Origin of the sequence: Teredinibacter turnerae T7901 (assembly GCF_000023025.1) — a bacterium.
Lineage (GTDB): Bacteria > Pseudomonadota > Gammaproteobacteria > Pseudomonadales > Cellvibrionaceae > Teredinibacter > Teredinibacter turnerae_B.
In genome coordinates this window covers 2,941,245-3,171,930 of record NC_012997.1, presented here as the reverse complement: position 1 = coordinate 3,171,930, position 230,686 = coordinate 2,941,245, and the positions used below count along the sequence as shown (strand labels likewise).

The following is a 230,686-nucleotide window of genomic DNA, read 5'->3' as shown; positions in this document are numbered from 1 at the left end:
CCTTGCTTATGTGATCTACACTTCTGGCTCCACCGGTGTTCCCAAAGGGGTGGGTGTGTCCCATAGAAATTTTGTTGCTTTTATTGAAGCGATGACTGTGGATTACCCCATTACTCCTGGTCTGCGAGTTCTGCAGTTTTCATCCTTCTCATTTGATGTATTTGTCGAGGAATTTTCTGCTTCCGTGTTAAGTGGTGGTTGCCTGGTAATACCCGAAGACGAAGTTTTAACGAGCGTAGAGCATTTTATAAAACGTGTTTGTACCGATGAAATTAATGTACTCTCGCTGCCTACTGCTTTTTGGCACCAATTGTGTTCGGAACTCCAGCACCTCAGGTTACTGGAAAATTCGAATCTTCGGCTGATCGTCACGGGTGGCGAAGCAATGAATCTTGAGTGCGCCGAAGATTGGCGTAGATGCGTACCCGGAGAAATTCGCGTCCTTAATAGTTATGGTCCGACTGAAACAACCGTTGCGGTTAGCTACTACGATATTGCTGGTTTGACGGCGGATCTGCCTAGCGTGCCGATCGGTAGGCCGATGACAAACACCTCTCTCTATGTATTAGGTACTGAAAAAAACCTTTTACCACGTGGGGTTCTTGGTGAACTTTACGTGGCGGGTCCACAGGTTACGGGTGGCTACTTCAATCGTTCAGAGTTAACTGAAAAGAGTTTTTCGATTGTTGCCCTCGGGCACGAAAAAAAGTGGCTTTATCGAACAGGTGATTTGGTGCGATGGCAAGACAACGGTGTTCTTAGTTTTGAAGGGAGAGTCGACGAACAGGTTAAGGTGCGAGGTTTTCGCATTGAATTAAAAGAAATTGAACAGCATCTGCTGCGACATCCCGGAGTGCAGGATGCTCTGGTTACCTATACGGAAGTTTCCGTCGGAAATTCACAGCTTATTGCATGGATTGTTTTTGACAAAACCCATGCGGATAAAATTACGGAAGAAGCCGTTAAAACATGGTTGAAAAATAGATTGCCTGGATACATGGTTCCCGCCACTGTAAAAGCGCTGCTTCAATTTCCGCTGACGATAACGGGAAAAATTGATAGAAAGGCTCTACCGTTAGATCTCCTTGATAGTGGCGAATCACTCTCTTATTCACCTCCAACCACAAAATCACAAGAGATACTCTGTGATTTGTGGCGGGATATTCTTGGTCAATCAAACGTAGGCATTCATACTAATTTTTTCGATTTGGGCGGGCATTCGCTACTGGCGATGCGATTGGTTTCGCGAATAAATGAGCGCTTCGGCTCGAATCTTCGTGTGCGAGAGGTATTTGAGCACGCCACGGTGGCTTCGCAATCCGAGTTGCTTGCAAATCAGGGGCTAGACGAGAGTCAATCAAAGAGCAACAGTATATCACAGGTTGACAGGAGTGACCCTCAGCCGCTGTCTTATGCGCAGCAACGTTTATGGTTTATTCATCAGTTGGAACCTGGCAGTTTCAAATACAATATGCCCATCGCCTTTAAGGTGGATGGATGCCTCGATGTCGATATTTTCGTTAAGGCCGTTGATCTAATTGTCGATCGTCACGAAGTATTGCGAACGGTGTATTTACCGGCCAGGAATCATGTTAAAAAAGCGTATGCGCTTGAAGTAGAGCAGCTGGTTAAGGAGCGGGTATCTACGCTTACAGAGGTGGTGGATCTGCTGTCTGAAGCGAAAGAGTCTTTGGAAACCCAGGTTGCGGAGATAGCGTCGCACGAAGCGTCCATGCCATTCGATCTTGCCACAGACATGGCATTGCGCGCAAAGGTACTGAAGTGTGCTGAGTCGAGCACTATTATTCTGATCACTGTACACCATATTGCGTTTGATGGCTGGTCCATTGGATTGTTTGTGCAGGAGCTCGGTGAAATTTATGCTGCTCTTGCCAACGGAAAACAACCCCATCTACGGCGTCTCGATATTCAATATGCCGATTATGCCGACTGGCAGAGGCGACATATAACAGCGAATGAGCTTTCACAACAGACTGAATTTTGGTGTGAGCAGCTAAGTGATATTCCCCTACACCATCAGTTGCCATTGGATTATCCGCGGGGACAAATACAGAGTACAAAAGGCGCTAAATATCAACAGTTCCTGAGTAAGGAATTTTCCACCCAGTTGGAGCTGTTATGTCGAGAAACAGATTCAACGCCGTTTATGGTTTTGCAATTGGTGTTTGCGCTATTTGTAGCGCGTTATAGTAACCAAAAAGATGTTGTCGTAGGTACCCCCGTCGCCAATCGTAACCACCCTCAACTGGAGCCCCTGATTGGGCTGTTTGTAAATACGCTGGTGTTGCGTTCTCAGTTTACCGAAAACCTCAGCTTTCTAGCGTGTTTGGCACAATCGAAAGCTAATGTGCTTTCTGCGATGGATAATCAGGATATTCCGTTCGAAATGGTGGTGGAAGCGGTTAATCCCGAGCGGAGTTTGAGTGTAAGCCCAATATTTCAGCTTATGTTTTCGATGCAGCAGGCTGAGCTACAGGCTGTAAGCGCCGCGGGTGTTAAGTTCGAGCCGATGGATAGCGAGGAAGTTGTCGTCCGCCAGGAGCTCCACCTATCGTTGGATCTGCTCGATGGTGGGCTGAATCTAACATGGACCTACTGCTCGGAACTGTTTAGCCGGGAATCGATTGAGCGTATGTCAGTCTGTTTTAAGACATTACTGTCTGCGATTCTTTCACACCCTGACGAGTCGATATTCTCGCTACCACTTTTGTGTGAAAGTGAAGAGCAGAAAATATGTGTCGAGTGGAATAATACTTTCGAAGAAGTGAAAGATCTACCAATGACAGTGTCGTCCGTCCAACAAGTGGCGAAAGAATATCCGGATGCGCTGGCCATTAAATTTGGTTCACTTCAACTAAATTACGTAGAGCTTCTTAATGCTACCGAAAACATTGCACGTGCGTTGTTAAACGAAAATACCACGCCAGATTCTGTTATAGCAATTTACTTTGAACGTTCCCTGGAGCTGATTCCAGCAGTACTGGCAGCAATGAAAGTCGGGGCGGTTTATTTGCCCATCGAGCCTCAGAACACACCGGAACGCATTGAAAATATACTCGAAGACGCGGGCGTATACCTTGTTTTGGTTGACCCGCGTTTGCAGAAAAATTTGCCTGTAACCTGTAAGCGACTACCGATAGATTTTGCCGACGATGTCACGTTACTTTCGCCGGTTGAGCATGTGCAAAATGTTCGCAGGTCCCTGGCGGATCCGGCATATATTATTTATACATCTGGTTCGACTGGCCGGCCAAAAGGTGTTCAACTCACACATCTCGGATTGCAGGATTATTTGCAGTTTGCATTGCGCCGATATTACAAATCAGGACTAATTGGCTCAATATTATTAACGTCGCACGGGTTTGATATTACTGTGCCTGCAATTTACCTTCCTTTGCTGACGGGTGGCGTTGTGAATCTAGTGGGGAACGATGACCCCTTAGCGGACACCCTGCAAATATTGCAAGCCTTGGAGCAGAGCGTAGACAGTGATGGGTACCCGAAAGGGTATCTGTTGCGGATGACACCCCAGCACGTCCAGGCGTTGCTTGTTCTCGCCGGGTCGAGCATCCCCACTTTTACTGTAAGACACTGTTTTGTGATCGGTGGGAGCCGGTTCGCTCCGGAGCTGGCTATCGAGCTGCAAAACCGGTTTCCTAATAGCCAAATATTTAACCATTATGGGCCGACGGAAATCGTCGTCGGGTGTACAACTTTCGATGTTACGCAGCACATTCATCAGCTTGGCAGGTCAATTCCCATTGGTGAACCGGCTGATAATACTGCGCTTTTTGTGCTTGATGACCATTTCCAGCCACTTCCTATTGGAGCTGTTGGCGAGCTCTATGTGGGCGGGAGAGGGGTGGCAAAAGGGTATTTGAACCGGGCGGAATTAAACCTTTCGAAATTTATCCCGAGTCCGTTTGTATTTGGACAAAAAGAAGACCACTGCCAACAGCAGAAATTGTATCGAACCGGCGACTTGGTTCGTTGGTTACCCGCCGGCGTATTGGATTACGTGGGCAGGGCGGACGATCAGGTGAAGATACGCGGCTATCGAGTTGAGCTGGGTGAAATCGAAAATACGTTTCGCACGTTTCCTTCCGTTCGTGACGTTGCCGTTGTTGCTCGAGAGTGTGTGCAGAAGGATACCCAACTGGTTGCTTTTATCGTGCTTGTTGAAAACACGTCCGATGCATCAGGTGCAGAGTTTTTGCGACGCTCCATTGCCGAAAAGCTTCCTAGCTATATGGTGCCCGCGAATATCGAACTTCTCGATGCGCTGCCGTTAAACAGAAACGGTAAAATCGACCGTCATAAGCTCGCTGCGTTCACGCTTTCTGAGGTCCAAGAAATTGAAAAGCCAACGTCTCCCACGGAACAGCGGCTGGTAGATTTCTGGAAAGAATTACTCGGATTAGACGATCTGGGAGTGACAACTTCGTTTTTTAGTCTCGGTGGGCATTCTTTACTAGCGATTCGTCTGGTGGCTTTTATAAAAGACAGTTTTAGCTCACCTGTTACTGTCGCTGATATTTTTACCCATCATACAATCAAATCACTTGCGTCGTTAATCGATGCCCGCACCGGGGCCGATTCTATGACGATACCTTGTGCGGACAGAGGTCAATCAATACCGCTCTCACACGCACAGCAGCGTTTGTGGTTGATTGATCAAATGACTGGACCAAGCCCACAATATAATGTACCGATGGCGCTGCATCTTACTGGCTTGCTAAATAGGAAAGCGCTGGAATCTTCTTTCAACCAGATTGTTCAACGACACGAGGTTTTACGTACGATTTATCAGGTTTCGGATGAAGGTAACCCGGTACAGGTTATAAATACTCTGAGCTCATTACCCGTTCAATGGATCGATTTAGACGAATGCGCTACTGAAGAAAAAGAATTGCAACTGGCATCTCTATTCAGTCAGGAGGCATTAAAACCCTTTGATCTGGCTACGGATATCATGATTCGGGTTGTTGTTGTTCGCCTCTCAGAAACAGCGCATGTTCTTATTGTAAATATGCACCATATCGCATCGGATGGCTGGTCTGTGGGCGTATTGGTGGACGAGTTTGTCAGATTATACGAGCGTTATACTTCTGTAAAAGAACCATCGCTCCCCGAGCTGCCGATCCAATATGCCGACTATGCTGCCTGGCAACGTCAAACAATGACGGAAACGCAATTACATACTCAGCTCAACTACTGGCGGTCCTATCTGAACGGCATTCCCTGTCTTCATGCTCTTCCGACCGATTTGCCGCGGCCTAAAGTGTTTTCATCTGAAGCCGCAACAGTGAATTGTGCTATTAGTCCAGATGTTTATCACGGTTTAATAACACTGGCACAAAAGCAACAGGTTACGCTCGTGACGATTGTGGAGGCGGCACTAAATGTTCTCATGAGTCGGATAAGCGGCTCCGATGATGTGGTACTTGGCAAGCCAATTGCGAACCGTGGACACACACAACTCGAAACGCTCGTAGGTTTCTTTGTTAATACAATCGCCGCTCGCAGCCAAATTGATGATTCCCTCCCATTTGATCAGTACCTTGGTCAAATGCAGCAGTCAGCGATAAACGCATTTGAAAATCAGGAAATTCCGTTCGAAATGGTGGTTGAGTCACTGCACACGGTGCGGACGCAATCGCACAGTCCTATATTTCAGGTTATGTTTAGCGTGCGGAACCGAGATCAGGTGAAGCAGCAAATTGCTGGCCTGCAAGTTGAGCCGATTCAACCCCAAAACCCAGCGGCTAAATTTGACCTTATCCTCGCTGTTGCCGAGACTGCGCATGGCCTCGAAACGGTTTGGGAATATGCACTGGATTTATTCTTGGAACCAACAATTCAGAGGGTGGCTATGGCATTTAATAGATTGCTTAACGCCATTGTTTCCAGACCCTCGGCTCCAATTGCAGATCTACCCCTGGTCGATACTCGTGATGTGAAACAATTGCAGGCTTGGAGCGATTCGCTAAATCGCGATAGGTTGCTTAACGAAACTCCAGCTTTGCGCCGTTTTGAGAGTCTGCTGAGTCGACATGAAATCTGGGTTGTTGACCGTAACGGTTACCCGTTGCCCTTGGGAGCAGTGGGAGAACTTGTCTTACTTCGTCCTGAAGGTAGGTTGTCAGTTTCTGAATTGGCGAAAGCAGGAGTGACGGAAGAATGTGCTATCACGGAGGTACAGGCATTTCCTGCACAGGCAATCGTACGGACGGGTTTGTTCGTGCGTGTAACTCCAGATAATCGAGTGGAAAATTTTGGTGAACTTTCACAGTACCAATGGATTAATGGGTATCGTATTTCATTTGAGAGGTTGCGTCATCGTATATTGCGCTATCCGGGGATAAGTGATTGTCGTTTGGACGTGCGGGTATTTGCTTCTGCAGAATCTTCGGCTACCGGTGCCGAATCGAGGTATCTCGCGCTTTATTTTGTGTTTTATGAAGAAATCCTTCCGACCGACAAAAAGGGTGTTTTTCAAGCGTTGCACGCATGGTTGGAAAATACATTGCCCGAGTACGAAGTGCCCACTGCAATGCACCTCGTTGATTCCATCCAAACGCTGGAAAGTTTCGATGATGCATCCTTATCCAAGCCTGAACCAGAATGGTTGGCGACGAGTATCGACGGAACACTGACCACTGAATACGAACTCTCGTTAGCTAAACTGTGGGGAGAATTACTGGAAGCGAAAGACATAGATGCCAGATCTAATTTCTTTGCGCTAGGAGGTAACTCGCTAACACTTGTACGACTTGAATTCGCTATTTTTGAACAATTTAAAGTCGAATGCAGTGTGCGAGCGCTTTTCGAGGCTTCAACCCTTGCCAAGCAGGCGCGACTCATCGCGCAAAAACAAAATGCGGTGCCCACAAATGATACGTTAGGCAGCAGCAGAATTTCCCCGACAGATAGAAGTCAGCCTCTGCCACTGTCGTATGCGCAGCAAAGACTGTGGTTTATTGATCGGATGGAGGGCGGCAGCCCACAATACAATATGCCGATTGTATTGCGCCTGGAGGGAAATCTTGATAGTGCTGCACTTGAAAAATCGCTAAATAGTATTGTTGCGCGCCATGAAGTTCTGCGCACGGTTTATACCACCGATCATCGTGGGCAGGCAGTACAAACGATAAATCCTGCGAAATATTTCTCGATACCAGTCGAAGATCTCAGCACGCTGGCCGATAGTGACAAGGCTGCGCGCGCGAAAGCGTTTGTCGAAGAAAATGCAGTAAAATCCTTCGATCTGGCCCGGGACTCCATGTTGAGAGGTTGTCTTATTCGGTTTGACGAATGTGACCACCTGCTGGCACTTACTATGCACCACATCGCCTCGGATGGTTGGTCCATTGGGGTTCTCACTGAGGAGTTTGCAGCATTTTATAACGCATATTGTGCGGGCACGTCAGACACCGAAGCAGTGTTACCTGCGCTACTTTTGCAATACGGGGATTTTGCTGTCTGGGAACAGGCTACTCTGACCAGTGAATATCTGGATAGCGCACTTGCCTACTGGCGAGAAAAGCTTACCGGCATTCCTCCGCTTCACAATCTACCCCAGACTTCTAGGCCATTTGATGTTCTGTCGAATCGTGGGCGAACATTTGTGCAACGCCTACCAAAAACGCTCCTCGATGACCTAACCGCGTTGTCTAATGCGCAAGGTGTTACACTGTTTGTTACCTTGCAATCGCTATTTTCGATTCTTATTGCGCGACTAAGTAATGAAACAGATGTTGTTATAGGCACGCCGGTAGCTAATCGACCAAAATCAGAATTAACGTCTTTGATCGGCTTTTTTGTCAATACGCTGGTTTTACGCTCGACAATTAACCCTCATGTTTCTCTTAAAGACTTTTTAAAGGAAAATCAAACATCCATTCTTACCGCGTTTGAATTCCAGCACCTGCCATTTGAAATGCTGGTTGAGAAGTTGCAGCCGGCACGCATTGTTAATCATTCGCCAGTATTTCAGATTCTTTTTTCCCTGCAAAATTCTTTGACGAAAATGCCGCCGTTACCTGGGCTAAAAATATCGGGTTACGAACGCGAAGATTCCATTGTTAAGTTTGATTTGACGGTTACCTGGGCTGAAACACCCGAAGGCCTTACGGGAAATTGGGAATATCGGAGCGATCTATTCTCCGAGTCATTAATTCGAACCTTTGCGAACGCCTTTGAAACGCTTCTGTCAAATGCCGTTCATTCAGCGGGCATAAATATCGGCGAGCTGACGCTGTTAAGTCGCGATACGTTCAAGAACCAATTAGATCGGTTTACCACTAACACTGACATACCTCTTGATAAGACAAATTTGTCTGTTCTTGCTTTTTTTGAGCAGCACGCAGAAACGCAACCGACGTTACCGGCGCTCGTCATGGGCGATACCCAGGTCAGTTACGCTACATTGAACGCGCGAGCCAATCAGGTAGCGCACGCGCTCATTCATCAAGGTCTCGTACCGGGCCAGCGAGTGGGATTGTGTGCGGAACGCAGTCCGGACATGATCATCGGTTTATTAGCGGTGTTAAAAGCCGGTGGTGCCTATGTGCCGCTGGATCCGCAATACCCCGTTCAGCGGTTGCAGTTTATGTGTGAGGATTCAGACCTTTCAGCGGTGATCTGCCAGCGCCAACTTGCCGATCATCCGGCGCTGAAACCTTACAATATTATTTTTGTTGACGAGCCTGCCTACGCTTCAACCTATCCGGAGAGCAATCCCAATGTGCCAGTCTCGGCAGAGAGTCCTGCTTATATCATTTACACGTCGGGTTCCACAGGAACCCCAAAAGGGGCGTTGCTCGCGCACCGGGGCTTAACGAACCTGGCACTGCAACTGCGGGGACAGTTGAATGTTGACCCACAAAGTCGGGTTTTACAATTTGCCTCAATCTCTTTCGATGCTGCGACCTTCGAATGGACGCTGGCACTGTGCTCGGGTGCGCAACTGCATTTAATTAGCGCAGAAGCTGCCGCTACCCCGGCGTTATTGGATCAGGCGGTGGCAAGTGCACAAATAACTCATGCATTGCTACCGCCCATCTTATTACCGCTGTTGGATCGGCAGGCGTGGGCGAGTGTGACTTGCCTGTTGATCGGTGGGGATACCTGTCCCCAAGTCTTGGCCGATACCTGGAGTGACGGTAGGACGTTATATAACGCGTATGGCCCGTCAGAAGCGACCGTCATTTGTACCCTTGGTCAATACCATGCAGGTCAAGCGGAGCTCCATATTGGCAGACCGTTGGGCCACTGTCAGGTGTATGTGCTGGATGAACGAGGCCACCCGGTGCCGGAAGGGGTTGAAGGCGAGCTGTATGTCGGTGGTGTTGGGGTGGCGATGGGGTACGTCAACCGGCCGGAATTGACGGCGCAGCGTTTTGTTGAACCGGCGGTGCTCGACTACCTTGATGAGCGATTAAGATCGCCCTTGTATCGTACCGGAGATCGGGTGAAGTGGTTGGCCGATGGCAACCTCGCCTATCTCGGGCGGGTCGACAACCAGGTGAAAATTGATGGGTTTCATATCGACGTCGCGAAAATCACTAGCTTATTGCACCGCCACAGCCAAGTGAAGCAATCAGTTGTAAGTACTGTAGCTGAAACAGACGGACCAAGACTGGTTGCCTATGTTGTAGCCAATGATGGCGCAGATATATTCGAAGGGGAACTCGAGGAATGGTTACGTTGTACCCAGCGGTTGGACGAGGTTCTGATTCCACGCGCATTTGTGAGTCTTGATGCACTGCCCATCGATGAAAATTTTCGTATCGATTTTTCAGCGTTGCCGGATGTTGAGTTCACCACTGAATCGACATTACCCTCGACGGATACAGAGATAAGACTCGCCGCGCTATGGGAGGAATTGCTTGGCATAGGTGCAGTGCAACGCACGAATAATTTATTTGAACTGGGAGCTAATTCACTCACAACTGTGCGCCTCGAAATGGCGATTCAGGAAAGTTTTAATGTTGAAGTCAATATCAAGCACCTTTTTGAATATGCGCGACTATCTTCGCAAGCCTGGTATATCGATCAGCTGTTGCCATCGCAGGAACGGCCTAAACTGGCTCCGTTGGCGGACAAGCCCAAAAATATTCCACTGTCTTTTGCCCAGCAGCGCCTCTGGTTTATCGATACTTTGCAAGGTGGTAAGAGCCCGCAATACAACATGCCAATTGCTCTATCGATTTCGGGCGATCTTAATTTGGTGTGTTTACAGCGTGCACTTGATGAGGTTATTGCACGCCATGAAATATTAAGAACCCAATACCACACCACAACGGAAGGTACAGCGTTTCAGGTGGTTCGTGAGCCTTTACCATTCCCGCTGGAAACGTTGGATTTAAGCGGGATATCGGACGATCAAAAAAATATACAAATGAACGAAATCGCTAGCAGCGCGGCGCTTTCACCATTTGACCTGTCACAAGATCTAATGCTAAGAGTGGTTCTGGTAAAGCAGGCTAGTACTAAATATAGCTTGCTTGTGAATATGCATCATATTGCGTCTGATGGTTGGTCGCTTGGGATTTTGGTTCAAGAGTTTTCAACGCTCTACAATGCGTTCGTAAAAGAGCAGAACAGTCCATTACAGCCGCTGCCGTTACAGTATGCCGATTTTGCGCTTTGGCAGCGGGAAGCTCTGGCTTCGAACGCGCTTCGCCCGCATTTAGAATACTGGAAAAATACACTGGCAGATCTTCCATTACTACATAATATTAGGCCAAATTTTACGAGGCCCCCGCAACAAACTTTCAACGGTGCTTCGCTTAGCCTGCCCTTGTGTCAATCACAAATCGATGCCTTGGCAGAGATTGCCAAATCACAAAACGCAACTTTATTCATGGCGTTAGAGACGGTGTTTACCATTTTCGTATGCCGGTGGAGTGGCGAGTATGATATTGCGGTTGGCACGCCCATTGCCGGTCGGCGTCAGAGCGCACTTTCAGGGCTCATAGGGTTTTTTGTTAATAATTTGGTTTTGCGCACTCGCATCGACGATGAAAAAAGTTTTCGGGCCTTGTTTCAGGAGAACCAGAAAACAATTTTGGAGGCGTTCGAGCATCAGGATGTGCCTTTTGAATTATTAGTTGATGAGCTGGTTGTAGAACGGCATATTAATTATTCTCCGTTGTTTCAGTTGCTCTTCTCCGTTCAATCGGATGCATTGCCAGAATTGAAACTGCAAGGGCTGGATATACGGGGGATGGAGTCTCAGTCGACAGTTGCCAAATTTGATTTGTCTGTGAATGTGCAAATCAGCGCTGAAAGCTGCTGCGTTGAGTGGACCTACAATACCGATTTGTTCAATGCATGGACAGTCGAGAGAATGGCTGTGGATTTCATTGAAGTCCTATCGAATATTGTTGCCGCACCTGAAATTCCGATCAGAGAATTATCATTTGTTAGCCCCGAGACTAATGCGCTTTATCAGCAGAAGCAATTTCGTGCAATATCTGCTACGGACACAAGGTGTTTACATCAGCAGTTTGAGTTGATGTGCGAGACTTATCCAGAATCTATTGCGTTAATTTTCGAAGACCAACGATTGAGCTATCATGCCGTCAATCGGCAAGCCAATAAGCTCGCCCACTTCTTCATTGAGCAGGGGGTCAGTGAAGGAGCTCTTATTGGGGTTTACCTGGAGCGATCGCCGGAACTGATTGTGTCGATACTGGCGATATTGAAAGTGGGGGCTGCTTATCTTCCATTAGATCCAGCGAACCCAATTGGAAGGATACAATACATGCTGGAAGATGCCTGTTCTTCCTGGGTTGTTTGCCAGTCACATCTTTCTTCTGCAATTCAATATTCAGGAAAAATCATTTGCCTGGATGACCCTGCTCAGCGTGAACTACTTGCAAAATTGCCCGAAACTAATCCGCACAGAAAAGTGGCCGTAAACAGTGCCGCCTATGTGATCTACACCTCGGGATCTACTGGCAAACCTAAGGGGGTGGTTGTTGAGCACCAGAATGTTATTAGCTTATTCAAAGCGTCCGAGCAGGTTTTCAATTTTAATGAACACGATTGCTGGACACTTTATCACTCCTTTGCTTTTGACTTTTCGGTATGGGAGATTTGGGGGGCGTTGTTCTATGGTGCCCGCTTGGTTATTGTGCCTTACCAAATCAGCCGAAACTACGGCGACTTTTATAAACTCATTAGCGAGGAAGGGGTGACAGTATTAAATCAAACGCCCTCAGCGTTTTATCTTCTTTCAGATGAAATCGTTACTGCAGCGAGTTCCGACCATAATCATTATAAAAATCTCGCATTGCGTTATGTTGTTTTCGGTGGTGAAGCACTTAATCCATTGCTATTGAAAAATTGGGTGACCTGTTTCGGGGATAGCCGGCCCAATCTGATTAATATGTACGGTATTACTGAAACGACGGTACACGTGACTTTTCGTCGGATGATGTCAAGCGATTGCGAATCATCCTGCAGTGTCATTGGGTTGCCACTAAATCATTTAAGCGCGTATATTTGCGACTGCGAGCAACGCCTGTTACCGCCGGGTGCGGCGGGTGAGCTCTATATTGGTGGTGAAGGTGTAACCAGGGGTTATCTCAATCGCGAACAATTAACATGTGAGCGATTTATTGAGAGCCCTTTTGGTTCGGGCGAACGCCTCTATCGCACCGGAGATCTGGCGCGTTGGAATCACGCGGGAGAGCTTGAGTATCTTGGACGAATTGATCAACAGGCTAAAATCCGAGGATTTAGAATCGAGCTGGGCGAGATTGAACATGAGCTACTTGCGACTGGGTTACTTTCTCAGGCGGTTGTAGACGTAGTGGGGGGCGATCATCAACGGTTGGTGGCTTATGTCTCGCCAATTTTAGAAGCTGAGCCCGAAACGCTTGTAAATACATTGCGTGATAGCTTAGAAAGCATTTTGCCTTTGTATATGATTCCAGGCGCTTTTGTTGTGGAACCTGAAATTCCACTGACCGCCAATGGAAAACTGGACCGCAAAGCCCTTAAGGACACAGCGGTAGAGCAGGTCGCCGCCGCGGAGTATGCGGCGCCGGTGACTGCCGTGCAACGCAAACTGTGCGATATATGGCAGGCACTCCTCAATTTAGAACGCGTCGGCGTGAATGATAATTTCTTTTCTGTCGGTGGCGATTCTATTCGTGTTGTTCAATTGGTGAAGCAGGCGGAACAGCGTGGCTGTTACTTTACGGTGAAGGATGTTTTTATGCATCAATCGGTTGCAGCTCTCAGCCGGCATTTGGAACACTCTTCTCCGACACAAAAATCACGAGTAGATGTCCCGTACCATTTACTGAACATGGAGCCGAACTCGTGCTTAAATGATGATGTCGGCGACCGCTACCCGATTACTGATATGCAGCGGCGGATGTTGCTTGCTCACGGTTCTATAGGGCTTGAAAAGGGCGTTTATCAACCGAAAATGCTTTATCAGATTGACGGGATCCCGTTCGATTTTGATGCCCTTTACAATACGTTCCACAAGCTTTTGGAGGAGCATCCCGTATTGCGCACTCGCTTTGGTCGTGATGAAAACGGTACTTTCTGGCAGGAAATCCTAGCAGATTATCAATGGTACCTGAGCGTGCTCAACGTGAATTCAGGGGTTGAAAGCGCCACGCAGTTGACAACATTTATTCAACATGATTTCGCCCCATTTATTTTGGGGCAAGCCTGCTTTCGATTTGCGGTGTTGTTACAGGCGGATGGTTCATGGCAGTTATTCATGTCGCTACATCACGCGATTATCGATGGTTGGTCACTCGTCGAATTACGAAACCAAATAGTGGCGGACTACCCACACTATCTCGCCCATAAAAATCTGCCTATAGCGCCGCGACACAATGTCTTCAAAGAGCATGTGGCCTTTAGTTTACAGGCATCTCAATCGCAGGAGGATATTACTGTCTGGTCGAGTCTTTTGAAAGATTTTCGCCCGATGCCGGTGTGCCCACTGTTGAATGGCTCTGATCACTCGACGAACACATCGATGCAATTCTTAATTAATCCTGCGTTGGCAAAGGATTTACAGACGTTTGCTGGAAAGGCGCAAGTAACTATCAAGTGTGTGCTTCTGCTCGCTTATCAGTACGCGTTGGGGGAGCTGGTGAAGACAGAAGCTGTCACAGTAGACGTGGTGACCAATGGTCGTACGGAAAACCTTAGCGATCCACTAGCCGGTATTGGGCTGTTTTGGCAGCTTTTACCGGTGTTTGTAGAATTGCAGGAAGACAAATATTCAACGCTTCACGAACTTAGCGAAAAGCTCTTCAAAATGGATGCTTATCCGCTTGTGGCACCGGGTATTATCGCTGATTTGGTTAGTAGTGAAAGGCTGAGTTACGCCGCGTTTAACTTTGTGAATTTTCACAATGCTAACAACCCGGGCGGCGAGGGGGCCGCTCAGGTACGAATTGGTTATGCGTCTGACCGTTTCGATTATGCTCTAAAACTCGCAATTTCTGGTGCAGTGGATAACGTAGATCAGTTGGCTGCGAGTCTTGATTTTGATAGAGAGCATTTTTCTGAACTTCAGATGAAGAATTTTTCACTGCGCTTCCTTGAGATTTTAGAATCTATTGTAAATGTGCAATTCTCCAATGGGGCTTCTGCGAAGCGCACCCCAGTTGTTTCCGAGAGTACGGATATGCTGTTAACGTAAATATAATCAGCCTTTTTATTTTGGCTCAGGAAGTTAGCCGATGGGTAAGTTAATAAAAATAATGTTGCCGTCAGGCATTATAGCGGCTAGTTTTATTGCGGTTTTTTTAATGACTGTGGCTAAAGAACCGCCGGTAAAAAATGCCACGCCTGAGGCAATTCCTCGCTATGAGGTGAATGAAATTCACTCTCAATTAGTGCAGGTTGTTGTCGATCTTTTTGGTGAGGTAAAAGCGGAATCCGAACTTACCTTAATTGCTGAGGTTAGTGGCAGAATTGAATCAATTCACCCTGCGTTTAACGCTGGTGGAACTATTGATGCCAACGAAGTACTGATCAAGATAAAAGATGAAGATTATCGCCTGGCCGTTGTTCAGGCTGAAGCCCAGGTTGCCATCGCCGATCTGGCGCTGCAAGAAAATATTGCCGATGCTGAGGTCGCCCGAAAGCAGCTTCCCTCAGGCAGTCACACACCTCTTGCGCTTAAACAGCCACAAATAGCTCAGGCTCGGGCGCAATTGAAAGCCGCTGAGGCGGGCTTGCAGAAAGCGCGATTGGATCTGGCAAGAACCGCTATCACACTTCCTTTTACCAGCCGTATACGCAGTAAGCTTGTTGGCGTTGGTCAATATGTTCCTGTTGGGGTATCCCTGGGAGAGGCTTATTCGACTGAGAATGCCGAAGTTCGTCTGGCTTTCACCGACGACCAGCTTATCCAGCTGGGCATTAGTATGGGTTATAAAGCCGAAAAGCAGGATGCGCTTAAAGTGAAAGTAACGGCGAATGTTGCTGGTAGAGATTATGAATGGTGGGGCTGGCTCGCACGTGTTGATGCAGCGTACGAACGCCAAACCCGACTCATTTATGGTTATGTCAAAGTTGAAGCTCCCTACGAACAGGTTCGCGGTCAGGAAAAGATGCCATTGGCAATTGGTTCATTTATTTCTGCTCAGGTTCGCGCGACGGAACCTATTCGGGCTTACGTTATACCATCCGAAGCGTTGCACTATGGTAATAGGGTGTATGTTGTGAACAACGGGCAGGTTTTTTCCAAAAGGCTTAGTGTTTTTCAGCAGCGTTCGGAGTCACTCGTTGTCCTTGATGGGCTAAAAGATGGAGACCTGATTGTCACATCCCCGGTCTCTGCTGTCGTAGAGGGAGCAAAAGCTGAGGCAGTAGTGGCCAAGCCGATAGCTACACAAAATGTGTTTGTTATACAGGAACAGGCGCTATGAGCGCGTTAATTGGCTGGTGGGTAAAAAATCCTATCGCAGCAAACCTGCTCTTATTTGGTGTGCTGGCTGCTGGTTTTATAGGGTTTCTGAGGCTAGACCGGGAACTTATGCCGACCATACATACGAATGTAGTCGAAATTCTTGTGGTATGGCCCGGCGCTGCTCCGGAAGATCTCGAGGAGCAAGTCATTACTCGGGTCGAACGAGCAATAATGGATATTGATAATATCGACAGGGTGAGTGCTACAGCAGAGGAGTCACAGGCGCTTATCGTTATTGAAGCTGATCCCACTGTTGATATGACACGTTTTCTCAACCAAGTAAAGAGTCGAGTTGCAGGAATACGGAGTTTTCCGGTAGAGATTGAACCGCCGCTGGTATACGAATCTATTTTTCGCAACGAAGTAATGCGCTTGGTCGTATTCGGCGAGTTAACTGAGCGAGATTTGAAAAGCACCGCGGAAACTATTCGTAGCGAACTGTTGAAATTACCCGGTATTAATTTGGTTGAACTTTCCGGAAGTCGTCCAGATGAGTTTGTTATCGAGCTCTCTACGGCGCAAATGCTCAAGTACGGGATCAGTTTTAATGAAATTGCGTTGGCAATCGCACGAAGTTCAATAAATCTTTCTGCAGGTATGGTTAAAACTCCATCTGGAGGTTTGCAGCTGCGTACAGAAAACCTTGCCAACAAAAAAGAGGATTTCCTGAATATCGTTGTTCGTAACACGGAGTTGGGCGGTGTGATCCGGGTTGGCGATATGGCGACGGTGGTCGATGGGTTTGTCGATGAGCTACATCTTTCAATCATGCAAGGAAAACCTGCAATTCAAATAAAGATAATGTCTGCAGAAACTACCGATGTTATCGATGTCAGTCGTCGAGTGAACGATTGGCTCGCCGAACGGAAACAGCGGCCTCAGACGAAATTCAAGTCGGGATCCGCTGTTAATCTCGCAACTCTAGACCAAGGTCCAGTAGAAATAGCGGTCTGGTGGGACTCGGCGGATATCTATAAAAGTCGAATGACAACCATAGAAAATTCGGCATTATCGGGCTTGATATTGGTATTTGCTGTGTTGATGTTAACGCTGCGCTTCACTGTTGCTGTTTGGGTGACCGTCGGCATAGCTTCGTCTTATATGGGAACTTTTGCGCTTTTGCCGTACATGGACGTTTCAATTAATGTGTTATCGACGTTTGCCTTTCTATTGGTTATAGGCATCATTGTGGACGATGCTATAGTTGTCGGAGAGAGCATTCATACCCAGACATACAAGAACGCTGCCGCAGGGGCAGACTGTGTCACTCGCGGTGTTACACTCGTCGCCAAACCTGTAGTATTTTCTGTCGCGACGACAATGTTGGCCTTTTTACCTTGGCTTTTTATCACCGGTGCCGACGCTCAGGTTACCCGCCAAATTGCGCTTGTAATTATATTTGCTCTTTGTTTTTCGTTGTTGGATGCATTTTTCATTCTGCCTGCTCATTTACGAAAGTTGAAATTGATCTCAAATGGTAATGTGCTACATAGATTTCAGGAGCGGGTGCGCGACGGGTTGGTGATGCTTAGCCACAGGCACTATCGCCGCTGTCTGGAGTTTGTTACTCTGCGGCCATATTTGTCGATAAGTGTCTTTATTGCGCTCTTCGTTTTGTGTGTGGGATTCCTGACCAGTGGTCTCCTCCAGTTTTCACTTGCTCCGGAAATCGAAAGCGATCAGGTTACCTTGGTTTTGAATCTGGAAAGCAATGTATCGGATCTGCAAGTAAATCAGATAGCGGAGGTGGTGGAGAACTCTATAGATGTGCTCTTGAATGAAAAAAATGGCGATCCAATTCAATCACCGGGGGTCGACCAGCCGACCTCGGGATCTGCAAAGATCGAGAGCTGGTACTTGGGGCTAGCGGACAACACATTAACGGCACTGCTCAAGCTGCCTTTAATCGAGGCGCGTAAAATTAGTGCGGAGCAGCTATCGCAACAATGGCGTTCGATTATTGGCCATCCGCCAGGTGTAAAAAAGGTGCAGGTTTTTCATCGGAAAAACCAAGAGCCCGCGTTGAGCTATACAATTAGTCACCCCGATCCTGAGCTTATATCTGCGGCAGCACTGGCTTTTAAAACGATGTTGGCCGGCTATCGTGATGTTTATAATATCGCTGATACACTCGATTCAAATCAGCAAGAACTGAGTTTTAGCTTAAAGCCAGCGGCATATCAACTGGATCTTTCGATCTCTGAGATAACCCGGCAGGTGCGCCATGCCTTTTATGGTGAAGAGGTTCAGAGACTTGTACGCAACGGAGAAGACGTTCGTGTAATGGTTCGATTACCCCGTTCAGAACGCAGCTCATTTTCGTCATTGCGCAATTTTAGATTGCAGTTAGCGGATGGCCGAGAAATACCGCTTAGTGCAGTGGCGAACTTCGGCTATACATCTGCAATAAAACGTGTTGAAAGACAGAATCGGCAACGTACAGCGACGGTGACCGCTGAATTGTACTCTGCCGATCGCAGAGCTATTGCGCAAGCCTTAAATTCCGGGCCGATTGCTGCGTGGCAGGAAAGTTATCCAGGAGTGACTCTTGGGGAAGTTGGCGAAGCAGAAGGCGAAAAACGCTTTTTTGTGGAAATTTTGAGTCTGTATGGTATTGCTCTATTCCTAATGTACGCACTTATCGCAATCGCATTTCAATCCTATACTCTGCCTCTGCTAGTACTAGTGGCTATTCCTTTTGGCTTCGTGGGAGCGGTAATTGGCCACTTGCTCTTTGGGGTTCCCATGGCGCTATTTTCTTATTTCGGCATAGGCGCCGCGGCGGGTGTGGTGATTAATGATAACTTGGTCCTTATGCACGCCGTGCTGCAGCTACGCACTGCCGGAGAATCTGCCCGTACGGCGATGATCGAAGGTGCTGTCAGCCGATTTCGCCCTGTGTTGTTAACCTCGGTAACAACCTTTGTCGGGCTGATACCGATGATTTCCGAAACTTCGGTGCAGGCTCAGTTTTTAAAGCCTGCGGTTTTATCGTTAGCGTTTGGAGTGTTATTTGCGCTACTCGTTACTCTGGCTTTAGTTCCCGCATTGTACGTGGCAGGGTCTTCTTTACGGGGCAGAAACCGAACTAGCGCTCACACAGCTTTCGATGCACAGGAGGTGGCAATCAAGTGACATCTAAATGGTTTATTATTTCCCAGCCAAAGCGCGCCCCGGCTATCAGGTTGATTTGTTTTCCTTATGCGGGCGGTAGTGCAGCTATATATTTTCCTTGGCTTGCGTATTTGCCAGAATATGTCGAGCTTGTTGCTGTTCAACTCCCTGGGCGTGCGAACAGAATCAATGAAACTCCTTTTGTAAGAATGGAGGCTTTAATAGAAAGCCTGTTCGCCGAAATTGTTCCGCTGCTCGATCGGCCTTACGTAATATTCGGGCACAGTTTAGGCAGCCGGATGGGAATTGAATTGATTCGTAAGCTGTCGCTAGAAGGAAAGCGTCTGCCATCACATTTTATTGCCTCGGGTAGTAGAGCTCCGCACATACCGATCCAGGGCGGCGGGCTACACGATTTGCCGATGGATGAATTTATTGGAGCGTTAAGAGATCTTAACGGCACGCCTGAAGAGATTTTGAAAAATGATCACCTTATGCGTCTGTGTGCCCCGACAATTCGGGCCGATTTCTGTTTGGGTGCTCATTATGTTTATAAAAATGAAGAACAATTACCTGTGCGGACAACGGTATTTGCAGGCCGTTCGGATGTTGGCCTTTCTGATGAACAATTAGTCGCATGGGGGCAACATTTCGAAACTGGGGCTTCTGTTAAAATGTTTGACGGCGACCATTTCTTTTTGGAGTCCAATGTGTCGAGTGTACTAGAGGTAATAAATGGTATTCTCATTTCGATGATGGAGCCGCAGGCAGAGTGGTAACCTTCAAAAATGCGGTCGTTGTGGCAACTATAATAGTTTATTGGTTTTGGTGATGACCCCTCTGATAGGTTATCGCCGAGTTTAAGATTATCGAAAAGAATTTTTTTATCTTAATATGGTGATTAAATGAGCTCTGTCGTTTCTGCGTTGAAAAAGGCGAATTCTCTTCAAGATTACTGGTCTCCCAAAGTTATCGCTGACGTTGACGATGCCTATGTCAAAGTTGCAAAGCTTAAAGGTTCGCTTGCCTGGCACACTCATGATGAGGAAGATGAAGCATTTTTTATTCTCTCAGGACGTCTGCTCATTCAAACAGAAAGCGGCGATGTGCAGTTGGAACAAGGTGATTTTTATGTCGTTCCAAAGGGGGTTGCGCACAACCCAATTGCTGAGAAAGAATGCTGCGTGCTTCTTGTTGAAAGAAAAAGCACGTTGCACACAGGTACCCTAATAACAGAGAGAACCCGCTCAATCGACGAACAAATGGCGGAATAAGCCGCCGTCATGCGGAAGTGGGGCTAAGCGTCAAATAGGGTATAGGTATCATCAGTTGCATGCTGTATCCCCAGGCAATGGGGCTGTATACCTTCTTTGAGCACTTATCGACGATTTCTGAGCTCCCGAATTATCGGGTTATGCATTTATAAATTAAATACCTTCTGATAAAACGCCAGTTCAGTTTCCAGCATCGTTTTTATATTGGTGGCGTTGCGAAATCCGTGGCCTTCATCGGCGAAGGTGACATACTCGACGTACAGGCCTTTATTTTTTACGGCATCAACCATCGCTTCCGCCTGATTGGGCGGTACCACCTTGTCTTCAAGCCCCTGAAAAACGAGGAGTGGGCAGCTAATTTTATCGACTGCGTGAATTGGGGAACGTTGTTGGTAAAGTTCTGGCTGCTGTTGGTAGCTACCTACCAGTTTTTCCAGGTATTGGGCTTCAAATTTATGGGTATCTTGTGCCAGGGTTTCCAGGTCGCCAATACCGTACAAGCTGACGCCCGCACTGAATGTATCGCGAAAGGCGAGGGCGGCGAGCACCGTATAACCACCGGCGCTGCTGCCTTTTATGATTAGCTTGTTTTTGTCGACCCAGCCCTGCGCCACTGCATATTCGGCAGCAGCACATACATCATCTACATCGAACACGCCCCACTGGCCGGAAAGCGCGTGGCGGTAGTCGCGACCATAGCCAGTACTGCCGCGATAGTTGACATCCAGTACCGCAAAGCCTCGGTTTGTCCAGTACTGTATTTTCGCATTGAATGCGGTGTCGGTGGCTGCAGTTGGGCCGCCATGGCAAATAACGATTAGCGGTGGTAAATCGTCATCACTTTTGTACTGACTGTTTCTCGGGGCGTAGTAAAATCCATACGCGTTTGCATTTTGGCTGGTGGGGAATTCTACGGCTAGGGGACGTGATATTTCGGGTTCCCTTACGGGTGAAGCTGACGTTGTGGATGCTACTGGATTGTGATTGTCATCCAGTAAATAGAGTGTAGGTGCCTGCGCCGGAGCAGCGCCGATAAATCCAGCGTGGCCGTTGCCGTCAGCAAATAAATCGCTAATAGACGATGGTGCATTTGCCACAGACTGGCACGGGGCTGGCCATTGTTTTTTGGAAAGATCCAGCGTAATTAATTGCCATTCGCCATTGGCGCTGGCACAGGCGAGCAAAGTGTTGTTGTCCAGAAAGTCGTAAGTAGACATGCGAAACACCCATTGGGGTGTTGCGAATTCAGCGTTCATTTGGGTAACAGGTTGGCTGTCAGTCTTGTTATCGCGCAAGTGCGCTTGGGGAATCACATAAATATTCCACCATTGATTAACATCGGAGACAAAATAGAGGTCGCCGTTGCGGTGGAACCTAGGCAAAAACAGGCTATGGCCGCTATGGCCTTCAACGGTTGTTGCGCATGCCTGGCTAAACGCGCCGTTTACGCTGCGCTTGGTCACTGCAAGTTCGGTCGTGTCCCAGGGCATGTCAGGCGCATCCCAGCTCAACCAAGCCAGATATTGACCATCTGAAGAAATGGTCGGGCTCGCATAAAAGTCTGCGCCTTCGGCAATGATCGAAATGACGTTTCCGTTGTTCAGATCTATGCTTACCAAACTGTTTGACGGGTGCGCAGATTCTGCGTTGTGGCTTTCACACACGGCGACAATCGCATTGGTGGTGGGGTCCAGAATAAGATCCGCATAGCGGGCGCTGGGCGTGTCGGTTACTGCCACGGGAATTGATTTTAGGCTGGGGTCGCGCTGGATACGATAAATTTGCTGGTCATCGGCCTGCACGAAGTAGATGTCGGTTTCAGTTATAAGATAACTGCCCCCGCCGTATTCATGTACTTTGGAGCGCGCGTTTAGCGGGGACGGGAGCAGGCTGCCCGGTGCTGCGCTGCCGTCTAGTGGTTGCGCCATAATGGTGGTGCGGCCCTTTTCCTGGGGCAGCCCCTGTAGCCAGAATATAGTTGAGCCGACAATACAGGGTTCGGCGATACGCGGCGTGCCGTTGGCGACCAGCTCTGCGTAAATAGTCGATGGCCAGCGACCGAAAGGCAGGTTTTTCTTGGGGGTGTCTCGCTCGTGCATGGATTTTCCTGTATAAGTCTGCCGGTTCAGTTTTTTACCTAGGGGTGGCTATGGTCGTTTTTCCAGGTTTGCAAGCTTACGAAACGCAATTGCGAGATGCAAAGGGCGTTTGGATTGCATTCAGCGGTGGTTTGGATTCCACGGTGTTATTGCATCAAGCAGCGCAGTTGGGCCTGGAGCATCTGCAAGCCGTACACGTAAACCATCAATTGTCACCCAATGCGCAGGCTTGGCAGCGCCATTGCGAGGATACCGCAAATTCATTGGGTGTGCCGCTGACCGTAAGAACGGTCAGTGTGGATGACTTTGGCGGTGGGGTAGAAGATGCCGCGCGTAAACTTCGTTACCAGATTTTTAGCGAGCTGCTTAAGCCTGGCGAAATTTTACTCACAGCGCATCACGCGAATGATCAGGCTGAAACACTCATTTACCGGCTGATGCGGGGCGCAGGTTTGAAAGGACTGTGCGGTGTTCCTCGATCCCGGAATCTGGGGAGAAGAAAAACTCTGGTGCGCCCTTTTTTGGATGTGGCGCGCCCGCAGTTGGAGGCGTGGGCCGACGATCACGCGGTGCGCTGGATCAAAGACGAGAGCAACGACGATACGTCGTTCGACCGCAACTATATTCGCCACGAGGTGATGCCTGCGCTCTCCGCCCGTTGGCCGGGAGCTATTGAGCGTATCGCGACCTCGGCGAGTCTTCTCGCGGAAAGTCAGGAACTGCTCGATGCCTATCTAGACGACGATCTCAACGCCTGCAAGTTGCGCAAAGAACGTGTTGGTGAGAGCCTCATACTCAATGTCTTTCTGAATTTCTCCGAAGTTCGCCAGCACCATCTTCTGCGCTATTGGATTGGGCGGAGTGATTGTTTAATGCCATCCCAGCAGCACCTTGCAGAGGTACGCAAGCTATTATTGGCGGCGGAAGATGCGAAACCTGAGGTTAGCTGGGGCCCTGCGGGCGTGCGCGGTGGCAGCATCTACCGCTATCAAAACCGCTTATACCTGGCGCCCCGACTAAATTACGCAGTCGAACGTGAAGCCTGCTACAAAAACTGGGATGGTGTTACTAAGCTTCAACTGGGTAACTTTTCCATTGTCGGTAAGCCTGCCGAAGTTGGCCTTGCGCCCGGTAATTATCGGGTTTTGTTCAGGGAAGGTGGCGAACGCTGTCAGCCTGCAGATAGGCAGAACTCTCAGACATTGAAGAAGTTGTTACAGGAATATCGCCTGGAGCCGTGGTTGCGGGACGTGGTACCGCTGGTTTATGCGGGCCAGGAGCTGGTGGCAGTGGGCGATTTGTGGATTTGTCAGGGCTTCGAGACGAGCGGCGGATTTCAGCCTGTTTGGCGCATTGAGTAGGCTAGTACTTTCTGGTATTCTGGCGTCCCATCTTAGGGCAGAACTGAAAGTCTATAACTGATTGAATTTCCGCAAGAAACTGCCCTGTAAACTCCCGACTCAAGAATTTAGGCATCCTCTCTATGGTATCCACGTGCTGCTTTTGTACGGTATTCGCACGTCGTGAGATTTATGTGCCCACTTTATTAATTACAGTCTGATTTAAGGGTTCCAATGACTCGATTTATTTTTGTTACGGGAGGCGTTGTATCGTCCTTGGGTAAAGGTATAGCGTCCGCTTCGCTCGCAGCAGTGCTGGAAGCGCGCAATCTCAAGGTGACGATTCTCAAACTCGACCCCTATATTAACGTTGACCCGGGCACTATGAGCCCGTTTCAGCACGGGGAGGTGTTTGTTACTGAAGACGGCGCCGAAACCGACTTGGATCTTGGTCATTACGAGCGATTTATTCGTAGCAAAATGACCAAGCGCAACAACTTTACCACGGGTCGTGTTTACGAGACGGTACTGCGCAAAGAGCGCCGGGGCGACTATCTCGGTGGCACTGTTCAAGTGATCCCGCACATTACCGATGAGATCAAACGTCGCATTCTGAGCGGCGCCGATGGGTACGATATTGCTTTGGTCGAAATCGGCGGTACGGTTGGCGATATCGAATCACAGCCATTTCTGGAAGCTGTGCGCCAGCTCAAAGTCGAATTGGGCGGCCAGCGTGCCATGCTGATTCACCTCACATTAGTGCCCTACATCGCAACGGCCGGTGAGACCAAGACCAAACCTACACAGCACTCAGTAAAAGAGCTGCGTTCGATTGGCTTGCAGCCGGATGTGCTGTTATGCCGCTCGGAAAAAGAGGTAGAAGAAGAGCAACGCCGCAAAATTGCACTCTTCACCAACGTCGAAGAGCGCGCGGTCGTTCCTCTGGCGGATGCGGATTCAATCTACGCCATTCCCAAGCTGCTGCAGGGCTTCAAACTCGATCAATATGTGCTGGAACGCTTCAATCTGGAAGCACCAGAGGCAGATTTGGCAGAGTGGGACAAAGTGCTCGAACTCGAGCAGAATGCGACTGAGCAGGTTACTATTGCCATGGTAGGTAAGTACATGGATCTGCTCGACGCCTATAAATCGCTTAACGAGGCGATTAGCCATGCGGGTATGCACGCCGGTGCTGAGGTAAAAATCAAATACATCAACGCAGAAGATATCGAAGAGCAGGGCACCGGGTTATTGGCTGATGCAGACGCAATTCTGGTTCCTGGCGGTTTTGGCGCGCGCGGTCTCGAGGGCAAGTTGTCCTCTGTGCAGTATGCCCGCGAAAACAAAATCCCCTATTTGGGTATTTGTCTGGGGATGCAATGTGCGGTTATCGAATTTGCGCGTAATGTACTTAAGCTGGATGACGCCAACAGCACTGAGTTCAACCCTAAAACAACGCATCCGGTGATCGGCCTGATTACCGAATGGATCACCTCTGAGGGTGACCGGGAAACCCGCGATGAATCGTCTGATCTGGGCGGGACAATGCGTTTGGGGGCTCAGGAGTGTCATTTGGAGAAAGGCTCCAAAATTGCAGGTATCTACGGCAAGGATATGATCGTGGAACGTCATCGTCACCGTTACGAAGTCAACAATACCTATTTGGAAGCCATGCGCGAAGCAGGTTTACGTATTGGCGGCTGGTCTTCCGATGACACTCTGGTAGAAACCGTTGAGCTGCCGGATCACCCCTGGTTTGTCGCCAGTCAATTCCACCCGGAATTTACTTCCACCCCGCGGGACGGGCATCCGCTGTTTTTAAGTTACATCAAAGCCGCGCTGGCGGCACGCCGGTAGAATTCACGCTCACGGAGTACACCAATTGCAACATAAAGTAATCAAAGTTGGCAGCATTGATGTTGCCAACGACAAGCCCTTCACCTTGTTCGGTGGTATGAACGTGCTCGAATCTCAGGATTTGGCGCTGAAAATCGCAGAAAAGTATGTGCAAGTGACCCAAAAATTGGGCATTCCCTACGTGTTTAAGGCCTCCTTCGACAAAGCCAACCGTTCCTCCATCCACTCGTATCGCGGGCCGGGAATGGAGAAAGGGCTGCGCATTTTTGAGGCAGTGAAGAAAGAATTTGGTATACCTGTGATCACCGATGTGCACGAACCTCAACAGGCGGCACCGGTGGCAGAAGTGGTGGATGTTATTCAGCTGCCTGCATTTTTGGCGCGCCAAACAGATTTGGTCGAAGCGATGGCCAAAACGGATGCGGTAATCAACGTGAAAAAACCGCAGTTTCTCAGCCCTGGGCAAATGAGAAATATCGTTGAGAAATTTGCAGAAGGTGGCAATGAAAATGTCATCTTATGTGAACGCGGAGCCTGCATGGGTTACGACAATCTGGTTGTCGATATGCTGGGTTTCCGAACCATGAAGGAAGTGAGTAACGGCTTGCCCGTCATTTTTGACGTAACTCACGCGTTACAGTGTCGCGATCCACTGGGTGCGGCCTCCGGGGGGCGCCGTCAGCAAACCGCTGAATTGGCGCGGGCTGGCCTGGCAGTGGGGTTGGCGGGGCTTTTTATTGAAGCCCACCCGAACCCGAACGAAGCCAAGTGCGATGGCCCCAGTGCCTTGCCACTGGACAAACTGGAACCCTTCCTTGGGCAGATGAAAGCCGTGGACAACCTGGTTAAGGTGTTGCCACCGCTGGATATTCAGTAGTTTCCCTTACACTTGTCAGTAAAACAAAGAGAGACAGTCACTATGAGTAAGATTGTAGACGTAGTTGGTTTTGAGGTAATGGACTCCCGCGGGAACCCTACCGTAATGGCGGAAGTGGTCCTGGAGTCGGGTGTTGTCGGTAGCGCATGTGCGCCTTCTGGAGCCTCTACCGGCTCCCGTGAAGCCCTGGAACTGCGCGATGGCGACAAAAGCCGCTACCTGGGTAAAGGTGTGCTGAAAGCGGTTGCCAATATCAACGAAACCATCAAGCCTCTGCTGGTGGGTAAAGACGCCGCCGCACAGCGCGAACTCGATCAAATCATGATCGACGCTGACGGCACTGATAACAAAGCCACTCTTGGCGCAAATGCTATTCTGGCAGTATCTCTGGCTGCAGCCAAAGCTGCGGCAACTGACAAAGGTGTTCCTCTTTACGCGCACATCGCGGAAATCAACGGCACCCCTGGCCAGTACAGCATGCCTGTTCCTATGATGAACATTGTTAACGGTGGTGAACACGCCGACAACAATGTCGACATCCAGGAATTCATGGTTCAGCCAGTTTCTGCGCCTAACTTCACCGAAGCACTGCGTATGGGCGCTGAAGTTTTCCACGCGCTGAAAAAAGTACTGTCTGGCCGTGGCCTGAACACTGCGGTAGGCGACGAAGGTGGCTTTGCTCCTAACCTGCCTTCCAACGAAGGTGCGCTGGAAGCTATCGCTGAAGCCGTAGCTGCTGCGGGTTACAAGCTGGGTGAAGACATCACTCTGGCTCTGGACTGTGCGTCATCTGAGTTCTACAAAGACGGCGTCTACGATATGGCTGGCGAAGGCAAAAAATTCACTGCAGACGAATTTGCTGCCTACCTGGACGAGCTGTCCAGCAAGTACCCCATCTTGTCTATTGAAGACGGTATGGACGAAAGCGACTGGGATGGCTGGGACGTTCTGACCAAGAAAATCGGTAGCCGCGTGCAGCTGGTTGGCGACGATCTGTTCGTAACCAACACCAAAATCCTGAAAGAAGGCATTGAGAAGGGTATTGGTAACTCCATCCTGATCAAATTCAACCAGATTGGTTCTTTGAGCGAAACGCTGGACGCGATCAAAATGGCGAAAGACGCAGGCTACACCGCCGTAATCTCTCACCGTTCCGGCGAAACCGAAGATACCACTATTGCTGACCTGGCAGTTGCAACTGCCGCAGGCCAGATCAAAACCGGTTCTCTGTCGCGTTCTGACCGTATCGCCAAGTACAACCGTCTGCTTCGCATTGAAGCTGAACTGGGCGAAAAAGCACCATATCGCGGCCGCGCTGAATTCAAGGCGTAAGCGATCTGTACACACCAGAGGCTGTGTTGTGCAGCCTCACTCGAAACCCGGCTTTAGGCCGGGTTTTTTGTGCCGGACAATTTAGGCGCTAATCCTGGCGCTATCGCCTGGCTTGTTGTTCTACTTGGGCATGCCCCACGCGGTTACGGTGAAAATATCACAGACCATCACCCTCACCGAGCGTATCGTTGCGTCCATCAACTGAGACGGAGATCACGCTATGAACAACGGTAAACTGATTGTGATAGAAAACCAAAATGATGTGCATAACCTCCGTCGTTTAAACAAGCGTTTTTCCCGCCCTGCGGTACGTCGCCTGGTAGTGACGCCCGAGCGGGATTGCAGCCAGCGCGGGCGCCCGCTCTCAGATACGGGCGCCAGCCAAAAAATCGCCCGACTGTTCAATGAAGGTGGCAGTCGAGTGGTGCCACCCGTATTCTCTCTGGTACTTTTGCTCTTTGTATTGTTGCAACTTGAAAGTGGGGCGGGTCTTAGTTTTTCGGATACCGTTTTGAGCATTGCTTGCGCGGTAGTTGCGGCGTTTCTGGCCAAGTGCCTACTGTCTCTTGTCAATTACCACCGGTTGGAGCAGGAACTCCGCGCTCTGGAGACAACGTTAAGCAGTGCGCACTAGCGGCGCACTTCGTTACAGAACACCAAGTCCTTTAAAATGATGCTGGGCACCGGCTCCAATTTCGGGTGTATTGCGCACCTTCCAGCCCCCATCGCCTCTCCGTGAACCTTGAGTGCTTCGATCGCGCCGTTAAACAGCTTTCAACTTCATGTTCTTGTGCTTTGCCCTTTGTGCAGTACCTTAAAATTTATTACATTTTAAATCGCGTTCCAGCGGTTTATCCCTCCACAAAAGCACTTCGATCAAAACACTGAATACTAAAAGCCGTTAGAATATTGGCGAACCGGTTTACAGAGTTTTTATCTTATGCAGTTTGTGCTTGTTTTTAATAGCGGAAGTTCCTCGTTTAAATTTTCACTGTTCCCCACGGATTCCGATGCCCCCCTGTTAAATGGTGTAGCTGAAGCACTCAGCACACCTGAAGCCAATATGAAGATAGTTCCGGCCGAAGGAGAGGTGCAGCGATTCCATATCGACGCAGATCATCAAGGTGCTATTGCTATTCTGGTAGCAAAGCTTCCGGAATTTGGCGTTAACTTTACCGATGTGGTTGTAGTTGGGCACCGAGTGGTGCACGGCGGTGAGGCGTTTTCAGAGTCAGTTGTGGTTGACGACTATTCTCTAGGCAAGATGGAATCCTGTTCCGATCTGGCGCCGCTTCACAATCCAGCCGCCGTCTTGGGTATTCGGTTAATTGGTGAACTTTATCCAAATCTTCCCCAGGTCGCGGTGTTCGATACGGCGTTTCACCAAACGCTGGAGAAGAAAGCGTATCTCTACGCGGTGCCATATCACCTCTACGAGCAACAGGGTGTGCGTCGCTATGGCTTTCACGGCACCAGCCATCGCTATGTTGCCGGTGAAGCTATTCGCCGCCTGGGCTTGCCTGAATCTGATAATCAATTGTTGATTGCTCATTTAGGTAATGGTTGTAGTGCAACGGCTGTGAGTAACGGTAAGAGTGTCGATACCACCATGGGGCTGACACCACTGGAGGGCCTTGTGATGGGCACTCGCTCTGGTGATGTCGATCCCAGTCTACATCAGTTCCTGCAGGATCGCCTGGGTTGGTCACTACAGAAGATTACCGATGTGTTGAATCGTGAATCTGGTTTGCTCGGGATTTCGCAAATCAGCAACGATATGCGCACTCTCGTCGAGGCGGCCGAAAATGGTAATGAATCCGCCCAATTGGCGATTGATGTATTTTGTTTCCGCCTGGCTCGCCAGTTAGCGGGATTGGCGGCTTCTCTGTCACGTATCGACGCCGTCGTGTTTACGGGTGGGATAGGTGAAAATAACGGTGGCTTGCGCAAAAAAGTGCTTGAGTCTCTCGCGATTTTTGGTTTTACGGTGGATGGATCTGCGAATGCCATTCATGGCAAAGAGTCCGCAGGAGTCATTACGACTGATACGTCGCCCACTCGCGCTATGGTAGTTCAAACGAATGAAGAAGCAATGATCGCACGTGATGCGAAAAAACTGGTGTTGGGGGTGACTGACCATGCATAGTTTTTATTTGGCTCCAACATCGTCGGGCACTGGCTTAACCTCAGTTTGTTTGGGGTTGGTACGCGCACTCGATCAGCTGGGGGTGCGCGTTGCCTTCTTCAAACCGATCGCGCAGATTTACGGCACCGATACGGGTCCGGGACGATCGAATACCTTGATTCAGGAAACCGTGGGCTTGCAGCCTGCGCCGTCTATCAGTCTGTCGTACGCGCAGCACAAAGTTGCCTCCGGCGGGCTCGATGACTTGATGGAAGAGGTAATATCAAATTTCCAGGCTTCGGCTGGCGATGCCGATGTGATGGTTGTGGAGGGGCTGGTGCCTCGTCCAAACGAAGATTACATTGTACGGTTGAACACTCGAATCGCCGCGACATTAGGCAGTGATGTCATTCTTGTTGCAGCTAAAAAACATTATTCTTCTGCACAACTCAATGAGCGGATAAATATCACCGCCAGTATTTTTGGTGGACTGAACAACCCACGCTTGTTGGGCTGTATCCTGAATAAGGTTGGGGCGCCACCTAAAGGCAGTCATCGGGTACGCGCAGATGACGCGGCCGACGATTGGGAAGTGGCGGAGCAAAACATTGAATTTGTTAAGCGTAAATTGCCGATCTTCAACCACCAGGATTTCCGCTGCCTGGGCATTATCCACTGGAACCCCGCATTTATTGCACCGCGAACCTTGGATGTTGCCAAGCATTTGAATGCACGGGTACTGCATGCCGGTAATATTGTTCAGCGCCGGGTATCTTCTGTCGTTTTGTGCGCGCGCACCGTGGCGAATATTGTTTATGCCCTTAAGCCCGGTACCTTGATCGTAACGCCTGGCGATCGCGCAGATATTATGCTGGCGGCGAGCCAGGCATCACTTAATGGCGTCCCTCTCGCGGGCGTTCTCTTCACCGGCGATATGGTGCCTGACGAACGTGTTATGACCCTGTGCCGCAGCGCAATTAACACCGGCTTACCAATTTTGTCGTCAGAGCTGGATTCACTGGCCACGGTGCAACTGCTCGATAATATGAGCGAAGAGGTTCCGGCTGAAGACGTGCAGCGCATGTTAGAAGTTATGGACGAAGTGGCTCACTCGCTCGATACGCAATGGCTGGCGGACCGCGCTTCTCTGCCACAGGATGTGCGTATGTCGCCACCGGCGTTCCGTCACTATCTGGTGCGTCAAGCGCAAAGCCTGAGTAAGCGTATTGTGCTACCTGAAGGCGATGAGCCGCGCACGTTACAGGCTGCGATTATTTGCCACAGCCGCGGTATTGCGCGTTGCGTGTTGTTGGGTAAACCGGAAACAATTCATTCGGTTGCCGAAGTGAACGGTTTGCAAATTCCAGATGGGCTGGAAATTCTCGACCCGGAAAATATTCGCAAAAGTTACGTGCAACCCATGGTTGCGCTGCGCGAGCACAAAGGCTTGAGTCAGCCGCAGGCTGAGGTACAACTGGAAGATTCCGTTGTTCTCGGTACCATGATGCTGGCGGTCGGTGAGGTCGATGGTCTGGTCAGTGGTGCCATGCATACCACGGGAAATACCATTCGCCCCGCGTTGCAGTTAATTAAAGCGCGTACCGAATCCAGCATTGTTTCGTCAATTTTCTTTATGCTGATGCCGGACCAAGTGCTGGTATACGGCGATTGCGCTGTGAACCCCAACCCGACTGCGGAACAGCTGGCAGAAATTGCGATTCAGTCTGCAGAGTCGGCGAAAGCGTTTGGCATCGACCCTAAAGTCGCGATGATCAGCTATTCAACGGGTTCGTCTGGTAAAGGCTCCGATGTTGACAAGGTACGCCAGGCCACTGAAATTGCCCAGGCCAAGCGCCCCGATATGATTATCGACGGCCCCTTACAGTACGATGCGGCCGCAATTGCCAGCGTTGCCGCCAGTAAAGCGCCGGGCAGCCCTGTCGCGGGTAAAGCTACGGTGTTTGTGTTCCCTGATTTGAATACCGGCAATACCACCTATAAAGCCGTTCAGCGCAGCGCGAACGTGTTAAGTATTGGCCCAGTATTGCAGGGGCTTAAAAAGCCGGTGAACGATCTGAGCCGCGGCGCGCTGGTCGATGATATCGTTTACACCATCGCGCTTACAGCGATTCAGGCTGAGCAGGCGGCGAAACTGAATTACTACTAGCGGGTTTTCATTATCACGTTACGGCAGCGCGAGAGTCGTGTGAAATCGCGCTGCCGTATTTCTCTCTTCTTAAATATATTCCTTTCAATAATGCCCTGTTGTCAGGCAGACATCCGCACGACTTCTTCAATCTTAACGGGTGACAATAAAGCGATTGCTGCTAGCGCTTTCTGCTTCAAAGATCCTTCAGGTAAGCGTTTGCAAAAGGCTGAAACGCATCGCCAAATTCTTTTGCCATTTTGTCCGGAAATACCAGAAAGTCGTTTGTCGTTAACGCGCTTAAAACGGCCTCTGCGACGACTTCTGGAGGCTCTGCAATATCACTAAAGCCAGCACTCGCTGCCATCGGGGTGTCGATGGGGCCTGGGTGGACGCTGATCACGCGTATGTCGTGGGCTTTTAACGTCGCTTTTAAAGCCAGGGTAAACGAAAAGCTTGCGGCTTTCGATGCGGAGTAGGTACTGAGGCTGCCATCGCTAATGAGTGAGGCAATGGAATTAACCTGAATAAAAACGCCAGCGGATTTTTCCAGTACAGGGATGAACGCTTTTGCCATGCGGAGTAGGCCGAATGTATTCACTTCCAGTTCCTGTTGGAACCGTACTTCTACATCCTCTGCCAGTGGTGTTGTAAGGGTCATAGCTCCTGCGTTGTTCACGACGATATCCAAGGGGCCTGCCTGCGATGCCAAATCCGTTACGCTTGTTGCGGAGGTTAAATCCAGCGGTAAAACCAGGATACGCGATCCAAATTGACGCGCGAAACCCGCGGCGCTTTCGGTGTTTCTAACGGCCATAACAACCTGTTGTGCCCCGGCGGCGAGAAACGCCGATACTAACGCTGTACCAATTCCGCCGTTGGCGCCAGTAATTAAAACGCGTTTGTTGTGTAATCCGTGGTTCATCTGTGTCTCCGGTTGCTGTTACCTTTATTCAACACGTATTTTTACACAATTATTAGCGCTAATTCTTGCTAAAAGTTGAGGCGTGTAACCGGTGTTGTCAGGCTCTAATATATTGAGCGTTGGCGTTTTCTAGAGATACAAAAAAGCCCGCAGTTGTGCGGGCTTTTGTATGGTTAGCGATTTACGTTAGGCTAGCACCGCCAGCAACAGAATCGCGACAATATTGGTAATTTTAATCATCGGATTAACTGCTGGGCCTGCGGTATCTTTGTAGGGGTCGCCGACGGTGTCGCCGGTGACAGACGCCTGGTGCGCTTCTGAACCCTTGCCGCCGTGGGCGCCATCTTCAATCGCTTTTTTGGTGTTATCCCAGGCTCCGCCGCCAGAGGTCATAGAGATTGCAACAAACAAACCGGTCACAATCGTTCCCAGCAACATCGCACCCAGCGAAGCAAACGCCGCCGCCTGGCCTGCAACCATGTTTATCACAAAATAGATGACGACAGGCGCGAGCACGGGTAGCAGAGAGGGCATTAACATTTCACGGATGGCGCTCTTGGTGAGCATATCGACACAGGTGCCGTATTCAGGTTTGGTGGTGCCTTCCAGCACACCGGGAATTTCCTGAAACTGACGGCGCACTTCATTTACCACTTTACCGCCAGCGCGACCTACCGCTTGCATCGCCACGCTGCCAAACAGGTAAGGCAGCAGCCCGCCAATAAATAGACCGATAACCACGTAAGGGTCGGACAAGTTGAAGTTCACATCCAAACCGGGGAAGTAGTGCTCGAGGTCGGTGGTATAGGCTGTAAACAGTACCAGCGCTGCCAGGCCAGCAGAACCAATCGCGTAGCCTTTGGTAATCGCTTTGGTGGTGTTGCCCACTGCGTCGAGGGCATCCGTGGTGCTGCGCACTTCTTCTGGCAGTTCTGCCATTTCGGCGATGCCACCAGCGTTATCCGTTACCGGACCAAATGCATCCAGAGCGACCACAATCCCAGCGAGCGCCAGCATCGTGGTTGCGGCAACGGAAATACCGTAGAGACCGCCGCAAATGTAGGACACTACGATGCCTGCGCAGATGACAAGAACGGGCAGGGCGGTGGACTCCATCGAGATCGCCAGGCCCTGGATAATGTTGGTTGCATGGCCTGTGGTGGAAGCATCGGCGATCATTTTAACTGGGCGATATTCCGTACTGGTGTAGTACTCGGTAATCCACACAATGAGCGCGGTAACTACCAGGCCTGTCATTGCGCAAAGCACCAGCGACCAACCGGTTAAATCGGTGCCCGCTAACTGGGTGCTCAAGCCAATTTGAACATGGGTGGTACCTACCACTAAAATGGCTGATAACACAGCGCTGGCAATAAACCCTTTGTAGAGGGCGGCCATGATGTTCTGGCTTTTTCCTAACCGTACAAACAGGGTAGCAACGACCGAGGCGAAGATACACACAGCGCCGATCAACAGCGGATAGAACATCAGTGTTTCACGGGTGTCTCCGGTGAAATACAGCGCGCCCAACAGCATCGAAGCAACAATTGTCACCACATAGGTTTCGAAGAGGTCTGCCGCCATGCCGGCACAATCGCCTACGTTATCGCCCACATTGTCGGCAATCACGGCTGGGTTGCGGGGGTCGTCTTCGGGAATACCGGCTTCAATTTTGCCGGAGAGGTCGGCGCCCACGTCGGCGCCTTTGGTGAAGATACCGCCGCCAAGACGCGCAAAAATAGAAATAAGTGAAGCGCCGAAGCCCAAGCCAACCAGGGCTTCGAGTACACTGCGGGCGCCCTCGTCGGTGGCGAGATCGAATTGCAGTTGCAGCAGTGTGTAATAGCCCGCAATACCTAATAGCGCCAGGCCCACAACGAGCATGCCGGTGATGGACCCCGAGCGAAAGGCGATATCCAATGCGGTTTTCAAGCCTTTCGAGCGCGCCGCTTCCGCAGTGCGGACGTTTGCTCTTACGGAAATATTCATTCCAATATAACCGGCAGCGCCAGAAAGAACTGCGCCAATAACATAGCCAAGCGCAACCCAGATATTTAAAAGAAGCGCGAGAATTATTCCAACGACTACGCCCACAATGGCAATAGTCCCATACTGTCGGTTCAGGTAAGCTCGTGCACCCTCCTGCACGGCACTGGCGATTTCCACCATTTTCTCGTTACCCGTGGGTGAAGCTAAAATCCACCGGGTTGCGACGATGCCGTACGCCAGAGCGACGATCGCGGCTATGAACACCACGTAGTAAGCAACAGGCATAACTCATGTCCTCTTAGGTTGTTATTTTTTGTCGTATTGCTGGATGCAAATCATCTTATCACCGCGTTTTCTTTAAAGGTTTGCGGTGGGCTAAGCGGGGAAGACTATTCGGGACCTGTTTGTTTTTAATCAAGTATAGAAACGGATATAAAAAAGGCACCGCAGTTTTCACTGTGGTGCCTCTGGTTAGTCAACTGGTCGTTGGCTAATTGGTTCTGCAGTTTGGCTGCTGGGGTTGATTACCCGCGGCTCAGCCTTGACCTGGAGCGTAAGGGAAGCGCATGTCCATATATTCTTTAAGCGTTTTTTCGGGCTTTTCAAACCCTTTTGGCAGCGGCCGTTGAGAAAATGTTTGAAAGTAGGTCACACAAGCATCGCGCCACCAGCGAGCTTCTTTTTCCTGAATAGTTAACGCCATATCTACTTGGTGATATTGCAGCGGATCGAGTTCGTCCTGCAGAGACTGCCATTGATTGTGCATCGCTGTTACATCCGCAGCGCCTTGATAGTAACGGTGAACAAGTTCATCCCACAGGTCACGCCCGGTGGACTTAACGGTGTAGTCCCAGGGTAAGTGATGGAACCAAAGTAGCAATTCTTCGGGTGTTGTTTCTGCTTTTGCGTACTCTTCTTTTAGTGGTGAAAAATATTGCTCAACAGAATTAACGCCGGTAGGTGACCGGTCAAATCCAATGCCGTCTTTGCCTGCTTTGTGATAGTAGACAGAAGTCCAGTCCTCTCGGCCCAGATCTTTCACCCAGGGGCCGGGCCCGTAGTGATGCCCTACGCCCATAATGTGGTGTAAACCGAGAGGGGTCATATAATTCACGGTTATTTCACGCGAGCGCATCATCATATCGGTAACCGTTGATACCACTTTTTCGTCGTTGCTCAAGGTCATCCGAACCCATTCGTCTGCAATGTCGGCTGTGGTCAGTTCATGATCCCACGCGAGGCGGCCGAACACATACCAGTTGGACTGAAGAATAATGTGGCCAGTCCAGTTGCGGTCGGTGCCGATATTCGATACGCCGGCGATGCCAGATATGTGATTGTTAAACAGTGAACCATCGACAACCTTGGCCACGGTTGAACCCTTGCCTTTGGCATAGGTGTCAGATTGCAATGCCTCTTCGTACATTGTTCCCAGATACACGAGATGGGTGCTAAAGCCCAGGTATTCCATGGTGATTTGAAATTCCATCATCATGGGTGTTTTGGGCGTTGCGCCAAAAAGCGGGCTGAAGGGTTCGCGTGGCTGAAAATCGATTGGGCCGTTCTTCACCTGAATTAGTACGTTATCGTGAAATTTGCCATCGAGCGGCTTGAATTCGGAATAGGCCTGCTTCGAACGCTCCTCGTTCTTTTCATTGGCATACACAAACGCTCGCCACATAACAACACCGCCGTGAGGCGCCAGTGCATCAGCAAGCAAATTTGCGCCCTCGGCATGGGTGCGACCGAAATCACCAGGGCCGGGTTGGCCTTCGGAATTCGCTTTTACCAAAAAGCCGCCAAAGTCGGGTATGCGCGCATAGATTTCCTCGACTTTATCCTTCCACCATTGTTTTACAGTGGGGTCCAGCGGGTCGGACGTTTTCAGTCCACCGATTAATTGGGGTGAGCTGAATTTTATTGAAAGGTATACCTTGATGCCGTAGGGACGAAACAGGTCGGCCAATGCTTCAACTTTGTCCAGATAGTGTGGTGTCAGCGTAATTGCGTTGGCGTTAACGTTATTCAACACCGTGCCGTTGATACCAATACTCGCATTCGCGCGCGCGTAGTCGTAGTAGCGCGGGTAGGTATAATCAGGCAGTTTATGCCAGTCCCAAATTGACTCCCCGGCGAAACCGCGTTCCACATGGCGATCCATATCGTCCCAGTGGTTGAGCACTCGAACATCGATTTTAGGCTTCTCGACAATTTCGAGTTCGCGTAAAGGCTGCTCGGTTTGTATCAAACGCAATAAGTGAAAGGTACCGTATAGCGCCCCCACATCCGTATTGGCTGCAATCAGGGTTACCGGCTTTCCGCTCAACTCGAGCGATTTAATTACAAAGCCTTCTTTGCCCAGACCCTTCAGCTCCGACAGGTCCGCGTTGCGGATGTCTGCAGAGGATGACGGGGTGCCCACCACTAAAGCGTGTTTGCCAACAGCTTCGACAAATTTAGGTTGTTTGCCTAAAAGGCCTGAGAGCGCGTGTGAAAGCTCATCGCGGATGACGGTAGTCGTCGCTGAATCTCCGGCAACGTATATTGAGCTGATTTGTTTCCGGTATGTTTTGATACTCTGTTGATCAGACAACAAATCGTATTTCAACCAGAGCCGATAACCGTCCTCGCCATCAAATATTTTTTGGCCAAACGCCGGGCTGCATGCCAATACCGACAGCAGCAAAAAAGCAAAGGTACGTAATATTTTATGCATTGTTTTTCCTGTTTATTGTTCGATTGTTATCGTTTTGCTCACGGCGCCAGTGGCGGAGACATACGGCTGCTGACCGCCGCCAACGCTCAGTGTTAATGGCCCGTGGTAAGGGTGTCGAACGCCCTGGTCGTCCACATAACTGAGATCTTTGCCAGCAATGCTAAATTCGACGGTCTGTGAGGCGCCAGGTTCCAGGTAAATACGCTTGAATTCCTTTAATTCCCGCTGTGGCAGGCTTAATCCGGGTACCTTCATCGACACGTAAACCTGCACAACTTCATCGCTGGCGACTTTGCCGCTGTTGCTCACCTGAGCGGTTATAGCGAGCGGTTCACCACTTGCCATTGTGGCTGGCGCACTTAACTCGCTGTAAGCAAATTGGGTGTAACTCAGGCCGTAACCAAATGGGTAGAGTACATCCCCCTGGTAGTACTTATAGGTCCGGTTGGTCATGGCATAATCTTTAAAACCGGGTAAATCGTCCAGACTGCGATAGAACGTAATCGGCAAGCGGCCCGAGGGGGAAACCTCGCCCCACAAAATTCGTGCGAGCGCTGTACCGGTTGCCTCGCCGGGGTAAAACCCTTGCAAAATCGCGTCTACGTTATTATTCGCCCAGTTAAGTGCAATTGCGCTGCCACTGAAATTCACTAAAACAATGGGTTTGTTAAGTTTTTTAAGCGTTGCCAAGAGCTTGCGTTGTGGCTCGGGCAGGCGGATATCTGTTCTGTCTCCATGGTCGAAACCTTCGATCTCGACGCTCATTTCTTCACCTTCAAGATCAGCCGATATCCCGCCGGTAAAGATGATTACATCGGCTTTTTGCGCCGCGGCCACAGCATCGGCAACCAGGTTGCGCGAGCTGTTCAGCCAACTGACTTTGGCGTAGGCTTCAAGCGGTTGCCCCCAAAAAGCGTGGACAAATTTTTGGCTGGCTTCGAACGCGTACTCCTGATTAGCGTTGAGGTAGATTCCATCTTTTACTTCCTCGCCATCGATTTTTAATGTTTCGCGAGTGGAGAATTGATACACCCCTGACTCCTTGGGTATCAGCACGCCGGACCACTCGACAGCGAATTCATCACGCACAGTGTTATCGACGGGTGAGCGCTGCCAGAAAAAGTCGATGTTGGCGTCGACCCGAGAAAATACCGGCACCTCCTCCCGGCCTTCTTTGGCTGAGGCATTGTAATAGTTAGCTTGCAAGCCAGGCTTTAGTGCGCCATTGTCATCTTTGTGGAAAAAGTGGTCTGCAGATATAACCTGGTAGTGAGAAAAGGTGTCACCCGCAAGCGCAGATCCCGGGGCGTAAAACACATTCTCTTCGCCGAGGTACTGCTGAATGCCGTCCAGGGGCGTCACCGGTTTGATTGGATCGCCAAAGTAGTTGCCCACGAGCACAGTCGGGTTGGTGGCGTTAGGCCCGATAATGGCGACCTTACTGGATTTTTTGAGGGGCAGAATGCCGCTGTTCTTGAGCAGTACAAACGACTTCTCAGCGGCTTTTTGAGTGAGCGCGAGATGGGCCTGTGAGCCGACTACATCCATCGGAATTTTGGAATAGGGAACCTGATCGTCCGGATCGAACATACCAAGTTTGAAGCGGGTTTTCATCAGGCGTTTTACGGATTGATCAATTTCATCCTGTGTAATCATTTCCCGCTGCAATGCAAAGTGCAGGTTAGCGAAAGTGCTCAGGCGGTCGGTGCCACAGTTCAGGTCGGTACCACTGCGCACGGCCCAGGCAGCTGCGGCCGCAGGCGCCATGACCACGTGGTGAGCCTCTGGAGCATAGAAGTCCGCGATCGCGCCACAGTCGGAAACAACGTGGCCTTTAAAGCCCCACTTCCCGCGCAGGGTTTCTTTTAGCAGCATATCGTTGCCACACGCGGGCTCGTCATTGACGCGGTTGTAGGCACACATCACCGATTCCACATCGCCTTCCACCACCGCTTTTTCGAACGCGGGTAGATAGGTTTCGTTTAAATCCTTCGGGCTGGCGATGTAGTTATCTGAGTGGCGTGACTTTTCGGGGCCGCTGTGTACTGCGAAGTGCTTGGCCATGGCAGCGGTTTTCAGGTACTTCGGATTTTCTCCCTGCAGGCCGCTGATGTAAGGCAGTGCCAGCTCGCCAGTAAGGTAGGGGTCTTCGCCGTAGGTTTCCTGGCCGCGGCCCCAGCGTGGATCGCGGAAGATGTTGATATTGGGTGACCAGAAGGTGAGCCCGGTGTAGCGAAAATGTACGCCGTTTTCAACAAAGTAGTGGTGTTTCGCTCGCGCCTCATCGGAGACGGCCTCAGCGATATCGAACATGGTCTCCCTGTCCCACATGGCGGCCATGCCTATTGCCTGAGGAAAAACTGTGGCCTTGCCTGCCCGTGCGACACCGTGCAGGGCTTCGTTCCACCAATCGTATTCTGCAATACCCAAATGCTCGATAGCTGGTGATTCGTTGTACATCTGAGATATTTTTTCTGCCAGATCCATCCGCGAAACCAGATCATCAACGCGGGTGTCAATGTCCAGAGTCGTGTCCATGTAGGCGGGTTGTTCATTGGCTGTACTGCGCTCGCTAACGGGCTTGGGTACTGGGTTGTTATCCGGTGAGCAACCGGTGAAAAGCAGTGATGCCAGGGTTAGACCTAGAATTGGCACGGGATTCAGGGGGTTTCTGCGCATAGTAAGACCTGCGTTAGTTTGAGTTATTATTCCATGAGAGTTCGGGTCTGCTCAGTGCTCCTGCGACCACTGAGGTAGGTTTCTATGAAACCATGGCTGTATTACTTCAAAATATGCCACTCCGGTATCGGCGATTTGAAAGTAAGTATAGCCAAATGCCCGTGGGTGTTGGCGCGTAGATAAGCTTGAACTCGAAGAACTGTCTGTAATTCAACCAATAGGTAATTATTAATGGGAAACGACTAATGGGAAAACACGTCGCGTTTTTCGCTTTTCTAATCATGTCCATCTGTTTTTTAAGTGGCTGTGTGCAATTGATAACGCCGCGCGTGGAGACAGCGCTGGTGGAGCTTCGCACTGGCGAGTACCGACTGGACCCGGAGCACGCCGCGCTACTGTTTAAGGTCGATCACATGGGGTTGTCGAGTTTTGTCGGTCGTTTCGAAAAGTTTGATGCATCGCTGGACTTTGTACCCGAACAGTTGGCTGACAGCCGTCTGGATGCGGTTATTGACATGGCAAGCATCAATGTCAATAGCACTGAATTTGCCGACACACTGCGCGGCAGCGATTGGTTCGCTGTGCAAACCTACCCGCAGGCACATTTCAGCACGACGAGTGTGGCCTCCGTCGAGGGAAATATCGTCAAATTCAATGGAGTTCTGGAATTTCTGGGGGTGAAAAAACCGGTGATGATCGAAGTTAATTTTCGCGGTGGCGCAACGAACATGCTGACAGCGAAATACACCATAGGATTTTCAGCGATAGCCCAGTTTAAACGCTCTGAGTTCGGTATGGATAAATATATCCCCGCAGTAGGGGATGATGTGACCATTGAGGTTTACGCGGAGTTTCAGAGGAATTAGTTGCTCTTATTCTAAAACTGCGAAAGTGAATTGACAAAAGCCAGCAAATAACGGATGTATTTGCTGGCTTCCAATTAAGGTCACTCTATGAATGTGGCGAGAAAAAACAGCGCAAGAGTTATTCGCTCTCTTTACCTAAATTCTTTAAATACGTAGGCAAACTGCTGAGAATATAGCCGTTTAGCACCTGCGGGGATTCTTCCAGTAGCAGGTCGATTTTTGCTGTGGCTTTTTGTGTGCTGCTGGAGCTGCTCATATCGGCCGCGCATTCCAGTATTTCTTCCAGGTTGATTGGGTGCTCGACACGCTCTTTTGGATGCTCCTCGTGAAATTCTGTTATTGCCAGGAGCACCTCGACAATCGCGCTTCGGAAATAGGGCGGGTGTAATTGGGCAAGTGCATCGTTAATGAGTTGTGCAAAAATTTCCTCGCCGGGGGTCATCGAGCTGCGAACAAATTCGCTTTCAATAATGCACGCGGGGTTGTGCGATTCGGCAAAAATAATTTTGGGTGCAATTGCAAGGGTTTGCCAGATCTTTTCCAGGAACTCGCGGCTCAAACTGAGAATAAGGCCGCGCTCAAAGCGCCATTCAAACCAGTCAAGATCCATTGCTTCCACATCGGAATCGCTCATGTTTTTCGCAGAAAGACTGCGTTTTAAGCCTTTGGCGAATACGCTTCGCTGGGAGCTGAAGATTTTATAGAGCCGGTCTAACACTGCACTCGGGCTGAGCTGGCCGAGCTCCAGCACGGATTCTTTGTAGTTATCGCTTTTTACGCCATCGGCACACAGATTCAGAAGGTTACTCAACTGTATTGAGCGCACCCCTTCGAAAAGCTGTGGGTTGGTGCGTTGCAATATACCGATGGACTCCAGCAATTCCTGGAGCAGACAGTGGTCGATGGGGTTAATACTGGCTTCGCGCAACGCCTCCACAATCTGGCTGTTGTTAAGCGACTGTTCCAAGCCAAACTCGCTGGTATCTACTGAGCCAACGATCACAGAGAAGTGACGTGAGCTGAGAACCGAAAGATAGTCCGACAGATCGTCTTTTACCCGGCCCGATAGTGCGAAAGCGAGCCGGGCAATCAGCCACTGATGGTTTTGTAAGGCATTGCTATAAATTGTATTCAGCAGGTCGCGGGCAGTAATCCGTTTATTGGTATCACTGGCAGACTCGTGCAGCGGTCGGTCGGCGAAGTATTCGACGAGCTTATCTGCCTGTGCGAGCTGGCTGCCATCAAGCGCTTGAAGCAGCGCCAGGCTTTGGGTATTCCATTCGATTGCCGGTGGCGCTTCCACCTCGCGGCTGGTAATGGGGGTTAGGCAGATATCGGGCGCGAGAAGCCAGTTTTCTCTTGACGCGCGGAACGCAAGATTGGCGGAAGCATAACCAATATTCTCGTCTTCTGTTCGTAGCTGAAATCCTTGCAGGCACTCGTAGAGTAAGTGAGCGTCGGGCGAGTTACACAGGGCTTCGTTGACCATAAAAGTAAAAACGGCAACTTCGGAGTTGAGCCAGTGCTTACGAATATGCGAGATTTCTTCTCGCACCATGGTCGCTACCCGCGCGATATCGTGATGCACATAGTCATCATCGGAATCGCCTTGAATCCACGACAAACACAAAAACTGGTGGTCGTTAATACAGTAGGTCTGCGAACTTGCAAGGCTCAAAAGTCGTCGTCGCGGCCGTCCGGTGAGGTTCAATTTGTGGTTGGCGCCAACTTGTGCGTAGGCCTCCACCAGATGTGGGGCAGAGATAACTTTTAGCGGGGCGATATCCAGAATGCTTTCGGCAATTACGCCGTTATCCGCGAGGATTTTTTTCACATCTTCATTTTCAGCCAGTACCACAAGCGCAACCTGTGCTTTGGTCATTTGGGTTGTGGTACTGCGCAATTTTACCGGGTCGAGGTCGTCCGGTTTTAGCAATCCTAGGTCCATCAACCTGCCGGTGTAGTACAGGCTCTGCGCCCAAACCAGCGGTAAGTTATCGTTGGCGACGCGGGCCTGGCTTTTGGGATTGCGCTTTTCGGCTTCTATGGCATGCTCGGGTACATAATACAATTCGGGAATTAGGCCGATACCATTTTTTTCGATCATCAGATTTTGAATTTTCTGATAATAGTGGCTTGCGGTCTGCGTGTTGCCAGTGAACAGTGCGTTCAGATAGAGATAGCAAAAAAACAAGGGCCATTCGGATTCAATATGCTGAAAGTTGGCTAACTCTGAGTGTTCGTAGTACAAGCGAGATGGATCTTCGATAACGGTCTGGTGGCCGTCCCACAAAAATCGCTTTAACCCATAAATACCGCCCAGCTTTTTTAAAATTTCATCGCGTGTTTCGGTTGCCAAAATGGAATCGCCAACCGCAAATGCGGGGAAGCCAATAATACTGAGTAGTGCAGCGTCCACTTCTTTAGAGAGCGATTCTCGTGGCAGCAGCGCGGCGAGGTTGGTGCGTGCCATCGATAGTGCGTCTGGTACAGAGTGCACAACCGCGCGGGTTGGCCCGCCTTTGTGAAATAAATTCAACCCATCCAATGCTTGTAGCGCAGCTTTGGCCATGCCGAGTGAGCTGGCATTAATTTCCGGCTTGCCATTATTAATTTTATTGCCACGCTCCCAGATACCGTAGTCGGGCGTGCGGAACGCACTGGCGATGTAGTAAATAAGATTTTGGACAAAATCGACTTCGTCATAGGTTTGAATAATGCGTAAACCGGAGGCTGTCATTTGCCCGATCATTAACAGGTAAATAGATGTTGCGTCGATTTGCAAATGGCCCCAGGCATCGTCGGCGACAACTGTGAGGCCCGTTGCGGTGTCGTACTTAGCGTGCAGAGCATCAATCGGTTTGAGGGTATGTTTGAACGCTTCCACTTTGTGGGCCTGGCGCATCATTGACTGCAGCAGACCTCGCATCAACTTGATGGTGGCTTGTTCGAGTTCATCCGCCTCTCGGGTTTCGCCTGCTTTTTTCATGGCCAGGCTGAGGGCCCAGGGCGCGATGATGGAATATACATTGTCGCGTACCCAGGCATCGGTGTAGTCGCCGTGTGCATTGACGGAGGTACTGGCTGGGAGCAAGCCCGTTACCGGGTTCTGCCGTGACAGGATAACTTGATTGATTTCGTTGTAGAGTTGTTTGAGCTCTTGTTCGCTGTTTCTCATAACTGCGGAGGTTCCACTAAAACGGGGTCATTGTTTTGGGGCCGGGTGGGGATGTGCGCCACATGTTGGCGCAGCCCAGGTCTCACTGGCGGCAGCGGAAGACGTCGTGTAATGACTGGCTGGTTTACGATGGCGTGTATTCTACGCTAGTTGCATACAGTGCGGCGGCTCCTCTTGCAATGTAGAAGGATAGGGACAGAGTTTCCAGATCCGTTACCAGCATTAATCATGCCCAACAGCTGCGGCAGTCGCCTGCTCGCTGCGAGCCAGATCTTGCCAGACGGTTACTATTAACCCGGGGCTAACCCGGCGATTAAATAGATGACCTTATATATATTAATCGCGCACCATTGAAATACTGACGAAAAGGTGTGAGTTTTCTGATATTTCAATGAGCTACATTGCCCACCGGGCAATGGCGGTGCTTCCCTGCGCCGCCTATCAACTTAGCAATTTTCATCGCCCAGTTAATAAGATAACCGCCTAATAAGATAACCGTAGTGGCGTGCAAAAATACCTTGTGTATTGACTAGCGGTTTTGCAGGCGGTTCAAATCTAACACACCAAATTCAACTGGATCGAACTCGCGTAACGCCGCGTGTATTTTATCCAGTTCTGGCCAGAAATTAGCGTTTGTGCGGCGGACACCATATTGGTTCACGAGCTGCGTATAATCGTCTTTGCTCTTTAGCGCGCCTACGGCATCGACAAAGTCGGCCAGTTGTTCTACGTCCAGATCAAAGAATGCAATGGGGTATGCGCCAGTAAACCCGTTGGTTACGGTGACGTCATTTTCTTCGGGCACAAGGTATTTATCTTCCCTGAACATGGACGTAATGTTCAAATGCGCGTTGTTACGTAAGAGCGACGCGGCAAAATGCTGCTCCCCATCATGGATATACAGGTAAGTATTTTCGGGCAGGGCTTCGGTGGTTTTTCCTTTGACCTTGGCCAGGCGCTTAAGCGCCTTGCGCACCACCTTATTGTCGATATTGTCGAGATCGCGGCGGTGATTTACCGCATCTCCAAGGCGCTCTTCTAACAGGCTGAAAAGCTCAAGTTTCGGGGTGCTGGAACGGTAGTCGATGTCCGGCTCGACGCGATTGTCCAGGGCCGGGTGTTTTAAATAATCGACCACTTCCGGCGATGCCTTTCGATACCAGTTTTGGCGCTCTTGTGCGCGGGTTTCCGAGGGTAGCATTAACAGGAATGTCGATTCGCCATCCATGCGCAGGAAGTCCATATACAGGCGCGACATCAGCTGGTGGCCAACATTGCCATAGACATCGTAACTGGCAACCAGCAGGTAATGGATGCGCTCTAGCAGCGAATAGCCGATAACCCAGGCCGTTTGCGGTGGTGCGCCGACAAGCCCCTGTTCGACGGTGGCGCTGTCGAAATGGCGAAAAATGGTTAAAGCTGCATTTTTGTTGTTGCCTTCACCATCCCAGATCATATCCAGTGTGATTGAGCGGTTTTCATCCACTAATTGTTCTTTCAAAAAGGCTTCGCGCGCATCCAGCAGTTTCTTCTGTTTGTGAGAGTAATGCAGCCAAGTGGAGAGCGGCAAATACACATCGCTGTCGGCATTAGGAAGATCGTAATAGTCGGCATTTTCCTGCAGGAATTCTGCAACCTTGGCTTCCGAAATAACCTCTGGGTCGACGAAGAACACCCAGAAATGGTCCTTGATTACATTCAGCGCTGCCTGACCGCGACAGACAGGCCCTTTAATAAAGTTCATGATTGAAAACTGTGCTTCTTTCAATAAAAACTTATAGCGGGATTTTACGGGCAGCTGGGCGAACGTTAAAAACGGGTTTTCGATATGTTTTTTGTCGTAGCCGGGCAGGGTACCGACGGTGTAGTTGGTGTTGAAGAAGAGTCCCTGCCAGAATTGCATGCGCTCCGTGTTCAGGGCGTATGGCATGTGGGTTTTGGCAACGATAGTTTCCTGCTTGCGCACCAAACGATAGTAAAAATCCTGCGTGCCAGGGTCGTCTATCGGGCGGCGCGTGCTCAGTAATTTCACCGGCTGCCCAGGCGGGGTATGTGAGCGCACAATTTTAAAAAAGGTTGTTTGGTCCAGCTCGCTAAAATACAGATGAGCGAGGAACAGGTGTTCATACAAGTACCGTGACACCAGTCGGCCCTTGTTGCCGGTGCGGTTTAAAAACGCCTCCCATTCTGCGCGCTGAGCTTCGAGCTTTGTGTCGAGAGGGCTGAGTGGCGTATAGCGGCCGCCTTCCTGTACCCACTGCGTCAAGGTTGTGAATTCGTTTTTCGACAAGCCAGGTAAGCCATAGGGCATACCCCACTGGGGGTGCTCGTTCGCGAACGCGTCAAAATTTTCTGCCTGAGGGCAAAATTCATCGCGGTTGATGCCAACTGGTACGTCTTTGGTAAGCGGAGTGTCGAGCATTACTGGGTGGTCGGCCTTTAACTGCAGCATGCGGTACATCACGCTGGCTTCACGATTCGCTTCTGTGGACGATTTAAATTCATTTAATACCGGGAAAAAACCACGTTCACGCCACGCTTCTACGCCGAACGCGTCCTGAAACAAACGCGATGGCGGTGCTGCGGTAAGCCGCTGTGGGTGGTAAACCTTGTCTTTACTGGCTCCGCGGGCCAAGCCTTCGGGTGCGGTCGCCTTTAGCTGGCAGGGTGCGTCGTAGCACGCGTGGCAAACAACGCACCGGTTATCCAGCACGGGTTTTACATCGCGCCAGTAGTCAACTTGGTTTGCGTCTATCGCAATAACTTCTCTATCTTTTGCCGACGCGTTACCGTAGCGGTCAACCAGGTTATTTGTCGTGTAAACGGCGCAGGCGCCCAGTAGCAGAATGGCAGAAACAATAAGTAAACGGCTGGGCTTGAAGATCATTAAGAGGGCCTGAATAGAATGGTTGGTGCAGTATAAAGGAATACTAAAGACTCTGACTCGCAACAAAGGTTTTTTGTGGCCGCACAAATGCGCTCGCACGGCGCCTGGATTTTACGCTAATTCTTTAAACCAGGCTTTGGTCTGTTTCACGGCGGTGCTGTGGTCAACAATAGGTTTGGGGTAACCACAGGATTCTGCTTCGATGACACTCGGCGAATGAATAGCTTTGTTGCTGAGATTTTTCAGCTCTGGCAGGTAATGCCTTATGAACTCTCCGTTTGGGTCAAAGCGTTCTGATTGCCGGGTTGGATTAAAAATCCGGAAATAAGGTGCTGCGTCGACGCCGGTGGACGCAGACCACTGCCAGCCACCGTTGTTGGATGCGAGATCACCGTCTACCAGGTGCTGCATAAAAAAATCTTCACCAAGCCGCCAATCGACGAACAGGTGCTTGGTCAAAAACATGGCTGTAATCATCCGCAGCCGATTATGCATCCAACCGGTTTGTACGAGTTGTTTCATCGCAGCGTCGACAATGGGGAACCCGGTACGGCCTTCTTGCCAGGCTGTTAGCAGCCTTGAATCATGGCGCCAGGGCAGCCGCTCAGTGTTTTGTTGAAACGCTTTAAATTTGCAAAGGTCGGGATAGCCATAAAGCAGATGCCGGTAGAAATCACGCCAAACTAATTCGCTGAGCCAGGTCTGAGCACCTTGGGTGGATTGGTCATTTTCCATGCCGCCCTGTTGGATTGCTGCATCCATACACTGGCGGGTGCTGATGGCGCCTACCGCCAAGTATGGAGACAGGGTGCTGGTGCCGTCGACTGCGGGGAAATCACGATCCTCGTGATAGCGAGACATCCCGTCTTTGCCAAATCGGTGCAGCCGCCGGTGAGCTTCGTCTTCCCCTGCGGGCCAGAGGTTTTGCCAGCACGATTCAAACTGCACCTGTTGTAATGGCGCAATGCTGGAAGTGATTGGAATTTTTTTCTGCGCTTTTGGTGTCGGGTAAACGGCGCGCGCCATGGAGCTGAATTCTGCCAGGTACCGTTTTTTAAACGGAGTGAATACCTTGTACCAATCGTCGCTGCCGGTTTTGAGCTTGCCGGGCGCGATAGCGCATTGGTCGTTAAAGGACCAGGTGTCTATATGAGGTTGCAGCTCGGCAATCACCCGTTTGCTCAACAGCCGTTCGTTTATTTCAAATTCATGGTTGAAGTACACGGCAGAAATGTTGTGTTTTGCGGCGAACGATTTGAGCTCGCCCGGCACGCGCTTAAAATTACTGCAGGGAATAATGATTAACGGCACATGCAGTGCTGCGAGGGCGGACTCCAGCTTTTCCAACTGGCGACAGATTAGGCTGATTTTTGCCGGAGAGAGCCGATGCTCGCTCCAGGTTGCTTCACACAGTGTGTAGACGGCGGCGGTTGGCCCGGCTTGCATACTTGCGCAGAGGGCTGGGTTGTCTGCAACGCGAAGGTCCGCGCGAAACCACATGAGATTCAACGTTAATTCTCCAAGGGACTATTATCGATTTGCGCGGAGCGCTGCCCGCCACTTTCCAGTAAAGCGCAATAGCGCCCCAAGTGGTGGCACAAGCACAGGTTTACTTACGTAAATTCTTCGATTTGGGATCTTAACCTCGGCTCGGACTATGCTTTGTATTAACACTCCCGTGGCATTGTGTTAATTTGTCGCGGAATCGAACGGGTGGTAAACCGGGCTTTATATGAAATGGTTGGTCGCTGTATTAGTGGTGTTTGTGGCAATGTTCCAATACCGCCTTTGGGTGGGTGAGGGTAGCATCGCCGACGTGGTTCGCCTGGAACGGGAAATTGCCCGCCAGGAAGCGGACAACGAACGCCTGCGCGAGCGCAATAAACAGCTGGCTGCAGAAGTGGATGCGCTGAAGACTGGCGATGACGCTATCGAAGAACGGGCGCGCAGTGATATGGGGATGATTAAAGAGGGTGAGACCTTCTTTATGATTATTGACGATCAATAAGACAGCGGCACAGGAAATGTTTACAGCGCCTATGCCCTAAGTTGTTGGTAACCTGCGCTGGCTGCCACTGCCCTTACTTTACTCCTGAACGGCTGATCATACGGCATCTTGTCACTGTTTGATCTATCTTTCAGCCACAAAAGCAGGGAGCCTGCCCAAGGATACCTCCATGAGAATCGGCCATGGCATTGTGTGCGCGCAGCGTACGCAAGCGAGAAAATTGGTGCTGGGTGGCGTTTATCTCGAACCGGGATTTGGACTTGCCATTATGAATGATGGTGACCTGTTGTTGGCGGCGGTCGGCGACGCACTCGCCGGCGCTGCAGGTCTCGGTAATTTCGTTTCACTTTATGATCTAACCTCTCCGGATTTTAAACATGCGTCTACCCGTTCACTCTTGCAGATGCTGGCAACCAGTTTGCGCAGCAAGGGTCTGCGGACAGTGAATCTGGACATTTCCTTGTGTGGTCGGGATTTAATATTTAATGCGTATCGGGACGATATGCAGGCATCTATAGCCGATGCGCTGGGCATCGACGCTACACGCATAAACCTAAAACTTTCTGGCGCCTTGTTGTTGCCGGCGCGCAATGACTCGGATGTCCTGGCGTTGGCGACGGCGCTGCTTGATGACGAGCATTAATAACCTATGGGCGATACCCCTTTTGATCTGAACTTTCCCTTCGCGTATGGCGGCCCGTGTACACAGGCGGATTTTCGCACTCACCCAGATGATTTTATCGTGGATGAAATTTTGCTCGAGCCGCCCAGCGGGGAGGGTGAGCACCTTTGCTTACAGCTGACCAAGCGAGGAGAGAATACCGGGTGGCTCGCGGAACAGCTGGCTAAAGCGTTTGGTGTGCGCCCGGTGGATATTGGCTATCACGGGTTGAAGGATCGGCACGCCTGTACCACACAGTGGTTCAGCGTTCACCTGCCAAAGCCCGATCCCGAGCAGGCGCAGATATTAGCGAATTTGCCGGAACGCCTGGAAGCACAAGTCGTGCTGCGTGAGGTACGTCGACACAATAAAAAGCTCCGCCGTGGCGGGCACCTGGCGAACCGCTTCACCATAACCTTACGCAATTTAAGTTCGGATGATGGTGTGGATGCGCGGTTAAATCGCATTGCCGCCGAGGGGGTGCCCAACTATTTCGGGGAGCAGCGTTTTGGCAATCATGGCAGTAACCTGATCTGGGCTGACCGTTGGTTGTCTGGCGGTGAAGCGATACGTAACCGCGGCAAGCGCATTATGGCGCAATCCGCTGCCCGATCCTGGCTTTTCAATCAAGTGCTCGCGGCGCGGGTTCGGGACGACAGCTGGCGGCACGCGACCTTCGACGAATCTCAGCCAAGCGGTCCTTTGTGGGGGCGCGGACGCCCAGTGGCGACAGAGCCTCAGCGGGAATATGAGCAGGCGGTGATTGCGCCATGGTCTGCATGGCTGGACCCGTTGGAGCACGTGGGCTTGAACCAGGAGCGGCGAGCGCTGGTGTTGCAACCGCAGGAGTGTCACTGGCAATTGGATGCAGAACGCCTAGTAATCAGCTTTATGTTGCCGCCTGGCGGTTATGCCACCGCAGTGTTACGTGAACTGTGTACTCTCAACAACCTCTCCATGCCGGAGGCGGAGCAATAGGGCTCAGAGTGTGTGGTATAGTTTGCGCGCTTTTTTTTCTGGCCGTAGGTTAGGTAAATGGTAAATCGACTTGAATTAGAAGGCGTGGGCATGACGTCTAAACGCACTCGAGATCGACTGGTACAGCGTTTGGTTGATCAGGGAGTGAGCAATCGCAGTGTGCTGGATGTGGTAGCTAATACCCCCAGACATATTTTCCTGGAAGAAGCGCTATCCCATCGCGCTTATGAGGACACGTCCCTCCCTATTGGTCACGGTCAGACAATTTCGCAACCCTACATTGTTGCTCGCATGACCGAGATCTTGCTCGGTGCTGGCGGCACCCTTTCCAGGGTACTGGAAATTGGCACCGGCTGTGGCTACCAAACCGCAGTGCTCGCGCAGCTTGTCGAGCGGGTTTACAGCGTCGAACGAATCAAACCGCTGCAAATACAGGCGCGCGAAAGACTGCGCCGCCTCAAGCTTCACAACGTCGACTTCCGACACGCGGACGGTGGCCTGGGCTGGCCTGATGAAGGCGCCGTATTCGATGGCATTCTTTCCGCCGCGGCCCCTCGTGAAATTCCCGCGAGACTCTATCGCCAACTAGCGCCGAATGGTGTTCTGGTGATTCCTGTTGGCGACGACCAACAAATTCTGACACTCGTTATCCGGGTGGGCGATACCAATGAATTTAAGACGCAAAAGCTGGAACCGGTGCGTTTTGTGCCTCTGCTTTCTGGGGTAACCCGCTAGACAATTTTACAGACTAATTAATAATCGACTTTTGGGGAAATTATGAACGACGCTGTCGGCGGCGTGCGGAGCGCGCGCGATTACATTTTATTGGTGGTAAAGGGAATGGCCATGGGAGCAGCGGACGTTGTGCCCGGCGTATCGGGTGGCACAGTGGCATTTATAACAGGGATCTATGATGAATTACTTCACTCGTTAAAACAGATAGGTCCTGCCGCAATCGGCGTTATGTTTCGTGAGGGCATCCCCGCTGCATGGCGCCATATCAATGGGAATTTTTTACTCGCCGTTTTTGGTGGCATTTTACTCAGCCTTAAAACGTTTGCAGCGATTATTGGTTTTTGCCTCGAGTATTACCCGCTTTTGGTGTGGTCATTTTTTTCAGGGCTAATCATCGCTTCCATTATCCTGTTAACGAAACAGCAACCACGTTGGTATTGGCCACATTATCTGGCGTGTGCAATTGGCGTCATATTTATCTATTGGGTGTCTATCGCGTCGCCCACGCAACTTCCCGGGCATTGGTGGATGTTGTTTTTAGGCGGCTTTGTTGCCATTTGCGCAATGATCTTACCCGGTATCTCGGGTAGTTTTATCTTATTGCTGGTAGGGCTCTATCCTGTCGTGCTGGGCGCGATCAGTGATATGGATCTGGTCGCGCTCGCCAGCCTGGGAGCGGGCTGTGTTGCTGGCTTATTGGTGTTTTCACGCTTCCTATCCTGGTTGCTGGATAGCTATCACCAATTAACACTTGCTACGTTAATTGGTTTTCTTATCGGTTCACTTAACGTGACCTGGCCGTGGAAAGAGACAATCGAAACGACAATAGACCGCCATGGAGAGGTTATCCCGCTGGTACAGAGCAATGTTCTGCCAGGCACTTACACCGCACTAACACATCAGGATTCGCAACTATTTCTCGCATTGATTTGCTTTGCTGTCGGTTTATGCTTAGTACTTACTGTTGAGTTATTGTCGTCTAAAATAACGTTTAAACCGATCAAAGCGTGATCGTGAATACCGTAGAGAATCACTCGGACTTCGGATTTTTCGCGAAAATATTAGAAAACGGTTGAATACATATAGACTCATTTATAATAAAACTGGCTTGTAAATCAGAAATAAATTATAAACATGTTCATAAATTCGTCGTTTTTGTGAATATGGCGCCTCTGTAACGTGCGGTTGGTGACACTACGAGCAATAGCACTATGTTCAAAATATTGATCATATTATGTGTCATTGGTGTATGCCTTACTGCATGCAGCTCTGGCACGTATAAAGCGCCAGTGACTGACCGAGGGCGGCCGCCGGGCGAGCGCATTGGGTATCATATTGTCGCCAAAGGAGAGACGCTTTATTCCATAGCCTGGCGTTATAATGTCGACTATCACGCGCTAGCGGCCGCTAACGGTGTCGGATCTACCTTTCACATCTACCCGGGGCAGCGGCTGACTCTTGATGTTACACGGGTGCCGCCGAAGCCCTCAATTAAGCGGACGACTAAAACAGTTGTCTCAGCTCCTCCAAAAGTCGTAAAAACACCGCCACGTTCGAAAATTCAAACACCTTCCGAAAGCCAAAAACCGATAAAAAAGGCGCCAAAAGTCGATCCTTCATGGCATTGGCCCGCGAGCGGGAAGTTAATTGCTACTTTCAGCTCAAACGGTGGTCTAAACAAAGGTATTGATATTCAGGGGAAATTAGGAGAGCCTGTGCATGCGGCTGCTGCGGGGATTGTGGTTTACTCCGGAAGCGGACTGCGAGGTTACGGCAAACTTTTGATCGTCAAGCACAGTGATAAGTTCTTAAGTGCTTACGCGCATAACCGTCGTCTCCTGGCAAAGGAAGGTGAGCAGGTTAAACGCGGTCAGAAGATTGCCGAGATGGGTTCCTCGGGTACCGATGCTGTCAAATTGCACTTTGAAATACGCTTTGATGGCACCCCTGTAGATCCCATGAAGTACTTACCTCGTAGATAGCTCTAATTAAAAAGTAGCAAAAAAGGTCAATCTTACTTAAAGATTTGATTTCCCTGCCGACATTACAACTAACTCGGCGGCGTAATCAACGAGGTTTCAAACCCACGGGCCGACGATATAACGATATAAAAGCAACTACAAAAAGGTGCGAGAGAATTAGCCTCGCGAGGATAACCTACGTCACAGGGGTCAGGTCATGGCAATTCAAGAATTGGATACAGTATTGTCCTATGCGTCTCTCGAACAAGATACGCTCATCCCACACGGTGTCGATTTCGATTACGACGAATACGACAGCGATAGTTCGTCCAGTAAAAGTCGGTCCCGGAATGGTCGTTCGTCCAGCGCCGAGTCTGAAGACAGTTATCAGCGTAACCTGGACGCCACCCAGCTCTATTTGAACGAGATTGGCTTCTCGCCGCTGTTGAGTGCAGATGAAGAGGTTTACTTCGCGCGACGCGCGCTCAAAGGGGATGAGGCTGCCCGCAAGCGCATGATCGAAAGCAACTTGCGCCTGGTGGTAAAAATTTCCCGGCGGTACGTTAACCGCGGCCTGGCGCTGCTTGATCTGATCGAGGAGGGCAACCTTGGCTTGATCCGCGCGGTGGAGAAATTCGATCCGGAGCGTGGTTTCCGCTTTTCCACTTACGCGACATGGTGGATACGCCAGACCATTGAACGCGCGATCATGAATCAAACACGCACGATTCGCTTGCCGATTCACGTGGTGAAAGAATTAAATGTGTATTTGCGCGCGGCCCGTGAGCTGTCCCAGAAGCTTGATCATGAGCCCTCTGCGGAAGAAATCGCAGAGCTTCTGGAAAAGCCCGTGGAAGACGTCGAGCGCATGCTGGCTCTGAACGAACGCGTGACATCAATGGACGCGCCCATCGGTCCGGCCTCTGAAAAAACTGTGGTGGATACCGTTCCTGACCAACAGGTATCCGATCCGGTTGAGCTGCTGGAAGACAGCGATTTGAGCACCAGCTTAAATTCCTGGCTCGACGAACTTAGCGAGAAGCAGCGTGAAGTCGTAGCCCGGCGTTTCGGTTTACGTGGCCACGAAACCAGTACTCTGGAAGAAGTGGGCCGTGAAATTGGGTTGACTCGCGAGCGCGTTCGCCAGATTCAGGTCGAAGCCTTGCGACGTTTGCGCGACATCCTCGAAAAACAAGGGTTGGATGCAACAGCGCTGTTCGGCGCAATGTAGCTCACGACTTTGGCTGGTTGAAGGTAGAAGATAGAGTGGGTTTGAGTTGCTCGAGAGCTGAGCTAACGGAAAGTGTGACCACCTAAAGTGGATACCGGCAGTAAACATTAGATCTACAAACTAAAAAACCCGCCATTTAGGCGGGTTTTTTAGTTTAAGCGGTGTCAGTTGCTCAGCGTTCCAGATACTGGAGCTTGCCTTCCACGCCGTCCCACTCTTCGGCGTCGGCAGGCGCTTCTTTTTTCTCAGTAATATTTGGCCACACTTCGGCCAACTCGGCATTCAGCTCGAGGAACGCTTCCTGGTCAGAAGGGAGTTCATCCTCAGAGAAAATGGCGTCTACGGGGCATTCCGGCTCGCACAGGGCGCAGTCGATACATTCATCAGGATGAATTACCAGAAAGTTTGGACCTTCGTAAAAGCAGTCAACTGGACACACTTCAACACAGTCAGTGTGTTTACACTTGATACAGTTTTCACCGACTACAAATGTCATCGCATTAACCTCGGGGCTGTGATCGAAAAGTGCGGCATTCTAACAGCTCGTGTCGAGCAGGCAAAGGGTTGTACCCCCAGTGGGCTTGTCGCTCTTTTCTTTGGTTTAAAAATAGCCACGTCAGCCAGCACTTGCTAGTCGTGGTTTATTTCTGGCTCTGCTAAATCAGCTTTTTCAGTTCGTAAACCAGCTCTAGTGCCTGTCTGGGGCTCAGGTCATCCGGTATTACTGTCGCCAACCGTTTCTCGACCTTGCTGGGCTGAGGTTCAGCAAACATATCCGCCTGCATACTGGGTTTGCTTGAACGACTCGCCACCGGAGCCGGGCTTTCTGGCTTGCCAGTCTCAAGTTTGTGTAATACGTCCTTCGCCTGGCGTAGGACTGCCCCGGGAATTCCGGCCAGCTTAGCCACTTGTAAGCCGTAGCTCTTGCTTGCCGGCCCGGCCTGGATGTTGTGCAGAAAAACGATATTGTCCTGATATTCGGTGGCGTCAAGGTGAACATTCTTCACGGTAGGTAGCTGTGCAGGGAGCGCAGTAATTTCAAAGTAATGTGTAGCAAACAGGGTGAAGGACTTGAGCTTTTCCGCCAGGTGCTCCACACAGGCCCACGCCAGGGAAAGACCATCGTAAGTGGATGTGCCCCGGCCAATTTCGTCCATCAATACAAGACTGTCGCTGGTCGCATTATTAAGGATATTTGCCGTTTCTGTCATTTCGACCATAAAGGTCGAACGACCGCCAGCGAGATCGTCCGACGAGCCAATACGGGTAAAAATACGATCAACCAGTCCCAGCCTGCACGCTTCAGCAGGCACATAGCTTCCTACTTGAGCAAGCAGTACGATTAACGCGGTCTGGCGCATGTAGGTTGATTTACCGCCCATGTTGGGGCCAGTGATTATCAGCATGCGCTGCTGCGCATTCAGGGTGAGGTCATTAGGAATGAATGGGTCGGTCAATACCTGTTCAACTACCGGGTGCCGGCCTTTTTCGATTTCGATGCCTGCTTCGCCGCGGAACTCCGGCTTGACCAGTTTCAAAGCGTGGGCCCGCTCAGCAAAGGTATTAAGCACGTCCAACTCCGCCACCGCGACAGCAGAAATCTGCAACTCCCGCAGGTGTTCGTTCAGTTTCTCGATCAGCTGCTCGTAGAGTGCTTTTTCCCGCGATAGCGCCCGGCTTTTTGCAGACAGCGCTTTATCTTCAAACGTTTTCAGCTCGGGTGTAATAAAACGTTCGGCATTTTTCAGTGTCTGCCGTCGAATATACTCAGCGGGGGCTTTCTCGGCCTGTGACTTGCTGATTTCAATGAAGTAACCGTGAACCCGGTTGTAGCCGACTTTCAACGTGTTTAAGCCGGTGCGCTCGCGCTCCTGAGTTTCCAGTTTGACAAGGAATTCGCCCGCGTTTGTGCTGATTCCGCGCAGTTCATCCAGCTCTTCGTCGTAGCCCTCGGCGATCACACCGCCTTCCCGGATGACAACGGGTGGATTTTCCACCAGGGCCTTGTCCAACTCTTGTACTAAACCCGGGAACTCATTTATCTCGCTGGCCAGGGTTGCGAGAGTTTCGCATTCCGCCGATTTCAGTAGTGGTTGTAGCTGAGGGTAGATCGCGAGCGAATTCAGCAGGCGGGTCAGGTCACGGGGGCGGGCAGAACGCAGCGCGATGCGGCCTAGAATTCGTTCCAGGTCGCCAATATGCTTAAGCTCCTGCTGCACTTGTTCAAACCGGTAGTTTTCCAGTAGCGCAGCAATCGCTGACTGTCGTGAATGCAGTGTGTGTAGGTCGCGCAACGGGGTGTTTATCCAGCGGCGCAAAAGGCGGCCGCCCATCGCTGTCGCGGTGGTGTTCAGCACACTGAACAGCGTGTTTTCTTCGCTGCCGTTGAGATTAATATCCAGTTCCAGATTGCGCCGCGTCGCTGCGTCCAGGCTGACGGTGTTATCGGGGTTTTCAACCACCAGGCTCGCGATATGGCTAAGCTCGGTGCGCTGGGTTTCCTTCGCGTACGCATAAAGGCAGCCCGCCGCGCCGAGCGCGACCGTAAGGCCGCGGCAACCGAAGCCGTCGAGATCTTTGGTCGCAAAGTGCGCGCATAGCGATCTCAATCCGGATTCGATATCAAACTCCCACTCCGGGCGACCGCGATAACCGGCTTTATTGCGCACACCCGGTGGCAAGGTGAGCAGGTCAGGCGCCAGAATTTCGGCAGGTCGCAAGCGTTCGATCTCACTGATCAGCGCATCTTCGCCTTCTATTTCGAATACACTAAAGCGCCCACTGCCCATATCAAGGCAGGCAATACCGAATTGGCTTTCGTGCGCGCTAATTGCTACCAGCCAGTTGTCCCTGTGTTCGTCCAATAATGCTTCATCGCTCACCGTACCTGGCGTAACAACGCGCATCACTTTGCGCTCGACAGGCCCTTTGGTGGTGGCTGGATCGCCTATCTGCTCGCAAATTGCGACTGATACTCCGAGTTTTACCAGCTTCGCCAGATAGTTTTCAGCAGCGTGGTAGGGCACGCCCGCCATGGGAATGGGCTCACCATTGGATTTGCCGCGCGCGGTGAGCGTTACATCCAGCAGCTTTGCAGCTTTGCGGGCGTCTTCGTAAAACAGTTCGTAAAAGTCCCCCATCCGGTAAAAAACCAGTTCATTGGGGTGTTGGGCTTTGATGCGCAGGTACTGCTGCATCATTGGGGTGTGCTGCTCGAGGTTGACTTCTGATTGCTTAACTTCTTGATTCATATGAGATTATTTTTTGAAACACACACTGCTGGGAGAGCCGCGTATGTTAACCGAAATGTAACCGAGCCCCAAATAAATAAACGCTCAGCCAAGTGACCGATGTTGAGCCTTGCGACTCCAATCTAACAGAGTGTCGTTGTCCGGTCTGCTTTAGTAACGATGAAATGCAGGTAAGCAGATGAACAGCGGCGAGCTAGATAAACCTTGAGCGATCACTGCGAAAGGAACGAGTCTATGGAGCGGTGAATCTGACCTGTTTGTTGTCTTCGAAATCCTGGTACCCCAGCTCGGAACTACAGTCTGCAAAAAAGATAGTGAGCATAATCCGGCGGGTTTTAGGTTTCCAATTGGATTCAGTCCATGTGGGACTTTTATATATTTACTAAATGTGAGTAGTGCACGTGGCTTATTTTGATGCCACAAGTTATTGTGGTATAAATTTTTCTGCAAGAATGTCATCGAATGGGTGCACTTGGATAACATGTTAGCTAAAGGTTCATCTCAGTAAAGAACCATGATGACTGATTCGTCTATTTGTCTTTATCGGGGAGACAAATATGTGTTAGAAGCGTCTCACGCTAGGACTAGCAGTGTATTGCTGTAAGGACGAAGCTGACGGCGTTTTCTGGAAGGAGCCATCGTCAGTTTATGAGTGATGGCGCAGGAGAATGAGCGGCAGCCCGCTTAATTTACCGGCCTATTTTATGATGCTGCTGTCAGCGAACGAAATTCGTTGTTTAGAGGGATAAAGCTATGTTCACTACTTACCAAAACTTTTGGGCAAGCTACAGAAGCGTTGCTAATTATTACGAGACTTTTAATCGCATATTAAACTGGGTTGCCCCTATTGATATTCGAAAAGGCTGGGATATTTATAATCAGGCAAAAAATCAATCTATAAAAGTGCTAGTGATGGGGCGTACCTGTGTTGATGAGGCCGGTAGACAGCCACACCACTTTGGCAATGCCATTACTGAAGAAGATCATGTAGGTCTGGGTGTTATAACACATGGCGCAGAAGCCGTAGCAGCGAGGACGCAAGCTGGGTTCGGGCAAATTCCCGTAACCACCGGTGGTATGGTTATGCATTACTACAATAATATTGGTGCTTCGCCAAGCGGCGCGTGGCGTGGTATCAATGCCCAAGGCAACCGCCGGTCTGGATATCACTTTTTCTATAACGACGCGTGGCTGCTTGGCGGCGCGCATGGGTTGTGCGATTTTAACCTTGCATCACCTCGGTGGTTCAAAAATATCTGGGACAGCCAGGGACAAAGACTGACTGCAACGGGTCGAGAGGCCGTTTTTCTTGATAGTTGCGGCTATCGGTTGGAAAAAGTTGGAGCACTTGAGGTTCTCACGAGCAAAAATGATAGCGCCGCTACATCTTCAAACTTTCAGAGCCTTGTGGGAGCAGTAAGCGCAGTCAGAAAGAAGGATCAGATAAACAAGCTGTGCGTTCCTGGGTCTCCCACTTAATTCTACGGGAGATCATTCCGAGAAGCCGCTAATCTCGGTTTGGTGTTGAGCAAGTGTTGGCGTGTTAATTTTAAGTGAGACCTCGAAAATCTTGCGCTTGGCAGTGAGCCGTACCTGAGAGGGGCGGCTCTGTGAAATCTGGCGAGAACTGTGCGAACCGCTTGTTGAGCAAGTTACAGACAGGGCGCACATTCATACAACTAGGGCATAAAATCATTGGACACAGGCCGTTATTTTCCTCCAACGACTACAGCTCTCTAGCATCCACTCCAAAACGCACGCCCCCCGTGATTTCATTTTCCCCAACCCCTGCGCTGTTTGTTGCTCACTTGGCGAACTTGGCCTGTCAGCGAGTTGCCTAAAAAGTTACCACCAAGCGCGAAGCCACTGATGCCGTGGCTGACAACTTGCTGAGCCAGAACCTCAACCAAGTTGGAACCAATCAGGTTTGGGCTTGAGATGTAAACTGGCTGAAAGCTGGCGAAGGCCGGATGTGCCGCGCGGTTACGCTGGATTTGTATCCACGGAGAATCGTTGCCTGGCACATTGGGTGTCATATACGAAATAAACAGCTCGGGCCGGCAAGCAATGTCTGTGTGTTGTAACCAAACCCAATTAGCCAGCCGCGGACGGAGGGGCGCGCGGCGGGGACTAGTCTCCCATCGCCGCCTGCTGCTTCTTAAAGCGCTCGTCCAACAGATTCTGGACGTTTTTGGCATCCTCAATCAGCTTTTGTGCGCCTTGTATCGAGTGTGGTGAGTGAAGTTGCGGCGGCGGTGCTGCGCTCACAGCTGTTTCGGGTGTGGGTTCGGGTACTTTTATTCCCTGGATAAGGTTGGTGTTGGGATCCACTTCCATTTTTTCTGCGGATGCCTGTTGCGACTCGGGTGGGGGTTCAGAGCTATAGTGGATTGCACCGTCTGCGTCGGTCCATTTGTACACTGTGTCTTTGCCTGCGGGTAAAGCTGGCACTATATTTTGAAGGTTTGGAGTGGCAATTGTCGGTATATCGTCTTTGCTAAACGGTGATTTTCCGGTCATCAGGTAAAGTACGTAGTTAGAAACGCCAACCATAACTGCGACCATAACCATAACTTTAAGAACTAGCTTCCAAACCATGGTGATATTTTCCTTGTAAATGCCATTGCGCACTATTTTAGTGGATAGAGCGTAAAAGAGGAAAACGACCATTGCAAGTTGCCGCGGCTTAACCTATTTTGCGCTCCATGAAAACTGATTTGACTGCACAAACTCTCCAGCTCAGCAAAACCCTGGGAACCCTGCTCGCCAACGCCGGTGAGCGTGTTACTTTCGCCGAATCCTGCACGGGCGGTAGCCTTGCTCAGGCGGTGACGGAGATTCCGGGCAGCTCCGGCTGGTTCGATCTGGGGTTGGTGACCTACAGCAATGCAATGAAGCAATCTCTACTTGGGGTGTCCAAAGGGCTACTCGAGCGGCACGGTGCGGTGAGCGAATCTGTCGTGGTGGCGATGGCGAGAGGCGCACTGGCAGCCTCTGGCGCAACCTTGGCAGCCGCAACCAGCGGCATTGCGGGCCCAGACGGCGGTACTGATCAAAAACCCGTCGGCACTGTTTGTTTCGCCTGGGGGGCGGCGGGAGACCTTCGCTCCTCGACGCAGTTGTTCAACGGCGACAGAGGTGAAGTGCGGGTGCAGGCAACGAACTACGCTCTTCGTGTGTTGCTCGACTATCTTCAGCAAAAATACCGCTCAACTACTGTATAGCTGTATACCACTGTTTACACGTACAGTATTTTGTTTTATGCTGGCCGGGTACTGTGGTGAGGAGCGATTTCCTCTGATTTGGCCGTTTTTAAAACCGCTGGTTTAACTATACAGCCCGGGTGCTTTAGGCAACTGGTTAAGATGATGCAACTGGTTAAGATGAGACAGTCGCTGTGCAGGATGTGCGGCGCGCGTGAAGGTCAAATCCACGAATTAACGAATATGAGAAATCGAAACGGGGTTATTCTCAATGGATGCTAACAAAGAAAAAGCGTTGCAGGCGGCACTGCAACAAATTGACCGCCAGTTTGGTAAAGGCACCGTCATGCGTATGGGTGACAAAGAGCTGGAAGCCATTCCAGCCGTGTCAACCGGTTCGCTAGGGCTGGATGTTGCCCTGGGCATTGGCGGTTTGCCGAAAGGTCGGATTGTTGAAATCTACGGCCCGGAATCTTCCGGTAAAACCACACTTACGCTACAGGTGATTGCTGAAGCACAACGCAAAGGTGGAACCTGTGCCTTCGTCGACGCCGAGCACGCACTTGACCCTATTTACGCAGCCAAGCTGGGCGTCAACGTGGACGATCTTATCGTGTCGCAGCCAGATACCGGCGAACAAGCGTTGGAAGTCGCCGACATGCTGGTGCGTTCAGGCGCAATTGATGTGTTGGTGGTCGACTCGGTGGCTGCACTCACGCCGAAAGCAGAAATTGAAGGCGAAATGGGAGATCACCACGTTGGCCTGCAGGCGCGATTGATGTCGCAAGCGCTGCGAAAAATCACTGGTAATATTAAAAACGCGAATTGTCTGGCGATTTTTATCAACCAGATTCGTATGAAAATTGGCGTGATGTTCGGTAACCCGGAAACTACGACTGGCGGTAACGCGCTGAAGTTCTACTCTTCTGTGCGCCTCGATATTCGTCGTATTGGTTCTGTGAAAGATGGCGATGAGGTTATTGGTTCCGAAACGCGAGTGAAGGTCGTTAAAAACAAAGTTGCTCCACCATTTAAGCAGACTGAATTCCAAATTCTATACGGTACCGGTATTAACCGTTTGGGTGAAGTAATTGATTACGGCGTTAAGCTGGGGCTTATCGACAAAGCGGGCGCCTGGTATAGCTACAACGGCGATAAAATCGGGCAGGGTAAAAATAACGCTATTCAATATTTGCGTGAACACTCTGATGTTGCCCAAACACTTGAAGACCGACTTAAAGCAGAGCTTTTAGGCCAATCTTTCGACGAGGCCGTTGAAGCGGAAGCCGAAAGCGAATAAAGCGGACTTGCAAAATGTGGGGGTTTTTACAGCCCCTAACTTTTACAGCTCCTAACTACGATTGCGCAAGAGGTTGCGGTGACGCAGCCTTATGGATTCACCCATCATCAATCGATTTGCTTGATTGTTTCCTGCAACGCCCTGGCGAAGTTACCAGGGCTAGCAGATACCTACGAAAACGTGAAAGATACGCGTTTTTCCGGTTGGTTTCGGGCTTGGCGCTGACAAGAGGAAGTGTATAGAGTAAGTGTAAGGGTGCAAGTAAGAATAAGAGTGCGCTTGATGGTTAGAGTGGTAACTGGAGAGGGAGCTGTTTCAACACGCCTCGAAACATGGGTGATCTAGAAAGTTCGAGAAAAAATATCACTGCGTAATCCGCTGTCGGCAAAATTTAACCACCTGACCCCGAAACAGCATCAGCCCCGTTTGTTTGTATATGCGTTGCGAAACAAATCTGAAAAGTGATAGTTATGAACCTGCAAACTTCCGCTTCAAGTGAGCTGGTTGCTTATGCCTATAATTCTGCGTTGGGCCTTTTGGCTAGGCGGGAGCACTCGGTAAAAGAGTTGCGCGCAAAATTAAAAACAAAGTTAACCAGTAAAAATTCTAGTGATCCAACGGCCGTGTCGTTAGCGCTGGACTCAGTCGAAGAAAAACTGGTGGAAGACGGCTACTTATCTGATGAGCGTTTTGCCGAAGTTTACGCCCGGGCTCGTATTCGCAAAGGCTTTGGTACAGAGCGTTTGCGTATGGAGCTTAAGGAAAAAGGCATTGGCCCGGGCTTGGCGGACGACGTGCTTGAGCGCTACACCGATGCAATTTCCACTGAAATCTTAAATACGTGGCGAAAAAAATTTGGTCGCCTACCTGCGGACTTCAAAGAGAAAGGCAAACAACAACAGTTTCTTCGCTACCGTGGCTATAGAGCAGAGGAAATTGAGTGCCTGTTCGATAGCCTGGTAGCACAGGAACACGTTGACCTCTGAACTGCTGATCGTGTTTTGGGTAACAGATAAATCTCAAGGTCCGTCGACAATTAATCGATATCCGTAGTTGCTGGTGATATTCAGTGTGAACATACAGCTGCCGGGTTTGGTAGGCAAATACCTAGGGCCTGTTAACACTAATTCAATTCGCTCTGCTGGAGCCTGTATTTTCAGGATGAAAGGCATTTTTGGCGTTGTTTAGCGGGCTAAACGAGCGAAAAATAACGCATCAGCCTGGAAATACAGGCCCAGCCCTACGGGTTGCGGCTAAAATCCCGCTCTCGGCGTTGTTTATCGCTCATTTGGAACAACCAAACTATGCTCCAAACGCCTTGATAGCGAAATTTTAGCCGCAACAGAATGAATCGAATTAGTGTTAACAGGCCCTAGGTCATAGTCGCTCCAGGATCTAAACATCAAACGTTGTTGCGCGTTTGACTGGTCAATCGAAAAGTTGAGTAGCGCCTTGGTAAACCCTGTGCTCACAGGTAGATGTGGCGAACTGGATTGGCTTTTATGGACGTCGTTCGGTAATGTCCCAGCACTTGTCTTCTTCAGTCCAACTCTAAATACCCTCTGGTTTTGCTTTCAAGCTGCTTGGATGGATTGAACAACTTGTGCCATTCGTTCAGCGGCTCGTTCACTCCCATGCTCTGCTTGCCATTCGATATATTGGGAGCAGAAGGCGGCGACCTCGACTCGACCGCGCAGTGCTTGCAAGTCCTCGCGAGTGCGCACGCCAAAACCCACTGCCAGGGGAAGGTTAGTGTGTTCTTTTACTCGAGCGATGTAGGTTTGGAATTCCTCTCCCCAATGTGTGCTCGACCCGGTGACACCCATTCGGGAAACAACGTACAGCATACCTCGGCTGGCTGATGCGATTTCGGCTATGCGCGCGGACGCTGTATTGGGTGTGACCATGAGAATTGGCGCAACCCCGCGCTTTTCCATGTGGAGGAGGTGAGGGCGCATAGCCTCCACTGGCCAGTCGGGCACAATAATCCCTTCGATGCCTGCATTGGCAATCTCATCAATGGCGGCGGGAATACCGTATTGATAGATTGGATTCAAATAGCTCATCAAAACAAACGTAACCTCAGGGTGGCGGCGGCTGACTTTGCGTGCGAGTGCGAGCGTTGCTTCGAATGAGCCGCCTTGCGCGAGGGCTTTCACGCAGGCATTGACCAGGACTGGGCCATCTGCAACCGGGTCGCTGAAGGGAACTTGCAGTTCGATCAGGCGAATCCCCGCGGCAACCAGTCCATCGATCGCATGTTCATTTTCTTCGAGGCTGGGGAAGCCAACCACGCAGTGAGACATAACTTTTAGAGACTCATTAGCCGTTGGAAACATACTGTTCTTCTCCGTTAGGGCACTGGGCGCTTTCTTTCAGGCGCTGCTCTGTGCGGGCGACTTCACGTTCCAGAAAATCCAGCCATTCCTGCTGCGGAAGGGCTTGCGCGATATTGAAAATGTCTTTGTCGCCGCGTCCGCTGAGGTTGATTACCACATGCTCCTGTGGCTGCATTTCTTTTGCTAAGGCAAATCCACCTGCCAACGCGTGGGAAGACTCAAGCGCAGGAATGATGCCTTCGTAGCGCATCAGCAGCTGGAATGCGTGAGTAACCTCAGCGTCGGTCGCGCTTGTTGCGTCTACGCGTCCCCGTGCAACTAAATCAGCTAGAACCGGGGATACGCCCACATAATCCAGACCCGCAGCAATCGAATGGGTTTCCCCCAGTTGCCCATTACGGTTTTGTAAAAATAGTGTTTTGTAGCCCTGTGCGATACCCGGGCTCGCTAGATCGCCGTGCAAACGAATAGAGTGCTGACCTGGTTGTTGGCTGCGCCCTCCAGCTTCGACCCCCAAAAGCCGTACTGACGGTTCGTCCAGAAAATCACAAAATGCGCCCAGCGCATTGGAGCCGCCACCGACGCAAGCCACCACGGCATTTGGCAGAGCGCCAATTTGATGTTTCGCTTGGGCGCGAATTTCCTGCGAGATTACCCGTTGAAAATAGGTGACCAGTTCCGGAAAGGGAGCCGGTCCGCACGCGGTGCCCAACACATAATGGGTGTCGTCAACACTCGCGGCCCAGTCCCGCAGGGCTTCGTCCAGCGCATCTTTGAGCGTGCAGGAGCCGTGGTTAACAGGAACCACTTCCGCCCCTAATTGCCGCATCCAGAAGACATTGGAATACTGACGCTCAACGTCTTCGCTGCCCATATAAATGGTCGCCTGCAACCCCATCCGAGCCGCGATTATGGCTGTGGCCAGACCGTGCTGACCGGCGCCCGTTTCGGCGATTATTCGCTGTTTGCCCATGCGCTTCACCAATAGTGCTTGGCCAAGCACATTGTTGATTTTGTGGGCGCCTGAGTGGTTAAGGTCTTCGCGTTTGAGCCAGATCTTGGCGCCACCCAGCAGCTCACTCAGGCGAGGTAGAGCGGTTAACGGCGTCGGGCGGCCAGAAAACTCCTGCGTCAGCTGAAGGTATTCTTGCCAGAAGGTTTCATCGCTGCGTAGCTGTTGATACATGTCTTCAAGCTGGCAAAGGGCGGGGCGCAATATTTCCGGCACATAGCGGCCGCCGAATTCGCCAAAAAGCCCTTGTTCACTGCTGATCATTAGCACTCCAAATCATGGTTATGTAACTAAACGGTGTAGTAACTATACTGCGATAGGCAAACCCATTCAAGCACCGATGTTTATGGGGATAGTGCGGGGTTAGTACGGGGTTTTCAGAGGTGACAGCGTCGCAGGCTTAGGCTAAGGTGGCGATCTTTTGCAAGTGAGTAATCGTATGGCCCGTCCGTCCAAGCGTAACGAGATAGCGATGCAAAGCCTGCCGCTGTTTCTCGAAAACGGGTTTAAAGGGACGTCTATCGATATGGTTGTCGCTGCTTGCCGGGTTTCGAAGCCGACCGTGTACCGACATTTTCCGGATAAAAATGCGCTGTTGGTTGCAGCACTCGAATATTGGCGGGACGTACAGCCTAGTGTGGACTGGTCAACGCTGACGGCGAGCGCACTTTGGCTCAAGCTGGAAGCGCTGCTGCTTACGCCAGAGGCAGTGCGCCTGCTCGCGCTTTGCATTGGAGAAGGGCAGCGATTTCCCGATGCTCAGCGCGTACTATTTAAACATGTAGAACGCGCTTGGAGAGCGCCCCTTGAGCAGTGGGCTAAGCGACATGGATTCGATGTGGAAAGTTTCGCCAGGGAATTTGATCAGCGTTTGCTCCGCCAATTAATGACGCCAGCCGCAGAAGAATAATTAGACATCTACACTTCGAAGCCAATTCTCTGGCTTTAACTATCTGCCTTGCGATATCAACAGGCTCCAAATAATTTCACCGCATATTTGTCGGCAGCACTAGGTTTATGCAGGTTTTCCAGGTATGCGCAATGAGAACCTTGTTGCGTTACTGTTATGTGCAGATTCGCAGGCTTGGCTATTTTCTGAAAGTCGGATGCTGGAATTATTGGGTCGTCGCCAGCTGCCAGAATGTAACTGGGGCAGTTGAGAAACGCGAGCTTCTGCCCGGTGAGCGTGTAACTTTTGAAGTATTCGGAGACTGAGTTGAAGCCGGTGTAGCGGGGAATGAAATAGTTGTTTAACTCATCAAGCGTGTGTATCGATTTTAAATCTTTGCCGTATTTGTAGTCTGGGAAAGCTGCAAGTTTTGCGGTTAACGAGCGCTTCCATTTATGCGCAAAATAGCGGCCGTAGAAAAACGCACCTCGGTTTAGGGCCATCATGGTGTGTGCGGGGTCGAGTACCGGGCATACGGCGAGCACGCCCGCTAGCGGTTTAGCGAGATGCTGTTCCCGCACCGCGACGCGCAAGGCAAAGTTCCCACCCAGTGAGAACCCCATCAGGCAATACTTGTCGTAGTCGGTTTGCTGCTGGATGGCTTTGACTGCGCCCACTACTTCGTCAATCAGCGATGAGTTAAATATGCCGCGGTTTAAGTGGTAGGTGTCGCCGTGATCGCGAAAATTAAGGCGAAAAGTGTCGAACCCATTGTCGAAAAGCGTGCTGCCAGCGGAGGTCGCATAGGCCGACTGGCTGGAGCCTTCCCAGCCGTGCAGCACAATAACCAGAGTGTTCTTGTGCGCCGGGTGGGAGGAGGATGCAGTTGCAGGCGCTGTGTTAAGCTCTCCGGCCAAGGTAACTCCGTTGCCGGCATCGAGCTCCAGCCATTGGGCAGTGCTGAGGTAGCTCTTGTGCGTGCGTTTCAAAAACGCTTTGCGCAAGCCGGAAGTCGCTAAAATAACCTGTGCGTGAGCGTTGCGAAGAATGCCGCGAGGATTAAAGTCGATCGTGGGTGAGTCATTAGCTGGCATACATTCTCTTTATGTCGGCGTGGAACGAATAATTGATTGTCTCAAAAATGGTGAGTGTTGATGGTAACCCGTTTAGCAGTATTGTTGTTTGCAGTTGCGGCCGTGGTGGTGCGGGCTGAGTCGGCTCAGCTGCCGCTGGAAATTAAAGGTAACTGGCTTCCGGGCGCGATGCTGTTTGGTCATACCGTGCCGGAGGCGACTGTTTCGGTGATGAATAAAACTCTGACCGCAGATGCCAAGGGGAATTTCGTTTTCGGGTTAGGGCGAGACGTGAAGGGCGAGCAAACAGTGACCGTCAGCAAAGGTGGTACGGAATTCTCCGCGCAATACACTGTGCAGCCGAGACAATACAAGGTTCAGCGTATCACCGGGGTGGAGCAGAAATATGTCGAGCCTCCTGAAAACGTACTGGCCCGCATCCAGGAGGATTCTGCTCAGGTTGCAAATGCGAGGCGTGTTTTGTCCCGGGAAACTTACTACCGAGAACCGTTTATTTGGCCCGCAGAGGGACCAGTCACCGGCGTCTATGGGAGTCAGCGCGTTTTTAATGGGGTGCCGAAACGCCCGCATTTCGGGCTGGATATTGCGGGCCCGGTCGGCACAACAGTGGTCGCACCTGCCGGTGGCGTAGTCGTCCTGGTGGCACCCGATATGTATTATTCCGGTGGCACGCTCATAGTCGATCACGGCTATGGAATTACCTCAACATTCATTCATCTAAGCAAGATACTGGTCAAGCCGGGCGCGCGCGTGCGGCAGGGTCAAAAAATCGCGTTGATTGGCAAGACCGGCCGCGCCACCGGGCCTCACCTGGACTGGCGGGTCAACTGGTTTGACGAACGGCTCGACCCGGCACTGCTGCTGCCCGACTTCGCGAGCAGGCGAGCGGAGGAGACTTCCGATAAAGCCAATACTCAACAGGTCGCGCCAGAAAAACCCGCATTAAACAACCGTTAGGCTGCCGTGAGTGGCCGTGAACATCTGCGATTTAGAGACTTTAACCAGCATCCGGTGTAACATTCGCGATCCAGAAAATTCCCATTGGCCAGACCCAAGGCCTGACAATCTTAGAAGGTTACGATGATTGATCAAAAACTGCTCAGTATTTTAGTGTGCCCAGTGAGTAAAGCTCCATTGGAATTCGTCGCAGACAAGCAAGAACTCGTATGTGCCGCCAGCGGCCTTGCATACCCTATTCGCGATGGTATTCCCGTTATGTTGGAAACCGAAGCGCGTGAACTGACACTGGAAGAGAAAGAACAGTACAGCCACTGAGGCAAACCCAGGCTGTTAACTATTGGCAATGAGGGTGGGGGACCAGAGCAATGAGTGACGACACCATATTCAGCAAGATAATCCGTGGTGAAATTCCCGCTGAGCGGGTTTACGAAGACGAGCTGTGTATTTGTATTAAGGACATCAACCCTCAGGCACCTACGCATGTGTTGGTTATTCCGCGCAAAGCGATACCTCGCCTTGCGGACGCGACTGACGAAGACAAAGCGCTGCTTGGTCACCTGATGCTGTCGGTCGGTGAAATCGCCCGCAAACTGGGTGTCGACGAGGCATTTCGAGTGGTTGTAAATAATGGCGAAGCTGCGGGTCAGACAGTTTTCCATCTTCACCTACACATCCTGGCCAACAAGACCTTCTCCGAAGGCTCGTTGGGAATGAAGTAACTGCTTCACCCGTTCGAGACCCATCTCTTTTTTATAGGCGATACATAAGTTTTCTACGATGATGAAAAGTGCAGAAATCCGCGATGCATTCCTGAAGTATTTCGCAGAGCAAGGGCACGAAGTTGTAAACAGCAGCTCCCTTGTTCCCGGCAACGATCCCACGCTGTTATTCACTAACGCGGGCATGGTGCAATTTAAAGACGTGTTCCTCGGGGCGGAGAAGCGGCCCTATAGCCGTGCCACCAGTTCGCAGCGCTGTGTTCGCGCGGGCGGCAAGCACAACGATCTGGAAAACGTGGGTTACACCGCCCGCCACCACACGTTTTTTGAAATGCTGGGTAACTTCAGCTTTGGCGACTATTTCAAGCGCGATGCGATTCGATTTGGTTGGGAGTTCTTAACCAAGGTACTCGGCCTGCCGGCGGAGCGCCTGTGGGTGACGGTGCACATCAGTGACGACGAAGCGGCGGATATCTGGCTGAAAGAAGTGGGCGTGAGTGCCGATCGCTTCTCGCGCCTGGATGAAGATAATTTTTGGCAAATGGGCGATACCGGCCCTTGCGGCCCAAGTTCCGAGATCTTTTACGATCACGGCGCTGATGTTCCCGGCGGCCCACCCGGTAGTGAAAACGACGACCTCGACCGTTATATCGAAATCTGGAACCTGGTGTTTATGCAGTTCGAGCGCCAGAGTAATGGTGAGCTGGTGCCTTTGCCGCGCCCATCGGTGGATACCGGCATGGGGCTGGAGCGTATCGCTGCGGTAATGCAAGGCGTGCACAGCAATTATGAAATCGATCTTTTCCAGGCGCTACTTCGTGCGGCAGCTACGGCAACCGGAACATCAGACCTGGAAAATAAATCCCTGCGGGTAATTGCAGACCATATTCGCTCCTGCTCTTTTCTTGTGTGCGATGGCGTGTTGCCATCGAATGAAGGGCGCGGTTATGTGCTGCGGCGAATCATGCGCCGCGCGATTCGTCATGGACACAAACTGGGCCAGACAAACAGCTTCTTTCATACCCTTGTCGCGGCTTTGGTTGAGCAGATGGGCGACGCCTATCCAGAGCTGCGCCAGCACCAGGCGCAGATTGAAAAAGTTTTACTCACCGAAGAACAGCAGTTTGCCAAGACGCTGGATAAAGGCATGGCGATTCTCGAAGACAGTCTCGCCGGTTTGGATGGTTCGGTTATTCCTGGTGAAACGGTATTTACCCTTTACGACACCTATGGTTTCCCGGTGGATCTCACCAACGATATCGCGCGCGAACGTTCTTTAACGCTGGATCTCGATGGGTACGAAAGCCTGATGGAAGCACAGAAAGCCCGCGCGCGCGCTTCTGGTTCTTTCAAGATGGATTACACCGCCAACCTGTCGCTTGAAGGTACCACTGAGTTTCTGGGTTACACCCACCTGGAGGAGTCCGGTAAGGTGCAGGCGCTGTTCAAAGACGGCGAGAAAGTCAGTCAGCTCAATGAAGGCGACGAAGGTGTGATCGTGCTTTCGCGAACGCCTTTTTACGGCGAGTCCGGCGGACAGGCCGGTGATACCGGGTACATTTCCACGGTTGCCGGTAAATTTGAGGTGCGCGATTGCCAGAAAAGTGGCAGCAATCACCTGCATATTGGCGTGATGTTGTCAGGCAGTATTGCCGAGCAAAACGAGGTCACCGCGTGTGTAGACCAAAGCGTGCGCGCCGCAACAGCGCTCAACCACTCGGCGACCCATTTACTCCACGCGGCATTACGCAAAGTCTTGGGTGATCACGTAACCCAGAAGGGCTCGCTGGTAGATTCACAACGCCTGCGCTTCGACTTCTCGCATTTTGAAGCGGTTAAGCCGGCGGAATTGAAGCAGATCGAGCGTATTGTGAACGGGGAAATTCGGCGCAATACAGTGGTTACCACCGAACTCTGCGATATGGATACCGCCAAAGAGCGCGGTGCAATGATGTTGTTCGGTGAGAAGTACGGCGATGAAGTGCGCGTTCTCTCCATGGGCGAGGGCTTCTCAGTGGAACTGTGCGGCGGTACCCATGTATCGCGTACCGGGGATATCGGCTTAATGCGCATTATCTCTGAAGGCGGCATTGCTTCCGGGGTGCGCCGAATCGAAGCGGTGACCGGTGAACATGCCCTGGTGGCAGTGGAAAGCCAAGCAGAACTGCTCAGTACTGTCGCTGGAGCGTTGAAGTCCGGCGCCGAGTCGCTGCCCGAAAAACTCGAACAACTGCTTGCTCGCAACAAAATGCTCGAGAAGGAGCTGGCGGCGGCAAACAGCAAACTCGCTGCGGCTTCTGCCGATGAATGGCTGGGCGAAGCGCAGGAAATTGAAGGGCTCAAGCTGCTCGTCAAGTCCCTGGAAGGGGTGGATGCAAAATCTTTACTGAGTACCCTGGATCAGCTCAAGAACAAACTAGGTAGCTGTGCGATAATTCTCGCGTCTGTGAACGAGGGCAAGATCGCGCTGGCTGCGGGCGTGAGTGCCGATTCCACCAAGCGTTTGCGCGCGGGCGACCTGCTCAAATACGTCGCCACTCAGGTCGGTGGCAAGGGCGGTGGTCGACCCGACATGGCGCAGGGCGCGGGTTCGGATGTGGCTGCGCTTCCTGGCGCACTGGCGAGTGTTCCTGCCTGGGTGCAAGACCAGCTTTCGTAGCATAGGCAGCTCCCCTGGAAGCGCAAAATCCGTGGGTTTTTAGCGTGGATAAAAGGGCAGGCGGCGCAGTAAAAGACTGTGCAGTTAAACAACGATGAGAGACCTAACAAGCAAATGAGCTTAATCGTACAAAAGTTCGGTGGTACGTCTGTTGGCACTACCGAAAAAATCAAAGCTGTGGCCGAAAAAGTCGCGGGTTTCCGCGATCAAGGTCACGACATGGTGGTGGTTGTGTCGGCCATGAGTGGCGAGACCAACCGTTTAATCAGCTTGGCGAGCGATGTCCAGGAAAAGCCGGACCCACGCGAAATGGACGTGCTGGTTTCAACCGGCGAGCAGGTAACCATCGCCTTGCTGTGCATGGCGTTAAAAGCCAAGGGCTATGACGCACGTTCATATACTGGTGGGCAGGTTAAAATTCTTACCGACAGCGCCCATATGAAAGCGCGCATTCAAAACATCGATGTAGACAACATGCGCGCCGATCTGGATGCAGGTCGCGTGGTTGTGGTGGCCGGGTTCCAGGGCGTGGATGAGGCAGGCAATATCACCACGCTCGGTCGCGGTGGTTCCGACACCACTGGCGTCGCGTTAGCGGCAGCGCTCAAAGCGGATGAATGCCAGATCTACACTGATGTCGATGGCGTCTATACAACCGATCCGCGTGTCGTGGATTCCGCCCGCCGATTGGACAAGATCACCTTCGAAGAAATGCTCGAAATGGCGAGCCAGGGGTCGAAAGTTTTGCAAATTCGTTCGGTCGAGTTTGCTGGCAAGTACAAAGTACCACTGCGTGTTCTGTCGTCGTTTGTCGACGGTCCAGGCACCTTAATAACACTTGATGAGGAAAACGAGACAATGGAACAACCCGTTGTATCTGGCATAGCTTTTAATCGGGACGAGGCAAAAATCTCCATTCTGGGTGTACCCGACGCGCCGGGTGTTGCTTCCAAGGTTTTATCACCCATTGGTGACGCGAATATCGAGATCGATGTAATTGTGCAAAATGTCGCCGCAGACAACACAAATGCGATTACTTTCACAGTTCACAAGAACGATCTTGAAAAAGCGAAGTCTGTATTAGCAGGCGTAGCCGAGGATTTAGGTGCTCGTGAGGTTGTCGGAGACGACAAAATCGCGAAAATCTCCATTGTTGGTGTTGGGATGCGCTCTCACGCCGGGGTTGCTTCGAAAATGTTCAAAACCCTGGCTAACGAGAATATCAATATTCAGATGATCACAACTTCCGAGATAAAGATCACCGTAATTATTGAAGAGAAGTACCTTGAACTTGCTGTTAGGGCACTACACAGTGCATTCGAATTAGACAAGTAAAAAAGAGTACGTTGTCAAAAAAGTGTTACAATTGTTGATACTGATGCCAAGCTTGTCTAAACCTTTAGGCAGGCTTTTAATTTTTGTGACCAAAATATAAAGTTAGCTGGTTTATATCTACCTCCCGTGCTACAACTTTGATAGTTGATAGTGGACTAGAACAATAACAGGGGTGGCAATGATGACCACCAGTGGAAGCTGGCATCGAACAAAATGATTATTGCTGGCAGAGCAGGATGAATATAAGGAGACTTAAATGTTAATTTTGACCCGCCGAATTGGCGAAACCCTCATGGTCGGTGACGATGTGACCGTAACCGTGCTGGGCGTCAAGGGCAACCAGGTGCGTATCGGGGTGAATGCTCCGAAAGAGATTGCGGTGCACCGAGAGGAAATTTACCAGCGCATACAGCGTGAAAAACAAGAACAAGGCGAAATAGGTAACAGCTAAGGTTACGCGAATTTCAGGTAAAACCCTCATGTCGTAAAAGCCAAAGTGGTGATATTGCCCTTTGGCTTTTATTTTTTGAAATTTTTTTCTTCAACCCTTTGATTTTTCTTGGCAAATTGCTATTATTCGCGCCCCACACAAAGCGGCGTGCACAAGCGGGCCAAGTGGGAATGTTGCGGAGAGGTGGCCGAGTGGCCGAAGGCGCTCCCCTGCTAAGGGAGTATACCCTTAACCGGTATCGAGGGTTCGAATCCCTCCCTCTCCGCCATTATTCTTTAGCTATCGGCATGCTCAAAAGCCGATAGGTATTAAATCCCTGAATTATCAGGGGTTATCCTTCCTGCCCTTCCCGGGCGACCAAATGTAATCTCCCGTTTAGAAGGTCGAACAATCTTCCCAAGGCTGCGCAGCCAGGTTGCCGTTAGGCTGCATTGTGGAGGCTGTATTTGCCTCTTTACCGCGCTTGCTGAGTTGGTACTACAAAACCTCAATCTTTGCATGGATAAGGAGAGCACCGCTAATAGAGTGCCTGTAAAAGCCCTGGTAAAAGTACTCGCACTTGCAAAGAACACCTACAAAGAGAACGTATGCCGAGCGCTTATTAAAGAGCTCCGACCAGAAACTGTTGGGCGTTCTAACTGTATTGCAAGGCTCGAGGCACGGCCTGCGGTGATCATTTGTGGCCTTGCGTTTCACAATAAAGGACCAAGGCCATTAATTGCGAAAGACGCCTAACAACTCACCGCCGCCGGTCACACAGAGAAATTACTACGTTGATCAGGGGTACCTATATTTATATCCCCCAGCAAACTACGCCTCCAGCTTAACATGTGCCTTGCCGCTATCAGTAGGCTTGCGGCGGTGAGTCACGGCTATTGGCAACCAATCTAAATCTGCGTGCTCCTACGAGTCTGTCTCTAGCAAGTATTCTTTGTGTACTGGGAATGAAATCGCAGCGGGTAAACACATCCCAGCAACACCAGCTTAATGGCAAGCGAACTGAAATCGTTAAAACGATGATGGTGACCTTGGAGTCTCAAAAGTTCTGTTGCCCGATCAGTGAATTTTTTGGGGTGAGGGTGATGTGCTCGTTGCTCTAGTCGCTTTAGCTGCACAGACATTATCGAAGCTGTAACTTGCCCTTGGTCTCTGCCGATGTATTTATGCCTATTAACTTGGCTGTGAAATTTGCGAGGTTAATAGGCGGGGCAGGGAAGCACCGCCATTGCCCGATGGGCCAGATTAATGAGTATCAACCGGCCACAATTTAAACTGTTCGATCCCTTGGCTGATGGACTCTTAAAACCGCAGCAAAAGCATGTGATGTCTTGTTCGCTATAGCTTTTACACTGCCCAAAAATAGAATTTATTTTTAACTTTTAATAAATGAGACATCGCTACTTATTGTAAATGCATTTTTGTGCCCAGAATATTTTTTGGCAAAATCAGTTTCAGTCCGTTCGAGGAAATTACGTCGCTTTAACGCTTGCGTGCTACCTTCGGGAAAATTATTAGGTTGAAGCGCATTTATTTAAATCACTTTGAGGACGCAAGAACGATAAGGGAGGGAATTTGACGTCTAGGATGGATGCGCAGCTGGCGAATTCGACATTGTGACCGAAGAGTTGGTTACTAAATCTCTAAGCTGCTGCGGAGTAAAAAATCGAGCGCATTGGTTTAGACGGTAGTGGATTTTACGTTTAATCCACTAGAGTGTTGGCGGTGCTCTCTATTTATGATGGTAAGCCATTTAAAACGATGTTTCAGAAAGCTTGCTATTTTGTAGCTAAGCAACGCCCGACTTTTCTATATACCCCTTTGTGCGCAATACGCATGGCGTATCGTTGGTTTGGATTGTCTATCATCGCCGAACAGAGGATTAATGGCGTGGGGCCTTCGCTGGATGAATTATTAGTGTCAAATAGGCGTTCAATTGATGCTTGGATAGTGACCTTTGAAACGGGATTAAATCAAATACTATCAGCGCGCGCATGTAAAAAACCCCGCGTGATGCGGGGTTACCAGAGCTCGTTGTCGATCTAAAACATGTTTAGGGGGTTATTCGAGGCTGTCCCAAATCCCGTTTGAGTTATCGTCACGCGTGGATACGCCATTCAGCTTTAATGCAGGATATTGGTTGTTGCTGCCAAGGTCCCAAATCTCCGGGTCGAAGGTGGCCACGGTTGCAAGTGCGTCCTCGCTACAGCCGTTAACGCTCTCTTCGGTGGGGCAGCGAATATCATCGGTGGTGAGGCTGGTGCCGTAATTGTTGGTGCCCTTGCTGGTTATGCCTGCATGGCTGTCAACATCCCACACTACTGCGGTGACAGATGGCGCTGCACTCCAGTTACCGAACAGGCCTGCGACGGTGGACGACGTTTGTAGAATGTTACCTGCGTCGATACTGGTGCTCGCGATGAGTGTTCCACTCATTGTTCCTACCAGGCCGCCAAAGAAGCCCGCATTGGCGGTGATTTGCGTGGTGACCAAAAGGTCTTCCATAACCAGGTTTTGGCTATTCCCAACCACACCACCAATGAGTCCGTTGCTATAGGTTTTGCTAATTGTGGTTTTGATTGTGCACCGGCGAATGCTGGTGACGTCACCCAGGGTGGCCGACAGTGATCGACCGACGAGGCCCCCTATCATGTAATTGCCCGCGCTGGGGCTATGAATTTCGCCGTCAACGTAGCAATCACTGATATGGCCGGTCGCTGACATATAGCCTACCAGTGGACCGACGTTGTTCGCGCCGGTTAGCATGGCTTTACGTAGAACAATGTTGCGCGCAACGAAGTTTGTACCCGTACTTCCGAATAGACCAATGTTGTTGTCGGCCGGAGTATTAATAAACAGGTGACTGATAGTGTGGCCATTGCCTTCGAAGGTGGTTCGGTAGTTGAAAATGGGGACCCAACCTCTACCCATATTCCAATACTCATCGGCTTCGGTGATAGCTCCATCGCCATCGGTGTCGAAATCAAGATCTGTTACCAGCTCATGTCCGCTGCAAGCGGGTATTGGGCAGCCAACACTGGCGTTGCCGGTACCTAAGGTGTTGCTGCGCATTGCATAGAGATCCGCCAGGGTGTGGATTTCAATTAGACCGTCTCCGTCTGCGTCTATATCTCGATTATCGCCAATACCATCTGTGTCGCTGTCCGCACTTTCTGTGGGATCAAACGGCAGCGCATCATCCACATCCAGTACGCCATCATTATCGTCGTCGGTATCGCGGTTATCACCTAGTCCGTCATTATCGTTATCGCCGGTTTCGGTGGGATCAGTTGGAAACTTGTCGCTGTTATCGCCAATGCCATCGTTATCCGTATCCGCGCTTTCAAACCGATCTAGTGGGAAAGCATCGCTGTTATCTCCAACACCGTCATTATCGCTATCGGTGGTTTCTGCCGAGTCCAGAGGGAAGGCGTCGGCGGTATCGGCGACGCCGTCGCCATCGTCATCGTTGTCATTGATGTTTGGTATGCCGTCTGCGTCTGTATCTAGGGCGAAGCTCAGTACTGTATTTAGCCCTGTGGCCTGATCTTCGATCTGTAGCTTATTAACGGCGAAACTGTTATCAACGTTGAAAGTGACTTTAGTGGCGCCATCGGTGCTGAGTTCTGGTGGTGTGGTACTGGCTAGGTTCTCTTCCCAGCTAAAACTCAGGTCCGGTGCCTGATTAAGCCAGCGGAGCTTACCGGTCACAGTAATTGTTGTTGCTGGAGGTACGGCATAGGCACGGGTGCTGTACTCGATAGCGCCCACAACCTGTGCACTCAACACAGCGGTGATATCACTGAAGCCGCTTGCGCTGAAATTGCCTACCAGGGTGGTCACGCAGCCGGTATCGTTGACAGGACACAGTTCGTTGTCCGCCACCTCGATACTGATCTCATGTGTTCCGGACCGTTTGGGCGTTGCGTAGTAAATCCTGTACAGGCCCTTGGTCTGTTCAATGGCCTCGGCCTGAACTTCCTGCAGGCGCAGGTTGAGATCACTGATGTCCAGGGCTTGGTAGACTTTGTTGGTGGTGCCGGTAATTTCGGACAGCGCGGCCATGTCTGCATTGTTGCGCACGGCAATGGCGTAGACGTCCTTGCGTACCCCTGCTGCATTGACCAATTGCCCTTGAATGCTGGCCGGTGTTGCATCGTCAGAGGTATGTTCGCCGTCGGTCACCAGAATGGCGTAGCCGGTCTCTGCATCGTCCAACCCAAAGCGGTTGGTCCACTGAGCAACGCCGGTTTGTACCGCACCTATGAGGTTCGTGGAGTTACCGCGCAGGGTGGTACCGCCCTCGACAATTTTTTCGGGGATGGAGTCAATAGCATCTGCTAGCGCGCCAACGTCGCTGGAAAAGCCGATAATGCGTTCAACCTGGCTGTCGAAGGTGTAAATCGCTACCCGCTGACCAGGGATCAGACGCGAGACCTTCACACCGTGGTTGTTTTCTTCATAGATGACTGCTCGTGCTGCCTGCTTTAGCGTGATGATATCGCTTTCGGACAAACTGGTACTGATGTCCAGCAGTAGGACAGTTTTGATGATTAAGTTGGCATTGCTAACAGGTTCGGAATCCAAAAAGGCTTCGCTGCCCAGAGCTTCATCGTTTTCCCGGACAACAAAATCATTCAGTGTCAGGCCGCTCACCGGTTTATTGGTAGCGCGATCCACAACCCTCAGGCCTGATACCACAATGCTGGGAGCCTGGGTTTGAATGCCAAAAGGCACGAGGTTATAACCGTTTTCGCCGAGACAGGTAACGGACAGGCCGTTGTAATTGCCGCCGCTGACAATACCCTCTCCCCCTTCAATCGAGCAGTTCAGATCGGTAGCGTTTGTTGAAATAACCACGTTAAACGGGCTGCCGTCAGGCAAACCGGAGGACACGGTAAAAGGCCCATCCGAGGTGAGTGTTTTGGTGTCGTTATTGGCTTGGTTAGTCAGCGTTACGCTGCCGTTGATACCCGTTGCATTGCCTCCCACATTGAAGCCGCCGGTGCTGCTGGAGGAGCTGCCAGACGAGCTGGATGTTGACCCGGATGTACTGGAGCTGGCGGAGCTGCTGCTAGAAGCACTGCTGCTGGCTGTGGAGGAACTGCTGGAGTTGCCAGTCGATGAACTTGGTGACGTGCTGCCACCTCCACCACCACAGGCGGAGAGCAATATCAGCAGACCCGCCGTAGTATACAAACGTGCATATAACTTCATGAATACCTGACCTCTTGGCGTGAGATAAACTTTAGTGGGATATAAATCGCTCTAATTATGAGATCTGGTTTAAAAAAGCACATCTACCATTTGGGAGTTGTCGGACAGCAAAAAAGATGATCCAAGTGCCAGATAGTTCGTTATAATCGCCCCGTAAAAAAGTGTTTGCACGTTGAGAAGTTGAGTAGAACCGGGTATCCATTGCGTGTGCCCGGTTTTTTATTGGGACAGCAAAGGGTCGTAGTGCATGTCTGATCTCCTTTCACATGATTTGCTTTTTCGTATCTACAACACAATTTCTGCTCCTGACACCTGGCCGGATGTGCTGGCCGCTATAGCCGCAGATCTTGATGCTACCCACGCGTTCATCGCGGCACGGGGCAGTGTCGATGAGCAGCCTTTCGCTTTTGTTGAAGTTGGTTTTGAGCCGGGTCATTTTGAACGGTACCAACAACATTTCTTCTCAGTGGATGTCTGGACCAAAGCACTCGCACAACATGAACCAAATTGCTTCCACGCCAGTCACGAGGTCTATGACGATAAGGCGTTTACCCGATCCGAGATTTATACCGATTTTGCCCGGCCGGCGGATATTCGGCATTCTCTCGGTTGTTTGCTGCTCTCCGGTGATGGTGAGCGACAGGTGATGATGACGGAGCTAGCGTTTATGCGCGGCAACGCGCGAGTAAATTTTACCCCAATAGAAAAACGACGAGCCGATGCTTATTTGACGCATGTTGAGCAGGCGTTGAAGTTTGGTCGGCAATTACAGGGGCTGCATACTCAGGAGAAAACCTTCGAGCGTCTTTTTTCTGAGCAGGCAACTGCAGCCTTCGTGTGCGATTATCAGCTGCGGGTCTATGAGTTCAACACGCAGGCCGAGACGTTGATGCGCAGTGTGCGACTGGTACAGGTGGACGGGCTCCAGCGGTTGCGTTTCTACGAAGCAAAAAACCAAGCGCAGGCGGAGGCGCTGGTTGGTGAATATTCGAATGCGACCTACGATGGGCACGAGAGCTTTGCTGCTCTTGCGGCAACGAAAGCCTATCGGGTAACAATGTCGCCATGGTTGCACGCTACGGTCACGCCCTGGGGGCCACAACACCACAACGCACTCTTGGTGAAAATCGAACCGCTTCGAACCACAACTCAAATTTCGCCGAGGTTGATTCTGAGCTGGACAGATATGACCGTGGCTGAAGCCGGCGTTGCAGCGTTGTTATGTGAGGGATTGACATTGCCAGATATCGCCGCGCGGCGAGGGGTAAGTCTCGGAACGGTACGGCAGCAGGTAAAAGCCGCTATTCAAAAAGCCGGCTGTCGTTCCCAGGCACAACTCATTGCGCGTTTGTTGGCTATGAGTCTTTAGCTGCTAGGTTGGTAAGCGAACCTAACCTTCAGTTTATTTAGAATAGCGGGTAAATTAGAGGGACAATATTAGAGGGACATGCACCAAAAGAAATTAGAGGGACAATAAAAATTGAGGGACAGGCACCAATAAAAATTAGTGTGATCCGCCGAGTAGGCGGCATAGAACGACGGCAATTTAGAGACACATAAAGCTTGGTTATAGCGCTGCCAGCATAAAATTTACAAGTGGGCAAATTTTCAATCGCCACTGACCAGATGATCAATCAATAGCCCTTCGCGTTGGGCGGCCAGTACTGCCTGGGTTCTGTTGGTTGCATCCAAACGCTCGATAACTTTGGAGACGTATTCTTTGGCAGTGGATGGAGACACACCCAACTGTATCGCTATTTCTTTATTTGACAAGCCTTCCGCGAGGTAGCGCAAAGTGGCCCGTTGCTGGGTGGTTAAATCGATGTAGCCTGGATCTTCCTGGGCGGATTTCACGACGATATTGCCGTTCAGTATTTCCTGTATCGCGTTTTTCATTTCTTCCTTGCTGGTCGATTTGGCAATAAAACCATTTGCGCCCGCATCTAACATTTGGCGTGTACTGGTGCCGAAGTCAATCGTTGAAATCACGATGATGGTGAGGGTGGGGAATTCGTTGCGAATCGCTTTTAAACCGTCTAGGTCGCGCGTACCTGGCATTTTTACATCCAGGGTGATCAGGTTGTAATCACGGGTGCTTTTAAGTTTTGCAAAGGCCGAGGGGAAATCGTCGGCCGTGTTTACCGTAGCACCCGGTAAAAGCTCCGCCAGCAATAGATGTAATCCATCTCTATAAAGGTCGTGATCTTCGGCGATTAATATTTTGTCGTTACAATGCGGGGTATTCATGATTGTGATCCTTGTAGCCACTGTGCTTCCAGATAACGGAGGAGGGAACGCAATTCCGCCGGCCTGAATTCCGACGACAGCGTGTGCACATTGAGCGAGGTAAGTTTTGCAGCCAGTGCGCGCTCAACTGTACCGCCGAACTGTGCTTGCACCACATTGCCAAAACGCGCTTCCAGTGATTGGGCATGCGCGACAAGAGCTTCATAGTCAGCTTCGCCGGGTGATTCCCCAATAACCAGAGTCATAGCTGCATTTTGGTCGCTGGCAGTTTGATCGGAAGCAAGGTAGCCCCACGAATGCAGGCACGCGTTAACCTGACTACGTAGTGTCGTCTCGCTAAGCTCGACGACAATGCGCAACCTGTCTGCAGTTGAAGTCTCGCGGCTGCCGGCGGGAAGTGAGGGCGCTTCTATAGCGGGAAGCCGTAACTCAAACACCGAACCTCTGCCAGCGCGTGAACGCAGTGTAATGGCGCCATGCAGTAATTCGGCAGAGTGACGGACTATCGCGAGCCCAATACCCATTCCTGCGTGGTCGCTGTTCGCATGTTGCGAGCGCTGGTAAATATCGAAAATTACGTTACGACTTTCGCTGGTGATGCCCTGGCCCGTGTCCCACACCTGTATCAGCAGGTATTGATCGCGGCGGCGTACGCCGAGCAGTACTCCACCGCGGTCGGTGTACTTTATGGCGTTACTTAACAGGTTTCGCAGAATGCGCTCCAGTAACACCTGGTCTGAAGCCAGATGGTTCACAGAACAGTGGAAGCGAAGGCTTAAGCCTTTGGATTGTGCCTGGGGTTCGTATTCCACCCGCAGGCTGGCTAACAGGCTATTTAGGTTAACCCGTTCGATGTGTGCTTCTTCGGCGCCGGCTTCCAGGCGACTGAGTTCCATTAGCGTACCGAATGACTGATTCATTTGCTCATGAAGCTGAAATACTTTACTTAGCAGCACACGGCTCGATTTGTTTTGAATGTGTTCGCTTAGATGCGCCAAAAACATGCCCATGCTGTGAAGCGGCTGACGTAAGTCGTGGCTGGCGGATGCGAGGAAACGTGATTTCGCATCATTACGCATGGTTGCTAGAAACGATTGCCTCTTGAGTTCGTTTATACGAATAAGCATGGCGATGAAGTGAATCAGCATATGTGCGATTTGAAAAAACGGTTCTCGTACGACTTTATAAGACAAGGTGCTAGAGTGTGCATCGGGTACTCTTGCGGCGACAAAACCAAGTTCGACAAGTGCGTAGAGCACTGGCAGCCAGCCCAGCATAAAAAGAAGGTAGTAGCGGCCTCTGCGAACGAGTTTATCCAAACCGGCCGATAGAATTAGCATCATCATCAATACGCCATTAAAGACGAAGAGCACCATATTCAGCTTTAGTGGCAGCACAAAGCTTAATGCTAACGAGAGGCCAAAAAAAATGAGCGTGCCATCAAATAGCCGTTGAAAACGCGAGTATTGGGCTTCCTCTGTGAGAAATGCGCGAGCGAACATGAGGGTGCTGATTTGCAGGGCTGATACCCACAACCAAAGCCACCACGAGGTCTCCGGGCTGTAACCGAACAGTTTTACGCCAACAACACTGCGGTAGCATAAAAAAGAAAGCAGAAAAATAGAGGAGAGACTGAACCATAAAAACGTGGTGTCCCTCAGTACAGCCGCGCAGCACAGGGCAATTAAAATTAGCCCTATAATCACACCCACTGCGAGGCTGTAAATATAACCCATGTAGTTGGACCAGCTGGTGTAAGCGGCAGCGGTTGTCAGTCGGATGTAGGGCGGCGCTACTATGCCGTCAGCAGTCAATTCAATGGCGATATTGTACGTAGTATTGGGTTCTAAACTGAGCTCGAAGCCGCGGCCGAGAACATTGAGTCGCGCGTTGCCAAAGCCTTGAGAAAAATCTGAGAAAAATTCCTGTGCATGCTCTCCTGTCTGCACATGCAACTTTATCTGGTCTATGTAAAAGTTACTGAAATGTAACACCCAAGATTGCTGTGCTGTTTGATTCTGCACGTTGATAAGAAAGCAGTAGTGCGGGTTCCGTCGGAAATTAGGGAGGGTTGTGGTTTTTTGGTGGGCACGGAGAGAGACCGAAAAATTGCGAATAACATCCTTTGTTAAGCCGGATTCGCAGGGGAATAAGCCGCTTGCTTGTTGAGCGATATTCAGTTCGTAAGCATCGTGGTTCTGCGTGAGCAGCAGCGGGTTGCCGAAGTCGCCCGCTATTGGTTGCTCGCCCGCCGTTTCACTAAACACGAGTGGCGAGAAACTTAGGAGCAGCAAGAGCAGGTGTTTTATTGGGCTGGGCATAGTCGGTTGTGGGCGAGAAACTTGAGCAATGGACTCTTGGCAAAACGGTTGGAGGTTGCAGTATGCCGTTTTTAATGAATAACACAATCTTTACCCCGACGCTATGATAGCAGCGCCCGAGGCTGGCAGTGCGATGCTGATACTACCGCACTGCGAGCATTGCCCCCATGAGTTGGATGTGAATAGCCGTTGCCGGAACCCTACAAATGTTGAATAAAACCGCCACAGCGTTTTATGCTGTGGCGAGATTTTGTCGCGGGCTTTTAAGGTGCGATAAAAAGGCCCGCATCATTAATCTCCCAGCCTTTTTCGTTGATGAGGAAATCCCGCGCGCTCTGCGCAGCCGAACTGTAGTGTGTGCTCGTTGCGCCCAGCTTCACGCCGTTTTTAATATTAGGATTTTGGCTCCAGGCAATCAGTATTGCATCGTAGTTGCTGGTTGAAAGTGGTGTAACTGAAAAGGTGTCAGACATATTAGATGCCGACGAAATATCCCAGTCTGCGAGGTTTTGGTCAAAGTTGTTAGCACCTCGGAACATCCGCGAGAGATTTGTCGCACTGGAGACATCCCAGGTGGAAAGGTCGGCGTTAAATGCGGAGCTCGCAAAAAACAGGTCGCTCATATTGGTAACGCTGCTCACGTCCCAGAGGCCAATTTCCTGATTGAACGCACGTGCTTCGCGGAACATACGGCCCATGGAGGTAACTTTGCCGGTGTTCCAGGCGGAGATATCCTGGTCGAATACTTGAGCTTGTTCAAACATCGACGTCATAGAGAGAACCTTGTCAACATTCCAGTTGCCAATATCCTGGTTAAAGGATTTTGCAGCGTTGAACATAAACGCCATATCGGTTACCTGCGATACATCCCAACTGCCAATGTTCTGGTTGAACACGGACGCGCTGTTAAACATTGAGCGCATGGTGGTGACCTTGGATACATTCCACGCACCGATATCCTGATTAAAGGCTTTCGCGCTCACAAAAGCGCCGTCCAGCCTGGTGATGTTGGAAACATCCCAGCCACTTATATCGCTATTAAAGTTGGAGGCCTGGGCGAACACGTTTGTCATAACGGTGGCCTGGCTTAAATCGGGGCTGGTGGTATCGTTAATCACCAGGTTATCGCAATTGAAGAACGCATTTTCCATTGAGAGCCAAGTGCGTAATCCCCAGTGCTCAACGCTTAACAGCTTAAGCGAATCGCTGGCGTTTGCACTGTTGCTCGGGGTGAATGTTATGGCCGGGAAATTGCCGGATATGGATACGGTGTATTCGCCTGCACTGGCGTAGGTGTGGGTGCTGTCGCCAGTCAGATTGGCATCGACACTGCCATCACCCCAATCGACAGTGTAGTCGTACGCGAAGCTGGCGTTGGTTTGGATAGTAATCTGGCTGTCGTCGCTCGCACCGGTATTATCTGTTTTCCATATTGTAACGAAGGGCGTTTCTTCGAGCACTGTAAGGGTCAGGTTGGCTGACTTGGTGCCGACCACATTGGTCGCACTGACGCTAACAACGGTTTCTGCTTGGATTGCCTGCGCTGCACCGGTAATTACACAGCTACTGCCGTTTTCGGATAGTCCGATGGACAGCCCCGCGGGCAAATCGTCAGCGGCACAGCTTTCTGGCGAACCACCGAGATTCGTCAGTAGAAACTTAACGCCATTGGCGGTGTAAAAAGTTGTGGCTGTGTCTTGGAGTGCGGGCAGGGTCGCAAGGCCGCCGTCTTCGATCGACCAGCCAAATGTGTCGATGATGGTAGTGCGGGCGGCCTCTGCTTCAAACCCGTATTGCAGGCTCCCGACGCCGAAGGCAACATCGCTTTGTAGTGGCAGCTGTGCCCAGGCCTGCAGCATTGCGTTGTAATTGTTGAATGACAAACCGCTGCTTTCTGCAAAGCTAGCCATATTGGTGACGGCGCTAATATTCCATTGAGACAGGTCCTGGTCAAAGTTTTGAGCCTGCCGGAACATACTGTCCATGGTGGTTACCTGGCTTGTGTCCCAATCGCTAATGTCCTGATTGAACGCCACCGCGTCGCGAAACATGCTGTATAAGTCGGTGACTTTCCCTATCTGCCACGCTGCAATATTTTGGTTGAATGCGCTGGCCTCGCGGAACATGCTTCCCATGGATTCTACGTTGCTGACGTCCCAGTTGCCGATGTTCTGATTAAATGCTTCCGCGCCATTGAACATCTCGGCCATTGTGGTCACGCCGGACACATCCCAGCTGGTGATATCCTGGTTGAACAGCGCTGCACTCTCAAACAGGCTATTCATTTCAGTCACTTTGCTGACATCCCAACCGCCGATTGGCCGGTTAAACACGAATGCCTCTTTGAACATTTCTGCCATGGTTTGCACCTGACTGACATCCCAGGTGCTGATGTCCTGGTCAAAGGACTCTGCACCGTAAAACATTCTGCGCATGTTGGTAATTGCTGAGGTGTCCCAGTTATCAATGGGGCTGTTGAAATGCGATGCGAATAGAAACATACCCTCCAAGTCGGTAACTCGAGAGAGGTTAGGGGCCTGGCTGTCGACGCTGACAAGGCTGGAGCAGAAGGCGAATGAGTACGACATGGACAGCCAGGGCCGGTTGCCCCAGGCGTCGACGGAGATGAGTTTGAATTCATCGCCATTGATGTTGCATGCCGGCTGTGGGTAGCGACCAGTGATTGACACCTGGTAGGTGCCGGGCTGGGCATAGGTGTGGGTGATGCTGTCGGTTACGTTGATGTCGCTGCTGCCATCGCCCCAATCTACGTTAAAGTCATAATCGAAGTCCGGGGATACGGGCAGAAAAATCTGATTGTCCTCACTGGCACCTTCGTTATTGGTTTGCCAGGTGGTGATGAACGGACTGGCGGCGACGACTTCAACCGGCACACGGCCGCTGTCACTGCCAGCACTGTTGGTGGCGGTGACGGTGATCTCTGTGAGCGAAAGCAGATCGGATGCCTCACCGGAAATTTCGCAGCCATCAGCGGCGGCTGAGATCGCAATCGACCAACCGGCGGGCAAGTCTGCGGCACAGTCTGTCAGCGCTTTACCTGCGCTGCTGGTAAGTGCAATGGATATGAGCTCATCCTGGATAAATTGTTGAATCGGCAGGTCTGCCAGCACGGGCAACGCAACACCGCCGCTGGACGACGATGAGCTTGAACTGCTACTTGAAGACGAGCTGCTAGAGCTGGAAGACGAGCTTGAACTGCTGCTTGAGGACGAACTGCTGGAGCTGGATGATGAGCTGGAAGCACTGTCTGGCGCGCCACTGCTGGACGACGAACTCGAACTACTTGAAGAGCTAGTTGACGATGTACTTGAAGAGGTATTGGAGCTGCTGCTAGACGACGATGAGTTGGAGGTGGAGCCCGTAGTCGAAGAGCTCGAGCTGCTGCTTGAGCTGGAACTGCTGCTAGAGCTCGAATTGGAGGTGTTGCCGTTGCCAGGAGTACCGGTTCCGCCGGATGATCCGGAGCCCCCGCCGCCACAGGCGCTTAACGCGAAAATCACACAGCTCAAACCCACATACCGTCTAAATAAACTCACTTTCATCCTTCCTACCTTTAATTTTCCGCAAGAGTGGCGTCGGAACGCACAAATTATGTCGCGGAATAATAGGTTAGTGGCTTAATACGCCATACCCGCCAAATGGCGGGTAAAACGTTGTAAGAGCTGTCGGATGTGCGCTAGTTCTCGATTTTACGCATGGCCACAGATGCGTTGGGGCTCGCCGTGGCATGTGGCCGTGAAAGGTGGCTGGGCTGGAGGTTTGCAGCCTGGTTTAGGGTGGTTCGATTTTGTCGTTAATTAACTTGGCAATGAATCTAGCGATTGCAATAGGTGATGTGAAAGCGTGCAGTTAAATAGATGGAAATGTCTATTTAACTGCCGGGCTGAGGTGGCCAGCAGGGCAATTAAATTTCCAGTTCCCGCATCAACACCGCTTCTTGATCAACAAACTCGCCGGCTGTTCGCATGGCAGGGAGCAGCTCTAAATCGGCGATCTCGCAGCCGGTGAGTTCCGGGTCTTTTTGCCGTTCTTTGCCGCTGGTTTCCTGGTCGTGGCCCAGCCCCTGTTCAAGCCTTTTCAGCAGTGGATAGTAGCCGGTTTTCCAGGCCGCTATTTTGGGGAAGCACACCCGCAGGGCCTTGAGTATGGCCATGCCGGTGAAATCCAGATCCCCCCAGAAATAGACCTTTGCCACTTTGTCGTCGTCCAGGCCAAGCCACCAGCGCTCAAAAGCGTTGCGGGTGTCTTCGTCAGTGATGCCCAGGTAGCTGAATGCCACATTGCCGGACGTGCGTATGCGGGCGGAAGCACCGCGAAAGCCGCCGCTGTACACCAGGCTCACCTCGGGCAGTGCCATCTTTGATAACGCGAGAAAAGTATCCTGATTTTCGACAAACAATACCCGCCGGAAATGACTGGCCAGATCCACAGTCATTAACACGGGGCGCGTTTGCAGGTTGTGACTGGAATTTGGGTACAGGGTGCGGACCAATTCTTCGCGGTGATCCAAAAACTTGGAATCGCCCCAAAAGCAGCGGGCAGAAAGTGCGCGCAGGGTTATCGGCTTTTGCAATTCGCCGCCAATGCGGGCGAACGCTCGCAAGGTCTGTTCTGCGCCCCTATCGGGCAGGCGCACAATCTGTTCGCTGAATGTTTGCCCGTGATCTTCAAATTTGTCGGCCATCTTGCGCAGGGCTTCGTGCCAAACCAGGGAGTAGGGGTCCAGTGCCGGGCGGTTTAACCAGTCCCGCACCAACTCTTCTTTTTCGTCGTTGAACAGCAGTTGCGCATTGTCGTAGGCCTCCTGGAAGGGTTTGGTGCGGCCATAGCGAATCGACAGAATGTGGTATTCGTTGTTGAGTGATTTCACCAGCGACCAGAGGTACTTGGTTTCTTCGTTGTTGAAATCGAACAGCTCCGGCATAGTTTTGGAGTTAACGCGCATGGTCAAGCGGTGCCCGTGCTCAAGCTTGTGGAGAAATGTATCCAACAAACCTGCGACCATGGGTTCTTCGTCCACCCAGCGCGGGCGTGAGCGAAACCCTTTTTCTTCTGCATTCATAGTCACCCCATTGGGGCCGAACAGCGAAGCCAGCGGAGGCTGGCCCGTGATCTACAGCCCTTCCATAAAATCGAGCATACCCTGATGGCGTACCAAACGTCGATGGTTCGCCCAGAGTTCCATTATTTTTTCTTGATTACATGTCTTCCTATCGACCAGGACGCGAGTATTGAGTTCACCTATGGGTGTGGCAGACGGACATTTGCTGAACACAAACTGGTTGCTGATTAAATCCATAAACGGGCCGGATTTACTGGTCGGCATAATAAAGAGTAGCTGCAAGCCGAGACTTTCCGTGAGGTAATTGATGACTTCTCGCGAACGGTTTTCGTCCATTTTCGAGAATGCCTCATCCACCAGCACCATCCGCAGATGGGTGTGTCCCTCGCCAAAGCGAAACGCCGACGTCACCGCGGCGGCACGAATAATATAAGCGGGGGTTTCAAGCTGCCCGCCGGAGCCGGTGCCGTATTGGCTCAACGCGATGGGGGCCTTGCCCTCGGGTTCCTTGTAAATTTCGTACTGGCGATAATTGCGGTAGTCGCTGATGCGGTTGAGTTCGCGCAGAGCGACCTGTTCGTCCGGGTCCAGCAGCATAGTGAGCATTTTGTCGCGCACGGCGCAGGCTTTTTCCGACAGCTCTGCATCGAACAGGCTGGCGCCGTCGCCCAGGTTGGGCAAGTCGATAACTTCTTTAAAGAAGCGCCAGTATTCCCGGTATTCCGGCACCCATTCCCAGCCAAAGTAGAAGCGCTCGCGATCCGCGCCGAAGCGGTGGTGTTCAAGCTCCTGGTTGAGGTCGTCGAGCAGGCGTTTACCGTCGCTGATGGCCTGATAAATCGAATGGCACAGGTTGGTGACAAACGCCGTGTTGAAGGTGTCTTTGAGGTTGGCGATTTTGTCGTGCTTGTCGATAAGCACATTGTTTTTCAAGCGGTTGTGGATCAACCCAATTTCGCTGCGCAACTTCACCAGGCGCTGAAAAAACGTGTCGTCGTGGCGCTCGCCATAACCGGTATCGTACACAATGGCGTCGTGCGGGTTGCACTGCTGATTGTGACTCAGGACGGTCTGGTAGATTTTCCGCTCCGTCTCTTCCAGGCGGGCGTTTAAGGTCGCCAGGATATCGGTATAGCTGAAATCGCCACTCGCCTGCGCGGCAGCCTGATCTGCCTGCGCCAGTGCGGTGTCCGCGTCAAAATCCGGGTGCCAGTCGGCGATACGCTCAATCGCTACCTCGGCGGCTTCGCGCGCTTCCTGGAACAGCTCCAGCGCGTCTGCCAGATCTTTCGCTTTGCGCGCGGTTTGCTGTTCCCGTTCGTGCAGGCGTCCCGCTTGCTTGTTTAAATCCCGCTGTTGCGATTCCTGTTCGCGGTACTCCGCTTTGAGTGTGTGCAGCTGTTCTTCCAGATGTTTGAAGTCGCTGAGGTCGAGGTTGTCGAGCTGACTTTGGGCGGACTCGATCTGGCGGTGAAGGTCGAGAATTTCACGCACGACCTTGCCGCAACTGGCAGGACGAATGGCGTCGATGTGGTTAAAAACGTCGGCGAGCAGTTGCTGCTCTTTTTCCAGCGCGGTGCTGTTGCTGGCGAGCGCCTCAGCTTCGCGCAACTTGGCTTTCAGAGCCCGCTCGCGAGCGCCTTGGCCAAAGACCAGTTCGCTGTCATCCAGGTCGCAGCGCCACATGCTGTAGTTGCCGCTGGCGAGACCATCCGGCGTTAACCCGCGCGCGGTAGTGCGCAGGGTTTCGGTATCTTCCACACAGAGCACGTTGCCGTAAGACGCGCGCAAATAGTCTTCGGCGGTTTTATGGCTGAACGACATCACACTGACGATGGAGTCGTTGGCGAGGCTCAATCGCTCCGCGTCCTTGTGGGCTTTGTACCCTTGGATAACGCGCGCACGATTGCGCTTGCTGTCGCTCAGTGCGCGCACAACACGAATCGCATCGGCTTCGAAATCCTGCTCGACAATTATCGAGAAGCGCGCGCCGCCCAGGTAGCCTTCAATTGCCATTTGCCAACGTGCGTCCAGCACTTCGATAAAATCACAGAGTACACGTGGGTTGGCCGCAGGGAACTGCTTGCTTATGGCGGCCAGCGCGGTTTCCACATACGCGGGATAGCTGACTTTGCTCGCTTCCAGGCGCTGGATTTCTTTGTGCTTCGCGCGGGCTTTTTGCTGCAGGTCTTCGTAGCGGCGCTTGTGGCTGGATGCAATCACCGCGACGGCGTCGCGGATACTGTCGCCAGGCTGGTGAAGTTGCTCGGCAAGGCGGCGATGATCCGCCTCCGCTGAAACCACTTGTTCCAGGTAATGTTCCAGCGGTGAAATATCAATCCAGTCGTTACCCAGCAAGCGCGTCAGTTCAAACTCACTAAATGCCGTATTGCTGGCGACGGACTTAAGCAGGCTGCGGAACGCTTTGCGTTCCAGCGCGGGAATCTCGACGCCGAGTGACATTTCCGTTAACCGTCTGGCCAACACCTGGCCCGCCTGCAGGTTTTTTTCCAATTGCTGGTGTTGTTCCAATAGCGGGCGGGTTTTTTCCAGCAGGGTGCGGTTGGCATCGACAATTTTTTGTTCGAGCTGATCTTTATCTTTTAACGCGCCTATACCCTGGCGATGGGCTTCCAGCGCAATGACTTCTTCGTGGGTCTGGCGCTTGCGCTGCTCGCACAGGTTCGCGGCTTCTTCGTTTTCGGCGATGGCCTCGCGGGTTTCGGCCTGCTGGTTTTTGGCTGTGATGTAGGCCTGCTGGTTTATCGCCATCTTGCGTGCAGCTTCGGTGTAGTCCGTGACGCTGCGCTCGATCCAGGTCTCGATGTACTGACTGGTTGAGGTTTGGGCCTGCTCCAAGGTGTCGATGGAGTTGAGCAGTGCGCGGGTGTCACTTTCCATTTGATGAATCGTTTTCATCAACTCGGAAACGCTGCGGATGGCATCGCCTAAATCTTTAGGCTCGAGTACTTCGCGGGCGACAAACTCATTAATGCTTTTAACGGGTTTGTACGCCATAAAATTGGAGAAGGTACGCGCCGCATGCTTGGCTTCGCGATCGGAAACCGCTTCTTTGCGGCCGCGCAAGGCACCGTAAAGGCGGCGCAGGTAGGCACCTTTTTTATCGTATATTTCGACCGATTTACTACCGAATTCCTGGCGCAACAGATTGGCAATTTCGGTAATGGGTACAATGTGTTTGCCGTCTGGATAGCTGCGCACAAAATGCGAGAGTGTCAGCTGCTCGCCGGGCAAGATTAGAAATACCAGATCATCCAGGCGCGCCTGCTTCTGCGCGCCCGCGGCATCGACGTGTGCGCGCATGCACATCACGGCGGTGAACACATCGCCCTGTTCGCCTGCAGTGGGGTGAAAAACGCCTGCAATATAGCCATCCGCTGCTTGCGGCCGCGCATAGCTGCCATCGTCACAACCCAAGACGTAAGAGGCAAGGGTACGAACCTGTTTGCCACCGCGACCGCGCTGGGTGGTTTCATCCTGACCGGGATTGAAGTTAAACAGGTTTTCGTGCGCTGCGGTCATTAAGGTTTGAATCGCATCTGCAGCGGTGGTTTTTCCCGATCCATTACCGCCGGAAAATAAATTGATTGGCCCGTAGCTGAATTCCAGGTGAGGAATATTGCCCCAATTGATAAGGATGCCTTTTTTCAAAAACATTATTGCGGGGCCTCATCGTTGAACATGGTACTTTCCGGTTCTGCTTCGCTTGTTGCTGGTTCTTCGCTTTCAGGTAGGGGCTCGCCGAGGGTGTTTAATACGGCTTCGGTCACAAAGCTGGTGATAGATGGCTGAATGCTCAACCATATCTCATTGCTTTCGAAGTCATCTTCCTGGTTGAATTGAATTAAGCGCAGTTGGCGCAAGCGGGTAAAAAGCCGTTTGCGGTCTACCTGGGTTTCGGGCAAATGTCGCTTTAGCAAATTGTTCATTGCGATGGCGAGGCTTTCCAGCGGAATCAATACCTGGCCGCGTTCATCGACCTGGCCTTCGCGCAGGGCTTTTTCGTATTCCGCCCGCAAGGCGAGAATGACCGCGATTTCCTGCTGGTTTGGCCGCACCCTAAAGCCGCTGTTAAAGGGCGAGTTATCATCGTCACTCATGCCGGGAATTTCTGCGCCGGGCGGAAACAGCCGCACAAAATTAAATTGCCGGTCGTGCAGAATACGAATTCCAACAAGCGCCAAATACGCTTCGACCAAATCAGTGCACTGCAGATAGCGGTCGTAAAGTGTTGCCTCAATCTGGCTTTCTTCGCGGCAGATAACACCGTAGTCGAGCAGGCGTATCAGCAGTTCGGAAAACTCTTCCTTGCGCAAACCACAGGTTTGTAATTGTTCAGATATAAATGTATCGAGCATTTGGGGCTACTGTTGATTGTCCAGTTCGATAATAAATTCGTCCTGCTCAGCATAAAACTCGGAATGTGTGCTACGCCCAGTGGGCTCAACGCGAAACGCATAGTCGCTGCTCAGGTTATTGATGGCGGCCACTTCCACGATCTGGGCGACGGCCAGAAGGTCCTGCGCGGAGCTAACCGGCAGGGCAGCCGTGGATATTGCGCGCCCGGCACGCAGTGCCGAGACCAGATATTCCCGCACCTGCTGATTATTAATGGTAAAGGCCTGGTCCAGCATTTGTTGTATGTGGGATTCGCGCAGTACATCCTGGTCCGGCGTTTCTTCTTCGTTAACTGCGGTGTTGAGCGGCGGTGTTTTGCGTCTTTCCAGCAGTTTGATTTGCGCGGGGTCGATAAGCTGCAATTTCACCCCTGACAGTTGTTCACTGGCGCGGGACATTCGCTCGTCCCATTGTGCGGGGCTCAGCTTCTGTAACTGCTGGCAGACCTGTAGTAAATCATTATTCGGCTGACTATTCAGGTAGCTCAGTTGGCGGATAATAATGTCGGCACGTTTGGTAAAACTGTGCAGTGCGCGGCGCAATGCTGGCAGCATAATTTCCGCTGCATTACTCATCCGGCGTTCAATGGTATCGAGAATAAACCAGAGCGCGGAGTGATTGTTGCGCGCAATTTCCGGCACCAGCCGCCGCAGCTGTAATTCCATGTGGCGTTTGCTGTCGGACGACTTGCGACGAATTTTGCCGATCGCTTTGTGAATTTGGTCGCGGTGTTTTTCAACGCTATCGGCGGACAGTCGCACCGAAACATCCGGTTGAAAGCGCTTTTCCATAAATTCGAAAAACTGGTCGGTTGCCTGTTGAACCAATTGCTGCGATTCCACTTCCTGCACGAGTTGCCGTTTGCGTTCTTCCAACTCTGAAATGATATCGGTGAAATCGGTGACGATGCGCTCCGAGTATTCGAATGCGTCGAGCAGGTCATACACTTCGCCCCGGGTTAAGAAGGCCTCGAGCGAATTGAGTGTATTGCGGGTGTTGCGGTGGCGTGTGCGGATCTGGGTGGTATCCGATTCCACCAGAGGTTGGGTAAATAATCGCCCCATTCGACTGAACGGGAAGGTGGACTGCATGGTCGCGGTGTCCACTTGTTTTTCCAGCCAGCCGCAGTCGAGTAACTGCTTCAAGGTCCAGTTGGCTTGTTCGCGCGTATTCTTGAAGCGCGTTTCGTCTTCATTATCCTGGGCGTCGAGCACCGGCGCGCGCGCCAGGGCTTCTTCCAGTATCTCGAGAACCTGCTCGCGGCCTAGAGCGCTGCCATAGTCCGCGTTGGAACTATACAGGCGCTGGTAAAGCAAGCACAGGCATTGCACCACCTGTTCGCGGTACTTACTGTTTAAAGGCTTGAAGAAATGTTGGCGCTCGGAAGAGAAGAACATGCCAGTTTGCGGTACTCCTATTAAACGGCGGCCTATGTTAGATCTTTCCGAAGGGGAAGGAAACGTGTTTAAATAGTTTTAGCGCGTCACGTGGCTGGCATAAAAAATTTAAAAAAGTTTAAATTTTCTCTTGACGGACTGAGTGCCAATTCATAATATACGCGCCCTCGAGACGACGCACACAGCGCGGATCGGGAAACAAATTACGCACTCGTAGCTCAGCTGGATAGAGTACTCGGCTACGAACCGAGCGGTCGGAGGTTCGAATCCTCCCGAGTGCGCCATCTTAAAAAAGCCCTCAGTATGAGGGCTTTTTTTATGCCTGAATTTTCGTATTGAATTGCGAGTCCAATTGCCCCTCCATTTTGCGAGTGTAATCCTGCGCCGAACCTCGTATTTTTGAGTTAAACTGTGTTCACCTATTGACGGTATTACAGGGGATATATTTTGGAAAAGAAAGTTCAAAAACTGCACGATAAGAAGAATATTGCTCTCGTTGCGCACGACAACATGAAAGACCCACTGTGCAAATGGGCAAAAAAGCACAGTTTTAAGCTTTCTGCGCATCAGTTGTACGCGACTGGAACAACCGGCCATAAGCTGGAAGAGGCGACTGGGCTCAGCATCCGTAAATGCGTGAGCGGTCCGTTGGGCGGCGATCAGCAAATAGGCGCAAAAATTTCCGAGGGCGAGATCGACATTCTGATATTTTTCTGGGACCCATTCGAGCCTATGCCCCATGACCCGGATGTTAAAGCATTGTTGCGTATCGCGGCGGTGTGGAACATACCTGTTGCGTGTAATCCAGCATCTGCCGACTTCATTATTTCCTCGCAATACATAAATGAAGAATACGAGCGTTTGGTTCCTGATTACGACGCCTATATTGCCAAGCGACTTGGCTGATTCACCGCTCAGTATTCAGCGGCGCTGCAGTCATCCACTTGCTAGCGCCGGCTGCGATCACTAAAATCAGTACTTCGTAATACCTGCCGCTTAAAATCTTGTTTTTTGCGAACTGAGCGATGGCTTGCTGTCGCTGTAGTGAGATTGTTGTTTGGTCTACCGGCGGTGCAGTTCTGCACCATCAACTTAAAGCCTAGTCGACGTCTTCTCTTAAAGAGCTGCTGGTAAAGAGTTGCCAGGTTTCTGGCACGTAGTTTTTACCCAAGAGGTGTACATTGACGCTCATTCACTTTTTACTGTTTCAGCATCGAACCATAGCCCGCGCGAAGCTTTGTGGTGCCCTGTGTGTTGACGGCCACAGAGCCGGTGATTTTTGGTTTTAGCGCTTTGTACTTCTAGCGTGATGTACTTCTAGCGTGTCGCTAAAAGCGCGAATACTTGCTGATTAACCGCCCGAATCCAGGGAAATTACATGCTTTTGTTACGTCTCAGCCTCATTCTTCTGTGTTTTATCGTTGCTAATCCTGCCCAATCTGCACAGACGTATTCGCCGGTACCCAACAGATTTGATCAGATGGCGCGCACTACGCCCGACGGCAAAGGTGCGGTGGCTTCTGTCAACAGTATTGCGACGCAGGCGGGGCTTGATGCGTTTGCCAAGGGTGGCAACGCCATTGATGCTGCCGCTGCGGTGGCGTTTACGCTGGGTGTGGTCGATAGTCCTAATTCCGGCATTGGTGGCGGTTGTTTTGTGGTTGTACGCTGGCCGGACGGCTCCATTGAAGCACTTGATGGTCGCGAGATGGCGCCGGCAAAGGCGCATCGGGACATGTTTTTGGTCGATGGAAAATATGACCCAAGCCTCAGTAAGCTTGGTGCGCTGGCGATTGGCGTTCCAGGTTCGGTGGCCGCATTGGAATATCTGGTGAACAAAGGCGCGAAGCTGGGATGGCGCGCACCCCTGGTTGCTGCAGCGAATATCGCCGAAACCGGTTTCGTCGTAGAAGACTATTACGCCAATCGACTGGCGCGCTCAGCGGATAAGCTGGCACTGTTCCCATCTAGCGCAAACGTGTTTCTTGATGATAAGGGCGCACCGTTTAAATCCGGCACCGTGCTAAAACAGCAGGACCTCGCCGCAACTTATCGCAAGTTGGCAAAAGAGGGCGCTGATTACTTCTATCGAGGTGAGTTCGCAAAGGCGACCGCCAAGTGGATGGCCGCGAATGGCGGGTTTATCACGGCTAAAGATTTCGCCAATTACCAGATGAAGCTGCGCGAACCGGTCCGTTCCAGCTTTCGTGGCTACGATATTGTCGGCTTTCCGCCGCCCAGCTCTGGTGGTACTCATGTCGCTCAGTTGTTGAATATCCTTGGGTATTATCCGCTCAAAGAGATGAGTGAGGCGGACCGCTATCACGTCACCATCGAAGCGATGAAACGGGTATTTGCCGATCGAGCCTACTGGATGGGTGACGCGGATTTCGTGGATGTGCCCAAAGGTTTGCTCGATCCCGCCTATGCCAAGACGTTGCAGCGGGAAATCGACCCGAAGCGGGTCAGCAAGGCGGTGAGTCACGGTGAGCCACCAAATGCTAAAACCGAGCTTTTTAACCGTCACACCACGCATTTCACTGTTGCGGACAGTTCCGGCATCTGGGTGTCTGTGACGACCACCTTGAATACCGGCTTCGGCAGCAAAGTGGTGATTCCGGGCACGGGTGTGCTGATGAACAACCAGATGGATGATTTCGCTGCCCAGCCGGGTGTCGCCAACGCGTTCAACGTCGTGGGAGCCGATGCGAACAGTGTGCAGCCGAGGAAACGGCCGCTGTCGAGTATGAGCCCAACAATTGTATTGCGTAATGGTGAGCCGGTATTGGCGGTGGGTGCGGCTGGTGGGCCAACCATTATCAATCAGGTGGCGCAGGTCCTGCTGTATCGACTGGGGCTGGATATGCCATTGCCTGCCGCTATGGCCAAGGCACGGGTACACCACCAATGGACGCCCGATGCGGTGTTCGTTGACGCGTTTATGGACGCCGACGTGCGCAAAGACCTGGAAAGTCGTGGTCACACACTGCGTAACTGGCCGCCATTTGGGGCGACGCAGGCGATAGAGTGGGATGGCAAGCGGTTTATTCCGGTCGCGGAGCCTCGTCTGAAGTCCCGCATGTAGATTGTTTGCTCACTCTAGGGAGCCTGTAATTCGCGTCGCAAACGAGTGTCGATCGGTTCGCGGTCCCTGAGCGGCTTTATATCTGCAAACAGCGCTGCCGCTTCAGCATAGCTTCGCTGTAAATAGTGAAGCCACTGCTTCAGCCGGTTGCCCATGTATTTCTTGGGGTAGGCATCGCAGGTTTGCTCAAAAAAGGCGTGTACCAGGGGGGCGAAATCGGCCCAAGATAGCGGCAGGTAGCCTTCCCCGGCGGTGTAGGCTTTTATTTGCAGCGCGAGATCCGGCCGCGCAAGCAGTCCGCGCCCCAGCATAAAGTCCTCGCAACCGGTGACTTCTCGACAGCGAATAAAATCCTCCAGTGTCCATATTTCTCCGTTGGCAACCACGGGGATGGACAGCGCCTGGCGAATCTCGGCAATGTATTCCCAGTAGGCGGGCGGCTTGTAGCCGTCGACTTTGGAGCGCGCGTGGACGACTAACTCGTCAGCGCCTGCAGCCGCTATCGCTAGCGCATTTTTCAAATAGGGCTCCCGGTTTTCGTAACCCAGACGGATTTTGGCGGTTACCGGAATCTCCGCTGGCACCGCTTCCCTCACCGCACTCACGATTTCGCCGAGCAGGCTTGTTTCGTTGAGCAGGCAAGCGCCGCCACGACTTTTATTGACGGTTTTTGCCGGGCAGCCGAAATTGAGATCAACTGCTGGTGCGCCCAGTTGCGCAGCTTTGTTGGCGTTTGATGCAAGCGTCGCGGGGTTACTGCCCAGCAGTTGAACCCGGACCGGGTAGGCATTCGCTTCGTTGAGTTCCGGGCATGCGCGCAGGAAAACTTTGCGCGGTAGGGTATGTTCTGTTACCCGCACGAATTCAGTGACGCAGAGATCGATCCCGGATTGCTGTGCGTTGCCTTTGACTGCATGCAGTGTGCGGCGCATATGGTGGTCCACCACACCTTCCATTGGGGCTAAAAAAATGCGCATCGCACGCCGGTACCTTTAAAAACCGCGGAGTTTAGCATATCGAACTTGGCCCTCGGCAGACCCGAGATCTCTGACTCTGCTTCTCACTTGAAACCTAACCTGTTATGCGTCGATTGTGGAATACTGTTTTGCCTAAGCGCTTGATCAATTGCTTCGGTTTTTTTATCTTATGCCGCCCGTTCGTCCAGATGAATAACAATAAGGCGAATGTGGATACCGTCGAACAACCATGTACGGGAGCCTGCAAGGCGCGTAGAGTCGGGTCTCTGTGATCTAGCTCAATACGCACTTTGACAGCTTAGTCAAACTATCTGGCGCCGATTAGTCTCGTCATACCGATAACTTCAACCGATCTAATCTGTTTTGCCGGGCAGGGCATCTGCCATCACGCAGCACGCATTCCGCCCGCGTTCACCCATTGCAAGCCGAGTTTGACGCCGGACAATTCACTAAATACAGACAGGGGTAAGATAACCGTTATGCAAAATAATCTGTGGGAAGAAGGTTTTGATCTCATGCTTTACGGCATGGGTACTGTGTTTGTTTTTCTTACCTTGCTGGTGATCGGCACTCTAATTATGTCCGCGATCATCAATCGTTATTTCTATCAAGAACCTGAACTGACTCCCGAACCTGCTGTAGTGGGCAACACTGGAGCGCCGGTTAGCGGCAAAACTCTGGCCATTATTCAAGCAGCAATCCATGCGCATCGCGCCAAACAAAAACACTAAACATTAATAAACCTTCAGCGAAGAATGGGGGCTGTTGTAAATGAGCGACACTAAAAAACCACTGGGCATTACCGAGGTTGTTCTGCGTGATGCGCACCAATCCCTGTTTGCCACCCGAATGAGAATCGACGATATGCTCCCAATTGCGGAAGAGCTGGATAACGTCGGTTACTGGTCGGTGGAAACATGGGGTGGGGCGACTTTCGATTCCTGTATTCGATTCCTGGGCGAAGACCCGTGGGATCGTATTCGCGAGTTGAAAAAAGTCATGCCGAAAACGCCGCATCAAATGTTGTTCCGCGGTCAGAATATTTTGGGCTATCGCCACTACGCGGATGATGTTGTAGAAAAATTTGTTGAGCGTTGCGCGGTTAATGGTGTGGATGTGTTTCGCGTGTTTGATGCGATGAACGATATGCGCAATATCGAAACCGCATTAAAAGCCGTTAAAAAAGTTGGCAAGCATGCGCAAGGCACAATTTCGTACACCTTGAGCCCAGTCCACACGATCGAAAAATGGGTAGAGCAAGGCAAAATTATTGAAGATATGGGAGCCGATTCCATCGTCGTAAAAGATATGGCCGGCCTGATGAAACCGTACGAAGGTTATGAACTTATTAAGCAATTAAAAGCATCGTGCGATATCCCCATTCACTTCCACTGTCATGCAACCACCGGTCTGGCTCACGCAACATTAATTAAAATGGCCGAAGCCGGTGTCGATAATGTGGATACCGCGATTTCTTCTATGTCGACCACCTATGGTCACAGTCCCACCGAAACGCTGGTTGCCTCGCTGGAAGGAACGGAACGCGCAACTGGATTGGACTTGGCTCGGTTGGAAAAAATTGCACTTTACTTCCGCGAGGTTCGCAAAAAATACGCGAAGTGGGAAGGTGCTTTAAAAGGTGTGGACGTAAGAATTCTCACTGCTCAAGTACCGGGCGGTATGCTGACCAACATGGAGAGCCAGTTAAAAGAGCAGGGCGCAAGCGATCGACTGGATGAAGTGCTGGAAGAAATCCCGCGTGTGCGCAAAGATCTTGGTTATATTCCATTGGTCACACCCACGTCGCAAATTGTTGGCACCCAGGCCGTGTTAAACGTGTTGTGCGGTGAGCGCTACGGCAATATATCGAAAGAAACACGGGGTATTTTGCGCGGTGAATATGGCGCGGCTCCGTCGGAAATCAACAAAGAGTTACAGGCGCGTGTTCTTGAAGAGGGTGAATCACCCATTACCTGTCGACCAGCCGACCTGTTGAAGCCCGAACTGGAAAATCTTGCTGCAGAATTAAAAACCAAAGCCAGTGAGCAGAATATTAAATTGCACACGGGTGATAAGGAAGTTGATGACGTTCTGATTTATTCATTATTCCCGCAGGTGGGCCTCAAGTTTCTTGCCAACCGGGGTAACCCCGACGCCTTCGAACCCGCGCCAACCGGCAAAGAATCTGCCTTGGTAAAAGCTGAAAACGGCGATGAAATTTATACCGTGAACGTGGAGGGCAACGACTACACCGTGACTGTAAGTAATGGCGGTGAGTTGACCGGAATCGTACCGCTTAGCGGCGCTGGATCTGCCAGCGGAGATGCCACATCGGCACCTGTAACTGGCGACCCCGTTCCAGCCCCTCTCGCCGGGAACATTTTCCGGGTGATGGTCAGCCCGGGCCAGCAAGTGGAAGAAGGCGATACGCTGCTCGTTCTGGAGGCCATGAAAATGGAAACTCAGGTAAGTTCACCACAGGCGGGCATCATCGGCTCAATAAACGTTAAAGAAGGTGACACGGTTGCTGTTGGCGACACGCTGTTAACTATCGCCTGATAATAATAGGGGTCATCCATGGGGAATTTGTTAGGGCTCTGGCAATCGTCTGGTATCTATCATATGGATGCCGGTCAGTTTGTCATGATGCTGATTTGCTTATTGTTGCTCTTTCTCGCTATTCGAAAGGGGTTCGAACCACTGTTACTTGTGCCGATTGGCTTTGGCGGTATTCTTGCCAATATTCCCGGTGCTGGGCTCGCGATGCCTGCGGTAGAAAACGCAATTGCTGCGGGTGACCCCAAGGTGCTTGCGGATATCGCAGCGGCGCTTGGCCTGGGCACGTGGGAGTCTGCCAAAGAGCTCGTTTTGGCCTATGAAGCATCGACGCCAGCCGTACATCATGCGGCTGCAGAGTTGGCCGCAGCCGCAGGTTATACCAACGGCATGTTGTACAACTTTTATTCTGTTGCGATCGCTTCTGGTGCTGCACCGCTCATTATCTTTATGGGGGTGGGCGCAATGACCGATTTTGGGCCTTTGCTCGCGAATCCGAAAACGTTGTTCCTTGGCGCTGCCGCGCAAGTGGGTATTTTTGCGACGGTCCTAGGTGCTGTTGCCTTGTCATCGACAGGGGTGATGGACTTTTCCATTGCAGATGCCGCAGCCATTGGGATTATCGGTGGTGCTGACGGCCCGACGGCTATCTACGTTTCCAGTAAATTGGCGCCGGATCTACTGGGTGCTATTGCGGTCGCAGCCTACTCCTACATGGCGTTAGTGCCATTGATTCAGCCACCAATTATGCGTGCCCTTACCAGTGTGGACGAGCGCAAAATAGTTATGACTCAGTTGCGCACGGTTAGCCGCCGCGAAAAAATTACCTTCCCCATCTTGCTTTTGGTGTTGGTGGCTTTGGTACTGCCAGATGCTGCGCCACTACTGGGAATGTTTTGTTTTGGTAATTTGATGCGTGAATGCGGTGTGGTAGATCGCCTCTCTGACACCGCACAGAATGCGCTGATCAACATTACGACCATTTTCCTTGGGCTTTCTGTGGGCAGCAAATTGGCCGCTGATAAGTTCCTCGATCCGAAAACATTGGGTATCCTGGTGCTTGGGATCCTCGCCTTCGCTATCGGAACCGCCGCGGGCGTGTTGATGGCCAAACTGATGAACACCGTCAGCAAGCAAAAGATCAATCCACTTATTGGGTCGGCTGGCGTGTCCGCAGTTCCAATGGCCGCACGGGTATCGAACAAGGTCGGCCAGGAAGCCAATCCGCACAACTTCCTGTTAATGCACGCGATGGGGCCCAATGTTGCGGGCGTGATTGGCTCTGCGGTTGCCGCGGGTGTCATGATCTCCATTGTCAGCGCAATGCAGTAAATGTATCTTCGCAGAACCATCCCTTTCACGGGGGGTTCTGCGCCTTCAAGCCCCCTTCTTGTTTCGCTGCACGGTATCTACTTATTTACTTCCTCAAGGTTATAGGTTTCGTCAATTTTCGTTATTTTTCTATATAAACCTTAGGTTGCTTGGGTTTTCCGTGATATTCCTTTTCAACTTGCGGCGTCCATATAGTAGAATGCGCGCGTTTTTAATGTCCCCAATCCCCCTCTACGGAGTAATCTATGTATAGACGTACGAAGATTGTCGCCACCCTTGGCCCGGCAACGGATGAAGACGGTATTCTCGAAAAGCTGATAATCGCGGGTGTGAACGTTGTTCGTATGAACTTTTCTCACGGAAGCCCCGAGGATCACAAACAGCGCGCCGAGATGGTTCGCGAAATCTCCGCTCGGCATAACACCTATGTCGCGATTCTCGGTGATTTGCAAGGCCCTAAAATCCGTGTAGCTCGTTTTGCCAATGGCCCGATCCAGCTTGAGATCGGCGACCAGTTCGTACTCGATGCAGCGCTTGATCGCGATGCTGGCAACCAGAAAGAAGTGGGTATCGACTACAAAGACCTGCCACGTGATGTGAACCCAGGCGACATGCTGCTGTTGGACGATGGCCGTGTTGTGCTGAAGGTGCTTTCTGTGGACGGCACTCGAATCAGTACTGAGGTTGTTGTTGGCGGTAAGCTGTCCAACAACAAAGGGATTAACCGTCAGGGGGGCGGTTTGTCTGCACCAGCGCTGACCGACAAAGACCGTGAAGATATTAAAACTGCGGTTGAAATCGGTGTTGACTACCTGGCAGTTTCATTCCCGCGTACAGCGGATGACATGAATCTGGCGCGTCAGTTGGCTCGTGACGCTGGCGGCTCAATGTACATGGTTGCGAAAATCGAGCGTGCAGAGACTGTGGCCGATCACCAGGTTCTCGACGATGTTATTCTCGCATCTGACGCGGTAATGGTTGCTCGTGGCGATCTGGGTGTGGAAATTGGCGACGCTCAATTGATTGGCGTTCAGAAGCACATCATCGAGCGTGCGCGCACGTTGAACCGCTGTGTTATTACCGCAACCCAGATGATGGAGACGATGATTTCCAGCCCACTGCCAACCCGTGCAGAGGTTTTCGACGTAGCCAACGCAGTATTGGATGGTACTGATGCGGTTATGCTGTCTGCGGAAACTGCTGCGGGTAAATACCCTGTGCAAACGGTAGAGGCTATGGTTCGCGTTATCCGTGGCGCCGAGAAACATCCTCAAGCTGAGACTTCACCTGCCAAGCCTGAAGGTGGCTACACCGCAATTGACCAAGCGGTGGCGATGTCCGCCATGTATGCGGCACACGAGCTGCAACGGGTGAAATGTATCGCTTCTATGACCGAATCTGGCTCCACCCCGTTGCTGATGTCCCGCTACGGCGCGCGTCTGCCGATATTCGCCTTCTCCCGCAACCCCAAGACTCTGCGTCGTGCTGCGCTGTTCCGCGGTGTTCAGCCGATTCTGTTTGACAGCGATACTATTCCTCATGCCGAAACTAACGTGCGTGCTGTTGAAATTCTGCGTGAGCAAGAGAACCTGGAAGATGGCGATATGATTCTTATCTCCAAGGGCGACTATGCCAATGTTCACGGTGGTACCAACACCCTGAAAATCGTCAAGGTCGGTCAGCCGGTTTCTTAATCGAGCTTGCTGGATTCGTGTGAAAAGGTGGCCTAGGCCACCTTTTTTTGTTTAGGGATGGTTTGGCGCCGGGCGGTGCTCGTTAGCTCGCAGGAGCCTCATTGTCAGCGGCCGCCATATTGAACGCCGCTCGTATTTTCGCTTCTAGAGTGTCGATATCGACCGGTTTAACGATGTAGTCGTTTACCCCCAGTTGCACAGCTTCTTTAATGCGTGCGGCTTCTGATACGGCGGTGACCATAATGAAATGCGCGCCGCGTAGTGTATTTGACGCTTTCGCTTTTTTATAAACATCGAGCCCATTGATGTGGGGCATATCCCAGTCGCAGAGTATTAAGTCGAATGGCGACGCTTTAATCTTGTCGAATGCGGCCATTCCATCTTCGGCGTGCACAATATTTTTTACCCCAAAATCGCCCAAAACATCAATCAGCAGTTCGGCCGAATCTGCATTATCTTCGGCTATCAAAACCCTCAGGTTTTCCATTGTGATAGCGGTGCGCTTGGGCGCAGGCTTGGGTTTTGGAGGCGGTGCGGCGCGTTGTATGGCGGAGGCGAGCTTTTTGATCACACTGTCCAGCAGTTTGATCGTTTCCATATGCTCTTCGCGAGCTTTATCGTCAAGCGTCGATGTGTCCAGTTGTTTGAGCAACCAGGCTCGGCGCTGGGTCACGGTTGCGAGAACCACCCTGCATTCGGCAGCTGTCAGCATGGATGCACCCTAGAAGTGGAGTTAAGGCAAAAGTGCCTGTAATTATAGGATCAAAATCCCTTCGGCAGAGGAATTTAGTAGGGCGTCTGGCTCAAGTCGGCGGTAATAGCGCTATGCCTGCTCTGCGTTTGAACCCGTGTTGTCTGACATAAGCTTTTGCATATAGGCGTAGTAATCGTCGCTTAAGCTACGGCTGGTATCACGCCTCTCCGTGGATTTACGGCGTTTGCGATGGTAGAGATCCAGCGGCATGTTGCTGCATGGGTCAACATCCTGTCTTCTATCGTCTCCTTTGCGACGGTTAACGAAGATAAATTTAGTCTCGCTCATTGGAATGCTCGGTTTTCCTGCGTTGGTCACATGTTACTATTGCCCCATCTGGAGCGGAAATACGTCTCGATAATTAAATAGACTACATCTTAGCTCCACTTTACTCAGTTTCCAGGAGAGAGCTGTATCGAGATCAAGTCCAGCACAAATAATGCTGCCGTCATCTGACGTGTAAATAGTGTTGGGCTTCGCGAAAGAATTCATGCGCATTTAGATGCTAACCTGCTAGCGCGTTTTGCTATAAGTGTAGATCAAACATCAGCGGCGCTCCTCCCAACTTAGGGTTTTTTGTTATGGATTTTGAACAGAATATTCGCGCAAAACTTATTGAATCTTTTAGCCCGGTGTTTGTTGACGTGGTCAATGAGAGCCATGGCCACAGTGTGCCGAAAGGCTCGCAAACGCACTTCAAGGCGACATTGGTATCGCCAGCTTTCGACGGCGTCAGCCGGGTTAAGCGCCACCAGTTGGTGTACGGCACTCTCGCTAACGAGCTGTCTTCTGGTGTGCATGCGCTGGCGCTCCATCTCTATACTGAGGCGGAATGGGCTGCTCGTGCGGGTCTTGCGCCGGACTCCCCGGCTTGTGCCGGGCGCAAATAGCGGTAGACGTTCCTCCGTGTTACCGCGACCAGTGATGCAATCGGTATTACTGGTCGCGACATTTGTGATCAGTGCCGCGCATCGTTAGAATTGGCCCCCTTTTTTAATTGCATAATGTGGTTCTGATTATGTCCGATTATCTCGTCGCGGCACTTTACAAATTCGTTTCCCTCCCTAATTACGAAAGCCTTCGCGAGCCGCTTATCGATTTCTGCCAGTCTCGAGAGATAAAAGGCACCTTGTTGTTGGCTGCAGAAGGTATCAACGGGACGGTTGCGGGCACGCCAGAGGCTATCCAGGCTTTGCTGGAGGAATTGCGTCGACAACCGGGTCTTGATGCACTTGAGCACAAGGAGAGTGTCGCAACCGAGCAGCCTTTCTATCGTTTGAAAATCAAGCTCAAAAAAGAGATTGTGACGATGGGCGTGGAAGGGATTGATCCCAACCTGGTGGTGGGAACTTACGTAGCTCCTGCTGAGTGGAACGCCTTGATCTCCGACCCGGACGTTACGGTTATCGACACCCGCAACGATTATGAGTATGAAATTGGCACCTTTCGCGGTGCGGTGAACCCGAATACCCAAAGTTTTCGACAGCTGCCGCAGTACGTGGCTGAGAACCTTGATCCAAATAAGCACAAGAAAGTTGCCATGTTTTGCACCGGCGGGATTCGTTGCGAAAAGTCGACTGCGCTAATGAAACAGATGGGGTTTGAGGAGGTGTATCACCTGCAGGGCGGCATTCTGAAATATCTGGAGGAAGTGCCCGAAGGCAATAGCCTGTGGGACGGCGAATGCTTCGTGTTCGACAATCGCGTCTCGGTCAAGCATGGCCTGGAGGAGGGCAGCTACGAGTTGTGCCATGGATGCCGTTTCCCCATAAACGAAACGGATAAACAGTCTGACAAGTACATTAAAGGTGTCGCCTGTCCTCGATGCTATGACGAGCAGACGCCGGAGCAGCGGTCACGGTTTCTGGAGCGTCAAAAGCAGATGGAGCTGGCGAGCAGGAAGGGTGAGTTACACATTGGGGATCGCGCAGACATTGCTAAAAGTCGCACCACGCAAGGCGCGCCGTCCGCAGACGGAGAATGACTACGACTTTGGGTTACACGGTTTTATCGGCGCCGAGTGTGTTGGAAATTGAGGAAAAGCGCAGCAGGTTTATTTGCCTACTGTCGCCAGTGCAGAACAAAGCAGATATTCAACCTGCGCTGGATTGCGCACGCGAGCAGTATCCAGCTGCCAACCACTATTGCTGGGCGTATGTGATCGGCGATGCGAACCAGCCTATGTGGGTCGCAGCCAATGATGATGGAGAGCCTTCTGGTACGGCAGGGCGCCCGATATTGAATGTGCTCCAGCAACGGGAGGTAGGCGACATCTTAGCGGTCGTTGTTCGCTACTTTGGCGGCGTTAAGCTTGGCGCCGGCGGCCTAGTACGAGCGTATAGCAATGTTACGAGCCAAGCCTTGGATGCCGCGCAACTTAAGACTGTGTTGCCGATGACGTCGCTCACTGTGATTATCGATTACGCCCATGAAAACGTATTGCGCAATAAGCTAGCGGCACTTGGCGGCACGCTTGAAGACGTGTCTCATGCGGAGGCTGTGCGTTGTAAAGTGAGTGTGCCGAGCCAGTTCGCGGCTGAGTTTTGTACTTGGCTTACCGGACAAACCTCCGGCAAAAGCATTATCGAATCCTGATCCAGCCCCTCTGCTTTTGTGCTCATATAGTCCGTTGGGCTCCAGCTTGAACTCACTGAGCAGGGCTTGTATTTCACCGTTTTAGCCTGGGTTTAGCTATATAGCCTGTCAAAAAATTATAGCCTGTCGAAAAAATAGTAACTGCCGCTGGCATGCCGGTACTGGAATCTTGTGGCCAATTTACCTACACTGCTCACTTGATAAACAAGACGACCGGTCACATAGTGATAGATATGAGTAAACGCGAAGCTAAAAAGCTAGAGATACTGTTATCCGGCCTCGATGTTATGAAGCGCAAGGGTTACAACGGCACCAGCGTGAAAGATATTGTTGATGCGGCTGGGGTGCCAAAGGGATCTTTTTACAATTATTTTGAGAGCAAAGAAGGCTTTGCTCTGGATGCTATTGATTACGCGGCCGAGAAGAATTTTGAGTCTTGCGATAGCGTATTACGGTCGCAAAAACCGGCGGACGAGCGGGTCACCGCGTTTTTCGCAAACGGTGTGCTCAAAGCGTGTGAGTGCGATTTTAAGGTGGGTTGCTTTTTGGGCAACATGTGTCAGGAGATGGCGGATTCCAGTGATCTCATACGCGTGCGTTTGAAGCGTGTGTTAGATCGTCAGACCGAGATGATTAAAACTGCCCTTATGGAGGGTGGGATGGTGGAATCTGATGCTGCGGTGCGCGCGGAATTCCTATTTAACTCCTGGGAGGGAGCTTTGATGCGGGCAAAATCCTCCCAAAGCCGTGCGCCTTTGGATGCATTCATGGCGGTAATACCCTCTATTCTGGCGCATTGATTTAAAAGTGTGTATTTCGGTATCACTTTAATTTGATTATCGTTGTGTTTTAATCCCCTCAACGTCACAACAGCTCGAGTGTGAGAGTTAAATCACCGAACGAGCGATGTGTATTCGGCATCAGGCCGACTTCAATTTATCGGGCGCTTCTGCCTGCGTGAATCCGTAAATTTATCGATCATCATCTTTTGACCGGTAGGTCACAATGATGAATAAGACGACTGGTCATATAAAACAAGACGACCGGTCATTTTGGAGTGGTTATGACAGTATCAATCTCGAATAAGGCGCTGGGAATCAAGCGCACGCTGACTAGTTTCGGGGTGTTGTTGATGCTAGCGACATGGGTGTCCCATGCGGCAGCAACCAACGCGGTAACTCCGCCGGAGGAGCAGTCCGCTCGTTTAAATGCCGCCGATGGGCGATTACTCAGTGAGCGGGGGCGTTGGTATCTCTCTTTTGACAACGATCTCTTTGCACCGAAAAACCGTGATCAGGACTATACCTATGGGATTAATTTCGCGTACACGTCTGATTCTATCGGCAGGTATCCACTCCCAGCGCTGCTCTCGCAATTAGATGACTCCCTGGGTTTGGAAGGCGCACGCAGAGCAAAAACGCTGGAGTTCGGGTTGTACGGCTTTACGCCGGCCAATGTGGAGTCGAGTGAAGCCGATCAAGACGATCGGCCCTATGCGAGCCTCGTGTATGTATCGACAAGCAGCGAGAGTATGGACTGGGAGAACCAAGTGGTGCTTCGGTCGCAGTTGACCCTGGGTATGCTCGGGCTTGACCTGGTCGGTAACGTTCAAAATCTAACTCACCGCGCGACAAACGGGACGGAAGCGGGTGGTTGGTCGCACCAGATTTCTGATGGCGGTGAACCTACGTTTCGCTACAGTCTGGCTCGGCAACAGCTGGTTGAAACCGGGCTGCTCCACACGGAGCTGAAACATACGCTGGCGGCATCGGTGGGTTACCTGACAGAAGTGTCATGGAGTTTGGGTGTCCGCACAGGGAACATCAGCACCACCTGGCACAGCTTTAAGCCGGAGGTGAAAAATTATGCGGAGTCGCTGGCGAGCCAAAAAAGTAAAACCCCGGAAAATTATTTTTGGGCGGGAATCAGTGTGAAAGCGCGTGCATACAATGCCTTTTTACAAGGCCAGTTCCGCGAAAGCGATGTGGTGTACACCTACGATGAGTTGAGGCCATTCGTGCTTGAAGCCTGGGCTGGATATACCCACGAATTCGCCAGTGGCTACCACATCAACTATGGCTTGCGCGGGCACACCTCGGAAATTCGCGAGGGCAAAGGGGACCGCAATGTTATTTGGGGCGGAATCATGGTGGGGAAAAGTTTGATTTAATTCGACGGAGTACGTTGGATACGGGGCTGAAATTCTGACGATAGTTTAGGTAGTAGTTGCGTAAGCTGACCACAACTTTACTTGGATATAGCACAATAGACGTTTGTTTCTTGAATATGTGCGGTGATACATGAGTTTTGAATCCAGTGCCGAGCGAATTGTCCGATGCTGCTGTGAGGCTATAGCGCAAGGAGAAGAGTCCCTTTGGCTGACCACGGTGTTGCGCACATGGGGCAGTTCTCCACGACCACCAGGTGCGATGATGTTGTGGTCGCCATCGACAGGCGCGGTAGGTTCCGTATCTGGCGGATGTGTGGAAGAGGACATGTTTGCCAGATTTAATCACGGCCAATTTTCGCGCAGCAAGCCCAGCCGTTTCATCTATGGGGGTGAGCAGCCCTCCGGCGGAGCGCCCATCCAGTTGCCCTGCGGTGGTGAGCTTGAGCTGCTAATAGAGCCTATAACTAGTGATCAAGAGGCCTATTGGGAGGCTCTGGCGCAGCGTCTTCTGGCGCGAAAGCCCGTATGGCGCTCCGTCGACCTGGTGACTGGCCAGTGGCAGCTCGCCAGCGAGGGTGCGCCAGAATCTGCTGAAACGCTTATCTCTATTTTGTTAGGGCCAACTCGCAAATTATTAATTATTGGCGCCAATGCGGTTGCAGCATGCCTGGCGGATATGGCACGTGGGTTGGATTTTTATGTGGAAGTGTGCGATCCGGGCGAGATAACTGACCCTGTGTTCCGCAGTGGTGAACATCGATTGCGGAAAACCTACCCTGACGGCTTTATCGCGCGGGAGTTCAGCGATGCGAACTGTGCGATAGTCGCTGTTTCCCACGATCCCAGATTGGACGATATGGCTTTGCTGGAAGCACTACCCGGCAATGCTTTTTATATTGGCGCTATGGGTTCTATGCAGTCGTCAATTGCTCGACGTGACCGCTTGCTGAGCCTTGATATCTCTGCGTCGCAACTTCAGAAGCTGCGCGCACCGATTGGTATTGATATCGGGAGTAAAACCCCGCAGGAAATTGCGCTCAGTATTGCCGCAGATCTTGTCAGTCACTATCGGTTGGCGTCGCCAGAGATTGGCAGACATCAATGACAGATGTACAAATACTGGTGCTGGCAGCAGGCCGATCCTCGCGTTTTGGCAGTCAGAAGCTGCTTCACCCGTTAAACCCGTCGAACTCAGTCTTGGGTGAGACCCTGACTCAGCTTGCAATTTTAGACGCCTCTGTCGCGGTGGTTTGCTCACCGGATAATCCGGGTGTTATAGATCTTGGCAAAGTTTTTGGCTGTGAGAGTCTGGTGTTCCCGAAGGTATCTCCAGGATTGGGCGACTCGATTGCCTTCGGCGTAAGCAAAACATCACCCAAGCAAGGGTGGCTGGTTTGCCTGGCTGATATGCCCTGGATCAAAGCCGCAACCTACGCAAAAATTGTTGCCCGCGCACGAGGTTCTGCTGAGCAAAACTCCGCGATAGTGGCGCCACAGTTTCACGGGCAGCGTGGACACCCGGTATTTTTTGGCGTTAACTATCGAAATTTACTCGAACGATTGACTGGGGATACAGGCGCGAAATCTATTCTGGAAAATCATTCTGCCGCAGTGAATTTTTACGAACTGGATGACCCTGGGATATTGCGCGATGTCGACGTGCCATCAGACATTCGATGATTATCGGGCTCCCGTGTTTGCTCAAATATCAATTCAACCAGCCCTTGGCGCATGCCTGTACTAAACAAGTGCGTGCCGCAGATACGCCAACCAGGAATTAATTTCATAATTGCTGACGTGGTAAGCGCTGGCGTTTCGCGATCGACCTTACGTACCTCCTGCACGCGGTATCGGTTGGCCGCGGTGATCGTAAATTTAAGGGGATACTCCGGTATTTTATTGCCCAAATAAGATAGAACTATCAGCTTGGTGCCATTGTGGCAATGGGCCTCCAAGCGCTCACCTATGGCTCTGAGTTGATGGATATCGCAAAAATTCAGTGAATCCCAAAATACAACGGCATCGAAAACAAGATTATTTTTAAAACGTAATGCCTGATCACTAATGCCAGAGGGTTGGGCCACTTTATCTGCCCGCTGGGTGTAGTTTCGCCAGCGGAGCGATGATGCTAAATCCTCCGTGTACACCTCGTTAAATCGAGACCGCCAAAAGTCCATATTGTGTGAAGACTTGCTTCCCAGATCGAGTATTTTTGACTCTGGCGTAACTTGCTTAAGCAACCATTCCAGAGATGGCGAATAAAACGTGTTGTCTTCTACGATTTTGTCTTTTGAATTTTTAAGTGCAGATTGAAGTGCGGCTGACGTGGTTATTTCCGTGCTGGCAATAAATTGCTTGCGTTGCGATACGTCTGGTTGAAAACGCATAACTTGTTCACTTATTCCGCGAAGCATGCCGTTTTCGTTCATCAAGTTATTGTGCAGATAGTAATCTGGTAATTTTTTTAACAGCTGCGCGGTTTGATGGTTCGGTATTTTTCGTGGTGCAAGGTTCGTTACGGTTAACTCCACGTGATATTGGTCAATAATTTGAAATCTCGCCGGTTGCGGTGGAATGTTTTTACCCAGGTAGCGAATTGCATGCATCAAGGTGTTGGGATGGCACCAATTGTTTAGTTTGAGGAAAAGTGCTCCAATCTCGTCAAGAGAGAGGTAATTGAGTATATCCCAAGTGAGAATGACCTCAAATTTTTCGTTGGGGGCATGGTTGAGTAAGTAGTTGTCTAATTCGGCTGCAAATCCTGAAGCCCGGTTGGTGTCAGGTTCCTGAATAAAATCATTGAAATTTTCGAAATGAACCTTGCAGCTAAGTTTGGAAAAAAAATTAAAGTTGGCCGCGACCATCGGCCCCAGATCAAGAATTCGATTCTTACTTGAGGATTTGATTTCGTTGTAAACGGCAGTGAGTCCCGGTGCCCGGTGTCGCATGGCTTCTTCTTACAAGAAACACCAGCTCAATGATCGAGCTGGTGTTGATCGGGAAAAATCAGGCTGGATCCGAAGGCTTTGGTTTCTCCGCTGGAGCTGGTGCAGGGTCGGCGGGTGGCGTTTGCCTACTCGAGGAATTGGACAGCGAAATACTGGTGATTCCCTGTAATTTATCTTTATGCTGATCTACGTCCATATCAATGGACCCGCGGAATTTTGCGCCATCTTCGAGAATTACGCGCTCAGCTACCACATTGCCTCTAACATCACTGGATTTAAGAATGGAAATGCGTTCTTGTCCGAATAAATCGCCTTCTACTGTGCCTTCAATGGTCACGGTTTTGGCTAAAACATTAGCGCGTACCGTTCCTTCAGCACCAATAATCAGTGAATGGTTTTTTAAATCGATAGTGCCGTCCACTTGCCCCTGGATGAGCAAGTCCTCTTCGCCGACCAATTCACCTTTAAAACGAATTTTAGAGCCAATTACGGCTCTTGGCGCATCGTTTGAACCCAGTGGAGGGCGTGAATGTGAATGAGGGTCGCTGGAGGGAGTTGGCATGTTGGGGGAGGGTGGGGACAAAGGGCTGGCCGTCATGAAATCACCTTTAGGTCTGTCGCTGGAAGGTTTATTGGTATCACTACTTTTGAAACCGCGCATTAAACATCGTCTCCTGACAACGGTTGGCTACTATTAACGCTCATTTTTTCGTGGTAACTGGAGTAGCCGCGATCTAGGATTGCCTTTAGCCATTCAGGCTGTAACTCTGCTTGTGCTGGAACTCTTGTTAACGGGGACTTTCAAATCAAACCGCGCGGCACTTAAGCTCGAAATACTGTGACTAATTAGATATACGACATTTACCTACGAAAAAATGAACGTTACTAGGCTCCAATCTAGTTATGGAAGCTTAAAATTTTGATACAACCTATTTACAGCCAATCCTGGCCAACCTTTCCAGCAGCTGTCGCTGGAGCTTCATGCTTGCATAAGCCTATCTTTAGCAACGCTGGCCCAATAGTCAACGAAAAATTCCTATTCTTGCGACTGGCATGCGAAAACCTGATCGGTATTCGTCATTAAATACATTAGCGTTGAATTTTCAGGCGTGTGAGCAGCATTCGTTAAAAAAGCCATGTTAATACCGCTTTCTTACAGTTTTAACGCGTTTTTATTTAATATCTTAATATCGCAATGCTCGTATAGCCGAGTTCACTATTTTTCTAGGGCCTCACAATTGTATTGAGCAGCGAATAGCTGCGATCTAATTGACGACGTTTGGCTGGGCATTGCCAGATAAGTGGCGTGAAAAATTGAAGATAGGCGCAACCAAGTATTTAGTCGTGTACGACGGAATAAATAGTCATGCGTATTTTAATCACTTAGCAGATGATATTTTTTTAGTTTGCCGCGAAGCTGATGATAGCTCAGGCGTAATAATTTCGCGGCTTCACGTTGATTAAACTGCGCTTTTTGCAACGCTGCACGCAAACAGTCCTTTTCCTGTTGTTGCAAATGCTCCTGGATGTCGAGCGGGAAATGATGAACGCTGGGCTGGGGGTCTCCAGGCCCCACAATTGGTGCCGATTCAACCTGCGGGATAGTGTGCTGCTGGGGTACCCCTTTGGAATGAGGTTCGAGTGGTGCGTAAGGCGAATCAAATGGGTCAAACAAAATATCTTCGATAGGATCTTCGTTGTCACCGTGGCGGTAAATGCTACGTTCTATCACATTTTTGAGTTCACGAACGTTCCCCGGCCATTGATACTCTTCAAGCAACATACGCGCTTCATGGGTGAATCCGGTGAAAAGCGGGCGATGAAGCTCCTTACACATGTTCAGCGCATAGTGTTCAGCAAGTAACACAATGTCCTCTTGCCGCGCCCGCAATGGTGGCAGCGTAACTACGTCGAACGCGAGCCGGTCGAGCAGGTCGTGGCGAAACCGCCCTTTATCCGCGAGCGTGGGTAAGTGTTCATTGGTCGCCGCGACCAGGCGGACATCCACGTCTATAGTGCTTGATCCACCGAGACGTTCGAACTCGCCATATTCGATAAACCGCAGGAGCTTTTCCTGGGTTTGTAGTGACATGGTTGCCAACTCGTCCAAAAACAGCGTTCCACCATCGGCGCGTTCAAAGCGGCCAATGTGCTTTTTACTTGCTCCCGTAAAGGCTCCAGCTTCGTGACCAAAGAGCTCTGATTCTAAAAGTTCCTGGTTGAGCGCAGCGCAATTCATTTTGACCAGCGGCCGACTCCAGCGCTCGGACAAAAAATGCAGTCGTTCAGCAATCAGCTCCTTGCCCGTGCCTCGCTCACCAACCACCAACACAGGACGATTGAGTGAGGTCAGGTGCGATACCTGCTCGAGTACCTCCAGAAAGCTATTGGATTCGCCGATGAGTGTTTTGGTACGGGGGTTGGCCATATTTGCTACCAGTTGGTCTATTAGGCCAAATAATAGCAGTACGCTGCGAATAGAAAAACTGTTGTTTCGTCTGCTTTGTAAAAAATCTTTTATAATCAATAGCTTAAATGAACGTGATTAGTTGGCACGGATACTGATATAGGTTACACCATACTCACATTTGAACGGGTATACACTGTTACTTAACGCCAAGGAGAAAGAGATTATGGGCATTTTTTCCCGATTCTCAGACATCATAAATTCAAATATAAATGCACTCCTCGACAAGGCCGAAGATCCAGAGAAGATGGTACGCCTGATCATCCAAGAGATGGAAGAGACGCTGGTTGAGGTGCGAACGGTTTCCGCGAAAGCGATTGCCGACAAGAAAGAGCTGCTGCGCCGTAAGCAATGGCTAATGGATCAGTCCGAAACCTGGGAGGAAAAGGCCGAACTGGCCATTCAGAAAGGCCGAGAGGATCTCGCCAAAGGTGCTCTGGCTGAAAAGCTGCGGTTTATCAACGATGCCAGTCAGGTGGATACGGAGCTGGAGATTATCGAGGAAAACCTTCTTTCACTGGAAAATGAAATTACGCAGCTGCAAAATAAAATAGCGGAAGCAAAAGCGCGCCAAAAATCGCTCGTTTCGCGCCGCCAGACTGCCGACTCCAAGCTGAAAGTCCGTATGGTGATTCGCGGTGGTTCGGTGGACGAGAAGCTCTCTAAGCTGGAAGGCTACGAGCGCAAGCTCGATGAGCTCGAAGGCAAGGTAGAGTCTTACGACCTGGGCAAAAAATCGCTTGCCGAAGAAATAGAGCAGCTGGCGAAAGATGAGGAAATCGAGGCACAACTCGCTGCGCTTCGCGAAAAGGTTAAAACAAAAACTGAAAACAATTAAGGGATACCGGGATGCTACACCAAATTGCCAGCTCGCTTGAGGCGCCACTTATTCTCTTCTGTATATTCGTTGCCCCTACGTGGATCTACATGCACTACAAACACAAGGGGAAGTCGGTTCAGTCCGAAACAATAGTGGCAGACACGAAGAAAATAGAGGAGCTTCTCGCCATGGCGGATCGCATGGAAGCGAGAATGCACACACTGGAGTCGATTCTGGATAAACAGGACCCCAACTGGAGGCACGAGGTATGAGTGAGTTTTTTCGTAAAAACCGCAAGTTGTATCGCAACCGCCAAAAGGGCGTTATAGGTGGGGTGTGTGCAGGGCTGGCAGACTATTTCGAGGTCGACGTCAAGTTAGTACGGATATGTGCAATTGTCTGTTTGATCTTTACGTTGCAAGTGGCTTTTATTGCCTACTGGGTGGGGTACTTTGTTCTCGATGTGGATCCTAATTCACTAAAGAACAAAAGCGGCAAGCTGGATGCGCGGCTCCATTCCACTCATGAACGCAATGCGGTGTATAACGGTATCCATGATCGCTTTAGCAAGGTGGAGGAGCGTTTACGTCGCCTGGAGGCGTACGTTACTTCACCTAGTTTTAAACTCAGCGATGAAATTAACAAGCTTTAGTTTTCCCGGAAAATAACGGCGTAGCGGTAGGTATATTGCACTGCCGCTACGCAATTAATGAATATTCGGCCTCAGTATCAGATGGTCGTGCACGGAGAACCATGCCATGGGACGAGAATCGGCATCAGTGGGAAGAGCACTCATAAAAGGAATTAGCATCGCGACAGTTGCGACCGTCGTTTTACCGGTAATTCTATTCTTGGGGTTACATCTGTTAACCGGTTCTGGAGACTTTCTGCAGGCGTTCCAGTCCGCCAGTTTACGTGGCGGAGATCTGTTGAGCGTGCTCTTGGTACTTAACTTCGTATTGGTTTTTCTCGGATTGTCTGTACCAGAAATCACCCGCCTGTCGCAGAGGGGGTCTTGTTAGTTAATTTTTGAGAGCCCCTCTCTGGCGCGTAGCGCTTTCGGTCCGACGGAGGCTTGCGCCGGCCTCATTTTTGCCTATATCCTGACTTTCTTCTACCGCAAATACTGCAAAGCACCGGAGACATTATGAGTCGGGCAGCCTACCGCGGCATATTTTTCGACTTAAGCGGCGTTATTTATGATGATCGGGGATTAATTGATGGCGCTGTTGAAGCGATCAAACACGCTCGCGACGCCAACCTGACTTTGCGCTTTGTGACTAACACCGCGACCAAAAACGCTACGGAAATACTCGCTAATTTACATGCAATGGGGGTGGATGCTCGGCCTGAAGAACTCTTCACCGCGCCTGATGCAGCGAGAAGTTATATCAAGCAACACCAGCTGCACCCGCTGGTTTTGGTGCATCAGGCTATAAGCGCGGATTTCCAGGCTTACAATGCCGTTGACGCTGACTGTGTTTTGCTCGGCGATGCGCGCGACGATCTCAGCTATGCCAACCTCAATAATGCGTTTCGGGTGTGTAAAGCGGGGGCCCCGCTAATTTCGATAGGCATGAATAAATATTTTCAAACCTCCGAGGGATTGCAGTTGGACGCGGGCGCGTTTGCGCATGCGCTCGAATGGGCTTCTGGGTGCGATCTGGTAGTAATGGGCAAGCCCAGTGTCGATTTTTTCGCAGAGGTGGTCCGCTCCACCGGCCTGGAAGCAACCAATTGTCTGATGGTCGGGGACGATGTTGAAAGTGATGTGCTGGGTGCAATTGAGGCGGGTATTGCCGGGTGCCTTGTACAAACCGGCAAATACCGTAACGGCGATGAAACCCGTTTGCCACCGGAAGCTGCACTAGTGGGCTCCATCGCTGAGGTTATGGGGCTTATCAGCCCATGATCACCTGAACCTGATTTTCTTCTTCGCAATCGTCAATTTTCAGTACACCCATATACGCTTGACCGTTGAGCTGTTGTGATGCCACACCTTTTTCGACGCCGCTTGGGTTTTCTACGGTAATGTGAAATACCTTGCCTCGGAAAACCCGGGTGGCGGTGTAACCGGGCCAGTGCGCAGGAATACAAGGGTCGACAAGCAGGCCGTCATAGCATGGACGTATGCCAAGCAAATATTGCGAGGTGCCGTGATAAGCCCAGGTTGCAGCACCGGTCAGCCAGGGTAGTCGAGAAGCGCCGTACCGAGGGCTGTATTTGCTGTGAGTACTTTGGCAGTACACATAAGGTTCGCTTTCGCGTACTTCAGCGCGTTCGTTAAATGCAGCGGGCATAAATGTGCGCATATATTCGTAGGCGCGATTGCCGTTTCCGAGAAGCGCCTCGGCCATCAATACCCAGCCTTGGGTATGACAAAATACTGCGCCATTTTCTTTCATGCCCGGGTTAAAAAGTCGCGCTCGCATAATTGCCGGGTCGAGTTTGGTTACGGGTGGGTCCAGCACCATCAAGCCTGCGTCGGTTGCGAGGCGTTCGTTAACACTTTGCATCGCCAGTATCGCTTTTTCTGGCGACGCGTGGCCGCTGATGACAGACCAGGTTTGAGGGTTCAGGAAGATCGAGGCTTCCTCACTCTCACTAGAGCCAAACACAAATCCATCGACACGGAATGCGCGCCGGTACCAGGCGCCATCCCAGGCGTGGCAGTCGAGGTTCTTGTCCAGGTCGTCGAGTTGTTCGCGCGCCCACAGGCTTTCCGTTTCCAATCCACCCTTTAACTCACATATATCCACATAGGTGGCCAGTGCGTAACGCAGTTGCATCGCCACGAACACAGTTTCGCCGTCGTGACCGAGCACCAGGCAATCGTTCCAGTCTGCGAGCAGTCCGCAGGGAAGGCCATGTTTACCCAGACGTGCCAAGCTGAATTCGATGGCACGTTTTAAGTGGCCCAACACGGTATCTTCTCCTTGATCCGCGTAAGGCAAAACCTTGTCGTAAAAGCTTAAGTCGCCGGTCTCCTTTACCAGTGCCGGAACCGTGTTGAATAGCCAGAGGCTGTCGTCGGAGCGATACTCTTGTTCACTCGGGCGCGGTTCGTGGCCGGGCTTGTGCGCAAAGGGTTTTACCACCGGCATAGCTCCGCCAGTCGATACCTGCCCGGTCAGCATTAGCTCCAGGCGTGCCTGTGCCTGTTCGGGGATCGAGTGCAGGGTGCCAAGCATGTCCTGCACTGAGTCGCGATATCCCAGGCCGTCACGCTCGCCGTTATATACCAGGCTCGCGGCGCGCGACCAAGCGAAGGTAATCAGGCAGTTATACGGGTTCCAGGTATTGAAAAAGCTGTTGAGTTCAGGGTCCGGTGTTTGCGCACTGAAATTACCGAGTTGGCTGTGCCAGTGCTGTTTTACTTCTTCGAGCGCGGCTTCAACTGCGTTCATCTCGCTGAATTTTTGCCGAGCCTTGACGCCTTCATCCGCGGCGGTTCCGATTCCCATAATTACGCAGAACGAGCTGCTCGCGCCGGGTTCAAGTTCGATATCGATCTGCAAAGCGCCGCAACCGTTGTCTGCGACCGCCAGAGACTGGCCGCACTCGCCGCGCTCAACGGCAAGCGGATTATGGTAACTGCGGTAAGCGCCAAGGAAGCGCTCCCGATCTGTGTCATAGCCGGTAACATCTGCACCGCTGATAGCGAGAAACGTATGTCGGCCCTGATCGGCGTCTTGGAAGTCGTCGGGGTTTGGGGCCATGCTCACGTTAGTACCGTGATCAATAATGCCATCGTTTACACACATGTTAACGATATAGGCGGAGTACTGCAGGTTTAGCAAATCGTTCGCGAGCTTCCAGCTGCTGGTGTACTCCACGTAGGTGAAAAGACGGAGCTTGCGGCGGCGACTGCTGGTATTGGTTATGGTCGTGTACCAGAGCTCATTGGTTTCGCCTAGAGGAACAAAATACTTGGTGTTCGACTTAATATCGCTGTAGTCGGAGGTGATCGATGTATACGCGGTACCGTGGCGACACTCAGATTTGTAGTCCTCCAGCGGTTTCCCTACCGGTTGCCAGGCATTTGACCAATAGTCGCCACTTTCCTGGTCGCGAATATAGATATTGCGCCCCGGCTGGTCCATGGGAACCGCGTTTGAACGGTATCGTGTAAAGCGGCCCTGCGCAGCAGATTTATAAAAACTGTAGCCGCCGGCATTATTGGTAATGATTGCCCCATATTCCGTTGAGCCCAGATAGTTTGTCCAGGATCGCGGAGTGTCAGGGCGGGTGATGACGTACTCGCGAGCAGCGTCATCGAAATAACCGTATTTCATATTTTGTTCTCTCGGGCTGATAGGTCGTTGGAGTATTATTATTGTTGCGTGATTATAAGGGACTGCACGGGTGCCGTATCAAGGAGCTAACGCCTGGGGTTATCGCTTGATTGCAGCTGTTAACGTGTGAATGAGATATCCAGGGGCTCGTAAACTTGAGCACCTGGAGTGAGCGGATGTTCTTTGAGTTGTAGGATCTACTGTTCTTGAGCGGCTAGTTCATCGGTTATAGCGCGCATTTTTTTGTCGTCCAGCGGGTAGGCCAGCATCGCCAGAGCGCCCAGTAGGCATGCAGCCATTGGGGCCCAGCTCATCATTATGCTCATGATTTCCCTGATATTTTCCGGTTGAACCTGGTCGGGTTGGTAACCTGCCAAGCCGAGCAAAATTCCCGTTACCGACCCGCCGACGGCCCAGCCAAATTTTTGCGAGAGCGACCCGGCCGACATGACTAACGCTGATGAATCGCTGCCGGTTTGCAGTTTAATGTAGGCTGCAATGTCGGTATACATCGCAAATAAAATTGCAGCTGTTGGGCCGGTGAGGAAGGAGAACACCGCCTGCGTGATGATTATCGTGGTGATCTCAGTGTTTGGAATGTAGTAAAAGTATGCCGATACCAGTCCTGAAATAATGATTAGCGAAAAATACATTTTTTTCTTATCGATAGTTTTTGCAAAAAAACTGAAGCAGACGACGCCGAGCAAGGATGCAATGGTGCCAAAAGTGAAAAACGCACTGATGGCGCCCCCTTCGATAAAACCAATGTTCCAGGCCTCAACCGCGACCGGGTCTGCATAGTATTTAAAATAATACGCGGCTACACCAAAGCGGATAGTGAAGGCAGCGATAGTAAAAAATGCTACGAAGAAAAGTATCCACCATGGAATATTGGTGAAGATATAACGCATGTCCTTTGCAAGCATGCCCTTGGGTTTCGGCGCTGGATGAATGCGCTCGCGAGTCATTTTGCCCGTTAAGATAAAGCTGATGACCGCGATAACCGAAAATATCACCATGGTGAGGAAAAAGCCGCGCTGGATGTCGCCATCACCTAGCTCGCCGACAAATGTCATTAGGCTGCTGGACACAAGTAAACCTGCACTTTGGGCGCCAATCATACGGAAAAAACTGGTGCTGTTTCGTTCCGCAGGCTCTCGCGACATCACGCTCATAAGAGCGGAGTAGGGTATGTTGATTACGGTGTAGATCATACCGAAAGCGACATAGGTCACCCAGGCGTACGCAAGTTTGCCCGAGGGGCTCAGATCCGGCGTAAAGAACGCTATTGCGCCGATTAATCCGAAGGGGATGGCAAACCAGAAAAGGTAAGGCCGATATTTGCCAACGCCCTCTTTCGCAGGGGTACGATCTGCGATTATTCCCATGACCGGGTCATTCACCACATCCCAAATTCGTGTTACCAGCAGCATAATGCCGACAGAGAGTGCGGAAATTCCAAAGACATCCGTGTAAAAATAAGTTCCAAATAACACGAACGGCATCCAGAACAGGTTGGACGCGAAGTCACCCAGGCCGTAGCCAAATTTTTCATGGAAAGGAATGGTTTGAGTTGTATCTTTGTTGTAGTTAGGCATGGTCGCTATTCTTCTTATTGTGATTATGTGTTTGGTTTTGGAGCAGCCTGGTCTAACACGGAAGGAAAACAGCGGATAGCGCAGGTTGCTCGCTTGGCGTTTTATTTTTGAGGGAGATGCGGAGAATCGGTCTAGCCAATCTATCTATGGCCGATACTCGTACGTCAAGACTTACGCCAGTATAACGGTTCGTAAAATAATTAGGTATGACAGAAGGGGGAGGGTTAAAGCTGGATCAAAGATAAAGTAGGAGGCAGGAGCATGGAATTTATTTCTGGTGCCGGAGCACCAGAAATATGGAAGAGGATCAGTTGAACCGCTTACTTGGCGTAGCTGATTACAACTTGGTGACCAGGACGAAGCTGATCAAAAGAACTGACGCTCTTTACACCGGAGACTGCCACTTGGTCGCCGAACTGCACGTTGACAGTCTCCTTGTTCGACAGACGTAGCTTTGCTGTTTTGTCCTTGCGGTTAACCGCAACAATTTCGCCAACCAGCTTGTCTTCAACTTTGGTGAAGGTTTTGCGGTTGATACGGACTTCATGACCGGCTTTCAGGTCGTTGATGTCGATAGCGTTACCATTGATGTAGAAGTTGGCTTTCTCAGAAAGGCCAACACGTGTTTCACGACCGTTGGCTTTTTCGAGTACCAGAGTATTAGTGCTGGCATCGACAGTTTCGATAGTGCCTTTAACGACTTCACTGTCAACCAGTGAGTATGCACCAGCGAAAGGAGCTGCAAGACTAAGGAAAAGCGCGGAAGCGGCTACGGATTTCTTCAACATTTGATCGTCCTCCAGGAACGTTGCGTTGTTTCTTCAAGTTGAGGATATGTTACCGCAAATTTTCCTAAAGTGTTACCTCTAGTTACACAGTTTTTAGAATTATTTGTACATAAAACCGGCGTTAACCAAGCTCTATATTTATATATAGAATAAAAACGAGCGTTTTTCGTTAAAAATACTCAGAATTGTAATAAAGCTGAAATTTTGATCGGGTAAGTGTTACCTGTAGTAACTGGTTCACAAAAAAAACCCCTCAGTGAGGGGTTTTTTAATAAGAACGTTTCTCGTTATTTCCCGAGTGTTACCTTAACTGTAACCTCGGTACCTTCAGGCTGGATTGGTACGATACATCCCTCAATAGTCTTACCGTCAACTTCCATACTGCTGACGCCATTGCTCACATGAGACGGATTGCTCACTTCGATGTGGTAGGTTGCTCCTCGGAAGCGGCGCGTTATCTTATAGCCATCCCACTTGCTTGGAATGGACGGGTTAATGCTGAGTCCATTGTAGTCGGGCTTCACGCCGAGAATGTACTGGGTTATGGCCACGTAGTTCCACGCAGCAGTACCGGTCAGCCAGGAGTTCTTGCCTTCCCCCGGCTTAAATGCATCTTTACCGGCGATCATTTGGCAATACACGTAAGGCTCCACTTTGTGCAAATCACTGATCTCTTCGAGGTAAGCTGGCGCAACCTTGCGGTAGTACTCGAATGCGCGATCGCCATTGCCGATTTGCGCTTCTGCAATCATGATCCATGGGTTGTTGTGGCAGAAGATGCCAGCGTTTTCTTTGTATCCGGCTGGGTAGGTCGAGATTTCACCATACTCTATATAGTATTTGGTGAATGCGGGTTGCTGCAGCACGATCCCGTATTCGCAATCCAGGTGTTCTTTGACCGAGTCCATGGATTTATGTACCAGCCCGTCTTCCACGCCAATACCTGCCATGCCGCAGAAGCCCTGTGACTCAATGAAAATCTTGCCTTCTTCATTCTCGCTGGAGCCGACTTTCTTGCCATAGTAGTCATAGGCGCGGAGGTACCATTCGCCATCCCAACCGTCTTTTTTAACGGCCTCGATCATCGCGTCAACATGCTTTTGTGCTTCAGCGGCATCGTCGTCTTTGCCGAGTACCTGGCACAGCTTGATAAACTCTTTGCCGTAAAGAACGAAAGAGCCCGCAATCATCAGTGATTCGGCGGTAAACCCCTTTTTGTTTCCTGTGGTTTGGAAGGATTCATTGGGGTCTTCGGAGAAACAGTTAAGGTTCAGACAGTCATTCCAGTCTGCGCGACCAATCAAGGGAAGCCCGTGGGGCCCTAGATTGTTTACAGTGAAGTAGAACGAGCGCTTGAGATGTTCAAAATGCGTCGTCGCTTTTGACTCATCGTTATCGTAGGGCACCATTTCGTCAAGGATGCCCATGTCGCCTGACTCTTTAATGTAGTCAGTCGTGGACAAGATCAGCCAAAGTGGGTCATCGTTAAATCCACCACCCAGGGTGTGGTTGCCTCGCTTAGTCAACGGTTGATATTGATGGTATGCGGAGCCGTCTTCAAACTGCGTAGATGCGATATCAATGATGCGCTCGCGGGCGCGCTCAGGAACCTGGTGCACGAATCCAATGAGGTCCTGGCTTGAGTCCCGAAAGCCCATGCCCCGACCGATACCGGTTTCGAAGAAGGATGCGGAGCGACTCATGTTAAATGTCACCATGCACTGGTATTGGTTCCAGATATTGACCATACGATCGAGCTTTTCGTCGCCGCTGGTGAGTTCGTATGTAGAAAGCAGTTTGCTCCAGTAATCGCTGAGTTTTTTGAGTTCGGCGTCCACTTTTTCAACGGTGTCGAATCGCTCAATCACTGCCTTTGCCGGATTTTTATTTATGACATTCTTGCTTTCCCACTTATTGTCCTTGTCGACTTCGATATAGCCTAAAACAAACGTGAGATCTTTTTCTTCACCGGGCGCTAGTTCAATTTCAAGGTAGTGCGAAGCACAGGGCGACCAGCCATGGGCTTCAGAGTTGCGGGGTTCCCCTTCAAACACCGCGTCAGGGCGGTCGAAATCGTTGTAGGTGCCTTTCCATGTGTCGCGATCGGTATCAAAACCCTGGATGGGCGCATTCACCGAGAAAAACGCATAGTGATTACGACGTTCTTTGAATTCGGTTTTGTGGTAAATAACGGAACCTTCAACTTCAACTTCCCCAGTTGAGAGATTGCGCTGAAGGTTTTGCATGTCGTCTTCAGCGTTCCACAAACACCATTCGATGAAGGAAAAAAATTTCAGTTTTTTTGTCGCGCCGGATGTGTTTTTAAGTTTTACTTTTTGTACTTCAGCCCAGGTACCCAGTGGGATGAAATAAGTTACCTCTGCCTCTACGCCATTGCGTTCACCGGTAATTCGGGTGTAACTCATACCATGGGCGCAACTGTAGTTATCAAGGTCAGCTTTTACAGGCTTCCAACCTGGTGACCAAACATCGCCACCATCGTTGATATAAAAGTATTTTCCACCGTTATCTACGGGTACGTTATTGTAGCGGTAGCGGGTAAGACGACGGAACTTTGCGTCTTTGTAAAAAGTGTATCCCCCAGCGGTGTTTGAAATCAGGCTGAAAAAATCCTCATTACCCAGGTAGTTTATCCATGGGTAAGGCGTTTTAGGATTTGTGATTACGTATTCTTTTGCCTTATCGTCAAAATGACCAAATTTCATTTTGTGTACCTTAGCTAGTTTTCGGTTTAGGTTTTTAATGGAACCCTTTCCGGTTGGGGCAACAAGTGCGTACCGCCGGGATGTTCCTGATTTTCGTTATTGTTATTTATTTTTTTAGCCTCGCCGGGGCGGCTAATTGGCCGCTTGGGCATTCAGCGTAATTACGTGTTTTTGCACTCACACCTGGGCCATAGCTTCTGTATGGGGGTTAGTAGCGTTTGCTCAGATCAACTGAGCAGGCTTTACAACCCAAATGGCTCCACAAGTTTGGATCAGGCGATGGTTGTATCAGACGAGGGAGCGTGATCGGCGAATGCAAACTGGCGTGTATTCTATGTGAAATTCGTTTAATTGGCATCTGTTTGCGGCCGACTATAAAGCAAATTAATAGAAAAGTAGGGCTAAATCGGTGGGGGCCTGCCTGCGCGCTGCCAGGTGTTGTAATTGTCGTCTAAATTATTGTTTTCCACGCTAGAATAAATCGTTCAAATCTTAATCTTATAGTTATATTGACTATATAGTTCATGGGTTTTGGTTTAGTGAAAGTTTGTTGCAAGGTTGCTGCCCGTGGTATAAACCGCGCCAGGGCTCCTGGCATAATTTTGTTGGAAAACGAGAGGATTGATTGACACTCGCCCCCCTCATTACCGCCCGGAGTTTGATACAACGGTGTGAGAGTTAGCAGTTGTTTATCCGATACTGCATGTGACAACAACTGAATTTAAGGGCACATAAAAAAAGGGGGAACTGTGGATTCTAACCAGCGCAGTGTGCAAACGTTTTCAATGAAAACTGGCGCAAGCACATTAACCGTAAGTGAGAATGGGGGCCGTATAACCCACTTTTCTGCGAATGCAAAAAATATTCTGGTAGATGCGGGTATTCAAACCGGTTCTACGTTCTGGCCTTCTCCACAATCTCTCTGGCAATGGCCGCCACCTGTAGAGCTGGACGAGGCACCCTATGAACTGGTGGAGCACTCACCTGAGCGCATTTGTTTGCGTAGCCCGGTGGAATCGCAACTGGGTATTCAGGTGACGAAAGTCTTTAGCCCTATCGCGAACGGGTTTAATGTTGCCTACGTGATCGCGAACGTTTTGGGGGACATCGTCAGTATGGCGCCTTGGGAAATCAGCCGGGTCAGCGGAGGCTTGAGCTTTTACCGGGCGGCTACACCACCGGAGGCGCATTCGACGTGCGATGCAGTGTTTGCTGAAGGCTGCTATTGGTATGAATATAAGGTCGATGGCTTAACGGGCATCCCCAAACTGTTCGCCAATAATTCAGCTGGCTGGTTGGCATACGTGGAGGGTAACCAGCTGCTTGTGAAAACTTTTCCTACGATTACCCCGGAGGAGGTTGCACCGGGCGAGGGAGAAGTCGAGATTTATGGCCACGCTGACGTTAACAATCCATATGTTGAAATTGAACAGCAAGGACCATTTCGTGCAATCATGCCCGGAATGCGTTTAATCTGGGCTGTTGACTGGCGGATTTTTGAGCTGCCTGAAGGCGTATCTGCGGCGCTTGGCAGTCGTGATCTGGTGGAGTTTGTGGAGTCAGAGGTGCTCAGGGAGGCTTTGCAAGCGATATAACCTTGTGGTGAAGACGAGAACACGAGAGTAAAACTGGCGGTGGCGGGTGATTCATCTACTCGCACCAATTATATGGTTTACACTTTAAGGGATTGCTGTCGAGTCACTTCGTTTGGACGACAAGGAGTCCCACCATGGATCTGCCCACCAAAACGGTATTGATCACCGGAGCTGGCAGCGGAATCGGCGCCGCTGTCGCCGAGAATCTCGCAAAAAAAGCCTTCAATGTTATTGTTTCCGACCTTAACCTCAGCAGCGCGGAAAAAGTCAGTGCGAAGATCAATGCGCATGGAGGCCGCGCCCGCGCCCTGGGGCTCGATGTTGCTGACCAGCAAAGTATCGAGTCTTGTGCTGCTACCCACCCCGAAATTGATATTCTTGTTAACAATGCCGGCCTGCAATTTGTGGCCAAGCTTGAATCTTTTCCTCCCGAAAAATGGCGCCTGCTTATCGACGTCCTGCTTGTAGGCCCTGCAATGCTAACGCGGGCGCTATTGCCCGCCATGCGTGAACGCGGTTACGGCCGGATTATTAATGTGGGTTCTATCCATGCGCTGGTCGCATCACCCTTTAAAAGTGCCTATGTAGCGGCCAAGCACGGATTGCTCGGTTTCTCAAAAGTCCTTGCGCTGGAAACGGCGGATCAAAATATTACGATAAATACAATATGTCCCTCATACGTGAAAACGCCGCTTGTCGAAAGCCAAATAATGCAGCAGGCGAGAGAGCATGGTATGTCAGAGGCGGACGTTATCGACAAAATCATGCTCGAGCCGATGCCGAAGAAAGCGTTCATCGGGATGGATGAACTTGTTGCTGCTACCATTTTTCTGATCTCAGACGAAGCGCGGAACATGACCGGACAAACTCTCACTATCGACGGCGGATGGACGATCAAATGATGGACGATCAAATAATGATAAATGCGAGCGCAACATCTTCAGAGTCAGAAGTACAAGCCGAACTATTGCAAATGATTGAAAAATTCAACGGCGTGTTTAACGATTTGGTTCAGGATGTAATGCAGCGGGTTATTGCCCAGCAATTCGAGGGGGAGTCATCTGCAGCAAATTTTGACAGTGCGTCGAGCAGCCAAATTCCTAACATTAAATTGGATCCTCAGTCGTTTCTCAAACAGCAATTTAATTTTTTAACGCAGCAACAGATGCTTTGGCAGAACGCGGTTCGCTCGCTGGTGGGTGAGCCGCAGCAACCCTTGGTCAAAGAGGCGAGGGGAGACAAACGTTTTGTCGATGGCGACTGGGACGGCAACCCCGTTTTTTCGTATATCAAGCAAGCGTATCTGCTCAATGCAGAATACTTAAATAGTCTTGTGGATGTAATGCAGTTCGACGACAAGAGGGTAGAAGAGCGCATCCGGTTTTATACACGGCAATTTGTTAACAGCATGTCGCCGAGCAATTATTTGTTCACCAACCCGGAAGTGTTTCGCGAAATACTGCAATCGGAAGGGGAAAATCTCGCACGCGGTATCGACAACTTTATGCGCGATTTGGAAAATAGTCCAAATGAAGCATTTAAAATAACACAGGTAAAAGTTGACGCCTTTCGCTTAGGTCAAGACCTCGCGAGTACACCGGGGTCTGTCGTCTATAAAAATCGACTTATTCAGTTGATTCAGTACGCGCCCACAACTGCACAAACGCACCAAATTCCACTTCTGATTATTCCGCCCTTCATCAATAAATACTACATTCTCGACTTGGACAAAAAGAAGTCTCTCGTGCGCTGGCTAGTGGATCAGGGTTTCACTGTATTTATGGTTTCCTGGGTTAATCCGGACCACACCTATGAGAGTGTAGGGTTCGACGAATATGTGCGTGAGGGGGTGAAGGCGGCCCTTGATAACGTAGTGACGATCACAGGGGCGGATAGGGTTAACGTTGCGGGTTATTGTGTTGGCGGCACCCTGCTCGGGATGGCGCAAAGTTGGTTGAAAGCGCGGGGAGACGCACGCATCAATTCGCTGTCGTTCCTGACGACGCTATTCGATTTTTCTGAGCCTGGCGAGGTGGGCAATTACATTTCGGAGCAGGTATATTCCGTCATAGAGCAATCGGTGCGCAGCAAAGGTTATTTCGATGGTCGAATTCTTGGGTTAGGGTTTAGCTTGTTAAGGGAAAATAATCTGTTTTGGTCTTTTTTTATTAATAATTATTTACGCGGCAAGGACCCAACGCCCTTCGATATTCTTTACTGGAATTCCGACTCGACGAACATTCCCGGTGACGCGTATCTGTACTATTTACGTAATATGTACATGGATAACCGGATGCGCGAGCCAGGGGCTCTGTCCGTGATGGACTTGCCTTTGGATTTAACATCAATTGACACCCCGAGCTATTTTTTAGCGGCAATGAGTGATCACATTGTATTGTGGAATGCCGCTTATCGCAGTGCCCATTGCCTGGGGGGCGAGAAGCGATTCGTGCTAACAGAGTCTGGCCACGTTGCGGGTGTGGTCAACCCGGCAGACGGTGGCAAATATCCGCATTGGGTGAATGAAACCTTACCGGATTCGCCGCAGGACTGGCTGGCTGGGGCCAGGCAGGTGAGTGGCTCCTGGTGGCGGGACTGGCAAGCCTGGCTAGTGCAGTACTCTGGCGCCCCAGGTGTGCCGCCCGCTATGGCCACAGAGATTGAACCGGCCCCGGGCAGCTATGTTAAAAAACGTCTCGAGACAACCGTTCTCAAGACAACCGTTCTCAAGGAAGATATTCCCGCCTGACATACCATCGCATCGTCCCGCCGGGCGCATGGGTCCTATCACTTTGCGACCTGGCCACTGAGCGCGCTGTGTTGAACAGCGCAGAAGGAATGCGAGTATACTCAGGGTTGTCCATGCAAGCTGTTTAGAGAGCCGACTTCCGTGATACTCATTAAAAAGTACCCCAACCGTCGTTTGTACGATACGTCGAAAAGTCAGTACATCAACCTTGAAACCATCAAACAACTGGTGATGCAACATCAGGAATTTAAAGTGGTCGACTCTAAGTCGGATGAAGACCTCACCAAAAGTATCCTGCTGCAGATTATCAGTGAGCAGGAAGCAAACGATAGCCAGTCAATTCTGACCCAAACCGTCTTGAAGCAGTTGATTCGCTTCTATGGTAGCGATATGCAGGTATTCATGCGTCAGTATCTGGAACAGAGCATCGCCACATTTTTAGAGCGTCAGGATGCGTTCCATGGCGTTATGAAGGAGTTTATGGAGTCGACTTCCCCAATGAGCGTTTTCAACCAGATGGTGGAAAAGAATATGCAGGTTTGGCAGCAATTTACGTCTGGGCAGCCAGTTAATCCTTTCGCCAGCAGCACGCAGAAATCAGAAAATTCGCCGTCAAGCAAACCTGAATCGCCCGATTCCGAAGAAAAGTAGCCCCCTTATTAAGGTTGCCCATTTTAGCTCCAAAAAGATCTAAATAAGGTATGCTGCGGTGCGTCATTTTGGCTTGACCGCTTATATTTGCGAACTTAAAATTACTGTGAATATTGCGGTGCAGCATCCCAACAGGAGGGTAACACCATGTTAGAAAAAATGTTTGAGCAGGCCCAGAACGCTTACAAACCCATGAACGAACTGCTGAACCTGAACACCAAGGTGTTCGAGGAAATGGCAGAAAAACAGAAAACGCTGGTTACCGAAATGATGAATGACGGTATGGCGTTTGCCAAAGAACTTGGTTCACAGAAGGATTTCTCCGGTGTCTATCAGGCGCAAAAATCCTATATGGAAGGCCTACAAGACAAACTCGTAAGCGCGTCTACCGACTTCTATGAAATGTTTACTAGCACGCAGGAAAAGGCGGGAGAAGTTATTAAAAGCGCCGCAACTGTTTGAGGTCACGGGCAGGGATCACACCCATATCTGAACCCGGCGTAGGCCGGGTTTTTAGTTCGTTTGCAAAGAACCCCATATTTTGGCGCACAGAAAGCGAAAATCGGCCTCACCGCAATTGACCTTCAAATAGCGCTTTCTTACACTTTGAGTATTATTGCGGTGCAGCAATGCGACGTGCTGATGTACACGTTAAAAGGTTCAACACCCGGGCAACAGGAGTAGCATCATGTACGAAAAAATCTATGAGCAAGCCGATTCTTTTTTTAAACCCATAAGTGACATCCTCAGCATTAGTCTTGAAACCATGGACGCCTTCCGCGAGAAACAGACTGCCTTTGTGAGTGACGTGGTGGCGGATGGTATTGAATACGCTAAAGGGGTGGGTGACCACGGCGGGAATATGGAAACCTTTTATTCTGCACAAAAAAGTTATTGGGAAAATGTGCAAACTAAGATGTCGAGTAACGCGAAAGAGTCGATGGCGCTGTTTACCGAAACTCAGGAAAAAATAACCGAAGTGATTCAGGACAGCTCTCCTTGGTTTGAGGACAAGCCAGTTAAAAAAGCGGCCAAGTCGGTAGCCCCAGCGAAAGCAAGCAAGCCTGCTGCGAAGAAAAAAATTACGACAAAACCGGCCCCAAAAGCCGCTGCTACTGCAAAGGCAGAACCGGTTAAGGCTGAGTTAAGCAAGCCTAAAACCGAACCGGTTTCCAAGCCGGGCGAGCCTGAAAAATCTGCAGGCAAACCCGATGAAGTCATTGGTTAGGATTCTTAGTATATCGAAAATGGCTGGCAAATAATTGCCAGCCTTAAACCCTTTCTTTGAGGGTTAATACATATGCTGGCCGCCATTAATCGAGAGTGTGGACCCAGTAATAAACCCCGCATCGTCCGACACCAGAAATTCCACGGCTCGTGCGATTTCTGGAGCTTCGCCGAGTCGACCCACTGGTATGCGGGCGATGATTTTTTCCAGCACTTTTTCGGGTACCGCGCGAACCATATCGGTCGCGATGTAGCCCGGCGCGACAGCATTCACGGTGATATTAAACCTCGCTCCTTCCTGTGCCAATGCTTTAGTAAACCCATGAATGCCGGATTTTGCCGCCGCATAGTTCACTTGGCCGTATTGCCCTGCTTGGCCATTGATTGACCCAACGTTAACAATACGTCCAAACTGGTTTTCCCGCATACGCTCTATAACGTTGCGACACATATTGAAGCATGAGCCAAGGTTAGTCTCCATAACCGAATGCCAGCAGTCGGAAGACATATTGTGGATGGTATTGTCCTTTGTGATGCCAGCGTTATTCACAAGCACGTCGATATCGCGTCGAAAGTCTTTTCGGATCTGTGCGATAGCCGCCGCGCAGGCGTCAAAATCAGCTACATCAAATTTGTAAATCGGAATCCCATAGTGCTCGTAGAATGCTTTTGCTTTTTCGTCATTGTTGCCGTAGTTGGCCGCAACGTCATAGCCTGCTTCTTTGAGTCGAATGGAAATGGCTTCACCGATACCGCGAGTACCTCCTGTTACCAAAGCAAGTCTGCCCATAGGTTAACTCCTGTTACCATAGGTTAGTGATGTGTACTGCCGTTTGGGGGGAATCGTGCGAGGAAATTTTTAAGCACGATTGAAATTAAAAGTTTAGCTGCAATATTGTTAGGCATTATTGTTTTTGCATATGAGGGCGAGTAGTGAACGAGTTTGTAGTTGAGGTAACCACGGAAAACGCACAAGCGGTGTTGATCGAGGAGTCATTTAAACGGCCCGTGTTAATTGACTTTTGGGCAGATTGGTGTGAACCCTGCAAAACCCTCATGCCAATGCTGGAGAAAATCGCGATGGAGTACCAGGGAGACCTGTTGCTGGCGAAAGTCAATGCGGACGATCAGCAGATGATTGCGGCGCAATTCGGGGTGCGCTCGCTTCCTACCGTGATGGTGATGAAAGATGGCCAGCCTGTTGATGGCTTTGCTGGTGCGCAGCCCGAGGTTCAAGTTCGAGAGCTGCTGGCGAAATACTTGCCGAAACCCTGGGAAAAAACACTCGCACAAGCAGCGGAGCTGATAGGCGAGGCCGATTGGGCGGGCGCTTATGCGTTGTTAAAAGACGCCTACGCTGAGTCAAACGGGCAAGCAAATATCGCAATTGCGATGGCCGAGTGCCTGATAGAGCTCAAACGACTCGATGACGCTGAATCGCTTCTCGCCAACATCAAAATGGTGGATCAGGACGCTGAATACCACAACGCGATGGCCAAGCTGGAGCTTGCGCGCACGGCGGGTAAGGCACCGGAGCTACAGGCGCTCGAAATTAAGTACCAAACCAACCCGGACGACCTGGATACCGCGTATTTGCTTGCAGTGCAATACAGTCAGGAGGGTTTCCACAAAGACGCTCTTGAACTGCTATATGGCCTGCTGAGGCAGGATTTGAACGCGAAAGATGGCGAAGTTAAGAAGATTTTTGGTGATGTGCTTGCGGTGCTGGGCAAAGGTGATCCACTGGCTGTCGAGTACCAGCGCAAGATGTACACTCTACTGTACTAATTGGCCGAAAGTGATCGTGCTGGGATAACACGCCCCCAGCACTCTTGGCGAAGCTCTGTTATGCAAAGATTGTCTTTATGTAAAGATTGTCTTGAAGCTATTTCATCTGGTCCGCGCGCTGCAGTAGCTGCGGGCGACCCAGCTGTGACTCTTTGTTGCCGAGGGATGAAAGACCTCTCTTTCAATCGTGTTATTGAACTATCTCAATCTTCTTATGCCCAGACCACTAGGAGCCGCAGGGTAACAGTGGCATAATGGCGCCCCATTTTTAGCCGGGTACCCGATTACCTGCTTGGCCCAGGTCATTCCACGACCCACATGTTGTCCGGCGATAGGGCAATCTCAGAGTTGAGCCTTGCTCTCCGCTATTCGTCCCAGTGGCGCTCAGCGCCCCATTTATTATCCAGAGGATAAGTAATGCAACCGCAAGTTAAACCGCAAAACCCGAACTTTTCATCCGGCCCTTGCAGCAAGCGACCTGGTTATGATGTATCCAAGTTGGCGCTGGAAACATTGGGTCGTTCGCACCGCTCGTCGCTAGGTAAAACGGTTCTAGCGGAAGTGTGTGAAGAAACAGCGAAGGTTCTGGGGTTGCCAGAGGGATACCGGGTAGGCGTGGTTCCGGGGTCGGACACCGGTGCTGTGGAAATGGCCATGTGGTCGTTGCTGGGTGCTCGTGGTGTCGATGTACTTGCGTGGGAATCGTTTGGTTCTGGTTGGGTAACCGACATTACCAAGCAGCTCAAGCTGCAAGATGTGATTATTCGCGAAGCGGAATACGGCGAGCTGCCGAACCTGGACGAAGTCAACTTCGACAACGATGTGGTGTTTACCTATAACGGCACTACGTCTGGGGTGAAAGTGCCCAATGGCGATTGGATTCCTGCGGATCGTAATGGCCTGACCATCTGCGACGCCACGTCGGCGGTATTCGCGATGGAAATGCCCTGGGAGAAGCTGGATGTCGTAACTTACAGCTGGCAAAAAGTCCTTGGTGGAGAGGGCGCGCACGGCATGTTGATTCTAAGTCCCCGAGCCGTGGAACGCCTGGAAACTTACACTCCACCCTGGCCCATGCCAAAATTGTTTCGTATGACCAAGGGCGGCAAGCTGGTTGATGGCATTTTTCGCGGTGAAACAATTAACACGCCCTCAATGTTGTGTGTTGCGGACTATCTGGACGCGTTGAACTGGGTAAAAAGCCTGGGTGGGGTGGAAGCGTCCATTGCAAAGTCGCAAAGTAATCTGGCTGTTATTGAGCGCTATGTGGAGCAAAACGACTGGATTGAGTTTTTGGCTCAAGACCCGGCGCTTCGCTCCAATACCAGCGTTTGCCTGACCTTAAAAGCCACACCAGACCAGGTCAAAGCCATCGTCAAATTGTTGGACAAAGAAGGTATTGCCTACGATATCGGTGCTTATCGAGATGCGCCTGCGGGTTTACGGCTTTGGGCTGGTGCCACTGTCGAGGCGGCCGATCTGGAGGCGTTGATGCCATGGATTGGTTGGGCCTACCAGGAAGTGACTCAGGGCTAATTATCTGCGAAGGGGTTCGAGCATGATGCGATTGCTTGAACCTTACGAACATAAAGCGAAGTAACGCATATAAAAGGGCCCTGGAGACCAGGGCCGAATCGAAGAAACAAGGTTTTACCTCGCCATAACGGATCGCGAAATCCTTTAGAGCTTGGTAGCTAATAAAAAGCAAAAACAAGGCCATAGAAAAATAACAATAAGAATCAAAGGCTTATGATGTTGCTTACTTATCAATGTCAAGAATGCCGACAAAATGGCGCTAGTATTAACGCTACGCGCCGTGAAATTCTGTTAATCGAAGAAGGTGCAAAGCATGTATCAAGTGAGAACCTACAACAAAATTTCTGACAAAGGTTTGTCTTTGTTTCCAGCAGGTCGCTATTCGGTGGCTGAGGACGTTTCCTCCCCAGAGGCTATTTTGCTGCGCAGTCACAAGCTACATGGCGAAACCCTTCCCGAGAGCGTGATTGCAGTAGCCCGTGCGGGTGCTGGTACCAACAATGTGCCTGTCGATGAGTACACCAAGTCTGGCGTAGTGGTTTTTAATACTCCGGGTGCCAATGCCAATGCGGTGAAAGAGCTGGTATTGGCCGGCATGCTGCTGAGTTCACGTGGTATTTTGCAGGGTCGCGACTATGTTGCCACTCTGGGGGATATGACCGACAAGGGCGAGATGTCCAAGCTGCTGGAAGCGGAGAAGAAGCGTTTCGCCGGGAGCGAGCTGGCCGGTAAGAAACTCGGTATTGTTGGGCTGGGCGCAATTGGTTCTATGGTTGCTAATGCCGCTTTGGCGCTTGGTATGGATGTCTACGGCTTTGACCCTGCGCTGTCAGTTGAAGCGGCCTGGCGCCTGCCCAGTGATGTGCATCGTATGGAAAGCCTGCAGGCGCTATTGAGCGAGATCGACTACCTCACCTTGCACGTGCCAGCGATAGATGCGACCAAAAATATGATTAATCGCGATACCCTTGGCTTTATGAAGCCAAGTGCTGCAATTATGAACTTTGCGCGCGATGCGATCGTCGATTCGGAAGCAGTTGTGGAAGCACTCGACGCCGGTAAGCTGCGCAACTACGTGTGCGATTTCCCCGAGCCATGTTTGATCGGACACGAAAAAGTTATCGCGGTACCACACATCGGTGCAAGTACCGCTGAGGCAGAGGAAAATTGTGCAGTGATGGCGGTGAACCAGCTGCGTGACTACCTCGAAAATGGCAACATTAAAAACTCGGTGAACTTTCCAGAAACCAGTATGGGTGGCCTAGTGAGTGGTTGCCGTATCACGTTCACCAACCAGAATGTGTCTGGTGTGTTGGGTAATGTGTTGTCTGTGTTTGCAGAAAATAACGTTAACGTGATCGATATGATGAATAAGAGCCGCAATGATGTGGCATACAACATTCTCGATATTGATACATGCCCAAGTGATGCGGTTTTAGCCGCGCTAAAAAGCGTCGAGCATGTCATTTCTCTTCGTGTGATCGTGCGCGACTAGCGGATCAACTCGCAGGTTGTCCACCGGGGCTTGCATTATTCGTCGAAAACCGGATAATGCGCAGCCCTCAGGGTAACTTTGCAATCTTGAGTCACTGTGGTGGCTCAGCTCGGTTCCCCCGCAACAATTCGCTGTGAACCCCGCCAGGTCCGGAAGGAAGCAACGGTAGCAGTAACATTGTGTGCCGGGGTGTGGCTGGGTTGAGTCATCTCCACATCTGCTTTTTCTTCTGCTCTTAAGGGCTAGAATTTTTTCCTTACGAATCACTCTACTCGTGAAAATGCACCCGATTGCGTCCCGCTTTCTTTGCTGCGTAGAGCGCTTTGTCCACCACGCCTAAAAGATCCTGGATGTTGTCGCGACCATTTAACAGCGTTACCCCAATCGAACAGGTAAAGCGGATGGTTTTGCTGCCGTAGGTGAGCCCCTCATTCGCGCAACGTCTGCGCAGCGTGTTTGCAATTTCCAGGGCAGCGGATTTAGTGCAATTGGGTAGTCCGATTGCGAACTCCTCGCCGCCGATCCTCCCGATAATATCGTTGCTGCGCACGCACTCCCGGCAAATCGCCGCCATATGCTGGATGACCGCATCGCCAGCAGGGTGACCAAACGAGTCGTTGATATTTTTGAAGTTGTCGATATCCAACTCCAGCAGTGCCAGAGACGACTGTTCATTCAGGGCTCGGTTAATCTCTTCATTCAACCGTTGAAAAAAATAACCTCGTGTTGCGAGCTGTGTCAGGTGGTCGGTGGTGGCAATAGTAAAAAGTTTGCGCGACGCTTCTTCTAACGATTTGTTCAACCGCGACAGAGCCGCTAACCCCGCGACACGACGCTGATGAAAATCAATCATGCGCTCGCCGAAAAGAATCAGCATCAGCCCTAACAAAATTACAGTTAAAGCAAATGCCCAGTAGCGTTTCTGATTGTGAAACAGCTCGTCGACAGGCAATGCATGCCAAACTCGAATTTGTCGATTTTCGATGGGTACATTGGCCAGCACAATATTTTGGTTTTCGAGCTGCCAGATGTTCCATTCGGCCGGCAGGTGTTTATTCCGGGTTAGCGGCAGGTCGGTCAGAGTTTCCTGGGCGTAGACGTTATTGAGCACCCACGTTTCCGGTGGTTTTTGGTTTTCCCAGCGCATGAAATTAAATAGCTGTACGGGGCGGCTGCTGCTGATTACCATTCCCGCGCTGTCCGAAACCCAGGTGATGGTTGCCAGGTTGCGCAGGTTTTCTGTCAGGTGGCGTGCGTCGAGCCGAGTTACCACAACGCCGGAAACGTGATTATCGGCATAGCAGGCGGCAGCGAAAAACAGCGAAGGCTGTTTGACCGCGCGCCCAACGGCAAATTGCATTCCACGGCCGTATTCTTTTGCTCGCTGGAAGTAGTGCCGGGAAGTGTAGTTTTGGCCGAGGCACCCCAGGGTATTAACACCGTTGGGCAAATAGCTGGTGGCAATACACGTACCTTCAGTGTTAAGTACAAATACCGCCATCAGGTCGAGATCCTGGGCGATACTCGTCAGCATATTGTTAAGACCGTTAACTTCAGGAATGGTAGTTAGATGCGCGCTTCTCTCGCTGACCGGCACCTTATCGAGATGCAGGTTGCTGTCCATTTCCCCTGTGCTGCTTAAAATGCGCTCTTCATGGGAGAGCGCAGACGCAAGGTGCTCTGCTGTGTTTATTTCCTTGGCGACAATTTGCGAGATAAATTGTGCTTCCAAATCAACTTTGGTTTGCGCTCGTGTCAGCTCTTCACCCAGGTTCCCTGTTAGCAGGGAGTAACTAGCGCTGAGACCTGCTATCACCCAGAGCACAGCAAATCCGACTGCGCCAGCCTGGAGCGAGCGGAAAGCCTTAAGTCGAGTTTCTTGATGATCGGGTAGCGGCTGCAGCGCAATGGCGGTCGGGTCGCTGAACTTGGTGGTGAAAGTTGAATTGGGGTCTGGGGTCATAAACATTCGTTGTTGAAACCCGTAACTGCATCGGTCCTTTGATAGGTGCCGCTCCCAAGGGGGCGATACAGCGTGCGGCGGGCGAAGTCCTTCTAGTAAAGTTCTCATACCTAAAGCTGAGGTCTCAGGTACTCCAAACTTCCATTCGGCAATAAGTTAAGTGTAGTCAAAACGAGCCACAATGCGCCAACTGAAGTTGCAGATTATGTAAATCGTACCGATTGATTTTGCGAAAATCAGGTGCGAATGGTTGATCAAGTCCGGGGTTGTGGGGCAGCGTTAGCTGCAATAAGCAGGCTTGAAGACCAAATTTTAGGGCCGGAAAAGTACACCAACCATTTAGCAATTGGTCTTCTGAAGGGGGCAACGTTCTAGAGGCAGATTGGCTACACGCTGACCGGATTTAGTGGTGTGCAGGAGGGACAGCGTGAAGGTGTTGCGGAGGTGTCGTTTTAGGCTAATGGCAACCATTCATTGCGACGAACGTTTCGTTGAACGCTCTGGCGGAATGTGCGCGGTGCGAGCATCTCTCGATGTATTTCGTAAGTAACCGTGGCCGCGATGGTGACGTTCGCCTGCGTTTGGAAGTCGGTGATGCTATCCAGTGATCGCAAAAAGCGCCATAGGCTGGGCCTGTTTCCGCAGTGGTGATGAAGGTAACTGCAGGCCTTGCTGGTGTCGACACCATTGTTTCGCAAGCCACTCAACAGCGCCGGTGCCGCAAAGCTCAGCTGTTCTTCCAGCATGTAAAGCACGCCCAGCAAGGCGATGGAATAAACATCGCTGGCCCGCTCCATGTAGCTGATCAGCCGCTCCGCCTGCAGGGGGAGGTGGTAGTCATCAGCGAGCTTAGCGTCAAGCTTTTCCAGATCCGCAAGAATTAATTGTGATTTTTGGTAGTCCGACGGCAAGTAGTTTGCTGCCGAGAAGAGCTTCGCGTGGTGATCAAATTGGTTAATGACCGCAAATTGCTCTCCGGCAAGCGTTATCTGCTGTTCTAAAGATTCGCGCAGACCGAGGTGCAAACGTAAAAAATGGGCGTAGTAGTGTGCATCCAATTGATGCAACCAGAATCGCATGTACGGATAAGAACCCAGCAGACGTTTGCGATTATCGCGGCTTAGTCGCTTAAGCGAAGTCGATATTTTTGCGCGCCGTCCGTAGTGATTCTCTCGGACCTGAGACAAGTCAACAACATTACTCATTGTACTTCCAAAAAAGAATTTGGCGCCATATGGCGCGTATATCATTTTTAGTTTAAACCGGAAGCAATCTCAAGCAGCCCGTTAGGCCAGTTTCTTTACATGGGCGCACAAAATATAACCTTATTGCGCTAAACCCGCTCTACAGTGCCAAGTTGTCAAAAAATCGTTAAGTAAATCGGTTTTACTGGGGAATAACATTCCGCAGTCCGTATACCGGTTCCACAGGCATTCCCCAACAAGGCCGCATATTTGCTTCTGCAATGTCATGTACGCAGCTTTTCGCATAGACCCGGCCACCGCGCCTGCCACACGCACACGGGTGTTGGCCATTAAACATAGCCCCAGGGAAATTTATGAAATTTTGCAACTATCTCGTACTCATCGGATTAACGCTAACCCCATTGTGTAACGCAGAAAATTCCGGGAGCTGGATGCAGCGGCCAGCGGCAAAGCTCTATCGCGCCACGGTTGATTTACGCGGGGCGGAAAATGGCCCCGCGACGCGACCGTATATAGAGGGTTACGTCTTCGTGGACAAAAACGAAAATGGTCGCAAGGACAAGGGTGAGCGCGGTCTGACCGGAGTTAGTGTGTCCAATGGCTATGAGGTTGTAAGTACCGACAAAAAAGGGCGGTATCAACTGCCCGCCGCTGCAAGTGGGCTCAGCGATTTTACCGTGTTTATTACCCAGCCTTCCGGCTATCGTGTGCCAGTGAATGAACATAACGTTCCGCAGTTTTTTTATCACCATCGACCTCAGGGTTCACCACCACTGCGATTCGGTGGCTTGGCACCGACCGGCTCGCAACCGATGGAAATCAATTTTCCGCTCCAGAAAACCCGTCGTCTGTCTGCTTTTAAGATCGCCGTTTCCGGTGACCCACAGCCATACTCTAACAACGAAGTAGGCTATGTGCGGGATGCGCTCGCTAACGAACTGGCCCAGCGAGATGACCTGGAGTTCGTGTTGATTGAAGGCGACGTAATGGGTGATGACCTCGGGTTATTTCCCCGCTTTAAACGGCTGATGAGCGCCGCCGGGATACCCCAGTATTTTGTGGCGGGGAACCACGATCTGGATCTGGATGCGACCGACGATTCACACTCATTCGATACCTTTAAGCGTGAGTGGGGGCCGACCTACTATTCATTTGATTATGGTGATGTCCATTTCGTGGTGCTCGATAACGTGCGCTACCCATGCACACCGCAGGACAATGCCGATGGCCGTCGACCTGAATGCGCTAACCCAGAGTCCAAGCCGACCTACAATGGCGTTATTGATGCCGCACAAATGCAGTGGCTTGCGAATGATCTGGAACGGGTCGACTCGGATACCTTAATTGTGCTGAACATGCACATTCCGCTCGTGTCGTTTAACGTGATGGAGTCTCCTGTCCACCAAACCGACAATGCGAAGGCGCTGTTTGATTTAATTGGAAATCGGCCTGCGGTGGGTTTGAGCGGCCATACGCACACCCTGGAAAACTTTGTCGCGGGTGAGCGCTACGCCGGCTGGAAGGATGCGGTGGGTGTCGCTGCCCCACCGTTCCCCCTTATTGTCACTGGCGCTACCTCTGGGTCCTGGTGGTCTGGCGATTTCGACGAGTACAACCTGCCGATGAGTATTCAGCGACTGGGCGCACCGCGTGGGTATTTAATATTTGAGTTTCACGGCAACCAGTTCAAATCGAAATTCAAGGCCGCTAATAAGCCTGCGGATGAACAGATGTCGGTGGATTTCCTGTCGCCTTCGTTCATGAGCTGGTACAACGCACTCAAAAGTTGGGCCGAGGCTTCACCGGAAAGTCGTACGGTTGTACCTCCGGTCAATATCAACGATTTACCCGATACCCGGATCCTGACTCACCGCGATCTTGAGCAGGGCACCGCTCTCACCATCAATGTGTGGAACGGCTCCAAGGAATCACAAGTCTGGGTTCAGATCGATGACCTGGAACCGGTTGAGGCGCAGCGAACTCAAGCAGGTGAGGGCGAAGGGCGGTTAGTCACTCTGGACCCCGCGGCACTGAAAAAGCAGATGTATGTTTTTCGCTACGCGGCAAAGAGCATGTCCGGCAGCGAGCGGTCGCAGAGCTTTGAGTTGTATAACGGCGAGCGCGCAGGTATCGCCGATCCACGCCCTGAGCCTGGCTGGATGTGGGCTCAGTCATCTACCCATCTTTGGTCGCTATCAATACCGAAAGACCTCGCCGACGGCGCCCACCTTGCGTACATCACCACGCGTGACACCTACGGCAACGTTTACACCACCACGGTCACGTTTGAAGTGGCAGATGTTCGCCCGCCAGCGTACTTTCGGTCGGAGTTGTTCTAGCCTACTGAAAATGCGAAATCTCCGTTTGCAGCTCAGCGGCCATATCGAATACTGAATTGGTAAGTTGCGCAGTATTGTCGAAGCTGGTTGTGCTTTGTTCAGCAAACTCTGCCACCAGGCGAAGGCTCTGCGCGACCCGTTCCGTTCGCGCGGCCTGCTCTGTCACGTTCTGTGCAATACCTTCGTTTTGCTGCAGCACGTCAGCGATGGAGGTCATCACCTCAGAAAGTTCGCGCTCTGAAGCGGCGATTGTTTCGGCGCATTGGGTGGCGAACGCCGCATTGGCGTGAATGCGATTGGCGATGTCGTCGGTGGTGCCTTGAATTTGAGAAATGATCTCCTCAATGCTCACTGTGGATTCCTGGGTTCGCTTGGCCAGGGCACGTACTTCGTCTGCAACAACGGCAAACCCGCGACCCTGCTCACCTGCGCGAGCGGCCTCGATTGCAGCGTTGAGCGCCAACAGATTCGTCTGTTCCGCAACCGCTTTGATCACCAGCACCATGCCACCAATTTGCTTGTTGTGCTCAAGTAACGACTCGATGTACTCCACCGAGTGATTAATATCGTTGGACAGAGTTGTAATTTGCGCCGTAGAGGCCTTCATGACCTCGACGTTTTTCGCTGCGTGGGCGTTGGCTTGCTGGCTGGACTCGGCCGCGCTCCGGCAAAAATGTTCTATCGAGTTTACCGATTCGCTCATTTCCTGCGCGGTGTTTGCAGCTTGAGTAAGCTCGCTGCGGGTGTAGTGCGACTTTTCAAGGGCTTGCTCGCTGGTAGTCTTGAGTTCGTTTGCGGTTGTGGTGAGGTTGCTTGCAACGCCCTTTGATTTATTGATAAGGGTTGCGGTTGTCGCCATCATCGTATTGAAGTCCGCAGCAATATCGGCAAACTCGTCGTGATTGGCCACCTGCATGCGCACTGATAAGTCCGCTTCGTCGCTCACCCTCCTCATCGCCTCTCGAGCAATGGCCACCGGAGTGCGAATCGAGTTCAGCACGGCTGCGGATATCAGCAGAATAACTAAAATCGCCGAGGCTAGAATCAGGTTAAGGGTCTGGTGATGGCGGCGGGATTGCTCGTGCTTTGCTTGAAAGTCCGCCATGGTTGCCGCGGACAAGTGGCCGTTCAGCGACCGCAGCCAGGCGAGCACCGGATCAATCTCTGCATACAGCTCCAAATCGATAAAGTTTCCCATCTCGTAACCGGATTCTTGTGTTACCAGGTTATCTAAACGGGCCAAAATACGTTGCAGAGCCTGTTTCTGCTGGTCGTTCGGCGCGAGTTCTACCGCCAGCTCGGGGGCGTTAGGTAATTCCGGCCAGTGCAGAGCAATAACGTCCTTGGCCTGGTTGATCGCGCTGCGGGTCTCGCTCCAAAGCATCATCCCAGCCCGCGTTTTATGGGCTGTATCGAGAACATTTTCGGATAAGCTGCGGTCGATCGCGGTAATCGCGTTCAGTTGCATGAAATGCGCGGCAACCACGGCTTCAGAGTGGGTCAGGTCCTGTTCGGCGTCACGCATAGCGGTGAAGGAAATTCCGCCCAGAACAACAATTGGCAGTAGTGTGAGAATCAACAGTTTGTGTGTTACACGAAAGTAACTCAATCCCAGCATAAATACATCAACTCGGTTATTAAGATATGTCGGAGAAATAGTTTTCCGTTCTAAGTCTAGTTAGGTTCGCGGCCCGTCTTGTTACGATTTTGTGATAGTTTCAGTGCGCGGCTGGGGTACCCAGGGGATGCCTGGCGGAATTCAGTTGCACTCGTCAGGGTGTACAAGAAAAGAGCAAGATCGAGGTTCTAAATCGCGCCTCGATAAAAAATACGCTTCACGGGTATAATGCCCTGCTTTTAATAACGCGAGATATTTCAACTTCAATGAGCTATCAGGTTCTTGCGCGCAAGTGGCGACCCGCTAATTTCCGCGAAATGGTGGGCCAGGAGCACGTTCTGCGTGCGCTGATCAATGCGCTTGATCACAACCGATTGCACCACGCTTACTTGTTTACGGGTACGCGGGGCGTCGGCAAAACCACTATTGCCCGGATTCTCGCGAAATGCCTTAACTGCGATAGTGGCGTTACATCTACGCCGTGTGGCGAGTGCACATCCTGCGTTGAAATTGCTGAGGGCCGGTTTGTCGACCTCATCGAGGTGGACGCAGCATCGCGTACCAAAGTTGAAGACACCCGGGAACTACTCGACAACGTTCAGTACGCACCCACGCGCGGGCGCTACAAAATATACCTGATCGACGAAGTGCACATGCTCTCCAACCACAGTTTCAACGCATTGTTGAAAACGCTGGAAGAGCCGCCTGAGCATGTGAAGTTTCTGTTGGCCACCACCGATCCGCAGAAACTACCGGTAACTATCCTGTCCCGTTGTTTGCAGTTCAATCTCAAAAATATGAGCCCTGAACGCATAGTGGGGCACCTGCAAAATGTGCTGGAGAAAGAGGCGATTCCCAGTGACAACGCGGCATTGTGGTCGCTGGCTCGCGCTGCGGATGGCAGTATGCGCGATGCGTTAAGCCTCACCGATCAAGCCATCGCCTTTGGCAGTGGTAAAGTTGCCGACAGCGATGTGGCTGCGATGCTGGGCACTATTGATCACCAGCTTATTCAGCGGTTGATTGAAGCCCTGATTGAAAGCGACGGCGCCAGATTACTCAACGCTGTAGCCGAGTTTGCAGAGCACGCGCCGGACTTCGATGCAGCGCTCAGCGATTTGCTCACGATGCTGCACCGCATCGCCATTGCCCAGGCACTTCCCGAAGCGCTCGACAACAGTTTCGGTGATCGCGCACAAGTACTCGATTTTGCTGCGCGTCTCACACCAGAGGATGTGCAACTGTTTTATCAGACGGCGTTGATAGGTCGGCGTGATTTGCCCCTGGCCTCCGACAGTCGAAGCGGCTTTGAAATGTCGTTGTTACGCATGTTGGCGTTCCGTCCGCAGGGCTTGGTAGACGTTCCGGCTAATGTGCTGCCCGCGTCCGTAGCACCAGCATCGCTCGGTGCTACGGACGCGCCCGCACAGGAGAACGCACCGGCAAAAAAGTCTGAACCTGAGTTGCCCGTGCCTGCATCAGTGGCAGGCGAGCCAATTGCTGCGCAGGCTGATGCTCCAGCTCCACAGCAGGCACCAGAGAAGAATAATGTTGCACCGGAATCTTTGCGCGAACCGATTGCTGCACCTGGGCCAGGGTCTGAGGATTACCCTCCCTGGGAAGAAGCGCCTGGAACACCGGTTGACGTCGAGAGTTTGCATCTCTCTGTTGCCAGCGACGCAACGCCATTGGCTGAAACCACGCGGCCGGGTAAATCAGCGGCCGCGAGCATCGCTGCGCAATTGCGTGAACAAGTTAAGGAAATTACCGGAGCCGAGGGGTTCTCGGCGCCGAAACGGCCGCCTGCAGATTCTCCCGCTCAGTCGATATCACAACCGCAACAAAAGCAGGCAAATAGCCAGCATTTGGGGACAAAGGTTGAACTTCAGCAATTGACCCCCGATAACTGGGTAAAGGTGTTCCGTACCGCGAACATCCGCGGCATCATGCAGAGCACGGCCGCGAATGTGGTATTGCTCGGGCGCGAAGAAAACCACCTGCTATTTGCGCTGGATGAATCGCGTGCGAGTCTGTATGACAGCTCGCATGCGCAACGGCTGGCGGATCTGTTATCGGATTATTTTGGCATGCCGGTGAAAGTGGATATTCAACTGCAATCGCTGCCGCCCGAATTACAAACTCCGGCGCAAATTGGCGAACGAGAAAAACGAGAGCGCTACGAAAACGCGCTTGAATCTTTGGCGGCAGATCCCGTTGTACAAACTTTACAGTCAGTATTTGGGGCTACCCTTAACGAAGGGTCAGTGACGTTTCCCAACGAGTGAGAGGTTATCTATGAAAGGCTTGGGCGATTTGATGAAGCAAGCGCAGGAAATGCAGGAAAAGATGCAGCGCATGCAGGAAGACCTTGCCAACCAGGAAGTGCAGGGCGAAGCTGGCGCAGGTTTGGTTGCTGTAATTATGACTGGCAGGCACGACGTAAAAAAAGTCACCATCGATCCGAGCTTGCTGAGCGAAGATAAAGAAATGCTTGAGGACCTTCTGGCGGCGGCGGTGAACGATGCTGTGCGTCGCGTCGAAGATGCCAACAAGCAAAAAATGTCGGACTTGACCGGCGGCATGCAAATGCCCCCTGGCTTCAAAATGCCGTTTTAGTCGATTCTTTCATGTTCTCTCCCTTAATAGACCAACTCATCACCTCATTGCGCGTATTGCCGGGCGTTGGCCCAAAGTCGGCTACTCGCATGGCCTTTCATCTTCTGGAGCGCAATCGCGAAGGGGCTCAGGCGTTGTCGCAGGCCCTGGCTGAGGCGTCGGCGCAGGTCAAACGCTGTGAGCAATGCCGAACCCTGACTGAGCAGCCGTGTTGCGCAATTTGTGCGAGTAGTAAACGCGACCGCCAGCTTATGTGTGTTGTTGAGTCGCCTGCAGATGTTGTTGCCATCGAGCAGTCAGGGACTTTTTCAGGGGTGTATTTTGTCCTGCACGGCAAATTGTCTCCCATTGACGGAGTCGGGCCACGCGAAATTGGTATCGACCAATTGGAGGAGCGTTTTCAAGCTGAGCCGATCAGTGAGGTGATTATTGCCACCAACCCCACGGTTGAAGGGGAGGCTACGGCACATTACATTGCCGAGCGGGCAAAAAAGAACGCAATAAAAGTTACGCGCATTGCTCATGGGGTACCCTTGGGCGGTGAGCTGGAATACATTGATGGTGGCACGCTCGCGCATGCCATCAGTAGTCGTCGCGAGATCTGATGTCTGAACAACTAAGAAAACAACCGGTTCAATGGATAACCACTGCAGCCGAATTAAAGGCGTGTTGCGATAAATGGATCACCCAGCGAATGCTGGCGGTAGACACCGAATTCATGCGCAGCCAAACCTATTACCCGATCACCGGGCTTATCCAGGTTAACGATGGCAACACCAGCTATCTTATCGATCCGCTCGCGTTTGACGACTTTACCCCCCTGGCAGAGTTGATGGAAAACCCCGGTGTTCTCAAGGTGTTGCATTCCTGTTCGGAAGATCTTGAGGTGTTCCACCGGTTTCTGGGGATAGTGCCCAAGCATATGCTGGACACACAGATCGCGAGTGCGCTGTGCGGTTATGGGTTTTCTGTGGGCTTTGGCAAACTGGTTCACGCGGTACTCGGCGAAGAGCTGCCGAAAGAGGAAACCCGCTCAGACTGGTTGCACCGCCCCTTAAGCAGTGCGCAAATTGATTATGCCGCTATCGATGTGGAATACCTTTATAAGCTGGCGTCGATTTTAGTCCTGAAATTGAAGAATCTCGGCCGGTTAACCTGGGTGGCTGAAGATTGCGAGGCGATGCTTCGTCAGTTTGCGGACAACCAAGCGGTCGATAACAGCGACGCAAGAATAAAGCAGGCGTGGCGCCTGTCCCAGCGGCAGCTGGCGATATTAAAAAAACTTGCGCAGTGGCGGGAAGAGGTCGCTCAGCGGCGCGATGTTCCCCGCAACCGCGTGATTAAAGAGCATTCATTGCTCGATTTAGCACAGCGCACGCCGGACCATGTTGCCCAGTTGCGCAAGCTCGACGGTATAAACGAGCGCATGATCCGGACAGATGGTGCTGACCTGATCGCGTGTATTCAGGCGGGTATGGACGTGCCGGAACACGAGCTTCCCGCGCCTCTCCCGCGCCCCCTTAGCGGTAGCGAAAACAAGTGGGCGAAAACTGTGCGGGAAAAAGTGTCCAGCGAAGCCGAGCGCCTGCAACTGGCCCCGGAAATTTTGCTCAAGAAACGCGATTATGAAGCGCTTACCCGTGCTTTTATGACTCCCGACGACATTAACCAGCAAATCATCGAGGCTCGTCTGGCCGAGTATTTGACCGGCTGGCGGTACAATTTGCTAGCCGCGCCTTTGGCAAAAGTCATTTTGCAAAGCTACGGGTTGGCGGAGTCCTGCTAATGTCAAAACTCATTGTCGATATTTACCGGTCTGCGCGCAAAGAGGGAATGTATCTCTATGTTCGCAAAGGCTACGATTTGGAACAATTACCTGCAGCACTTCTCAGCCAATTTGGACGCGCGGAGCACGCGATGGGCATGTTGTTAACTGCCCAGAAAAAGCTCGCACGAGCAGATGCGCAGGCGGTAATGGCGGCGATCGAGGCGCAGAATTTCTACCTGCAAATGCCACCTGCCGCGAGCGCTGAAGATGACTACATGCAGCAAATCCCGAACAGTAAACTTTGATGTGCGACTATGACTGATTTCTGGGAAATGCCGCTTACCGAATTATCACCGCAACAGTGGGAGCAACTCTGTGATGGCTGTGGTAAGTGTTGCCTGCACAAATTGCAGGATGAAGAAACCGACGAACTCTACTTCACCGATGTTGCCTGCCGCTATTTGAATACCGATGCCTGCCGATGTCGCGATTACCAGAACCGGCTGCAAAATCAGCCCGATTGCCTTGCGATTACTGCGGACAATCTCGAATTACTCAGCTGGTTACCTTCTACCTGTGCCTACCGACTGCGCAGCGAAGGGCGCCCCCTCCCGGAATGGCACCCACTTATCAGCGGTACCGCCGAGCGAATGCATGAACTGGGACAATCGGTGAGAGGCCGGGTCGTATCTGAGAGTGAGGTCCAGCCGGATGATCTTGAAGACCATGTAGTGTTTTGGGTGGAACCAGAGGACATTTGTGATGACTGATACTATAAGCGATCTGCAAATACGTCTCGCGTTCCAGGACGACACCATAGATGCGCTGAACCAGCAGGTCACACAATTGGCCCAGGATGTCACGTCACTTCAGCAGCAACTGCAAGTTATGTACAAAAAACTTGGCGATATGGCATACCAACTGGAACAGCGTTCAAATTCTGCGGCGACGCCGGTTGACGAACGCCCCCCACATTATTAACGTCCGGGAACAGCGTTGAAACAACGTTAAATAACGCAGAAAAAGGTCAAAAGACAAGAGCACCACCGCACATGATGACATCGGCAGAATATTTACAGGCTTGGCTATACTACCTGCTCGGGGCAATTCTGCTGATCGGATGCTGGTGGTACGCGACCCGGCCGATCCCATGGGCGGAGTTGCGTCACTTGTTAAGACTCGTGGTTATCGCGGTATTACTCATCCCCTGGTACACCAACACGCAGCAGGAATACTTGTCTCCGGCGTTCCTGATAGCGATCGTCGAGGGCTTGTTCGAAGGTGGTGATGCATTCTGGCGTGCGGGCACACCTTTACTCGCAGGCGTTGCGGCGGTGGTGGGGCTATCGCTGGTGGTGCTTGGTGTGCGCTGGTTGTTGCTCAGAAATCGACCAGAGCCGGCGCCTGCTGCATAGCAATCCGCTTGCAAATCCCGGCAAACTGCGCTTAGAGCTGCTATAAATAACTAATAATCAAGGGTTTAAACGATATAAGGCTATCGTTGTGGCGCTTGGATAGATGTTATTTTTCTGCAGAGCAGCAGCACACCATGCCAAATATTCTTGCCCGTTTTCGCGGGTTTCTTTCGCTTCTATGTGTATTCAGTTTACTTGCAGGCGGCGCGCAAGCACAGGCGCCAGCGCCGGCCGACGTGCGCCTGGTAATTGATGTCTCAGGCAGCATGAAGCGAAACGATCCCAACAACCTGCGTCAACCGGCGGTGGACCTGCTGGTTCAGCTTCTTCCAGAGGGTAGTCGAGCGGGGGTGTGGACCTTCGGCAAGTGGGTCAACATGCTCGTTCCTCATCGGGATGTCACTGATCCCTGGCGGGCGACGGCGCAGGCTAAAGCGTCGGAAATCAATTCAGTTGGCCTTTTCACCAATATCGGTGAAGCACTCGAGAAAGCCACCTTCGAGGGGGCAGACGGTGGTGCAGAGTTTCGCAAAAGCATAATTCTGTTGACCGACGGTATGGTCGACATCGACAAGTCCCCGGAACAAAACAAGCGCGAGTGGCGGCGTATCGCCGACGAGGTTATTCCCCGCCTTAAAGAGGCGGGTGTCACAGTGCACACCATCGCGCTATCTGCTAATGCCGATACTAATCTGCTCAACAAAATCTCGCTCGCGACAGGTGGTATGGCTGAGGTTGCACACTCTGCCGACGACTTGATGCGTATTTTTCTGAAAGCGTTCGATGTCGCTGCGCCAGCCGAGCAAGTGCCGCTTACCGATAACCAGTTTGTGATCGACTCAAGTGTTGAGGAGTTCACCGCCCTCATTTTTCGTCAAAATGCCGATGAGCAAACGCAGCTGGTTGGGCCTGATGCGACTGTGTATGAAGCCAGTAAATCAAACCCTGATGTTAAGTGGCATCGGAGCCCGGACTACGATCTCATAACGGTAAACCAGCCCTTGGAGGGCGAGTGGGGCGTAAAAGCCGATATGGCGCCAGACAGTCGCGTTACCGTGGTCAGTAATTTGAATTTGCGTGTCCTGCCGCTTCCCATTAATGTCATGGGCGGTCAGGTTGAAACGCTGTCGCTGATGCTGCAGGAAGACGGAAAGACCATAGACCGGCCTGAGTTTTTATCACTGATGAAAATCGAAGGCGCAATGGAAGCTGGTAATGATGAGTTCGATCTCACTGAATTCTGGCGAAGCCCTATCGGCGCGGAAAATCCCCCTGCGGACGGAATTTATTCCCAAGTGCTCCCTGCGTTTGAGAAAAGCGGGATCTATCAGCTCAGTGTTATTGTTGATGGCAAAACGTTTATCCGCCAGTTTACTCACCAGTTCCACGTGCGCCAGCCGTTCGGTGCCGAAGTGAAACAAATGACTATCGAGGGCAAGAACGAATATGTCCTGGTGGTAAATTCCTACAGTCAGGATATCGATATTCCGCGCACCCAAGTTGCCGCTACCATAGAAACACCCGATGGCCGCAAAAAAATTCGTCCACTCAACCCGACTGAGGCAGATACCTGGCAAGCTATTTTGCTGCCGGAAAAAGAAGGCAAGTATACCGCGACAGTAAAAACCAAGGGATTCAATAACGCAGGTAAACCATTTGAGGTCACCCTAGCTCCAGTGGATTTTATTTATGCGGCGGGCGCGGGGTTCAGCGAAGAGAAGGCACCATTTTTTCCACCGGAAGCCAGCCCGGAGCCATCGCAAGAGCCTTCTCCAGCGCCCGAGGAGGAAGGTGAGGGCGGCGATGCTGCCTCTGGAGATACCGGCGAATCGGCAGAATCCATTCCGCCGTGGTTACTTTATACCATCCTGGGGCTGGGTAACCTGGTCATTTTTGCGCTCGGATTTTTCGCGTTCCGCAAAATAATGGGTAGCAACGACAAGATCATGGAGGAGTACGCCGACGAAAAAGTCGCCGCGCCAGAAGTCGAGGCGGAACCGGAACCGGAACTGGAAGAAGAGCCTCCTATGGAAGACCTGGAGCCAGTTCTATCGGCTCCTGAGCCCGAGCCGATTCCGGCGCCCATGGAGGTTGAAGAGCAAGATATTTCTGATGACCTTGAGATGCCAGAAGAACCGCAAGCCGATGATCTCGACGATCTGGATGCAATGAGCGATCCTGACGGTGGTGCTGCTGAGGAGGCTGAAGACGACGACATGGTCGCTGAAATGCTGAAAGCTCAGGGACTGGATCTGGCCGAGGACGAACTGGATGAAGCCATCTCCACACTCATTGACGATCTGGACTCGAGCGGTGATGACGACGATGGCGGTATGGACAGTATGGATGACATGGACGACGAGTCCGACGATGATCCGGATAAAATCTGACAATGCCTCGCGTAGAAAAGACTGGCTAATTCACCCATTGTGACTGTTCTTCCAGCCTTCCAGGATCGGCACAATCATGACGTATAGCATTCATCGACTTTGGGTAGGGCGACCACTTGTAATTTCAAGTTCGATGACCATATCCAACTAGGTTGCAGGGCCTGGGTTTCGGGGCCTGAGTTTCAGGGCTTGCGTCTTAGCGCCTGGTTGCAGTGTCCCTGTAGCGGACTTTTCTTATTTTTTGACTAACGATCCGGATCTTGCTCCGGATTGCCGTGTGCTGGAGGCGTTTGTGTTTCGAATCGGTTTGTTTTTATTAACCAACCTGGCTGTCGTTATTATCGCAAGTCTCACATTGAATATTCTGGGAGTGGGCTCCTATTTGGATGAGTCAGGCGCAGGCCTGAATTTGACCTCTCTGCTGATTTTCTGTGCCGTTTTTGGTTTTAGCGGCTCTCTGGTTTCGCTGTTTATTTCCAAGTGGATGGCGAAACGGTCGACAGGCACTGAGGTAATAGAACGGCCGTCGACACCGCAGGAACACTGGTTGGTGGAGACTGTCGCCGAGCTCGCTCAGAAAGCCGGGATCGATATGCCGGAAGTCGGTGTGTTCCCGGCCCAGCAAGCCAATGCATTTGCTACCGGTCGGAACAAAAATGCTGCGCTGGTGGCGGTTAGCCAGGGTATGCTTGATCGATTCTCGCAACAGGAAATCCGCGCGGTCCTGGGCCATGAAATCGGTCACGTCGCCAATGGTGATATGGTGACCCTGGCATTGGTGCAAGGGGTAGTTAATACTTTCGTTATGTTCTTTGCCCGGATTATTGGCCACACGGTAGATCGGGTGGTGTTCAAAACCGAGCGTGGCCATGGTCTTGGCTACTACATTGCGACCTTTGTCGCAGAGATAATTTTGGCGTTTTTAGCCAACATGATTGTCGCCTGGTTTTCGCGAAAAAGGGAATTTCGTGCCGACTACGCGGGTGCGACTCTGGTGAGCCCTGCGGCGATGATCGATGCGTTACGACGCCTGCAGGCCGAGACTCAACAGCAGGTCCCCAACCAAATGCCGGATACATTAACGGCATTTGGTATTACTTCTGGCTTCTCAAGTAAACTAATGGCGGCATTTGCTACGCATCCACCGTTGGCAGAGCGAATCCGCGTACTGCAGGCGCTCTAGCCGGATGCACGCGCTGACGAGCGCGTGCTGTCATTTAATTAACATTTTTCTGTCATGGAAGGGTAATTTTGCTGTCACTGTTGTAACGTACTTATAGCGCTCTCAATCAAACCATAAAAGAGACAGAGAGCGATGGATAAAACTAGCCTTTTTAAAATGCTGGCGTTGTCTGCGGTTATCGGCCTGAGCGCGTGCTCGGGCGATGACGGCAAGGACGGTGTAGATGGCACTAATGGTGTCAATGGTACTAACGGCACGAACGGTACTAACGGCACGAATGGTACTGACGGAACAAATGGTACCAACGGCACTAACGGCAGTAATGGTACGAACGGCCTCAATAGCCTGGTCGCATTCACCAACTTAAGCGCTGGCGACGATATGTGCTTCAAAGGCGGCGTTCGTATCGACGGTGGCCTGGACGCTAACGGTGACGGTGTGTTGGCCGCATCTGAAATCACTGACACAAGCTACAACTGCACCCCAACAGCGATTAACTCTGCGAAAAATTTCAATCGAATCGCCAGTTTTCCGGTTTGTTCTCAAATTGATCCTTCCTGTGATGACGATACCGCCACTGCGGCAGAAATCGTTGCCGCCAGTAGCGATGGTATGACTCTGGTTTATACCGATAGCCCCAACGAGTCGATTGGTTTTGTTGATATTACGAACCCGGCGATGCCTGTGGCTGCAGGAACCTTAAAACTGAGTGGCGAACCAACATCTGTCGCGGTGAAAGGTGACTACGCGCTGGTTGCGGTAAACGAGTCTGCTGATTACGTCAATGTTGGCGGCTCTTTACAAGTGATCAATATCGCAACCCAAACCTTGGTTCGTACCATGGATCTTGGTGGACAACCAGATTCCATCGCAGTCAGCCCGGACAAAGCCTTCGCGGGTGTGGTCATTGAGAACGAGCGAGATGAAGACTTAGGCGACGGCAAACCACCTCAGTTACCTGCCGGTGGTTTTTTCTCTGTCAACATTGCTGACGCTGATCCAGCTAACTGGTCACTGACAGCGGTAAACCTGGAAGGCGTGGCGACACTGTTCCCGGCGGATCCAGAGCCTGAGTATGTAGACATTAACGCTGCCAATATGGCGGTTGTTACCCTGCAGGAAAATAATCATATTGCATTGATCGACCTGGCGACGGCCACCGTCGTTAATGATTTCTCGGCCGGTACCGTCGATCTTTCAATGATTGATGTTGTTGAAGAGGAGCCTGCGGTTATCGATCTGAGCGGTTCGCTGGCTGACGTTCCACGCGAGCCGGATGGCGTGACCTGGATTAACGCTGAGTATTTCGCGACCGCGGATGAAGGCGATATGGACGGTGGCAGCCGAGGTTTCACTGTATTCAATTTACAGGGCGACGTTGTTTGGAATTCAGGTTCCACGCTGGACCATATGGCCGTGCGTTTTGGTCAGTATCCAGATGCGCGCTCTGAAAATAAAGGTAACGAGCCTGAAAATATTGAATTGGGTATTTTTGGCAGCGACCGCTATCTATTCGTTAACTCTGAGCGCTCCAGCATGGTGTTCGTCTACGACGTTGCTAATCCGACAGCGCCCGTGTTCAAGCAGGTACTGCCCGCCGGTGTTGCGCCGGAAGGCGGCTTGGCAATCCCATCGCGTAATCTGTTAGTTGTCGCCAGCGAGGAAGACTCACGGGACGATAAAATTCGCTCGGTGGTAAATATCTATCAGTACAACAGCTTGCCTGCGTCTTATCCAACCGTACAATCGGCTGACCGCTTTGACGGCACACCCATTCCCTGGAGTGCAATGTCAGGACTGGCGGCAGACCCAAGCAACGAGTCGCTTCTTTATGCGATAGAAGACAGTTTTTACGCGAGCAACCGCATCTTTACTTTGGACGTAAGCCAGAAACCCGCAGTCCTGATGGGTGAAACGCACATTGTGGATAGCAACGGCGTGTTCGCGGCGTTCACCACCTCGGGTAATGATGCAGACGCTGATAGCTTTGACGCACAAGATCTGGCGGCGATGATAAACGGTAATGGCACTGTTAACATCGACCCAGAGGGAATTACCGTTGCTGCGGATGGTGGTTTCTGGGTGGCGTCAGAGGGGGCTGGCACCGTAACCGAAACCGACGATCGCCCTATTGAATCTTTGAACTTCCTGTTTAAGACGACGGCCGCTGGTGTGATCGAAAAAGTAGTGACACTCCCTGCGTCGGTTAATGCCAATCAGGTGCGTTTCGGTTTTGAGGGCGTTGCAGAGTACAACGGTAAACTCTACGTCGCCATGCAGCGTGCCTGGGGTGCGGATGCCAATCCACGAATCGGTATTTACGATATTGATGCAGACTCATGGAGCTTCGTGTTCTACCCGTTGGATGCGCGCGAATCGCAAAACAAAGGTTGGGTTGGCTTGTCGGATATCAGCAGTCTCGGTAATGGCGAGTTCCTGCTCGTTGAGCGCGACAACCAAGGCGGGCCGGATGCCGCAATCAAGCGTCTATACAAAGTTGACCTGTCGGCACCTGTGGCTGATAGCACAATCACTAAAACGCTGGTGCGAGATCTGGTCGCGGCGGGTGACCTGACCGCAACGGGTGGTCTTATTCCCGAAAAAATCGAAGGATCTGCTGTCATGGCCAATGGTGATGTTTATATCATCAATGACAATGACGGTGTCGACGATAACAGCGGTGAAACCCAGTTGATTAATCTGGGGAGCATCCTGAACCATTTTTAATCGGCATAGATAAATGATGCTCTCGAAAGCCGGTCGCGAAAGCAGCCGGCTTTTTTCGTTGGCGCTTATGCTTTTCTCTAGGGCCGCTTGTTCGCTATTCATGTTATCTATGCCGCGAGCCGCTATCACAGCTTAGAATGATGTTCGGAATACGCATCGGGTGGCAGGGCCACTGCCAAAGCATGCAACTTGCAGTGTGCTGTGCGCAAGTAGCAAGTAGCAAGTAGCAGGGAGCAATCTGTAAAGAGTAGTGAATAATATCTAATGCCATGCTGTGAATTGGCGGTCATCAACAAGGGGACGTCTTGTGGAAATAACCAAAACGCTCGGCGAGTTTATAGTCGACCATCAGAATCAATATCCAACGGCGACAGGTGAGCTGTCAGCCCTCTTTTCATCAATCCGGCTGGCTGGGAAAATTGTTCATCGCGAAGTTAACAAAGCGGGTTTAGCGGATATTCGTGGTGCAGCGGGTGGCGATAATATCCAAGGCGAAGCGCAGCAAAAGCTGGATGTTTACGCGAACGAAAAATTCAAAGCGGCACTCTCAGCCAGGGGCGTTGTCTGTGGCCTGGCGTCTGAAGAGGAGGACTCCTTCGTCGCGTTTGATGGGCAGCGCAGTTTACAAGGGAAGTACGTGGTTTTGATTGACCCACTGGATGGCTCTTCGAACATCGATGTGAATGTTTCCGTTGGCACTATATTTTCTATTTACCGGCGGATATCCAAAACCGGCGGGCCAGTTACACTTGAAGATTTCCTGCAACCTGGTCGCGCGCAAGTGGCCGCGGGTTACATTGTTTATGGGTCCTCAACCATGTTGGTGTATTCCACCGGTGACGGTGTTAACGGGTTTACGTACGACCCGTCGCTAGGCGTATTTTGTTTGTCCCATGAAAATATGCGGTGTCCGCCAGAGGGTAACATCTACTCTGTTAACGAGGGAAATTATGTGCACTTTCCCAGTGGCATAAAGAAATACATCAAATTTTGCCAGGAGGAAGACAAGCCGAGTGGGCGGCCCTACACATCGCGGTATATTGGATCATTGGTATCGGATTTTCACCGCAATCTCATTAAAGGTGGGATTTACCTCTACCCCACGTCCAGCACCTATCCCTCGGGTAAATTGCGCTTATTGTATGAGTGCAACCCTATGGCTTTTCTCGCCGAACAGGCGGGCGGCAAAGCGCTTGCGGGTGTCAATCAACCTGTTCTCGATATAGTTCCTAGTGAGCTTCACCAGCGCAGCCCCCTGATTATCGGTTCCAGCCGTATGGTAGACAAAGCCTGTGAGTTTCTGAGCGAGAAATAAGCGGGTTGACTGCGGTGTATTCTGCTTCCTTTTGACGTATCGCAGTTTGCGAATATAGATTTGATGAATGTCACCCGTTTACACACAATGGGTGATAAGCTACAGCAATTACACGGGCAAGCGCCCCCTGTTAAGGGGCGCTGCAGTCGTGATTGGCCCCTGGGGGATCATGGGCCTTAGCGGTTTTGAGGGTAGGTTTATAGCTGCGATTAGGTATCTGCTATTGGATATCTGATCAATTTTTCTTGCCCCGCGCCTTGATTGTTTCTTTGTCTTTGCTGCCATTTCATGAGTGTTCAGTCGACTGTATCAACCTCTGGAACCCCTAGCGGGCTACTCGAAGTTCTAGCTGAGCTTCGTGAGCGTTTGCGCGGTGAAAAGTATTGCGCCCAGCGATTATTGCGGGTGTCGTTGCCAGTAGAGTTGGATAACACGCCGCTTGAAATCGCGGCCGCTTGCCGGGAGAGCGAACGCCAGATTTTTGCCACACGTGATAACAAATTTACCCTGGTGGGCTTTGGCCACAGCCGTCGATTGTCAACAAACAACGCGGAGCAAACCGCTGCGATTCTGGATCAGGCCCAGCAACTGGTTGCCGGATCCGATGCCTGCTGGCTTGGTGGTTGCTCTTTCGCTGGCAATACGGGGGTGGGACGTTGGCAGGAGTTTCCAGCCGCGTGTTTCGTATTGCCCCTGGTTGAGTTACGTGAGACGAACGGCTTTTGTGAAGTCGCCATAAATATGTACGCGGAGAGCTACGCGCAATGGCAAACGCGACTGGAGGCTATTGATCAGTTGGTAGGCGAGATAAGCGCGATTCCATCGCTTGCAGGGTCTCGGTTACCAGCACTCGTCGCGCGACGGGATACAATTTCGCTGCGCGAATGGCGAGAACTCGTTATGAATGCGCTGGAGGCGATTCGCGGTGGCGGCTTCAAGAAAGTTGTCCTCGCCCGCGAAGTCGAATTGTGTCTAACCGCGCCAGCGGACCCATTCGCTGCGCTGGCGCAGTTGGATCGGCAACATAACCCTGGTTATCTCTTCGCCCTTACCTCGGGCAAGGATCATTTTTTTGGCTGCTCGCCCGAGCGGCTTTTCAAACAGAAAGGTCATCAACTGGTTACCGAAGCATTGGCTGGAACGGTTAGGCGAGGTTTGGATGGCGATGAAGATGCGGCGCTCGAAAGTCGATTGATTCAAAGCCGTAAACTGGTTCATGAGCATCAGCTGGTGGCGGACGCCATCCACTCGGCCCTTTGTCCTCTGGCTTTGCAGCTATCACCCGTGAGCGATGTAGGTGTAGTCAAGCTTCGCCATATCCAACACAGCTACCAGAAGGTATCCGCAATTTTGCGGCCGGATGTGTCTATCGGTCAGCTATTTTCCAGTTTGCACCCGACACCCGCCATATGTGGGTACCCCAGTGCGCAAGCCAAGGCGTTTATTCGCGACCACGAGCATTTTCAGCGCGGTTGGTACAGTGGCGTTGCGGGAGTTATTGGTGCCGAGCACGCGGAATTCAGCGTGGCAATCCGGTCTGGTTTGGCGCGGGGCGATAAAGTGTGGCTGTATTCCGGCGTTGGTATCGTTCGCGGTTCGAACCCGGTTGGAGAGTGGCGGGAGCTGGAAAGCAAACTCCAGGTCATGTTGGATACGTTATTGCCCCATGCACACTAGTTCTATCAACAATGTGGTGTGGGCCAAGGCTCTGCTGGAGTCTTTGCGTGCAAGCGGGGTGACGGATTTTTGTCTAGCCCCAGGCAGCCGTAGCGCGCCCCTAGCAATGGCGCTGAATGAGCTGGCCCAACGCGACCCCCAAGTTGCAATACACACGCATTTCGATGAACGCGGCCTCGGCTTTTTCGCGATGAGCCTCAGCCGGTCGCGCGGCAAACCTGTGGTGGTGATCACGACATCAGGAACTGCGGTTGCTAACCTTTACCCTGCCGTCATTGAAGCCTGGGAGAGTTGTGTCCCGCTGGTGTTACTGACAGCAGACAGGCCAGACTACTTGATACACTGTGGCGCAAATCAGGCGATCGATCAGAAGCACCTGTTTCAAAACCACGTAATACACAGCCATAATTTTACTTTGCCCCATTCTCAGGAAATGCTGCGCCAGCAACAAAAAGCGCTGGTTACGGTAAAATCCGCTTTTCGCCCAATCCACTTTAATTGTCAGTTCGACGAACCCCTCTACCCGGAAAATGATCACCCGAGTGCAACCGCTACCTCGGGTGTTGATGACCGCGCAGATATCCCGGCAGCGACGTCACAAGACGACCTGATACGAGAGTTAAATCAGCACTTGGAATCGAGTCGGAGAACCCTGTTTGTGCTCGGCGGTTTGCTTCCCCAGCAAGCGGCGATGCTGGCGCCTTGGTTAGCAAGGGCTGATGGCTTGGTTTTCGCGGATATTAACAGTCAGTTTCGCTTCAGTGGCTTTGACAACCAACTGCATCTGTTAGACGTGAGCCTGTTAAACCCGCAATTTATAGCCGCGTTTAATCCTGATTGTATTGTTCAGTTTGGCGGGCGCCTTGTCAGTAAACGCGTGAACCAGTTTTTGGCCAGCGCCGAGGCACCTTACTGGCTGGTCAGCGAACGGGAGATTAATTTGGACCCTTCGCGGCGAGCCCGCCGCTTAACGTTGCCGCTGCCGGATTTTTGCACGCAGGTTTCGCCCGCTCTCAGCCGATGGGAAGCTAAGTCGGTTGTTTTACAAAACCACGAATCTATTGCAGAACACGTACGGACAAACCTGTCGGTTCAGTGGCACGAGGCGAGCATTGCATGCACCGTGGCATCTGAATTGACCACTCAGGATGCGATATTCGTGGGAAATTCGCTGGCGATCCGAATGCTGGATTCCTGGCTGCCACAATTGGACATAAAACCTGCCGTATTTAGCAATCGCGGTGCCAGTGGGATAGATGGTTTACTAGCGAGCGCTGTGGCGTTGTCGCATGGCACATGTCGTCAAGTTGTGGTGTTACTGGGGGATACCAGTTTGCTGCACGACTTGAACAGCCTTGCCTTGCTCCGCAAGGCTCGCAAACCGATCAAAATAGTTGTGTTGAACAATGATGGCGGGCGAATTTTCGGTATGCTGCCCGCGGGCGATCAGACTGCGTACGAATCGCTGTTTGCCATGCCTCCGGGGCAATCAGACTTCTTAAATGTAGCGAGACAGTTCTCTCTTGCGTATTTTTGCGCCACCGAACACGGAAGCCTCAGGGCCGTTCTGGGTACAGTGTTATCATCTCCGGAACACGCATTGCTGGAATGTAAAATCGATGGCGACGCAGGCGTAGAACGGATCAAACTGCTCATGACGAGGCTTCAATGTCTGAAAATATAAAACCAGAGTTGGTGATGTTTCCCGGCTTTATGGGGCACGCCGACGATTTTACTGGCGTTATCGAAAAGCTCAATGGCAAGGTTAATTGCCGAGTGCTCACCTTGCCGCAAGCGGTTAATACCGCCCAACTATTCGAAGAAATCGTACTTACCTGGTTTAAACCTTTACGTGCCACTCTGCCTCGACAGTTTTATATTTACGGCTATTCCATGGGCGGGCGCCTGGCGCTCCCGGTTATCGAGTACCTTCTGGAAAAGGAGCCGGATGCTGTTCTCGGTGTGTTTCTCGAGAGTGCTCATCCTGGTTTGTTGAATCCAGACGATTGTTATCGGCGGCTGTTGTGGGACTCTGGCTGGGCAAAAGCGTTCGGCTTTGAGCCGCTAGAGGTCGTGCTTGGGCGTTGGTATCAGCAATCTGTATTCAAGGGGCTACAGGCTTCAGAAATTGAAGAACTGATTGCGCAACGCAAGCGGTTAAATGCGAAAAATCTGGCAACCCAGATTATTCAATTCAGTTTGGGCTGGCAGCCCGATTACCGCGAAATGCTGGCCAACAGTGGCCTGCAAATTACCTTTTTCAGTGGTGAGCAAGATCGTAAGTTCACCGCAATCGGCCAGCAGCTCGCCGCGCTGGACGGGGTCGAACACCTGATCGCCGACGGCATCAGCCATACGGTGCATTTTCAAAACCCCGCGTGGATTGCGCAACATCTATTAGCAAGATTGTCGGAGGATTAATATTCAATGAGTGATGCAGCCAAGAGCACAATTATTCCTGCGCTGGACTGGCAGTGCGTGCAAGAGTACAGCGATATCCGCTATGAAAAAGCAGAGGGTATTGCCAAGATCACGTTGAATCGACCCGAGGTTCGCAACGCTTTTCGGCCGCAAACCATCAGCGAAATTCGCGCAGCACTGAGCGATGCGCGCTTCGATGAGCAGGTTGGCGTAGTAATCCTAACGGGGCAGGGTGACCTGGCGTTCTGCTCCGGCGGTGATCAGCGGGTACGGGGAGATTCTGGCTATCAGGACGATACCGGTACGCATCATTTGAATGTGCTCGATTTGCAGAAAGAGATTCGTTCAATCCCGAAGCCTGTGATTGCAATGGTTGCGGGTTATGCCATCGGTGGCGGCCATGTGCTGCACTTGGTGTGTGACATTACCATCGCTGCGGAAAATGCCCGTTTTGGCCAGACGGGCCCGAAAGTGGGTTCGTTCGACGGCGGCTTTGGTGCCAGTTACATGGCAAGCCTTATTGGCCCTAAAAAAGCCAAAGAGATCTGGTTTATGTGTCGGCAATACGATGCAGTACAAGCGTTGAATATGGGCCTGGTTAATACTGTTGTGCCCTTAGCCGAGCTGGAAAAAGAAACGGTGCAGTGGGCCAGGGAAATGTTGGTGCAATCGCCAATTGCGCTGCGTGTGCTTAAGTCGGCTTTCAACGCGGGTCTCGATGGGCAAGCAGGTATTCAGGAGCTGGCTGGCAACGCAACAATGCTTTTCTACATGACTGAGGAAGGGCAGGAGGGGCGCAACGCTTACCTCGAAAAGCGCCAACCGGACTTCTCCAGGTTTAAAAGGCAGCCTTAGTGGAGCAAGCTTTTGATGCGGTGACTGTGTACCGCTACTCCCTGCCGTTCGCGAAGCCTCTGATTTTATCCTCCTGTCGTTTACAGGATCGGGAAGTGCTGCTGCTGGAATGGCGCAGAGGTACCCACTCATTTTGGACCGAAGTCTCGCCGCTGCCCGGTTATAGCAGTGAAACACTGTCTTGTGCCAGACGCGAGTTGGATACAGTTTTTGATGGGGTGGCGTACCTGAGCCCTGCGTTACTCGAAAATAAACTGGCCCAGTGCCAGGGGGATTTGCTGCCATCCGTGAGTAGTACCCTGGCAGCGGCGGTGTTCGAGTGTCGCCATGCGAATTTTAACGTGCCGGCGGTTTGTCCCCTGTTAACCGCTGGCGACTTGACTGGCGCTACTTTGGCCCGGCTGGTAAATAGCCCGGTGATTAAGGTTAAAGTCGGCGGTCTCACTCTGGATGAAGATATCGCGCGAATCAGCCAGATTTGCGAGTTGCCGGATTTCACCGGTAAGTTGCGGCTCGACGCCAATCAGCGCTGGAATGCCAAAGATATTCACCGGCTTTGCTGCAAAGTCGACGTTGAGCGGATCGAATGGCTGGAAGATCCGCTGGTGGTGCCGGAGCACTACCAGCAATGGGCGGAATTTAGCACAATCCCTTACGCGCTCGACGAAACACTTCATCAAAATCCGCAATTACCGGTTCGCACCGATGCGCTGCATGCCCTTATATTAAAGCCGACATTGCTGGGTCATCAGCGGCTGGTGTCCCTCTGTGATTGGGCGCAGAGCCACAGGGTGAAAACAATCTTCAGCAGTTGTTTTGAATCACCAATCGGGCAACGGCATTTATATGCTCTGGCGAATATCTACGGTGGCACAGAAGCGCATGGCATAGACACGCTTAAGTACTTCAGCTACCTACAGGAACCCCAGCCCGTACTGGATGCGTTGGTTTATGACGGGCGGCTGTTGTGACGCCGCTGGAGTTACTGGCGGGAACAGCACATCGCTCGCCGAACCATAGGTTTTTGCAAACTGACGAAGGTCGGTGCAGTTACGACGAATTTTATTGTCGCGTCACTGAACGGCTGCCAGATGTGCTAAGTGTCGATGCCGTTGCATTAGCGGTCACCGCGACGCGCACCATCGAAGGCTTGGTTGATATGTTTACCGTGCTCGCCAGCGGCAAAATGTGTGTTCCAATCGATGCTGCATTGCCATCAGCGCGGCTCACCGAAATCTGTGAGACATTTGACGTGCACCCGCTGCCGGGCCCAGACATGGGGAATGGCGCGGCGAAAGCATCGGTGGCAGGTAGTATGGCGCAGGGCGACAGGCTTGTTCTGGGCATCATGACCTCAGGGTCAAGTGGCGAGCCCAAGCTGGTAGCGCATCGATTTCAAAGTTTAATGGCAAATGTCCGCGCAAGCGCGGCCATGGCGGCGATGACCCCGCACTCGCGCACTCTGTTGAGTTTACCGCTTTACCATATTGGTGGTTTCGCTCAGGTGCTACGCGCGCTGCATACCGGCTCATCCTTGGTTATGCAAGGTCGAGTTGAAGCCCCGGAAACCTTGAATAACCACAAGATAACCCACTGCTCGATGGTGGCTACCCAGTTACAGCGCCTCTTGAACGTTCTGGCTGGCACAGACACCGGCGATTCGCGAGGCATCCCGCCAGGTTTACGTGCGCCAATGTTGCCGCACTTGCGACATGTGCTACTAGGCGGTGGCCCCTGTGCAGAGGAGACGCTACAGGCCGCAAGGCAAGTTGGAATACCGGTTCGGGTCACCTACGGTTTATCGGAAACCGCATCCCAGCTCGTAACCCAGGATGACCAGGGCGTGGGGCAGATTGTCGGGGCGACAGAAGTACAGTTGGCGGAGAATGGCGAAATTCGCGTGCGTGGCGAGACCCTTTTTGCGGGATATTGGCGCGCCGGTAAACTTGATTCTGCGCGAGACTCCGAAGGCTGGTTCCACACGCGGGATCTGGGGGTGTGGCGTGGAGGGTGCATACGCATTCTGGGGCGTCTCGATAACCAGTTTATTAGTGGCGGCAAGAATATTCAGCCGGAAGAAATTGAACGCCATCTGGTTAGCCTGCCTTCGGTTAGTATCGCCGTTGTGGTGCCTGTTCCCCACCGGGAGTTTGGGGAAGTGCCACTAGCGTTTGTCGATCTGGCCGAGGGGGAACTCACCCAGGCTCTTCAGCGTGATTGGGTAGCGAGGCTCAAGCAAGTATTGCCCGGTTATCTGGTGCCGCGATGTTTCGCGCGGTTGCCGACCCAGCGCGGCTTAAAAATCCAGCGCGATGCGCTAAAAATCCATGCACGATCCTTGGACACAAACTTATGAGTATTTGGAAAAAACCCGCCACCCTGGAACAGATTAATAAATTTGGCGCTAATACTTTGGTGAGCCATCTGGGCATAGAGGTTACTGCCATTGGCGACAGTACGATTTCAGCGACCATGCCGGTCGCAGATCATACGCGCCAGCCTTTAGGGTACCTGCACGGTGGCGCGTCGGTTGTTCTCGCGGAAACGCTGGGGAGCATTGCCGCGCATTTAGCGGCAGAGGAGGGCATGGTGAGCTTTGGTGCCGAGATAAACGCGAACCATCTGCGGTCGGTGCGCTCTGGAACCGTTACGGGAGTCGCAAGCCCACTGCGGATTGGCTCGAGCATGCAGGTATGGGACATTCGTATTACTGACGATAATGACGAGCTAATCTGCATTTCGCGGCTGACTGCGGCGATTCGTCCGCAGCCTTGAGCGCGAACCGGCTAATGCTTAACTCGAGTGCCGGTGCACGGCCAGTGGTCCCCAGGCCTGGTCTACCGGCATCACTTCCAGCTCGTTCACGTTGACGTGAGGCGGCACACTGGTAATCCAGTACACAATATCTGCGATATCCTCTGCAGAAAGCGCTTTGGCGTTGGCGTACACCGCTGCCGCTTTACTTTCGTCACCGTGAAATCGCACTTTGGAAAAATCGGTTTCCGCCATCCCGGGGCTCAGCGTCGAAACGCGTACGCGGGTACCCAGCAGATCGGCACGGAGACCGCGGGAAAATTGTTGGACGAAGGCTTTTGATGCCCCATAGGTGTTACCACCGGGGTAGGGCCAGCTGGCAGCAGTCGAGGCAATATTGATCACATGGCCGCTGTTACTGGCCACCATCGCGGGCAGCAGGTGGTGTGTGATCGCAAGCAGGCCCGTGATATTTGTGTCGACCATAATCTGCCAATCCTGCCACTCGGCATCCTGTGCTTTGTCGAGCCCCAGTGCCAAGCCTGCATTATTGATCAGAATATTTACCGGCAAAAACGCATCGGGAATGGATTGCAGCGCCTCTAACAGCGCCTCAGTTTTGGTTACATCCGCAACTAGAATGTGGACGTTTACCAATGGGCTCAATTCATCGGAGAGCTGCTGTAGTCGGTCGCCTCGTCGCGCGAGTAACACAAGAGGGTGGCCCTTGCTAGCGTAGAGTCTTGCACAAGCTTCGCCAAATCCGGATGACGCGCCGGTAATAAGGACGGTATTTGACATGGGTGGCCTCCCGAAAAAGGCGTAATGCTACCGCATTCCCTGGCAAGGGCGTGTAAATAAAAAAAGGGCGATTGGAAATCCCAACCGCCCGTTGACTGTGACACATAGTTGGCAAACTCCGGACTGTGCAGAGTACCGGTAACCCAGGTTCGCACTCATCGAACCTTTTATTCACCTAACAAAAAATAAGTGATTACTTGAGACAATGTCGTGAGACAAGAAACTCAATACTACAAATGGGTTTGCGTTGCGCAACGGATGTCCAATGCGAATAACAACTCTATCAAATAGTCATACAGACTATATCCAATATTGTAGGCGTCTGGCTTCTGCTCGTCTACGCTTTTGTGGGCTGGTTCGCGCTAATTTGTCATTGCTTTACAAATGAGTACTTAAATGGGTCAAAAAAAGCGCAGTTTGTGCGATTTGCAGCCCGACGTTTGACGCAATCCCAGTGATATTGATGTAGTTAACGGGTTAGATAACAAGAGCCGCCGGTGTGTAAAACAAAAAACGCCGCGATTTGCGGCGTTTTACTGTTAGTCATGCGGCAATCTAGCCGTGTTAAAGCTTCGCGATTTCGGCCTGTTGTTCGCTGAGTTTCGCGAGAGCTGCTTCCACTTCGTTTAACTTTTCACGCTCTTTGGCAACCACATCGGCCGGTGCTTTGTCGACAAACTTGGGATTTTCCAGCTTCCCTGCAAGCCGGCTTTTTTCTTTAACAAGTTTATCGCTTTCTTTATGCAGCCGTGCCAGCTCCGCGTCTTTGTCAATCAAACCTGCCATGGGGACACGAATTTCCATACTACCGGCAAGTGCCGTCGCGCTGAGCGGAGCCTTGTCCTGCGCTGCCAATCGGGTGATGGATTCCAAGTTGGCCAGACGGGTTAAAAACTGCGCGTTGTCGTTCAGGCAGCGCTCATCTTCCGAGGTCAGGTCTCGCACAAATACCGGAAGCTTGGTCGCGCGGGGAATATTCATTTCACCACGAATATTGCGCACGGCTTCGATAACGGATTTCACCCACTCAATATCGCTGATCGCCGCAGCATCAATGCGCTCCTCCGCAGGGGCGGGGTAGCGTTGTAACATCAAGGTTTCGCCTTCTACGCCTGCGAGTGGTTTTATCTTTTGCCAGATTTCCTCGGTGATAAACGGCATGAAGGGGTGCGCAAGCCGCAAGGTTGTTTCCAGTACACGGATCAGTGTGCGGCGGGTGCCTATGCGTACCTGTTCGCTGGCGAAGTCGCCGGTAAGCACGGGCTTGGTAAGCTCCAGGTACCAGTCGCAATAGTCTTTCCAGAAAAAGTCGTAGAGCGCTTGTGACGCCAGATCCAGACGGTAGGTGTCCATACCTTCAATCACCGCTTTTTCCGCCTGTTGCAGGCGCGAAACAATCCAGCGGTCCGCCAGGGTTAATTCGTACTCTGTGCTGTCATCCTGCGCGCAGTCCTGGCCTTCGGTATTCATCAGCACATAGTTGGAGGCCTGCCAGATCTTGTTACAGAAGTTGCGGAAACCCTCGATACGGCCAACATCGAAATTAATGTCGCGACCGGTGCTCGCCAACGAATAATAGGTGTAGCGAAGCGCATCAGTGCCGTATGAGGCGAGCCCGTCTGGAAATTCCTTGCGGGTGTTTTTCTCGATTTTCGCCGCGTCTTTCGGATTCATCAAACCGGTGGTGCGTTTCTTCACCAGACTTTCCAGGTCGATACCGTCGATGAGGTCAATGGGGTCCAGCACATTGCCCTTCGATTTACTCATTTTCTGGCCCTGGCTGTCACGCACCAAGCCGTGTACATAGACCGTGTGGAATGGGATTTCCTTCTTGAAGTAAAGGGTTAGCATAATCATGCGGGCGACCCAGAAGAAAATGATATCGAATCCGGTCACGAGCACAGAGGAAGGGTGGAAGGTTTTAAGGAAGTCTGTTTCTTCCGGCCAACCCAGGGTGCCAAAGGTCCAGAGACCGGAGCTGAACCAGGTGTCCAGCACATCGTCATCTTGTTTGAGTGCGAGGGAATCGCCCAGGTTGTATTTTTTGCGCACATCGGCTTCGTCGCGGCCGACATAGACCTGGCCAGCGTCGTCGTACCAAGCCGGGATACGGTGGCCCCACCACAACTGCCGTGAGATACACCAGTCCTGGATATCGCGCATCCAGCTGAAGTACATGTTTTCGTATTGTTTGGGTACAAACGCGATATCGCCATCTTCGACTGCGGCGATGGCTTTTTCTGCAAGTGGCTGAGTGCGCACGTACCATTGGTTAGTTAGGTAGGGTTCGATCACCACGTTAGAGCGGTCGCCGTAGGGGACTTTTAAGTTGTGGTCATCGATTTTCTCGAGCAGCCCAAGTGCGTCCAGGTCGGCGACGATTTGTTTGCGCGCAACAAAGCGGTCGAGGCCGCGGTATTTTTCGGGTGCAGCGGCATTAATCTGCGCATCATCGTTGAAGATGTTAATCATTTCGAGATTGTGCCGTTGCCCCATCTCATAGTCGTTGAAATCGTGCGCTGGCGTGATTTTCACGCAGCCGGTACCGAATTCCATGTCCACATAGTCGTCGGCAATAATGGGGATTTTGCGATCAGTCAGCGGGAGGGTGATGGTTTTCCCCACCAAGTCTTTGTAGCGCTCATCCTCTGGATGCACCGCAACGGCGGTATCGCCGAGCATGGTTTCCGGGCGTGTAGTCGCAACAACCAGGTGGCCGCTGCCATCGCTCAAGGGGTAGCGAAAATGCCATAGATGGCCTTTTTGTTCTTTGCTTACCACTTCGAGGTCGGAGATGGCAGTGTGCAGTTTCGGGTCCCAGTTCACCAGGCGTTTGCCCCGGTAAATGAGTTTATCGTCGTACAGACGAATAAATACTTCCTGGACAGCTTGGTAAAACCCTTCGTCCATGGTGAAACGTTCGCGGCTCCAATCCGGCGAAGCACCCAGACGGCGCAGCTGGCGGGTGATGGTACCTCCAGAATGCTCTTTCCACTCCCACACCTTTTCAATGAACTTGTCGCGACCTAAATCGTGACGGGTAATATTTTCCGCGTCCAACAGGCGCTCAACCACCATCTGAGTGGCAATGCCTGCGTGGTCAGTGCCCACCTGCCACAGGGTGTTACACCCCTTCATGCGGTGGTAGCGGATGAGCGCATCCATAATACTTTCTTGAAAGCCATGGCCCATATGTAGGCTGCCAGTGACGTTCGGCGGTGGAATCATAATGCAATAGGGCTCACCTTCGCCGCTGGGAGCGAAATACCCCTTGGATTCCCAGGTTTCATACCACTGTTTCTCAATTGCCGAAGGCTGATACGTTTTATCCATAGCTAGAGCTTATAAACCGCTTATTTAAGGTGAATGGGTGCGTAATCGAACGGGCGATTATACCGTGGGGGCTCGTAAAATGCAGTGTAGATCAGGGGGTTACGGGATCTTTGGGATCTTTAGCCAGTTGCTCGGCAAGTCGACGCCGCAATTCCCGCTCTATCTCCGGCAGGTATTTGGCAACCACTGCATCGATTAACAGGTTTTCGTCGTCTGAGAGGTTATTCGCCATCAGTGGTTTGGGCGGGCGCGCATCTGGCCGCGCCAGTGCATCGCCGACCTGTACCAGGTCCTGAATGACGGATTGCTCGTGGTTGCGGTTTAGCCTTTCGCGAATATGGGCGGGCAAGAAGGGGTTTTCGGTTTTTTGTTCGTTCACTACAGCTTGTGTTGGTTGAGGTTTGCGGTTGACGGGTTTGGTAGGGCGCTTTGCGGGCTGGGGTGCACTGGCGGCAGGTTCTTCAAATAGCGATTGTTGGCCGGCCGTTTCTGCATTTTTACTTTGGGGTTTGCTGCGACCGGGCTTGGTTTTATCTGGATCATCGTGTTTTTTGCTTTCTTCAGCGAGCAGGGCCGCCATGTCGCCTTTGAGTTCGTCATCAGTACTCGACAGCGCGGACAGTTCCTCATCGGGCAGTTCACTCTCATCCAGGGTGACGGCGGACAAGTCGAGGACACTTTCGGTCAATACTGGCACCTCAGGATCGCTGGTTTGAGGCGCGCCACCTGGCTCTGCCGGGGGACTCACGTCCGGCGCATCGTCTGGTGCGTCCAGTAAATCGCCAAAGACCTCCCGTTCGAGCGAGGATTTAATATCCTCCAGCTCGCTGAGAAGGTCTTTGCGAGACGGTTTATTTGGTTCCTCGGTACTCAAAATTGCATTTCCATGGCGCTGTCTGAGAAGGCCCTATATTAGCGCTTTATCGCTATCCTGCAACGCCTGAAGTGGATATTAATCACACAGAAATCGAAAAAATGTCTGCTGTTAATCGCGCCATTGCAGTTCGTCCATCGGCCGCGAGCTTGTGACCTTGATGGCGCCAGATGTTACGCCTTGCGAAAGCCTTGTCGGGCTGACGTCCTCCAGCGCACTCTGGCCTCCACGATCATTGGCCTGCAGGCGTACCCAGCAGTTTTTGCCGGATGCCTTTGCTGCGTAAAGCGCCTGGTCCGCAAGACTTATAATCTGCTCCCAATCAAATAGGCCGGGCTGGTGCGGGGCAAAGGGGTAGGAGGCGATTCCTATAGAGCAGGTTTTTTTAGCGTCGCAGCCGTCCGCCAGCTTAAATGTATGGTTTTGCGTGGTGAACAGCAGGCGATCAGCGATCGCTTCTGCACGACTGCGCGCCTGGTGGCGGATAACCAGCACAAATTCTTCTCCCCCCCATCGAATCACATAATCCTCGGCTGCCAAAGCGCTGCGTAGAATATTGCCAAACTGGACCAGCATCAGGTCGCCGGACGCATGGCCGTGGTGATCGTTGATGGTTTTAAAGTCGTCGATGTCCAGCACCATAAACGTCAAGTCATTGAGGGCGCGGAACTCCAGGCCAGCGGCGCGCGCACGGTCGTACTGTTCGTTGGTTTCGATAAGATCATTAGTGATTGTGTTGTACAGGAACCGGCGGTTGTGCAAGCCAGTGAGCTGATCAGTTAGGCTGGCGTCCTCCAGACGTTTATTCAGGCTGCGCAATTCCTCCTGAGTTGCGATCAGCCGCTGATGCTCAGTCCGCAAGGCTTCGGTTCTTTCCGCCACTTTGCGGTCGAGGTCGCGGTTTATCTCGTCTTTCATGCGGTCGATTTCGGTCATCCGCCGCACCAGTGCGCGCTCCCGGGCGAGTTCTTTGCGCTGCACCCAGAGTGTCCACGAAATCAACGCGCTGAGCGCTAGTGCGTAAAACGCGTATGCGAGCGGGGTGCGCCAGTAAGGTGGATTGATGTAAATGCGCAATCGAGCTGGTGTTGGATTCCAAATACCGTGATTGTTGGACCCTTTAACTTCGAATACATAGTTGCCGGGGTCCAGGTTGGTGTAGGTTGCGAGGCGGCGATTGCCCACCATGTTCCACCGCTCCTCAAACCCTTTGAGGCGATAGGCGTACTGATTTTCGTCTGGGGATCGGAAATCCAGCGCGGAATACGCGATTGAAAATACCGATTGGGTATGGTCGAGCGAAATCTCCTGGGTTACCCCGATCGCTCTTTGTAGAGGGCTGTTCGGGCCGGGGCGCTGTGACTCATTGAAAACCTGCAGGTCGGTAAGCACAATCGGCGGGATATGCTCGTTCGGCTGCAACATGTGTGGGTCGAATAATGTGAGCCCGCGACTGCTACCAAAAACCAGTGACCCGTCACTCAGTAAGGAACCGGAATCGCGATTGAATAGATTCCCCACCAGGCCATCGCGTTTGGTAAACACCATAAACTTTTCTGTTTTAGGATCGAAACGGGCCAGGCCTTCGAAGGTCGACACCCAAAGGTTGCCATCAGTGTCCTCGACAATACTAGACACTGTGGAGTTAGGCAGCCCTTGCTCTGTGGTGAAGCGGGTAAATGTGTTGTCTGCGTGGTTAAATCTGTTCAGGCCTCCGCCAAAAGTCCCTATCCAGATATTACCTTTGGAATCCTGAAAACTGGTTAGAATCTGGTTCCAGCTGATTGAGTTCGCCTGCTCAGGATCATTCATATAGTGCGCTTCGAACTCGAGCGTGTTCGGGTTAAGGACGTACACGCCGTTGTAACTGGCGATCCAGAGCCGACCATCGCTCATCGTGGTGATCCCGCGCGAATACAGGGTCGTCATAGGGTTGCCAAGACTGTCATTTGGCATCACACGGGTAAAATCATTGGTCGACCGGTTGTAACGGCTAATGCCTTTTTCGGTGACTATCCAGATGTCGTTGTTGTGGTCGACAGTGATACCCCAGGGTTCTCGTCCATACAACGACTTTGGGTCTTGCGGGTCGTATTGGTAACGTTCCCAGCGATCCTCACCGGGCAATTGACGGTTCAAGCCGCGATCCCAGGCGCCAACCCAGAGGATGTGATCTTTATCGAGCTCCATATCCAGCACTGTGCTTCCTGACAGCGAGTGGGGGTCGTCTTCCTCATAAATGTATTTTGTGAAGTTGCCAGTTGCGCGATCTAAATGGCTAAGACCGAAACCGCAACCAATCCACACAGTTTTATCCGGGGCTTCCAGCGTGGTTAGGACGCCACCATCGCCCAGTGAGTTAGGTTGCTCTGGTATGTGCCTGAAATTGAGGAACTCAGATGCCTGCAGGTCAACCGCGTCCACGCCGCTCGGGAAGTAACCAATCCATATTCCTTTGGATTTATCCATGAAAATGTCCCGGGCAACGAAATTACTGGGGCCACTGGTTTGACCTTCAATGTAGCTGTAGTCAGCAAAGTCACCGGTGTCGGGGTTATAAAGGTGGACGCCAGTACCATCGCCTATCCAGAACAGGCCATTTTGATCTTCCATAATGTCCCACACGGTATCCGCTTTTTCACTGGCGCTGTGCACAAAGCGTTCGAACTCGCCGGACTGTTCATTAAAACGGGCGATACCGGCGCCTAGGGTCCCTATCCATATGACGCCTTTGGAGTCGGCAAGGATCGAGCGGATCTGGTTGGATTGCAGGTTGCTGTGGCCGTCATTGAGGTGGTAGTGGATCAGGCTGTGCGTGGGCGGCGAGTAACGGATAAGCCCATTGCCTTCCAAGCCGAACCAGAGGTCGCCATTGGGCGCTTCTGCGACGGTATTTACGCTATTGGTATTCGCATTGCCCACGGCGGTGAGCGTCGAGTTAAGAGGTTCCGGCGCCAAACTGAGGGCGCCATTGCTCGGGTTGAATAAGCGGATGCCCAGTGACGTGCTCGCCCACATTTGCTGGCGGCTATCTTCAAATAAATAATAAAAGTACAAGTTCGGAACCGCGTCGCTTTGGCCGCGGCCAGGGAAGCATTGAAAACCGTCATTCGTGCGCAGATAGCGGCACAGCCCGGTATGTGTGACTGCCCAGAGATCGCCGCGGCTATCCCGTAACAAATGTTTTACCCAGAGATGGCTGATGGATAAGGGGTCGTCCACCCGTTGCTCGTAGGTGCGTAAGGCGTACCCATCATAGCGGGCGAGCCCCTTGACCGCAGCAAACCACAGGAAACCGTCGGCATCCTGGTGAATACTGTTGATATAGCCAAGCTTTTCGAGCTGATCCTGCAGCGTTGGGGTGAATTTTACCTGCGGTGGTATACGCGGCTGAGCCGATGCGACAGTGACCGTTACTACGCCCACCGACAGAATCAGCAGAGAGAGAATGTAATGCGCGTACTTGCTGATACGCTTGCCCCCTTTATGAGAAGCACCTTCGACGCCGAGAAGCATAAACCCCTTTATATTATTTTTCTGAGTTCGTTGCCAAGCTAACCGTGAACGCTTAGTTCGATTTTTACCGTTCTTTTATCGCTCGTCCTTGCCTGATTTCCGATTTCTCGATTTATGTGCGCGCGCAGTTTTCACTTACGAGCGCATTATCAGTTGTTATTTAAGTGTTCAAACCCACCTTTAAGTAAAGCTGTTGTCCCGAATAATGCAACAGGCGCCAAATGACGCCACACTAACCTATGTTGTGGGTTTCGATTTCATAACCCCGTTCTTTGAAGTAGGTAAAGTGCTTGCGAGAAAGCTGTTTGTCGGCGGGGTCTTGAATGACGATCTCCACGAGCCTGGCGAAGCGGCTAAATGCGCCGGGAATATTGCGTCGCAGATTAATCAGCAAGTCATGCTGCTGAATATCATCACCGTCGTGGCTCAATAGCACGGGGGACTCCAGCGTATCACCGTAAGTGTGATGGGGCACAAACGACTCAGCGCGAAACTGCCATAGCAGTTCATCGAGCACTTTCGTTTCACTTGCATCGTTGGTGGCGATCATAACTTTACTGCCTTGATTAACCGCTTTCTCCGTTAGGCGACAGGCAAATTGATGCCTGTCGCTAACAGCACCTTGGGCAAGCACGTAGAAGGTGACACGTGTCATCGGGCAATTATGCGTTCAGCAGGTAATTGACCAACAGGCTCACCGGGCGACCAGTGGACCCTTTTTTCGCGCCTGATTGCCACGCGGTACCTGCAATATCGAGATGCGCCCATGGGTAGCTTTTGGTGAAGCGAGACAGAAAACAGGCTGCGGTAACGCTGCCGCCGGCGGGGCCACCAATATTTGCCATATCCGCAAAATTGCTGTCGAGTTGCTTCTGGTAGTCGTCCCACAACGGCATCTGCCACGCGCGGTCATTCGCACCTACGCCGGCAGCCAGTAACTTGTCGGCGAGCGCCTGTTCGTTACTGTAGAGCCCGGTCGCGTGATTGCCGAGCGCGATGACGCAAGCGCCTGTCAGCGTGGCGATATCCACAACCGATTTTGGCTTGAAGCGCTCAACGTAGGTGAGGGTGTCGCACAGTACCAAGCGGCCTTCGGCGTCGGTGTTGAGAATTTCGATTGTTTGCCCGGACATGGAAGTAACGATATCGCCAGGTTTGGAGGCGCGTCCGCTCGGCATGTTCTCCGCTGCTGCGATGACGCCGATAACGTGCACTTTGGCATCCATCTCAATCAGCGCTTTCATTGCACCGAACACACTGGCGGCACCACCCATATCGAATTTCATTTCGTCCATATTGGCACCGGGCTTGAGACTGATACCACCCGTATCAAAGGTGATCCCTTTGCCGACCAAGACATGGGGCTGGCTTTTCGCACCACCAGCGCCTTTGTACTCCATAATAATCAACTGCGCATCCAGGTCGCTGCCTTTGGCAACAGAATGAAAAGCGCCCATGCCAAGCTTCTCGATTTGTTTTTCGTTAAGGCTTTTGGTGGTGAGCTTAGGGCATGCGGCGGCCAGTTGTTTCGCTTGTTCAACCAGGTAGGCAGGGGTGCAAATATTGCCGGGCAGGTTGCCCAGTTGGCGAGTCAGGTTCATCCCTTCGCCTATGGCGGCACCTTTTAACAGTGCAGATTTAACCGCGCGAGTGCGGGTCGCGTCGTCGCTTGCATAGGTCACTTTACCCAGCGCAGGCGCCGGTTCAGGTTTGCTGAACGTTTCGGTATATCGGTAGCTGGCGGTGACAAACAGTTTCGCCATCTGCTCTGCAACCCAGCTTGCATCTGCGGGCTCACCGAAATGTTCGATAGTTGGCGCACCGTCTGCGAACAAATCGTCGATAAATACTGTCGTATCTTTGGCGGGTGAGGCAGAAAGCGCTGCCGCCGCTGATTGAAGCGCGGAAATTACGCTGCCACTGGCGATCTTACTTTTCTTCTCGCTGGTTTCTCCGAGGTGAACCAGAAGTACGCGGGCGGCTTTCACGCCGCTAGCCGCTGGCACAGGTATCCAACACGACTGCCCGGGCTTGGCTTTTAGATCACCACTTTTAATAACCTGGGACAGAACGCCGCCCAAAGCATCATCCAGGGCGAGTGCGGTAGTGAGCAGAGCGTTATCGAGAGCGAAAACAACAGAACATCCCGAGGCACGAGATAAAGCGTCGGTTTTTTGCGTAAGAAATTTCATTGAATAATCCGGGTAGTGCGAAAACCCCCAGTGTAAGACAGCTGAAGGAATTAATAAATGTGTGTTGAGCTGATAGAATTCGCCGCTTGATAAAAAAGGAACACCGCATTGATTATTTTCCGCTATCTCGCCCGCGAAGTACTGAGCAGTATGTTTGCTGTCAGCCTGGTACTACTGATGATTATCATCAGCGCACGTTTCGTAAATTATCTTGCCGAAGCTGCGGCGGGTAAACTCGACGCCGGTGTTCTGCTCACACTCATGGCGTACAGACTCCCCGCGTATTTGGAGTTGATACTGCCCCTGGGTCTTTTTATCGGCATTCTCATGGCTTATGGTCGTTTGTACCTCGACAGCGAAATGACGGTATTGTCCGCGTGTGGCTTGAGTCAGAAGCGGTTGGTAGGTTATACCTTGGCCGCATCACTGGTGGTTGCGATGTTGGTAGGCCTGTTTAGTCTGTATCTGGGGCCACAGGGGGTGAAGGCTTCCGAAGCGCTGTTGGCAGAACAGCGCAACCGCACAGATTTTGAAACTCTCAAGCCCTCGCGATTTCACACCCTGGATCAAGGCGCCGGTACCAGCTACGCCGAATCCATCAGCGAGGACAAAAAACAACTGCGCGGGGTTTTTATGGCGAAGGTATCGCCAATTGACCCTGCAGACGATCTCGACAAGGTTACGCATCAAGAGGCCGACCTCACGGTTCTTACCGCCGAATCCGGCGAAACCGTGATAGACCCGCAGTCCGGGCAAAAATATTTGCTGCTCAAAAACGGACGTCGATACGTAGGCACGCCGGGCACCCAGAATTATCAAGTAGTGGAATTTGGCAATTTCTCGCAATTGCTGCCGGAACCGGATTACGCCGTTAAGCCCAAGCGGTTTACCGATGGCTTAACCACATTCAAGTTACTCCAGGCGAAAACCCGAGAAGCCAGTGCAGCCCTGCAGTGGCGGTTCTCTATGCCAGTGCTGGTGATGATTGTGGGTTTGCTCGCCGTACCGCTCAGCAAGACGCAGCCGCGTCAGGGTCGATACGCGAAAATGCTGCCGGCAATTATTTTGTACATGGTGTACCTGGTTTGCGTAAATGCAGCGCGAGGCCTGATCGAAAAAGGCAATGAGCCGGTTCCGGGTATGTTGTGGCTCGTACATTTGCTGTTTTTTACGGTCGCGTTGTTTTTGTTAGTCGACAAACGCCGTTTATTCGGCGCTCGTCGTCGGGCGGGGGCTGCGGCATGAGGAAGTTACAACGCTATATCGCCGCTCAGGTCTGGGGCTCCGTCATGGGCGTTTTGTTAGTCATTGTTTCGCTCGACGCCATTGCTGACCTGGTAGATCAGCTCAGCCAGCTCAAAGGTGATTACACGTTTTTGGAGGCGCTGTTCTATGTGGTGCTCTACATTCCATCCAGCGTGTGCGATTACCTGCCGTTGGCGGCGCTGGTAGGTTGTTTGATCGGCCTGGGGCTGCTCGCTAATTCCAGTGAACTTGTTGTGATGCGCGCGGCCGGCGTGTCGGTACGCCAGTTGATCTGGTCGGTGATGCGCCCAGTGTTGTTGTTCATTATTGTTGGCGCCTTGGTTGGCGAGTACGTCTCGCCTTATACCGATCAATATGCGGACAGCCGCCGCGACTTACTGCAGGGCCATGAACGCGCGCTCCAGAGTGAACGGGGTTTATGGTTTCGCGAGGGCAGCGAATACATGCACTTTAACGCGGTGCTGCCCAATGGGCGGTTGTATGGAATTACGCGTTACAAGTTTGCCGACGGAGGCAGGCTCGAGCAGGCAAGTTTTATTCGCTCCGCGATTTATCAGGGAGACCATTGGGTCGAGCAGGGCGGTGAGATTACCCAGTTCGATGCGGAGGACAAGGTCGACCGCGAAGAATTTATTTCGCGAAACTGGTACACCGAAATCTCCCCTAGCTTATTGAATGTGCTGGTGCTAGATCCAGATGAGTTGCCGATGCAGCGTTTATACGCGTATGCAAACTACCAGGAAAAACAAAATATCGATTCCAGTGAGTATCGCCTGGCCTTTTGGCAGAAAGCTTTGCAGCCGCTGGCAACCTTAAGTCTGGTGATGATCGCTATCTCGTTTATCTTCGGTCCACTGCGCCAAACTACCATGGGGTTTCGGGTATTTATTGGTGTGATCGTTGGCCTAGTATTTCAAACCAGCCAAAAACTCTTCGGCCCGATGTCGATTATTATGGGCTTTTCCCCCATGTTTGCCGTACTCATTCCGATTGCATTTTGCTTTGCTTTTGGCTGGTTGCTGATCAAGCGCTCACAGTAGTGTGCGCTTCCAGATCCAGTTCCCGCTTGAGTCAGCGCTTAGCTATGCCGCAGCTTTTTGCGAGGCGGCGTTAGTATTACCCGAGTATCACTCCAGCGATCGTGCAAGCAGTCGCTTTGTTCATCAAAAAATTGCCACCAATAACCTGCGCCCACAAATAGTAGTGAAAATGGGGCGAGAAAAGCACGCAGGGTGGCTTGCTTGAGGCTTGGTGACACTGTCTCCGGCAGTGCCTCGCGCTTCACGAGCTGCAGTCGCCACGCGCGCATACCTGCGGTTTGCCCGGCGCGGCACCAGAAGAATACATAAAAGCCAGCGAGTGTCAGTATCAGGCCCACGAGAAAGAGTGCATTGCCCCAATGTGTGGTAATCATTGGGCGGTACTCCCCCGCCGTGGTGTCGCCCTGAACAATCAGCAACACAATAGTAACTACCGCGCCGTACGCCATGGTGAGTGCACCCAGCAAGAAACTGTCGTAAACCAGTGCAATAAGGCGTCGCCACAGGCTCGCGCCTTGTTGTGTAACGGAAATCTCTGAAGTCGGGGTGGGGTTGGTGGTCGGTGTGGTCATAGCGAAATCGAAGTGGTCGAAAGCGCAGCATTGTACACGCTGAGTGTAATGCTGGATAAAAAAGCGTCCCGCACGGAGCGGGACAAGAGGTAACAGACGGTTTGGGGCACGTCTGATGGTGAAATTATTATTGCAGTCGTTATTGGTAGTGATACGTAAAGGTGAGGTGGGCCTCGTCTTCGGATAAATCGATGCTGTAGTTTGACCAGGAAACACCCGGCTCGGCGGCCGTCAACTGGGATGAATCGGTTGTTTCGTCGGTGCCGGTCAGGTTATGCCAATAGCGCAGCGCGCTTTGCTGTAGCAGTTTGCGGAGCGCTTCGGCGCCCGATGCCGTATTTTCGGCGCTTTGCTCTAGCCAGTGACGGTTCAATTGATGTCGTTCCCCACAATTGCCATGTTCGCGGCGCAATGCGGCATGCTCGAGAAGGGCGTCGTCGTCCAGCAGTCTTACAGGCGTTTCTGTGCTCGGGTTGTAAGCACTGAAAGCGCTGTGGTGGGCACCTGTATGCGCGAATCCCCTTACGCCAAATCGGCTTTCTGCAAAACAGGGACAGACCAGCGCCAGGCTCCACAGCCCTAAGAGCAGCCGTTTGAAGGGGGATACCCATCGATCAATCACCGTGACCATGACGACACTCTCTAAATCAAAAGTTAATCCTATAGTATTAAAAATCTGTCAATAAAAAAGACCCTGATTTAGAACAATTGGTAATTGTTCCCGTAGTGTAAGAAACAACCAGATCACGCTTTGCGGGGGCTGAATTGCGGGCCTGCAGCGATCAGGCTCGACACGGTGAGTAGGTATTTACGGGTAGCAGGAGGGGCTGTTGTCGGAAGTCGCTGGTTAGATGTGATTTAAAAGGATAATCGCGCCCATATGCAAAATTCATATAGGCGCGGAGTGCCTATTGCGCTTTTGCTGCGGTGTACAGAACTTTGCTGAGATTGGCGCTGCTTTTGTAGCTGGTCAGGCGGATGGAGTGCTTATCACCATTTTCTTCTACGTGCTCAACCCTCGCAATCTGGTAGTTTAGATCTGGCACAATCCATAAGCGGGTTTCCTTGTCGTCGTCCCTGTTGTCACGTTCCACCAGAATACTTTGATAGCTCTTGTCGCCAAGCTGCAAGGTTTCTTCGCCTGTTTTCTTGAAGTGAAGTGTTTTAATCTTGGATGATTTGACGAATGTGACGTCAATCTTGGTGTGTCCAGCAGCAACGGCTCGCTGAACCTGAAGCTGATAAAGTGCAGGATCAAGCACGCCGAGTTCCAGCGGAAACTCCCGGTTTTTCTCGGGTTTATCCTCTCTTTCGTAATACACCGTGGCTTTTGGCCAGTCGAAGCGGAAGTTCTCATCTGCTTTAAAGGCAAGGATTTTGCGTTTGTAGTGGTAGCTCTGAGGCACCATTATCCCTTCGTCGAAGGTAAACTGACTTTCCTCGGTAATTGAGGCAAAGCTGTTTTTGATAACGGAGTTCAGTTGAAACTTGCCATTGTCCAGTTGTTCCAGCTGACGCGTAGATGTAATAGTTAACCCTGAATATTTGCCTTCATATTCAGCCGTAAACAGGGGTTCACCCGCGTGTGCGCAAAAACTAACCAATATGGTCGTGAAAGTGACCAGAACTGGAAAAAACAGGTTTTGCATTGCAGCAGATTTCATGGATCCTCGCTTAAATTTTTGGCTTTGCAGCAGTTTAAAATGCGCTTACTGAACATATTCTGAACGGCTTAACCCTACCGTTGGTTGATCGCTCTGGGGACACAGTCTAAAATGGCCGCGCTTTTTTGTGCGCTGAATAATAAACCGCCGAAACATTCTGCGGGAATATTATTGGACGGCGCAACATGTAAGCGATGCCGCGGTAATCCTGGGTGAAGCGACCTGGCGACTATCTGTGATCGGCTCGTTTGCTTTCCCTGTCTGCAATTCGTGACCTTTCCCACTCATACCAACGCGAACGTGTTTAACACACAAGACTGTTGTGAGAATTGGGGTGACCCGGCAACCTGTGCCCTCAATAGTATGACTGGGCGCGATAACAAGAGTTCTATAAACAAGGTATTCCAAAATATGAAAACGGACCTGTTGATTATTGGTGGTGATGGCGATCTCGCGCTGCGCAAGCTTTATCCATCGTTGTATTACCTGGAGTTGAACAATTGCATGCCGGCCGATACGCGTATTTTCGGTATGGCACGCACAGGACAAACCCGTGAGGAATTCCACAACAAAATTTATACCTGGCTGAAAAAAAGTGTTGGTGATGCGCTTTTTTCAGAAGAAAAATGGCAAAGTTTTGCCAGTAAAATCTGGTTTGCACAGGGAGACGCCACCAAAGAAGACGATTTGGCGAGCGCCAAGAGCGAGTATTTCGATAACGATAATCACCTGGTGATCTATCTCGCTATTCCGCCGATGATTTTTGGCAAAGTCTGTGGTTCTGTCGACAAATGCGGCTTAAACAAGCCAACCACACGCCTGGTAGTAGAAAAACCTTTGGGCGATAGTCGCGAAAGCTTTTTGGCGATTAACGATGAGTTGGCGCGTACATTTAGCGAAGAACAAATTTTCCGCATCGACCATTATCTCGGTAAAGAATCCGTACAGAATCTTATCGCATTGCGTTTTGCCAACGATATTTTCGAGCCGCTTTGGAATTCCCGTTACATCGACCATATTCAGATTACGGTAACCGAAACCGTGGGAGTTGGTAACCGGTGGGCGTTTTACGACCAAACCGGAGCCACCCGAGATATGGTGCAGAACCACCTGTTACAAGTACTGTGTTTGATGGCGATGGAACCCCCTGCATGCTTGAACGCAGAATCGGTGCGTGCCGAAAAACTGAAAGTGTTAAATGCTTTGCGCTTGATTCCCGCCAGTGAGGTGCAGGATTTAACTGTGCGCGGCCAGTACAGCAGTGGCTATGTCGATGGCGTGGAGGTACCTGGCTATACCGGTGAAACTTCCGACAAATACGAAGTGGACCCTAACAGCCAGACCGAAACTTATGTGGCGATCAAAGCTGAAATTCAAAACTGGCGGTGGTCTGGTGTGCCGATTTATCTGCGCACTGGCAAGCGCTTGAACAAGCGCCACTCAGAAATTGTGATCCAGTTTAAGCAAAGTAACCATCAGATCTTCGAGAAAGATCATTCCGAGCACCGCGCAAACCAGCTGATTATTCAACTGCAGCCCGATGCCGGTGTCAGCCTGCGCATGATGCATAAAATACCTGGCCTGGACGCAGGCATTCCCGTTGAAGATGGCGTCCTGAACTTCTCGTTTGACGAAAACGGCAAGGTTACACACGATGCCTATTCGCGGTTGTTCTTTGATGTGTTGCGCAATGATCAAACCCTTTTCGTAAGTGCGGCTGAGGTAGAGGCAGCATGGCGCTGGGTTGACCAGATTTTCGCCGGCTGGAAGGAAACCAGTATGTCTGTTCAGGAATACCCTGCCGGTAGTCGTGGGCCCGCTCTCGCGGAAGAACTGCTGGAGCGCGACGGGCGTAAATGGCTGAACGAAGGCTTTGAACTTTGGTGTGAACTGGAGTCTTAGTACTGCCTTACAAGTCAATTGTCAGAGTGGCGCTGGTCGCTACCTGACAATCCCCTGATTTCGCGCAAATATGCGCCAAATTTCACCTGTAAAGCTGTAGAATATGCGCGCTCTATAGCGAGAGTGTCTGGAGGATTGCAACGAAAACCGCTAGAATGGCGGCCGATTTTGGTTGCACCTGGTGGCATTACAAGCTCCCTGCAGCGAGAGCGTTCGGACCACTGGGAATCCTCTCAATGTTGGCGTACCTGCTGTGTGGAATGCAGGGCCCAAACCGAATCACTACAGTTTTATACCCACGCTAAACTTGAGCGGCGCGCGTGTGCTGCCTCAATTATTACTCTAGGAGAAAACTATGAGCACCATTAAAGTCGGAATCAATGGCTTTGGACGTATCGGCCGACTCGTTTTTCGTGCTGCTGCTGAGCGCGACGACGTAGAAGTTGTAGGTATTAACGACCTGCTGGACGTTGACTACATCGCCTACATGCTGAAATACGATTCCACTCATGGTCAGTTTAAAGGTGACGTTGAAGTAATCGACGGCAAACTGGTTGTTAATGGTAAGGAAATTCGCGTTACCTCCGAGCGTAACCCTGCAGACCTGAAATGGGGTGACATTGGCGCAGACTATATTGCTGAAGCGACCGGTATCTTCCTGACTAAAGAAACTGCTGAAGCTCACCTGCAAGCAGGCGCTAAAAAAGTGGTTATGACTGGCCCATCCAAAGACGACACTCCAATGTTCGTAATGGGTGTTAACAACGAGTCATACACTAACGATATCAACATTGTTTCCAACGCTTCTTGTACAACCAACTGTCTTGCGCCTCTGGCAAAAGTGATCAACGACAAGTGGGGCATTGAAGAAGGTCTGATGACCACTGTTCACGCAACAACCGCTACCCAAAAAACCGTCGATGGTCCTTCTATGAAAGACTGGCGCGGTGGCCGCGGTGCTGGCCAGAACATCATCCCATCTTCTACCGGTGCTGCTAAAGCCGTTGGTAAAGTCATTCCTGAACTGAACGGCAAATTGACTGGTATGGCTTTCCGTGTACCAACTCCTGACGTTTCTGTTGTCGACTTGACTGTACGTCTGGAAAAACCAGCCACTTATGAAGAAATCAAAGCTGAAATCAAAGCGGCTTCTGAAGGCGCTTTGGCTGGCGTTCTGGGTTACACCGAAGACGCCGTTGTTTCTAACGATTTCATTGGCGATGCGCGTACCTCTATCTTCGACGCGGACGCAGGTATTCAGTTGAGCGACAAATTCGTTAAGCTGGTTTCCTGGTACGACAACGAATGGGGTTACTCCAACAAGGTTGTTGACCTGATGCAATACATGGCTACCAAAGCGTAATTTACGCTTAATTAGCCGGGCTTAATTGCCCAACCCGAAAGGCGATCAGTAAAGTGATCGCCTTTTTTTGTATGCGGATTAAATGCGTATAAATAAAAGCAGCAATGAAATTTAATAATAAAAATAAAACCCTAGAGGTTAAAGATTATGCGTAACCTGTTTCGCTTTACACTGCTCCTGCCCATTTTTATACCGTCTTTAACGGCCGCCGCATCGACCTGCCGGCTGGAAAACATGTTTTGTGAATCTTTCGAAACCTTGTCAATTACTGGAAGCTTCGACGGTTCCAGCGAAGCGAAAATTTCCACAGTGCGCGCCTATGACGGTAAACATGCACTGCACGTGGTGGGAGCGGGCGGGGGATACAATCGTCAGTTTTTCAAGGTGCTGCTAAGCGAAACACCGTTTGCAAAGCGTCATTTTGGGCGTGCAATGGTGTGGCTGAGCGACAAAAACGCGCGGGATGCAGACTTTACCCTTTTGCAACTGGCCGGGCCCGCAACAACTCAATCGGGAGCGCCAAAAGGGTTTGAGGTGGCATTGCGCGGACGTGTTGACGGCCGTTATGACCACCTGTTTTCCAATTACGATACATACCCTGTAACGGATAATTCCGCTGGCAAAAAATGGTCGACCGATTGTTGGCAACACCCGGCGTTTAGCGATACTAAGCCGCCCGCAAGCACCTACCGTTTACCAAAAAACCAGTGGTTTTGCCTTGCCTGGTCCGTCGATGTTGAGCGAGACCATTTGGCTTTTTGGCTGGATGGAAAGCCGCTGGAAGAAATTACCATAAATGGCAAAGGGCAGGGGTGTGTCGCGCATTCGCAGGCGGACAAATGGCTGGCGCCTTCAGAATTAACTTACCTGGGAATTGGCATCGAGCAATATCAAAAAACGGCAAAGCGGCGCGAGCTGTTTATCGACGACGTCGCTTTGAGCCAATCGCCGGTACCTTGCCCGGTTTTGCAAGCGCCTATGGCGGGCGGAGAAGTGGTTCACTGACTCGGTCTGAATGCCATAAATGCACCTGCGCCGAATCTATGCGGTGCAGGCGTGCCCTATTTGAAAATACAGTCTTTCGCGAAGGCTTTCGCTTCGTTTGCGGTCCAATCGCCCTTGGGCTTCTCTTTCATATTTTTGCACCAAGCCTCGCTCCCGACCTCCGGTGCACAGGCGACAGTGCCAAAAATGGAAGCGATGATTAACAGCCCTAAGCCGCGTATTCGCAAGTGTTTCACACGCATTTCTCCTTTAATTTCGGAGCGATCCAGCGCAGCTTTTTTCAGTTTTGAGCCATGAGCCAAGACCATGAATTAGGCAATAACACGCAGCGATTGGGGGATGCAGCGTATCTCGATATGGTCAAATTCAAATAGTTCGCCGTCGATCACAACCGGTATGGTTTTGTTTGCGGTGAATTCTATCACACGACCTTTTTCGTGATGCACATAGTTTGTTTCAGGGTTGTCCAATAGCCCGCTTTGCACCAGCTCAACCATGGATACCACACTCTCCCCGGGATCGCCTCTGCTCTCAAGCCAGGTAATATCCAATTCGCCATCGTCGTATACCGGTTCGCCACCACCTTGCGCCAGAATGCTGAACGCGGGAGCCGCGTTGGCTACAATAAGGCTATAAGTGGATATCTGTTTGGCATTGCCGTCTACAGTGAGGGTAAGCTCCAGCGTGTCTAACTCGGTAAATTCCTGAATTGCACCGGCAACATAGGCCAGCACGCCCCAGCGTTGTTTAATATCGGGGGAAGCGCGTGAAATCATGCCTGACTCCAGACCAATTCCAGAAAGCAAAATCAACGCATGACCATTGCATTCTGCAGTGTCGATAATTCGCGTGCTTTGTTTGGCGATTCGTTCACAGTTAGTTGCGAGGTCCGAAGTATTGCCCGTGCCATAGAGGCAACTCGCTAATGCGTTCGCGGTACCCAAAGGCAGAATACCCAGCGTGGTATCTGTGTGTACGAGTGTGCTTGCAACCGCTGAGACTGTGCCGTCACCGCCGCACGCCACCACCAGGTCGATATTGCGCGCAATGGCTTCCTTAGCAATGGCCTCCGCGCCGTGCTCTGGGGTAGTAAACTGCATGGAGACATCGAAAAATGGTTCCAATTGCCGCTGGATTTCGTCACGCATATTGTCTCCGCCGTAGCTTCCCGCTGTCGGATTAATAATGACATAGGCGCGTGGCTTGCGTTCGGTTACGAATTTAGAGTTGCGGTATTTTTCGAGCATGCGCAGCTGGCGAAAATTCGGTGCAATGGAGCCACGAATTGCCTGCGCAGCTTCCAGCAATTCACGTGTTGTTGTGTCGGGTTTGCGGTAGATAAGATATGCCAGCAGAGCCATCGCCGAGCGCCCACGGCCGAGGGCACAATGCACCAGAACGGTTTTATTGTCGCTACGCCATTTATCGATTTGCGCAACAGCTTTGTGTAAGTGGCGCAGCTTGGGCACACTGTGGTCGAATATAGGTACGTTTAAATATTCGATCGGCGTGTCTTCCACGGTAAGGCTTAGCGCATCGAATTCTGCGGTTACATCGAGCACCGCATTAATGCCATGTTTTTCTAGATCACCGAGGTCTGCAGGCAGTATTCTGCGGCCGATAAACAAGCCAGGGGAAATTTCCTGGAAAGCGGGGTCGTCTGATGTTTGCCGCGATAACCAATTACAAAAATACGTGCCGGCAAAAAATGGTAGTAGAACAATTTTTATGGGCCAGGGAATAATGCCGCGCTCGTTCTTAAACAGCAGGCGGGTGAATGAAAAAAAGTAGCCCATGCCGATGTAAAAACACACCAGCGCACACCATAGAAATGCAAATTTTACAACGTGGGACGGTACTAGCAGTGCAGGAACAAGCAGGGCGAGCCCGCCAGCGGTATACCATGTGCCACGCAGTTTAATGAATTTTTGAAAGTTTCCTTCGTTCATGCTGTCCACTTTTGTTGCCTTTTTACGAGTGGTTGCACAATCCAGTCCAGGTTGTTTTATTTTACTGAGTTGCGAAGGTGAAAAGAGTTGGCAGTGGTTACTTTCGTGCTAGCGCGTTATGCCGAAGACTTTTGGCTTGCACGTATGAATGAACGCGCAAATCAGTAGCGCGGTAGATCAAAAAGGTTTGCCCTTAACGCGTGTAAAAACTATAGCGGTACAATAGCTGATTCGGGCAAAACCAGGCCGCAGGTTACTCGCGGGCGAAATTACAAAAAGTCGCGCACCTGAATATCGTAATCCCGCGGGTCCAAGGTACCTATAATTTTCTGCTCAATGAGAGGGCTCGATAAATCAATATCTTTTGATTTTTCATAGTGACGTTGGCGTAAGTTGTAGATGGTGCGAACGGTGGGTTGGTGAGGTTTGGTGTAATTGCTGCTGATAACTACGGCAGCGCGGTTGTTGTCCAGTTCCACCAGGGTGCTCACCGGGTAAACGCTCATGCAGCGGATAAACTGGTTAACGAGTCCGCGGTCCAGGTGGCCACCGGTAATATCCAGCATAAAGCGCAATGCGTCGGCAGGGGGCCGCCCCTGGTGGTATACCCGATCTGCAGTGAGTGCATCATACACATCGACAATCGCTGCGAGCCTGCCGTAGCTGTTGATATTGCTTTCGTCCAAACCAATGGGGTAACCGGAGCCGTTGAGCCGTTCGTGGTGCAAACCGCAAATGGCTAGGGTCACGTCGGTCACGCCTGGCGACTTCAGCAATATCTCCTGGCCATACACCACGTGCCGCTTCATCTCTGTCCACTCATCGCCAGAAAGTCGGCCCGGCTTGTTCAGTATGTGGTGGGGGACGCGAACTTTACCGATATCATGAAGTAGTGCGCCTGTGACCAACTGGTGAACAAGTTCATCTTCATACCCGAGGTAACGGGTGAAAATACCCATAATGACCCCGACGTTAATCGAATGCTCCAGCAGGTACTGGTCTTTTTCACGAATTGCGCTAAGGCAGAGGAGGGCGTTTGGGTTGTTGAGCACCGAACCATTAATTTCATCGGCCAGGCACTCCACCTGCTCGATATCGATTAGCTTACCCAGTTTTACATCGCGTAGAATGCCAGAGACCAGCGAGCGAGCTTCGTTGTACACACTCGCAGCTTTATCGCGTTCTTCCTGTAGGGCAATTTTCGGCGAGAGAAATTGGGTGTTGCTCTTTAGCGGGATTGAGTAAGGGGAATCCAAACCTTTGTAAATATCGATAAAAACTTCGTTTATACCTTTTGCGATAAGTTTATCGATAGTTTCGTGACGGCGAATAAAGCCTTTCGGACGAATACTGCCGTCTTCGAGGTTGGGTGTTTCATCAGATACGTACATTCCCAGTTGCAATTTTGCAACGGGAATGCGTCGAATATTATCCATTGCCGCTCCCGTGATTGGTCTGACGCTAGCCCCAGTAATTTAACTGGTTGTTGTAAACGTTTATGTCGACGTTTGTGCAGACGTTTATGGAGACCACAGCGTCGCCGGCAGTTTAGTCAAAGGTGCTGCTGTGGCCTTAACAACAGGCCCAGGCCAGGGCCGGGGCTCTTCAACGCGCTGTTATAGGTTCTCGCTGAAGTATAGCTGGAGCACGTGACAGGCGTGACAACAAATTCTTCTATGGCAATCGCAGCGGGCCTGGCCATTAGAACCAGCCGTAATAAAGAATTGTTTTTGCTCGTAACGAATTGAAACAGTCTCGTTACGCCATACGGGTACACTGGCCCCCGAAAAATGATGACTCAGGTTAGGAGTTGGTTATGCCAATGTTAGTTGGGGATCTACCCCGCAAAAGGACTTTTTTATCGTGCTCTGCAAGCTGCCTGCTTGCGGCACTTTTATCTTCGGGGGTTAGCGCACAAACGTCTGACGCTGTACGTGAAACAGCTAATGGAGAAGAAAGCGGTGGCGGCGCGGGTACCCTGGAAGAAACGCTGGTACTTGGTGAGCGCCGAGGAAACTTTACCGAGATTACCCAGGAAACCCAGAAGCTCGTCGATATGCCGGGTGCGATGGGCGATCCACTAGCTGCAGTGTTCAGTCTGCCGGGTGTGGTTTACTCCAACGGCGATAGTGGCGAGCCTGCGGTGCGGGGCTCGTCGCCATCAGATAACATGTTTCTTATCGATTTTATGCCGGCCGGCTATATTTTCCACGATTTTAATACGTCGGTTTTCCACGAATACATCATGCAGGATTTTCAGCTGCACTCAGCGGGTTTTGGCCCCCAGTACAGCGATGTAACCGGTGCGGTGTTCGATATTACTCTGCGTCAACCAAAGAAAGAGCAGCTCTACGGCGTGTTCGATATTTCCATGCTGCGCTCCGGTGCATTCGTGGAAGGGCAGATTACCGAAAACACCGCTTTTTATGTATCGGGTCGGCAGAGTTTAATCCATTACTTTATCGACGAAGATGATGTTGAGGAGGAGGATGGTCTGCGGGTGGAAAAAATGCCCAAAGACACCGACTACCAGGCGAAGTTTTTGTGGGACATCAGTAAAAACAACACTTTGACCTTTAGCGCGAGTGGTGCCACAGATACAGCTGCTGCCACGTTTACCCGCGACGCGGACTTTGTGCGCAGTAACCCGGATTTCCAGGGCTACGCTGAAATCGATAACGGTTACGATGGGCAAAACCTGATCTGGGATAACTACAGTACTGGCGGCCACCTAAAAGTCGGTATTGGCCATTTGTACGACAGTAATTCGTTGGTTTGGGGTGATGGATATTTCTATACGGGTGAAGCGGTAACCGACACGGTAAAAGCGCAGTACGTTGTGCCGGTGGGAAGCAGCCACGTGCTCACGCTTGGCGCTAAAGGCCAGCAGAATGAGCTGACCTACCGCTACGACCAGGTGCTGTTTGTGTGTACGGATTTCGATTCGGATTGCAGCCTCACCCGCCGCGAGCGCATCGCCGACAGCCAATCCATTAAGCCGCTGGAATCGGTGGCTTTCCTTAATGATCGCTGGCAGCTGACTTCACGATTTGCGGTTGATTTGGGTCTGCAATGGCAAAACAACGATTACACCGATGAAACCTTCGTAAACCCTCGTCTGGCACTGGAGTATATTCTTGCCGACAACTGGGTGATGAGCTCCAGTGCTGGGCGCTACAACCGCTTCCCGGATCTGGAAACCATATTGCCTAACGTGGGTAATCCCGACCTTAAATCGCCAACATCCGACCACTACACCCTGGGGCTGATGCATGAAATGGGCGATGGCTGGAGCTGGAGCGTAGAAACCTACTACAAAACCATGGACGACTTGCCGCTCGCGCTCAGTGAAGACGACCCGGATGGCGACCTGCTATATGTGAATGACGTAACGGGTAAGGCCTACGGTTTTGACCTGCTGGTAAACAAAGAGTTAACCCGCAACTGGTACAGCTGGGTTGCATTAAGCTATGCAAAAAGCCAGCGCACCAACGAACGCGATGATCACACAGTGGATTACTATCTGGATACACCGATGGTGTTTAACTGGGTGGTCAACTATTCTCCGACCCGCAACTTCAATCTAGGTTGGCGTTGGACGGCGCGCAGTGGCGCCGCGTACACCCCGATTGTCGGTTTGCGCGAGAACCCCTGGTTTGAAGACAGCGTTTTACCAGAGTACGGGGAAGCATTTTCTGAACGCCTGCCAATCTACAGTCAGCTGGACCTGCGCTTTAAATGGTACAGCAAGCTTTGGCGTCTGGATGCTGAATATGTCATTGATGTAATTAACGCGCTCAACCAAAAAAATACACTTGGCCGCTCGTTGGATTACAAAAAAATAGAATCGGTAGATGATGAAGTCGCGATTGAAGAAACCGAATCCATGGGTATTATTCTCGCCGCGGGCATTCGTATAAAAATCTAGCCTGACCCCTCCGGAGCAAACATTAGGCTCCGGAGGGCTATTACCTTGCTTAGACGTGTGACGCAGCTCTACGCACCCGGTTTATTATCAAAAGTCACGTTGGCAAACGCGTTGTGCCCCACATACTGCGACCAATCGCGCTCTCTAAGTTAAACTCCACACGCCTCCCTATAAAGTTCATGTAAAAACGGTAGGAATAACGTTCAAAAACTGCTAAAAAGACCGTATGTAACCGGTTGCAGTAGGGCAGTTTGGTACTTGGCCGGTGATGATAATAATGAATCAACACAGGGCTAAAATCATGTTCAACAAATCTTTCTCCTGGTCTATCTTCATTCTTCTCTTGTTAAGTAATTTATTGGGCGCTGCGGCTTATGCTCAGGTGCGGGTGATGCCGCTTGGTGACTCAATCACCGGCTCCCCGGGATGCTGGCGAGCGTATTTGTGGGATGAACTGGTAACGGCAGGCTACACCGATCTGGATTTTGTCGGCACCCTGGGGCCACAGGGGTGTGCCGTCAGCCACGATGGCGACAACGAAGGTCACGGCGGCATTCTCGCCACCAATATGGCCAATCAGGGCCAGCTAACCCCCTGGTTGGCAGCGACCAACCCGGAAATCGTGCTTATGCACCTGGGTACCAATGATGTGTGGAGCGCGCGTTCCACCAGCACCATTCTCGATGCATTCACGACCCTCGTGGGGGCGATGAGGGCGAATAACAGTGCAATGAAAATTATCGTTGCGCAGATTATTCCAATGGACCCGGCTGGCTCCTGCGCCCAATGTGACCAACGGGTTATTGCGCTGAATGCCGCCATTCCCGGCTGGGCGGCGAGCCTTTCTACCGCCTCATCTCCCATTTATGTGGTGGATCAGTGGACGGGGTTTGACGCAGTGGCAGACACCTACGATGGTGTGCATCCTAACGCGACCGGCGATATGAAAATGGCAGCCCGCTGGTTTGCTGCGCTTACGCCTTTGCTGGATGGCACCGGTTCGTCCACCAGCTCCAGCAGTTCCTCATCTACGAGCTCCAGCAGCAGCTCAACCAGTTCATCGTCCAGCTCAAGTTCTTCGTCCTCCACCGGCGGCGCTTGTGTCGATATGTGTCAGTGGTATCAGGATGCACCGCGCCCCTTGTGCGTAAACCAAAACAGCGGCTGGGGCTGGGAAAACCAACAGAGCTGTATTGGTCGGGCAACGTGCGAAAGCCAGAGCGGCAACGGGGGAATTATCACCGTTTGCGACAACGCCTCTAGTTCGTCTTCGAGCAGCTCGAGCTCTTCATCAAGCAGCTCTAGCTCGTCGTCTTCCGGCGCGGGCAGCAGTTCGTCCAGCAGTTCCTCTTCAAGCAGTTCAAGCAGCTCCTCTTCAAGCAGTTCAAGCAGCTCCTCGTCAAGTAGCTCATCGAGCAGTTCAACAGGCGGTAGCAGTAGTGGGCTGGTTTGCGACGTTGTTGTCGGCAGTGTTTGGGGGAGTGGTTATCAGATTAATGTGACCGTAACCAATACCGGTAGCACCTCGGTTTCTGGTTGGGCAGTCGTGCTGGATTTTGGCGCAGACCCGGCTATTACAGGCAGTTGGAATGCAACAATCACAGAAACAGCGAGCGGAATAGTTGCTTCTGGTGTTAGCTGGAACAATCAACTTGGGCCAAACCAAAGCGCAAGCTTCGGTGTACAGGGTACGCATTCTGGCAACTTCGTCGCCCCCGCCTGCACGGTGGTGAATTAGCAGAGCGCCTGATACGCCTATAAGCCGGGATTACTCGATAGTTCCGGCACTACCTGCGGCTCCAATCCATAGCATGGATGGCAACAGGTTATTGATGGTAATAGGTTATTAAAGGTAATAGGTTATGTATGGCAACAGCTGAGAGGCGGGGATACAGGCTGATGCTCAAGTCGTGGAAGGGAGCCCGCGCAATGAGCGCAAAAGAGCGAGCAGCGCGAGTCACAAAATAAAAAGGGCAGCCAGAGTTGGCTGCCCCTTTATTACCAGGTGTTTCTCAAACCTACTTCAACAGGCCTTTGTTGAAGAACGCAAAACGAGGTTTGCGGTGGTCGCGTGCATCGTAGATAAGCACGAACATATCACCGTCCTGCTCCGCTGGAATACGAACCTTGTACTTGCGCAGTTTAATGGTCAGCGCGTGTTCGCCAGCGCCCAGAGACAGCTCAGCATAGTATTGCTCATTGCCCAAATGCTCCAGGTCAACTTCATCATCGCGGTCCACTTGAACCGTCAGTTCGTCGTAACGCTGGTTGCGACGCTTGCTATCTTCTTTGAGTAAACGGTTCAATGTTTTCATCTGCGCGTGCGCGTAACGTGCTTGCGGGCTTAAATTCTGCAAACTCGCATCGTCAGCTTCTACTGCAGCAACTGGCGCCGGTGCTGGTGTCGGTTCTGCTTTTGCTTCAGGCGTGGCTTCAGCAACTTCTTCGACTACCTCAATAGCTACGGGCTCTGGCGTTGGCGTAGGGGTAGGCTTGGGGCGCGGCGTAGGTTTGGGCTTTGGCACAGGTGTTGGTGCGGGTGCGGCCTGTGCAGCTACTGCAGCACGGGCTTTTTGCTCTTGTACAATCTCAACGCGCTCTTTTTTCTCAGCGATCTGACGCTCTAATGCGCCCAACTCTGCAACCAGTTGCTTTTTCTCTTCGCCGAGTTCCACGATCTTAGTGATAGTGCGCTCCAGGCGACCCTCGCGGCTTTTAAGGCCTCGTTCGGCCAACTCGATGCGGCGGTTGGCAAGGTCAATAGCCCGAGCGGCATCAGCTTCTTTACTCGCCTTCGCTTCAGCGAGGAGCGTTTCAGCTTCTTGATACGCGAGCTGAGCTTCGGCCAGCTGAGATTCTGCTTCCGGCTTTTTAACTTCGTAATATTCAAGACGGCTGTCGATGGTCTCCAGCGAGTCCTTAACGCTTGCCACGCGTGCTTGAAGCTTATCCAGCTCCGCTTGAGCCCCTGTTTGGGCAACACTTATCTGGACAAATAACAGTGTAATCAGGCACAGCGAACTGCGGATCGCTAAGCGCAAGTAATTCATTGGATGCAAACTCCTCGTGAACGAAATTCTGTGTTTAAAACATGATCAAATATTGTACTATTATTGCCGGGTATAATGAAGCAATGCTTTTTTATTGTTACTTGTTATTTCGCTCACGCCAAAATCCGCCCCTCATACTTTGTGCAAAAAGCGCCATTCCCCGCCAATGCGTAGAAATATAGCGTTTCTGGGCCTAGTGTGTATACACGCCATGCCACACTTTTTGACATAAGCACCGGCGAATTCGCCACCGGTTAGTATCAGACGATAAACAGGTGTTGACCCGGAAAAAAGCGCTGGTATAATCTCGCGCTCTCAGCAGGCGGCGCTTATAACTTCCCTGCTGTGCAAGCTTTAAGCAGTACTATCAACTGCATCTGCCGGAACGCGAACTCGACCAGTGTAGGTCAGGTTTTCGCACAGTTCTAATAGAAAAGCTGAAGATCTCAAGCAACGCCAGAGTGGTGAAATTGGTAGACACAGGGGATTCAAAATCCCCCGCCCTTAAAAGCGTGCCGGTTCGAGTCCGGCCTCTGGTACCATGCTTTTCTGAATTCCATGGAAAGCACACAGTCAGTACCTGGCTGTTTAACTTCCCGCAGATCCTCAAGTCTTTGTTGTTGATCTCTTTCTTTGCTTGGTTAAGAGCTGAGTTGATTGTTCTCGGCTGACCTTGTTGTCTTCATGTTGTGGCCCTTGTCTTCTTCTCCGGTGTGGGATTGCCCCCCTGTAGATTTGTTCTCTGCGGAATTTTTCGTCCGCCTCAACCTCTCACGTAACTTAATAGTTTCATCGATAACCCTTGAACAAGATACTTTACGTATTCCTAAGCCTATATCTGTATGCATAACTTCCAGCTGCTTCTGATTGGTGAGTGGCTCGTTATCGGTGGTGTCGCACTAGAGGTTATCTTTAATTGAGCTGTATTGATTTGTGAGCTCTGTTAATCAATTTGATTTTTCCCAATCTTTTGATAAGGGAGCAATAGCTCGCTTTGGTATGTAGTGAACATCTCTGCTCGGTTCATCATTTTTGGTTAACACAAACTTGCTGCGCTTTTCTGTGCGTTTGTCACGGTATGTATAACTGAGTGCTTGCTGCGGCTTTAAAATTTTCAATCTATTCGTAGCGGACTCGGATTTAAACGTTTGTTTCTAAGTGAATAACAAATTGTGATTTTTTAATAGTGAGAAATAGTCGCTAGAGTTGCTTATAATTTTTAATTTTTCCTATTTTGAAAGCTAATTTATTTGACGAAAATATTTCGCACTTAAAAACCATAAATAAATAGTGGCATTTTTTTATTTAAAAATTCGCCCTGTTATTTTAAATATTTGACCATGTTGTTTTTGGCGAAAATATTTTCCGCAGTATCGTATGGCGTAAATTTATTTTTGTTAACATCTCGCCGCCTCGCGTTAACTTTTTTAAATAAAAATAATCGAGGATAACTTCGCCCCTGGAGTTTGGGGGTGTTAATGCGGAAATTTAGAAAGGAAACTTCATGTTAATACATAAAAATATATTTCGTTTGGCGGGTGCGCTGATTTTAGCGGGTGTAGCCACACACGTGAGTGCCATGCGGGATTATAAGCCCTACCAAAAAGAAAGCAGTGCTTACCAGCTGGCGGCGGATACGCAAGTTGAAATGATCACTGTAAAATTTAAAGACGAACAAAAATTTCGTCTGTGTAAACGAGAGCTGTGCGTTCTTCCCGCTGATACCGCACCCTTAAGAGCGGGTTATGCGACGGCATCGAAAGACGCCGCTCGGCTAAAGCAGCTTATTGCCAAATACCCGGTAAGTTTGATTCCTGGCTTTGGAGACCCCGCAGACCCCCAGTTGGAGCAGAAGAATGAGCAAACACGCAGTCGTGGTTTGCAAAAATTCGGAATCCATATGGCAGATATGAACAACTATTATTCGTTAATTTTTATTGAGCCTACCCAATTCGGTAACATTAGCGATTTAATCAAGCGTATCAACCGTCTTCCATCAGTAGAGATCGCCTACGCCGAACCACCACTTGAAGTGAATTCAGTTAACCTGGCAATGCCGGGAGCGAGTGGTTATGCGGTGCCATCGCTCACCACGCAGGGCAGTCAGGCCTACCTGGATAACACCTCAAATGGTATTCATAGTATCGACGGCTGGAAGTGGAAAGGTGGCAAAGGCTCACATGTCGAAGTTATGGCGGTCGACACCAATATTAATGTCGACCACGTTGAACTTACTCACCTGCCTTACAGTATTATTTGGTGGTCCGGTAATTCGAATTCCACTATCGCAAATCATGGTACGGCCGTTGCCGGTATACTCTTCGCAGAAGACGACAGCCGCGGTGTAACTGGCATTGTCAACGAAGTTCCGTTGCTGCGCTTTTATTCCGCGCGTTATTGTTTTATCGCCTGTTGGTACGATGGTGGTCGCGCCCTAGCCGCTGCAGCGGATATTATGAGTGTTGGCGACGTTATTACCATGTCGCTTGGCTACACAGCCGGGCCGGATCTGAATCCCCCGGAGTGTAATGGTTCTCCCGATTGTAACGATATTCCTGTCGAGTGGACCAGTAAGGGTTTTACCGCGACACAAGCGGCAGTTGCCAATGGTATTGTTGTGTTAGCCTCTGCATCAAACGGTTACGTTAATTTGGATGATCCCATATACAACGATGCGTTTAATTTGAATGTACGCGATTCCGGTGCAATTATCGTTGGAGCAACACAGTCCGATTCAGCTAACGGCAATCTCACATTCTCCAACTACGGTAGTCGTGTGACTGCGCGCGCGTGGGGGCACAATGTTGCCACCTTAGGCTACGGCGACCCAAATACAACTTCTTGGGACGAAATGTATACCTCAGGTTTTAGCGGAACTTCTTCTGCTGCGCCGATTGTGGCGGGCGCCGCTGCGAGCATTCAGAGTATCGCCAAGGCAATGGGGCACGCGCCGCTGACCTCCGTGGAAATGCGAGATCTAATCAGCCTTACCGGTCAACCGCAGATTGCAGACTTAAGTCGATCCATCGGCGAAATGCCAAATATCGATGCGGCGGCGAAAGTACTGCAAGCGGAAATGCTGGACTGCAATATGTCATACAATGTCGCGCAAAGTGGCGGTTATGGTTTCCACAGCGTTCAAGTGACCAATGTTTCCGGCGGTACTATGAATGGCTGGACTGTATATCTTGACTTCGACGGGCATCAACCTACAGTGCAGTGGACGAGCGGAGCAACAGCAACCGTGAATGGCGACCGCGTAATGCTGGAAAGCAGCGAAGTACTGTCTCCGGGCGAAAACGACTACTTTTCCCTCGGTGGCCAATACCCAGGCTCAGCCACCTTTACGGTTGATTGCTTCTAAGTAAAAAACGCATTCACACTTAGCCCCTGCCAACTTAATGTTCGCAGGGGTATTTTTGTTTGTTTGTGAATCAATAAAGTAGAACAGCCTTGTTGTTTAAGGCTAATCTGGCAGAGTTTGTCACTAAGGGTCGGTCATTAAGCGTTCTTCATCAAGAGTTGAGCTTTAGTAGATGGGCAGGTTTTGCGACAAATTCGTTTAACACTTTAAACTCAGTTCCCGACTAGAAAAGGTAGTTCGAATTTTCTTTTTAGGCGGGGTTGGCGTGGTTGGGAATATTAAAACTTCTTTGAACCCACCTATGCCTCGTGTGCACCTGATTTGAACTGGTAGAGCCGGTAGGTTAAGTGTGCAAGTTACGCGAACTGTTCAAATACATTTTAAATTCGTGCAAAAGAAGTTATTGTGAGCAAATAACATCTCCGATATTCGCTTCTATATCGCTCGCCACAAGCCGGCTGCAAGACCAAATCCGCCCTCTGAAAACGTCAGCCAAACGACCCCTGTAAAAACTACCGTCACCGGTTTGGCACACTGCTCTACAGCAATCGCTAAATCTGGATCAAACAAGCCGCAATAACCCCAAAAGTGCGGAATATTGGCGCCTACATCTACATAAATAATCAGAAATTTGGCTTACATTGGTCGGGTATTTGCTCTGGGGGGGTATTGGCTGCTTGGGGTAATGTATTGATAAACCAACGGTAAAACGGCGCCGGGTTGGGTTTGTTGAATTACCTTCCACAAACAGCTTTAGGTAAGTCACTGGTTTAAATACATTTCACGAACAGTGCGGTAGTTTTTAGATTTGTGAATATTGGCTTTTCGATCTGTTATTGAGTTAGAGGCTGGGTAAGTTGTGCTGTGTACGTAGAATAACATGTTAAGGCGCAAGATGAATACACCAATATCGGTTGAGAATGTTCTTAAAGAACTTGTTGAGCGTTATCCGATAGATAAATTGGTACTGTTTGGTTCTAGAGCTGTTGGAGATAATGAAGAAAGATCGGACTTCGATATTGCCGTTTTTTCAAAGTCTTTGTGTAAGAGGAAGTTTTCGAAATTACGACTAGATGCAGCGGACTCTCGAACTTTATATTGGGTTTCACTTGTTCATTTCGAGTCAAATCCAGCAGCTTTACAAGAAAGAATACTGCAACAAGGAATAATAATTTATGAGCGAACGCAAACTGCAGGATAGTCTCGGAAACTTAGAAAAGGCGTTATCCAAACTAGAGGCAGCATTGCTTATTCCTAGAGATCGTGAACTGGTTGTTGAGGGAACAATACAGCGTTTTGAATATGTTATCGAGCTAATGTGGAAAACTCTTAAAAGAGCTTTAGAATTTGAGGGTGTGCACCCGAAAACTCCCCGAGAGAGTGTAAAAGAAGCATTTAAAATTGGCTGGCTAGATGATGAGGATGAGTGGCACGATATGCTTGATAGCAGAAATACGACATCTCATAACTATCTAGACGAAGAACTGACGGAAGATAATTATGACGATATTGTCCACGTCGCTCCAATTATCAGAAAAACCTTTGATTTTCTCCGAGCCAGATACCCAGAAAAGCCTTAACAAGTTGCTGCACCTGACACATACTGCTACGCTCGTTTTGTGTCATTCGCTGCGCTCCATTCTTACACAAAACGCTCGCCGCAGTATGTGCCGGTGAGCAAGGCGTTGAAGCTGTCGAAAAACTCGAAAAAACCTCATAAATCTGCAGAACGGAAGCTTCTAAAGGGTTAAAATAGACTCTACCGCCGCTTAACGGAGTCTGGCATGGCGCATTACAAACAAGGTAATGATAAACAGGGGGAATTTGTCGCTGTTATTCCCGAGGAACAAATAACAGAGGGCAGCTTTGAGGCGACAGTCTGCTTGATTGTCGATCATGTGTTAGATCTCTCCTCGTTTGAAAGCGATTTTAACAACGATGCGGGTGGCGCATCGGCATACAGCCCGGGCACTCTCCTCAAGATCATACTTTCTGCGTATCATCGCGGCATTACCAGCAGCCGTAAAATCGAACATTTGTGCCGATACAACACGGTGTTCATGGCACTCTCTGGTTTTCTAACCCCGGATCATTCCACTATTGCAGCGTTTGTTTCAAAGAATCCACAGCGCCTTGAAGGCATATTTATAGAAATCGTGTTGCAGTGTGATTACCTGGGGCTGATTGGTGGCGACACTCTGGCATTGGATGGCTGCAAAATTCCCTCAAACGCCTCGAAGGAATGGTCGGGAACTAAGACCGACTTCACGAAGAAACATCAAAAAATTCAACGTGCAGTAAGGCGAGTGATGGCACGGCATCGTCAAGAAGACGCTCAGGGCGTGGTGAACACACCGGTGCGTGAAAAAGAAGAAAAACAGATAGCAAAACTCAAGCGCATCAATAAAAAGCTAAAAACCGCCCTCAGTGACATGGTGGATAAACGGGGGCACAACGGAAAAGTTCGTAAGACCAACCTCACCGATCCTGATAGCGCCAATATGATGTCCGGTAACGGTGGTGCGTTACAAGGGTACGTCGGTTTGGCCGCAACCGATAAACTGAACCAGGTCATTGTCAATGCTGATTTAACTGGTGATAGCGAACAATCCACACTCAAGCCCATGATTGATAAACTCTTAGCATCCGACAGGCTAGATGGCTGTCAACTGCTGGCAGATGCTGGGTTTCATAGCGGGGCGAATTTAGACTATTGCGCAGAGAAAGGCGTCAATGCCTATATTGCGGATACCCTCTATCGTAAACGCGATGCGAGGTTTGTGGATCACCAAGATAAAAAGCCGAAGGTAAGAAAACAGAAATACTTTCAATCGAGTGACTTCGACTATGACTCGCAAGCACAACGCTGTTGGTGTCCAGAGGGAAAAGAACTCTGGCTTTGCTCCTCTGGATATCAAAACAAAGGCGTCGAATACATTCGCTTTGAAGGTTACCTCAACGACTGTAAAAACTGCTCGATACAAGCACACTGTTTACGTAATGGGGTCAAAGACCGCGGCAGACAGGTGAGCATCCGCAAAGACACCGCTAAAAACAACAGTCGCGCCATTGATCGAATGAAACGCAAAATGGACAGTCCCGAAGGCAGGGCCATCTACTCGGATCGCATTGGTATTGTCGAACCCGTATTTGCGCATATGAAACACATAATGGGGTTGCGTTGGTTTAGCTTGAGGAGCCTTAAAAAGGTGTCTGGACAATGGTATTTATTCTGTGCGGTACATAACTTGGTAAAGATACAAAAATATGGGAGCTATGCCCGATGAAGGGTAACTATTTTTTAAAAATAGATGTAAATAACGTCGTGGCTGATATTTTTAAACAGCCTTATAAAAACGGGTGCCTGAAATTATCCGCTGGGTATAGGTATCTCGGCGTTATTCGACAGTCTCGTTATGCGAGCGCAATGACCAAATTTGGTAAAACAAAATTCGAGGAGCGATGGCATGCCTAACGAGCAGCTTACTTTAAAAGCAGAGAAAGCGATAAGATCATATCTCGCAAAATTGTTTGTTCCAATCTCAGGAGCATTTGCAACACTGGGTTTCTTAATAGGATTCATATTTACACAGTATGCAGACACAGTTGCCCTAGCTAAAAGTGTTGAGGCAGATGAAGATGCTAGAAAAAGAATCGACTATATTCTAAATGATGCTCATGATCGGCTTTTGAGCGTAACGCTAAAATTGTACTCTGATCAACAAGAATATACTAAAGCAATACTTGCGGAACAGAATAGTGCTCGCGAAGCGTTAAAATCGATTAAGAATCTAACTGTAGAGGCTGAGGAACTCGACAAAAAAGTGAGCCAGCTAGAATCAATTAAAGATATGGCGACGATCACAGTCGGGGTTACAGAGTCTCTAAAGAAAGACAAGACTTTTCAATCTGAAATAAGCGAAAAATTAAAGGCGCAAATTACAAAACTCAGTCAGCAGATAGAAGAATTAGAGAATGCTCCCTCGCTTTCATCTGCAGAGGCAGGGGTTATAGACGTAGCCGGTAAATATCGGCTTCAATGGGGCAGATTTACTACCGTTAAAAATGAAGGCGAAAAACAAAGGCCGATAATATTTCCAGCCCCATTTGGCGACAACAACCCGATTGTAATTGCCTCCACAAGTCATAGTAAGAGCTCGAAGTATAGAGGTCGACCGGTTAATATCGAAGAATTAAGAGCAGATTCTTTTGTGCCTGCGGTTGCTGAGGACAAGTGGACGACTTTAGCAGTTGAATGTATGTACATTGCAATAGGTAGCATTCCATAGAAAGTTGCGCCTAACTATTTAATTCTGTTGACGCCCAAATGGGTACGTCACTACAAGAATAAATGAATATTATGAGTTCATATAAGCTTAAACGATTAGATTTTGATTTGTTGGATTACATACTCGAAATGGGCGGGGGATATGTTTTAGACTTTTCTAATCAAACATATTCTGAATTCTTTAACGATGAGCTTCAAATAAACATAGATGACGAAAGATATTGCGATATAGGTACTAGCAAGGGAAAAAGATTAAGAAGCTTTTTAAAACAGTCTGAGCCCGGTGACATTTTAAGGGTTCTAAATTCCTTATGGGATTATAGAAAAACTAAGCGTAAACGAGCTGGTCTCGAAGAGGAACGACCGGAATTGGTATCTGAGTTTTCTGATCTATTGGTGCGCCTTGGAGGAAAGCCTCTAGTTCCGAAAGAGAAGGGCCCTCAACAACAGCATGATGAAACCCTGGATGAAAATGCAGCGCGGGAACTCTTAAATTCACTAATGGAACTGGCGGCAATGGAGCCTCATCCTAGAGGATTTGCATTTGAATCTTTTCTAAAAAAGCTATTTGACATCAGCGGAATGAGCAGCAGAGCGTCATTTCGATTAGTAGGAGAGCAGATTGATGGTAGTTTCGAGCTGGATGGAGAGACATATCTTTTAGAGGCAAAATGGACAAACCTGCCTGTTAATGCGGCCGATTTACGCTCATTCAACGCCAAAGTTCAGGATGAAGCGGCATGGTCGAGAGGCTTGTTTGTAAGTAATAGTGGATTTACAGAAGAAGGATTGCAAGCGTTTGGGAGGGGAAAGAGTGTGGTGTGTATGGATGGCTTGGATTTAAGTGAGATGCTAATTCAAAAAGTCGGATTTAAGAACGTACTATCAAAGAAAGTTCGTCGAGCAGCCGAAACTGGTAAACCATTTGTACGGTTACGCGATCTGTTGTAAAAATTCCTAACAAACGGCTTCACGCAGACGCCGTAACCGGCGCCCCTTCTTGAAGCGTTTAAGCTGTAGAAAAACTCCAAAAACAAGCGGTTTATCGCTAAAATGAGGCATTACCTGAGGGACGTAAGAATGCCTAACTTCAAAAAGCCAAATTACAACCAAGACACAATGGTTGTCATCAACTTCGAAGAGCAAATACGGCCGGGAACCTTTGAGTTTGTACTTCACAAGCTTATTGAAGAACGCTTGGATCTAACTCCCTTCTATGAGCTTTATCACAATGATCACAGCGGCCGGTCAGCCTATGATCCCGCGATTTTGTTAAAAATCACTTTGTTCGGCTATTACCATGGCATTTGCACTAGCCGGGATATTGAATGGGCATGTTAAACCAATATCATGTTCAAAGCCCTATCTTGCGATACACAACCTCACTTCACAAGTATTGCCAGTTTCATCAGTTCCCAACCCGATGCCATTGCCGACATATTTACTCAGATATTATTGGTATGTGATCAGGAGGGACTTATTGGTCACGAACTTATCGCTATTGACGGCTATAAAATCTCATCGAATGCCGCAAAGGAACACTCTGGCACTTTTGAAGAGCTGGCTCAGAAGCGCCACAAAATACAGCGACAAATCCGAGCCTGCGTTAAAGAGCATAAAAAGCTGGATCGTCGCAGAACAGGAGAGCGGGAACGCAAGGATCAACTTGAGCAAAGCATTGAAACCCTTAATAACCATTTCAACAAAATTGGTCAGTTCCTAAAGACGGAGACCCCACGGATGGGGCAAGGTAAACGGAAAAAAGAAGTTAAAAGCAATATCACCGACAATGAGTCGGCGAAAATGACCACCAGCAAGGGGACGATACAAGGCTACAACGTTGTTGCGGCGGTGGATAAAAAACACCAGATTATTGTCGACGCCCAAGCGTTCGGCGAAGGGCAGGAACACCATACGTTACAGCCTGTGATCGAGCAGATACAAGCCCGTTATAGCACCGTTGGATTAGATGCTGGTCTTGTCGAAGACCAAATCATCATTACCGCCGATACCGGCTTTGCCAATGAAGACAATTATGCCTACCTCAAGGACAACGCATTCAACGCCTACGTACCGGACAACAGCTTCCGTTTGCGCGATCCTAAATTTAAGCACCAGAAAGTCAAACACGGGAAGCGGCATCAAGATGCCATCAAAGGTATTAAAAAGGTCATTCCCGCTTCTGAGTTTACCCTGAACAAGCGCGATAAGACCTGTGTATGCCCAGAAAGCAACCCCATGTGGCTGAAACATGAAACGACAGATCAGTATGGAAAATGTAAACTAAGTTTCGAAGGAAGGCTCACTGATTGCCGTCATTGCCCACGCAAAAACGAATGTATGCGCAACCCAGGATCTGCAGACACCCGGGAGGGACATGGCCGTCAAGTGACATTCACCATCGACACCCGCAATTCGCCAACGGCCTGGATGCAAAAACGCGTGGATAGCCGTTACGGAAAACAAGTCTATCAACATCGCATGTCCGTCGTATAGCCGGTATTCGCCAATATTGGTAGCCAAAAGGGATTGGATCGATTTGGTTTACGGGGTAAAAAGAAGGTTCAAGGTCAGTCGCAATTATATTGTTTGGTACATAATATTGAGAAATTAGCCAATTATAGCGCAATTGGGTGCTAATAATGAGCGAGTTTCCGGCAAAATTGGCTGCTGAAAAGCCATTTAAAATTAGTCGACTGAAGTAAAGCAAAATGCTTGCTGTAAATTTACAGCTTGCAAGCTAAATAGATATTTTTGCTTATTTTTCTTTTCTACAGTCTCGTTATGTTACTTAAATGGAAGGCGTAGGGAAATTTGGACAACATTTTTCGGTATTACTTTAGAAGCCCGGATTTCGAGGTAATACAGGATCATAAATCGACAACCATAGTCGTATTTATGCATGGAATACTTAGTCACTCGAAAAGTGCCTTCACTTTGACCGAGAGGAGGGGATATTTTTGGGATGTTGTTTCAAAGTTCCATCCATTTGATAATATGGATTTTGGGTTGTTTTCGTACGGCAAACTTGATATTTCATATCTGTTAGAAGGAGATTCCCCCTATAATAATCTAATTAGAATTTCACAGGAACTACACGGCATAATTAACGGTTATGATAATGTAATATTCATTGCGCACAGTCAAGGTGGTCTGCTGGCAAAAACATATGCGTCACTTTATTATAATGAGCAAAGTATTTTTTTATGCACGTTACACACTCCGCATCGAAATAAAAGCTTTAGCGTCTTACGCTTCAAAAAAATAAGAATTTGGCGTGACCTTGCTTCATTTAGAGTCCCTCACTTATTTTGTGGGAGCGTAAATGATAATAAGATTGTAAAGCCTGATAATGCAACATTAGGCGCACGATGCTATACGTATATGTCGACAGACAGATCCAAATATGCTTTGGGGCATGGCCATTTATGTCGTTCACCTGATACTGAATTTGTTGAAGTATTAATAAATAGTGTTTATCAGTTTCATTATTCGGGATTTAGGAAGGATATTCTTGTTCTTGGTAACGAAGTCACCAAATCAGCTTCCAATGAAATAATGTTTTCATCGTTGAAAGAATCTGCTGGTGGCTACACATTGATGGAGTTCGCCGATTTTCTAAGCCCAAATATTGATTTTGCCAATATTCTTAAGAGGCATGAAAAGATCGCATTTATTAATACGTCTATAGGTTTTATAGAAAGGCTGCTATATGAAAAATACAGAAATATAGTAGAAAAAATACGGATAATAGATAAAGATTCAGGGCCAGGTTGCGCTGCCACTGAAATCAACAACAAATTATGTGAAGAGTATTTTTCTTTAGGTGATAATCCCTACTCGAGCTTACCTTTTGATGCTTTTTCATTTGGACGGAAATCACTCATAACAAACCCGCAGTTTCTTGAGAACTTAAAAATATTGTGTCGGAGAAAAAACTTTAATATCCAAGATCAGGTCTTGGAAGGCGGTGATCGAAAACTGCGTGATTTATATAAGGACTGCGCAAAAGCGTACTGGGACAATCTTGTAAAAAAAGTTTATGACGCGTGCTTCGTGGGGCAGAAAGCGCCCAGAATTGGCGTGGTCGCTTTCGGTAGGGCTATATTTCACGCCATTAAGAAAATCCTAGAAGATGATGGTAACCGTGTTGAGTATTCAGTTGTTTATGAGTTAATAGTGAAGTCGCTATCTGAGAAAGGGCAAATTTGTGATATTAGAACTGTCGAGATAGTTGCGTCGAATCTATTTAGAAGTGATTCGCATCTGTATTGGCTTGACAGAGATGTGAAGCTAATTTTTAAAACGATAGAGAAAGGAGCTGCGGGTGTGGGGAGGCGCAGGTTATGCGGGGATTGGTAAGCGCGGCGAGCATAAAGACCGTGACGTTGAGTGGTTTGAGGGTTGTCGGCCAGGAAAGCTTAGGCCGCTAGAAAAACAAAATCCCCGGCGTCAACTTGCGACAAAAAAGCGCACGTCAGGGCGAAAGTTGAGCATCCGTTTTTATGGATTAAAAAAATATTTTGTTACAGCAAGGTTCTCTACCGCCGGTTGACAAAAAATACCAATCGTCTTTATTTGCTTTCGGGATTTTATAATCTTATTCGGAAAAACCAGTTGGCGCATTCGGGCAGGTGTGCCCAAAATCCGGTGAGTGCCAGAATTTTGGTAGATATGCAGGGGTGATCTGCCTTTATTTCGACGATTCTGGAGTATAAATGGAAATTTATATTTTTTAGTAAAAAATAGCGACTTAATCAGAGATTCCCTGGTCGAAAACAGCTAACAAGATATCATTGGGATGCAATTTTTGTACTAGAGATTAAGCCAAAAACTAGTGCTAATTATACAAAAGGAGATTTTAATAATGAAAAATATAGCAATATTTTTAGCAGGTATTTTATTTGGTGTTTTTATTATGTACTTGGGGGGTAAGCATGCCCCCGCAGGAATTGATAATTCAACAAATTTGGCTCTCAGTGATGCAGAGGTAGAATGTAATACGACGAGCGAAATCGGGGGGGCAGTCTTAGAGCGCGATAAAACTCAGAATGCTGGTGGTGTACCGAAACCAGCGGAAAATGAAGACTTCGCTAGTAATGAAGATAAACAGCAAGGTTTTCAGCGTCCCGAAAGGGATCAGTTATCAACATTGCAGGAAGGCGATCAATCGATCAAATCGCCTGTGGAAAATGATGCATTGGATGTTGATGATCCAGAATTTACGGCGTGGACAGACGTTAGGGGCCGAGAGGTGGAAGCAATAATCAATAATATTGCGAAAGACTACTCCGGGCGTGAGCATATGCTTGAAAAAATCAAGTTGGAAAGCCAGTTTTTGAATCCTCGTGACGCAGAACAAGATCCATATGATGATGAAATCTGGGCATACGAAAAAAAACAAGAGCTTACGAATATAATTTACAGTCAACCAGGTAGTAGTAGCTTGGAAATTAGTAGCATTACTTGTAAGCAGTTATTATGTGAGGTGATCGGTAAGGAAAGAGATAACGCGTGGCTGCCTATTTTGAGACAGATATTGATACAGGCGAAAAACATCGATTACAAAAATAATAACAGCCAAAAAACATTTGGAGTCTTGTATAGGGGTGATGAAAGTGATAGCTATTTCTACAAAATATTTAGATTTACTGCTGGGTAAAGCATAGCTATTTAGAGGTCATGAATTTTACTGTTTTGTATCCTGGTCTGTATAGCGGTGCGTATAACTCATTCTGGTTGCTCACTTCTTGGTGGGATTAAAAAACCTTGATTATCGTGTCTTATCTCTCTTGATGTAAATTGTGGCGCACTTAGTATATTAGTTCGGCTGTGAATATAAATTATATTTTTGTGCGCCCTGGCTAGGGTTGGTTCTTTAGTTTTTTCTCTAACGCGAATGTATAGGTTGCTATGAATACGAGTAAAGATCAGCTGCCTAAGACTTTTTATGTCTTGTGCGACAGTCGTGGTTTAAGTGGATATGTTTACGGAAAAATTGCACCTCAACACCATCATGAATTTGGTGGGTGTCTTGTAGGTTTTGGTGTTCCCGGTTATATAGTTAAAGACGGTCAAACCGTAGAAATATATAAAACAAAGGGTTTTTTAGGTTTGAAATTTTATGTGGTCGATGGTCAGAAAAGATTTCGAATTGCTAGGTTTGATATTCGATCTTGATTTTGGTTGTATTAGATTTCTTCGCTCTACAATAAGTTGCAGGTTAGATTTCTGGAGTGATCAGATCGTATGGATAAAGTTCTAAGGGTCTTGCTAATTGATTTGGGTTCAAGCCGAAAAGAAATAAACGAACCCGTCGGTATATGTGCAGTTGCGGCATATGTAGAGAAGTATGCACAATTCGGTGTGGAAATAGATCTTAGGTTTTTACCTCTTTCGCAAAAGCCAACAAGAGAGGAGCTTGCTCACTTTCATGTAGTAGGGCTGTCAACAAAAATTGGTAGTTTGGGGCAAGTTTTCGATGTTTATAGCGATATTTGTATGATCCCTGCATGCAGTCGTCCCCTTGTAGTGTTGGGTGACTTGCTGGCAACTTTTGCTACGCAAGAAATTCTCAAATTATTCCCAGAATTTATATGTGTAACAGGCGAAGGTGAAGAAGGTTTTTTGCAGCTTCTTGCCGCTATCAGTGAGCATGGAGAGCCTGTTTGTGAAATACATCGGTTTTTAACGAGTAGATATATCCCAAATTTGGCCTACATGGTAGACGGTAAATATATAAAAAATGAAAGCCGCTTAATCAAGTTGGAATTATGTCCACCCCCGTTAAGGAAGTTCTCCAAATATGTGGCTTCGCTGGGCGGTATTGTTAGAAACGAGGGTTCCAGAGGCTGTGCTTGGGGTAGGTGTAGTTTTTGTGCGATACAGCATAAATACTGCAACGAAGCCCGATGGAGGCCAATCCCAATTGAGCGAGCAGTTAGTGAGTTACAGGAACTATCTCAAATGGGAATAAAAAGCCCTTTCTACACAGACGAGGATTTTTTAGGTGATAATCCAATACGTGCTATCGAGTTGGCGAGTGAAATACAAAAGAAAAAATTGACAGGGGAAATTGATCGGGACATGAGTCTATACGTTGATATGCGTGTTGATTCAATTTTATCTAAGGGGCATAAAGGATACCCAACGGGAAGGCAGGTGTTGGCGAAGTTGAAAGAAGCGGGGCTGCGGGAGGTTTTTATTGGCCTAGAATCAGGCGCTAAAGCGCAGGTAAAACGCTATAAAAAGGCCTCCACAGCGCATCGTAATTCAATGGTGCTTGACGTGCTCAACGATTTAGGCATTACATTTGATATTGGGTTTATCATGTTTGACCCGGAGATGGACATTAATGAACTTTCTGCGAACATATCATTTCTCAAGCAGACCGGATTAAATAAACATGATGCAAGGATGACAAAAAAACTACGAATCGAGCCGGGTACACCACTAGTAGCGGAGTATCGAGCTAAGAATTTAATATCAGGCGGTTTAGATGTTGATGATTTGACCTATCCCTATAGGTGGAAGTATTCCCAGGCAGAAGATGTATATGCGACATATTCTGAGTGGGAGCAAGAGTTGTCCGAAGACGTTTAGGAAATACAAGCTAGGACTAGAGGAGAGGTCGGCAGTGAGGATTTACGCAGGGAGTGGAGAACTATTTTGGGGGAGGTTAGGGAGATAGAGCTGTCCGCGCTGGAGTTCATCACATCAAGAGTTTCTGCTCGTATCGAGATAGATAAGAGCGAATTGCGGAGCTTGCAAGATACTCGAAATGAATTAATTTTGTGTGCTAAACGTGCGATGAATATACTTTAACTTCACTTGAAATGGATCAACGACTGTCGTCACAGCTCATTAAATTGTGCCTTAACTAAATTGAAGTGGTGTCTTTAACATGACCCGGTATGCTTGTTAGCGCTAAGTATAAAAATAATCAAATGTCGTTTAAATATTACAGTTTTTAATGGATGTAAAAATGTCAGAATTAACTATAGAAACCGCTTTGGACTTGGATCAGGCAAAAGAGCTGCTCGCGAAAACTATCCCTATGTATCGAAAGGCTTATAGTGATAGAACCGCATGGCTGATGGCATGCTTTTCTGAGCTGGCGTATATGAGATTTAATCCGCCCTTTATTACGGATAGGCTAAGTAAAAGTATTGAGGCGATGCTTTTAAAGGGTGGGAAAAATGATCGGTTTATAAAAGGTGCGCTTCAGCTGGCGCTGGAGAAGTTTGCCTACGATCATGAGGAAGAAAAGCGCCTGCTTGAAGCCCAGCTTCGTATTTTTGATGCCGAGCTGGTCGCTACTTTTAATGCTGTCGGAAGTCAGGCGATCTTAATAAAAACCAATGAGTTTATGGTGTTGTCGTTTCGTGGAACGGAGCTGCTCGAGTTGCGCGATATAAAATCCGATGCGAACGCGGCCTTGACTAATTGTGTGACCGAGGGGAGGGTTCATTCAGGGTTTCACAAAGCATTTAATGCTCTCGAGTTAAATATTAATCAAGCGCTGCAGCAGTATGCAGATATCCCTCTTTTTATAACAGGGCATTCTCTCGGTGGTGCCCTCGCGGCAATAGCCGCTAAGCGAATTTGCCACGCTGGCGGGAATGCCGCATGTTATACATTTGGTGCGCCGAGAGTGTCCGATGACCGATGGCTGATGACCATGAAAACCCCGATATATCGTGTTGTCAATTCGTCGGATGGTGTCACCATGGTGCCTCCGCCTGATGTGGTTGTATCGTTTTTCTCCTGGTGTATCGGCTTTTTGCCCGCAATAGGTGGCAAGCTTAAACTGACGATGCGAGAAAAATTTGGTAACTATGTTCACGGTGGTGATATGCGCTATTTAACGGACGTGAAGCTGGGCGAATATTCTAAAGCTTGCCTGCTCACCAATGTGGATACCTGGTACCGGCTAAAAGGGTGGATGCGAAAAGAGTTTACCTTCAGAAAGTTCGGGGCGGATCACAGCATAAAAATCTATCGTTGGAAACTTGCGTATATTGCCTTGAGGCGAAACTGAAAAAAAAGCTTCGCAACATTATTTGTGTCTTTGGTAGATCCATGCTTGATTCGGTGATTTGTATATTGGCGGGCACCGGTGAGCCACATGAAATGTGTCTCAACTTATCCCCAGTATCAGGTAGGAGCCTAATTGTTTTAATATTGCTTTTCGACATGGATTTACCGTAACTTGGTGATCCATTGCCGTCAGTTATCGAACCATAACCAAAAGTATTGCCTTCCTATAGGCCCTCCTCTCTATACTGCAGATACCCTGCCCAAATAGGCGATGCTACTTGGTCAGAATACTATCTGTTCGGTGCGAGGTTGGCGTATGGATTTTCTAAGAAGTAATAAGGGGTATACCCAGGCGGTAGGAAAATCATCTAAAAAATCGCATTCTGCGGTATTTAGAGATAACCGCCCTAAAGCTTCGTTACCCAACAAAGCCGTTCAACTGCATACGGTAAGCCCCATGCAGTTGAAGGGCGAACGCGCCGCACTGACGAACACCAGGGATACAACCCGTAGCGCAGGGGAACAGATTCGTCGTGGTAACCGACGTGGTTCCATTTCTGATACTGGCGGGCGAAGTCGCGCCAAGCTCGCAATAGAATATGATCCTCCCCACGAACATTTGAATACTGGGTATCGCAGTAAGGTTCAGGAGCTTCGTAATTTCGTTATAAATAAAATGGTTGCTGAGGCTGGCTATATTCGTACAAATGCTGAAGCACTCATCAATAACAACGACTCGTTTCTTCAGGCGAAAGCGGTCGAGGAGATTTCTGTAGGTAATTGTGGTGAGTTTTCTATGGTGGTATTTGCCCACCTTATTCAAAATACAACCGGCCAGTGGGTACATCGTTGCTGTATGGCAGGCACTGTGCCAGGGGTTAATCCACCACAGAATTATGATCACTGTTTTGTGTTTACCTATGCTCGACAGGTGGCTGACACCAAAGCCATCGCGAACAAAGATGAAGCGACTATCGCAGATGCCTGGGATGGCTACAAAATTCTTACGCTTAAGTCGTTTATGAAAGGGCAAAATGCATACGGAACCACACTAAAGGATTCGAATATCTCTATCGAGGAAAGTAAGCAGGCAGACGGCAACCAGGTGTTTAGCAATCAGATTAAAGGTTATATCACTGAGTGGGCGGTTAGTTTTAATCAGAATTTCGAAAACGACATGCTTGACCCTAATAGCACCTATGCGAGAGTGGCCGCGGATGCATCTGCAAATCCCAGCGGTTTCGGTACGCGCGGAAGTGATGTCGTTGGGCTTGACGATCGGAGAACCATTGCCCAAAAGCTGGGTAACTGTACCGCAGAAGAGCGCGATGACATTATTCAGACCAGTAGTGACGATACGCTTTTCGGTTACATCAATACACTGAGTCACGCAAAAAAAGCGGAGTTTTTTGTCGACGTGCCAACGGCCAGAATTGCACGATATATAAAGAAGTGTTGGAATTCCGGGTTCTGGCAAACCTTTGCTGTGGCCAGCAGCTACCCGTATCGACACTCAGTAATTAACGCACTGCCGGTTGATATGGCTAGAGACGTTTTCGATGCGCTGCCAAAAGCCGACAAAGATAAGATTCTTAAAGCACTCCCCAAAAATAAGCGAGAGCAACTCACAGAGCCAGAACTTCCGTTGTAAAAAAAGAGGTACTTCCAACCTTTCTATTTAAAAAATACGATTGGGTGTCTGTCGTACGAAGCTGAATGAAAATAGTTAACGTATAGTCGGCATGTGCTGCTTTTGCGATAAAAATCACACTAATAATTGGGGCATATTTGCGGTTTGCCAAGGCGGTACGGCTTGGTAATAAATCGATCTCTATACTTTCCCTCGTTGTACCTCATTACACGCTGATAGCCGCCCACAGCATCGGCGCTTTGGCGTGAATATAAGATTGCTAACGATGGGAGCGTTAACATGTTTAGAGTGTTGTTTCTTTTTTTTGTGGGGGTTTTATCCTCTTCTTTGTGCGCTGCTGCACAAGTTGAAATCGAGAAAGCGAATAATTGGGGAGGCGGATTTCAAGGAAATGTTGAAATTACGAATAATGAGACTCAAGCATTAGATTCTTGGGTAATCGTATTTGATGCAGACTTTGATATCGCGCAAGTCTGGAATGCGGAAATAGTCTCATATCTGGATGGTGAATATCGCATTACCGGTGCGGGTTGGAATAGTGATATACCGGTAGGCGGCAGTGTAGCTTTTGGCTTTATCGCCACTCCAGGGGATGCAGAGCTACCCGATTCGTTTGTGGTAGAGAGCAGCCCGGGTTCTACGCCGGTGCCTACACCGACAATTGCACCGACTGCAACACCGGAACCGACATCTACACCTACACCAACACCTACTCCAACGCCACCACCGAGTATTACACCTACAGTGTTACCAACGGAGGAGCCGGCTGCAACGCTCACTCTTCAGGAAAACGCGCCCGGATTTTGTTCGGTGGATGAAGGCGGCGTTATTGAAAGTGACCATTTTGGCTTTACCGGCACGGGTTATATCAATACCGAAAACGCGATTAATGAAGGTATTAATTGGAGCGTTCAGGTCCCTGCAGACGGGAGCTACACCTTGGAAATACGTTACGCAAATGGTTCTTCTAGTTCCCGCGATACCGACATTTTCGTTAACGACAGTTATGAGTCAAGTTTGAGCTTACCTTCAACTGGCGCGTGGACGACCTACAGCGACAGCGCCTCCACCACCGTGTACTTAAATGTTGGTACTAACCAGTTGCGTTTAAACGCCGTGACCGGGGAGGGGCTACCCAATATTGATAGTCTGGCGATTACCAGCCTGGAAAACGACGGGAGCGCGCCCCAGCCCGGCGACTGCGCGTTTGAACCGACACCCACCCCGACTCCAGAGCCTTCAACAACGCCAACACCAGACCCTGGTTCTTGCAGCATTGGAAGCACCACTACAGAGTGGGCTGAGTCTTGTGATATATCGACGCAGCAATGTGTTGTGGGTAGTTGGCAGGCACCCGCAAATGGTGGTGAAACAAATGCGCCCTTGCGGTTGGAAAGCGAGCATTTCGCAATCTATTGGCCGGACGGAACCAATATAACCATGGCGGCTGCACAGCAGGCGGCGAATACACTGGAAATGATATGGAGCAATTACTTTGGCGCACCGTTGAATTTCCCTGAACCCTACTGCAACAGTCCGACTAAATGGAAGGCGGCGGTGCACTTCGATAACGACTTCCCACTATGGGGCGGTGGCTGGAGCCGCAATGGCATTAGCTATATGGGAATGTGGATCGGGCCGGGCGCAGCCAGCGACTCATGGGGTCTCGCCCATGAATTTATGCACGGTGTTCAAACTACGACTCAGGGGTTTGGGGATTGCGGCGGCGTCGGCTGCTGGATTTACGAAAGTCACGCGAATTGGATGCCGCACCAAATATTCCGGGAAAATGTTCATTGTTCGGAAATGTTGGTGAATTCAAGCCATTTGCATTACGGCAACACGCGCACCCGCTATTGCAACTGGCAATTTTTTGAATTCCTGAAAGATAAACATTGCCCTTCGGCCGTTCACGATATGTGGGCGTATCAGGCTCCAAGCGGACAACGGGACCCGTGGCAGAAGCTGATGTTGAGCCGAAACTGGGATATTGAGGATCTCAATAATGTGTTCGGCGAATGGGCAATGCACAATGTTACCTGGGATTACCGTGATCCCGACGGCAGCGATCAAGGCGCCCTATATCGTCAAAATTATGGTGCAATTAATGCTGACCCCGGCCGCTATACTCAGCGCAGACAACGGCTCACCCAACTTCAAAGTCTGGACACCAATTGGAGCAGCAATCGTCGGTTTGTATCGCCGTATTACTGGGCGCCGCAGCGCTGGGGTTATAACGTAATTCGACTTTACCCGGAAAATAATGCCAGCAGCGTACATGTGAGTTTTCGTGGAGTAGAGCAAACCGGCGCGAATTCCGGGTGGCGTTGGGGGTTGGTTGCGACCGATAGCAGCTTAAGCAGCCCGCGCTACAGCGCGTTGCAATCGGGCACTGACGGTGAGTTGGAGTTTTGCATCTCTCCGGGTGAAGAGGTTTATTTGGTGGTATTGGCAGCGCCTACACGCTACCAAAAAATTACCTGGCAAAACCCAGCGGATGGAACGGCTTATCCCAGTATTTACCGTTATCCGTACATGATTGAGCTGGCCGGTGCCTGGCCCCAAGGGTTTCAAAACGGCGAGCGGGAAGCCTGCCCAGCGGGCACGCAACGCCATGCTAACGGTGGGGGCTGTGCGACCAGCACTACGCCCAACAGTGTTTATGTGGGCCCTTACGCTAAGGTGCTAGGGGGATCTGTTTCGGCTAATGCACGGATAGAAGACCAGGCAACCGTTATTAGTGGCAATATCTCGGGTAACGCTGTTGTGGGTGCTATGAGTCTTATTGGGGTAGAGTCGAATTCGCATCACGGCGCTGCGCGCTTTAATGTCACTGACAACGCGGTTGTGCAGTCGACGTTTTATCCTATGGGCTGGTTCGGCAACGACGTAACTGCCTCCGGTAGTGCGCGCTACCTGGGTGATCTTGAAGCTTACGCCTCTAAATCATCCAACACCTTTTTTGGCCTGGTGGATGCGGGCTGGAATGGTGTATCCGATGTAACCGAAGTTACCATTGCTCCGCCTTATTTCTGGCGGGATTGATAGCCGAAAAACAGGCTGGCCGCAGAGTACACCCTGCGGCCGATATTTTTTAACTCGTTTCAGCAATGGATTTGAGTCAATTGCAAGTAGAGGAGCGCTAATGAATATTATTGTTGCCGGGTATTTAAGTATTAAAGCGGGGAAGCGGGACGAGTTTATTAACGCGTCGCTAGAAGCCGTTTCGCAAGCCAGAAAGCACCCGGACTGCGAGGACTTTTCCGTCTCAGCAGACCCCATCGATCAAAACCGGGTCAATATTTTTGAAAAATGGAAATCCCGCGCCTCTCTCGATGTATTCAGGGCGGAAGGCCCGGATAACGGTTCATTTGCTCTGATTGATGCATTTCACGTTGCGGAATACGAGATAGGTACTTTCTGCCATAAGGAAAGCTAACGCGCATATTTGCGCCGATACTCCTGCGGCGTAATTCCCGTTATACGCTTAAAAGTGTCGCGAAACGTTTTAGTATCGGTGTAGCCCACATCGTTCAGCACGGTTTGAATATTTTTTTGCGAAAGTTCCAGAGATTTTTTTGCAGCTTCAATTTTAACGCGCTGCATATATTCGGTAGGGGTTTGGTTTACGGCTTGCTTAAACCGGCGAATAAAGTTGCGTTTGCTCATGTTTACTTTTTCTGCAACGTCTTCTACGCTGGGGTTGCTGGCAAAATTATCTTCAATGAACGCCTGTGCTTTTAGTATAAGAGTATCGCCGTGGCCGCTCAGACCGTTGAAAATTGCAAAGTGGGCCTGGTTGATATGGTCTCTGTGAATGGAAAATGTTTTTGCCACCTGAATGCCAATTTGGTAGCCGCAGAACTTTTCCACTAAATATAAAATTAAGTTCAACGACGAAAAGGCACCACCACCGGTGTATATTCCTGCGTTATCAGTAACAACTGCGTCGGGTTGCACTTTGATTGACGGGTACCTTGTTCGAAGGTCATCAACCGACGCCCAGTGTGACGTACATTCCTGATTGTCCAGCAAGCCGGCTTCGGCCAGAAAGTAGCTGCCAGTGCACAGGCTCGCGATCTCCGTTCCACAGTGATAATGGGCTTTAAGCCATGGCAGTATCGCACGGTTTTTCTCTAAGACGTCGTCCCAGTGACCAGCATACGCTGGAATTAATATTAGGGTGTGCTTATGGCCTGCAGGTTCGGGCGGGAGATCGTTAAGGCCTAGCGTACAATTAAACAGGCTGTGGGGGCCAAGCGCCACCGTGTTCGGGGTGGGGGCAAGCAATACAACGTCGAAGCCATTAGGCATTTGGTTTGCGTGCAGAATTTCGTTGCTACGCGAAAAAATGTCTATGGGCGCTGCTGTGGAGGAGAGAATGGCATCCTCGAATACAAGAATCACAATTTTTCGGCTCACTGGCAGTTCCTTGCGTGGTTGAGTACGCAAAATCATAACTCCTCACTTGGCACAATACCACCTCTAAGATGGCGTTTGACCACTGGGTAAGTGGTTACATAAATTTGCATACTGGTACCACCTAAACCAAGGAGGCCGTTATGCAACAGATCGTGAATGAACAAGAGTGGCTTGATGCCCAGCAATCTTTCTTAGTTAAAGAAAAAGCGTTTACGAAACAGCGAGATGCGCTGAATGCGGAGCGTCGCCGATTACCTTTGCTGGAAGTGACTCAACCCTATAAGTTTGAGGGCGAGGAAGGGCAGGTAAGCCTGTTGGATTTATTTGATGGGCGGCGCCAGCTGATTATTTACCATTTTATGTTTGCCGAATCGCCATGTACTGGCTGTTCGATGATGGTGGATAACATGGGGGAGAGCGTGCACCTCAACGCGCGGGACACCTCGCGGGTACTGATTTCATTAGCGCCATACGATAAATTGGCGGCCTATAAAAAAAGAATGGGCTGGACGCATCCATGGTATTCCTCACATGGGACAGACTTCAATCGCGATTTTGATGCGACGCGCGAATCTGGAGAAATGTTTGGTATCAACGTGTTTATCCGCGACGGTGAAAAAATCTATCGCAGCTACTGCACTACACAGCGTGGTGCAGAATATTTAGGCAGTAACTTTACCTACCTGGATTTAACCCCAATGGGGCGCCAGGAGTCTTGGGAAGAGAGCCCGGCCTGGGTTCCGCAAACGCCCCCGTACCAATGGTGGCACAAGCGCGACGAATATCCGGAGGTGTAGTATGTGCCCGTTTTGTACGCTGGGTGCGGTAACGTTTTTAGTCGGCGGCGGTGTGGGTGGCGTCGTGGTGGAAAAGTTGCTCACCAATCGCGCTTTAACCAAGAACAGGTTATCTTCAGAAAAGGCGGAGATAATAGCATCCGGGCACGCGGTCGGCGAAAAACCTGCGGTTACTCAGCCAGATTAGCCAACCCCGTGCTATGGCGATTTCGTCTGCAGTCGCTCTATGCGCTATAGCTTAAAACGCTTAATATTTGAGGCGGAATGCTAAATCGGCAATGAGGGGCAATGAGGGGTGATGAGTGTGTTATATGATGTTCTCGCATGTAAGCAATATATGTGTGAACATCATTTATTTCTCGTCATCATCATTCGCAAAATACTCCTCCACCGAGACAAAATCTTTCTTTGGCCGAATCCATCGCAGCGGCTCCATATGTTCGGAGTACTTTTGGTTCGGCCATTGCTTTTCAGCGGCGGCTTTTTGTTCTTGTGCTGAGGGGGAGAGGTCTATTGTTGTTGCCCCCATTAGGCGTTTCGCGAAAGTTGATATTGCGTTATGGGCCTCTATACTTTCTTTATAAACTTGATAGCTGACATTAATAGTCAGGTAATGTTCAGAGCTGATTGGGGTTTGCCAGTAAAGGCGGTAGGAGGCTTCTCTGTCAGGGTTTTTTACATTGTGGTGATAGATCCATTGAGTGTTGTTAATGGTCTCAATTCTCCAGTCTAAAAACGCTTCGTACGTGTCTTTGTTATAGTGTCCCTCCGGCCCGTACATCTGCGTATAATACTCAATTAATGTCTTTTCTAAGTTTTTACATCTAAACAAGTCGCTACCTTTTTCCCACTTAGAAATTGTCGTAGAAAAATTAATCCAACCGATATTTTCCTGCAAAAAAATAAGCCCTTTTACATTCCATTTGCTCTCGTAGCACAGGATTAACGGGGCGATGTCGTTCGGCAAGAGATAGACAGCGGGGTCGTATAAATTGATACAGGCCGGAAACTTTCTCTGTTCCCCCCATGTTGCTGAAAATGGAGGTGTCGAGAAACTAACAACCGTTCCTGATAGATTGAGTTCGTGTATCTTGGACCGACCAAGTCTTGGAAGCCTGACTGTTTCAAATATAGGGTATAACACAAAAGTTACTCTTAAGATTTTGATAAGCGATTAAAAACATGGTTAAAAAATCAGCCCCATTCTCTAGTACCTTTTGGTTTGGGCTACCTAAGTTTGAGGCGATTAAGGTGCCCCAAGCGACTGTCCACCCAGCGATTCCCACACCCATAGCGGGTACCGCGTAGCTGCCTATTCCAAGCATGCCAAGCCGAGTTAGGGCATTACGTCCAAACTGTCCGGAAGTTTCGTTATGGAGCGATTTTCAGTATATTCTTTTGAGTGTCGAAGACGCGACCTCCGTGGCAAAGAAAGTTCCGTTTACGTAGGTATGTATGCACTTTAGGTCTCTGGCTAGAACTCAGAAACTGACACCTAGCAGGTGGAAAACGCTTTCTTCCAGGCTAAAGGCTTGCTCTGCTTCTATTCATCATCATCCGCAAAATACTCCTCCACCGAGATAAAATCTTTCTTAGGCCGAATCCATCGCAACGGCTCCATATGTTCGGAGTACTTTTGGTTCGGCCATTGCTTTTCAGCGGCGGCTTTTTGTTCTTGTGCTGAGGGGGAAAGTTTAAGATGGGCCGTCTGCATCACGCCTCTAGAAAACGCTTTGACTGTAGCATCGGTTTTCGCATTGTTGCAAACATTGTAATAGGTGAAAATGACTGATAGTGCGTGTTGATCAGATATAGGGATTTCCCACGTTAGCGTAAATGCAGTGGTTCCATCATTCTCATTGCGAGTTAGGTAGTTAACCCAAGTGTTCCCATTTATTGACTGCGGCTCCCAGTTGATAAAGGTTTCATATGTGTGTCTATTTTCTTTTCCATCTATTCCGTAAGTGCTGGCGTGTAATTTTTTTAGCGATTTTTCGAACCCCAGCTTTTTAAACAAATTAGATGCGTTTTTTATATAGGTGACGCAAACGGAAAAGTTGATCCAGCCGATGCGCCTTCCTACCACAGGAAACCCTTTGATATCCCACTGAGAATTGAAACACTGTATAAACGGAGCATTGTCCTTGTAGCCTCGAACGTACTCATTTTCGTTAAAAATGTTAAAGCTGCTGGGGAAAGATTCCTGCACTCCCCATTTTGTGTGGTAGGGAGGCGCGGAAAATACGAGTCGCACCCCAGATAACGATATATTTCGGCAGACTGATTTTTCAATTTTGGGCGCACGAGGGCTGCCAAACACTGGATATAACACTTTCAGTACCCTTCTTATTTTGATATTCGATTGAATAAATGATTAAAAAAATCGGCAGCACTTTTCATTATATTTTGGTTAGGCCTGACCGGATTTGAAGCAATCAAAGTACCCCAGGCGACTGTCCACCCAGCGATTCTCACATCCATAGCGGGTACCGCGTAGCTGCTTATTCCAAGCATGCCAAGCCGAGTTAGTGCATTACGTCCAAACTGTCCGGAAGTTTCGTCACGGAGCGATTTTCAGCATATTCTTTTGAGTGTCGAAGACGCGACCTCCGTGGCAAAGAAAGTTCCGTTTACGCAGGTATGTATGGACTTTAGGTCTGTGGTTAGAACTCAGAAACTGATACCTGGCAGATGGAAAACGTTTTTTTTCAGGCTAAAGGCTTGCTCTGCTTCTATTCATCATCTGCAAAATACTCCTCCACCGAGATAAAATCTTTCTTTGGCCGAATCCATCGCAGCGGCTCCATATGTTCGGGGTACTTTTGGTTCGGCCATTGCTTTTCAGCGGCGGCTTTTTGTTCTTTTAGTGCGGTTGAAGGGGTGATAGCAACCGAATTCATCAACTCTTTCGCATAGTAATTTAAGCTTTCGTGTATTTTGTTTGTGTCCTCGTAAGTTATGTAGTTAAAGCAGAAGCTTAAGATGTGTTGCTCCGAAATCGGGGTTTTCCAGAATAAGCTAAACGAAGGTTCTCCTGCCTTTTCGCGTCGTTGAAAGAATGATAGCCATGTAATGTCATTTATTTTTTCTATGCTTGAATTTAGAAGCGTTTCTGTCGTGTACCGGTTGGTTACCCCGTTTTCGCCGTACATGCTCTCTAGATGGTTTTCTAGAATGTTTTGAAATATGGAATGATTAAATAGGTTTTGATCCGATTTTGCTCTGATTACGGCTATGGAAAATCCTATCCAGCCTAATTCATTTTGGATTAACGGCATTCCTCTAATCGACCAACTTGTATCAAAACACCGAATAAATGGGTACGCGGCACTGGGATTGGGTAGATAATTATTTTGCTCAAATATATCGAGCACAAGTGGTAGGTCTTCCTGTTCCCCCCATTTTGCAGAAAATGGGGGAGCAGTGAAGTTTACATGTGTGCCAGAGAGCTTCAATGTGTATGGCTTGGCCTGCTCAGTCTTTGGTAACCTAATTTTTCCGAATGCAGGATATGTCACGGTCGTTCCTTTATTATTTTTTGGATAGGCAATTGAATACGTGGTTGAAAAAGTCCGCACCATTTTCCATTACTTTATGGTTTGGGTTGCCGATATTTGAAGCAACTAGAGTGCCCCAAGCCACTGCCCATCCGGCCCAGATCAGTACAGCTTAGCCACCTACTCCAAGCATGCCAAGCCAAGCTAACGCATTACGTCCAAACTGTCCGGAAGTTTCGTCATGGAGCGATTTCCAGCCTATTCTTTTGAGTGTCGAAGACGCGACAGCCATGCCGAAGAAAGTTCCGTTTACGCAGGTATGTAGGGACTTTAGGTTTGTGGCTAGAACTCAGAAACTGATATATGGTAGGTGGAAAAAGTTTACTCGACTTCTATTTACCATCATCCGAAAAATACTCCTCCACCGAGATAAAATCTTTCTTTGGTCGAATCCATCGCAGCGGCTCCATATGTTCGGAGTACTTTTGGTTCGGCCATTGCTTTTCTGCGGCGGATTTTTGTTCTTGTGCTGAAGGGGAGAGGTCTAAATGAGTTGCGGTCATGATTTTCTGAGCGAATTTTTCAACTGCGTAGTGAACAGTTTTTTTCTCTTTATAATTTTGATAGGAGAACGTTACCGAAATAAAGTGTTCATCTGTAATTGGTGTTTCCCACACAAGTTGATATGAGGTATCGCTGACAGAATGCTTTCGCCCATGATAACTGATCCACAAGTTACCGTTAATTAGCTGGGCGCTCCAATCCAAAAATGTCTCAAAGGAGTGTTTGTTAAATGTGCCCATCGGGCCATAAAGCCTAGCATATTGATCCAGTAGGTCACTTTCAAATTTCCTAAGGTTGAACGCACTTCCAGTTTCACTTAGTTTAAAAACTGTAATGGAAAATTCAATCCAACCTAGCTCTGTTTTCCATACGGGCAGTCCTTTTATGTCCCACCTAGATTCGAAGCACTTCAAGAAGGCCGTCCGCTCTTCGGTTTTGCAAAATGCACTGCTGTCGTAGATGTCGAAAGTATCGGGCCAATCCCGTTGTCTACCCCATTCGATGCAAAAGGGCGGTACAGCGAATTGCATGCTTGTTCCCGATAGGCGTAGATTTCGGGGCTCGGATTTCTCAATTTTAGGCAGCCGGGGGCTGCCGAATAGTGGGTATAACACTTGCGACTCTCTTAAGATTCGGATAGGCGATTAAATATGTGATTGAAAAAATCCGCGCCATTTTCCATTACTTTTTGGTTAGGTTTACCGATATTTGAGGCAACTAGGGAGCCCCAGGCCACAGCCCAGCCCGCTACTCCCACGCCGAAGGCCGGTACAGCGTAGCTACCGAATCCCAACATGCCCAGTCGGGTGAGGGCATTGCTTGCAATATTTCCAGCGGTTACGTTACGCAATCCATTTGCGCCTTGTTCTTTCAATTGTCGGTAAGAAATTATCGATTCGCTGAGAAAATTACCTGTTACCCAGGTCTGCTCCAGACTGGTATTATTTAATAAAGGTGGCTGCGGGGCTAATTGCATACCGGCTTTTTTGCGGTAGCTATCGATGAGGTTCAAGTTCATTGTCGGGTTCGCATAGAACACCTTATGTTTGGATAAGCGTGATTTATCCATACTACTTAAATCCTGCAAGGCGATACTTAAGGCCTGTTTAAATACTGCATGGCCTTTCTCGTGTAGAGTCCAGTGTACTTCTTTATCTTTTTTCGCTTCAAGCTTGATTAACTGCGCCAGTTGTTTGGCTGTCTGTGTACCGCCGCCCACACTGCTGGTATCTACAAATTGGCGCATATCTGATGATATACCGGCGCCAGTGGAATTATAGAAAAGACAATAACCAGACTTTTCGAGAGAGGATTGAGTGGTTTCCGGTTTAAAACCTCGCTCTATGAACATAGGCATACAACTCGATGCTTTCGTGATGTTAGAGAAGGCGCCGTTGATGGCCACATGCTTTGTCGAGATTGAATGAGCTGGCGAAGCTTGGGCTCCTCGTGAGGAAGGTGTAATTTTGTATAAGCCTGATACATTTTTTTCATCCCCAGAAAACCCAAACTCCCCAATAAACACACATCCATCAACCACATTGTAATTGATGCTCCCGCCCTCCAGCTGGAGGCGCATTTGTTGCATCTTTGCACGACTTACCAGGCTTCTGAGCATGCCGTGTCGGTTGTTGAGGCTCATCAGTTGTGAATACAGATACAGAGCGTTGTAGTTGCTCCTCGCTTTATTTTTTAGTTGATTAAATGCGCTGTGGCGGTTTTTCTCTACAAATACCCGCATGCCTTGTCCTGGCTGGCTAATGAGTTGCCATTCGCGGCCAGCGTAGAGGGCGCATCCGTTGGGTTGTAAGGTTACTTTCATGTGGGGATTCCTTTCTCCAGTGAGCAAATATTCAACCGCTTGTCAGGTTGTTCAAAATAACAGTTTGCGTGAGGCAAGGAATATGGAGGCGCAGAAGGGCGCCGCACTAAGCTGATTAGGTGGCCGGATAACTTAGGCGAAAGTCCATCTCGCGGGTTCAGCATGATCCTTGCTGTATGACTAGTCGTATTAGTCGCACTACTAAGCGGCTATTGTAGCAGGCAATGCGTCTGGTGAGGAAACGGCTGTTGGGATGATGTGACTCCTCTGACATTGCCGATAAAGTACTAATTTCATTCAATTGGAGTTTAATTAGCTTGTAAAAAGACCGCTTTCTCGACAACTTTTCCCAGGTTTTAGTTACATCGTTGACGATTTTAATTAATGCGCTCCCCAACAACAAAGTTGTAAAAAGTGAACCTGGTTCACATTTTTGCTCGTGTTAGGGGCTGCTTGGTTTGAGTCCGTCTGTTGGACCTTGTCGGTTGATCAATAAGCGTGCTTGTTGCTTTAGTTTTCTATTAACCTGGCAATGAAAATTACCTGTTCAATAGGCGGAGGAGGGTAAGTACCGGCAGGCCAATCGGTGATGCCCGATCTAGGCAGGGCCACGGCCGACGCGATAGTGTGTTAATTCAGGTAAGTGCAATAAAAAAATATGTAATGAAAAGGATCTTATTGTTTGTTTGCTGAATGACTACAGCCTATTCAATCGACGAGCATTAAAAAACGAGGCGATGCCTCGTTTTAGCGCTGGTTAGCAACGTAACAGCTTAAAGGCCTTGAATTGGGCCGTAAGCATCTTCGAGCAATTGGCGAAGGTCGAATACCTCTGGTGCTTCAAATTCGTTACCTGCCATATCAACTAATTTTAGTCTTAGCATGCCGAGTTCTATGGTTGGATCGAATTGTTCATGCGTCAATGCAACCGCGTCGAATTCTGGCCCAGCTATTGGCAGGGAAAGCGTGCGATCCCCATGACCTAACCAACTTAATTTAAGTTGGTAGCCGGCATTTGGCATACTTGTTTGAGGTTCATTTGTATCTCGCCACTCTTTCAACAGATTGATTTGAAGCGATTTACCTGCAACGTCCAAGCGCAGAGTATCGGCCAATGGGTTTGGAGTAACATTTTGCGCATACCCAGGACCACGAACAAGATCGAATGGCGGATAATAAGGGCTTGTACCTGTCCAATTATTGGAGGTTTTTACAGCGATGCTGTATTCAAATGGGGCTTCACCGTCCCCTCTATCAACGTTCACACACACAGCGACGCTCAATGCTTGAAACGCCCATTGATGATTAACGTCGGCAATGTAACGCTGGCCATTGCAGTAGGGGCCAGGGTTCCCACTATTGCCGTCCGCGAGTTTAAGTTCAGGAACAACTAAGGGGGCCGCGTTCTCAAAGGTGAGTTTAAAGTTCTTGATACTCTTTGCTAAAAGAGGGTTTGAATTAAAATCGGTTGGAAAAACGGCCTTGAATGTTGCTGATTTAACGGTATCCAGATCGAGGTACGGTAAATGAAGCATGACAGAAGGACTTGGAACGTCCACCGATTCATACTCGGCAACATAGTCCGCCCGAGCAACGTTCAAAGCCAGTACGCTGATCGCAGCAATCCCTAGAGCTGTTTTCTTAAACATAGATATTTTCCTTTTCTAATTGACGTAGGTTTTCAAAAGCCGTCGGCAGTTTAAAGAATTTAACACCATATAAACAGCGCTAAAAATCAATGACATTTGAAGTTCGTTTTTTAGTAAAACGAGTTTTAAATGAAATTGCGTTGAACATAATGACGTCGCTATTTAGCTTAATAAGAAAGCTATTTTCTAATCAGGATTGCTGTATACCCAAACAATCCGTGGGACTCTCAAGATCAATTGGAGTCGCGAAAGATACTCACGTTAACTTAGTCGTGATCGCTGATGGTGCTGGCACGGGTTTTTTGGGGTGCATTGAGTCGGCGGCCGTAGGTTGATTGAAAGCAAGCCTTCTTGGCAGTCACCTCGAGCCGTTCAACAAAATCGGTAAACGGCGGCGTACGTTTTTTAGTGCAGTCCGTGACCTAGCCGGGCATAGGAAAATATGGTGTTATGTCTGGCATTTGGTTTGAATAGGTCGCCTCCAGTATTCAAGGAACAAGTTAACCGATGAGTTATGAAACACTCGATCGCATTGCAGACAGTTACATTCCCCTGTTGGTCGTCTGCTGTTTAATTTTAGTGGTGATGCCATTTCAGCGTGGCCTGACGGCGGCGGGTTTGGTTGGTGCCCGTTTTGTCCTTCTGGTTGCGCTGGTTGCTACGGTATACATTTGGATGTTTGCGGATGCCCGTTGGGCAATATGGCCTGCGCTTGGGCGCCTGGACTACAGCACGCATACCGCGCTTGCTCTTGCTTTGGTGATGTTCCTTTGGGTTTGGGTTGCTCGGCTGCGCTGGCTCTGGATCGGTTCATTTATCGCCTATGTGCTATTGATGCGTTACCAGGCTTACCACACGTTTTTGGATATGGTGACTACAGGACTGGTCATGGGGGCATGTGGGTCGGGGATTCTCTACATTTATCGACGTCTGCAAGGTCGTGTCGATCATTCTTGAAGATGCGATATGTATATATATTATTGCATATCGTATACGAAACGTATATTTTGTTTCCCACTCTCAATCAGTGGTGACAAACAATGGGCATCGTAAAAATAAGTGACGACTTGCACGAGGAAGTGCGTAAAGCCAGTACCGTTATGGTTCGTTCAATCAATGCGCAGGCGGAGTACTGGATTAAGCTGGGCATGCTGGCGGAGGCGAACCCGGGCCTGACCTACCAGGAAATTATCCGCGAGCAAATGCGCTTGGCGAATGTTGATATCGGTGTCGCTGCCGATGGCTAATCTGCATATCAAAAACGCTGAGGAATTAGCGCTTATGCGCGAATCGGGCCGTTTGCTTGCATCCGTATTTCGATACCTCGATGGCCATATATCCGACGGCATTTCCACTATGGCAATTAACGATCTGGTTGAAACGTTTATTGTTGATGAACTGGGAGCACGTCCCGCCAGCAAGGGGCAATACGGCTACCCCTATGTGTTGAATACCTCGTTAAACAACGTGGTGTGCCACGGTATACCATCACCGTCGCAAATCCTGCAATCTGGCGATATCGTGAACGTGGATATTACGCTTGAACACCAAGGTTTTGTTGCTGACTCCAGCAAAATGTATCTGGTGGGTGAGGTGGCCCCTCATGCCCGTTATCTCGTGGAAAAAACCTATCAAAGTTTATGGGCGGGGATAAAAGCCGTGCGCCCAGGCGCGACACTCGGTGATATTGGCGCGGCAATTCAGCGTAGCGCAGAACGACATGGCTTTTCGGTGGTGCGCGACTACTGTGGTCACGGGATCGGCCGTGAAATGCATGAAGAGCCGCAGGTTTTACACGTGGGCGAGCCGGGCAGGGGGCTTGTGCTGCGCGAAGGAATGACGTTCACCATCGAGCCGATGATCAACCAGGGCAGCGCCAAGGTTAAGACCCGTAAAGATGGTTGGACGGTGGTGACTGCCGATAAGAAACTCTCCGCCCAGTGGGAGCACACCATTGCAGTTACGGCAGCAGGGTATGAGGTACTCACCCTGCGTGAAGAAGAGGTGGCTTCGAAATAAGCACTTGAGATTTCGGAGATTGACGCCATATAATGAGCAAATACTCATCTAAGGTGTTCGCATGGCTCGCGTACGCAGCGAAGAAAAAAGGCTGGCTATTCTTGCGGCAGCAACCGGTATTATCGTCGAGGCAGGGCTGCCTGCCACCCGCACGGCTGCAATCGCCAAAGCGGCCGGTGTCGCCGAAGGAACCTTGTTTGTTTATTTTAAAACGAAAGATGAGTTGGTTAACCAGCTTTATTTAAGCATCAAGCAAGAGCTTGCGGCGGTGATGATTACAACCGCTGACAACAGCCTGTCCATGGAGGCAAAGTTTCGACACTACTGGTGTAAATATGTCTGCTGGGGTGTTGAGAACCACTCGAAGAAGTTAGCGATGGACCAGTTGATGGTTTCTGCTGCTCTTCTTCCCGAGGTTAAGGAGCAGGCCAACGTGCCTTTTGCGGAGGTGGCGAATTACGTGGCGGGCTGTATAGAGGCGGGGTTGCTGAAAAGTCTTCCCGTAGATTATGTGCTCGGCGTGTTTGCCGCGATGGCAGAGATGACCATCAATTATGTCCTGCAGCAAAAAGTTGCAGTGGAAGAGTATCAGCAAACCGGATTCGATTTGCTGTGGGATGCCGTCGCTAAACGTTGACGGCTTTTTTTTAGCTTTATAAATGAGTGAGTAATCACAATATTTGGGTGATCTATGAAAACTAAAACGATTTTGGTTACCGGGGCCTCCTCCGGCATTGGTTTGGCGGTGGCGAATGCTTTTGCAGAGATGGGGCACACCGTGTATGCGGCTGCCCGCCGTGAGGAGCAAATGCGCGAAGCGTGCGTTGCAGGCGTAAAAATCCTCAAGTTGGATCTGACCGACGAAGCGTCCATTTCTGCCTGCGTGGCAATCATTAAAGCGGAATCGGGCGGCGTAGATGTGCTCGTGAATAACGCCGGCTACGGTGAGTATGGTGCTCTTGAACAGGTACCTGTGGACGACGGTCGCCGCCAATTCGAGGTCAATCTGTTTGGCTTGGCTAGCTTAACCCAAAAATTAATTGCGCCAATGCGCGAGCGAGGCGCTGGCCGTATCATCAATGTGTCATCAGTCGGGGGCAGCTTTACCACCGCTTTTGGTGGCTGGTATCACGCCACAAAATTTGGCTTAGAGGGGTACTCTGGTGCCTTGCGTCAGGAATTGAAGCCGTTTGGTATTGATGTGGCAATTATTAAGCCCGGTGGTACCCGGTCCGAGTGGGCGCAGATCGCAGGCGAAAACCTGGTCAAAAATTCCAGCGATGGACCGTATGCCGCGCACGCGGCAGCGCTCAAAGAATTGTTTGCGACGGGGGGCGGAAACGAGAAACTTCAAGTCGGCCCGGAAGTGATTGTTAAACTTATCGCGCACGCTGCGTTTAGCTCCAAGCCCAAGGTTTCCTACGTACCCAGTGGCTTGCCAAAATTAATGATGCTGTTCCATTGGATCTTACCTGCGCGGCGTTTCGATAAGCTCATGGCCAAAGGCTTGAAACTTGATGTGCGCCACACCTCGGGTAAAACTGCGTGAAACTTTTAATCTTTGGCGCCTCAGGAATGATCGGGCAAGCGTTGTTGCGTGAGGCGCTTACCGATTCACGCATAGAGAAAGTGACGCTGGTTGGCCGTTCTGCTGTTGGTTTTACTGACGCAAAACTGTCAGAAATCATTACTGCGGATCTCGCTCAAACGGATTATATGGATTCCATAGCCGGTTGTGATCTTTGCTGCTTTTGCGCGGGTAGTTCTGCTGCGGGCGTCAGCGAGGAGGCGTATGCACAGGTTAACTATGTTATGCCGGTAGCCATTGCTACTCGCCTTTCCGCGCTATACCCCTCGGCGCGCTTTGTCTATGTGTCTGGCGCGGGTACGGACTCCTCGGAACGAGGCAAGGTGATGTGGGCCCGTGTAAAGGGGCGTACCGAAAACACGCTGAAAAAATTGCCTTTCACCGGGGTTTATCTCTTTCGGCCTGGATTTATCCGCCCGCTACCTGGCGTACACTCTAAAACATGGTGGTACGAACTGATCTATCAGGTCTTCAATATCCTCTATTATGCAACCTGGCCTCTGCTGCCAATGCTGATACGGGTATTTACGGGGCAATTGGTCACCAGTCGTATTCTCTCCCGTGCGATGCTGGCGACTTCTCAATTGCTGCCGGGGCGCGAGGTTATAGACAGCAATTCAATTTATACTTTGGGGGCTCGAGGTGGGCTCGACGAACCCACTTCCCACGCAGCACGCGCAAGGGAGCTGATCATCCGTATTTCAGCGGCAACAGGTGTGGTGACATGGTTGGGGCTGGCGTGTATGCTTCTCAAAATGCTCTGCGGCAGCGGCTGATTAGCCGGTAACTTCGCCAATGAAGTTAACATTTTTATCGTGTCAACACCGTCGTCAGGTCGACCTGGCAACCAAACCAACCTGGCACCCAGGCCCTAGGGAATATATGCGGGAAATCAGGTGGTCGGCCTAATAAAAATAAAATATTGGTGAGAGAACGGGGGATGTCATTAGAGTTCGCACAAATTGTTGCAGCGCTGATTTCATTTGGTTTGGGGGTTGCGCAAACCTTTTATTATTTGCGGGTGAGAAAAACATTCAATTCTCTACCGATAGTTTCCGCTGAAATTGTCGGTTCCCGTTTGCTGCATCAGCTCGATTTGGACAATAAAGAGTTAGCGCAGGCAATTATCAATTTTAAATACAGCTATCAGGGAAATGAGCACGAAAGCAGCTCCCCCGGTGTTGCGTGGTTTCGAATTGCTCCCGAGTTTTGACTACTAGCGTGCCCTCGTCAAAAAATATCGCCCCGGAGACAGGGCGACTGCGAGAGTTGTCCAGGGGCGTTCTGTTGAAGCTTCTTTGGAAGTGGCGCCACTGAGTCGAGCCTCTTATAGTGTTGTGCTCTTATCGGTAATTTTTCCAATGGTTCTCGTTGTTTTGGGTTATCTCGGCTATACCGAATCGTTTGTAGCCTGGCTTAAATATCACGTCGAATTTTGGCTGGCTTTGTAGAGTATAGGGTTCAGGGTTTCGGGCCGGTTGAGCGGTAGCCTTGTGGGCGGCGCTGGATAGTGCTGGTAAGCTTAGGTGGCAAGGCTCATAGAGCTGTGGCGCAGATCAGGTATCTAATTTTTTTCACTTTGGTTCCTATATATTCCAAGGAAACTTTTGATAAACAGGAGGGGCTCTATGTCCAAGGTGGTTCCGCTGGCTTGTAGTTGTGGTGCGGTTAAGGGTGAATTAAACGTTGTGCCGGGCGATTTTTTTCATGTGGCCTGTTTGTGTTGCGATTGTCAGGCGTTCGCTGCGAAGCTTGGGCGCGAAGATTTTGTGCTCGACAGTAGCGGCGGGTCTGAGCTTTTTCAAACCTACCCTGCGTATTTTACAATTACGGAAGGGGCAGAGCATATACGCGCATTGCAATTGAAACCCAAAGGGCTTTTTCGCTGGTATACCGCCTGCTGCAATACGCCGTTGGCAAATACCATGAAATCCGCCCACGTGCCGTTTGTCGGCCTTTCGGTTAAATTAATGCAGTTTGACAGTGCTGCGGATAAAAGCGCCGCTATTGGCCCGGTTACCTTGCGCGCTTTTGGTAAGCATGCGCGTGGTCCTATGCCTGCGGATGCGCATGCAACCTTCCCAAAAAGCTTCTTGCCAAAAATTTTAAAATTTATGGGGAAGGGCCTTCTACTGGGTAAAAGCCGACCATCCCCCTTGTTTAAGGGTGGAAAGCCTGTGGCTGAAATAGAAATCGTGTCTTGAAGTTATGCCGCTAGCGACAATTGTGGGGTGAGTTTGGCGTGACCCTCGCGGCCACGCGTTTAAGCTAGAGGAACCTCTGTCGAATTGCTCAGCAGCCGGTGCAGGTGCCGGTTACTGTCAGGTTGGTTACAGTGACGTCCCCTGACGAGTCTACGGTGATACCGCCACCAATAATAATAGAGCCATCGTCTTTCAGTTCAATTTTGGTTGCGGCATTGCTTGTAGATTGAAGTGTTAAGCTGCCCCCGTCTACGCCGGTAACCTGCCAGGAATCACTGAGCTTTACTGTGCCGTCGCTTTCGACGCGAAACCGGGATTCACCGCCCGAGGTTTGCACGTCGAGTAACCCTTGTGGCGTGAAGCCATTATCGATGTTTATGCC

General features: G+C 50.5%; 167 protein-coding genes, 3 tRNA genes, 1 other RNA gene and 3 pseudogenes (2 of these 174 only partly in view). 117 read left to right on the top strand and 57 right to left on the bottom strand.

The window, feature by feature from the left end; all coding sequences use genetic code 11:
* The 5 genes from TERTU_RS12625 to TERTU_RS12605 form a co-directional block, all read left to right on the top strand.
* A protein-coding gene (locus TERTU_RS12625) for a non-ribosomal peptide synthase/polyketide synthase (protein WP_015817883.1) crosses the window boundary here: on the top strand, positions 1–14,707 show its 3' portion. The gene continues 7,634 nt to the left of window position 1, outside the view; only the last 14,707 of its 22,341 coding nucleotides appear in the window; the start codon falls outside the window, past its left edge; its stop codon occupies positions 14,705–14,707.
* 40 nt (positions 14,708–14,747) lie between these two features.
* Positions 14,748–15,941 carry an efflux RND transporter periplasmic adaptor subunit gene (locus TERTU_RS12620; RefSeq protein WP_015816885.1) on the top strand — a complete coding sequence of 398 codons (1,194 nt, stop codon included), beginning with the start codon at positions 14,748–14,750 and terminating at the stop codon, positions 15,939–15,941.
* The gene (locus tag TERTU_RS12615) at positions 15,938–19,117 is read left to right on the top strand and encodes an efflux RND transporter permease subunit (RefSeq protein WP_015819037.1); all 3,180 of its coding nucleotides are present in this window, start codon (positions 15,938–15,940) and stop codon (positions 19,115–19,117) included. The genes TERTU_RS12620 and TERTU_RS12615 overlap by 4 nt, the downstream gene beginning before the upstream one ends.
* The gene (locus TERTU_RS12610) at positions 19,114–19,875 is read left to right on the top strand and encodes a thioesterase II family protein (RefSeq protein WP_015820255.1); all 762 of its coding nucleotides are present in this window, start codon (positions 19,114–19,116) and stop codon (positions 19,873–19,875) included. The genes TERTU_RS12615 and TERTU_RS12610 overlap by 4 nt, the downstream gene beginning before the upstream one ends.
* Before the next feature lie 126 nt (positions 19,876–20,001).
* On the top strand, positions 20,002–20,370 hold the full coding sequence (locus tag TERTU_RS12605; protein WP_015818653.1) for a cupin domain-containing protein: 369 nt from the start codon (positions 20,002–20,004) through the stop codon (positions 20,368–20,370).
* Between the two features lie 146 nt (positions 20,371–20,516).
* On the opposite strand, the gene TERTU_RS12600 is transcribed toward TERTU_RS12605, so the two are convergent.
* Positions 20,517–22,469: a S9 family peptidase gene (locus TERTU_RS12600; RefSeq protein ID WP_015819345.1), complete on the bottom strand. Its 1,953-nt coding sequence runs from the start codon at positions 22,467–22,469 to the stop codon at positions 20,517–20,519.
* Positions 22,470–22,519: 50 nt separating this feature from the next.
* Between TERTU_RS12600 and tilS the strand changes: the two genes are divergently transcribed.
* The 7 genes from tilS to pta all read left to right on the top strand — a co-directional run bounded on the left by tilS (position 22,520) and on the right by pta (position 32,167).
* On the top strand, positions 22,520–23,830 hold the full coding sequence (gene tilS, locus TERTU_RS12595) for a tRNA lysidine(34) synthetase TilS (protein ID WP_015817237.1): 1,311 nt from the start codon (positions 22,520–22,522) through the stop codon (positions 23,828–23,830).
* A gap of 213 nt (positions 23,831–24,043) precedes the next feature.
* Positions 24,044–25,666: a CTP synthase gene (locus TERTU_RS12590; RefSeq protein ID WP_015818276.1), complete on the top strand. Its 1,623-nt coding sequence runs from the start codon at positions 24,044–24,046 to the stop codon at positions 25,664–25,666.
* Positions 25,667–25,691: 25 nt separating this feature from the next.
* Positions 25,692–26,543: a 3-deoxy-8-phosphooctulonate synthase gene (gene kdsA, locus TERTU_RS12585; RefSeq protein WP_015819030.1), complete on the top strand. Its 852-nt coding sequence runs from the start codon at positions 25,692–25,694 to the stop codon at positions 26,541–26,543.
* 42 nt (positions 26,544–26,585) lie between these two features.
* Entirely contained in the window at positions 26,586–27,875 is a 1,290-nt protein-coding gene (eno, locus tag TERTU_RS12580) for a phosphopyruvate hydratase (protein WP_041590234.1), read from the top strand.
* Between the two features lie 220 nt (positions 27,876–28,095).
* Positions 28,096–28,509, top strand: a complete 414-nt coding sequence (locus tag TERTU_RS12575; RefSeq protein WP_015820184.1) for a hypothetical protein — start codon at positions 28,096–28,098, stop codon at positions 28,507–28,509.
* A 306-nt stretch (positions 28,510–28,815) separates the two neighbouring features.
* The gene (locus TERTU_RS12570) at positions 28,816–30,021 is read left to right on the top strand and encodes an acetate/propionate family kinase (RefSeq protein ID WP_015820780.1); all 1,206 of its coding nucleotides are present in this window, start codon (positions 28,816–28,818) and stop codon (positions 30,019–30,021) included.
* Positions 30,014–32,167 (top strand): phosphate acetyltransferase, encoded by a 2,154-nt coding sequence (gene pta, locus TERTU_RS12565; RefSeq protein ID WP_015816899.1) that lies wholly within the window; start codon positions 30,014–30,016, stop codon positions 32,165–32,167. The genes TERTU_RS12570 and pta overlap by 8 nt, the downstream gene beginning before the upstream one ends.
* A gap of 175 nt (positions 32,168–32,342) precedes the next feature.
* On the opposite strand, the gene TERTU_RS12560 is transcribed toward pta, so the two are convergent.
* The 4 genes from TERTU_RS12560 to TERTU_RS12545 all read right to left on the bottom strand — a co-directional run bounded on the left by TERTU_RS12560 (position 32,343) and on the right by TERTU_RS12545 (position 40,455).
* Positions 32,343–33,071 (bottom strand): SDR family oxidoreductase, encoded by a 729-nt coding sequence (locus TERTU_RS12560; protein WP_015817036.1) that lies wholly within the window; start codon positions 33,069–33,071, stop codon positions 32,343–32,345.
* Between the two features lie 186 nt (positions 33,072–33,257).
* A complete protein-coding gene (locus tag TERTU_RS12555) occupies positions 33,258–35,345 on the bottom strand; it encodes a sodium-translocating pyrophosphatase (protein ID WP_015817167.1) in 2,088 nt (695 codons plus the stop codon).
* 250 nt (positions 35,346–35,595) lie between these two features.
* Positions 35,596–37,776, bottom strand: a complete 2,181-nt coding sequence (locus TERTU_RS12550; RefSeq protein WP_015818736.1) for an alpha-glucuronidase family glycosyl hydrolase — start codon at positions 37,774–37,776, stop codon at positions 35,596–35,598.
* Positions 37,777–37,788: 12 nt separating this feature from the next.
* A complete protein-coding gene (locus TERTU_RS12545) occupies positions 37,789–40,455 on the bottom strand; it encodes a glycoside hydrolase family 3 C-terminal domain-containing protein (protein WP_015819412.1) in 2,667 nt (888 codons plus the stop codon).
* A 245-nt stretch (positions 40,456–40,700) separates the two neighbouring features.
* On the opposite strand from TERTU_RS12545, the gene TERTU_RS12540 reads away from it, so the two are divergent.
* Positions 40,701–41,321, top strand: a complete 621-nt coding sequence (locus tag TERTU_RS12540; protein WP_015817994.1) for a YceI family protein — start codon at positions 40,701–40,703, stop codon at positions 41,319–41,321.
* Positions 41,322–41,439: 118 nt separating this feature from the next.
* On the opposite strand, the gene TERTU_RS12535 is transcribed toward TERTU_RS12540, so the two are convergent.
* The 3 genes from TERTU_RS12535 to phrB form a co-directional block, all read right to left on the bottom strand.
* Entirely contained in the window at positions 41,440–44,499 is a 3,060-nt protein-coding gene (locus TERTU_RS12535; RefSeq protein ID WP_015818821.1) for a phosphorylase b kinase regulatory subunit alpha/beta, read from the bottom strand.
* A 529-nt stretch (positions 44,500–45,028) separates the two neighbouring features.
* The gene (locus TERTU_RS12530; RefSeq protein WP_015818918.1) at positions 45,029–47,386 is read right to left on the bottom strand and encodes a fatty acid cis/trans isomerase; all 2,358 of its coding nucleotides are present in this window, start codon (positions 47,384–47,386) and stop codon (positions 45,029–45,031) included.
* Positions 47,387–47,497: 111 nt separating this feature from the next.
* A complete protein-coding gene (gene phrB / locus TERTU_RS12525; protein ID WP_041590233.1) occupies positions 47,498–48,886 on the bottom strand; it encodes a deoxyribodipyrimidine photo-lyase in 1,389 nt (462 codons plus the stop codon).
* 232 nt (positions 48,887–49,118) lie between these two features.
* On the opposite strand from phrB, the gene ftsB reads away from it, so the two are divergent.
* The 7 genes from ftsB to rpoS all read left to right on the top strand — a co-directional run bounded on the left by ftsB (position 49,119) and on the right by rpoS (position 54,960).
* Complete coding sequence (gene ftsB, locus TERTU_RS12520) at positions 49,119–49,394, top strand: cell division protein FtsB (protein ID WP_015820625.1); 276 nt, start codon at positions 49,119–49,121, stop codon at positions 49,392–49,394.
* A 169-nt stretch (positions 49,395–49,563) separates the two neighbouring features.
* Positions 49,564–50,037: a 2-C-methyl-D-erythritol 2,4-cyclodiphosphate synthase gene (locus TERTU_RS12515; protein ID WP_015817222.1), complete on the top strand. Its 474-nt coding sequence runs from the start codon at positions 49,564–49,566 to the stop codon at positions 50,035–50,037.
* Positions 50,038–50,043: 6 nt separating this feature from the next.
* Positions 50,044–51,033, top strand: coding sequence for a tRNA pseudouridine(13) synthase TruD (gene truD, locus TERTU_RS12510; RefSeq protein WP_015817706.1), 990 nt, complete (start codon positions 50,044–50,046; stop codon positions 51,031–51,033).
* Positions 51,034–51,090: 57 nt separating this feature from the next.
* Entirely contained in the window at positions 51,091–51,768 is a 678-nt protein-coding gene (locus TERTU_RS12505; protein ID WP_041590232.1) for a protein-L-isoaspartate(D-aspartate) O-methyltransferase, read from the top strand.
* A gap of 42 nt (positions 51,769–51,810) precedes the next feature.
* Entirely contained in the window at positions 51,811–52,779 is a 969-nt protein-coding gene (locus TERTU_RS12500; RefSeq protein ID WP_015818119.1) for a DUF368 domain-containing protein, read from the top strand.
* 200 nt (positions 52,780–52,979) lie between these two features.
* The gene (locus TERTU_RS12495) at positions 52,980–53,750 is read left to right on the top strand and encodes a peptidoglycan DD-metalloendopeptidase family protein (protein WP_015817525.1); all 771 of its coding nucleotides are present in this window, start codon (positions 52,980–52,982) and stop codon (positions 53,748–53,750) included.
* Between the two features lie 196 nt (positions 53,751–53,946).
* Positions 53,947–54,960: an RNA polymerase sigma factor RpoS gene (gene rpoS / locus TERTU_RS12490; protein WP_015819036.1), complete on the top strand. Its 1,014-nt coding sequence runs from the start codon at positions 53,947–53,949 to the stop codon at positions 54,958–54,960.
* Between the two features lie 172 nt (positions 54,961–55,132).
* Here rpoS and fdxA read toward each other — a convergent pair whose 3' ends face one another.
* Positions 55,133–55,456 (bottom strand): ferredoxin FdxA, encoded by a 324-nt coding sequence (fdxA, locus tag TERTU_RS12485; RefSeq protein ID WP_015818429.1) that lies wholly within the window; start codon positions 55,454–55,456, stop codon positions 55,133–55,135.
* Positions 55,457–55,616: 160 nt separating this feature from the next.
* Positions 55,617–58,211, bottom strand: coding sequence for a DNA mismatch repair protein MutS (mutS, locus tag TERTU_RS12480; protein ID WP_015817163.1), 2,595 nt, complete (start codon positions 58,209–58,211; stop codon positions 55,617–55,619).
* A gap of 753 nt (positions 58,212–58,964) precedes the next feature.
* Here mutS and TERTU_RS12475 point away from each other — a divergent pair.
* The gene (locus TERTU_RS12475) at positions 58,965–59,690 is read left to right on the top strand and encodes a hypothetical protein (RefSeq protein ID WP_015817785.1); all 726 of its coding nucleotides are present in this window, start codon (positions 58,965–58,967) and stop codon (positions 59,688–59,690) included.
* Positions 59,691–60,052: 362 nt separating this feature from the next.
* Positions 60,053–60,238 (top strand): annotated as a pseudogene (locus tag TERTU_RS22220) (IS3 family transposase); the annotation flags it as partial.
* A 103-nt stretch (positions 60,239–60,341) separates the two neighbouring features.
* On the opposite strand, the gene TERTU_RS12465 reads toward TERTU_RS22220, so the two are convergent.
* On the bottom strand, positions 60,342–60,809 hold the full coding sequence (locus TERTU_RS12465) for a DUF4124 domain-containing protein (RefSeq protein ID WP_228378146.1): 468 nt from the start codon (positions 60,807–60,809) through the stop codon (positions 60,342–60,344).
* A gap of 107 nt (positions 60,810–60,916) precedes the next feature.
* Between TERTU_RS12465 and TERTU_RS12460 the strand changes: the two genes are divergently transcribed.
* The 3 genes from TERTU_RS12460 to TERTU_RS12450 all read left to right on the top strand — a co-directional run bounded on the left by TERTU_RS12460 (position 60,917) and on the right by TERTU_RS12450 (position 63,700).
* Entirely contained in the window at positions 60,917–61,435 is a 519-nt protein-coding gene (locus TERTU_RS12460; RefSeq protein ID WP_015818744.1) for a CinA family protein, read from the top strand.
* A gap of 250 nt (positions 61,436–61,685) precedes the next feature.
* Positions 61,686–62,714: a recombinase RecA gene (gene recA / locus TERTU_RS12455; RefSeq protein ID WP_015818171.1), complete on the top strand. Its 1,029-nt coding sequence runs from the start codon at positions 61,686–61,688 to the stop codon at positions 62,712–62,714.
* Positions 62,715–63,184: 470 nt separating this feature from the next.
* Positions 63,185–63,700 carry a regulatory protein RecX gene (locus TERTU_RS12450; protein ID WP_015819704.1) on the top strand — a complete coding sequence of 172 codons (516 nt, stop codon included), beginning with the start codon at positions 63,185–63,187 and terminating at the stop codon, positions 63,698–63,700.
* A 588-nt stretch (positions 63,701–64,288) separates the two neighbouring features.
* Here TERTU_RS12450 and trpA read toward each other — a convergent pair.
* Positions 64,289–65,053 carry a tryptophan synthase subunit alpha gene (gene trpA, locus TERTU_RS12445; RefSeq protein ID WP_015820874.1) on the bottom strand — a complete coding sequence of 255 codons (765 nt, stop codon included), beginning with the start codon at positions 65,051–65,053 and terminating at the stop codon, positions 64,289–64,291.
* Positions 65,037–66,329, bottom strand: a complete 1,293-nt coding sequence (trpB, locus tag TERTU_RS12440; protein ID WP_012779310.1) for a tryptophan synthase subunit beta — start codon at positions 66,327–66,329, stop codon at positions 65,037–65,039. Before trpB ends, trpA begins: the two co-directional genes overlap by 17 nt.
* A 175-nt stretch (positions 66,330–66,504) precedes the next feature.
* On the opposite strand from trpB, the gene TERTU_RS12435 reads away from it, so the two are divergent.
* Entirely contained in the window at positions 66,505–66,975 is a 471-nt protein-coding gene (locus tag TERTU_RS12435; protein ID WP_041590231.1) for a TetR/AcrR family transcriptional regulator, read from the top strand.
* A 56-nt stretch (positions 66,976–67,031) separates the two neighbouring features.
* On the opposite strand, the gene TERTU_RS12430 is transcribed toward TERTU_RS12435, so the two are convergent.
* Complete coding sequence (locus tag TERTU_RS12430; protein WP_015820260.1) at positions 67,032–68,048, bottom strand: YheT family hydrolase; 1,017 nt, start codon at positions 68,046–68,048, stop codon at positions 67,032–67,034.
* A gap of 60 nt (positions 68,049–68,108) precedes the next feature.
* Here TERTU_RS12430 and TERTU_RS12425 point away from each other — a divergent pair, with 60 nt between their 5' ends.
* The 7 genes from TERTU_RS12425 (at position 68,109) to TERTU_RS12395 (ending at position 74,440) form a co-directional block, all read left to right on the top strand.
* Entirely contained in the window at positions 68,109–69,005 is an 897-nt protein-coding gene (locus tag TERTU_RS12425; protein ID WP_015818561.1) for a M23 family metallopeptidase, read from the top strand.
* Positions 69,006–69,128: 123 nt separating this feature from the next.
* The gene (locus tag TERTU_RS12420; RefSeq protein ID WP_015818646.1) at positions 69,129–69,323 is read left to right on the top strand and encodes a Trm112 family protein; all 195 of its coding nucleotides are present in this window, start codon (positions 69,129–69,131) and stop codon (positions 69,321–69,323) included.
* A 50-nt stretch (positions 69,324–69,373) separates the two neighbouring features.
* On the top strand, positions 69,374–69,727 hold the full coding sequence (locus tag TERTU_RS12415; protein WP_015820674.1) for a histidine triad nucleotide-binding protein: 354 nt from the start codon (positions 69,374–69,376) through the stop codon (positions 69,725–69,727).
* A 58-nt stretch (positions 69,728–69,785) separates the two neighbouring features.
* Positions 69,786–72,386 (top strand): alanine--tRNA ligase, encoded by a 2,601-nt coding sequence (gene alaS, locus TERTU_RS12410; RefSeq protein WP_015819946.1) that lies wholly within the window; start codon positions 69,786–69,788, stop codon positions 72,384–72,386.
* Positions 72,387–72,500: 114 nt separating this feature from the next.
* On the top strand, positions 72,501–73,721 hold the full coding sequence (locus tag TERTU_RS12405) for an aspartate kinase (protein ID WP_015819433.1): 1,221 nt from the start codon (positions 72,501–72,503) through the stop codon (positions 73,719–73,721).
* Positions 73,722–73,977: 256 nt separating this feature from the next.
* Positions 73,978–74,172, top strand: coding sequence for a carbon storage regulator CsrA (gene csrA, locus TERTU_RS12400; protein ID WP_015819790.1), 195 nt, complete (start codon positions 73,978–73,980; stop codon positions 74,170–74,172).
* 177 nt (positions 74,173–74,349) lie between these two features.
* Positions 74,350–74,440: transfer RNA gene (locus tag TERTU_RS12395), tRNA-Ser, on the top strand.
* A 1,790-nt stretch (positions 74,441–76,230) separates the two neighbouring features.
* On the opposite strand, the gene TERTU_RS12385 is transcribed toward TERTU_RS12395, so the two are convergent.
* Positions 76,231–79,386, bottom strand: coding sequence for a VWA domain-containing protein (locus TERTU_RS12385; protein WP_015819018.1), 3,156 nt, complete (start codon positions 79,384–79,386; stop codon positions 76,231–76,233).
* A 247-nt stretch (positions 79,387–79,633) separates the two neighbouring features.
* Here TERTU_RS12385 and TERTU_RS12375 point away from each other — a divergent pair, with 247 nt between their 5' ends.
* Positions 79,634–80,755 (top strand): helix-turn-helix transcriptional regulator, encoded by a 1,122-nt coding sequence (locus tag TERTU_RS12375; RefSeq protein ID WP_015820767.1) that lies wholly within the window; start codon positions 79,634–79,636, stop codon positions 80,753–80,755.
* Between the two features lie 239 nt (positions 80,756–80,994).
* Here TERTU_RS12375 and TERTU_RS12370 read toward each other — a convergent pair whose 3' ends face one another.
* The 7 genes from TERTU_RS12370 to TERTU_RS12330 all read right to left on the bottom strand — a co-directional run bounded on the left by TERTU_RS12370 (position 80,995) and on the right by TERTU_RS12330 (position 94,853).
* A complete protein-coding gene (locus tag TERTU_RS12370; RefSeq protein WP_015820580.1) occupies positions 80,995–81,633 on the bottom strand; it encodes a response regulator transcription factor in 639 nt (212 codons plus the stop codon).
* Complete coding sequence (locus TERTU_RS12365; protein ID WP_041590228.1) at positions 81,630–83,954, bottom strand: sensor histidine kinase; 2,325 nt, start codon at positions 83,952–83,954, stop codon at positions 81,630–81,632. The genes TERTU_RS12370 and TERTU_RS12365 overlap by 4 nt, the downstream gene beginning before the upstream one ends.
* A 263-nt stretch (positions 83,955–84,217) precedes the next feature.
* A complete protein-coding gene (locus tag TERTU_RS12360) occupies positions 84,218–87,517 on the bottom strand; it encodes a BspA family leucine-rich repeat surface protein (RefSeq protein ID WP_015817162.1) in 3,300 nt (1,099 codons plus the stop codon).
* Between the two features lie 362 nt (positions 87,518–87,879).
* Positions 87,880–89,037, bottom strand: a complete 1,158-nt coding sequence (locus TERTU_RS12345; RefSeq protein ID WP_015819286.1) for a Wadjet anti-phage system protein JetD domain-containing protein — start codon at positions 89,035–89,037, stop codon at positions 87,880–87,882.
* Positions 89,038–89,088: 51 nt separating this feature from the next.
* Entirely contained in the window at positions 89,089–92,715 is a 3,627-nt protein-coding gene (locus TERTU_RS12340; protein ID WP_015818719.1) for an ATP-binding protein, read from the bottom strand.
* Positions 92,715–93,416, bottom strand: coding sequence for a DUF4194 domain-containing protein (locus TERTU_RS12335; protein WP_015820197.1), 702 nt, complete (start codon positions 93,414–93,416; stop codon positions 92,715–92,717). Before TERTU_RS12335 ends, TERTU_RS12340 begins: the two co-directional genes overlap by 1 nt.
* A 6-nt stretch (positions 93,417–93,422) precedes the next feature.
* Positions 93,423–94,853 (bottom strand): Wadjet anti-phage system protein JetA family protein, encoded by a 1,431-nt coding sequence (locus tag TERTU_RS12330; protein ID WP_015820965.1) that lies wholly within the window; start codon positions 94,851–94,853, stop codon positions 93,423–93,425.
* Positions 94,854–95,060: 207 nt separating this feature from the next.
* Here TERTU_RS12330 and TERTU_RS12325 point away from each other — a divergent pair.
* From TERTU_RS12325 to ggt, 3 genes are all read left to right on the top strand, one after another.
* Positions 95,061–95,137, top strand: a tRNA-Arg gene (locus TERTU_RS12325).
* Between the two features lie 163 nt (positions 95,138–95,300).
* On the top strand, positions 95,301–95,759 hold the full coding sequence (locus TERTU_RS12320; protein ID WP_015820563.1) for a methylglyoxal synthase: 459 nt from the start codon (positions 95,301–95,303) through the stop codon (positions 95,757–95,759).
* 472 nt (positions 95,760–96,231) lie between these two features.
* A complete protein-coding gene (gene ggt / locus TERTU_RS12315) occupies positions 96,232–97,938 on the top strand; it encodes a gamma-glutamyltransferase (RefSeq protein ID WP_041590226.1) in 1,707 nt (568 codons plus the stop codon).
* Positions 97,939–97,952: 14 nt separating this feature from the next.
* On the opposite strand, the gene TERTU_RS12310 is transcribed toward ggt, so the two are convergent.
* Positions 97,953–98,915, bottom strand: a complete 963-nt coding sequence (locus TERTU_RS12310) for a tRNA dihydrouridine synthase (RefSeq protein WP_015818924.1) — start codon at positions 98,913–98,915, stop codon at positions 97,953–97,955.
* A gap of 479 nt (positions 98,916–99,394) precedes the next feature.
* Between TERTU_RS12310 and TERTU_RS12305 the strand changes: the two genes are divergently transcribed.
* The 4 genes from TERTU_RS12305 (at position 99,395) to pyk (ending at position 104,497) form a co-directional block, all read left to right on the top strand.
* The gene (locus TERTU_RS12305) at positions 99,395–99,646 is read left to right on the top strand and encodes an OadG family protein (RefSeq protein ID WP_015820666.1); all 252 of its coding nucleotides are present in this window, start codon (positions 99,395–99,397) and stop codon (positions 99,644–99,646) included.
* A gap of 40 nt (positions 99,647–99,686) precedes the next feature.
* The gene (gene oadA / locus TERTU_RS12300) at positions 99,687–101,474 is read left to right on the top strand and encodes a sodium-extruding oxaloacetate decarboxylase subunit alpha (protein ID WP_015818775.1); all 1,788 of its coding nucleotides are present in this window, start codon (positions 99,687–99,689) and stop codon (positions 101,472–101,474) included.
* A gap of 18 nt (positions 101,475–101,492) precedes the next feature.
* Entirely contained in the window at positions 101,493–102,803 is a 1,311-nt protein-coding gene (locus TERTU_RS12295) for a sodium ion-translocating decarboxylase subunit beta (RefSeq protein WP_015819480.1), read from the top strand.
* A 245-nt stretch (positions 102,804–103,048) separates the two neighbouring features.
* Positions 103,049–104,497, top strand: coding sequence for a pyruvate kinase (pyk, locus tag TERTU_RS12290; RefSeq protein WP_015817576.1), 1,449 nt, complete (start codon positions 103,049–103,051; stop codon positions 104,495–104,497).
* 82 nt (positions 104,498–104,579) lie between these two features.
* On the opposite strand, the gene TERTU_RS12285 is transcribed toward pyk, so the two are convergent.
* Complete coding sequence (locus tag TERTU_RS12285) at positions 104,580–105,209, bottom strand: response regulator (RefSeq protein WP_015817239.1); 630 nt, start codon at positions 105,207–105,209, stop codon at positions 104,580–104,582.
* A gap of 111 nt (positions 105,210–105,320) precedes the next feature.
* Positions 105,321–105,539, bottom strand: a complete 219-nt coding sequence (locus TERTU_RS21815; RefSeq protein WP_019602837.1) for a hypothetical protein — start codon at positions 105,537–105,539, stop codon at positions 105,321–105,323.
* A 293-nt stretch (positions 105,540–105,832) separates the two neighbouring features.
* Here TERTU_RS21815 and TERTU_RS12280 point away from each other — a divergent pair, with 293 nt between their 5' ends.
* The 7 genes from TERTU_RS12280 to TERTU_RS12250 all read left to right on the top strand — a co-directional run bounded on the left by TERTU_RS12280 (position 105,833) and on the right by TERTU_RS12250 (position 111,696).
* Positions 105,833–106,141 (top strand): BolA family protein, encoded by a 309-nt coding sequence (locus TERTU_RS12280; RefSeq protein WP_015816987.1) that lies wholly within the window; start codon positions 105,833–105,835, stop codon positions 106,139–106,141.
* Positions 106,142–106,269: 128 nt separating this feature from the next.
* Positions 106,270–107,235, top strand: coding sequence for an oxygen-dependent tRNA uridine(34) hydroxylase TrhO (trhO, locus tag TERTU_RS12275; RefSeq protein ID WP_015817444.1), 966 nt, complete (start codon positions 106,270–106,272; stop codon positions 107,233–107,235).
* Positions 107,232–107,846, top strand: coding sequence for a YigZ family protein (locus tag TERTU_RS12270; RefSeq protein ID WP_015817000.1), 615 nt, complete (start codon positions 107,232–107,234; stop codon positions 107,844–107,846). The genes trhO and TERTU_RS12270 overlap by 4 nt, the downstream gene beginning before the upstream one ends.
* 233 nt (positions 107,847–108,079) lie before the next feature.
* On the top strand, positions 108,080–108,646 hold the full coding sequence (locus TERTU_RS12265) for a TetR/AcrR family transcriptional regulator (RefSeq protein ID WP_041590422.1): 567 nt from the start codon (positions 108,080–108,082) through the stop codon (positions 108,644–108,646).
* Between the two features lie 263 nt (positions 108,647–108,909).
* Positions 108,910–110,016, top strand: a complete 1,107-nt coding sequence (locus tag TERTU_RS12260) for a lipid A deacylase LpxR family protein (RefSeq protein WP_015817819.1) — start codon at positions 108,910–108,912, stop codon at positions 110,014–110,016.
* A 130-nt stretch (positions 110,017–110,146) separates the two neighbouring features.
* Positions 110,147–111,121, top strand: coding sequence for an XdhC family protein (locus TERTU_RS12255; RefSeq protein ID WP_015819907.1), 975 nt, complete (start codon positions 110,147–110,149; stop codon positions 111,119–111,121).
* Positions 111,118–111,696 (top strand): nucleotidyltransferase family protein, encoded by a 579-nt coding sequence (locus tag TERTU_RS12250; RefSeq protein WP_041590225.1) that lies wholly within the window; start codon positions 111,118–111,120, stop codon positions 111,694–111,696. Before TERTU_RS12255 ends, TERTU_RS12250 begins: the two co-directional genes overlap by 4 nt.
* Here the strand turns inward: TERTU_RS12250 and TERTU_RS12245 are convergent.
* The 3 genes from TERTU_RS12245 to pspF all read right to left on the bottom strand — a co-directional run bounded on the left by TERTU_RS12245 (position 111,636) and on the right by pspF (position 115,392).
* Entirely contained in the window at positions 111,636–112,964 is a 1,329-nt protein-coding gene (locus TERTU_RS12245) for a hypothetical protein (protein WP_015819338.1), read from the bottom strand. The two genes, TERTU_RS12250 and TERTU_RS12245, sit on opposite strands and share 61 nt — an antisense overlap.
* A 58-nt stretch (positions 112,965–113,022) precedes the next feature.
* On the bottom strand, positions 113,023–113,625 hold the full coding sequence (locus TERTU_RS12240) for a bactofilin family protein (protein ID WP_018015654.1): 603 nt from the start codon (positions 113,623–113,625) through the stop codon (positions 113,023–113,025).
* 714 nt (positions 113,626–114,339) lie between these two features.
* The gene (gene pspF, locus TERTU_RS12235; RefSeq protein WP_041590421.1) at positions 114,340–115,392 is read right to left on the bottom strand and encodes a phage shock protein operon transcriptional activator; all 1,053 of its coding nucleotides are present in this window, start codon (positions 115,390–115,392) and stop codon (positions 114,340–114,342) included.
* A gap of 205 nt (positions 115,393–115,597) precedes the next feature.
* Between pspF and pspA the strand changes: the two genes are divergently transcribed.
* The 5 genes from pspA (at position 115,598) to TERTU_RS12210 (ending at position 118,163) form a co-directional block, all read left to right on the top strand.
* On the top strand, positions 115,598–116,269 hold the full coding sequence (gene pspA / locus TERTU_RS12230; protein WP_015818717.1) for a phage shock protein PspA: 672 nt from the start codon (positions 115,598–115,600) through the stop codon (positions 116,267–116,269).
* A gap of 11 nt (positions 116,270–116,280) precedes the next feature.
* Positions 116,281–116,523, top strand: a complete 243-nt coding sequence (gene pspB / locus TERTU_RS12225) for an envelope stress response membrane protein PspB (protein ID WP_018015653.1) — start codon at positions 116,281–116,283, stop codon at positions 116,521–116,523.
* Complete coding sequence (gene pspC / locus TERTU_RS12220) at positions 116,520–116,903, top strand: envelope stress response membrane protein PspC (protein ID WP_015818346.1); 384 nt, start codon at positions 116,520–116,522, stop codon at positions 116,901–116,903. The genes pspB and pspC overlap by 4 nt, the downstream gene beginning before the upstream one ends.
* A 106-nt stretch (positions 116,904–117,009) precedes the next feature.
* Complete coding sequence (locus TERTU_RS12215) at positions 117,010–117,273, top strand: hypothetical protein (RefSeq protein ID WP_041590224.1); 264 nt, start codon at positions 117,010–117,012, stop codon at positions 117,271–117,273.
* Between the two features lie 125 nt (positions 117,274–117,398).
* Positions 117,399–118,163, top strand: a complete 765-nt coding sequence (locus TERTU_RS12210; RefSeq protein WP_015820769.1) for a TIGR01458 family HAD-type hydrolase — start codon at positions 117,399–117,401, stop codon at positions 118,161–118,163.
* On the opposite strand, the gene TERTU_RS12205 is transcribed toward TERTU_RS12210, so the two are convergent.
* The 4 genes from TERTU_RS12205 to TERTU_RS12190 all read right to left on the bottom strand — a co-directional run bounded on the left by TERTU_RS12205 (position 118,153) and on the right by TERTU_RS12190 (position 125,658).
* Entirely contained in the window at positions 118,153–120,546 is a 2,394-nt protein-coding gene (locus tag TERTU_RS12205) for a glycoside hydrolase family 94 protein (protein WP_015818099.1), read from the bottom strand. The genes TERTU_RS12210 and TERTU_RS12205 overlap by 11 nt on opposite strands.
* A 197-nt stretch (positions 120,547–120,743) precedes the next feature.
* Positions 120,744–122,144: an MFS transporter gene (locus TERTU_RS12200; protein ID WP_015816918.1), complete on the bottom strand. Its 1,401-nt coding sequence runs from the start codon at positions 122,142–122,144 to the stop codon at positions 120,744–120,746.
* A 320-nt stretch (positions 122,145–122,464) separates the two neighbouring features.
* Positions 122,465–122,932, bottom strand: a complete 468-nt coding sequence (locus TERTU_RS12195; RefSeq protein WP_015819928.1) for a hypothetical protein — start codon at positions 122,930–122,932, stop codon at positions 122,465–122,467.
* Positions 122,933–123,219: 287 nt separating this feature from the next.
* Positions 123,220–125,658 carry a glycoside hydrolase family 94 protein gene (locus TERTU_RS12190; protein WP_015819390.1) on the bottom strand — a complete coding sequence of 813 codons (2,439 nt, stop codon included), beginning with the start codon at positions 125,656–125,658 and terminating at the stop codon, positions 123,220–123,222.
* Between the two features lie 749 nt (positions 125,659–126,407).
* Between TERTU_RS12190 and TERTU_RS12185 the strand changes: the two genes are divergently transcribed.
* The 6 genes from TERTU_RS12185 to TERTU_RS12160 all read left to right on the top strand — a co-directional run bounded on the left by TERTU_RS12185 (position 126,408) and on the right by TERTU_RS12160 (position 131,881).
* The gene (locus tag TERTU_RS12185) at positions 126,408–127,253 is read left to right on the top strand and encodes a DUF4380 domain-containing protein (RefSeq protein ID WP_015819537.1); all 846 of its coding nucleotides are present in this window, start codon (positions 126,408–126,410) and stop codon (positions 127,251–127,253) included.
* Positions 127,254–127,387: 134 nt separating this feature from the next.
* The gene (locus tag TERTU_RS12180; RefSeq protein ID WP_015819099.1) at positions 127,388–128,155 is read left to right on the top strand and encodes a 3-hydroxybutyrate dehydrogenase; all 768 of its coding nucleotides are present in this window, start codon (positions 127,388–127,390) and stop codon (positions 128,153–128,155) included.
* 14 nt (positions 128,156–128,169) lie between these two features.
* On the top strand, positions 128,170–130,002 hold the full coding sequence (gene phaC / locus TERTU_RS12175) for a class I poly(R)-hydroxyalkanoic acid synthase (RefSeq protein ID WP_041590420.1): 1,833 nt from the start codon (positions 128,170–128,172) through the stop codon (positions 130,000–130,002).
* A gap of 141 nt (positions 130,003–130,143) precedes the next feature.
* The gene (gene phaR, locus TERTU_RS12170; protein WP_015820003.1) at positions 130,144–130,653 is read left to right on the top strand and encodes a polyhydroxyalkanoate synthesis repressor PhaR; all 510 of its coding nucleotides are present in this window, start codon (positions 130,144–130,146) and stop codon (positions 130,651–130,653) included.
* 147 nt (positions 130,654–130,800) lie between these two features.
* Positions 130,801–131,115, top strand: coding sequence for a phasin family protein (locus tag TERTU_RS12165; RefSeq protein ID WP_015818102.1), 315 nt, complete (start codon positions 130,801–130,803; stop codon positions 131,113–131,115).
* 226 nt (positions 131,116–131,341) lie between these two features.
* Positions 131,342–131,881 (top strand): phasin family protein, encoded by a 540-nt coding sequence (locus TERTU_RS12160; RefSeq protein ID WP_015819003.1) that lies wholly within the window; start codon positions 131,342–131,344, stop codon positions 131,879–131,881.
* Positions 131,882–131,944: 63 nt separating this feature from the next.
* On the opposite strand, the gene phbB is transcribed toward TERTU_RS12160, so the two are convergent.
* Positions 131,945–132,670: an acetoacetyl-CoA reductase gene (gene phbB / locus TERTU_RS12155; RefSeq protein ID WP_015818723.1), complete on the bottom strand. Its 726-nt coding sequence runs from the start codon at positions 132,668–132,670 to the stop codon at positions 131,945–131,947.
* A 143-nt stretch (positions 132,671–132,813) separates the two neighbouring features.
* On the opposite strand from phbB, the gene trxA reads away from it, so the two are divergent.
* The 4 genes from trxA (at position 132,814) to ffs (ending at position 136,903) form a co-directional block, all read left to right on the top strand.
* A complete protein-coding gene (gene trxA, locus TERTU_RS12150) occupies positions 132,814–133,668 on the top strand; it encodes a thioredoxin (RefSeq protein WP_015819093.1) in 855 nt (284 codons plus the stop codon).
* A 417-nt stretch (positions 133,669–134,085) separates the two neighbouring features.
* Complete coding sequence (locus tag TERTU_RS12145) at positions 134,086–135,204, top strand: phosphoserine transaminase (RefSeq protein ID WP_015818676.1); 1,119 nt, start codon at positions 134,086–134,088, stop codon at positions 135,202–135,204.
* A 313-nt stretch (positions 135,205–135,517) separates the two neighbouring features.
* Entirely contained in the window at positions 135,518–136,699 is a 1,182-nt protein-coding gene (locus TERTU_RS12140) for a phosphoglycerate dehydrogenase (protein WP_015818019.1), read from the top strand.
* A 107-nt stretch (positions 136,700–136,806) separates the two neighbouring features.
* Positions 136,807–136,903: signal recognition particle sRNA small type (ffs, locus tag TERTU_RS21095), an RNA gene on the top strand.
* Between the two features lie 64 nt (positions 136,904–136,967).
* Here the strand turns inward: ffs and TERTU_RS12135 are convergent.
* The gene (locus TERTU_RS12135; protein WP_228378144.1) at positions 136,968–138,662 is read right to left on the bottom strand and encodes a sensor domain-containing diguanylate cyclase; all 1,695 of its coding nucleotides are present in this window, start codon (positions 138,660–138,662) and stop codon (positions 136,968–136,970) included.
* 452 nt (positions 138,663–139,114) lie between these two features.
* On the bottom strand, positions 139,115–139,867 hold the full coding sequence (locus TERTU_RS12130) for a heme oxygenase-like domain-containing protein (protein WP_015819229.1): 753 nt from the start codon (positions 139,865–139,867) through the stop codon (positions 139,115–139,117).
* A gap of 353 nt (positions 139,868–140,220) precedes the next feature.
* Here TERTU_RS12130 and TERTU_RS12125 point away from each other — a divergent pair, with 353 nt between their 5' ends.
* A complete protein-coding gene (locus TERTU_RS12125) occupies positions 140,221–142,206 on the top strand; it encodes a calcineurin-like phosphoesterase C-terminal domain-containing protein (RefSeq protein WP_015820373.1) in 1,986 nt (661 codons plus the stop codon).
* Position 142,207: 1 nt separating this feature from the next.
* On the opposite strand, the gene TERTU_RS12120 is transcribed toward TERTU_RS12125, so the two are convergent.
* Positions 142,208–143,824 carry a methyl-accepting chemotaxis protein gene (locus TERTU_RS12120; RefSeq protein WP_015817332.1) on the bottom strand — a complete coding sequence of 539 codons (1,617 nt, stop codon included), beginning with the start codon at positions 143,822–143,824 and terminating at the stop codon, positions 142,208–142,210.
* Between the two features lie 266 nt (positions 143,825–144,090).
* Between TERTU_RS12120 and dnaX the strand changes: the two genes are divergently transcribed.
* From dnaX to TERTU_RS12025, 19 genes are all read left to right on the top strand, one after another.
* Complete coding sequence (gene dnaX, locus TERTU_RS12115; RefSeq protein WP_015816872.1) at positions 144,091–146,109, top strand: DNA polymerase III subunit gamma/tau; 2,019 nt, start codon at positions 144,091–144,093, stop codon at positions 146,107–146,109.
* Between the two features lie 10 nt (positions 146,110–146,119).
* Positions 146,120–146,440: a YbaB/EbfC family nucleoid-associated protein gene (locus TERTU_RS12110; protein WP_015817681.1), complete on the top strand. Its 321-nt coding sequence runs from the start codon at positions 146,120–146,122 to the stop codon at positions 146,438–146,440.
* Between the two features lie 11 nt (positions 146,441–146,451).
* Positions 146,452–147,045 (top strand): recombination mediator RecR, encoded by a 594-nt coding sequence (recR, locus tag TERTU_RS12105; RefSeq protein ID WP_015820465.1) that lies wholly within the window; start codon positions 146,452–146,454, stop codon positions 147,043–147,045.
* Positions 147,045–148,226 (top strand): ribonuclease D, encoded by a 1,182-nt coding sequence (gene rnd / locus TERTU_RS12100; protein WP_015819489.1) that lies wholly within the window; start codon positions 147,045–147,047, stop codon positions 148,224–148,226. Before recR ends, rnd begins: the two co-directional genes overlap by 1 nt.
* Complete coding sequence (locus TERTU_RS12095) at positions 148,226–148,513, top strand: YcgL domain-containing protein (protein WP_015817858.1); 288 nt, start codon at positions 148,226–148,228, stop codon at positions 148,511–148,513. The genes rnd and TERTU_RS12095 overlap by 1 nt, the downstream gene beginning before the upstream one ends.
* 9 nt (positions 148,514–148,522) lie before the next feature.
* On the top strand, positions 148,523–148,978 hold the full coding sequence (locus tag TERTU_RS12090) for a YcgN family cysteine cluster protein (protein ID WP_015818642.1): 456 nt from the start codon (positions 148,523–148,525) through the stop codon (positions 148,976–148,978).
* The gene (locus TERTU_RS12085) at positions 148,971–149,189 is read left to right on the top strand and encodes a SlyX family protein (RefSeq protein ID WP_015816914.1); all 219 of its coding nucleotides are present in this window, start codon (positions 148,971–148,973) and stop codon (positions 149,187–149,189) included. Before TERTU_RS12090 ends, TERTU_RS12085 begins: the two co-directional genes overlap by 8 nt.
* Positions 149,190–149,260: 71 nt before the next feature.
* Entirely contained in the window at positions 149,261–149,623 is a 363-nt protein-coding gene (locus TERTU_RS12080; RefSeq protein WP_018015632.1) for a hypothetical protein, read from the top strand.
* Between the two features lie 134 nt (positions 149,624–149,757).
* On the top strand, positions 149,758–152,013 hold the full coding sequence (locus tag TERTU_RS12075; RefSeq protein ID WP_019602857.1) for a VWA domain-containing protein: 2,256 nt from the start codon (positions 149,758–149,760) through the stop codon (positions 152,011–152,013).
* Between the two features lie 292 nt (positions 152,014–152,305).
* The gene (htpX, locus tag TERTU_RS12070; RefSeq protein WP_420834827.1) at positions 152,306–153,196 is read left to right on the top strand and encodes a protease HtpX; all 891 of its coding nucleotides are present in this window, start codon (positions 152,306–152,308) and stop codon (positions 153,194–153,196) included.
* 132 nt (positions 153,197–153,328) lie between these two features.
* A complete protein-coding gene (locus TERTU_RS12065; protein WP_015819835.1) occupies positions 153,329–155,923 on the top strand; it encodes an esterase-like activity of phytase family protein in 2,595 nt (864 codons plus the stop codon).
* 307 nt (positions 155,924–156,230) lie between these two features.
* Positions 156,231–157,238 carry a class 1 fructose-bisphosphatase gene (gene fbp / locus TERTU_RS12060; protein WP_015820258.1) on the top strand — a complete coding sequence of 336 codons (1,008 nt, stop codon included), beginning with the start codon at positions 156,231–156,233 and terminating at the stop codon, positions 157,236–157,238.
* 288 nt (positions 157,239–157,526) lie between these two features.
* Positions 157,527–158,915 (top strand): isochorismate synthase, encoded by a 1,389-nt coding sequence (locus TERTU_RS12055; RefSeq protein ID WP_015819873.1) that lies wholly within the window; start codon positions 157,527–157,529, stop codon positions 158,913–158,915.
* Positions 158,905–160,599: a 2-succinyl-5-enolpyruvyl-6-hydroxy-3-cyclohexene-1-carboxylic-acid synthase gene (menD, locus tag TERTU_RS12050; RefSeq protein WP_015820187.1), complete on the top strand. Its 1,695-nt coding sequence runs from the start codon at positions 158,905–158,907 to the stop codon at positions 160,597–160,599. The genes TERTU_RS12055 and menD overlap by 11 nt, the downstream gene beginning before the upstream one ends.
* Positions 160,584–161,336, top strand: coding sequence for an alpha/beta fold hydrolase (locus TERTU_RS12045; RefSeq protein ID WP_015820802.1), 753 nt, complete (start codon positions 160,584–160,586; stop codon positions 161,334–161,336). The genes menD and TERTU_RS12045 overlap by 16 nt, the downstream gene beginning before the upstream one ends.
* A 6-nt stretch (positions 161,337–161,342) precedes the next feature.
* A complete protein-coding gene (gene menB / locus TERTU_RS12040) occupies positions 161,343–162,191 on the top strand; it encodes a 1,4-dihydroxy-2-naphthoyl-CoA synthase (protein WP_015817459.1) in 849 nt (282 codons plus the stop codon).
* On the top strand, positions 162,191–163,162 hold the full coding sequence (gene menC, locus TERTU_RS12035) for an o-succinylbenzoate synthase (protein ID WP_015818031.1): 972 nt from the start codon (positions 162,191–162,193) through the stop codon (positions 163,160–163,162). Before menB ends, menC begins: the two co-directional genes overlap by 1 nt.
* On the top strand, positions 163,159–164,547 hold the full coding sequence (locus TERTU_RS12030; protein ID WP_015818436.1) for an AMP-binding protein: 1,389 nt from the start codon (positions 163,159–163,161) through the stop codon (positions 164,545–164,547). Before menC ends, TERTU_RS12030 begins: the two co-directional genes overlap by 4 nt.
* Complete coding sequence (locus TERTU_RS12025; protein ID WP_015818945.1) at positions 164,544–164,966, top strand: hotdog fold thioesterase; 423 nt, start codon at positions 164,544–164,546, stop codon at positions 164,964–164,966. Before TERTU_RS12030 ends, TERTU_RS12025 begins: the two co-directional genes overlap by 4 nt.
* An 18-nt stretch (positions 164,967–164,984) precedes the next feature.
* Here the strand turns inward: TERTU_RS12025 and TERTU_RS12020 are convergent, their stop codons facing one another.
* The 6 genes from TERTU_RS12020 to TERTU_RS11995 form a co-directional block, all read right to left on the bottom strand.
* Positions 164,985–165,746: an SDR family NAD(P)-dependent oxidoreductase gene (locus TERTU_RS12020; protein ID WP_015819874.1), complete on the bottom strand. Its 762-nt coding sequence runs from the start codon at positions 165,744–165,746 to the stop codon at positions 164,985–164,987.
* Between the two features lie 564 nt (positions 165,747–166,310).
* Positions 166,311–169,079 carry a valine--tRNA ligase gene (locus TERTU_RS12015; protein ID WP_015817851.1) on the bottom strand — a complete coding sequence of 923 codons (2,769 nt, stop codon included), beginning with the start codon at positions 169,077–169,079 and terminating at the stop codon, positions 166,311–166,313.
* A gap of 91 nt (positions 169,080–169,170) precedes the next feature.
* Positions 169,171–169,953, bottom strand: coding sequence for a hypothetical protein (locus TERTU_RS12010; protein WP_015818513.1), 783 nt, complete (start codon positions 169,951–169,953; stop codon positions 169,171–169,173).
* Positions 169,954–170,064: 111 nt separating this feature from the next.
* Positions 170,065–173,469 (bottom strand): ligand-binding sensor domain-containing protein, encoded by a 3,405-nt coding sequence (locus TERTU_RS12005; RefSeq protein WP_015817836.1) that lies wholly within the window; start codon positions 173,467–173,469, stop codon positions 170,065–170,067.
* A gap of 232 nt (positions 173,470–173,701) precedes the next feature.
* The gene (locus tag TERTU_RS12000) at positions 173,702–174,124 is read right to left on the bottom strand and encodes a DNA polymerase III subunit chi (RefSeq protein WP_015818274.1); all 423 of its coding nucleotides are present in this window, start codon (positions 174,122–174,124) and stop codon (positions 173,702–173,704) included.
* 7 nt (positions 174,125–174,131) lie between these two features.
* The gene (locus TERTU_RS11995; RefSeq protein WP_015817679.1) at positions 174,132–175,661 is read right to left on the bottom strand and encodes a leucyl aminopeptidase; all 1,530 of its coding nucleotides are present in this window, start codon (positions 175,659–175,661) and stop codon (positions 174,132–174,134) included.
* 108 nt (positions 175,662–175,769) lie between these two features.
* Here TERTU_RS11995 and lptF point away from each other — a divergent pair, with 108 nt between their 5' ends.
* Together lptF and lptG are read left to right on the top strand one after the other, a co-directional pair.
* A complete protein-coding gene (gene lptF / locus TERTU_RS11990) occupies positions 175,770–176,906 on the top strand; it encodes an LPS export ABC transporter permease LptF (protein WP_015817033.1) in 1,137 nt (378 codons plus the stop codon).
* A complete protein-coding gene (lptG, locus tag TERTU_RS11985) occupies positions 176,903–177,967 on the top strand; it encodes an LPS export ABC transporter permease LptG (protein WP_015820618.1) in 1,065 nt (354 codons plus the stop codon). The genes lptF and lptG overlap by 4 nt, the downstream gene beginning before the upstream one ends.
* Positions 177,968–178,005: 38 nt before the next feature.
* On the opposite strand, the gene TERTU_RS11980 is transcribed toward lptG, so the two are convergent.
* From TERTU_RS11980 to TERTU_RS11970, 3 genes are all read right to left on the bottom strand, one after another.
* Entirely contained in the window at positions 178,006–178,539 is a 534-nt protein-coding gene (locus TERTU_RS11980) for an RDD family protein (protein ID WP_015820080.1), read from the bottom strand.
* A gap of 139 nt (positions 178,540–178,678) precedes the next feature.
* The gene (locus TERTU_RS11975; protein ID WP_015820964.1) at positions 178,679–179,170 is read right to left on the bottom strand and encodes a hypothetical protein; all 492 of its coding nucleotides are present in this window, start codon (positions 179,168–179,170) and stop codon (positions 178,679–178,681) included.
* Positions 179,171–179,447: 277 nt separating this feature from the next.
* Positions 179,448–180,203: a DUF3108 domain-containing protein gene (locus TERTU_RS11970; protein WP_015818883.1), complete on the bottom strand. Its 756-nt coding sequence runs from the start codon at positions 180,201–180,203 to the stop codon at positions 179,448–179,450.
* 411 nt (positions 180,204–180,614) lie between these two features.
* Here TERTU_RS11970 and zwf point away from each other — a divergent pair, with 411 nt between their 5' ends.
* The 3 genes from zwf (at position 180,615) to TERTU_RS11955 (ending at position 184,473) form a co-directional block, all read left to right on the top strand.
* Positions 180,615–182,105, top strand: coding sequence for a glucose-6-phosphate dehydrogenase (gene zwf, locus TERTU_RS11965; RefSeq protein ID WP_015820190.1), 1,491 nt, complete (start codon positions 180,615–180,617; stop codon positions 182,103–182,105).
* Positions 182,106–182,460: 355 nt separating this feature from the next.
* The gene (gap, locus tag TERTU_RS11960; RefSeq protein ID WP_015816954.1) at positions 182,461–183,468 is read left to right on the top strand and encodes a type I glyceraldehyde-3-phosphate dehydrogenase; all 1,008 of its coding nucleotides are present in this window, start codon (positions 182,461–182,463) and stop codon (positions 183,466–183,468) included.
* A gap of 147 nt (positions 183,469–183,615) precedes the next feature.
* Complete coding sequence (locus TERTU_RS11955; protein ID WP_015818357.1) at positions 183,616–184,473, top strand: hypothetical protein; 858 nt, start codon at positions 183,616–183,618, stop codon at positions 184,471–184,473.
* 56 nt (positions 184,474–184,529) lie between these two features.
* Here the strand turns inward: TERTU_RS11955 and TERTU_RS11950 are convergent, their stop codons facing one another.
* From TERTU_RS11950 to TERTU_RS11940, 3 genes are all read right to left on the bottom strand, one after another.
* Positions 184,530–184,715, bottom strand: coding sequence for a DUF3012 domain-containing protein (locus tag TERTU_RS11950; RefSeq protein ID WP_018015609.1), 186 nt, complete (start codon positions 184,713–184,715; stop codon positions 184,530–184,532).
* A gap of 69 nt (positions 184,716–184,784) precedes the next feature.
* Positions 184,785–186,422, bottom strand: coding sequence for a diacylglycerol kinase family protein (locus TERTU_RS11945; protein WP_041590223.1), 1,638 nt, complete (start codon positions 186,420–186,422; stop codon positions 184,785–184,787).
* A gap of 269 nt (positions 186,423–186,691) precedes the next feature.
* Positions 186,692–187,858: a cyclic di-GMP phosphodiesterase gene (locus tag TERTU_RS11940; RefSeq protein ID WP_015820208.1), complete on the bottom strand. Its 1,167-nt coding sequence runs from the start codon at positions 187,856–187,858 to the stop codon at positions 186,692–186,694.
* 380 nt (positions 187,859–188,238) lie between these two features.
* Here TERTU_RS11940 and TERTU_RS11935 point away from each other — a divergent pair, with 380 nt between their 5' ends.
* Both TERTU_RS11935 and TERTU_RS11930 read left to right on the top strand, forming a co-directional pair.
* Positions 188,239–190,350 (top strand): TonB-dependent receptor domain-containing protein, encoded by a 2,112-nt coding sequence (locus TERTU_RS11935; RefSeq protein WP_015819852.1) that lies wholly within the window; start codon positions 188,239–188,241, stop codon positions 190,348–190,350.
* Positions 190,351–190,618: 268 nt separating this feature from the next.
* Positions 190,619–192,088, top strand: a complete 1,470-nt coding sequence (locus tag TERTU_RS11930) for a cellulose binding domain-containing protein (RefSeq protein ID WP_338057811.1) — start codon at positions 190,619–190,621, stop codon at positions 192,086–192,088.
* A gap of 280 nt (positions 192,089–192,368) precedes the next feature.
* Here the strand turns inward: TERTU_RS11930 and TERTU_RS11925 are convergent, their stop codons facing one another.
* On the bottom strand, positions 192,369–193,400 hold the full coding sequence (locus TERTU_RS11925; protein WP_015818417.1) for a coiled-coil domain-containing protein: 1,032 nt from the start codon (positions 193,398–193,400) through the stop codon (positions 192,369–192,371).
* A gap of 455 nt (positions 193,401–193,855) precedes the next feature.
* Here TERTU_RS11925 and TERTU_RS11920 point away from each other — a divergent pair.
* The 17 genes and pseudogenes from TERTU_RS11920 (at position 193,856) to TERTU_RS11850 (ending at position 215,181) form a co-directional block, all read left to right on the top strand.
* Positions 193,856–193,942, top strand: a tRNA-Leu gene (locus TERTU_RS11920).
* 962 nt (positions 193,943–194,904) lie between these two features.
* Positions 194,905–196,764, top strand: a complete 1,860-nt coding sequence (locus TERTU_RS11915; protein ID WP_015819891.1) for a S8 family serine peptidase — start codon at positions 194,905–194,907, stop codon at positions 196,762–196,764.
* 895 nt (positions 196,765–197,659) lie between these two features.
* Complete coding sequence (locus tag TERTU_RS21395) at positions 197,660–197,965, top strand: nucleotidyltransferase family protein (protein ID WP_080516749.1); 306 nt, start codon at positions 197,660–197,662, stop codon at positions 197,963–197,965.
* Positions 197,940–198,344 (top strand): HI0074 family nucleotidyltransferase substrate-binding subunit, encoded by a 405-nt coding sequence (locus TERTU_RS11910; protein WP_015817877.1) that lies wholly within the window; start codon positions 197,940–197,942, stop codon positions 198,342–198,344. Before TERTU_RS21395 ends, TERTU_RS11910 begins: the two co-directional genes overlap by 26 nt.
* Positions 198,345–198,548: 204 nt before the next feature.
* Positions 198,549–200,051, top strand: a complete 1,503-nt coding sequence (locus TERTU_RS11905; RefSeq protein WP_041590221.1) for an IS1182 family transposase — start codon at positions 198,549–198,551, stop codon at positions 200,049–200,051.
* 180 nt (positions 200,052–200,231) lie between these two features.
* Complete coding sequence (locus TERTU_RS11895; RefSeq protein WP_015820963.1) at positions 200,232–201,053, top strand: hypothetical protein; 822 nt, start codon at positions 200,232–200,234, stop codon at positions 201,051–201,053.
* A gap of 62 nt (positions 201,054–201,115) precedes the next feature.
* Positions 201,116–202,003, top strand: coding sequence for a restriction endonuclease (locus TERTU_RS11890; RefSeq protein ID WP_015817828.1), 888 nt, complete (start codon positions 201,116–201,118; stop codon positions 202,001–202,003).
* Positions 202,004–202,132: 129 nt separating this feature from the next.
* Positions 202,133–203,692 (top strand): annotated as a pseudogene (locus TERTU_RS22410) (transposase).
* 297 nt (positions 203,693–203,989) lie between these two features.
* A complete protein-coding gene (locus tag TERTU_RS11880; protein WP_143876290.1) occupies positions 203,990–205,414 on the top strand; it encodes a type 2 periplasmic-binding domain-containing protein in 1,425 nt (474 codons plus the stop codon).
* Positions 205,415–205,549: 135 nt separating this feature from the next.
* Positions 205,550–205,738 (top strand): annotated as a pseudogene (locus tag TERTU_RS22480) (hypothetical protein); the annotation flags it as partial.
* Positions 205,739–205,919: 181 nt separating this feature from the next.
* Positions 205,920–206,714, top strand: a complete 795-nt coding sequence (locus TERTU_RS11875) for a hypothetical protein (protein ID WP_015818299.1) — start codon at positions 205,920–205,922, stop codon at positions 206,712–206,714.
* Positions 206,715–206,965: 251 nt separating this feature from the next.
* Positions 206,966–207,232, top strand: coding sequence for a hypothetical protein (locus TERTU_RS21390; protein WP_080516709.1), 267 nt, complete (start codon positions 206,966–206,968; stop codon positions 207,230–207,232).
* 69 nt (positions 207,233–207,301) lie between these two features.
* Complete coding sequence (locus TERTU_RS11870) at positions 207,302–208,654, top strand: B12-binding domain-containing radical SAM protein (RefSeq protein WP_015817191.1); 1,353 nt, start codon at positions 207,302–207,304, stop codon at positions 208,652–208,654.
* A 370-nt stretch (positions 208,655–209,024) separates the two neighbouring features.
* Entirely contained in the window at positions 209,025–210,092 is a 1,068-nt protein-coding gene (locus TERTU_RS11865; protein ID WP_028882874.1) for a lipase family protein, read from the top strand.
* Positions 210,093–210,407: 315 nt separating this feature from the next.
* Positions 210,408–211,742 (top strand): magnesium and cobalt transport protein CorA, encoded by a 1,335-nt coding sequence (locus TERTU_RS11860; protein WP_015819542.1) that lies wholly within the window; start codon positions 210,408–210,410, stop codon positions 211,740–211,742.
* Between the two features lie 279 nt (positions 211,743–212,021).
* The gene (locus TERTU_RS11855) at positions 212,022–214,787 is read left to right on the top strand and encodes a DUF6055 domain-containing protein (RefSeq protein WP_015819105.1); all 2,766 of its coding nucleotides are present in this window, start codon (positions 212,022–212,024) and stop codon (positions 214,785–214,787) included.
* Between the two features lie 100 nt (positions 214,788–214,887).
* Positions 214,888–215,181, top strand: a complete 294-nt coding sequence (locus tag TERTU_RS11850; protein ID WP_015819743.1) for a putative quinol monooxygenase — start codon at positions 214,888–214,890, stop codon at positions 215,179–215,181.
* Here TERTU_RS11850 and TERTU_RS11845 read toward each other — a convergent pair.
* Positions 215,178–216,200 carry a GlxA family transcriptional regulator gene (locus TERTU_RS11845; protein ID WP_015818128.1) on the bottom strand — a complete coding sequence of 341 codons (1,023 nt, stop codon included), beginning with the start codon at positions 216,198–216,200 and terminating at the stop codon, positions 215,178–215,180. The two genes, TERTU_RS11850 and TERTU_RS11845, sit on opposite strands and share 4 nt — an antisense overlap.
* 104 nt (positions 216,201–216,304) lie before the next feature.
* Between TERTU_RS11845 and TERTU_RS11840 the strand changes: the two genes are divergently transcribed.
* Complete coding sequence (locus TERTU_RS11840; RefSeq protein WP_015818840.1) at positions 216,305–216,961, top strand: DUF899 domain-containing protein; 657 nt, start codon at positions 216,305–216,307, stop codon at positions 216,959–216,961.
* 1 nt (position 216,962) lies between these two features.
* On the top strand, positions 216,963–217,148 hold the full coding sequence (locus TERTU_RS11835; RefSeq protein WP_015818641.1) for a hypothetical protein: 186 nt from the start codon (positions 216,963–216,965) through the stop codon (positions 217,146–217,148).
* Positions 217,149–217,313: 165 nt separating this feature from the next.
* Here the strand turns inward: TERTU_RS11835 and TERTU_RS11830 are convergent, their stop codons facing one another.
* The 6 genes from TERTU_RS11830 to TERTU_RS11805 all read right to left on the bottom strand — a co-directional run bounded on the left by TERTU_RS11830 (position 217,314) and on the right by TERTU_RS11805 (position 224,493).
* Complete coding sequence (locus TERTU_RS11830; protein WP_041590219.1) at positions 217,314–218,105, bottom strand: hypothetical protein; 792 nt, start codon at positions 218,103–218,105, stop codon at positions 217,314–217,316.
* A 399-nt stretch (positions 218,106–218,504) separates the two neighbouring features.
* Complete coding sequence (locus TERTU_RS11825; protein ID WP_015817943.1) at positions 218,505–219,293, bottom strand: hypothetical protein; 789 nt, start codon at positions 219,291–219,293, stop codon at positions 218,505–218,507.
* A gap of 400 nt (positions 219,294–219,693) precedes the next feature.
* Positions 219,694–220,479: a hypothetical protein gene (locus tag TERTU_RS11820; RefSeq protein WP_041590218.1), complete on the bottom strand. Its 786-nt coding sequence runs from the start codon at positions 220,477–220,479 to the stop codon at positions 219,694–219,696.
* Positions 220,480–220,850: 371 nt separating this feature from the next.
* Positions 220,851–221,552: a hypothetical protein gene (locus TERTU_RS11815; RefSeq protein WP_049772815.1), complete on the bottom strand. Its 702-nt coding sequence runs from the start codon at positions 221,550–221,552 to the stop codon at positions 220,851–220,853.
* Between the two features lie 95 nt (positions 221,553–221,647).
* Positions 221,648–222,844 carry a hypothetical protein gene (locus tag TERTU_RS11810; protein ID WP_015817715.1) on the bottom strand — a complete coding sequence of 399 codons (1,197 nt, stop codon included), beginning with the start codon at positions 222,842–222,844 and terminating at the stop codon, positions 221,648–221,650.
* A 773-nt stretch (positions 222,845–223,617) separates the two neighbouring features.
* Entirely contained in the window at positions 223,618–224,493 is an 876-nt protein-coding gene (locus tag TERTU_RS11805) for a hypothetical protein (protein ID WP_015817050.1), read from the bottom strand.
* Between the two features lie 507 nt (positions 224,494–225,000).
* Here TERTU_RS11805 and TERTU_RS11800 point away from each other — a divergent pair.
* From TERTU_RS11800 to TERTU_RS11765, 8 genes are all read left to right on the top strand, one after another.
* The gene (locus TERTU_RS11800) at positions 225,001–225,450 is read left to right on the top strand and encodes a hypothetical protein (RefSeq protein WP_015820750.1); all 450 of its coding nucleotides are present in this window, start codon (positions 225,001–225,003) and stop codon (positions 225,448–225,450) included.
* Between the two features lie 83 nt (positions 225,451–225,533).
* Complete coding sequence (locus TERTU_RS11795; protein ID WP_015817789.1) at positions 225,534–225,740, top strand: ParD-like family protein; 207 nt, start codon at positions 225,534–225,536, stop codon at positions 225,738–225,740.
* Entirely contained in the window at positions 225,733–226,512 is a 780-nt protein-coding gene (map, locus tag TERTU_RS11790; protein WP_015818103.1) for a type I methionyl aminopeptidase, read from the top strand. The genes TERTU_RS11795 and map overlap by 8 nt, the downstream gene beginning before the upstream one ends.
* 61 nt (positions 226,513–226,573) lie before the next feature.
* On the top strand, positions 226,574–227,149 hold the full coding sequence (locus TERTU_RS11785; protein ID WP_015818452.1) for a TetR/AcrR family transcriptional regulator: 576 nt from the start codon (positions 226,574–226,576) through the stop codon (positions 227,147–227,149).
* A 54-nt stretch (positions 227,150–227,203) separates the two neighbouring features.
* Positions 227,204–228,061 (top strand): oxidoreductase, encoded by an 858-nt coding sequence (locus tag TERTU_RS11780; protein ID WP_015819273.1) that lies wholly within the window; start codon positions 227,204–227,206, stop codon positions 228,059–228,061.
* On the top strand, positions 228,058–228,876 hold the full coding sequence (locus TERTU_RS11775; RefSeq protein WP_015818984.1) for an NAD(P)H-binding protein: 819 nt from the start codon (positions 228,058–228,060) through the stop codon (positions 228,874–228,876). Before TERTU_RS11780 ends, TERTU_RS11775 begins: the two co-directional genes overlap by 4 nt.
* A gap of 164 nt (positions 228,877–229,040) precedes the next feature.
* Positions 229,041–229,313: a hypothetical protein gene (locus TERTU_RS11770; protein WP_015819434.1), complete on the top strand. Its 273-nt coding sequence runs from the start codon at positions 229,041–229,043 to the stop codon at positions 229,311–229,313.
* 415 nt (positions 229,314–229,728) lie between these two features.
* Positions 229,729–230,304 (top strand): DUF6151 family protein, encoded by a 576-nt coding sequence (locus tag TERTU_RS11765; RefSeq protein ID WP_015820635.1) that lies wholly within the window; start codon positions 229,729–229,731, stop codon positions 230,302–230,304.
* An 88-nt stretch (positions 230,305–230,392) separates the two neighbouring features.
* On the opposite strand, the gene TERTU_RS11760 is transcribed toward TERTU_RS11765, so the two are convergent.
* Positions 230,393–230,686: the end of a hypothetical protein gene (locus TERTU_RS11760; RefSeq protein WP_015818217.1), read on the bottom strand. Its footprint extends 699 nt past the window's final position; 294 of the gene's 993 nt are visible here — the last part of the coding sequence; its start codon lies off the right edge, out of view; the stop codon is at positions 230,393–230,395.

What these genes read in the sequence shown, in the direction of transcription:
- TERTU_RS12620 (WP_015816885.1), top strand. Translation starts at nt 14,748, where the DNA reads ATGGGTAAGTTAATAAAAATAATGTTGCCGTCAGGCATTATAGCGGCT.
- TERTU_RS12615 (WP_015819037.1), top strand. Translation starts at nt 15,938, where the DNA reads ATGAGCGCGTTAATTGGCTGGTGGGTAAAAAATCCTATCGCAGCAAAC.
- TERTU_RS12605 (WP_015818653.1), top strand. Translation starts at nt 20,002, where the DNA reads ATGAGCTCTGTCGTTTCTGCGTTGAAAAAGGCGAATTCTCTTCAAGAT.
- TERTU_RS12600 (WP_015819345.1), bottom strand. Translation starts at nt 22,469, where the DNA reads ATGCACGAGCGAGACACCCCCAAGAAAAACCTGCCTTTCGGTCGCTGG.
- tilS (WP_015817237.1), top strand. Translation starts at nt 22,520, where the DNA reads ATGGTCGTTTTTCCAGGTTTGCAAGCTTACGAAACGCAATTGCGAGAT.
- TERTU_RS12590 (WP_015818276.1), top strand. Translation starts at nt 24,044, where the DNA reads ATGACTCGATTTATTTTTGTTACGGGAGGCGTTGTATCGTCCTTGGGT.
- eno (WP_041590234.1), top strand. Translation starts at nt 26,586, where the DNA reads ATGAGTAAGATTGTAGACGTAGTTGGTTTTGAGGTAATGGACTCCCGC.
- TERTU_RS12575 (WP_015820184.1), top strand. Translation starts at nt 28,096, where the DNA reads ATGAACAACGGTAAACTGATTGTGATAGAAAACCAAAATGATGTGCAT.
- TERTU_RS12570 (WP_015820780.1), top strand. Translation starts at nt 28,816, where the DNA reads ATGCAGTTTGTGCTTGTTTTTAATAGCGGAAGTTCCTCGTTTAAATTT.
- pta (WP_015816899.1), top strand. Translation starts at nt 30,014, where the DNA reads ATGCATAGTTTTTATTTGGCTCCAACATCGTCGGGCACTGGCTTAACC.
- TERTU_RS12560 (WP_015817036.1), bottom strand. Translation starts at nt 33,071, where the DNA reads ATGAACCACGGATTACACAACAAACGCGTTTTAATTACTGGCGCCAAC.
- TERTU_RS12555 (WP_015817167.1), bottom strand. Translation starts at nt 35,345, where the DNA reads ATGCCTGTTGCTTACTACGTGGTGTTCATAGCCGCGATCGTCGCTCTG.
- TERTU_RS12550 (WP_015818736.1), bottom strand. Translation starts at nt 37,776, where the DNA reads ATGCATAAAATATTACGTACCTTTGCTTTTTTGCTGCTGTCGGTATTG.
- TERTU_RS12545 (WP_015819412.1), bottom strand. Translation starts at nt 40,455, where the DNA reads ATGCGCAGAAACCCCCTGAATCCCGTGCCAATTCTAGGTCTAACCCTG.
- TERTU_RS12540 (WP_015817994.1), top strand. Translation starts at nt 40,701, where the DNA reads ATGGGAAAACACGTCGCGTTTTTCGCTTTTCTAATCATGTCCATCTGT.
- TERTU_RS12535 (WP_015818821.1), bottom strand. Translation starts at nt 44,499, where the DNA reads ATGAGAAACAGCGAACAAGAGCTCAAACAACTCTACAACGAAATCAAT.
- TERTU_RS12530 (WP_015818918.1), bottom strand. Translation starts at nt 47,386, where the DNA reads ATGATCTTCAAGCCCAGCCGTTTACTTATTGTTTCTGCCATTCTGCTA.
- phrB (WP_041590233.1), bottom strand. Translation starts at nt 48,886, where the DNA reads ATGTGGTTTCGCGCGGACCTTCGCGTTGCAGACAACCCAGCCCTCTGC.
- ftsB (WP_015820625.1), top strand. Translation starts at nt 49,119, where the DNA reads ATGAAATGGTTGGTCGCTGTATTAGTGGTGTTTGTGGCAATGTTCCAA.
- TERTU_RS12515 (WP_015817222.1), top strand. Translation starts at nt 49,564, where the DNA reads ATGAGAATCGGCCATGGCATTGTGTGCGCGCAGCGTACGCAAGCGAGA.
- truD (WP_015817706.1), top strand. Translation starts at nt 50,044, where the DNA reads ATGGGCGATACCCCTTTTGATCTGAACTTTCCCTTCGCGTATGGCGGC.
- TERTU_RS12505 (WP_041590232.1), top strand. Translation starts at nt 51,091, where the DNA reads ATGGTAAATCGACTTGAATTAGAAGGCGTGGGCATGACGTCTAAACGC.
- TERTU_RS12500 (WP_015818119.1), top strand. Translation starts at nt 51,811, where the DNA reads ATGAACGACGCTGTCGGCGGCGTGCGGAGCGCGCGCGATTACATTTTA.
- TERTU_RS12495 (WP_015817525.1), top strand. Translation starts at nt 52,980, where the DNA reads ATGTTCAAAATATTGATCATATTATGTGTCATTGGTGTATGCCTTACT.
- rpoS (WP_015819036.1), top strand. Translation starts at nt 53,947, where the DNA reads ATGGCAATTCAAGAATTGGATACAGTATTGTCCTATGCGTCTCTCGAA.
- fdxA (WP_015818429.1), bottom strand. Translation starts at nt 55,456, where the DNA reads ATGACATTTGTAGTCGGTGAAAACTGTATCAAGTGTAAACACACTGAC.
- mutS (WP_015817163.1), bottom strand. Translation starts at nt 58,211, where the DNA reads ATGAATCAAGAAGTTAAGCAATCAGAAGTCAACCTCGAGCAGCACACC.
- TERTU_RS12475 (WP_015817785.1), top strand. Translation starts at nt 58,965, where the DNA reads ATGTTCACTACTTACCAAAACTTTTGGGCAAGCTACAGAAGCGTTGCT.
- TERTU_RS12465 (WP_228378146.1), bottom strand. Translation starts at nt 60,809, where the DNA reads ATGGTTTGGAAGCTAGTTCTTAAAGTTATGGTTATGGTCGCAGTTATG.
- TERTU_RS12460 (WP_015818744.1), top strand. Translation starts at nt 60,917, where the DNA reads ATGAAAACTGATTTGACTGCACAAACTCTCCAGCTCAGCAAAACCCTG.
- recA (WP_015818171.1), top strand. Translation starts at nt 61,686, where the DNA reads ATGGATGCTAACAAAGAAAAAGCGTTGCAGGCGGCACTGCAACAAATT.
- TERTU_RS12450 (WP_015819704.1), top strand. Translation starts at nt 63,185, where the DNA reads ATGAACCTGCAAACTTCCGCTTCAAGTGAGCTGGTTGCTTATGCCTAT.
- trpA (WP_015820874.1), bottom strand. Translation starts at nt 65,053, where the DNA reads ATGTTTCCAACGGCTAATGAGTCTCTAAAAGTTATGTCTCACTGCGTG.
- trpB (WP_012779310.1), bottom strand. Translation starts at nt 66,329, where the DNA reads ATGATCAGCAGTGAACAAGGGCTTTTTGGCGAATTCGGCGGCCGCTAT.
- TERTU_RS12435 (WP_041590231.1), top strand. Translation starts at nt 66,505, where the DNA reads ATGGCCCGTCCGTCCAAGCGTAACGAGATAGCGATGCAAAGCCTGCCG.
- TERTU_RS12430 (WP_015820260.1), bottom strand. Translation starts at nt 68,048, where the DNA reads ATGCCAGCTAATGACTCACCCACGATCGACTTTAATCCTCGCGGCATT.
- TERTU_RS12425 (WP_015818561.1), top strand. Translation starts at nt 68,109, where the DNA reads ATGGTAACCCGTTTAGCAGTATTGTTGTTTGCAGTTGCGGCCGTGGTG.
- TERTU_RS12420 (WP_015818646.1), top strand. Translation starts at nt 69,129, where the DNA reads ATGATTGATCAAAAACTGCTCAGTATTTTAGTGTGCCCAGTGAGTAAA.
- TERTU_RS12415 (WP_015820674.1), top strand. Translation starts at nt 69,374, where the DNA reads ATGAGTGACGACACCATATTCAGCAAGATAATCCGTGGTGAAATTCCC.
- alaS (WP_015819946.1), top strand. Translation starts at nt 69,786, where the DNA reads ATGATGAAAAGTGCAGAAATCCGCGATGCATTCCTGAAGTATTTCGCA.
- TERTU_RS12405 (WP_015819433.1), top strand. Translation starts at nt 72,501, where the DNA reads ATGAGCTTAATCGTACAAAAGTTCGGTGGTACGTCTGTTGGCACTACC.
- csrA (WP_015819790.1), top strand. Translation starts at nt 73,978, where the DNA reads ATGTTAATTTTGACCCGCCGAATTGGCGAAACCCTCATGGTCGGTGAC.
- TERTU_RS12385 (WP_015819018.1), bottom strand. Translation starts at nt 79,386, where the DNA reads ATGAAGTTATATGCACGTTTGTATACTACGGCGGGTCTGCTGATATTG.
- TERTU_RS12375 (WP_015820767.1), top strand. Translation starts at nt 79,634, where the DNA reads ATGTCTGATCTCCTTTCACATGATTTGCTTTTTCGTATCTACAACACA.
- TERTU_RS12370 (WP_015820580.1), bottom strand. Translation starts at nt 81,633, where the DNA reads ATGAATACCCCGCATTGTAACGACAAAATATTAATCGCCGAAGATCAC.
- TERTU_RS12365 (WP_041590228.1), bottom strand. Translation starts at nt 83,954, where the DNA reads ATGCCCAGCCCAATAAAACACCTGCTCTTGCTGCTCCTAAGTTTCTCG.
- TERTU_RS12360 (WP_015817162.1), bottom strand. Translation starts at nt 87,517, where the DNA reads ATGAAAGTGAGTTTATTTAGACGGTATGTGGGTTTGAGCTGTGTGATT.
- TERTU_RS12345 (WP_015819286.1), bottom strand. Translation starts at nt 89,037, where the DNA reads ATGAATGCAGAAGAAAAAGGGTTTCGCTCACGCCCGCGCTGGGTGGAC.
- TERTU_RS12340 (WP_015818719.1), bottom strand. Translation starts at nt 92,715, where the DNA reads ATGTTTTTGAAAAAAGGCATCCTTATCAATTGGGGCAATATTCCTCAC.
- TERTU_RS12335 (WP_015820197.1), bottom strand. Translation starts at nt 93,416, where the DNA reads ATGCTCGATACATTTATATCTGAACAATTACAAACCTGTGGTTTGCGC.
- TERTU_RS12330 (WP_015820965.1), bottom strand. Translation starts at nt 94,853, where the DNA reads ATGTTCTTCTCTTCCGAGCGCCAACATTTCTTCAAGCCTTTAAACAGT.
- ggt (WP_041590226.1), top strand. Translation starts at nt 96,232, where the DNA reads ATGCTTTTGTTACGTCTCAGCCTCATTCTTCTGTGTTTTATCGTTGCT.
- TERTU_RS12310 (WP_015818924.1), bottom strand. Translation starts at nt 98,915, where the DNA reads ATGCGCATTTTTTTAGCCCCAATGGAAGGTGTGGTGGACCACCATATG.
- TERTU_RS12305 (WP_015820666.1), top strand. Translation starts at nt 99,395, where the DNA reads ATGCAAAATAATCTGTGGGAAGAAGGTTTTGATCTCATGCTTTACGGC.
- oadA (WP_015818775.1), top strand. Translation starts at nt 99,687, where the DNA reads ATGAGCGACACTAAAAAACCACTGGGCATTACCGAGGTTGTTCTGCGT.
- TERTU_RS12295 (WP_015819480.1), top strand. Translation starts at nt 101,493, where the DNA reads ATGGGGAATTTGTTAGGGCTCTGGCAATCGTCTGGTATCTATCATATG.
- pyk (WP_015817576.1), top strand. Translation starts at nt 103,049, where the DNA reads ATGTATAGACGTACGAAGATTGTCGCCACCCTTGGCCCGGCAACGGAT.
- TERTU_RS12285 (WP_015817239.1), bottom strand. Translation starts at nt 105,209, where the DNA reads ATGCTGACAGCTGCCGAATGCAGGGTGGTTCTCGCAACCGTGACCCAG.
- TERTU_RS21815 (WP_019602837.1), bottom strand. Translation starts at nt 105,539, where the DNA reads ATGAGCGAGACTAAATTTATCTTCGTTAACCGTCGCAAAGGAGACGAT.
- TERTU_RS12280 (WP_015816987.1), top strand. Translation starts at nt 105,833, where the DNA reads ATGGATTTTGAACAGAATATTCGCGCAAAACTTATTGAATCTTTTAGC.
- trhO (WP_015817444.1), top strand. Translation starts at nt 106,270, where the DNA reads ATGTCCGATTATCTCGTCGCGGCACTTTACAAATTCGTTTCCCTCCCT.
- TERTU_RS12270 (WP_015817000.1), top strand. Translation starts at nt 107,232, where the DNA reads ATGACTACGACTTTGGGTTACACGGTTTTATCGGCGCCGAGTGTGTTG.
- TERTU_RS12265 (WP_041590422.1), top strand. Translation starts at nt 108,080, where the DNA reads ATGAGTAAACGCGAAGCTAAAAAGCTAGAGATACTGTTATCCGGCCTC.
- TERTU_RS12260 (WP_015817819.1), top strand. Translation starts at nt 108,910, where the DNA reads ATGACAGTATCAATCTCGAATAAGGCGCTGGGAATCAAGCGCACGCTG.
- TERTU_RS12255 (WP_015819907.1), top strand. Translation starts at nt 110,147, where the DNA reads ATGAGTTTTGAATCCAGTGCCGAGCGAATTGTCCGATGCTGCTGTGAG.
- TERTU_RS12250 (WP_041590225.1), top strand. Translation starts at nt 111,118, where the DNA reads ATGACAGATGTACAAATACTGGTGCTGGCAGCAGGCCGATCCTCGCGT.
- TERTU_RS12245 (WP_015819338.1), bottom strand. Translation starts at nt 112,964, where the DNA reads ATGCGACACCGGGCACCGGGACTCACTGCCGTTTACAACGAAATCAAA.
- TERTU_RS12240 (WP_018015654.1), bottom strand. Translation starts at nt 113,625, where the DNA reads ATGCGCGGTTTCAAAAGTAGTGATACCAATAAACCTTCCAGCGACAGA.
- pspF (WP_041590421.1), bottom strand. Translation starts at nt 115,392, where the DNA reads ATGGCCAACCCCCGTACCAAAACACTCATCGGCGAATCCAATAGCTTT.
- pspA (WP_015818717.1), top strand. Translation starts at nt 115,598, where the DNA reads ATGGGCATTTTTTCCCGATTCTCAGACATCATAAATTCAAATATAAAT.
- pspB (WP_018015653.1), top strand. Translation starts at nt 116,281, where the DNA reads ATGCTACACCAAATTGCCAGCTCGCTTGAGGCGCCACTTATTCTCTTC.
- pspC (WP_015818346.1), top strand. Translation starts at nt 116,520, where the DNA reads ATGAGTGAGTTTTTTCGTAAAAACCGCAAGTTGTATCGCAACCGCCAA.
- TERTU_RS12215 (WP_041590224.1), top strand. Translation starts at nt 117,010, where the DNA reads ATGGGACGAGAATCGGCATCAGTGGGAAGAGCACTCATAAAAGGAATT.
- TERTU_RS12210 (WP_015820769.1), top strand. Translation starts at nt 117,399, where the DNA reads ATGAGTCGGGCAGCCTACCGCGGCATATTTTTCGACTTAAGCGGCGTT.
- TERTU_RS12205 (WP_015818099.1), bottom strand. Translation starts at nt 120,546, where the DNA reads ATGAAATACGGTTATTTCGATGACGCTGCTCGCGAGTACGTCATCACC.
- TERTU_RS12200 (WP_015816918.1), bottom strand. Translation starts at nt 122,144, where the DNA reads ATGCCTAACTACAACAAAGATACAACTCAAACCATTCCTTTCCATGAA.
- TERTU_RS12195 (WP_015819928.1), bottom strand. Translation starts at nt 122,932, where the DNA reads ATGTTGAAGAAATCCGTAGCCGCTTCCGCGCTTTTCCTTAGTCTTGCA.
- TERTU_RS12190 (WP_015819390.1), bottom strand. Translation starts at nt 125,658, where the DNA reads ATGAAATTTGGTCATTTTGACGATAAGGCAAAAGAATACGTAATCACA.
- TERTU_RS12180 (WP_015819099.1), top strand. Translation starts at nt 127,388, where the DNA reads ATGGATCTGCCCACCAAAACGGTATTGATCACCGGAGCTGGCAGCGGA.
- phaC (WP_041590420.1), top strand. Translation starts at nt 128,170, where the DNA reads ATGATAAATGCGAGCGCAACATCTTCAGAGTCAGAAGTACAAGCCGAA.
- TERTU_RS12165 (WP_015818102.1), top strand. Translation starts at nt 130,801, where the DNA reads ATGTTAGAAAAAATGTTTGAGCAGGCCCAGAACGCTTACAAACCCATG.
- TERTU_RS12160 (WP_015819003.1), top strand. Translation starts at nt 131,342, where the DNA reads ATGTACGAAAAAATCTATGAGCAAGCCGATTCTTTTTTTAAACCCATA.
- phbB (WP_015818723.1), bottom strand. Translation starts at nt 132,670, where the DNA reads ATGGGCAGACTTGCTTTGGTAACAGGAGGTACTCGCGGTATCGGTGAA.
- TERTU_RS12145 (WP_015818676.1), top strand. Translation starts at nt 134,086, where the DNA reads ATGCAACCGCAAGTTAAACCGCAAAACCCGAACTTTTCATCCGGCCCT.
- TERTU_RS12140 (WP_015818019.1), top strand. Translation starts at nt 135,518, where the DNA reads ATGTATCAAGTGAGAACCTACAACAAAATTTCTGACAAAGGTTTGTCT.
- TERTU_RS12135 (WP_228378144.1), bottom strand. Translation starts at nt 138,662, where the DNA reads ATGACCCCAGACCCCAATTCAACTTTCACCACCAAGTTCAGCGACCCG.
- TERTU_RS12130 (WP_015819229.1), bottom strand. Translation starts at nt 139,867, where the DNA reads ATGAGTAATGTTGTTGACTTGTCTCAGGTCCGAGAGAATCACTACGGA.
- TERTU_RS12125 (WP_015820373.1), top strand. Translation starts at nt 140,221, where the DNA reads ATGAAATTTTGCAACTATCTCGTACTCATCGGATTAACGCTAACCCCA.
- TERTU_RS12120 (WP_015817332.1), bottom strand. Translation starts at nt 143,824, where the DNA reads ATGCTGGGATTGAGTTACTTTCGTGTAACACACAAACTGTTGATTCTC.
- dnaX (WP_015816872.1), top strand. Translation starts at nt 144,091, where the DNA reads ATGAGCTATCAGGTTCTTGCGCGCAAGTGGCGACCCGCTAATTTCCGC.
- TERTU_RS12110 (WP_015817681.1), top strand. Translation starts at nt 146,120, where the DNA reads ATGAAAGGCTTGGGCGATTTGATGAAGCAAGCGCAGGAAATGCAGGAA.
- recR (WP_015820465.1), top strand. Translation starts at nt 146,452, where the DNA reads ATGTTCTCTCCCTTAATAGACCAACTCATCACCTCATTGCGCGTATTG.
- rnd (WP_015819489.1), top strand. Translation starts at nt 147,045, where the DNA reads ATGTCTGAACAACTAAGAAAACAACCGGTTCAATGGATAACCACTGCA.
- TERTU_RS12095 (WP_015817858.1), top strand. Translation starts at nt 148,226, where the DNA reads ATGTCAAAACTCATTGTCGATATTTACCGGTCTGCGCGCAAAGAGGGA.
- TERTU_RS12090 (WP_015818642.1), top strand. Translation starts at nt 148,523, where the DNA reads ATGACTGATTTCTGGGAAATGCCGCTTACCGAATTATCACCGCAACAG.
- TERTU_RS12085 (WP_015816914.1), top strand. Translation starts at nt 148,971, where the DNA reads ATGACTGATACTATAAGCGATCTGCAAATACGTCTCGCGTTCCAGGAC.
- TERTU_RS12080 (WP_018015632.1), top strand. Translation starts at nt 149,261, where the DNA reads ATGATGACATCGGCAGAATATTTACAGGCTTGGCTATACTACCTGCTC.
- TERTU_RS12075 (WP_019602857.1), top strand. Translation starts at nt 149,758, where the DNA reads ATGCCAAATATTCTTGCCCGTTTTCGCGGGTTTCTTTCGCTTCTATGT.
- TERTU_RS12065 (WP_015819835.1), top strand. Translation starts at nt 153,329, where the DNA reads ATGGATAAAACTAGCCTTTTTAAAATGCTGGCGTTGTCTGCGGTTATC.
- TERTU_RS12055 (WP_015819873.1), top strand. Translation starts at nt 157,527, where the DNA reads ATGAGTGTTCAGTCGACTGTATCAACCTCTGGAACCCCTAGCGGGCTA.
- menD (WP_015820187.1), top strand. Translation starts at nt 158,905, where the DNA reads ATGCACACTAGTTCTATCAACAATGTGGTGTGGGCCAAGGCTCTGCTG.
- TERTU_RS12045 (WP_015820802.1), top strand. Translation starts at nt 160,584, where the DNA reads ATGTCTGAAAATATAAAACCAGAGTTGGTGATGTTTCCCGGCTTTATG.
- menB (WP_015817459.1), top strand. Translation starts at nt 161,343, where the DNA reads ATGAGTGATGCAGCCAAGAGCACAATTATTCCTGCGCTGGACTGGCAG.
- TERTU_RS12025 (WP_015818945.1), top strand. Translation starts at nt 164,544, where the DNA reads ATGAGTATTTGGAAAAAACCCGCCACCCTGGAACAGATTAATAAATTT.
- TERTU_RS12020 (WP_015819874.1), bottom strand. Translation starts at nt 165,746, where the DNA reads ATGTCAAATACCGTCCTTATTACCGGCGCGTCATCCGGATTTGGCGAA.
- TERTU_RS12015 (WP_015817851.1), bottom strand. Translation starts at nt 169,079, where the DNA reads ATGGATAAAACGTATCAGCCTTCGGCAATTGAGAAACAGTGGTATGAA.
- TERTU_RS12005 (WP_015817836.1), bottom strand. Translation starts at nt 173,469, where the DNA reads ATGCTTCTCGGCGTCGAAGGTGCTTCTCATAAAGGGGGCAAGCGTATC.
- TERTU_RS12000 (WP_015818274.1), bottom strand. Translation starts at nt 174,124, where the DNA reads ATGACACGTGTCACCTTCTACGTGCTTGCCCAAGGTGCTGTTAGCGAC.
- TERTU_RS11995 (WP_015817679.1), bottom strand. Translation starts at nt 175,661, where the DNA reads ATGAAATTTCTTACGCAAAAAACCGACGCTTTATCTCGTGCCTCGGGA.
- lptG (WP_015820618.1), top strand. Translation starts at nt 176,903, where the DNA reads ATGAGGAAGTTACAACGCTATATCGCCGCTCAGGTCTGGGGCTCCGTC.
- TERTU_RS11980 (WP_015820080.1), bottom strand. Translation starts at nt 178,539, where the DNA reads ATGACCACACCGACCACCAACCCCACCCCGACTTCAGAGATTTCCGTT.
- TERTU_RS11975 (WP_015820964.1), bottom strand. Translation starts at nt 179,170, where the DNA reads ATGGTCACGGTGATTGATCGATGGGTATCCCCCTTCAAACGGCTGCTC.
- TERTU_RS11970 (WP_015818883.1), bottom strand. Translation starts at nt 180,203, where the DNA reads ATGAAATCTGCTGCAATGCAAAACCTGTTTTTTCCAGTTCTGGTCACT.
- zwf (WP_015820190.1), top strand. Translation starts at nt 180,615, where the DNA reads ATGAAAACGGACCTGTTGATTATTGGTGGTGATGGCGATCTCGCGCTG.
- gap (WP_015816954.1), top strand. Translation starts at nt 182,461, where the DNA reads ATGAGCACCATTAAAGTCGGAATCAATGGCTTTGGACGTATCGGCCGA.
- TERTU_RS11955 (WP_015818357.1), top strand. Translation starts at nt 183,616, where the DNA reads ATGCGTAACCTGTTTCGCTTTACACTGCTCCTGCCCATTTTTATACCG.
- TERTU_RS11950 (WP_018015609.1), bottom strand. Translation starts at nt 184,715, where the DNA reads ATGCGTGTGAAACACTTGCGAATACGCGGCTTAGGGCTGTTAATCATC.
- TERTU_RS11945 (WP_041590223.1), bottom strand. Translation starts at nt 186,422, where the DNA reads ATGAACGAAGGAAACTTTCAAAAATTCATTAAACTGCGTGGCACATGG.
- TERTU_RS11940 (WP_015820208.1), bottom strand. Translation starts at nt 187,858, where the DNA reads ATGGATAATATTCGACGCATTCCCGTTGCAAAATTGCAACTGGGAATG.
- TERTU_RS11935 (WP_015819852.1), top strand. Translation starts at nt 188,239, where the DNA reads ATGCCAATGTTAGTTGGGGATCTACCCCGCAAAAGGACTTTTTTATCG.
- TERTU_RS11930 (WP_338057811.1), top strand. Translation starts at nt 190,619, where the DNA reads ATGATAATAATGAATCAACACAGGGCTAAAATCATGTTCAACAAATCT.
- TERTU_RS11925 (WP_015818417.1), bottom strand. Translation starts at nt 193,400, where the DNA reads ATGAATTACTTGCGCTTAGCGATCCGCAGTTCGCTGTGCCTGATTACA.
- TERTU_RS11915 (WP_015819891.1), top strand. Translation starts at nt 194,905, where the DNA reads ATGTTAATACATAAAAATATATTTCGTTTGGCGGGTGCGCTGATTTTA.
- TERTU_RS21395 (WP_080516749.1), top strand. Translation starts at nt 197,660, where the DNA reads ATGAATACACCAATATCGGTTGAGAATGTTCTTAAAGAACTTGTTGAG.
- TERTU_RS11910 (WP_015817877.1), top strand. Translation starts at nt 197,940, where the DNA reads ATGAGCGAACGCAAACTGCAGGATAGTCTCGGAAACTTAGAAAAGGCG.
- TERTU_RS11905 (WP_041590221.1), top strand. Translation starts at nt 198,549, where the DNA reads ATGGCGCATTACAAACAAGGTAATGATAAACAGGGGGAATTTGTCGCT.
- TERTU_RS11895 (WP_015820963.1), top strand. Translation starts at nt 200,232, where the DNA reads ATGCCTAACGAGCAGCTTACTTTAAAAGCAGAGAAAGCGATAAGATCA.
- TERTU_RS11890 (WP_015817828.1), top strand. Translation starts at nt 201,116, where the DNA reads ATGAATATTATGAGTTCATATAAGCTTAAACGATTAGATTTTGATTTG.
- TERTU_RS11875 (WP_015818299.1), top strand. Translation starts at nt 205,920, where the DNA reads ATGAAAAATATAGCAATATTTTTAGCAGGTATTTTATTTGGTGTTTTT.
- TERTU_RS21390 (WP_080516709.1), top strand. Translation starts at nt 206,966, where the DNA reads ATGAATACGAGTAAAGATCAGCTGCCTAAGACTTTTTATGTCTTGTGC.
- TERTU_RS11870 (WP_015817191.1), top strand. Translation starts at nt 207,302, where the DNA reads ATGGATAAAGTTCTAAGGGTCTTGCTAATTGATTTGGGTTCAAGCCGA.
- TERTU_RS11865 (WP_028882874.1), top strand. Translation starts at nt 209,025, where the DNA reads ATGGATGTAAAAATGTCAGAATTAACTATAGAAACCGCTTTGGACTTG.
- TERTU_RS11860 (WP_015819542.1), top strand. Translation starts at nt 210,408, where the DNA reads ATGGATTTTCTAAGAAGTAATAAGGGGTATACCCAGGCGGTAGGAAAA.
- TERTU_RS11855 (WP_015819105.1), top strand. Translation starts at nt 212,022, where the DNA reads ATGTTTAGAGTGTTGTTTCTTTTTTTTGTGGGGGTTTTATCCTCTTCT.
- TERTU_RS11850 (WP_015819743.1), top strand. Translation starts at nt 214,888, where the DNA reads ATGAATATTATTGTTGCCGGGTATTTAAGTATTAAAGCGGGGAAGCGG.
- TERTU_RS11845 (WP_015818128.1), bottom strand. Translation starts at nt 216,200, where the DNA reads ATGATTTTGCGTACTCAACCACGCAAGGAACTGCCAGTGAGCCGAAAA.
- TERTU_RS11840 (WP_015818840.1), top strand. Translation starts at nt 216,305, where the DNA reads ATGCAACAGATCGTGAATGAACAAGAGTGGCTTGATGCCCAGCAATCT.
- TERTU_RS11835 (WP_015818641.1), top strand. Translation starts at nt 216,963, where the DNA reads ATGTGCCCGTTTTGTACGCTGGGTGCGGTAACGTTTTTAGTCGGCGGC.
- TERTU_RS11815 (WP_049772815.1), bottom strand. Translation starts at nt 221,552, where the DNA reads ATGCAATTCGCTGTACCGCCCTTTTGCATCGAATGGGGTAGACAACGG.
- TERTU_RS11810 (WP_015817715.1), bottom strand. Translation starts at nt 222,844, where the DNA reads ATGAAAGTAACCTTACAACCCAACGGATGCGCCCTCTACGCTGGCCGC.
- TERTU_RS11805 (WP_015817050.1), bottom strand. Translation starts at nt 224,493, where the DNA reads ATGTTTAAGAAAACAGCTCTAGGGATTGCTGCGATCAGCGTACTGGCT.
- TERTU_RS11800 (WP_015820750.1), top strand. Translation starts at nt 225,001, where the DNA reads ATGAGTTATGAAACACTCGATCGCATTGCAGACAGTTACATTCCCCTG.
- TERTU_RS11795 (WP_015817789.1), top strand. Translation starts at nt 225,534, where the DNA reads ATGGGCATCGTAAAAATAAGTGACGACTTGCACGAGGAAGTGCGTAAA.
- map (WP_015818103.1), top strand. Translation starts at nt 225,733, where the DNA reads ATGGCTAATCTGCATATCAAAAACGCTGAGGAATTAGCGCTTATGCGC.
- TERTU_RS11785 (WP_015818452.1), top strand. Translation starts at nt 226,574, where the DNA reads ATGGCTCGCGTACGCAGCGAAGAAAAAAGGCTGGCTATTCTTGCGGCA.
- TERTU_RS11780 (WP_015819273.1), top strand. Translation starts at nt 227,204, where the DNA reads ATGAAAACTAAAACGATTTTGGTTACCGGGGCCTCCTCCGGCATTGGT.
- TERTU_RS11770 (WP_015819434.1), top strand. Translation starts at nt 229,041, where the DNA reads ATGTCATTAGAGTTCGCACAAATTGTTGCAGCGCTGATTTCATTTGGT.
- TERTU_RS11765 (WP_015820635.1), top strand. Translation starts at nt 229,729, where the DNA reads ATGTCCAAGGTGGTTCCGCTGGCTTGTAGTTGTGGTGCGGTTAAGGGT.